Source organism: Bifidobacterium sp. B4081 (genome assembly GCF_026537335.1).
Lineage (GTDB): Bacteria > Actinomycetota > Actinomycetes > Actinomycetales > Bifidobacteriaceae > Bombiscardovia.
This window is the reverse complement of the sequence record NZ_JAFNMM010000001.1, coordinates 173,014-403,699: the sequence shown is the minus strand read 5'-3', so window position 1 is coordinate 403,699 and position 230,686 is coordinate 173,014. Positions and strand designations below refer to the sequence as shown.

Sequence of the window (230,686 nt, the reverse complement as noted above, 5' to 3'; positions counted from 1 at the left end):
CCTGACCGCCCAAAACCCTGGACGCCAGGTCGGGATCCTCCAAGTCGAACGGGCCCACACGAACCCTTCTTAGGGCGATCAGGTAGCCGCCCAGATCCAGCCGCTCGCCCAGGTCACGAGCCAGGGCCCTGATGTAGGTGCCACTGGAGCAGGTCACCTCCACATCCGCATCGACCACCCTGGCGCCCTGGTCGGGCAGATCTACACGGCGAAAACCAAGCAGACGGAAGGATACGATCCGAATGCGGCGGGGCTCCAGCCTGACCTCCTGGCCTGCGCGAGCCAGGTCATAGGCCCGTCTGCCCTTGACCTTGATGGCGGAGAAGGCATCAGGCACCTGGTCGATCCAGCCGGTGAAGCAATGGTCAATCAAATCCTGCAGACCCTGGGCTGTCAGTTCGTCCACCTTCTGCGCAGCTCCAGGACGCGCCGGCAGCAAATCCCCGTCCGCATCGTCCGTGGTGGTGCCCAGTCCCAGGCGCATGGTGGCACGGTAGGTTTTGTCATGGCCGACGATGACCGTCAGCAGCCGCGTAGCCTGGCCGAACCCTACGACCAGGAGGCCAGTAGCCATAGGATCCAAGGTCCCGGCATGGCCCACGCGACGCATGCCAAGGCCAGAGCGGACGGCTGCCACCACATCATGGCTGGTTACACCGCTCGGCTTGTCAACAAGGATGATGCCCGAGGTCGGTTCATCATGGCCAGAATCCATCACGTCCGACGACTCAGCGGTCGGCTTCATCCGCATCCCCTGCCGCAGGTTCGTCAGGGACGGAGCCTGACTCATCGGTCTTTTCTTCATCGTCATGCCTATATGGATCGGGGTCGCCAGCATAGCTGGCATTGACTCGCGCCTTGGCCATGGCCTCGTCCCGATGACGGGCCGCGGTCAGCACATCCTCAATCTCGGTAGCCTCGGCAGGCACCTCATCGTAGATGAAGCGCAAGGTAGGCGTCAGCCGCAGACCGGCCCGAGCACCGACAAGGGTGCGCAGCCTGCCGGAGGCCTGCCTCAGAGCCTGCTGTGCACGCTTGCGTTCCCCGGCCTCGTGTCCGGACCGGCCCAGCTGAGTCCAGTAGATCTTGGCTATCTGCAGATCGTTGGTGACCCGAACCTCAGTGACGGTGACCCCTGCCAGGCGCTTGTCGTGCATCTGGGACTCCAGCGCAGAGGCCACAACCCGTTGTATCAGGGCTGCTATGCGTACAGCGCGGGGATTTCCAGCCATCATGATTCCTTTCTCGAACCGTCCATGACCAATCTTTGCATTCATGGACATCCGCCCCGGCCGGGAAGTACCCGGACCGGGGCGGATCGCCATGGACCCTCCGACATGTGGTCGGATGGTCGACAGGTCCTACTTACGTTCCACTTCCTGCATCTCGTAGGTCTCGATGATGTCGCCCACCTCGATGTCGTTGAAGGAGCCCAGGTTGATACCAGCCTCGTAGCCTTCGGACACCTCGTTGACGTCGTCCTTGAACCGACGCAGGGAGGAGATCTCCAGGTCGTTGATGGTGACCACCCCGTTGCGGGCAATGCGAGCCTTGGTGCCCCGCTTGACGGTGCCGTCCTGGACCATGACGCCCGCGATGTTGCCGAACTTGGAGGAGCGGAAGATCTCGCGGATCTCGGAGTGGGAGGTGGTGACCTCCTCGTACTCCGGCTTGAGCATGCCCTTGAGCGCAGCCTCGATGTCTTCGATGGCATTGTAGATGACCGAGTAGTACTTGATCTCCACACCCTCGCGGTCGGCCAGGTCCTGGACCTGCCTGTTGGGCCGGACGTTGAAGCCGATGATGACGGCCTTGTCGACCGTAGCCAGGTTGACATCGTTCTGGGTGATAGCGCCCACGCCCCGGTGGATGACCTGGATCCCGACCTCGTCGGAGACCTCGATCTTCATCAGGGAGTCTTCCAGGGCCTCGACCGAGCCGGAGGAGTCGCCCTTGATGACAATGTTGAGCATATCCACCTCGGACTTGGCGAACTGCTCCTTCAGGCTCTCCAGAGAGACCACCTTGCGGCGCTTGGCAAGCTGGGCGGCACGGGCCGAAGCCTCACGCTTCTCGGCAATCTGACGAGCAGTGCGGTCGTCGGGAGCGACCAGGAAGAGGTCGCCGGCGGTAGGCACCGAGGTAAGACCCAGCACCTGGACGGGCGTGGAAGGACCGGCAGCATCCATCTGCCGGCCGTTCTCGTCCAGCATGGCGCGCACACGGCCATAGGCCGATCCAGCCACAATGGCATCGCCCACATGCAAGGTCCCCTGCTGGACCAGCACAGTGGCCACAGCTCCACGTCCCTTGTCCAGACGGGCCTCGACCGTGGCGCCGCGAGCGTCCATGTCAGGGTTGGCCCGAAGGTCAAGGTCTGCATCGGCAGTCAGCAGGACGGCCTCCAGGAGCTTGTCCACATTGGTGCCCAGCTTGGCAGAGATGTCGACGAACATGGTGTCGCCACCGTACTCTTCGGATACCAGCCCGAACTCAGTCAGCTGGCCACGCACCTTCTGGGGGTTGGCTCCCTCGACATCAATCTTGTTGACAGCCACCACGATGGGTACATGGGCGGCCTGTGCATGGTTGATGGCCTCCACGGTCTGCGGCATAACGCCGTCGTCCGCAGCCACCACCAGGATAGCCACATCGGTCAGCTCAGCACCACGGGCACGCATGGCCGTAAAGGCCTCGTGGCCAGGGGTGTCCAGGAAGGTGATCTTGCGATCCTCCCCGTCCAGGGTGACTGTGGCCTGGTAGGCCCCGATGCGCTGGGTGATGCCCCCAGCCTCCTTGGTGGTCGTGTTGGTCTTGCGAATGGTGTCCAGCAGCCGGGTCTTGCCGTGGTCGACATGGCCCATGACCGTGACCACCGGGGGCCTGGGCTGCAGGTTCTTGTCATCCTGGTCCTCACGTTCTTCGTCCAGGTTGATGTCGAACTGCTGAAGGAGCTCCTTGTCCTCCTCCTCGGCGGAGACGATGCGGATCTTCCACCCGATCTCGTCGCCCAGGATTTGGAATGTGGCCTCATCCAGGGACTGGGTGGCCGTAGCCATCTCGCCCAGGTGGAAGAGCACCGTGACCAAGGCAGCAGGGTTGACATTGATCTTGTCGGCCAGGTCAGCCAAGGTCGCGCCCTGACGAAGTTTGACGGTACGTCCATTGCCCGCGGGGATGCGCACACCGCCGATGACGGGTGCCTTCATCTCCTGGAATTCATGCCTCTTGGCCATCCGATTCTTGCGGGCCTTGGAGGACTTGCCTCCCTGGCGACCGAATGCTCCAGCAGCGCCGCCGCGACCGCGACCACCACGGCCTGAACCGCCGCGGAAGCCGCCTGAGGGCGCCGACGAAGCGCCGCCGAAACGACCGCCGCCGCCCTGATGTGTCTGCTGACCTGGACGGCTATGGCCCCACTGCCCTGGACGGGCACCCTGTCCGGATCGGCCACCACGACCGTTGCGGAATCCACCCCGGCCCCTGCGGGAGTCGTTGACGGTTGGCCTGGCCATAGGATGCGGCCTGGGAATGTCCGAAGGCATAGGGGCCTTCATCCCCTGTTTGCGGCTGAAAGGATTGTTGCCTGGACGAGGCGTGGATGCCCCCGGCCTTGCGCCATGCCGCATCGCCGCAGCGTTGGAACCGCCGGAACGACCGTTGCTGCGCGAGCCCTGGGGGCCGGGCCTGCCCATGGCTGAAGGCTTGGGCCCACGGGACTGGTTGCGTCGCTCATGCTCGTTGCGGCTGCCCTGGGAGGCACCGGGCTTGGGGAAGCGGCCACCAGGACGCTGCTGACCCCGTGGCGCCTCGCCGTCGTCCGAGGGCCGGTGGTTCTGTCCGGGCTTGGGCCCAGGTGTGGACTGCTGGGTGCCGCCGGACTGCGAACGGCCATGCAGACCCTGGCCGCCTCCATGATTAGGGCTGCCGGGGCGGGCATTTCGTGCAGCGGCCTGACCAGCGTCGCCCTGTCCCTTCTGAGGGAAAGCGTTCTTGAGTCGACGAACCACAGGGGCCTCGACAGTAGAGGATGCGGACTTGACGAACTCGCCCATGTCCTTCAATTTCGCCAGAACAGTCTTGCTGTCTACGCCAAATTCCTTGGCCAGCTCATACACGCGTGCTTTGGGCACTTACTTTCTCCTTACCGGACCGCGCGTATGACCGGCGCGATCACTCTTTGATGACGGCGAACATATCCTGTCTCATCGTGCGACCATGATCGTGTTACCTCGTCTCTGTGCCGGGGCCGACGGCATGAACCACCGGACTCGGAATACTGGGTCCAGCATACTCGCGTCGTCGGATGTTTGCTCTCAGGCGTCTTCTCCAGCAGCCGAAGCCGTTTGCGCCTGCAGCTCACGCAATTTTTGCTGGTGGGCCTCCTCGGACTCGATGCCAATCTTCCAGCCGGTCAGCTTGGCGGCCAGACGGGCATTCTGGCCCTCTTTGCCAATGGCCAGGGAGAGCTGGGCGTCCTTGATGAAGGCAATGGCCGTGCGGTTGGACTCGCTGACGATCTGCACCTGGCGGACCACAGCCGGAGACAAGGCCGCAGCCACAAACTCGGCAGGATCCTTGGACCAGTCCACAATGTCGATCTTCTCAGGTCCAAGATTCTCCATGACGGCACGGACGCGAGCGCCCGCCGGGCCGATCAGCGCGCCCTTGGGATTGACCCCCTTGGTGTTGGCACGGACCGCGATCTTGGTTCTGGCCCCGGCTTCACGAGCAATGGCCATGATGGAGACCGCACCGGAGACCAGCTCAGGCACCTCCCGCTCAAAGAGGCGGCGAACCAGCTCCGGGTGGGAACGCGACACGATGATTTCCGGCCCCTTGAGCCCACGGGAGACATTGACCACGTAGACGCGAATCCGCTGGCCGTGCCGGTAATGCTCTCCAGGCACCTGCTCGCGGCGGGGCAGAATGGCCTCGACATTATCTACAGCCACATGCACATTGCCAAGATCGCTGGCATCCTGCTGCACGACTCCGGTGATCAGATGGCCCTTCTGACCCGAGAAAGCCCCGAAGACCCGCTCGTCATCGGCCTGGCGGAAGAGCTGGCGGATGACCTGGCGGGCCGTCGAGGCCGCCAGTCGATCGAAGTCCTTCGGTGTGTCGTCGTATTCCTCGCCCAGATCATATCCCGGTTCAGGCTCTTCTGGGGTGGACTCTCGAGCGATCTCGTCCTGTGCCCAGATGGTAAAAGTACCCGCACGTTCGTCCAGCTCCACCCGTGCATGTTTGGCTGCGTGAGGCGACTTCTGGTAGGCCAGAAGAAGAGCCTCGCTCAGTGCTTGATCCAAGGTCTCGGCATCAATCCCTTGTTCGTGTGCCAGCTGATGAATTTCAGCCAGGTCCAGTTCCATGTCAAGACCTCCTATGAAGTTATTCAGGCCGCGCTTCTTTTAGTCTGCAATGCCTACTATTCTAGCCTTTCATGCAGACACAGCCGGTTCCTGAATACCAAGGGTGGGCGAGTCGTAGGCCAGCGATCCTGGCACGACGGATGATAGCCGGTATCGGTGTACTGCTGCTGGCCGTCACCATCGCAGGATGCGCACCCTCAGCGGTTCATGTCAGCCAGCACGACCCCGACAATCTCCGCCCCACAGCCTGCGAGCAGGCGTGGACGCAAGCCCGGCAGTCGGAACGGCTTCAAAAAGATCAGGCAGACAGCCGAGCCCAGGCCTGGGTTCAGACGGCCCGCGATTGTCCCGCGCGCCTGGACGAAGCCACGGTACACGCAGCCCAGGCTTTGACGGCCTCCCAGGACGGCGAACAGGCCGACCGCCAAAAGAATACGCTCAGACTGGTCCAAGCTGTGCAGCGGCTGGATCCGCTGGCCAAGGCGCTGCCCGCCGAATTGGCCGATCAGGCCATCACCGGCGAAGACCGTTCCGGCTTCGAGCTCTCGGTCCTCGCGGCCCGCAAGACGGATGCCGCATGGATGCTAACCCTAGCCGATGCACACACCGCTGCGGCGCAAATTCTGGTCGGTAATGCCAAGCACGATCCCCGGCAGGGCGTCTATCCCACCACCGATCTGCTGGCCCACCCCGATGAATGCACCGACCCCGTCAACGGAATACAGGCCCCCACCCCTGCCCTGATCGAGATGGATACAGCCCGGACTCTTCTGACCGTAGGGAGAAAACTGAACGGCTCCTCAGGCACGATACGGACTAATGCCAGCCAGAACGCGACAAGCCGCCAGGAGGCCACATCGGCCCTGGTTGACGTAATCGTAGCCCACCTGTCAATGGCCATGGACCTCGGCTACCCAGCCACATCGTCAGCCCTGCTGCAGACACCAAGGCGCTGACTTCCAAGACGGATCAGCCGCCCGCAGGCCGCTCTGACCGCACCCTCAGGTTTCCTCGTCCGCATATACGAACAAGCCCTGCCAATGCGTGCTCAAGACCTGATCAAACATGAAGATCAATCACCAAGCACAATAGATTAACCATCACTCACCGTAGATTTCACGAAACTTTGCGGGTGGCGTTAAAGGTTCAGACAGTGATACTATAGAACGTGTTCCACAGGAGCATTCCATAGGAACGCGGGGGGTATGAACCCGTGCAATGCAGGAGGCGACCCGGTGCTGGCCATCGCATCGCCTTCTGCATTGGGCGGTCTTTTTCATTTGCTCAGCTCGAAGCTCAGAGCCGTGTCAGGCTGCCTGTGGTATTACGCGAACATCCGGCCCGGCCGGCAAACCGACAGCCTTCTATACGGATGCAGCCCTACTTGTTCAATCTGCTGACAGAACCAGACGCCCGTTCCGGGAAGCCTTGCCCTCGCCCATCCCTAGGCAACCGGTGAATTCTCGCCCGTCTGAGGAAGTGATGGTTACTGCGTTTCCTGAGCGTTCCGCCTGGAAGACAAGGCTGCTTCCTTCTTTCTCGGTTACCGTGGCACTGGCTCTTCCGTCGTGAGCCAGGAAGACTGAGACCGTAGAATCGGTTCCATAGGCATATTCTGTTGAGTCCTGTCCCGGGCGAGTGACCAAAACAGTGCCATCACGCACCCAGAGCGGAACCGTGTCGAAGCCATGGTTTTCATGCATCCACTGGCCAGACTGTCGGCAGTCCACCTGCCGGCCAGTGAACCAATCCGTCCATACCCCCTTGGGCAGGTAGTATTCCACGTCACCCGTGTAGGAAAAGACCGGCGCCACCAAAAGCGAGGGCCCGAGCATATACTGGCGGTCGCAATCCAGTGCCGTCCTGTCGTCAGGGAACTCCATGAACATGGAACGCATGACCGGGACCCCGCGCTCGTGTGCGCCAAGTCCGACCTGGTAGAGGTAGGGCATCATGGATATCTTCAACCTGGTGAACTTTCGCAGCACGCTCACTGCGGTCTGCTCCGGAGGATTGACCACTCCCCTGCGCTGATCCTCCTCATCGAAGAGCCAGGGGACCCGGTAGACAGTGGAGCCATGCAGCCTGGAGTGAGAGGAGAGCAGACCGAACGCTATCCAGCGTTTGTAAACGGCAGGGTCGGGTCTTGCTCCCTCGAAACCGCCGATATCGTGGCTCCAGAAACCAAAACCGGAACTTACCAACGACAGGCCAGCCCGCAGGGTCTGCGCCATGCCGTTGAAGGTGGATTCGCAGTCACCGCCCCAGTGGACAGGTTGCTGCTGGCCTCCCACCGTGGCCGACCGGGCATACAGGCAAGCCTGCCCTTTTCCGTAGACCTCTTCGATGGCCTTGAAGACGGTCTGATTGTACAGTTGCGTATACCAGTTATGCATGCTCGCGGGATCCGAACCGTCGAACCAGACCACATCGGCAGGGATACGCTCGCCGAAATCGGTCTTGATGGCATCTACGCCCTGCTTGAGAAGATGCTTGACGTTCTCCTTGAACCACTTGCATGCGTCTGGGTTGGTGAAATCCACCAACCCCATGCCAGCCTGCCAAAGATCGGTCTGCCATATGTCTCCATTGGGCTTGCGAACCAAGTAGCCCTTGTCTGCAGCCTGGTCAAAGAGGACACTTTCCTGCCCGATATATGGATTGATCCAGGCGCAAACGTGCAGCCCCTTCTTCCGGTGGAGGCGCCCCAGGGTCCCCTCTATGTCAGGGAAGAAGCGTCGATCCCATTGGAAGTCTGTCCAGTGGAATTCCCTCATCCAATAGCAGTCGTAGTGAAAGACGCTCAGGGGAATATGCCGTTGAGCCATGCCATGAATCATGGATGTCACGGTCTCCTCGTCATATTTCGTGGTGAAGGATGTGGTCAGCCAGAGCCCATATGACCAGGCGGGGACCTTGGCCGGACGACCCACCAAGGCCGTGTATCGCTCCAGGATTCGTTCAGGGTTCGGACCGGCGATCAGATAGAAGTCCAGAACTTCGCCAGGCACACTGAACTGCACGGTCTCCGTGTTTTCTGTGGCCACTTCGAAGGAGACATGCCCGCGGTTGTTGACCAGTACACCGTAGCCCTTGCTGGTCATATAGAAGGGAATGTCCTTATACCCTTGCTCGCTGGCTGTGCCGCCATCTTCGTTCCAGATGTCTATGCTCTGCCCGTTCTTTAGATAAGGGCCGAATCTTTCGCCGAAGCCGTAGACCCTCTCCCCGACTGTCAGCCCAAGTTGCATGGCAGTGAAGACCGGAGACTCATCATAGGCCCTGGCCGTGGGCGCGACGCCGAACTCACCCACCGGTTGTGTACTAACGGCGGCATCGGGAGCCAGAGCGAACCTTGCCAAAGACTTGCCCCTGGCATGGGTGAGTTCCTTGCCCTCGCAGGCAAAGGCCATGTCGAAAACAGGACCCTTGGTCATGGTCAGGCTCAGGTTGCCCGAGGTCAGAGTCACCGAAGCCCCATCCTCTCCGACCTCGCCGTCGCCAGCCCCTTGAGCGGTAGCCTTGACGAATCCGGAATCAGGATCCTGCTCGTGCACAGGGAAGCCCGGACAGGTCCCGGTCCCCTTCCAATGGGTTGCCTGCACCCGGATAATCCCTTCAGCCGGCGAGGTGGCATGGATCCGGAAGGTCGGCAGGTTCAGAGTGTCGGCCCTGCCGGTCACGACCCTGGTCGTAGCCAGGACATCGATGCTCCTCCCATCAGGTCCTACCGACAGTTCATAGGGAGAACGTGCGTAGAGAGCCTTGACACCGGGCCGAGTCAGCCAATATCCATTGGTGAACTTCATGTTATTTCACAGCTCCTGTAGTAATGCCCTTGGAAAGGGTTCTTTGGAAGATCAGATAGAAGATCAGCGTAGGTACGATGCTGATCAGCGAGGCCGCAGCCGTGGTGGTCACATCCATCAGCCTGTCTCCGGTCAGCGACGCGATGGCAATGGGCACCGTCTGCTTGGAATTATCAATCAGGAAGGCCATGGGAATCATGTACTCATTCCAGGTCCAGATGAAGAAGAAGACCAGCATGACACTCAGCGTGGGCTTGGAGATGGGGAAGACAATGTCTTTGAGAATCCTCCACCGGCTGGCCCCGTCGATTGTGGCAGCTTCCAAGATGGCCTTGGGGAAGGTTCCGTAGACGCTGGACAGAAGATAGGTGCCGAACGCGCTCTGGATAACCGTGAATATGATGACGATCGACCATTGTGAGTTGTATAGGCCCATGGCCTTGAACATGATATAGAGCGGATAGAGCAGAGCTTCCTGCGGCATCATGTTAGCCAGCATAATCAGCAGGACGATCCAGCGCCTGCCCTTGACGCGGCCGATGCCCAGAGCGAAGGAGTTGAGCACCGACAGCCCGACAGCCAGGAATGACACCAGTGCACAAATCCATACGCTGTTCCAGACTTTCTGCGGGAATCGAACTCTGGTCCAGAATTTCACCAGTCCAACAGCGCTGAATTCGTGCGGCCAGGAAAGAGGACCTGAGGCGTTGTAGTCCGCCGTGGTTTTGAAGGCGTTCAGCAGAAGAACAAAAAACGGAAAGAGCATGATCAGTCCGCCGACGATCAGCAAGGCCAGAATCATCCAATCTCCTGTCGTCCGATTCTTCCGTGCCTTGGGAATCTTGCTTACAGCTGTCATGATGTTACTCCTCGTCCTCTTGCTCGACCCGCTGCTGGACGTTGGTGAAAACGACAGAGATCACGATGATCACGATGGTCAGAGCCGTGGATATGGCGGCGCCATAGCCGACCTGTTGAGATTGGAAGAACTGCGTGTACGAATAGTATGAGGGCACGATAGTGCTGTCGCCCGGCCCTCCCTTGGTCAGCATGTACACCGGAGCGAAAACCTTCAAGGCTGCGATGGTGCAGGTCAGGGCTACAACGAAGATTTCCGGCTTGATTGCCGGCAGGGTAATGACTTTGAACCTCTGCCACCAATTGGCCCCGTCCAGACTCGCCGCTTCATAGAGCTCAGGATCGACACGCTGCAGACCGGACATGAATATGACCAGGGGATAACCCAGCTGGATCCAAATCATGATGATCATCAGGAATATCAAGGCGGTATCGGGCGATCCCAGCCAGTTATGCTGAAAACGTCCCAGCCCCAGCCCTTTGAGTATGGCATTGAGAGCGCCGTTTTCGGGTCGGAAGATCCAACCCATGACCAGAGCCGCCACCGAGATAGGCAGGAGCTGAGGGAAGTAGTAAACAGCGCGCATGGTTGAAGCGGTCTTGGCTCCGAACCGTTTTTGAACCACATCGAAGACCAGCGAGGCCAGAATCAGGCCGATCAGAATGGGGATGACGACCATGGCCACGATCATCCAGATGGAGTTGCGGAAAGAAGCCCAGAATGTAGCATCCCTGATCAGCCGCGACCAGTTGTCAATCCCGATCCACCGCGGAGGCCGTATCCCACGGTAGTTGGTAAAGCTTAAATAAATGTTCCAGATTGCCGGCACGATGATGATCCATAAAAGAACCAACAACCCCGGTATCAGATACCACCAGAATCGATTTGAGGGATTGCCCGGTATCCTGGACATCCCGCGTTCCTCATCGGTCTTGGCAGCGACCGGTGCAGGATTTGCACTTCGAGATCCCATTGTTCGTTTCTCCTCAGCCTGAAAATGTGTCTATCAGGGCCCGCTGCAGATGGCAGCGGGGTGGAAGCCGGCGAGGCCGTATCAAGAGCGCACCCGCCGGCCTATGGTTTGACTACTTTTTCAGCCCCGATGTCTCGACGCCTTTGTCATACTTGCCCTGAAGCTCCGTCAGCACGGCCTTGGTGTCCTTGGTCCCGTTGACCAACTCCTGTAGACCCGCGTTGAGCTCGTCATAGAAGGTTGAGGTAGGCCAGTCCGGATAGTAACCCAGACGATCATCCTTGATGACCTGGTTGAAACCGGCGATCAGCTCCTTGCTCTTGGGATCGCTTATCTGTGCAGGATCTGCTGCAATGGGCAATCCGCCGGAGTTGCCCATCAGGTTCTGATTCTCTTTGCTCAGCGTTATGTCGATAAACTTCGCTGCAGCGTCCTTTTTCTTGGAACGCTCGGGAATCACCCAGATGTTGCCCGATCCGCCGGGGATCTTCTTGGTTTCAGGGAAGAGGCCGATCTCCCAATTGACATTGGGAATATCGCTTTGGAAACGTCCGAACCACCAAGAGCCCGAGAACAGCATGGGATAGGTCCCCTTCATGAAGTTCTGTCCTGCATCCTCGGCTTTGAGACCCGTCGAGTCCTTGCTGATGTAACCCTTGTTGACCCAGTCCTTGATCGTGTCAGTCGCATAGGTCATGGCCGGGCCTTGCCAGTCCACCTTCCCGTCGTAGCGCTGATAGGCGTCGATCAAGCGCTGGTCGGCTTTTTGCAGGACCAACTGCCACCAGAGATGTTGGAGCGGGTATTCAGCCACGCCCTCGGACAAGGCTGTGACGCCATTGTCCTTGAACTTTTGCATGGCCTGCTCCAATTCGGGCATGGTCTTCGGTATGGCGATGCCGTACTTGTCGAACATGTCCTTGTTGTAGTACATCATCACCTCCTCGCCATAGGTGGTCATGCCGTACCAGTCGCCGGATCCCATGACGCCCTTCTCGTCATACCGGCCCGGGACCGCCAAGGATCCGGTGATCTTCTTGTGCCATTGGTATTTCTTGACGTAGTCGTTGAGGTTGGACAGCAGGCCCTGGCTTGAAAGCAGGCCCGCAGTGGCGTTGCCTTTGTTGTACTCCATCACATCTGGGGCGTCATCAGAGTTGAGGATCTGGCTGGCGTTTTGTCTGATTTGCTCGAAGGTCTTCTTCTCGAAGTTGACCTTGATGCCGGTCTTCTTCTGGAAATCGGCAATGGCCTGCTTCCAGGCTTTGCCCTGGGCGCCGTTATCCTCCTCGTAATACCAGATCTTGATGGAATCAGGATGCTCCTCTTGGGCGCTGTCACTGCCGCCGCATCCGGATAAGGCCATGATGCCCGCCAGACTTGCCACAGCCGTAACAGCTGCCATGATTCTCCGGGGAAACTTCATCGCTCCTCTTTTCCTAGCTTCATCGCTTGATGATTCTCCTTATTGGACAACCATTTTTTAATTTAATGATTTGACTATAATTGACATAGTATTTCGATGTTTTTCGATAACCTATGACGCTACATGAAACCCGGTTTTATCCCCTGTGCGACGGTGCACAGAACATCAGTTTAAGGTTCTCAGCTATGTAGCCGGACCGGCCCAACAGATCCCCTGCGTTTGTAGTCGGAACGGATCAGCTCCACTGTTCCCGGTTTTTCCCCAACGCCTTCCAAACACTCCATCAACATATCCACCCCGCGAGAGCATGTTTCATGAGGTCTCATGGGAATCTCATCGAGAGGACGTTCCAGAACGGAGGCATTGCCGAAAGTACTTAATGCCAGCATGGAAACATCCTTTGGAATCGAAAGTCCACGTCTTGACAGCGCAACAATGACGTTGTTCATGTGACTGATGCTGGTCTGAGCCATGATCGCCGTGATCTCAGGGTCCAGCCGAAAAGCCTGATCAATCAACTGACTGACATGCCTGGCATCGTCGCCGGTGGAATACAGGAAAGTCGTCTTTATTCCCAGCACCTGGGCTCTGTCGATGGCAGCTTTTTTGGTTCGAACCAGGAAGTTGGAACCTTGCTCATAGGACTGGCTGTTGGATCCGACCATGAGCATATGCCGATGACCCATTCGATAGAACTCATCGACAGCTCGTCGGCCCATGGCATGAAAATCCACGTCAACGGAAATCAAATTGGACGGATCTCTGGCATATCCAATGGAGACATAGGGCACCAAGGAGGTATGTGCCTGGGCCACACGTGGATCCTCCATGGTCACATCCAAGAGGAGGACGCCATCAATCATGCCACTGTATGACATCCGCAGGAGTTCATCAGTATCGTCTTCATCCATCAAAAGGACCACGTTGTAGTGGTAGTGTCTGGCCCTGGCAACCACGGCGAAGAAAAAGGTGGCATAGTTCGAATAGTCGGTATAGGGATGCATGGGTGAGCTCAGCACGATCAGGTGGGTCCTGCGGTCCCTGCGGAGTATGGCGGCTCCGGAACCGGGGTGGTAATCCAATTGCTGGACTGCCTTGAGAACCCTGATCTTCGTTGTATCGCTTACAGGCCGCTTGCCCGAGAATACATAAGAAACGGTACTTATGGAAACTCCCGCCAGAGCAGCCACATCCTTGATACCGGCCAAAGGACCTCCTTCAGCAGGAAAACATGAGCCCCTTTTCTTAAGGTTTAGTCTTGCACACCAAGGCTCATGCACATACCCTCACCAGACAGTATACGAAAAAAGGCCCCGACCGTCGGGCCGGGACCAATGGGGGCGGTTGAGGCGAGATTCGAACTCGCGGAGGGAGTTGCCCTCACACGCTTTCGAGGCGTGCTCCTTAGACCGCTCGGACACTCAACCATGGTCGTTGCCCGACACTGCCGAACAACAACTTTTCTATTATGCCACAGAGTCCCTACCTGGCAAGCGGCGTGGCGCAGTCAACGGTTACCAAGAACAGCCAGAGGGTCATAGTGTGCGGCGGGCCCGGATGGCCTGCGCCCGTTCAGCCAGCTGGTCATCAGGCGGGTAGGCCACATGCTCCAGGGTCAGGCCCCGGGCATCTATGGGACCGGTGGAACCCTCGCGCAGGGGGTGGGCTACCTTGTCGGCAAACCATTGCACGGACCGGCGTCCCAGACCCACCTGAATGCAGGCTGCAACCAGTGACCGGACCATATTATGGGCAAATGCATCAGCAACGATCCGAAAGACGGTCAGCCCGGATTCCATGAAAGTCGGAAGGTATCCGACGGCGCTCTGGCCCGGAGCAGTACCGAACAGATTTGCAGTCGGAACCAGATCCCAGTGTGCGGCCAGGACCTTGCGGATGGTCGTGCCGCCGGGGTTTGGCCTGGCGAAAGACCCAAAGTCATGCAGCCCGATACACTCCGCTGCAGCCTCGTTCATAGCTCGCAGATCCAGGCTTCCCTCCAGATTCAGCACAAAGCCTCGCATGCGAGGATCCCCTGGCTGACCCCCTTGGCTGACCCGATACAGATAGGTGCGTTCCAGGGCAGAAAAGCGGGCATCGAAACCCACTGGGGCCAATCTGAGACCGAGCAGAACAATGTCAGCAGGCAGCAGGTGCCGGAGGCGGCGTTCCAGGGCCTCAACACCATCGACCTCCATATGGCCCCTGCAGGACTCGAGCACAAGATCGGGAATGTCCAGGTGAGCAACCTGGTGGGATGCGTGAACCCCAGTGTCGGTCCTGCCCGCCACGACCAGTCTTGGTTCCCAGACGTCGTGGTTATGAGGAACTCCGCCTTGTGAGCCGCGGGCTCCGGTGATCAGAGACAGGGCCTGCTCGATGCAACCTTGGACCGTGCGAAGCTCCGGCTGCCGGGCCCAGCCATGGAAGCCGCCACCGTCATAGGCCAGATCCATGCGCAGCCTGACAAGGGACATCTTCCCCTCCTGACCTTCCATCAAGACCTCCCTGGCAGCAATGACAAACGGGGCCGGAGAGCCATGCTCCCCGACCCCGTCATCGAATGCAATAACCGATTACTCGGCAGACTTCTCGGCATCCTCAGCCACGTCGGCATCTTCCTCAGCCTGGGCTTCGGCCTGATCCGCCTTGTCGGCGGTCTGTTCCAGATCCTCGGCGGCCTGGTCAGCCTGGGCCACGTCCTGATCGGACTCATTGGCCTCGACAGCCTGGTCGACGGCATCCTTGGCAGCGCCTTCGGCGACAGCGGCATCGGTGGCTGCTGCCACCTCGGCATTGTCGTCCTTGGCGGCCACCTTGGCTGCGGACTCAGCCTCCTTGACCACGGCCTTCTTGGCCGACAGGGGCTCAGTGACCAGCTCGATCACGGCCTGTGGGGAGTTGTCTCCACGGCGGGGCGCGATCTTGGTGATGCGGGTATAGCCACCCTCACGCTGCTGCATCTGCTCGGCGATCTGCGTGAACAGAATGTGAACCACAGACTTGTCGCGGATGACACGCATGACACGACGGCGGGCAGGCAGATCCCCACGCTTGGCGAAGGTGATCAGCCGCTCAGCCAGGGGACGCAGGCGCTTGGCCTTGGGCAGAGTGGTCGTGATACGGCCGTTGGCAAAGAGGCTGGTGGCCATGTTGGCCAACATCAGCCGCTCGTGTGCCGGGCTGGAGGCCAGACGTGGGCCCTTGCTAGGTTTTGGCATTGGATTATCTCCTTACGGCCCGGGAGGACAGGTGGGCATACGCCCGAACATCCGACTTCCCGGAATTGCTGTCAGCAGACAAAGGAACCCTTCCCCTCGCCCGCTCATACGAAGGCTGCAGCCTCTCACTCGTCGTCAGGCGAGAAGAAGGTGCCCCCCTCGAGATTATTGGTGTCGAAGCCCAGCGGGGAGGCCTTCAGCGACAGCCCCATGCCCTCAAGCTTCTCCTTGACCTCGTCGATGGACTTCATGCCGAAGTTACGAATGTCCAGCAGATCCTGCTCGGTGTGCGAGACCAGCTCGCCGATGGTGTGGATTCCCTCGCGCTTGAGGCAGTTGTAGGAACGCTGCGTCAGGTTCAGATCCTCAATCGGCACGGACATCTGCGGATCGGCTTCTTCCACCACAGGCTCGGGTCCGACCTCCACGCCCTCAGCTTGGGTGTTGAGCTCGCGGCAGAGGCCGAAGAGTTCAACCAGGGTCGACCCGGCGGATGCCACCGCGTCACGCGGCGATATGGCCGGCTTGGTCTCCACATCCAGGATCAACTTGTCAAAATCCGTGCGCTGCTCGACACGGGTGGCTTCGACCTTGTAGCTGACCTTGAGTACTGGAGAGTAGATGGAATCGACCGGGATGCGGCCAATCTCATCGTTGTCCTGCTTGTTGAGCTGGGCCTGGACGTATCCACGCCCACGCTCCACCGTAAACTCGATCTCCAACTCGCCATCCTCGGCCAGGGTCGCGATATGCAGATCAGGATTGGCCACGGTGACACCGGCCGGCGGGGTGATGTCCCCGGCGGTGGCTTCGCCCTTGCCGCTCTTGCGCAAATACATGACCACAGGCTCGTCGTACTCGCTGGTCAGCACGATGCCCTTGATGTTGAGCAGGATCTCAGTGACGTCCTCCTCCACACCAGGCAGCGTGGTGAACTCGTGCAGGGCACCCGAGATGCGGACCGAGGTCACAGCCGCACCGGGTATGGAGCTCAGCAGGGTACGACGCAGGGAGTTGCCCAGAGTGTACCCGAATCCGGGCTCCAGCGGCTCGATGGTGAAACGGGAGCGCTGGGCATTGACGACTTCTTCTGTAAGAGTCGGACGCTGTGCAATAAGCACTGTTGCTATCCTTTCAGCTCCAACCGGTGGTGCACTCACCGGTCTTCGCGGGTGGATTCATGGGTTTTTTAGTGCTCAGACGCGACGGCGCTTGGGAGGACGAACGCCATTGTGTGCCTGTGGGGTCACATCAGAGATGGAACCGACCTCCAGGCCTGCGGACTGCAGGGAGCGGATGGCGGTCTCGCGGCCCGAACCCGGGCCCTTGACGAAGACATCCACCTTCTTGACCCCATGCTCCATGGCCTTGCGGGCTGCGGATTCGGCGGCCATGCCCGCTGCATAAGGAGTGGACTTGCGGGAGCCCTTGAAGCCTACGTCGCCGCCTGAAGCCCAGGCCACTACAGCACCGGAAGGATCGGTAATGGAGATGATGGTGTTGTTGAATGTTGACTTGATATGCGCCTGCCCGACCGGAACCGACTTGCGATCCCGACGACGAGGCTTGCGCGCGGCCTGCTTTGCTGCTGCCATTGATCCTCGTTTCCTTGTCACGAATAACTGATTGCTAGTGCGAACCAATACGGCCTTACTTGGTCGCCTTCTTCTTTCCGGCGACGGTGCGCTTGGGTCCCTTGCGGGTGCGGGCGTTGGTCTTGGTCCGCTGACCACGTACGGGCAGACCCCTGCGGTGGCGCTGGCCCTGATAGCAATTGATCTGGATCTTACGGCGAATATCGGCGTCGATCTCACGACGCAGATCACCCTCGATCTTATAGTTGCCTTCGAGGTAATCACGCAGCGTAATGAGCTGCTCATCCGTGAGATCCTTGACGCGGGTGTCCGGATTCACTCCGGTCGCGGCAAGTGTTTCCTTGGCGCGGGTACGCCCCACACCGAAAATGTAGGTGAGGGCTATCTCTATGCGCTTCTCGTTGGGGATGTCGACTCCGGCAAGACGTGCCATTGCGATTCCTTTTTTGTTCTACGCAGGTCGTGCACCGAGTCTTCCGGTCTCCCGGCCCGGGCCTGCGCACCCGGGGTTCAGCCTGTCGGCTGTGACTCAGCGCCTTTGGTGTTCGTTGCCGCTGGGAATCCGCTCAGCCCTGGCGCTGCTTATGGCGTGGGTTTTTGCAGATCACCATGACGCGGCCGTGACGACGAATCACGCGGCAGTTCTCGCAGATTCTCTTCACACTAGGGCTGACCTTCATGGTTTTCCTTTGCTTGTGTACCTTGTTACTTGTACCGGTACGTAATCCGTCCGCGGTTCAGATCGTAGGGACTCATTTCGAGCACCACCCGATCCTGGGGCAGAATGCGAATGTAGTTCTTACGCATCTTGCCGGAAATGGTGGCCAGCACTAGGTGCTTGTTCTCGAGCTCGACGCGGAACATCGCATTCGGGAGAGCCTCGACCACACGCCCTTCCACCTCGATCACACCATCTTTTGCCATAAGCCTTCTATCCGATCCTCGGCCGGTTACACAGCGCATCGAAAGACACGCCAAATGGTAAGTATAGCATGAGTAGACCCAGAATTGGGCAATAGCGTGTTGACACGACAAAAGGGCCGTCTGGACGGCTGCCGCTCAATCAGTATAGCAGTCATTCAGGCGGTCCGTTACGGAATCGAGTCCCTCAGTCCTCGATGGCGATGTTCTGCGTGTTGTCAGCAGGTTCGATGCTGGTCTTGGGCAGAGTCACCTCCAGGGTGCCGTTGGCATAGTGGGCATGAATGTCCTCCTGGCGGACTTTGTCGCCAACGTAGAAGCTACGGGAGCAGGATCCGGTGTAGCGCTCACGCCGAATCCACCGTCCCTGGTCATCCTTGTCACCCTGGTCACCGTTCTTCTGGGCGGAGACAATCAGGTAGCCATCCTCCAGACGCAGGCCGATGTCCTTCTTGTCGAAGCCGGGCATGTCGATGGAGAGCTGGTACTGTCCATCCTTCTCACGCACATCCGTGTTCATCAAGGGGCTGTTCAGCGCGTTCTTGGCGCCCTGGCCCTGCCGACGCCCGTCACGCCAGTTGTTGAAGAAGGGATCATCGAAGAAGTCGCCGAAGATCGAATTGTTCATCAATGCGGGAAACATAGCCATAATCACATCTCCTGATTCTCTAAGTCATAGTTTCTGCGGACCGGAACCCCAGGTGGACATCCTGACCTGTCCTCCCGGGCTCCCTGCCCTTCACTTTGTCCAAACCGCAGGCCCCGGGTTTCATGCCCAATGTTCACCCAAAGAATAAAAGTTGAGTCTAGGAGACTCAACTTTTGACAGTAGCCCAGCTTGCTCTTCCTGGTCCTCTCATTCTTCGGGCCTTCAATGACCACATGTCAGACATTACGGGACAGAATTCTTGTGACGTAACTTTGAGGCATTTACCATAGGATAAGATTCCGCCAGCCCCCGCAGGCTCTTGAGGGCGGACCCAATCGCATGTGGACCGGACGGACCGGCCATTCCTAGTCAAAGGAGCTCAGATGCTCACCAACGAATACATCAAGCGCGTATACCAGCAGGTTGAGAAGCGCGACGGCGACCAGCCGGAATTCCTGCAGGCTGTCCGCGAAGTTTTCTCCAGCCTGGAACCCGTGGTGGAGCGGCATCCCGAGTATGAGGCCAATGGCGTGCTGGAGCGCCTGGTCGAGCCCGAACGTGCAGTCAAGTTCCGTGTGGCCTGGACCGACGATCAGGGCCACGTTCAGGTCAACCGCGGCTACCGGATCCAATTCAACTCGGCCATCGGCCCCTACAAGGGCGGCCTGCGCTTCCACCCGACCGTGACCGAGTCGGTCATCAAGTTCCTGGGCTTCGAGCAGATTCTGAAGAATTCGCTGACTGGACTGCCTATGGGCGGCGCCAAGGGCGGATCCGACTTCGATCCCAAGGGCCGCTCGGATGCCGAGGTCATGCGCTTCTGCCAGGCCTTCATGACTGAGCTGCAGCGCCACATCGGACAGTTCACCGACGTGCCCGCCGGCGATATCAACGTAGGATCCCGCGAAATCGGCTACCTGTTCGGCCAGTACAAGAGAATACGCGACGAGTACTCGGGTGTTTTGACCGGCAAGGACCTGACCTTCGGCGGCTCCCTGGCCAGGACCGAGGCCACGGGATATGGCCTGTGCTACTACACCCAGGAGGCCCTGCAGACGCTGCGCAAGGATTCCTTCCAAGGCAAGACCGTCGTCATCTCCGGTTCGGGCAACGTGGCCATCTTCGCCACCGAAAAGGCCCAACAGCTGGGCGCCAAGGTGGTAACGGCATCCGACTCCAACGGCTACGTTTATGACCCCAATGGGATTGATCTCGACGTCGTCAAGGACATCAAGCTGGGTCACCGCGGCCGAATTCGCGAGTATGCGGACCGCGTGGATTCGGCTGAGTACCACGAAGGCTGCAAGGACGTCTGGACTGTGCCCTGCGACATAGCCCTGCCCTGCGCCACGCAGAACGAAATTGACGAGGAATCCGCAAAGACCCTGATCGCCAACGGATGCACCGTGGTCTGCGAGGGCGCCAACATGCCCTCCACCCCCGAGGCCATCCAGGCCTACCAGGATAACAAGGTGCTCTACGGGCCCGCCAAGGCCGCCAATGCCGGCGGCGTGGCAGTCTCCGGTCTGGAGATGAGCCAGAACTCGCTTCGCCTGCAGTGGGCCTTCGACGAGGTTGACCAGCGTCTGAAGGACATTATGACTGGAATCTTCCAGAAGTCTTACCAGGCATCCAAGGAATACGGGCATGAGGGCGACCTGATGCTGGGTGCCAACGTGGCCGGCTTCACCAAGGTGGCCGATGCCATGGTGGCCCAGGGCATCCTCTGAGATCGAACCTGATTCCTATTCATAAAGGGCCTGACCTGCTGAATTTGCAGGTCAGGCCCTTCTTTTCATGGGGATACCAGTAGCTCAGATGGGGATTGAACTTAGCAAGCCATCAGCTATGCGTAGGGGCGGGAGCATCAGTCATGTGCCGCCCTCACCCCACTGGTTTTGCTTATTGCCGAATCGCAAACTATCGGTGCCTACTCCCAAGGTTCGGCAATTCAGGAGAACCCTACTCTAGCTCCAAGGCTCCGGTGTAGAGCTGGTAGTACTCGCCGTGCCTGGCTATCAGCTCATCATGATTGCCGCGCTCAATGATCCGTCCGTGATCCAGAACCATGATCACATCGGAGTTACGGACCGTGGAGAGCCGGTGGGCGATGACGAAGACCGTTCGGCCGCGCATCAATGCGTCCATGCCCTGCTGGACCACCTCCTCGGTGCGTGTGTCGATTGAGGAAGTGGCTTCGTCAAGGATCATGGCCGGCGGATCAGCCACAGCCGCCCTGGCAATGGAGATCAGCTGGCGCTGACCCTGGGACAGCCCGCTTCCATCCCCTTCTAGAACGGTCTGGTAGCCCTGGGGAAGCATGCGGATGAAGCTGTCGGCGTTGGTCATCCTGGCAGCTTCGATGCACTCCTCGTCCGTGGCATCCAGGCGCCCGTAGCGGATGTTGTCCAGGACGGTGCCCGTGAAGAGGTTGACATCCTGAAGGACGATGCCCAGGGAGCGGCGGAGGTCAGGCTTGCGGATGTTTCTCACATCGATCCCGTCATAGAGGATCTGCCCCTGCTGGATGTCGTAGAAACGGTTGATGAGGTTAGTGATCGTGGTCTTGCCGGCCCCCGTGGCGCCGACCAAAGCCACCTTCTGCCCGGGCTTGGCAAACCAGGTGATGTCGTGCAGGACAGGCTTGCTCGGGTCATACCCGAAGCTGACATCGGTGAATCGCACATCCCCCTGGAGGAGGGTGTATCGGCCATCAGGCGAGGTGATGGCCTGATCCTTGGCCTTCAGGGCCACATCCCGGGCATCGCCTGGAAGCTTCATGGCAGCCTCCAGCGAGCGCCTGCCGTCGTCATCGGCCTCACGCTTCCAGGCCCAGTGCCCTGTCTCATGGTCGACAGGGGTCATGGTCCGCCCGTCCGAGGCCAGTTCGACGCTGACCAATCTGACCGTGCCCTGGTCGGACTCGACAGGCTGGTCCATCAGATCGAAGATCCTGGAGGCGCCGGCCAGGGCCATCATGACCATGTTGAACTGCATGGAGACCTGGCCGATGGGGTTGATGAAGGAGCGGGAAAGAGTCAGGAGGGAGACGATGGTTCCCAGGGTCAGCGGCCCTGCCCCGGTCAGTCCCACATTGCCCATACCCGCGATGCCAGCCAGGCCTCCGACGATGGCCAGGATCACATAGAGCAGGTAGCCCATGTTGCCCACGACCGGCATGGTGACGTTACCGTAGGTGTTGGCCTGGGCCGAAGCCTGAAAGAGTTCCTGGTTCCTCTGCTCGAAGACCTTGGCGGTGGCATCCTCATGGTTGAAGACCTTGATGACCTTCTGCCCGTTGACGGCCTCTTCCACGAAGGCGTTCACCTGGCCCAGATAGCGCTGCTGGTGAACGAAGTAGCGACCGCTTCGGGTGACCAGAACCCGGACCACCACAATCAGAACCGCCGCGAAGACCAGGGCCAGAACGGTGAAGGGGATGGAGAGCCAAAACATGGAGATCAGGGCTGCCAGGGCGGACAGGACCGAGGAGACCATCTGCGGGAAGGACTGGGAGATGGCCTGACGGAGGGTATCCGTGTCGTTGGTGTAGCGGCTCATGGTGTCGCCGTGCTCATGGGTATCGAAGAAGCCGATGGGCAGCTCCTGCTGGTGGGCGAACATCTGGTCGCGGATGGTCTTCAACGTGCCCTGCTCCACCTTGACGATCAGCCAGTTCCAGAACCAGGAGCAGAAGGTCCCCACTGCATAGAGGCAGCCCATCAGAATCAGGGTCCTCATGAGCGGTCCCCAGTCAGGGTCGGCGGCTCCGACCAGAGGCAGGATGTAATGGTCGATCAGCGGTTGGAGGAAGAAGGCCGATGCCGCCTGGGCCCCGGCGCTGATGATGATGCAGACCACGATCACCGCCAGCTGCCAGCGGTAGGCCAGCAGGTAGCGCAGGATGCGACGGGTCGTTCCCGGCGCGGCTTTGTCCAGGCGGGGCTTGCGGTCCTTGAATGATCCGTCACTCATGATCCTTGTCCTCCTCGCTCTGGTTCCTGGTCTGTGACTCGTAGATGGATCGGTACTCCTGACATGCTCGCAGGAGCTCCTGGTGGGTGCCCTTGTCGAGAATCCTGCCCTCCTCCAGGACCACGATCATGTCAGCGTCCTCCACAGAGGCCAGACGCTGGGAGATGATGATCTTGGTAGTGTCAGGGATCTCCTGGCTGAAGGCGTGACGGATCAGCTGGTCGGTCTTGGTGTCCACGGCGCTGGTAGAGTCATCCAGAATCAGGATGTCGGGCTTCTTCAGCAGGGCACGCGCTATGCACAGACGCTGTCGCTGGCCGCCAGAGAGGTTGGTGCCGCCCTCATCCAGGTAGGTCCGATAGCCGTCGGGAAACTCCCGCACGAACCCGTCGGCCTGGGCCAGAGTGCAGGCGCGCACCAGCTCTTCGTCCGTGGCTTGAGGATTACCCCAGCGCAGGTTCTCGGCGATGGTCCCGGTGAAAAGGACATTCTTCTGGAGCACCATGGCCACCTGGTCGCGCAGGACGGTCAGGTCGTATTGGCGTACGTCCACACCGCCCACCTGGAGGGACCCCTCAGTTACGTCATAGAGACGGGGTATGAGCTGGACCAGGCTCGATTTGGAGGAGCCGGTCCCACCCACGATGCCCAGGGTGGAGCCCGAGGGAACGTCAAGATTGATATGGCTCAGAACAGGGCGTTCGGATCGCTCCGAGTAGCGGAAGGTCACATCCTGGAAGCTGATGGACCCGTCGGCCACCTTCATGACCGGCTTGGCGGGATCATGCACAGTGCTGACCTCATTCAGCACCTGGCAGATGCGCTCCGCCGAAGCCTGGGAGATGACGACCATGACCACGATCATGGAGACCATGTTCATGGCCATCATGATTTGTATGGCATAGGTGACCAGGGCGGTCAGATCGCCTGTGGTCAGTCCTAGGGCCGCATTGTTCCCGGATGCCACAATCTGGGAGGCGCCCATCCAGGATATGACCAGCAAAGAAGCATAAATACAGAAGTTCAACAATGCCGGGTTCAGGCTCATGATCCGCTCGGCCTTGCAGAAGGCACGGTAGATAGCCAGGGAGATACCGTTGAATTTGCGCTCCTCGTAGTCCTCCCGGTTGTAGGACTTGACCACCCTGATGCCCTGAAGGTTCTCATCCACCACATTGTTGAGGTGGTCGTAGGTGTGGAAGACCCGCTCGAAGATGGGATGAACCAGCAGGGACAGACCGATCAGGCCAAAGCCCAGGATGGGGATGGCGATCAGGAAGACCAGGGATATGGGCCTGGAGATCCTATAAGAGAAGAGCCAGGCCACGATGACCATGATCGGCGCCCTGACCCCGACCCTGATCACCATCTGATAGGCGTTCTGCAGGTTGGTCACATCGGTGGTCAGCCTGGTGATGATGGACCCCGTTGAGAAGCGGTCGATGTTGGTAAAGCTGAAGGATTGCACTTTGGCGAACAGATCGCTGCGGACATTCTTGGCCAGGCCGGAAGAGGCGATGGCCGCATACCGTCCGGACATGAACCCGGAGAACAGGGAGACGGCCGAGCAGGCCAGCAGGATCAGCCCGAACTTGAAGATGGCCGGCATGGACCTCCCCGAGACCCCTTGGTCGATCAGGGAGGCCATGATGGTCGGGATCACTATCTCGAGGACGCTCTCCAGAAAGACGAAGGCCGGAGCCAGAAAACTGGCCTTCCGGTATTCGCGCAGGGAGCGCAGAATGGTTCGGATGGTGTGCTTTGGACGCGCTGGTTCCTGCTTATCCGATCTGACCACGGATGCCGTAGAGCCCTTCAAGTAGACCTCTTCTGTTACTGTACTGGTTTCTGTATTTTCCCGGCCAATCACCGACATGCAATACCCTCGCCAGAGGGTCTGAATGCACCAAGGCTATCACCCTGTCCGCCAGTGTTGGGCGGGCGCGCAGGGATTTCCGCCCTCCACAAAAAGAAGCTGTCATGCCACTTGGGTCATGCAGCTTCTTTGCCTTAGCCAGCCTTGTCAGGGTCTTGCGAACCAGCCACTCTTAATCTTGGTTTTTATCTGGCAATTTCTGATTCAAGGGGTGACAGGCCTCTCACCTGACAGGTGATGAGTTAACGCTCGTCAAGCTGAGTGATGATCTGCTTGGATATCTGATCGACCTCACCCTGGCCGTCCACTGCGACCAGAAGACCACGGGTCTTATAGGTGTTCAGCAGGGGGGCAGTCTCCTTGGCATAGATATCCAGACGCTTGGCGATGGCCTCGGGGGTATCGTCCGCCCGCCCCTCTTCCTTGGCACGCTTGGCAATGCGCTTCATGAGTACGTCATGGTCGGCGTCCAGGGCCACCACAGCCGTCAGCGGAGTGTCCAGCTCCTGGAGCATCTTGTCCAGCGCCTCAACCTGGGAGGCCGAACGCGGATAACCGTCAAGAATCCAGCCCTGGGCGGCATCATCCATGCCCAAGCGGTCCTTGACAATCTTATTGGTCAGCTCGTCTGGAACCAGTTCGCCCTTGTCGGTGTAGGCCTTGGCCTGCTTACCCAGCTCGGTTCCGTTCTTAAGGTTGTAGCGGAAAATGTCACCAGTGGATATGGCCGGAATTCCATAGTGTTTACTGAGCAAGGCCGCCTGCGTGCCCTTGCCTACACCTTGAGGTCCCATGATCAACAGTCGCTGTGCCATTCCCTATCCTTTGTTTGATGTTCTTGGTCTACAATCCTGGCGGACCAAACCGCGCAGAACCCTCTTTACCGTATGCTAGCGTCTGCCCGGTCCAAGAGCAGATTCAGCACACTCAAACTCATACGAACTGTCTTCCTGGCGCGGGCCTGACACAAAATGGTCCGGCTCCATGTCAACAAGTGACAGGGTCGGACCATAAGCTGTTTGAATTGATACCACTTGCAGGTGTCTGGCCGAAGGGTCAGCCCTCCTTGTGGTCGCCCTCCAGCAGGAAACCGGTGTACTGGAACTGCTCGGTCTGCGCCCTGGCCTGGCGCAGGGTGTCCAGGCCGACGCCGGCGATAATCAGTATGGTGGTCCCGCCGAAGGGTAGCTTGGAGTTGATCTTCAGCAGCATGATCAGCACCGTGGGAATCAGGGCCACGAAGAGCAGGTAGATGGCTCCAACCGTGTTCAGCCGGTTCATCACGTATGACAGGTACCGGCTGGTGGCCCGTCCGGCCCTGATGCCCGGGATGAAGCCGCCGTACTCCTTCATATTGTCGGCCGTCTCATCGGGGTTGAAGGTGATGGAGGTGTAGAAGAAGCAGAAGAAGACGATCATGACCGAGTAGAGCACGATGTACCAGACAGAGGTCGTGTTGGCCATGTTGGCGTTAATCCACTTGACCCAGTTCTGATCGGACTTGCCGAACTGGGCGATAAGGGTGGGAATAGCCAGAATAGAGGAGGCGAAAATAGGGGGAATCACGCCTGACATATTGATCTTGAGCGGCAGATAGGTGGAGGATCCGCCGTACATCTTGCGGCCGATCATTCTTCTGGTGTACTGGACGGGGATGCGGCGCTGTGCCAGCTCCACGTAGTCGACCAGAATCAGGATGACCACCAGAACAGTCACCACAATGCCGAATTTGACCCAGTCACCGTTCTTGCCGTTGGTCCCCCAGCCGATGTTCCAGAGCTGGGGCAGGAAGCCGGAGCAGATGGATATGAAGATCAGGACGGACATGCCATTACCGATGCCCTTGTCGGTGATCAACTCGGCCATCCACATGATCAGACCGGTGCCGCCGGTCATGATCAGGACCATGACCACCAGATTCCAAACGGAGCTGTCTGGAATGACCTGCTGCTGGCATGCTCCGTTGAAGAGCGCACCGTTGCGGGCTGTAACCAGAATGGTCGTGGACTGCAGCACGGCCAGACCGATGGTCAGATACCTGGTATATTCGGTCAGCTTGGCCTCGCCCGACTGACCCTCCTTGTGCAGAGCCTCGAAGCGAGGAATGACCACGCGCAGCAGCTGCACCACGATGGATGCGGTGATGTAGGGCATGATGCCCAGTGCGAAGATAGACAGCTGCAGCAGAGCCCCGCCCGAGAACAGGTTGACCAGACCGATGAAGTCCTCATTACCGGCCGTGGTGATGCACTTCTGCACGGAAGGATAATCCACGCCTGGGGTAGGTATGAACGACCCAATGCGATAGATGATGATGATGCCAAGAACGAAGAAGATTTTCTTCCTCAGCTCCTTGGTCTTGAAGGCCTGGATTAACGTCCTCACCTAAGTTCCCTCCCTACGCGACCGCGCGTTGGTCTCGGTGCATCGCACCTTCTTGCTCCGACCAGCTTAACCGATGGTTCCGTCAAATCATGATGGCAACCGGGTCGGAAACGAATTCCGGCCCCCACCCGCTTGGAGCGGGGAGGGCCGGAATCATCTGCCTTGCGGTCTGTCCCCTGCGAGTATCAGTTCTCGGAGACGGACCCGCCTGCGGCTTCTATCTTGCTTCTGGCCGAGGCCGAGGCCTTGATGCCCTTGAGGGTGAAAGCGGCCTTGACGTCGCCGTCACCCAGGACCTTGACAGGGCGGCCCTTGCGAACCGCTCCCTTGTTGACCAGATCCTCGACGGTGACCTCGCCGCCCTTGGGGAAGAGTCCTTCCAGAGCACCCAGGTTGACCACCTGGTACTCCTTCTTGAAGGGGCTCCTGAATCCACGCAGCTTGGGCAGCCGCATGTACAGGGGCAGCTGGCCGCCTTCAAAGCCCGGACGTACCTGGTAGCGTGCCTTGGTGCCCTTGGTGCCACGACCGGAGGTCTTACCCTTGGACCCCTCACCGCGACCCACACGGATGCGGTCGCGCTTGGCGCCCGGAGCAGGACGCAGATCGTGCATCTGCAGGATGGTGGGCTCTTGCTTGTCGCTGGCCATAATCAGTCTGCCTCCTCTACGTTCACCAGGTGGCGGACCTTGTTGGCCATCCCCCGGTAGACGGGGGTGTCCTCACGCAGGACGGTCTGGCCGATCTTGTGAAGGCCCAGAGACCTGACGTTCTCCTTCTGGCGGTCGGTGGCATGAGCCACGCCCTTGACCAGAGTGATCTTGATCTGCTTGGTCATCACTCACCTGCCTTCGACTGCTCGTCAGCCTTGGCCTTGGCCTCTTCGCGTTCCTTGCGCTCGTCGGCAATGCCGGCGGCACGTGCGCGCAGGAGGGAGTCGGGGGCGACCTCCTCCAGGGGCAGACCGCGGCGTGCCGCGATCTCCTCGGGCTCCTCCAGCTGCTTCAGGGCAGCTACAGTGGCCCGCACCATGTTGACGGCCGTAGCCGATCCCATGGACTTGCTCAGGATGTCGGTGATGCCGGCGCACTCCAGGACGGCGCGAACCGGACCGCCGGCGATAACGCCGGTTCCTGGGGCTGCAGGCCGCAGGAGGACAGTACCGGCCGCATCGTGGCCGATCACCGGGTGGGTGACGGTGCCGCGGATGCGGGGAACGGTGAACATATGCTTCTTGGCATCCAGCTGACCCTTGGAGATGGCTGCGGGAACCTCGCGGGACTTGCCGTAGCCAACGCCCACGGTGCCCTTGCCGTCGCCCACGACCACCAGGGCCGCGAAGCTGAAGGTACGACCTCCCTTGTGGACCTTGGAGACGCGGTTGATGGTCACGACCCTGTCGAGCATGTCGTCACGCTCGTCGCGGTCGCGACGGCCACGACGGCCATCCCTACGGCCGTCACGGGAACCGCCCCGACGACCGCCTCGGCGATCATCGTTCCGGTCGTTCCGATCCCTTCTGCCACCCTGGCTGGACTGAGCGTTTGTGGAATCTTCAGTCACCTGGGTTGTTTCCTTTGTCGTTTCGTTGTCGCTCACAGTGCCAAACCTCCCTCACGGGCGCCTTCCGCAACCGCTGCGACCCTTCCGTGGTACTTGTTGCCACCACGATCGAAGACCACGGTGGTGATGCCAGCCTTCTTGGCCTTGGCTGCGATCTGCTCGCCGACCTTGCGGGCGGCCTCGGTCTTGGTGCCCTTGAAAGAGCCGTAGTCCGAAGCCATGGTCGACTCGCTGACCAGGGTGACACCCCTGGTGTCGTCGACGATCTGGGCGATCATATTGCGATTGGTCCGAGTAACCACCAGACGGGGACGCTCTGCCGTGCCGGAGACGTGCTTGCGCAGACGGGCATGGCGGCGCAGACGGGCGATCTTCTTGCCTTTGCCTAGTATCGAGACCGTCATATCACTTACCAGCCTTTCCAGCCTTGCGCAGGATTTGCTCATCGGCGTACTTGATGCCCTTGCCCTTGTAAGGCTCGGGAGCACGCAGGGCGCGGATGTTGGCCGCGGCCTGGCCGACAGCCTGCTTGTCGATGCCGGAGACGACCACTTCGTTGGCGTTCGGCGTCTCGAAGGTGATGCCCTCCGGGGGGTCGACAGTGATGGTGTGCGAGTAGCCCAGCGAGAACTCCAGGGACTTGCCCTTGGCGACCACACGGTAGCCGGTGCCGACGATCTGGAGGTGCTTGCTGTAGCCCTTGGAGACGCCTTCAACCATGGACGCCACGATGGAGCGGCTCAGTCCGTGCTTGGCCTTGGTGGTGCGGTCCTCGTCGGCGGGGGTCATGATGATCTCGTTGCCCTCGACCTTGCCGGTGATGCCCTCAGGCAGCGTGTATGCGTCGGAACCCTTGGGGCCCTTGGCGGAGAATTCCTGGCCCTTGAAGGCCACCTCCACACCTGCCGGAACGGCGATGGGGAGCTTACCAATATGCGATGCCATGTTCAGCTCTCCTTTCTCACCATACGTAGGCGACGATTTCGCCGCCGATGCCCCTGTCGAGGCATTCCTTCTGGGTCATCAGTCCCGAGCTGGTCGAGATGATGGCGATTCCCAGCCCGCCCAGGGGCATGGGCAGGGAATCCGACTTGGCGTACCGGCGCAGACCGGGCTTGGAGACGCGCTTGATGCCCTGAATGGACTGGCGTCCATCGGGACCGTACTTGAGCGTGATCTCCAGATCCTGCCCGACGCGCGCCTCCTTGGCGCGATAATCGGCGATGAAGCCTTCGCGCTTGAGAATCTGCGCGATGTTCGCCTTGAATTTGGAGTACGGCATGTCGACTGTTTCATGCTTGGCCGCACTCGCATTACGCAGACGTGTCAGCATGTCTGCGATGGGATCTGTCATTGTCATGTGGGCTTATGCCCTTCCTCGCCGTGGTTTCCGCCGCCGGGCAGCAATCTGCCCTGACCGCGGACCTTCAGCGTCGATCTTTACCAACTGGACTTCGTCACACCCGGCAGCTCGCCGCGATGGGCCTTCTCGCGAAGGCAGATGCGGCACAGGCCGAACTTGCGATAGACGGAATGAGGACGACCGCAGACCTGGCAGCGCGTGTAGCCACGCACCTTGAACTTCGGCTTGCGTGCCGCCTTGTTTCTCAGAGCGGTTTTTGCCATATCAGTTCTCCTTGAAGGGGAAGCCCAGCTGCTTGAGCAGCGCCCGGGCCTCCTGATCGTTCTTGGTGGAGGTCACCACGGTGATATCCATACCACGCTGGTGATCGATCTGATCAGGATCGATCTCGTGGAACATGGACTGTTCCGTGAGACCGAAGTTGTAGTTGCCCTGGCCGTCGAACTGACGGTCGCTGATGCCGCGGAAGTCGCGGATACGGGGCAGAGCCAGGGTCAGCAGTCGATCCAGGAACTCCCACATGCGCACGCCGCGCAGGGTGGCGAAGGCGCCGATGGCCTGTCCCTCACGCAGGTGGAACTGCGCCACGGACTTCTTGGCCTTGGTGATCTTGGGCTTCTGGCCGGTGATGGCCGTCAGGTCCTTGACCGCGCCCTCAATCAGCTTGGAGTCGCGTGCCGCGGCCCCCACGCCCATGGAGACTACAACCTTCTCGATCCTGGGCACCTGCATGGGGTTGGAGAACTTGAACTCCTTCTCCAGCTCGGGCACGATGCTCTCGCGGTACTGCTGCAGCAAACGAGGGACTGCCGGTGCTTCAACGGTGGTATCGCTCATGACAGCTCCTTGCCTGACTTCTTGGCGAAGCGGGTGCGCACGACCTTGACCTTGCCGTCACGCGCCTCCTCCTTGATGTTCACGCCGATGCGAGTCGGCTTCTTGGTCTCCGGGTCAATGACCATCACGTTGGAGCGATGGATGGGCGCCTCGGTCGGGACGATGCCCGACTCCTGACCCTGCTGGGTAGCCCGCACATGCTTCTTGACGATCTGAATACCCTCGACGATCAGACGGTCATTGGGCAGAATCCGCAGAACCTTGCCCTCCTTGCCGCGATCCTTGCCGCGGATGACCTTGACCTGGTCGCCTGTCTTGATCTTGGCTACCACTTCAGATCACCTCCGGTGCCAGGGACACGATCTTCATGAAGCGCTTGTCGCGCAGTTCACGACCAACCGGTCCGAAGATACGAGTACCGCGGGGTTCACGGCCGGTACCGAGAATGACCGCCGCGTTCTCGTCGAACTTGATGTAGGAGCCGTCATGACGACGATGCTCCTTGACCGTACGGACGACGACCGCCTTGACGACCTCGCCCTTCTTGACCGACCCGCCGGGAATGGCATCCTTGACGGTGGCGACAATCACGTCGCCAATGCCGGCATAGCGTCGCTTCGACCCGCCGAGCACGCGGATGGCCAGAATCTCCTTGGCACCCGTGTTGTCGGCGACCTGAAGCCGCGATTCCTGCTGAATCATTGATTCTCCTTAGCCGCGCTGGTTCTCCGCAGACACCCCGCACCAGGGCGGGATGAAATGCGGAGCCTGGCCGAACTTGTTACTTGGCGCGCTCGACGATGGAGTCGAGACGCCAGCGCTTGGTCTTGCTCAGAGGACGGGTCTCCATGATACTCACGAAGTCGCCCACATGGGCCTCGTTCTTCTCATCATGGGCCTTGACCTTGCGGTTGCTGCGGACGACCTTGCCGTAAAGGGGGTGGGTCGAACGCTGCTCCAGCTCTACGGTGATGGTCTTGTCCATCTTGTCGGACACGACGTAGCCGCTGCGAACCTTGCGGAAGTTGCGCTCCTGCTTGTCAGCCATGCTTACTTCTCCTCAGCTTTGCTCTCGGCCTTTGCTTCGGCGGGCTCCTGGCTGATGCCCAGCTCGCGCTCACGCAGAACGGTGTACATCCTGGCGATGTCGTGCTTGACGGCCTTGAGGCGGGAGGTGTTCTCCAGCTGACCGGTGGCCGACTGGAAGCGCAGGTTGAACAGCTCTTCCTTGGACTTCTTCAGGAAATCCTCGATCTCCGCATTGGTCTTTTCATTCAGATTCTTGATGGAATACTCGGCTGTTCCGACTGACATCAGATGTCACCGCCTTCACGTGCAATAATCCGGCACTTCATGGGAAGCTTGTCAGTAGCGCGGCGAAGGGCCTCGCGGGCCACATCCTCGCTCACGCCGCCAATCTCGAAGAGCACCCGGCCGGGACGGACGTTGGCCACCCAGAACTCGGGCGCACCCTTGCCGGAACCCATTCGGGATCCCAGAGCGTGCTTGGTCAGGGGGCGATCCGGGAAGACCGTGATCCAGACTCGGCCACCACGCTTGATGTACCGAGTCATGGCGATACGGGCCGCCTCGATCTGCCGATTGGTCAGGTAAGCCGGAGCCAGGGCCTGGATGCCGTAATCGCCGAAAGCGATCTCGTTGCCGCCCTTGGACATGCCCGAACGACCCGGACGATGCTGCTTGCGGTATTTAGTCCTCTTTGGGATAAGCACGGCTCACTCCTTTGCTTCGGTTGCGACGGGTGCCGAGGCGGTCTGCTCCTGAGTCGCCGCCGGCGGCGTGGCCACACCGCTGTTCTGCTTGGCTGCATCCTGCTCGCGGCGGGTACGCCCCTCGGAGGGACGGACGCCACGACGAGGACGACGATCGCCGCGCCGACCGGGGCGGTTGTTCTGCTGAGCCTGCTGCTCCTCGAACTGACGCTCGGTCATATCGCCCTTGTAGATCCAGACCTTGACGCCGATTCGACCGTAGGTGGTCCTGGCCTCGAAGAAGCCATAGTCGATCAGGGCGCGCAGAGTCTGCAGGGGCACACGACCCTCGCGGTAGAACTCCGAGCGGCTCATTTCGGCTCCACCCAGGCGGCCGGACAGCTTGATCCTGATGCCCTTGGCGCCTGCCCGCATGGCATCCTGCTGAGCCTTGCGCATGGCCCGGCGGAAGGTGACGCGGTTGGTCAGCTGCTCAGCGATGCCCTGAGCCACCAGCTGTGCATCAATGGAGGCGTTCTTGACCTCGAAGATGTTCAGCTGGACTTGCTTGCCGGTGATCTTCTCCAGCTTGGCGCGAACACGCTCGGCTTCGGCGCCGCGACGGCCGATGACAATGCCCGGCCGGGCGGTGTGGATGTCGACGCGCACACGGTCACGGGTCCGCTCGATGACGATCTTGGAGACGCCTGCGCGCTCCAGGTCCTTGTTCATCTCCTTGCGGATCTTGTCGTCCTCAAGCACGAAGTCGCTGTAACGCTCCCCCGCCTTGTTGGAGTCGGAGTACCACTTGCTGCGGTGCTCCTCGGTGATGCCGAGTCGGTACCCAAACGGGTTGATCTTCTGCCCCATTATCGGGCTCCTTCCTTGTCGGCCACCACGACGGTGATGTGGCTGGTCCGCTTGTTGATGCGGGCCGCACGACCCTGGGCGCGGGCACGGAACCGCTTCAGAGTGGTTCCCTCGTCCACGTAGGTCTCACGAACCATCAGCTCGTTCTCGCGGAAGGGCTGATTGGCCTTGTCCGCCTTGACACGAGCGTTGGCGATGGCGCTCTCCAGGCACTTGCGGACCGGAACGGCCGCGTCCTGGGGGGCGAACTTCAGAATGGTCACGGCCTCGGTCGCCTGCTTGCCTCGGATGAGGTCGACGACGCGGCGAGCCTTGCGAGGCGTCACGCGAACGTGACGTGCAATTGCCTTAGCTTCCATGTGTCTCTACTCTCCCTCGCCTCAGCGGCGTGCTTTCTTGTCGTCCTTCACGTGACCCCTGAAGGTCCGGGTGGGGGCGAACTCGCCGAGCTTGTGGCCGACCATTGCCTCGGTGACGAAGACCGGGACATGCTTGCGGCCATCGTGCACAGCGAAAGTGTGCCCGATGAAGTCCGGGGTGATCATGGAACGACGGGACCAGGTCTTGATGACGTTCTTGGTGCCCTTCTCGTTCTGCTCGTCGACTTTCTTCTGCAAGTGGGCGTCGACGAATGGGCCCTTCTTGATGCTACGAGTCATCTTTCCGACACTCCCTTACTTGCGGTTCTTACCATTTGGACGACGACGCACGATCATCTTGTTGGAGGCCTTCTTGGGCCTGCGGGTGCGAACCTCGCCCTTGCCCCAGGGAGACACTGGCGGCTTGCCGCCACGGGTGCGTCCGCCATGCGGGTGGTCGACCGGGTTCATGGATTCACCACGGGTGATAGGCCTGCGTCCCATCCAGCGGGCACGTCCTGCCTTGCCGAGCTGGACGTTGGCGTGGTCGTTGTTGCCGACTTCGCCCACTGTTGCACGGCAGCGGGAGTCGACGTTGCGAATCTCGCCGGAGGGCATACGCAACTGGGCGTAGGCCCCGTCCTTGGCCACCAGCTGGACGGCAGCACCGGCCGAGCGAGCGATCTTGGCACCGCCCAGGGGCCGCAGCTCAATGGCGTGGACGATGGTGCCGGTGGGGATGTTGCGCAGAGGCAGGTTGTTGCCGGGCTTGATGTCGGCCTGGGGGCCAGTCTCGATGACGTCGCCCTGCTTGATGCCCTGCGGGGCGATGATGTAGCGCTTCTCGCCGTCTGCAAAGTGCAGAAGGGCAATGCGGGCCGAGCGGTTGGGATCATATTCGATCTCAGCCACCTTGGCGGGCACGCCGTCCTTGTCCCAACGACGGAAGTCGATGAGACGGTACTGGCGCTTGTGCCCGCCGCCACGGTGGCGGCTGGTGACGCGACCATAGGAGTTACGTCCGCCGGTCTTGCTCAGCTTGCGAACCAGCGACTTCTCGGGCTTGGAGCGCGTGATTTCGGCGAAGTCCGAAACCGAGGCGTTGCGACGGCCCGCGGTCGTCGGCTTGTATGTACGGATAGCCATAATCTAGTTCTTCCTTAACTTTTCTCGGCTAGCCTTCAGTTGTTGGTACCGAAGACATCGATCGACTGGCCCTCGGCCACCTTGACGATGGCGCGCTTCTCAGCGGCGCGACGACCCCAGCCCGTACGGGTCCGGGTCCGCTTGCCCTGCCGATTGAGGGTGTTGACCGATGTGACCTTCACATTGAAGATCTGCTCGATGGCCTGCTTGATGGCGACCTTGTTGGCATCAGGGTCCACCACGAATGTGTACTGGCCACGGTCCGAATTGGCGTAGCTCTTCTCGGAGACGACCGGGCGCAGAATGATGTCGTGCGCTGGCTTGTGAATAGCTGCCATGAAAATCAGGCCTCCTTGACGGTCTCGGACTTGGCGCCGCCCTTGACAGCTAGGAAGGCATCGAAGCCATCCTTGCTGAAGACGACATCCTCGGCCGTGACCACATCGTAGGTGTTGAGCTGATCGGCGAAGAGGACATGGACGGTGGGCAGGTTCCTGACGGAGAGCCACTCGTTGATGTTCTCGCGGGACAGCACGACGGTGGTGAATCGGTTGTCGACCAGGGGCAGCAGTGCTGCCTTGGCGGCCTTGGTGGACGGGGTCTCGCCAATGCCGAAGTCGACCACGTGCACGCGTCCGGCGTTGACCCGGTCGGACAGGACGTAGCGCAGGGCTGCGGCCTTCATCTTCTTAGGGGTGCGCTGGGAGTAGTCACGCGGCTGCGGGCCGTGGACAATGGCGCCACCGGTCCACTGGGGAGCACGGATGGAGCCCTGACGAGCACGACCGGTGCCCTTCTGCTTCCAAGGCTTGCGGCCGCCGCCGGAGACGGTGGACCGGGTCTTGACCGAGTGTGTGCCCTGGCGGGCCGCAGCCAGCTGGGCCACGACCACCTGGTGGATCAGCGGCACATGCGAGCGGACATCCTCCTCGGCGATGCCGAAGATCTGCTCGGGTGCATCCACGGTCCCGGTGTTCTTGCCCTGGGCGTCGGTGATGTTCAGAGTCAACTTAGCCATGGTTTCAGGCTCCCTTCACTGCCGAACGAACCAGGACGATGGCGCCGCGGGGCCCGGGCAGGGCACCCTTGATGGCGATGACGCCCTTCTCGGCATCTGCGGAGACGATGGTCAGGTTCTGGACGGTCGAGGTGTCATGACCCATACGGCCGGCCATCCGCTTGCCCTTGAGGATGCGGCTGGGCGTGGCGCAGGCGCCCACTGAACCGGGACGGCGCTCGTTCTTATGCGAGCCGTGGGTGCGGCGGTAGGACTTGAAGCCCCAACGCTTGATGGTGCCGGCAAAGCCCTTGCCCTTGGTGGTGCCGGTCACATCGACCTCGCTGCCCTCGGGCAGCAGATCCAGGCCCAGCTCCTGGCCGGGCTGATAGCTGTCGGCATCGGCGGTGCGGACCTCGACCAGGTGGCGACGCGGGGTCACTCCGGCCTTGGCGAAGTGTCCAGCCAGTGGCTTGCTCACCTTGGTGGGGTCGATCTGTCCGTAGCCGATCTGGATGGCCTGGTAGCCGTCCTTTTCCTCATTCTTGACCGCGGTCACCACGTTGGTGGACACATCCACCAGGGTCACCGGGACGAAGAAGCCGTTCTCGTCCCAGACCTGGGACATGCCCAGCTTGCGGCCCAGGAGAGCCTTGCGGTTCCTCTGCTCTTCAGCCATGCGGTTTCCTCCTCCCCTACAGCTTGATCTCAATGTTGACGTCCGCCGGCAGATCGATGTGCATCAGCGAATCCACCGCCTTGGGCGTGGGATCCACGATGTCGATCAAGCGCTTGTGGGTGCGCATCTCGAAGTGCTCACGGGAGTCCTTGTACTTATGAGGAGAACGGATGACGACATACACGTTCTTCTCAGTCGGCAGCGGAACGGGGCCAACCACAGTTGCGCCCGCGTTCGTCACCGTCTCGACGATCTTCTTCGCCGATTGGTCGATGACCTCGTGGTCATAGGACTTTAGCCTGATGCGGATTTTCTGTCCCGCCATTGCCGTCCGCCCTTTCTAGCGATCTATGAACTGATTACCCAGTCTGTTTCGAGGGCACGGAACGGCAGCCACAGGAGACATTCCTCCCGACAGGCCTCAGCCGGATCCATGCGCAGCCGTGGAGAATCCCGTGGGGATGGGACTCCTCGCTGCACCCGCTATTGTGATTGACAAAATGCGAGCCCAAAACAGGCAACTTTCTTATTAAAGCACGAGGGTTCCCCTAGAAGAATCCGGGCGTGTCGCACCACTTCCAGGGGAACCCTCGACTCAATTCCGGCCCTGTCAGGCCCGCTGGGAGGCCTCCTAGACCACATCCTCGCCCTGGCGGGCCGCCCTCATCCGGTGACCCTCCTCCTGGCTGACCCCATAATAGGCGGCCACGGCGATGTCCTTCATGTCCTCAATCAACGGAATGCGGGGGTTGGCGGGCGTGCACTGGTCCTCATAGGCCCGCATGCCGATCTGGTCCAAGGACTGCCAGTAGAGGTCTTCATCCACTCCGGCAGCCTGGAAGGAGGCATCCATGCCCAGGCGCTCGTCCCTGTAGGATTCCACAGCACGGGCCAGGAGCTCCACCCCCTCCTCGGGAGTAGCGGATTCGATACCCAGCACATGGGCCATCTGCCTGTAGCGCTCCGGGGCCACATACTCGCTGTATTTGGGCCAGCTGGTCGGCTCGTCCGGGATGCATCCGTTGTAACGGATCACATAGGGCAAAAGGATGGAATTGGCACGCCCATGGGCCACATGGCAGAGGGCTCCGATGGTATGCGCCATGCCGTGGCACATGCCCAGGAAGGCCGAGCCGAAGGCCATGCCCGCCATGGTCGCCGCATTGTGCATCTTCTCCTGGGCGCGTACCTTGACCTCGCCGCCCGCGGTGCCCACGGCAGGCTCCAGGTTGTCCCAGATCAGCTTGGCTGCATGCAGGGCCATGGCGTCGGTGTAGTCGTTGGCGTAGACCGAGACGAAGGCCTCCATGCAATGGGTCAGGGCATCGAAGCCCGAGTCGCAGGCAAGCCTCTTGGGCTGGGTGCGGGCCAGAACCGGATCAACGATGGCCACGCTGGGGGTCAGGGCGTAGTCGGTGATGGGGTACTTGTATCCGGTCTTATGGTCGGTGATGACCGCGAACGGGGTGACCTCCGAACCTGTGCCCGAGGAGGTGGGAATGCAGACCAGCTTGGCCTTGGTGCCCAGGGGCGGAATCTTGAAGGCCCGCTTGCGGATGTCAAAGAACTTCTCGCGGACATCGGCAAAGGAGATCTCCGGATGCTCATAGAGCAGCCACATGATCTTGGCCGCGTCCATGGGACTGCCGCCGCCCACGGCGATGATGGTGTCGGGGCCGAACTCATCACGCATCATAGTCGCGCCGCGCTCCACCGTCTCGACGCTGGGCTCCGGCTCTACGTAGTCAATGATGCGGAAGGTGACCGGCTCAGGCCGGGCCCGCAGCTGATCGATGATCTTGTCGACGATTCCCAGCTGCTCCATGACCCTGTCGCAGACGATGACGGCCCGTCGAATGCCGAACATGTCGCGCAGGTAGCGGACGGAGTTGGGCTCGAAGTAGGTCTTGGCCGGCACCTTGAACCACTGCATGTTGTTGTTCCTCCGAGCAATCCGCTTGATGTTAATCAGATTGACCGCCTGGACGTTCCCCGAGACCGAGTTGCCGCCGTAGGACCCGCAGCCCAGGGTCAGGGACGGGGCGATGGCGTTGTAGATGTCGCCGATGCCGCCCAGGGAGCTGGGCTGGTTCCAGACAATCCGACAGGCGTGCATGCGCTGGCCGTACTCGCGCACCAGCCTCTCGTCATCGGTATGGATGGCCGCCGTGTGCCCGGCGCCGTAGCGCAGCATCTGCTCGCAGAGGGTGAAGCCCTCCTCCTTATTGCTGGCCTTGAGCACGGCCTGCACCGGAGCCAGCTTCTCCAGGGTCAGGGGTTCCATGGGGCCGACCTGGTCGCATTGGGCTGCCAGGATGGTCGCATCCTCGGGGATCTCGAAGCCGGCCTGGCGGGCAATGAACTGGGGGGACTTGCCCGGAACCTCGGAGTTGAGCCTGGGAGCGGGAGCATCAGCACCGGCATGAGCCCGCACGCCGAACATGTACTCCTCCAGCTTGGCCTTCTCCTCAGGGTTGACGAAGTAGGCCTTGCGCCGCTTCATCTCCTCGATCACCCGGTCATGCACATCCTGATGGGCGATGATGGCCTGCTCTGTGGCGCAGATCATGCCGTAGTCGAAATGCTTGGACAGGATCAGGTCGTTGACGGCCCGTGGGACATTGACCCTGCGATCCACATAGGCTGGGGCATTGCCTGCACCTACGCCCAAGGCCGGTTTGCCCGAGGAGTAGGCAGCCTTGACCATACCGGTACCGCCGGTGGCCAGAATGGTGGCCACTCCGGGGTGCTGCATGAGCGCGCCGGTGGCCTCGACCGAGGGGTGTTCGATCCACTGGATGCAATCCTGCGGTGCGCCTGCCTCGATGGCGGCATCGCGGACGATCCTTGCCGCCTCCACCGAGCAGCGCTGGGCGTAGGGGTGGAATCCGAAGACGATGGGACAGCGGGTCTTCAGGGCCAGCAGCGATTTGAAGATGGCTGTCGAGGTGGGGTTGGTCACCGGGGTCACGCCAGCCACGACTCCCACCGGCTCGGCCACCTCGATGATGCCGTCCACATCGTTCTCACTGATGATGCCCACAGTGCGCTGCCTGGCCAGGTAGTTGGTCACATGCTCGCAGGCGAAGATGTTCTTGGTGGCCTTGTCTTCCACCAGGCCTCGTCCGGTCTCCTCGACGGCCATCTGTGCCAGGGGCAGGTGCTGGTTCAGGGCCGCGATCGAGGCCTTGGCCACGATCCGATCCACCTGTTCCTGGTCGAGCTCCTCAAAGGCGTGCAAAGCCGACTGCGCTCGGACGACCAGGGCATCCACCTCCCGGCGGGCCAGCTCAGTGCTGTCGGCCCGGGCGCCTTCCCTGCCGGCTTCTGGCTCCTTCAGTTGATGGTCATGCTTCTGTTTCTGCGTTCCAGCCAAGATATTGGCCCTCCTCATGTTCCGCGAATACCGATGAGGGCCAGCAGAAAGTCTGAGGCGGTCTCAGACCGTGCCTGTCCACGAAAGGCATCCGTCATAACGTGACGAAAGTCACAATATAGACCAGAGGGGGCACCATTGAGCCCCAGGATGAGCGAACGTTCGCTTGAAGCGTGTCGTGTGGGAATTCGTGGTTTTTCTGATCATTTTCCGCACCCGAACGTGCACTTTGCCGTTCACTTCAGACTGGGCCGTCCAGGCATGAATCCAGGCATGAAAAATCCCCAAGGTCCGGGGGAACCTCGGGGATGGAAGAAACTGCGGACGTCAGCGCTTGGAGAACTGCGGGGCGCGACGGGCCTTGTGCAGACCGGCCTTCTTGCGCTCCACCACGCGGGCGTCACGGGTCAGGAACCCCGCCTTCTTCAGGGCAGGACGGTTGGCGTCCCTATCGATGGCGTTCAGGGCACGTGCGACGCCCAGACGGACTGCGCCGGCCTGGCCAGTCACGCCGCCGCCCTCGACGCGCACAACCACATCGAACTTGTTCTCGAGCTTGAGCAGCACAATGGGTGAGTTGACCTCGCGCTGGTGCAGCTTGCTGGGGAAGTACTCCTCCAGGGTGTGTCCGTTGATGCTCCACTTGCCAGAGCCCGGAATCAGACGAACGCGGGCGACTGCCTCCTTGCGGCGGCCGGTGCCGTAGCCCGGCTCAATGGCGGAGGTGCCGGTACCTGCACCGGCGTTGGTCTCGGAAGTGTAGGAAGCGCTGGTCTCCTCGGCCTCAAGAACCGCGGAGCTGTTGTTGTTGTCAGCCATGGTGATTATCTCCTCTGGTCCTACTTGGCCTGCTGGGCGACCTGATGGATCTTGTACTCAATGGGCTGCTGAGAGGTGTGAGGATGTTCCTCGCCTGCGAAGACCCGCAGCCTGGTCAGCTGGACCTTGGCCAGCTTGTTCTTGGGCAGCATGCCCTTGACCGCCGTCGTGATGATGCGCTCGGGGTTGTGCTCCATCAACTGCCCATAGGAGTCGCGACGCAGGCCGCCAGGACGGCCGGAGTGAGTGTAGAGCACCTTGTCGTTCTTGTTGCCCGTCAGCACCATCTTGGACGCATTGATGACGATGACGTTGTTGCCGGAGTCGGCGTAGGGCGCATAGGTGGGCTTGTTCTTGCCGCGCAGCAGATCGGCCACCTGGGCTGCCAGACGCCCCAGCACCACACCGGAGGCGTCGACGATATACCAGTCATGTGTCAGATCGGCTGGTTTCGGGGTGAAAGTCTTCACGATTCAACCTTTTCCTTGCATTGTGTTTCGGGCTCTCCGCACCGCATGTTGCCATGCTGGCCGAAAGCCATGTATTCCGTGGGCTCCCTTAAAGTCCTAGACGGCGAGTGGGAAAAGCGCTTTGAGGACCCCTTAGGGAAACACAACAGTCCATTATTGTAACGCCTGAGTGCCGTTCGTCAAAATTCGCGTCGCCCTAAGTTTCAGCGCGAGGCGGCTGCCCGTGCCACCTGCCCATCAGGGTCCTTGCGCAGAGCCTCAAGGGTCGCCTGCCCGGTGTTGGGATTCAGGGCCACCGCCCGGCGGACCATGGCGGCCAGCACAAGGGGGGCATTCTGCTCGTCGCGAGTGCCCAGGGCCCCCAGAAAGTCCAGGGTATCGGCATCGGTGCGCTCATCCTGGGCACCCTCCAGACGCATCTTCCAGGAGGTCATGGGATTGGTCAGCGCAGCAGCCCTGACTCCGGCGTCCTGGTCCTTGGTGAGCAGACCGGCCAGCCAGTTCTTGTCATTTTTGTTGGCAGCCACCGCCCGGCGGACGTCTGCGCTGGAATCCTGGGAGAGCTTGACCAGAATGTTGGGGAAGGGCATGGTCTGCGCCAGGTAGACCCTGTCCTCCACCGGCGTGTGCTCATTGCCAGCCACCGCCTCCAGCAGTGCCGTGAAGCGTGAGAAGGCGGCCTGGTCGGACCTGTCGGGCAGGGGGCTACGGGCGAATTCGTGCAGCTCGGCCGTATCTGTGGAGTGCCTGAGCCTTTCATAAAAAACGGTCAGAGCCTCATGGGGCTTGCCGGGTGATGGGGATTCGGTTTCCGATTGGTCCTGGGGATTGGTCATGCGGTCAGCTTAGGTCGCCTCCTTGATATAAGACCCGGCCCGAGATCCCCTTTAGCATGGAGATAATGCAAGAACCGAGGAGACGATAAGCATAGGAGGCAAGCCGATTGCTCACCATACTGGATACGCCGCAGAAACCGGCTACGGGCTCTCTGACTGAGCGGAAGTCCGAGTTCATCGGCCAGGCCTGCCATGTGGAGGATCAGGAGGCAGCCATGGCCTTCGTCCAAGAGGTCCGTGTGCAGCACCCCAAGGCCCGGCACGTCTGCCACTGCGCGATCTGGGGACCGGAGGGCAGCACCAGCGAGCGCATGAGCGATGACGGAGAGCCCTCCGGGACGGCCGGTAAGCCCATACTTGAGGTCATGCGTCGGCAGGGGGTGACGGACTGTGTCCTGACGGTGACCCGTTACTTCGGAGGGATCCTTCTCGGGTCAGGGGGGTTGATCCGGGCCTACTCCTCAGCAGCCTCCCTGGCACTCAAGGCGGCAAAGCAGGCACGTGTGCTCCCGACCCAGCGATTCACGATCACCGTGGATTATCCGGAGTACGATCCCCTGCGCCGTCTGATCCGCACCTCCGGGGGACAGGTGGAGACCGAGGACTTCACGGATCGGGTCCAGCTGACCTACGACCTGGAGCCCGCCGCAGTGCCAGCCTTCCATAGTAGGCTGGACGACCTTCTGCAAGGCCGGGTCCAGCCGAACGCATTGGGCGAAGGCCGCAGGCTGATCCCCCTGTCCGGGGACCAGGCTTCGTCTGCCTCATGACTGTCGGGAGGGCCATGCAACCATTGCTCGGTTGCAGCCTTACCCGCCGGACAGGCTCATGCCGCACGCCGTCGCTCTTCCGCCATGTAGACCGTGACCTTCCAGGCCCGAGCTCCACAAAGGATATGGGAATAAGCACCTTTGGCAATGAACGCCAGTAATGAATAAGACCGGCGATCGTGCAAGATCAGCGATCACCGGTCATCAGGCGGAGACGAGGAGATTCGAACTCCTGGACCGCTTGCGCAGTCAACACCTTAGCAGGGTGCCCCTTTCGGCCACTCAGGCACGTCTCCATGCAGGCTCCCGATTCAGGACCCTAGTCCCAAAGTCTCGAGAACAAAACAATAGAATACCATGATAGACCGACCTGACTCGCCGGTGCGACAGGGGTGCAATGCAGCACAGGGCGGATTCGTTCATTTTCATGGATAAAAACCATAAATGTAATTATTTTCCAAGAATTTACGACTGAGAATAATTTATTGCATGTTCCTCTGGGACCCCCTTCTATCATGGAGCCATGAGTACCGCACCAAGGCTTGCAGCCGCCAAGAAAGACTGGGGACATGACGAGACCGGCTGCACGGTGCTGCACATTGACATGGATGCCTTCTACGCCTCCTGCGAAGTCGCCCGACACCCTCAATTGCAGGGCCGGCCGGTCATCATCGGCACCGGACGGCGTTCGGTGGTCTCTGCGGCCAGCTATGAAGCCCGGGCTTTCGGCATCAACTCGGCCATGCCTCTGGCACGTGCCGAACGACTGTGCCCTCAAGGGGTCTTCCTCCCGGTCGACATGACCTATTACCGGAATATCTCACGAAGGATATTTGATACGGTTTTCTCACGAATTACTGATCAGATCGAGCAAGTCTCAGTAGACGAGTGCTACATGGACGTGTCCGGGGCACTCATGCGCTGGGGCATGCCTACGGCCATAGCCCGGTGGATTCGAGCCAGCGTAGCCCGCCAATTCCACGTGACCTGCTCGGTGGGCATCGCCACCAACAAACTGGTAGCCAAGATGGCCTCCACCAACGCCAAGCCCGACGGCATGCTGCTGATTCCCAAGGCCCGACAGGCCGAGTTCGTCCAGCTGATGCCCCTGCGCGGCATCCCCGGCATCGGACCGGCCCTGGAGAAGCGGCTCAACGCCTGGGCCATCAAGGACGTGGCCGACCTGGCTACCATGAGCGAGCGGGATCTGACTCGGGCCACAGGTTCGAACCTTACAGCCAGGAAGCTGGCACAGGCCTCCCACGGTCTGGACGACGATCCTGTCCAGCCGCGAGCGCCAGAGAAGTCCCTAGGCGCGGAACGCACCTTTCTGCACGATACCACCAGCATGAAGCAGGTCTGCGACCTCCTGCGCGTCTGCAGCAACGAAGTGGCGACCGGACTGCGATCGCACGACCTGATCGCCCGAACCATCACCGTCAAACTACGCTTCGATGACCTGCGCTATATGACCAAGGCCCACACCCTGGAGACCCCGGTCAACTCAGCCAACCGCATCTATCCGCAAGCAGTCGGTCTGCTCAAGGCCATGCTGGGGCTGCCCGATGGTGTGCCCATGGACACGCCCCTGCCCAGGCTGATCCGCCTGGCCGGTGTCAGCGCATCCGGTCTGAGCCGGGTGGAAGACACTCCCATCCAGCCATCCTTGGATGACATCATCCACGAGAGCAAACGCCGCACCGGCAGCGAGGCCCAGCGCCTGGATCAGGCAGAGGCCACCATGGACTCCATCAGGAGCCGCTATGGCAAGGGCTCGGTCAGCATGGGCCTCTAAGCGGCGCTCCGCAGACGCCCCAAGGCCAGCTCCAGCTGCTCGTCAGTGATGGTTGACGAAAATCGCAGATAGTGGCCATCCCCGTAGAACTCCCCGGGACTGGCCAGAATACCCAGACGGGATAGGTCTGCCATATCGGCCCAACAGTCGCCCGAGCGGGCTTGTGCCCAGATATATAGGCCGCCCTGCGGCATGACGGCATCATATCCGTAAGATCTGAGACCTTCAGCCAAGGCATGCAGGCGACGGGCATAGACTTCGCGCTGGGTCATCACAGCATCGCCATCCTCCAAGGCGGCCCGCATGGCCCGTTGCACCGGACCTGGCACAATCAGCCCCATCTGCTTGCGGTAGGCGGTCATGGCCTCTACCAGATGAGCATCTCCCGCCACCAAAGCTGCCCTGTATCCGGCCATGTTGGACTGCTTGCTCATTGAGTACAGGCAGAGTATCCCACTGGCATCGCCGCCACAGACTTGGGGCTCCAGGATGCAGGGCGAGGCGGTGATTTGCACATCCTGCCCGACCCGGGCGGATTCTGACCAATCCAGGAGGGCGTAGCACTCGTCACTTAGGACCGTGGCACCTATCGAACGGGCCGCCCGTACAATCTTCGCCAGCCCGGCTCGGTCCATGATCCGCCCACTGGGGTTTCCTGGCGAATTGATCCATATTGCTCGCACGCCGAGCAGATTCACCCATGAATCCGTATCAGTCGGATCGTCCACGGTCGTCACCTTGGCCCCAGCCAGCTGGGTTCCGATGGCATAGGTGGGATAGGATACCGTCGGCTGCACCACCCGGTCCCCCGGTCCCAGATGCAGAAGGGAAGCCATGAGCGCCACCGCCTCCTTGGATCCGACCGTGGGCACCAGATCCGCGCCAAGAGCATTCAGATCTACCCCGCGGCGACGACGGAACCAGTCGGCCGCGGCCTGCCTCAGAGATCCATCACCGGCAGTTTTGGGATAACCTCGTGCCTGACCATCATCCGAAGCGGCAGCCAAAGCATCCCTGACCGACCTGGGTACAGGGTCCACCGGCGAACCCACCGACAGATCGACCAGACCGCCGGGGCATTGCTCAGCACGCCACCGATAGGAGTCAATCCTCGACCAGTCGTAGGGGGATTCGAAGGAGTGAAAACCCATGGTCAGCCTTTCTCGTATAAATAAGCCGCGGAGGGATGGCTCCCATCCGCGGCTCGTCAGCCTGAATCGACTACTTGTTTGGGGGCAGGGCTGCCACACCCTCCGGATCATGATCGTAAGGGCCGACCGCAGCAGCGCCGCCGGCATCCCCCACCTGGGCGAAGAAATCAGTCGCCGCATCCTTGTACCAGGTCCACTCCTCGGGCAGATCATCCTCGTAGAAGATAGCCTCCACCGGGCAGACCGGCTCGCAGGCGCCGCAGTCCACGCACTCGTTGGGGTTGATGTAGAGGGAACGGACGCCCTCGTAGATGCAGTCCACCGGGCATTCGTCCACGCAGGCCTTGTCCTTGACGTCCACACAGGGCTGAGCGATGACGTAGGTCATGGGTTACCTCCTGAGTATGCGAATATTCACTCTACACTGCAGCGCCGACGCTCCAGGTCAGTCCAGACCCGCCTGGGTGGCCTTGGATATCTTCCCACTGAGCTGATGACGACCGAGCAGGGAGTGCCGGTAGGAATAGCCGAAGTAAATGGCCAGGCCTGCAGCCAGCCAGACCACGAATCGAATCCAGGTCAGCACGGTCAGGTTGAGCATGAGCCAGAGGCAGGCCAGGGCGATCAGAATGGGCACCCAAGGGTTGCCGGGCATCTTGAAGGACCGGGGCAGGTCAGGCCGGCGCTTGCGCATGATGGGCAGGGAGATGGCCACCAGCAGGAAGGCCGAGAGCGTGCCGATGTTGACCATGTCGGACAAGACGTCTATGGGGAAGCAGGATGCCACCACGGCAACCACGATGCCACCCAGGATCTGAATGCGGGCCGGCGTGCCATGGCGGCCGGTGCGGGACAAGGCACGCGGAAGAAGCCCGTCGCGGCTCATGGCGAAGACAATGCGGGTCAGCCCCAGCAAGAGCACCATGACCACGGTGGTCAGCCCCACCACGATGCCGAAGGAGATGATCTTGGCAGCCCAGGGAGCCCCCACCATCTCGAAACCGGTGGCCAGTGAGGGGTTCTTGGCCTTGGCAAGATCCTTGTAGGAGACCATGCCGGTGGTGACGATGGCGACCAGGATGTACAGGGTGATGACGATCAGCATACCCAGGCCGATTCCGCGGGGAATGGTCTTGTGGGGCTCCTTGGCCTCCTCGGAGGTGGTGGCGACGATATCGAAACCTACGAAAGCGAAGAAGACCAGGGCCGCGCCTGAGAGGATGCCGGGGATACCGTAGATGGTGGGCTGCATGCCTGAAACCCACTGCCAAAGGGGCTGGCCCATGATCCCTGGCACGCTGGCACCCGGAACGGCAGAAGCAGGCTCAGAGGGCGGGATGAAGGGCCGGTAGTTGTCCAATTTGACGTAGAAGAAGCCCACCACGATGACGAAGACCACAATACCGATCTTGAGGACGGTCAGGGCACCGTCGAACCGGGCTGAAAGCTTGGTGCCCAGGACCAGAAGGACCGTGAAGAGGGTGACGACCGCCAACGGGGCCAAGTCCACATCCAGGCCGCCTACATGGAAGCTGGAGCTGAAGGAAGTGCCGCCCATCAGGTGGATGAAGTCGTTCAGGTAGACACCCCAGTACTTGGAGATCACCGACGCGGCCATGAGCATCTCAAGAATCAGGTCCCATCCGATGATCCAGGCCACCAGTTCGCCCATGGTGTTGTAGGTGAAGGTGTAGGCCGAACCTGAAACCGGGATCATGGAGGCGAACTCCGCGTAGCACATGACGGCCGCCGCACAGACGATGCCTGCGATGACGAAGGAGATAATGACGGCCGGACCCGCATGGAAGGCCGCTGCCTGGGCTCCCACCGAGAAGATGCCGGCGCCCACGGCCACTGCGACGGCCATGATGGCCAGGTCCCAGGTGGTCAGCGTCCGCTTGAGGGACCTGCCCTCCTCCCCGGTCTCTGCCAGGGTCTGTTCAACCGATTTCTTCCTGAATAACTCCATCTTGCTCCCGACTCACGAGTCCCACTCCGGCCAGTAATCATAGGATATGGTGCCGTACAAAACCGAAATACGCTCATCAGGTGAAAGCAGGAGCTACCAAGCCAGGTCGATGCCTGGGGTAACGGGCTCGGGAATCAGGCGGATGCCGAAGGTGGAATCCACGCCTTTCTGGATGGCACGAGCCAGGGCCACCATGTCATCGGACCCGGCACCTCCGCGGTTGGTCAAAGCCAGTGTGTGCACGTCGGACAGGGCGGCAGCCGACGCCTCCTCCAGGGCGAATCCCTTGTGGAAGCCTGAATGATCGATCAGCCAAGCCGCTGAGGTCTTGACCAACGCCGAGTCTTCGACAGGATAGCGTGGGGCATCCGCCGGTAGGGCATCCGCGGCCTCAGGGCTGATGATCGGATTGGTGAAGAAACTTCCGCAGCTGTGACGATCAAGCAGCACCCGCTCGCCCCTGGGGCCGTGAAGGTCATCCTGGACTGCCTCCAGAGCTTCTTCCAGGTCGGAGGTTCGACGGCAGGATCCCATCCAATCGGTCAGGTACCGGTAGGGATCCTCCAGCATCCCCTTGCCTGCTCTGACGGTCAGAACCGCCCGGCGGATCCGCTCCAAGGGAAGGGTTGCCCCGACCTCCACACCCAAGGCCTTAGCCAGCTGGGCGGAACCCACCTGAGCGGCGGACCCATGTCGCAGGACCAGGGTGACCGAAAGGACCACGTAGCGCGGCGTGGGGAAGAACCGTGCGTCGGGCACAGCCGGCGCCTGATACATGGTCTGCTTGAGCAGGGAGGTCCTGTATCCGAAATCCAGATCAGAGGCCCGCAGATAGGCAGTGACCTTGTCCTGGCGGTCCCAGACCTCGACCGAGTCGACCAGGCGGCCGACCTCCTGGCCGTATGCGCCGATGTTCTGGACCACCGAGGCCCCGACAGTCCCGGGGATGCCGGATAGGCCTTCTACCCCGATCAGGTGCATGCGCACGCAGTAGGAGACCAGATCATCCCAGTTGGTCCCAGCCGTTGCGTTGATGTGGACGACGGGAGCACCACCTTCAGGCGGAGCCACCTCGTCGGGCACGCTGATGTCCTGACGGGTGTCACGCACAACCACACCGAAAAAATCCTGGTCGGAGGCCAGCAGGTTGGATCCCCCGCCGATCAGGCAGAGGGGCAGCCCCTTGGAATCCGCGTCCTCCACAGCCTCGATCATGCCCACACGGCTTTGGGGCTGAACGAAGGCGGCCATGCTCCCGCCCACACCCACAGTGGTGATATCGGCAAAGGTCGGAATGGTGTCTCTGGAGGATACGTCAGACATGCAATTCACTGTATCATCGTCCCCTTATGAGGGCCTCTCCCGAGCAGGAGCCATGACAGACCTGAGATGCCCCCTGTCGCCCTTGGCGATCATCAATCGGTCATACTCAGATAGCAAAGCAAGGGCATCAAGGTGACTGCGAAGTCCTGTCTGACCCCCTATCAGCTTTTCCTATAGCTTTCGCAAGACCCGTGCAGGGTCAGGGGACGATTAGCGGCGATAGATATTACCTATATGCCAGGTCGTTGACGGGCCTGCTTCCTGGGGGTTTTATGTGACAAGAGCTTTGGGAAGGGGAATCTCCAAAGCCCTGTTTCCGGACGAAGGGCACCGGAACTACCTGGACACCTGACCGGGCGTTCATAGAACACATACCAGGAAATGAGCATGCAATGACAGAAGACAGAAGAACCCAGTTCCACCAGATAGCCCAGGGCCAGACAAGCCGCCCCTGGCTGACCTCTGCCTGGCAGCACCACATCGGACACGAGTACGGTGCTGAGAATTTTGCTGCAGCCACCTTGGACTTCGTTCGCAAGTGGGATTGGGACTGGGTCAAGATCAACCCGAGGGCCATCTACTACGCCGAGGTCTGGGACGCAGTCTACGACAAGGATCACTATGATTGGCTGATCCCGCGCACCGTCCGCACGGCCATCCAGGAGGCAGGGGATATCGCCCGCATCGACTATCGCGACCCCGAAACCAACAAGGTGCTCCAAGAGCAGATCCAAGCTGCCAGAGGCATCCGAGACGGCCTTGAGGACCGAGCAGTCATCGACACGGTCTTCTCCCCGCTCTCAGTCCTCCTTCAGTTGGCCGATCTCCCCCTCTATCCCGACGGGCAGGGCTCCGCGCAGGAGAATGACAGGGGCCTGAACAGACAGACGCTGATCTTCGACCAGCCCGAGGCGGCCAAGTCAGCGCTGGACAAGATCGCCCGGACCCTTGCCGACTACGCAGCTCTGCTGGTCAGCCCCAAGGAGCAGGGCGGGGCTGGTCTGGACGGCATCTTCTTCGCCGAGACGGGTCTGGCCAGCCATGGCTACTTCAACCAGGCGCAACTGGAGGAATGGGCCAAGCCCTATGACCGGATCGTGATCCAAGCGGTCAGACAGGCCAATCCGGAAGCCCTGGTCCTGGTGCATACCTGCCGGGAAGATGCCCATCCCGAAGAATTCACCGACCTGAATCCCGATTTTCTCCACTGGGACCAGTTCCGCCCAGGCAATCCTGAAATCAGCACCGATTTTCCAGCGGTACCCGTGGGAGGAGCCGACTTCGAACTCTTCAATCCGGGCAGCGACGTGGATCAGATCCGCCAGGAATTGGATCAGACCATCCAGGCCCGTCAAGGCCGTCCCTTCCTCCTGGCGCCCTCATGCACCATCCCGACGCCCGCCGACGAGGAGGCCCTGCGCCTTCTGAGCGGAACCCGGGCCCCCAAGCAAGTCTGAAACCACAAACAACCCACCGACATCAACCGTCAAACTCCAAGGGAGACATCATGGTCATCACATCAAAGCAGCACCGGCAGCATCGTGGCACCATCAGGGCAATGGTTGCCCTCATGACCACCATGGCCATGGCCGGAGCGCTGTCGGCCTGCGGATTGGGAGGCGACAAGGGCTCCTCCGCAGGATCGTCAGACCATGTGACCATCGCTGCCATCTACCCTAAGACCGGTCTCTACGCCGAGTACGGAAAGATGTTCCAGCAGGGCTTCGACCTGGCCAAGGACCAGGTCAACAGGAAGGGCGGAATACAGGGCAAGCGCCTGGACATCGACTATTACGACACCCAATCAGATGCCAAACAGGATGCCGCCGTCGCCCCAAAGATCGCCTCCGATAAATCAGTCATCGCCGTTGTGGGCGACTACTCCTCGCCGGCCTCTTCAGCCGCATCGCCTATTTTCCAACAGGCCGGGCTGGTCCATTACGGCTTCAACAACTCCTCGCCGACCTTCACGAATTCGGGTGATCATGTATGGACACCTCAAATATCGCAGAAAACTTACCAGGAAGTCAACGCTGAGGCGGTGTCCAAGCGAGCCGAGAAGATCTCCGTCGTCTATATAGAAAACGACTGGGGGAAGGAATCCTTCCAGTACTTCAAGGAGGCTGCGGAACGGCTCGGGGTGCAGATCGTCTACCAGTCCTCCTATCTGCCCGATTCCACGGACCTGACTCCAATACTGATCCCGGCCAAGAATGCCGCCCCCGAGGCCGTGGTGGACATCGGCTACGGGCCAGATGGGGCGCTGATCGCCAACACCCTGCGGGACAAACTGGACTATAAGGGACCCTTCTTTGGCGGTCAGGAGACCAAGGAGTTCCTCTCCCTGACCGGAGCGAACGCCCAAGGGGCTATCATTACCGGCGTCTTTTCGGCAACAGGCACCAAGGATGCGAAAGCCAAAGCCTTCGTCAAGAGCTTTGAGGACCGGTATCACACTGTCCCCGGCAACTTCGAAATCACTGCCTACCAGGCCATCAAGAACCTGGCCTACGCGGGCGAGAAGACCAGCCCCACCAGGGAGGGCATCCAGGAGGCCCTAAGCAAGGTCAAGGACTTCCCGCTCTACCAAGGCCAGGGAGGGACTTTCCGGTTCAACACCAAGACCCGCCGGGCGGATACGATCAAGCCCATCCTCCTCCAGGTCGATCAGGGCAAATTCAAACAGATCGAGGAGTGAGCTGCGATCATGGTCGAGACGCTCTTTTCCGGACTCATCCACGGCGGCGTTTACGCTCTGGCCGCCGTGGGTATGTCCCTGGTCTTCGGAGTGACCAATGTGGCCAACTTCGCACAAGGATCCCTGGTAGCGGTCGGGATGATGACGGCCTGGTGGGTAGGCTCCTCCCTAGGCTGGGGACTCGTTCCCACCATCCTGGCCGTCGTCCTGGTCACGGGCCTGGTCGGCCTGATCACCAACCTCCTGGTCATCACTCCCCTGGAGGGTCGGCAACCAATCGCCGCCCTTCTGGGCACAGTGGGTCTAGGACAGGTCCTGGATAACGGGATGCAGCTGATCTTTGGCTCTCAGACCAGGCCCTTCCCCCAGCTGTTGCCCACCCACAACCTGCATGCGCTGGGCATCAGCTTCGGCACATCCGACCTGGTCATGGGTCTGGTCGCCTTGGCCAGCATGGCTGCGCTCTGGGCCTTCCTGACCTACGGTAGGACCGGGCAGGCCATCAGGGCCACCTCCCAGGATTCCCAGGCCGCATTGCAGATGGGAGTACCTGTCACCTCCATTCGCACCATAGCCTTCGTTATCGGCTCGGTCCTGGCTGGTATCGCCGGAATTTTCATCGGTCTGTTCAAGACGAACATCAACCCCATGGACGGCAACGCCATCGGCATGACGGCTTTCGTGGCTGCAGCCATCGGCGGACTGGGCTCCATCCCCGGAGCCATTATTGGCGGCCTGGTGCTGGGTTTGGCCGAGGCCGTCGGCGTAGGACTCTTCGGCGATGGTGTACATGACCTAATCACCTTCGGCACCCTCCTGCTGGTTCTGATCCTCAAGCCTTCAGGATTCCTAAGCCGCAAGGCAGACATGGGCAAGGAGCCCATGACCGGAACCCTCCCGGAAGCCGCCAGACCCATTCGACTGCCACTTTGGGCCAACCTCGGCCTTGCAGCAGCCGCTCTGGCCACCCCATTCATTTTCTCCGACCATCTGGCCGGCATCGGAACCCAGGTTGCCATATACGCCATTGCCGCAGTGGGCCTGACGCTGATCTCGGGCTCGGCCGGGCAGACCATCCTGGGCTTGGCGGGACCTGTGGCCGTGGGAGCCTACGCCTCGGCTCTGTTGACCATGCGTCTGCATTGGCCTTTCACGCTCTCCCTGCTGGGCGCGGCCGTCATCGCCGCCTTGGCCGCATCCCTGCTGACATTCCCTGTATGGAAGCTCAGTGGCCACTATGTGGCTATCGCCACCATAGGGGTGGGAGCAGTCATGGTCGCCATCATCCGCATCTGGGAACCTCTGACCAGGGGCTCGCTAGGTCTGCAGGGCATTCCGCTGCCAACATTCCTGGGCAAGCCGCTCTACACCCAGCAGATGCAGTACCTACTGGACCTGATCGTTCTTCTACTAGTCCTCGCAGTGATCTCTCGGATCAGGTCCTCACATCTGGGCCACGTCTTCGAAGCCATCGGCGAGGACGGACAAGCGGCCTGGTCCCTAGGGATCAGGACAGGGGCCTACAAGGCGCTGGCCTACGCCCTGGCATGCGGATCGGCGGGTATCGCTGGTGCTCTGCTGGCGCATCAGTACACCTATATCGACCCGACCCTCTTCAACCCGACCATGTCGACCCTGATTCTGACCATCATCGTCCTGGGTGGTATGAAGTCCCCGACCGGAGCTGTGATCGGCTCCCTGATCCTGGTAGGGGCCCCTGAACTGCTGCGCATCCTGCCCGAGGTGAGAATCATGGCCTACGGACTCGTCCTGATCATCTTCATCATCTGCAGACCACAGGGTCTGTTCTCAACCAAAAGGAGGGCATGATGACGGGCAGCCGGCATAATCCCGAACCTGTACGCGACAATGCTGATCAGCCCCTGCTCAGCGTGCGCAATCTGAGCAAGAGCTTCCAGGGACTGCAGGCAGTGGCCGACGTGAACATGGATCTGGCATCCGGCCAGGTGATAGGCATTATCGGCCCCAACGGATCAGGCAAGTCCACGACCATCAACCTGATCTGCGGCTTTCTCAAGCCCGACTCTGGCCAGATCAGCCTTAAGGGACGCACCGTGACCGGCCTGCCCGCTACGGACATGGCCGAGCAGGGGGCGTCCCGCACCTTCCAGAACGGCAGGGTCTTTCCGACCATGAGCGTTGAGGAGAATGTGGCTGTAGGGTTCCATAGACGCCTGGAAGCCCACAGACCCTTTCGCCGCCTAGAGCGGTGGCCCATCCTGCGATGGATCCCCCTGCTGACGCAGACCTGGCTGACGCTGGTGCCCGGTCCCGCCTGCCGGAGGGAGGCGGTCGTCGAGCGCAAGGCCGTCCAGTCCGAAATTGACAGATTCAGCGAGCGCCTGGAGGAACATCGCACCCAGGCCGCCTACACACTCTCCTACGCCAACCGGCGACGCACCGAGATAGCCAGAGCCCACGTCAGCTCCCCCGACATCCTGGTTTTGGACGAACCCGCGGCAGGAATGAACCAATCGGAGACCGCCGAAGTGCTGCAACAGCTTCTGGAGCTCAAGGCCCAAGGGCAGACCATGCTCCTGGTCGAGCATAAGATCGACCTGATCGAAGCACTGTGCGATCAGGTCATCGCCATGGACGGCGGCAGGATCATCGCCTCCGGACCTCCCAGGCAGGTCAGTGCCGATCCCCGCGTCATCACCGCATACCTGGGCGACCGCAGACCCCGCAACAATGCCCCCATGAACGGGCAGGCAGATGTTCTGGCCCGGCAGAACGCCTTGGCTCCGGCCACCGTTGTAGAACCGATCGATGGCCAGGATCCCGACAGCACAAGAACCAAGCTAAAAACCAAAGCTGAGTCGTCGGATGACGATAGGGGGAAGCCAACTGCCGAGGGGGACCGAACCTTGCTTTCCCTGGATGCCGTGGATGTGAGCTATGGCCCGGTCAAGGCCCTGGACCATGTCAGTCTTCGCGTTCCCCAAGGCGGCATCGTCTCCCTTCTGGGCGGGAATGCTTCGGGCAAGTCCACAACCATGAAGACCATCCTGGGTCTGCTGGCTCCAAAGGAGGGAACCATCCGTTTGGATGGACGGGAAATCACCCATACCCCCACCAGGGATCGGGTCCGTTCCGGAATCGCCTCGGTGCCTGAAGCGAGAAGGGTCTTCGCCGCCATGAGCGTGGAAGAGAACCTGCGCATGGGTGCCTACACCCAAAGGGAACGCAGTCAGATTGAGGAGGATCTGGAAGCTATATATGAGCGCTTCCCCCGCCTGGCCGAACGTCGTGGGCAGCAGGCCGGCACCCTTTCAGGAGGCGAGCAGCAGATGCTGGCCTTCGGCAGGGCCCTGATGAGCCATCCCCGGTTGATATGCATGGACGAGCCGACCATGGGTCTCTCCCCCAAGCTGGTCGACCAGGTGCTTGAGCAGATCGCCTCCCTTCGGGACCAGCTGGGCATCTCCATCCTTCTGGTCGAGCAGCAGGCCGAGCTGGCCCTGTCCATCGCCGACTACGGGTACGTGTTGCAGAACGGCCTAATCCGTCTGGAGGGGCCCGCCCGACAGCTCTTGAATGATGAACGTGTTCGCCAGGCATACCTGGGCAAGGGAACCTCCCGATAGCGGGCAATAAGGAACACCTATGAGCGGAGCCTTGCCCGAGACCCTGAAAGAAGATTCGATGGTGGGCTAGCGAAGGATTCACGACCGGACATAAGCAGAGGAAGACACCCACATGAGCAAAGGATTTGCAACAAAAGCCGTCCATGACGGCTATGACTGTCAAAGCCAGGGCGGAGGCGCGGCCAGCGTCCCCATCTACCAGTCGGCCGCCTTTGACATGGTCACCGCCGACCGAGGAGACGCCCTGGCCGCCGGCGAGATACAAGGGTTCTCTTACTCACGCCTAGCCAACCCCACGGTCAAGGTCCTGGAGGACCGCCTGTCCAGCCTGGAGGGGGGAAAGGGGGCCGTGGCCATGGCCTCGGGGATGGCCGCTGTATCGTCAGCCCTCATGTGTGCCGCCGAGGGCGGCGGGAGACTAATTTCCCCGGTCGATCTTTACGGAACCTCGGTGGATGCCATGAAGACCTTCTTCCCCAACTTCGGCATCGAAACGGATTTCGTGGATGACATTAACGACCTTGATGCCGTGGAATCCCTGATCCAGGACAACACCAGGGCCATCTTCGCCGAATCCGTGGCCAATCCGTCCACGGCCATAGCTGACATCCCCAGCCTTGCCGACCTGGCCCATCGGCATGGGCTGGCCCTAATCATCGACAATACGGTGCCCACGCCCTACCTGCTCAACCCGATCGACTTCGGTGCCGACATCGTCGTCCATTCGACCACCAAGGGGATCAGCGGCCATGGCAACTCTCTGGGCGGGGTCATCGTGGACGCAGGACGGTTCGACTGGGGCAACGGCCGCTTCCCACAGATGAGCCAGCCCGAACTGATCATCAGCGACGAGCGGCACGGGTCCATGGTCAGCTTTCTGGATGCCTTCGGCAAGATGGCCTTTCTCCGCAGGGTCCATACCAAGTACCTGCACACCTTCGGAGCGGTCATGAGCCCCTTCACCGCCTACCTGCAGCTGACCGGCCTTGAGACCCTGGCCCAGCGGGTCGCCACCGAGGTGAAGACGGCGACAATTCTGGCCCGCCACCTGCTGACCATTCCCCAGGTGGAGCAGGTCAACTATTCGGGCATTCCCGAGGGTCGGCACCAGGGCGATACGGACCAGCAAGACCATCTGGCATCAACCTTGCTGCCCAAGGGCGTCGGCACGATCCTGTCTTTCAAAGTCCAGGGAGGCTACGAGCAGGTCAAGCGCATTGTGGACTCGGTGCATCTCATGAGCTACATGCCTAACATCGGCGACTGTCGCACCCTGATTGTGGACCCGGCCAGGATCACCCACAGGGAGGTTCCAGAACCCTACCGCCTCAGCGCCGGTGTGGGCGACGACCTGATTCGAATCTCCGTAGGCCTGGAGAACCCGGACGACCTGATCGCCGATCTGGATCAAGCATTTGCGACCGCCTACCAGGGCACTCTCTAAGGCTGAGTCCCCTACATCACCAAACCCGTTCTGCTCCCAGCAGTATCTTCAGATAATGCGGAGTAGGCATATAGGCAGATTTGCATAAAGAAGAACCCGTGTATAAAAAAGAACCCGGCCAAATGGTCGGGTTCTGATGAAGCCAAAAGACGGGAAGAACTCAGCGGGTCTCCCGGTGCAGGGTATGCTTGCCGCAACGGGGGCAGAACTTCTTGAGCTCCAGACGGTCAGGAGTGTTACGACGGTTCTTGGTCGTAATGTAATTACGCTCCTTGCACACGGTGCACGCCAGCGTAATGCCAGGACGGATATCTGCGGCTTTTGCCATGGTTCACCTCTATAGTCGTTGCACGACCGACGTATGTCGGCCACAGTAGCGAGGAAGAGACTCGAACTCTTGACCTTACGATTATGAGTCGTACGCTCTAGCCAGCTGAGCTACCCCGCCAGAGAGCCTCGGGTGAGAATCGGACTCACGACCTCTTCCTTACCAAGGAAGTGCTCTGCCACTGAGCTACCGAGGCGTGGCGGATAGAGGATTCGAACCTCTGAAGCATTACGCGGCTGATTTACAGTCAGCTCCCTTTGACCGCTTGGGAAATCCGCCATGTCGCACTAGAACCGGAGCTCCGTACGGCAACTTGCCTATAATGACATGTTTTTCTGTTTTCCGCAAGTCCCGCTCCAAGGTCGTGTCTTCCGCGTCAGAGCAGGACAGACAGGTCAGAAATCCCAGTCGTCGTCGTCCGTCTCCACGGCCTTGCCCATGACGTAGGAGGAGCCCGAGCCGGAGAAGAAGTCGTGATTCTCGTCGGCGTTGGGGCTCAACGAGGCGATGATGGCAGGATTCACATCGGTGGTGTCCGAGGGGAAGAGGGCAGGATAGCCCAGGTTCATCAGGGCCTTGTTGCCGTTGTAACGCAGGAACTTGGTGACATCCTCCACCAGGCCCACCCCTGAGTACAGGCTCTCGGTGTATTCCACCTCGTTGTCGTACAGGTCGCCCAGGAGCTCGTAGGTGTAGTCGCTCATGGCCTGACGCTCAGAGTCGGAGACCCTGGCCAGCCCCTTCTGGTACTTGTAGCCGATGTAGTAGCCATGCACGGCCTCGTCACGGATGATCAGGCGGATCAGATCGGCTGTGTTGGTCAGCTTGGCATGGCTGGAGAAGTACATGGGCAGGTAGAAGCCCGAGTAGAAGAGGAAGGACTCCAGCAGGGTGGAGGCCACCTTGCGCTTCAGGGGGTTGTCGCCCTCGTAGTAGTCCAGAACGATCTGGGCCTTGCGCTGGAGGAACTCATTGTGTTCGCTCCACTCGAAGGCAGCGTCGATCTGAGGGGTGGAAGCCAGGGTGGAGAAGATGGAGGAGTAGGACTTGGCATGGACCGACTCCATGAAGGCGATATTGGTGTAAACAGCCTCCTCATGGGGGGTCAGCGCATCCGGAATCAGGCTGACGGCGCCCACAGTCCCCTGGATGGTGTCCAGAAGGGTCAGCCCGGTGAAGACCCGCATGGTCAGGGTGTGCTCCTCCTCGCTCATGGCCTGCCAGGAGGGCAGGTCATTGCTGACGGGAACTTTCTCGGGCAGCCAGAAGTTGCCAGTCAGACGGTCCCAGACCTCAAGGTCCTTCTCGTCCTCCAGACGGTTCCAGTTGATGGCGGAGACCCGGTCAATCAGCTTCAGCGGCTGCCGGGGAATGGAAATGGGTGGGACCATGGTTGATTGCTCCTTGTTGGATAAGTGTTCGACAGTGCGACGCGGATCACGACAGGACCGTCAGTCTACCGCATGGACGGACCCGGCCTGTGGATGTGGATACCAAAGGGCCGGCGCCGCCCTCAAAGACGGCACCGACCTGGGATTGCATATGCCTAGGGCAGATGCCTTAGAGCATGCAGCTGACGCAGCCCTCGACCTCGGTGCCCTCCAGCGCCTGCTGGCGGATTCTGATGTAGTAGAGGGTCTTGATCCCCTTGCGCCAGGCGTAGATCTGAGCCTTGTTCAGGTCGCGGGTGGTGGCCGTGTCAGGGAAGAAGAGGGTCAGCGAGAGCCCCTGATCCACATGCCGGGTGGCCTCGGCGTAGGTGTCCACGATCTTCTTCCAGCCGATCTCGTAGGCATCCTCGAAGTAGTCCAGGTTCTCGTTGGTCATGTAGGGAGCCGGGTAGTAGACGCGTCCGATCTTGCCCTCCTTGCGGATCTCGATCTTGGAGGCAATCGGGTGGATGGAGCTGGTGGAGTGGTTGATGTAGGAGATGGACCCGGTCGGAGGAACGGCCTGGAGGTTCTGGTTGTAGATGCCGTCCTTGAAGATGGCCGCCTGAAGCTCCTTCCAGTCCTCAACCGTGGGGATGTGGACCTGGTACTGGTCGAAGAGGTCCTTGATCCGCTGGGTCCTGGGCTCCAGGGAACGGCTGCCCTCGGTGTACTTGTCGAAGTAGTTCCACTGGCCTGCCGGCTTGGCGTAGTCGGACTTGGCGAAGGAGGCGAAGGCCTTCCCCCGCTCCACGGCCAGGGCATGGGAGGCCCTGTAGGCGTGGTAGGCCACGGTCATGAAGTACATGTCCGTGAAGTCCAGCCCCTCCTCGGACCCGTAGTGGATGCCCTCGCGGGCCAGGAAGCCATGGAGGTTCATCTGACCCAGGCCGATGGCATGGCCCTCATCGTTGCCCCGCTTGATGGAGGGGACGGCCTCGATGTTGGTGTGGTCGGAGACGGAGGTCAGTGCCCGCACCGAGGTTTCGACCGTGTCAGCCAGGCCGCCGTCCATGGCCTTGGCGATGTTCAGGGACCCCAGGTTGCATGAGATGTCGCGGCCGATATGCTCATAGTCCAGGTTCTCGGAGTAGGTGCTGGGCTCCTGGACCTGCAGGATCTCCGAGCAGAGGTTGGACATGGTGATTCGCCCGTCGATGGGGTTGGCCTTGTTGACCGTGTCCTCGAAGAGAATGTAGGGGTAGCCGGACTCGAACTGGATCTCGGCCAGGGTCATGAAGAAGTCACGGGCGTCAATGTACTTCTTGTGAATCCGCTTGTCCTTGACCATCTCCTCGTAGTGCTCGGTGATGGAGATGTCAGCAAAGGGCTTGCCATAGACCCGCTCCACGTCGTAGGGCGAGAAGAGAGCCATGGGCTCCTTGCGCTTGGCCAGCTCGAAAGTGATGTCGGGGATGACCACGCCCAGGGCCAAGGACTTGATGCGGATCTTCTCGTCCGCGTTCTCCCGCTTGGTATCCAAGAAGCGCATGATGTCGGGGTGGTGGGCCGACAGGTAGACGGCGCCGGCACCCTGGCGGGCACCCAGCTGGTTGGCATAGGAGAAGGAGTCCTCCAGGAGCTTCATGACCGGGACCACGCCGCTGGACTGGTTCTCGATGTGCTTGATGGGTGCACCCATCTCGCGCAGGTTGCTGAGCAGCAGGGCCACGCCGCCGCCCCTCTTGGACAGCTGCAGGGCGGCGTTGACGCCGCGGGAGATGGACTCCATGTTGTCCTCGATGCGCACCAGGAAGCAGGAGACCGGCTCACCGCGCTGGGCCTTGCCCAGATTCAGGAAGGTGGGGGTGGCGGGCTGGAAGCGGCCGGAGATGATCTCATCCGTGTACTTCATGGCGGCCTGCTCGTCCCCGTCGGCCAGCTCCAGGGCCACGGCCACGCAGCGCTGGGGGAAGTCCTCCAGGTAGCGCTTGCCATCGAAGGTCTTCAGCGCATAGGAGGTGTAGAACTTGAAGGCCCCCAGGAAGGTTTCGAATTCGAAGCCGCTCTCGGCTGCATGCTGATAGATCTTGTCCAGAAACTCCGGTGTGTAACGATCAAAAACCTTCCGGTCATAGTACTCGTGATCCAGGAGGTAGGCAATCCTCTCAGCCGTGGAGGGGAAGGTCATGGTGTTGGGCCGCACGTGCCGGTCCATGTACTGGCGCTCGGCCTCGTGGTCCTTGTCGAACTGAATCCTGCCGTCCTTGTCGTACAGGTTCAGCATGGCGTTCAGGGCATGGTAGTCGTGAGCCGGATCGAAGGTCTCCTCATCCTCGGATGCGGTCCTATCCAGGGCCAGGGACGTGTCCTCGTTTGCTCCCATCGGGTGTCCTTTCATGAGTATTGCGGTGATAGTGCGTGTAATGAAATTGGCTCAGGACTCGGGGTGGTTGCGGAAGAAATCCACAACCCCACGGCGGACCTTCTCCTGATCCTCCTTGGTGCCCATGAGCTCGAAATAGTAGAGGAAGGGTACATTGCACTTGCGGGAGATGATGTCCCCCGCCATGCAAAAGGCCTCCCCAAAGTTGGTGTTGCCCGAGGCGATGACCCCACGAATCCCGGCCCGGTTGGCCGGGTCGTTCAGAAAGCGCTTGATTTGCGGCATGACCGCCTTCTTGGCTGATCCGCCCCCATAGGTGGGAACGATCAGGATGTAGGGCTGCCGGATGTTGAGCGGCGGATCCTTGGGTCTCAGAGGGATACGGAAGACGTCAATCCCCTCGTCATCCAAATGGCAGTTGGCAATGAACCGGGCGGTGTTGCGCGAGGCCGACGAGAAGTAGACCACGGCCCCCAGGCGCTGACCCTGGGCGGCGAACTCGGGAGCACTGAGCTCCGAATCAGTTCCGGCGGTCTGCTGTTGCTCCATGCTTCCTCCTGATCAGGCCATCCAGAGCCTGTCTTGACGGTGATGCCCGCCCTGAGGACGGACCGATCAGAACCCGCCCAGCGCGAGCCTGAACTACTATATGTGCTGTTGATATCGGAAACGGTGAGCATATCTAGGGTTTTCTGTGCCCAATATCACACCGGTTCCGATTCGTTCAGAAGTCCCAGTCGTCGTCGTCCGTGGACTCGGAGTGCCCCATGACGTAGGAAGAGCCCGAACCCGAGAAGAAATCATGGTTCTCGTTGGCCGATGGCGATAGGGCCGCCAGGATCTCCGAACTGACATCGGTCTGGTCGGCTGCGAACCGGGCCGGATAGCCCAGGTTCATCAGCGCCTTGTTGGCATTGTAGCGAACGAAGGCGAAGACATCATCGACGAAGGGGAAGCCGTCATATATCTGCCCGGAGTAGACCATCTCCAGATCGTAGAGCTTGTCCAGCAAATCGTTGGTGAACTTCTCCAGCATGGCCTGGTCGGCCTGGGTCCTCTCCTCCAGACCCCGCTGATACTTGTAGCCCGAGTAATAGCCATGGATAGCCTTGTCGCGCAGGATCAGCCGGATCATATCAGCCGTGTTCATCAGCTTGGCATGGCTGGAGAAGTAGAGGGGCAGATAGAAGCCTGCGTAGAGCATGAGGGAGGAGAGCATGGTGGAGGCCACCTTGCGCTTCAGGGGATCCTCGCTGACGTACTCGTGCAGGACCGTGTGGACGCGCTCCTGGAGGACGTCGTTGGCTACAGCCCAGCGGTAGGCCTTGTCGATCTCCTCACTGGAGCAGAGGGTGGAGAAGACCGAGGAGTAGGACCGGGCGTGGACCGACTGCATGAAGGCGATGTTGGTATAGATGGCCTGCTCCTGCTCGGTGCGGGCGTGATCGATCTGCACCAGCTCGCCGATGGTGGCCTGGGTGGTGTCCAGCATGGTCAATCCGGTGAAGACGCGGACGGTGGTCTGACGCTCATGATCGGTCAGGGTATTCCAGGATGGGATGTCATTGGACAGCGGCACCTTTTCGGGCAGCCAGAAGTTGGAGACCAAGCGGTTCCAGACCTCCAGATCCTTCTCGTCGGTGATGTTGTTCCAGTTGACCGGACGAATCCTGGCCTCAGGGGTGACACGGTACTGGGGCGGGGTGATGGACTTGCGCATCATCTCGTCGTCGGCATAGACACCGGCCTCTGACTTGGTGCTCTCTTTGGTGCTTTCCTGCTGGCTCATGACAAAACCGCCTTTCGTGAATCAGTCGACTGCTGCTGGAGCTGCACTCCCATTCCGGCCAAAATGGCTCTGACCGCCTGAACATCCTCCGAGGTGCCCAGCAGCTCGAAACGATAGAGCTCAGGAACACCGCACCGGCGGGCTATCAACGGGCCGGCCGCGCAATAGGCGCTGCCAAAATTCCGGTTACCCGAGGTGACGACCCCGCGGATCAGTCCGCGGTTGACTGGATTGTTCAGGAAGTGGATGACCTGCTTGGGCACGGCCCCCTTGGCTGACCCACCGCCATAGGTGGGCACCAGCAGAAGGTAGGGCGCATCCATAACGGGCATGGGCTGGCGCCGCTCGTAGAGGGGGATGCGGATGGGCTCCTCCACGCCCAGCCGCTGCACAAAGCGGTGGGTGTTGTTGGAGACGCTGGAGAAATACACCAGCCTGGAGGCACCATCGGGAGGATCGTGCCGATCCATATCTGCTGAAGACATAGGGACTGCTGCTCCTTGGTAAACACTATATATTGGATTGACTTGGCCAGCCAACCACAATATATAGGTTTATCCAAGACGACACAAGTTCACAGAAGCAAAACCACCTCCGCTGTGAGATTCCATACAAGGACGGAGACGGCAAGCATTTGCCTTTACACTCGCACCATGGCGACCGTCAGTCAGAGATTGGGCCCTGAGGCAGACCCTGTCGCCGCAGGTCGGCGCAAACCTCCAGGACCCGGTCATTGGCCTCCCTCTCCCCCACGGTGATGCGGATGCCCTCACCAGGGAAGGTTCTGACCGACAGGCCTGCATCGCGGAAACGCTGATCAGCCTGCGTGGAGGCCTGGCCCAGAGGCAGCCAGTAGTAGTTGGCTCGGGGTTGGGGGATGTTCCACCCCTGCTCTTGCAAACCAGCCAGGATTCTGGCCCGTTCCTGCTTGAGTGCCTGGACCCGTTCGGCCAGGCGGTCCTGTGCGTCCAGGCTGGCCATTGCCGCCGTCTGGGCCACATCGGAGACGCCGAAGGGCAGGGCCACCTTGTTCATGCCGGCAATGATCGGCTCGGCAGCCACGGCGTATCCAATCCGCAGCCCCGCCAGTCCGTAGGCCTTGGAGAAGGTCCGGGCCACTATCACATTGGGATGCTCGCGCATGAGTGACAATCCGTCGGCGCGGTCAGGGTCGTCATTGAACTGTATATAGGCCTCGTCAAAGAGCACCGGCAGGTCGGCGGGCAGGGCCTGCAGCAGACGTTCGGCCTGGTCGCGGTCGACGTTGGTCGCGGTCGGATTGTTGGGATTGTTGACGATGACCAGTCTGGTGTGGTCGTTGACCGCGGCGATCATGGCATCGATGTCATGCCGCCCCTCTTTATCCAAGGGCACGGGCACCCCTGTGGCTCCAGCCGAGGTGACGATGATGGGATAGGCCTCGAAACTGCGCCAGGGATAGACCACCTGGTCGCCATGGCCGGCCACCAGGTCAACCAGCTGGGTAATGACCTCAGTGGACCCGCATCCCAGCTGGATGCATGCGGGATCCACCCCGTGCAGCTGGGCCAGCCGCTCTACCAGACGGGTGCCACGCATATCCGGATAACGGTTCAGATGGCCCAAGGCCTGTTCGGAGACGGTCTGAACCACGCCCGGCAGGGGCGGATAGGGGTTCTCGTTGCTGGAGATCTTGTAGCTGGTCAACCCGGGAACGGCTGGTGCCGGGCTGCCCTGCCGGTATCCGGGAAGGGAATCAATGCTGGCGCGATGACGATAGTACATGGGCACCATGCTAGTGGCCGCCGTATGCTCCTGCGGTGTCTGTTCCGCTGCACGGTCCTCCCGAGACGCGAATGGCCCCCGGTCCTTGCGCAGGACCAGGGGCCACTATCACCGCCTCTTTACTTGAGGATGGCCAGAACGTCGCGTGCGGACACGATCAGGTAGTCCTCGCCGCCGTAGTTGACCTCGGTGCCGCCGTACTTGGAGTACAGAACCTTGTCGCCAACCTTGACATCCATGGGGATGCGCTCGCCCTTGTCATCACGACGGCCGGGGCCTGCCGCCAGCACCTCGCCCTGCTGGGGCTTCTCCTTGGCGGTATCGGGGATGACCAGCCCGGAAGCGGTCTTAGTCTCCGCCTCAGCCTGCTTGATGACGATCTTGTCTTCCAACGGTGTGAGTGAAATCGACACTGTGGACCTCCTACATCTTGTGAGAACAGCCAATGAACCCACGCCGGAACGTCGATGAGAGGCTGACGAACACTCACCACGCATTCCTTTGCGCTACAAGTCATAGTAGCGCGAAATTAGCACTCTGCCAACTTGAGTGCTAACGCTGGTGGTGAAAGAATGATCGCGGATTGGTCCCTCAGGACTTGTCTGCCGGACGACGCCGAGCCAATATGGCCTCCACGCCGATGGACAGGGAGTCCTCGCTGCGGTCGGGCACCTCGACCTGAGCCTGCATCTCCCTCTTGTGAAAGTCGTCGGGCTGCCCATCGGCCTTCTTCTTTTCGGGGGGACGGGCCACGGAGACCTGCCGGGTGGACTTGATCTCCAGGCTGTGAGGACCCTCGTCTTCGTTATTCTTGCCGCCCTTGTCTGATCCCTCACCACGGGCTGAACCCAGGGAGAAGGAGATCAGATCCTGGCCCGCCGCCATGCCGAAGGCGTCCAAGGCCGGAGAGGGATTGATGCGCTTGAGTTCATTGGTGGCATCGTCCTGAGCCTTTGCCGAGGACGATGATCCCCCGGATGTGGAGGACTGAGTCGACGAAGCTGGGCGCTCTTTGCCGGCAGACGCAGAGGCCGATCCAGACTTGCCCGACTGAGTAGCGACGGATTGCACGGATGCCGACTGCGGAGAGGCGGCGGACTTGTCCACTGACGACTTGGGCGCCGCCGGCTTGGAGGCAGCCTTTTGGGCCCTCGAAGATTTGGTAGTTGCCGGTTTCGAAGCCTCCGGTCGAGAAGCCGCTTGTTTGGCTGGGGTCCGTTCAGAGGCTTTCTTGGCGGCGGACGGCTTGTTCGACGTATGTGCGGTCTGTGCAGCAGTCTTTTCGCTCGACTTGGCGGACCCGGCTGAACTCTTGGCCTTGCTGCTACTGACTGCAGACTTTGCAGGCTTGGACGAATTGTGCTGCCTGGCTTTGAGGGCTGCCTGCTGATCAGCCTTGGCCTGGGCCAGTGTTTGACGAATCTCACCCTGATCAAGCACATCCGTGGCAGTTTCCGTGCCGCCTCCATTCTTGGCCTGTCCAGGTTTGCTAGGAGTCCTGCTCTTAGTCAGAATGGCTGCCTGCTGACGACGCTGCCGGGCACGCCGCTGAGCTAAATTGCGCTCCCAGGCCCGGGCCTGGGCCGAAGCATGCGCGCCAGCGACCAACACCACCACCACCAGCGCCAAGGGAATCAGAGTAAACCATGGGCTGTAGTCCATAAGGAAGGAGCAACCAGCCACCAGCAGGGTGACGACCAAGAGAGCAAGGACCAGAATGCGACGACGACGTATGGCCGCGCGGCGCAACTGTCTGATCTGCTTGATGCGCTGGGCTTGACTGCGCCGGTTGCCATCCTGCTGCCCTTGCTGCATGACCAACCCTTTCACCGTCCTCGACTGCCTGTCGCAGAACCTCATACCGTCTTCCCGACCCACCATATGCAGGGAGGTGGAAAGCCTGTCCTGGCGATGCTCCGAGGCCCGCTTCATGCCCTTGACGGTGCGAAACGGCAACCAACCCAGCACCAGAATCACTGCAATCACCAAAACCACGATGCTGCTGAGTGATTCATAAACCATAGGTACTACGTTAGTTGACGGTATGCCCCAAGCGGCAAGTCAAACCCAGCGTGTCGACCATGTCCGTCCCAGGGGCTCATAAACGAGCCAGCAAATCCGGATCGAATTGGTCGCTGATCCAGGCAAAGGTCAGGTGATCCCGCCACTGTCCGTTGACATACATGTAACTGCGGCGCAGCCCCTCCGGCTCCATGCCCAGCTTCTGGACTACGCGCAGGGATCGTTCGTTTTCAGGCAGAATCGCCACCTCAAGCCGGTGTAGATGGGGTCCCCTCCTGTCTCTGAATGCCCAGTCAGCCAGAATGGCCAGAGCCAGGGGTGCGAACCCATGACCAATCCAGTCCTGATCCACCCAGTAGCCCGCTGTCGCTGTGCGCATGGATCCGTAGCGGATGGCGCCCAGGGAAATCTGCCCCACGATGCTCTGATGAAACTCCATCAGAAAGACCGCGGAAGTCCCCTCCTGCCGGGCACGTTCCAGCTCCTGCATCCACTGGGCATAGGTCATGCCAGGTCCGTGGCGGGGATCCCCTGACTCCCATGGGGCCAGCCAATCGCGATTCCTCCATCGGACCGCGTTCCAGGCTGCTTGGTCGCCCTCGCGGATGGGCCTCAGTAGGAAGTCCCCATGACCCGGGGGCGCAGTCAGACCGTCAGGCAAATCCAGGGCATGGTCCGAACGGGCTCGGGAACCCTGCCAGACCTGGCGGAAGGTATGCAGAACCGACATGAATCCATGTTCTCACCGAACGTCAGCTGAGGTAGACATGCGTCCACCAGGGAGAACCCCCTGCTGGTAGAACTGAGGACATGAACGAGCAGGAACGCATCGATAGGGACAAGCAGGATCGACGCAGCCGGCTGCTTGAAGCCCGACGACGTATCGACCCGGCCCAGTGCCTGGACGCAGGACGCAAGCTTGCCGATCTGCTGGCAGGCCAGGTACTTGCCAGGATCGGACGCTCCCGAGGCGGCCAAAGCCTGACCGTAGCTGCTTTCGCCTCCATTCGCGGGGAGATAGCCATGGATCCCAGCCTGGACCTGCTACTGGGCCGGGGCGACCAGGTGCTCATCCCCATGCTGGGAACAGGCACCCAGGTAGGTTGGGGTCGACTGCAATCAAGGCAGGATCTGGATGACATGAAGCGGATTCCAGGTTGGCGGCCCGACGAACCCGATATGCCTGCCCTACCGGCACAGGTCTTGGGTAAGGCCGATCTGATTCTGGTGCCAGCGCTGGCCATTGACCATGCCGGCATTCGTCTGGGTCGGGGCGGCGGCTGGTATGACCGCGCCCTAGGCCTGCGTGCCGAACAGGCCCCAGTGGTAGGCATCTGCTGGCCCGGCGAATTCGTGGAAGCCCCCCTGCCCCATCTCGACCATGATCTCCCCGTGGATGCAGTCCTGACGTCTGAAGGTTTCACGCCCACAGCCACAGGTCTGTCACGAAAGCCCGGCACAGGCCATAATGGTGATGGACAAGACTGACGAGAGGCCCGGTGCCGATTCTTCTGGTCGAAGCCACCACTAGGATATTGGATGTTGAGCCAATCGTCGCGCAAACCGACCATCAGCGGAGGGAAAGAACGGTGCCCACCTATCATTATCGTTGCAAGAACTGCGGATACGACTTTACCAAGGAGCAGTCCTTCAACGACGAACCCATCACCATCTGCCCCAAGTGCGGGCAACAGCAGGTCCGTAAGATCTTCTCCGCAGTGCCCATCGAGTTCAAGGGCCATGGCTTCTACCGGACCGATGGAGCCTCATCCTCCTCTTCGAGCTCCACAAGCAGCAAGTAGATCAAGAGGCACATTCGACCACATCGACCATGCAGACCCTGACGTCGGCCAAGCTTCTGGCAGGCTGGGGGCATGGTCGATTTTTCCATTTTCAGCAACAAGGGTAAGCCTTCAGCGGCAGCCGGATCCCTGACCCGCCGACGACGACTTTTTCGGCTGAGGCGCCTGGGAACCGCCCTGGCATTGGGGCTGGCAGTTTTCTGCACCTTGCAGATCCTGATCCAGGCCCAGGGCCGCCTGTCTATACTGGTCGCCGCACGACCCATTGCACGAGGATCAGCCATCAAACCTGCCATGGTTGAAACGCGGATCATGCATGGCAGGGAAGGTCTGCCCGGCCTGATCTCTTCGTTTGCACAAGTTCGCGGACGGCGGCTGATGATCAGCGTCCATTCGGGGCAACCGCTGACCACGGTCATGATCAGTAGTAGACCGGCACAGCCACCCGGAACGACCCCGGTGACGGTCCGCCTTGCCGACGATCCGGGCAACCTGCAGGCTGGCGACCAGGTGAGTTTGCTGGCTTCAGGGAACTGCCCAGCCGCCGCCAGCCCGCATCCCGCCCAAGACCGACCAGGTTCTGATAGGACGCCTGGGCTTCCCCATAGCCAGCAAGCCAGCGACCTGCAGACGCCGACTTCCGGGCAAACTTCAGGCAGCGGAAACTGCATGATAGCCGAGAAAGCTCTGGCGCTACAACCGGCGCAGACAATCCCCAGGGATCGATCCGACCCGGAAGGACGGGAGGGCGACCAAGTCCGGCAAGCATCCCAGGCCGTCTTCGCCCTGAACGCTGGTCAGGCTCTGCTCTTGTTGTCGCTGGATCCATCCACCCCCGTCATCGCCATCCGCCCCGACAGCACTCCCACATCAACACCCTCTAATCATGTCGGAAAACCGAAACCATTCTGGGCCCGCGATAATGGAGGAAGAAGCAGGCATGGGTGTTCCATGCCTGACATCAGCTACGGAAGGATGCAGGATGGCCTCGATCAATCAGGTGGCGGCCAAGGATACCGCCGAAGCAGTCCACAAAATCTCACAGATCAGCAACAAGGGCGTGCTGGGCGAGTTCAAGCAGTTCATCTCGCGCGGATCCATGGTGGATATGGCCGTGGGCGTGGTCATGGGTTCGGCGGTGACCAGCGTGGTCAACGCCATCGTCAACAATCTGATCAGCCCGCTGATCGCCATGATCTTCGGCAAACCGGACCTGTCGGGACTCCTGACCATCAGCTACCGGAACGCCACTATTTCCTTTGGCGCCATTTTGACGGCTCTGCTCAACTTCCTCTTAATCGCCATCGCCGTCTACTTCTGCATCATCATGCCCATCAACAAGCTGCGGCAACTGAGCCGGGCGGCCTCGGGCATCAAGGACCAGCCCAATGCACCCAGCCCGCAAGACCAGAGCCTGCAGTTGCTTCGCCAGATCGCCGACGATATCCACCGGTCAACAGGTACAGACAGGCAACAGGATGGAACCGAACTGCCCAAGGGTCAGGATTAGGATCAGCGGTCAGTCGCCGCGCTCATTGGGGAAGAGCCCCCAATGCGGAGGCAGCTCGCCCAGGATCCTCCGGTCATCCCCGTCAAGACGATCCTGCGCGCAGACCCGGTCCTGAGGATCTTCCTCGGTGCCATCAACATCGAACCGTTCCCTGCCTGGGCGAACCACCCGGTGATGCCGACGCGGGCGCGAAGTTGCAGGCTCACTGGGCTCACCGGTCTGCTTCCCGCGTTCTGGCTGATCATCCTTCGCCATTAACGCGCCTGCTGGTAGATATCGGCAAGGCGAGCGACGATCCTGTCGGCTTCTTTGTCAGGGTTGACAAAGGCCGAAACGCTCCAGACGGTCATAACCGACCATCCGAGATACTGCAGGTCCTCGGTGGTGAAACGGTGACGTTCCCGGGTGGACTGGGTATGCATGAACTCGGCGTCGTCTGTCAGCACCGCCAAAGCATAGGGCTTGTTCTTGAGCCCGACCACCAGCGGAATTCTGGGCGCCTGGTCGTACCCGTAATCCAGGGCTACATCCAGTCCCCGGGTCCGCAGCCGCTGGGCCAGATCCCGGAAGAGCACATTGGTGGACTGCTCGGCCTGCTCAGGTCGGACCGGTTCCGCATCAGGGTGCTCAGCCCAGGTCAGCAGATCCTTGAGCAGACGCGGCCCGGGCTGGTGAAGGCGGTCGTCCTCCAGATCCTCGGCGGAAAATGCCGCGACGATGTCCAGATTCCGATCCGGCAGAACAAGAGCATCCAGCAGCATGCCCTTGCCCCCTTCGCCTTCCAGATCGCCGAACTGCTGCAGGAGACGACCGTGGGTGGTTTTGGCAAAGCCCAGAGTGAGGATTACATCCGTGGCTCGAGCACCACAAACCTCGTCAATGCCGACGATGCGTACATGCCGCAGGAACTTGGCAAAAACCCTGTCCTTGGCTGCTGCCGATTTGAGTTCGGCACCTAGCCGGGAACGATGGGTTGCCGACAGGGTGACCACAGTCAGCAGATAACTGTTCGGCACCAGGGAGAAGGATCCTGCCCTGCGCTTGAGCATGTCGACAACGGCAGCGACCTCCTGTTGACTGGACTCGACCAGACCGGTGGCCATGACCGGGACGCCAGCGCCCTCCACCCTGGTCAGGGTAACCCTGCCAGGTTCCCGACAATCGGGGACAGGTGCCGACAGATCCCCATAGCCGTGATCCTTCAGGAAGGCGCCTAACCGAGTCGAGCGGCGTGAGGGGCGGGCTTTGACGGTGACCGGGACCAGATGGTCGATCAATTGCAGAAGGCCATCCGAAGTGACGGTAGGCCGGTGGGCGATGACCGCCACCTGCCGTGCCCGAGCCAGCACAGTCAGCACCTGGATGGAAGGCATATGGGCCCCGGCATCGATGATGACCGTGTCGGCCAGCTGTGTCGGATTGGTCCTCGTTGCCAACGTGGCCGGAGTCGCGATGATGATGGGCTTGGCCGCCGACAGTATGCCAGGGTGGGCCTGTTGGAAGACCGCAAGGGAGGCACCGGGGTTGCCGGCCAGCATAGTGTGCAGCTGATTGGCCTCCTGGGTGCGCGAAAAGAGCAGCTCAGACAGACGCTTTTCGCTCTCTTGGGCAACCATGGGCCCTACGCTGGTCACATGCTGGGCATCCACCTGGCTGAAACGGTCGGCTGCGTTGGACAGGGCGGAACCATCCTGGTTGGAGATGATCTGCGAGGAGCGCATGATGTCATCGAAGACCGTGGTCCACCAGGCCAGTTGCAGCTCGGCCCGTACCGCCTTGCCTTCAACCTGACGGTTGCGCAGGTCCTGGACCAGGTCCTGCAGCCCTGCCTCGCTGAATTCACCCTCCAAAGCGCAGCGCTCGGGCAAGGTATCCAAGGCTGTATGGTCGTCAAAGAGCGCCTTGAGCCGCTCCTCCACCTTGTTGAAGTCCATGGTCTCCAGATCGCCGCCTGCCGGAGTCGAATCCAGGACGGTGTCCAGAGCTGTCATGTCGCGGATCAGGGATTCCTGCGTGTCGATGATGACGTCCAGTTTGGGCGGTAGGACCGGCCAGCCACCGTGAGGGACGAAGGTCCGCCACTGCTCGGCCTGCTTGGAGACCACCACCAGCGACTCATGCAGATCCTCGACCTGGGCACCGGGCCTGAGCAGGCTCTTGGCCTCCTTGACCAGACGCCTACGTTCCCAGAATCCCAGATTGGTGCCATTGGCCTTGCGATCGGCCTTGGACTTGGTGGCCTCGATCATGGCGGGGATGTCGCGCTCGAAGATGGAGGGCTGGAAGACATCCAGGACCCGGCGCAGGTTCTTGAGGACCACCACCTGCCGCCCCCAATCCTTGACGGTGGCCGGCACAGGGAATCCGCAGGTCTCTACAGTGGATTTGACCTGCTCACGGGTGTCCGGCAGAAGCCGCTGCAGAAGACGAACCACGCGGGAGTAAGCGTCCACAGCCTCGTTCTCGCTGACCAGGGTGGCGCCGTACCAGGGGGTGTCCTGGGGACCGATGACGAATTCGCCCAGCTCGGCAGCCCTCTCCAGCTTGTCCGCCCACGTATCCAGCTCGGGCTGCAGGTTGTGGGCCGTGGCCGCGCCCAGACGGACACGGGTGGCAGGATGCGTAGGCATATTGGCAATGTTGGCCAGATTCTGAATGGTCTGGTAGGCCGAAACCCCCCAACTGGAATCCACCCCATGCAGATCGCCCAGGTAGCGGGTCAGTCGGGAGCGGACACCCACAAGCTCGTCAGCCACCTGATCAAAATGCTCGCTGGACTTGCCGGGTTTGAACCCCACTGCATCGATCAGTCGTTGGTCCAGGATCCTGCCCAGTTGGTCGTCGGTCAGATCAAGGGCCATGTCAGCCATCCCAGCGGCATCCAAACGATGCTGGAAACGCCGCTTCTCCTCCACCACGCAGGGCACATAGAGCACGGTCCTGCCGGCGGTGACGCAGCGCGAGGCGATGGCCAGGGCATCATCGGCGCTGTGACGGCCGGTCTGCTCATCCACAAGCACGCTGTGCCCGGTCGCCACCAGCTGGGCGGCATAACGGACCCGGTTGTCCACATCTCCAGCCTCAAACTCGCTGTGAGGGTCAGCATCGAAGGGGCTGTAGTCGGGCACTGGTCCGCCCTTGAGCCGCTCGGAGGCTGCCTGGTCGCCAGCTAGGGCATCGAGCAAATCGTTGCCGGTGGATCCAGCGGTCATCCGGTCCAGAATCCGCAGGCTCTCGCCCAACAGCTGTGCCGATGGCTCAATAAAGCACCCCAGAACGATTTTCCGCCCAATGGTGAAGTCGCTGATATGCGGCGTGATCAGGGCCGTCATGTCCTTGAAAAGCGACGAGGTTTCAGGTGTGCCGCCCTGATAATGGGAGGCGGAAAACAGACGATCCGGATCCAGGGTGATGCCCCGCTCGCGCATGGCCGAGATCAAAGCAGGATTAAGATCCACCTTGCCTGTGAATCTGATAGAGGCCCTGGATGCCCCCTGTGTGCTCTCATCGATGCGCACGGGATAGAGCAGTACGGGCATGTCGCGCCCCTGCCAGGCAGCCACCCCCACCACCATGGAGAGCTGGGCGAAACCGCTGGCACGCTCCTTGGCGGCCTGATCATCCAGAACCCGCTCCATACGACGGTGAGCCGCACGCAGCATGCCGCGATCCCGGAAAAGCGCATCCAGATGAACCTGGCCGCTGGCGAAAAGCTGGGCAATCCCGGAAGGATGCGCGTGCGTCAGATCCATCTGCGCGGCCAGCTGCGACACATTCTCCAAGGGAGTCAGTCCCACCTGGTTCTGATAGTCCTGGCGCCATCCCCGGATTCGCTCCAGGGGAGTCAACAGAGCCTTGACCTCTTCTGCCGCACGCTCGGAGGAGGACCCAGCCGCTGATGCCTGTGCATCAGCCCGTTTGTCCTCTTCCGATCCACCGGTGCTCATTACCGTCTCGCTCATCCGTCCACTCACTTCCGCACGGCGTTCAGATATTCGTGATACCCGTCATTGTTACGCAGGGCCGCGTCGATGTCCTGGTCGCCCTGAGCCTCCAACCAGGCGTACAGATCATCATAGAGGGCCGGATTCATCGCCAGGAAGGGCAGCAACTGGCGATGCTTGGCCATGGCGAACTGCAGGGCGAAATCCCCGGTGCGTTTGGCATCATCGGAGCTCATCCCATCCACCTCGATGGCCTCCTGACCACGGTCATAGTCACCCTTGGAAACCCGCTCAAAAACGGATCCAGGCTCGAAAGCCGGCTGATACCGCTGGTCATCATCCGGCTGATCCGCTGGCTGAGGACGTCGATCCTGATCTGACTCCTTCTTGGAAAGGCGGGCCAGCTCTACGGCCCCCAGTGGAGTGAATCCCTGGCCCGTGTCCGCTTCGCTCACCCGGCCTTGCCGAGATTGACCATCTGCATAACCCCTGCGGCCGGAAACTGCGCGATCATCACGATGACGGCGATCATCGCGAGCATCCTGGTCATAGCGATCCTGATCGGGGGCCGATTCAGCGGAACGGGAACGACGAGCGTCAGCGAAAAGATCGCGATCGACCGGCTGGCTATCCTCCTCCCGAATACCGACCAAGGGAAGACTCTGCTCGGATTCGCGTTCCTGCCATGGCAGAGGCTGGCGAGCATCGCCACCACGCCGGCCACCTTCGCGGTCCTCGAATACTCCATCATCCGGCTGGTCGGAATAGGCTCCGCGAGGGTATGATTCCTGGCCCTCAGCCGAACCGACATCGGCCGGTCTCCTGTCGGTCTGGCCATGCTCGGCTGAATCAGCATTGTCAGAATACCGAACTTGCGGGCCTCGGGAATCTGCTGGTTCCGGCCTACCTGAGAAAGTCGACGACGGATTGCCCTCCGAACCGCGAGTGGCTGGGGCATTCCTGGGACGATCTGGTGAAGCGCCGCCGGCCTCTGGGGAAGAATCGGCTGTCTTGGCAGCGCCCAAGGCCATATCGTGAAGGGCAGTGACCCGGTTGCGAACCCCGTCGGCCTTGAAGATGCCAGTGGGCTCGCCGGCGCGCATGTCCAGAATGTCATCGACAGACATTTCAGCCGCATCAGGCTCCACCATGCCCCGGGGCTGTGTGGAGTATGAGAAGAGGTCAGGCACCTGGGGCGAGGGATTGGTCGTATCCTCTTGGGGATTGTTGATGCGCACGAAGTCGACGGGGACATCACCGAACTGGAAGCGAGCCGAGCTGCTGGATAGGGGGAAGGCGGCGTCCACAGGCAGCCTGACCAGGGAGCCGTCTGACTGGATCAGATAGGAGCCGTTGGTGGAACCCATATCGCGCAGGGTGGCCAGACCGTCCTGGTCAACGGAAAAAATGGCATGTCGTTTGGACATGGATTTAGTCTGATCGGGCACCTCCAGACGGCGCCGACCGTCATCGGCCAGCGGACGCAGGGGCTTGCGGCCAATCTCGACGGTCTCGCCAGGCTTGAGCCGGGTCTCTTCCGCCCCATTGAACTTGATTATCCACACCTGCCCCGGTCGCCGATCGTCACTCACGTTTTCGACCTCCCAAATCTGCAGCCGCCTTCACTCGGTACTACCGCCTATTCTGTCATGAAACCCAGAGATAGGATTGATTGCGTGCCGAATTACCTGATAAAGGACACATGAGAGGCTCGCAGGCATAGCGCACCTCTTGGAGCCGTCCGGATCGGGAGTATCTGCAGGTCTGATTGTGGTAAACGGCAGGTGGCTCATTGCCTGCCATGAATCAATTCAGACACTTCGATCCACTCTTGTACGGATAGCAAACGACTCATAATCGTTTGGTCCAAGGCCGACCCAACAGGCACACCCATCCCCCAGGGTATGGGAAAGCCCCGGGCCGTCGGTGACGACACAGGGCTTTCCAGCATGCAAGGGCTCAGAAAGAGCCGATGACTACTTGAGCTCGACGGTGGCGCCGGCCTCTTCCAGCTGAGCCTTGGCCTTGTCGGCGTCCTCCTTCTTGGCACCTTCCAGGACGGCCTTGGGGGCACCGTCAACCAGAGCCTTGGCGTCGGCCAGGCCCAGGTTGGTGATGGCTTTGACGGCCTTAATGACCTGGATCTTCTTGTCGCCGATAGCGGAGAGCACGACGTCGAACTCGGTCTTCTCCTCCTCAGCAGGAGCAGCAGCACCGGGAGCGGCAGCGGCCACGGCCACGGGGGCGGAGGCCTCGACGTCGAACTCGTCCTCGAACTTCTTGACGAAGTCGGACAGCTCGACCAGAGTCATTTCCTTGAACGCGTCGATGAGCTCGTCAGCGGAGAGCTTGGCCATAATGGCTTCCTTTCATTTGTGGCGACCGGCATTGACTGGTAGCCGATCACCGAACATCTTTTTTTGTGTTTGCCGTATGGATCCGGGCCAGTGGCCGTGGACTCAGGCGGCCTTTTCCTGCTTCTCGCGCAGGGCGTCGAACGTGCGCACAGCCTTGGTAGGCACAGCGACGAACAGGTTGGCGGCCTTGGACATGGTGCCCTTGAGCGCGCCGGCCATACGGGAGAGCAGAACATCGCGGGATTCCAGATCCGCGATCTTCTTCATGGCATCCGCGTCAGCAACGGCTCCATCGATGAAGCCGCCCTTGACGATCAATGCCGGGTTGTCCTTGGCGAAATCACGCAACGTCTTGGCGGCATTGACGTAATCACCTTTGACGAAGGTGATGGCGCAGGGGCCGGCAAGCATCTCATCGAGACCCTCGATTCCAGCCTCTTTGGCCGCAATCCGGGCTAGCGTGTTCTTCGCCACGTTGTAGGAAGTATCGCGGCCTAGCTTGTTCCGCAGATCGGCGACCTGCGGAACACTGAGCCCGCGGTACTCGGTGAGGATGATGGCATCGGCGTCACGGAACTTGTCCGTCAGCCTGGCGACAGCCTCTTCCTTTTCGGGCCTTTTCATGGCGTTCCTTCCTAGACAGACCTCTGGAGGGAGCCGGACGACCGAGCATGGCAGGCAAAAAGAAAGCCCTGCCGACAGGCAGAGCGGAAAACAGGCCACAAGGACCAATTTAAAACTCAACCTGTGCTGGCTCGATCAACCGAACTTAGGAGACCCAAGGGTCCCGACCAACGGTCTTTGGTATGCAAGGGGCAATAGTACACAGGTCAGCTGCAGCCGTCAAGTTCGCAGGCGCAACGAGCTCGCCTCCAGCCAGATTTGCGGACTGCAGGACCTCAGCAGATTCATGGCACCCAGGCCACGACGGACGCAACCCATCAAATCGCTAGCCCATAGGTGCCAAGCTGCACGGCCGAGGGCTCCTTGCTGACCGGCGTTCAGAGCTCGCGCACGATGCCCAGCACCAGCCTGGCGGCCGTGTCGGCATATTCGGAGATGTCGAACTCCCGGAAGACCTCATAGTCGGTGTCGGCATTGTCGCTCAGAGCGCGAATAACCAGGGCTGGCACCTTGTTGCGGGCCGCCACATGGCAGACAGCTGCTCCCTCCATCTCGACCGCATCGGCCCCGGTCTGCTCCTTGACTTCGGCAATCTTCTCAGGGCTGTCCACAAAGTAGTCACCTGTCGCAATGGTGCCAACGATGTGCTTGATCCCCATGGAGTCCAGGGTCCGGCTTGCCAGATCCAGCAGGTGAGGATCCGAGTGGAACTCCTCGGTGCCGGGGGCCGACTGGGCCACCAAGCGCATATCAGTGTCCAGATAGCGAAGGGTGCCTCCAAGGACCACGTCGTTGATGTGCAGATCCTTGTTCAGGTTGCCCGCAATACCAGAGAAGATAACGGCCCTGGGATGGAAGGCATCGATCAAATACTGTGTGGTGGCGGCGATGTTGACAGTGCCCATGCCACCCACGGTGGCAGCCAGACGAACCGGGCCGTGTGCCCCATCAAGGGTGCCACATATGACCTTCAGGCCAGCATCACCAGCATGGGGATCCCGATCCCCCTGCTTCAGACCTCGGCCGATCAGGGCCACCTCCTCATCCATGGCCCCGATGACGGCAACCGGCCGCCGATCTTCACCCTTCAGGGAAGCATCCGCTTCGCTCATACCTGACTCCTTATCCAAGATTTCACCTGCAACTGCAGCCCGACCAGACTACTGCAGGCGCAAGTCAACGAGCCGCGCTTCGACGGCGGTCCACTGCTCCTGCCAGCTCCTCCAGCAGGTCCTGAGTATCAGGCCAGGAGATGCAACGGTCGGTGATCGAACACCCGTAGACCAGCTGGTCCAATGGGGCCGGCTGCTGATTGCCTCCACGTATGAAACTCTCCATCATCAGGCCAGTGACGCCTTCCTCACCGTCGCCTATCCGCCGGGCCAGCTCATGGACAACCTGGATCTGGCGGCGCTCGTCCTTGCCGGAATTGCCGTGGGAAGCATCGATGAGCAGTCCGTGGGCAGCCGCGCTGTCCTTAGGCATGCGCTTGCGCAGTACGGCAAGGGCTGCCCGCACCGAATCCTGATCATAGTTGGGGCCGGACTTGGAGCCGCGAAGGACCAGATGGCAGTCGGGGTTGCCCATGGTCGCCACTGCCGCAGCCTGACCCTCATGGTCTATCCCGAAGAAGGTGTGGCGCTGAGAGGCCGCATAGCAGGAATCAATGGACACATCCACGCTGCCGTCCGTGGCGTTCTTGAAGCCGATGGGCATGGACATGCCGCTGGCCAGCTGCCGATGGACCTGGCTCTCCGTGTTCCGGGCACCGATGGCCCCCCAACTGACCGCATCAGAAATGTACTGCGGCGATGTAGGCTCAAGAAATTCCGTGGCCGCCGGAAGTCCGGTTTCCAGCACCCCCAGCAGAATGCGCCGTGCCAGGACCAGGCCCTTCTGGATGTTATAGCTGCCATCCAGGTCGGGATCGTTGATCAGACCCTTCCAACCGACAGTGGTCCGAGGTTTCTCGAAATAGACCCGCATGACGATCAGCAGCCGATCCTTCAACCGCTCATTGACGGCCGACAGACGACGAGCATAGTCCAGTGCGGCATCGGGGTCGTGGATGGAGCAGGGGCCCACAATGACCAACAACCGGTCATCCCGCCCATGCAGGCAATCCACGATCTCCTGCCGGGAGCGGATGACCAGTTCCTTGGCCGGTCCATCCAAGGGATAACGAGTCAGCATCTGCGCGGGCGAAGGCAAACGGTCAAGCTCAAAAACTCGCCTGTTGACGATCCGGCCTATGCCTACCTCGTCCTCCCACCTGGGCACGTTCCCCGTCTGCAGAGGGTTGACGCCAGCCGCCAATGCTTTGTGCACCAGTTCAACCTCGTAGGCCTTGCTGGGTCGGGGCAGAGGCTTTTGCGGCTCATCCTTCATCCGGCTCATGCCTTCATCCTTTCCCGACCAGCTTGCACAGCATCGGCCAGGATCTGCAGCAGTTCCTCGGTCCTGTCCCAGGAAATACAGGCATCGGTGACGGACTGGCCGAAGACCAGCTGATCCAGTGGGGCCGGCTTCTGGTGGCCGCCCTCAAGAAAACTCTCCATCATGATGCCTGACAGGCCCTGCTCACCCTTGGCGAGGCGGTCTGCCAACTCTTCAACCACCTGGGCCTCACGCACTGGATCCTTGCTACAGTTGCCATGGGCTGCATCGACGATCAGGCCCCGGCAGGCTCCAGGACCCAGCGGAGCCTGATGCATGACTTCCAGGGCGGACCGGACGGATTCCGAATCGTAATTGGGGCCATGGCTGGAACCGCGCAGAATCAAGTGACAATCTGGATTGCCCCTGGTCTCGGCAGCGATGACATGGCCATCCAGATTGATGGACAGAAAGTGATGCTCGGATGATGCTGCCAGGCAGGAATCGACCGCTGCTTTTACGCTGCCCTCGGTCGAATTCTTGAAACCCATGGGCATGGACATGCCGCTGGCCAGCTCCCTGTGGACCTGGCTCTCCGTGTTCCGAGCACCGATGGCTCCCCAGCTGACCGCGTCAGAGAGATATTGTGGGGTGATGGGATCCAGCCATTCTGTGGCCGCCGGGATCCCCTGGCCCAAGACCTGCCAGAGCACCTGACGAGCCAGGCGAATCCCCTTGCGAATGTTGAACGTTCCATCCAGGTCGGGGTCGTTGATTAGCCCCTTCCATCCCACCGTGGTCCGGGGTTTCTCAAAGTAGACTCGCATGACGATCAGCAGCCGATCCTTCAACCGCTCATTGACCGCCGACAGGCGACGGGCGTACTCCAGCGCAGCCTTCGGGTCGTGGACTGAGCAGGGGCCGGTGATGACCAGCAGCCGGTCGTCCCTGCCATGCAGAACATTGCGAATGGCCTGGCGGGAGTCCCGTACCAGCTCCATACGCTCCGGATCCAGGGGTCGCGAGCGCAGAAAAACCCTGGGAGCCGGGATGGGATCCAGCTGACGAATGTTGACATCCACTGTTTCGGGAAAGACGGCCGTATCGGCAAAATACTGCCGCTCCTCTTCCGGGATGATATCCGGTTCCTTGACGAATGCCACGGTCGCTCTCCTCTCTGTCGTACTGCGACGATCTTGCCCGAATTCCTTATGACCGCCCGCATCCGGACCAATGCGGACGGTTCATTCCCGCGATCCATGCAGACCACGGAAACGAACAATTAGATGGATAAATTGATGACGTTGATCAGGCTAGGGCACCCATGGGATCCCAGGCGGGCAGCATGATGGCCTCTTGATCGAAGGCCTGGCGATACTCCTCGGACAGCATGGACTTGGGCACGGCCACCTCATAGACATACTGACTGAACCAGTCGTCGCTCATAATGAAGTAGCCCTTGTTGGCAATGTCCCCGCCCCAGGAGTTCTCCACCCGCCAGCGGTTGGTGGTCCGGCCGTCATCGGCCACATCTACGCCCACGAATGCCATGGCATGGTTCTGGGCCGAATCGCCGAAGCGCACCCGCTGCTCCTTGTCCATGTCAAAGTCCACACCATAAACCCGGCCGTACTCGAACAGGTCGGTGGCCCACTGACCGGCCTTGCGGTCCATCATGGGGTGGCAGTCGGCGCCGAACCAGACCGGCAGACCATGCTCGCTCATCAGACGACGAGCACAGTCCTTCATGACCTCCACCGGAACGTTCAGGTACTCGGTGGGATCGCCGCCAGCCACGTTGCCCAGGTGCTCGATGCCAATCTTGCGGCCCTTGGGGTGCTCGGGGCGCGGATCGTCGACCAGGCAGACATAGTCCTCAAGCCCGGCATTCACGTAGCGTTTCCAGAACTCCTGCGGGGTGATCCGCCCATCCCGGTGGAAGACGCCATCCTTGTCGGTCCACTCCCAGTCGAAGCTGGTGGGCGGAGTGCCCAGATGAATGGTCAGGATACGGTGACCGGCCTCCAGGGTCCGGTCGATGATCCCGTCGATCCCGTCCGGGTTGGCCACCATGTGAGCCGTGGCCTGATGGAGCAGGCGACGCAGCTGATCATTCATCTGGCTGGTGTTCTGGGAGGAGGCTGTCTCGGGATAGAACTGCTTGGGCACTGCGCCGTACTTCTTATAGATGTTCATGGCCATGATCCACTGGCCGCCATCGCCCATGACATCGCCCATCAGGAAGCGCATGAGCTGGGAGTCGACAGGCTCGCCGGCCCGCACCAGAACCGCCACATCCCGCAGGAAGTAGTTGACGCGCTCAAGTTTGTCATAGTACATGGCATAGTTCTGGGACAGCTCGAAGTCGCCCATGGGGTTGGCTGTGCTTTCGCCATCAATGTTCAGAGCCTTGCGGGCCACGAACCGGGCTACATTCAGCGAGCTGAAGAGCCAGCAACGGCCGGAGTGCGCCTGCGAGGTGACCGTGCCATTGTCGATGCTGACCGAAAATCGGTGCTGAAGCAGGCGGGAGCGATTATAGTTGTGGGCCACCTCGTCAATGCCTACCTGAGTGACGGCGTTCATGGCGACATGGTTGGCCTCGCGCTCATCGAAGGCGGTCCGCAGGTCCTCCAAGCGGTTCTGATCCAGTGGTGTCAGTGCTGATGTCATACGGTCTGTCCTTGTTTCCTTTCATGCGGATGTTTCTGCATCCCTGCATCCAGCATAGCGGGAATCGGTCATTGAGGGTTCGTCTGGCGGAGGATGTGGACAACTGTACCTGTCAGGCCAGGGAGAAGCGCTGGGCTGCATTGACCACTGCCAGGACCACCAGGACAGCCAGCCCAAGGGAGATCCAGCCCTTGTAGGTTCCGGGGCGTGAGCGATTGGCGCGCAGGCGGTCTGCCAACTGTCCACGAATCAGCCAAAGGACGACCAGTCCCCCAACCAAGCCCAGAAGGGTCATCCCCTGGTTGATCATCATGCCGGTGCGGGCCGGTACCGTCTGGGTAAGCCACATCATGGCGTCAGCCAAAACCAGGTTGTTGAAGATATGCAGGGCCATGGACCAGAGGATGGAGTATTCCATGGCGATGACACCCAAAACCAGACCCAGCAGGAAGGTGAACAGGCTCTGGGTGATGTCTCCGTGCAGGCAGGCGAAGATAAAGGAGGAGGTGATGATGGCGAAGGTTCGTCCGTAGGGCTTGAGCCTGCCCATGACCACGCCGCGTAGCAGGAACTCCTCGACGACGGGGACCAGGATGGCCGTATCCAGGGGCGACAGGAACCCATGCTGGCCCGCCGCGATCTGGGAGGTGGTGGAGTGGTAGACCAGCCCCAGGGCCTGTGATCCCTGGTTGACCACCCAGGTGAAGCCGGTCTCGATGCTGCTGGCCAGCATGATCAGCAGGATGGCCCCGATCAGCACGGCCGGACCAGGATTGGTCTGCGCCTTGTACTGCACAGGGTTGGAACCGCGCCCGAGCAGATCCTGGCCGCGGGTGCCGAAGAGAAAGACCAGCATGACCAGATCGCCCAGCAGATCCCCCAGCCCTGGCTGACGGGCAATGCCCAGGGCCGCAGCCACCGAGGGCAGATTCAGAACCTCTGCGATCAGGTTGGCCACCACCAGATACACCAGGGCATAGAGGGATTGCAGGTCCACTCCACGGCGCACCTGGGCGCTCCATGGGCGAGAAGCCGCAGCCGACCCGGACGACCCCGTGCCAGACACATGTGATGACGCGTGCCGTGATTGCTGCATGACGCTCTCCCAACCCCGTGACCCTTGGCCTGCACCTCTTCACTATCGACTCTAGGCCTCAGCAGGGGTTCTGGCCGAGATTGACGGCTACCCAACTTCCAAGCAAGGCAGAACAACAGGGCCGGATCGCAGACCATGCCTGCGATCCGGCCCCAAGGAACAATGTCCTTTGCTGATCAGTCCCGATCGGTCGGGGTAGCGTCGTCGTTGATGGGCGGAATAACCGTAGTTTCCTGATCGGTGACTGCCTTCTCCACCTGTCCGGCCTCATCCTGGGCCGGCGCGTCATCGGCCTGGGCGGATGCATCGGGAAGGGCGCTCGGCGCCGGAGAGGGCAGAACCTGAGTAGGCATATTGGCTGAGGACCTGACAGACGCAGCTACGTTGGCATCATCCTCGGAATTACTGGTGGAATCAGTGGCCACGCCATCGGTCGGTTGGCTGGCTGGAACCGGATCGACCGGTGTCTGAGGGGCGTCTGCCTGGGCATCGGCAAGGGGCTGATCGACGGCCTGATCCTCGCCTTCAGCCTCCGAGGATGTCGCCGAAGCCGACGAAGCAGGGGCCGGCAGCGGATCCGCAGCAGGTACAGCGTTGACCACTGGCACGCTGGGCGCCTGCCCCTCGTCCTGGTCATTGATCACAGCCTCATCATGGAAGCCGTCGAAATTGCCGAAGGACTTGGAGAAGATGTTCCGCAGCTCGTCGACCCGAGAGGTAATGGTGGCCTCCCGGTGCTGCAGCTTGGCGATGTGGTCCTTGAGCCCGTCAAGCTCGGATTGGGCGGCCTTGCGCTGGTCCTCGATCTCGGTTTGGGCGCGCTGCTTGGCCTCCTCCAGCAACTGGTTGGCCTTGCGCTCGGACTCCTCCCGCTTGAAGGAGGCGAACGAATCGGCATCCGTGCGGGTGGCCTTGGCCTGTTCAATCAGCTCCTGGGTCTCCTTCTCGGTCTTGACCCGCCGATCCTCCAGGTTCTTGAGCAGCTCGCCCACCTTCTTGGTGGCATCCTCCTGCTGGGCGGCAATGTCGGAGCGGACCTGCTCGGCCTCGGCGTTGACCTTGGCCATGGTCTCGGCGCTGGTGACCTTGGACTCGTCCACGATCTGCTGGGCCTCGGACTTGGCTTTGTCGGTGATTTCCGAAGCCTGCCGCCGGGCGTCATTCAGGCTCTTGGAGACCTGCTCACGCACGTCGGCCAGCTTCTTGTTGGCCTCGGCCAGGGCCTTCTGGATCTGATCGTTGGCCTCTTTCTTGAGCTTGGCGATCTCCTCGTCACTCTTGCGCCGCTTGTCAGCAATCTCCTTGGCGGCCTTGGCCTTCTGTTCGGACAGTTCCTTGTCCTGGGTGGCCTTGCTGGTGGCCAGCCGCTTCTCATGCTCCTCGCGTGAGTTCTGCAGCTCCAGATCCAGGGCCTGACGGCGTTCGGCCACGACCTTATCGACTGCGGCCTTGTTCTGTTCGCTCTGCTGCTTGGCGGTGGTGGTGACGGTCCTGGCTTCGTCGTTGGCGGCCTCGACGATGGACTTGGCCTTGGCGTTGGCCTCGTCCACGATGTGCTTGGCTTCAAGCTGAGCCTTGTTGACCAGGGTCGTCGCCTTCTCCTGGGCGGAGGTCTTGGTGGATGCCGCATCCTGCTTGGCGCGGTTGAGCAGCTCGGTGCTGGTCTGCTCGGCCGAGGCCAGCAGCTGCTGGGCGTTGGCCCCCAGGGAAGCGAAGGAATTGCGCGGCTGTTCGGGCTTGCGGGACTTGACCTCCTGGAGTTCCGCCTCCAGCTTCAGAATGCGATCGTCATCGGCCTTGATCTGCTGACGCAGCCGGGCTAGATTGCTCCGCGAGGCCGCCAAGGCCTGGTCGACCCGCTCCTTGTCATAGCCTCGCAGGACAACGGGAAACTGATCTTCGGCCATGGAAACACTCCTCTTCGCCACCAGGACATGCCGGGCCGTGACAAAGATGTCTTCGGTCCGGTGGATTTACCTCGACTCTACCCCATGACCGACCAAAAGTCGCCGTCTGACCTGCCGCCGACACATTGGCCTTACATACGGGTCTCAGGCAATAAGAATGGGGCTGGAGGAGGGCCTGCGATAGTAGCGAATGGTCTCATTGACCACCTCGCGCACAGCCTCTATCTGCTGATCCAGGGGCAGGCCGCACTCCTGACCGCCGCTTTCGTTGACCAGGGGAAGGCTGACGAATCCGGCCAAAACATCCTTGTGTCCTGCTGCCCAAGCCAGCAGGTTGTAGAAGAGCGCGTTGCAGACATAGGTGCCCGCGTCCGAGCTCAGCGTGGCAGGAATTCCGCAGGTGCCGAAGTCGTGCAGGATGGCCCTCAGCGGCAGTCGGGTCCAGTAGGCGGCCGGGCCCTGGGAGTCGATGAGCTGGCGGTTGGCATGACGGACGGCATCTCGAGACTCCTGCTCCCCCAGGTTTTCACGATCGTCAGCGTCGTCCTCCTTGAGGTTGACGGCGCAGCGCTCCATGGCGATGCCGCGAGCCCGACGCTTGAGCCCTGTGGCGATGATGATATCCGGACGCACACGCTCTATGGCCTCATGCAGTATGGGCCAGGCCTTGGCGAAGCTGACAGGCATGGTGACGGAGGAAATAGCCAGATCCACGCCCTCCAGAGGATCCTCCTCGGTGGGGCCGACTGGCCGCATGCCTTCCATGCCATGCTCGGCCAGAGCCTGTGAGACCTGATAGGAGGGGTTGACATCAACACCCTCGTAATGATCGTATCCGGCGACGATGACCTTGATCTGCTCCATGTGCCCCATGGTACACAGGGCTTCACCCGGCCAGGGAGCGCGCTATCCATTCAGCCATGGGCACGTCCGAGGGCAGGGTGATCTTCATGTTGGTCACACTGCCGGCCACGATGGCCACCGGCTCCTCGGGCAGGCGATCCACCACCACCCGGGTGTCGTCGGTGGGATGGAAGTCGGGGTCTGCGGCAGCCAGGTCATAGGCCTTGCGGAGGGTGCCGAAGCGGAAGGCCTGCGGGGTCTGGGCCCGGAATATGTTGTCTCGGTCGGGCACCTGACGGACCACCTTGCGATCCCCCAGATCCCCGGCCATCAGCATGGTGTCGGTCGAGGCCACGGCCACGGTTGCGGCGTTGAAAGTATCCAGGGCATCGATGCAGCCATTGATGGACTCCTGGCTGACGAAGGGGCGTACGGCATCGTGGATGAGCAGCTTGGCATCCTGGGGGATCTCCGCTTCGGCCAGGGTCTGCAGGGCCGCCTCGGTGCTGTCCATGCGCTCGATGCCGCCCTGAATGACCATGCGGACCTTGTCGTAGGTGTCATCGCCCACGATGGCCTCGACAGCCTCCCGCACCCGATCGTTGACCACGACCAGAATGTCGGTGACGCGGGCATTGAACTGGAAGGCGTCAATTGACCAGGTGATGATGGGTTTGCCGCCCACCTGCACCAGCTGCTTGGGGTTGCTCTCGTCAAATCGAAGGCCCAGCCCGGCCGCCAGAATCACCGCCACAACTGGCTGAATCTGCTCCTCTGGCTCGGCGTTATCCTGACTGACCTCGGACGGGGCTGCTGATGCTCTGCTCTCACTCATAAACTCAACGGTACTCACGCCAGGACAGGAAGGGGCGCAGACCCGGTGCTATCTGCACCGAACATCTGCACCCGAGGCCTGCTCCAGCTGTCAGAAGCCAATCAATCAATATACTGCATCAGTCGTCGGCCAGGATAAGGGCCAGCATGCGCCCCTCCCCCGCCTTGCTGGCCAGCGAGGCCCGGCGGTGGGAGTACCAGAGCGGATTCTCCAGGGTGCACAAGGGTCGGCGCAGGTCCTCAAGACGCCTCGACAGGGAGGGGCCCTCATTGTCATGGCTGCAGAGCTCTTCCAGATCCGGATCCTGGCAAAGGTAACTGGTGGCGGCAGCGACCCGCGGGGTGGAGTCAACGATACGGGTCACTCCTGCCGCCTTCAGTTCCATTCTGGCTGCAGCGGCGATGTCGATGGCGATTCCGCCGAATCGGCATGGTCCGGGTGCGCCAGGGAAGCGCTTCTCGAAGTCATCAGCCAGGTTCGAACACACCTGATAGCAGTCTGAGCAGATCCGAGGCCCCAGCGTTGCCACGATCCTGGAGGGGTTGGCGCCCTTGTCGGCCATAGCCTGGACTGTGGCTGGAATGACGCCAGCCACCAAACCACGACGACCGCAATGTGCCGCACCCGTCACGCCGGCCTGGGGGTCGGTCAGCAGCACAGGGAGGCAATCGGCCGCGAAGATGCCCAGGGCCAGGTCACGACGGGTGGTCACCTGCGCATCGGCCTCGCAGCGCCCTTGGGGCTGACCCTGGTCAGCGTCCCAGACCCTGGCTGAGTGAACCTGATCCACCAGGACCATGGGACGGTCCAGCTGGCGGCGCAGGGCCTGACGGTTGGCAGCCACCGCCTGTGGGTCGTCGCCCCCCTTGCCGCCGAGATTCAGCTGGGCATAATCGCCCGAGGAGACCCCGCCCAGCCTGGTGGTGTAGACCACTTTGATCCCAGGCGCTAAGGCAATGGGAATGGTGACTGGGATCGGCCGGCCCTGATCGTCCAGTGGCGACAGGGGACTGCTGTCCAGTAGGGTCCGTTCCCGATCCCAGGCTTGGCCCTGAGCGCTCTGGCTGCCCTGCTCTCTTGGTTCAGGCTTGGGACTCATGCAGTCGCCGCCCGGTTCAGGCGGTCCATCTCGTCCTCGCTCAGTTCCATGTCAGCCGCCTGTAGGGAATCCAGAATGGTGGCCGCCCTGTGAGCCCCGGGAACCACAAAGATGTTGCTGTTCTGGGACAGTTCCCAGGCCAGGACCACGCGCTGGTGGGAGACGCCGCGCTCCTGGGCCACCTGCCGGAAGGCATCATAACGGGTTTCGTCCTTGGGCGCTCGGAACCCTCCCAGGGGGCTCCAGCAGACGAAGGCCAGACCCAGTTCGGCCGCATGGTCCAGCTCCTGGCGGGAACTGGTGAAGGTAGGCGAGAACTGATTCTGCACGGCTACGAGGTCATCGCCCAGAATCTTGCGAGCCAGGTCCATCCGCTCAATATCTACGTTGGAGACACCCAGGGTCCGGGCCACGCCCTGCTTGGCCAGCTCAGCCATGGCCTCCAGGGACTCCTGGTAGGGCACCTGCGGGTCAGGGCGGTGCATATAGAGCAAGTCAATGGTGTCCACGCCCAAGGCCTGAGCGGACTCCTTGGCATGCCGGATCAGGCTCTCCGGCCGACCGTCCACAGCCCAGGTGGGCCGCCCGTCGGTGAAGTTGCGATAGTGCCCAACCTTTGTGGCCACCAGCACATCCTGACGGGGGCCCTTCCAGGAGTCCAAAGCCTGGCGGACCAGCCGCTCGTTGGTCTGTTCGGGACCGCCCGATTCGTAGTATGACCAGGCGGTATCCAGATGTCGACAACCGGCATCCAGGGCCTGGTGGATGACGTCGATGGCCGTTGCCTGGTCCGGCTTGCCCTCGATGGACAATCCCATGCAGCCCAGTCCGACCGCTGTCGCAGTAAAGGGCCCCAAGGCCCGCATCGACGATGTCATGCATGTACTCCCGTCTTGTAGATTGAGGCCGGCTTCGACACCGCCGGCCTCCCATCGAGCTTAACTGGCGGCCCGGTCTCAGCGGCCGCCGAAGGAACCACCACCGGAACCACCACCGGAACCGCCGAAGGAGCCACCGCCGTCGCCAAACCCACCAATAACACTGCCAGAGCCGTTGCCGCTGGCCATGCCAATCAGGCCGCCAATCTGGTCGAGTCCCTGGGTCAATTGAGTACCCAAATCAATCACGCCACCTTGGCCGAGCGCTGAATTGACAGCCAATGCTTCAGGGTCACTCAGGGAGGAAGCCGCCGCAACATCCTGGCTGTAAGGCAGGAAGGTCCAGTAGAGCAGGCTGCCGCGCGCATTGTCATTCAGCCAGTCGGAGTCGGTCAGTTCAGGGCTGGCCTGTGCCAGCTGAGCGACGACCCGGTCGCTTATGCCGAAGGCCGTAGCGTAAACCAGGTAACGGTCCCAGAGCACCAGATCCTCCACACCACGGTGGCTAAAATCGCTGAAGTCAAGCAGATAGCGCCGAAGTCCCGACACCTGCCCGGCCATGGGCTGTCCATTCCTGCTCAGCACCCGCCAACAGTTATAGCGCAAGGAGAATGTCACCACAGCCACCAGAAGCATGGCCAAGGGCGCACGTACCAGTACGGTGCCCGGCAGGAATCCGGCCAACAGAATGAAAGCAGCCAAGAGCACAGCCAGGAAGGCAAAGATTCCTACATTATGACGATAGGCGCGCAGGTCGGCATTGTCGGTCTCATACTCGACAGCCTGGTAGAAAGCATCCAGGTAGGCCCTGCCATTATCGGATTCAGTCTTGGCGAAGAGCGCAATCATCTCATACAGGTCGAAGCGTTCATTCTCGGAGCCAATCAGAGTGGAGGCACCTTCCAGCATGCTCAGGCAGGCTTCCTCGCTTGAGGACAGGGCCAGGGATGCTCGATCCTTGCTGCAGACCGGATTGATGACCACCTCCATGGACTGCTGTTTGCCTTTGAGCAGCAAGCGCCTCACCTGGGTGGTCACGGATCCTTCGCAGAAACTCGCCCGGTCCTCATACTTGACGGGAACAAGAGCGATGGCCCGCTTGGAGGCCAGGGAGAGAATGGTTGCTGACAATTGCCTGTCAATAGGGGATTCTCGGGTCAGCATCACATCGTTGATAACGGCGGCCACGGCGGGTGACAGATCAGGAGGCTGACGGTAGTAGATGATATCGCCTTGGTACTGGGAGTCTCCATAATTGCGGAAGGCATGGCAAAGCATTACTGCAATCAGCGCGATAGCAGCCAAGAGCACCAAGACGCCCGTCAAGAGTCCGATCCGCGCCCGTCTGGTCTGCTCAGCGTGCCAGCGATCATACTGCTGGCGTTCCTGATCGACGATACGGACACGCGCCGGTCGGGAATCGATCCTGACCACCGAGGAAGTCCTCCCCGCATCGAAGAGCACCACCAAATCCAGATGCTGGCCCGGCTCGATGTGGTCTGCGGAGAATCGGATACGACTGTCATCTACCACATCGTAGGAACCCCTGCCAACGAAGTGCAGCCAGGCCTTCGCGTCCTTGTCCTTCTCCGTTCCTGTCTGCTTGGGCAGCTTGACATTGGCGCTCATATGCTCAACGGGAATCTGGTTGGTGTCGCCCACGGGCTCCCATTGGAATTCGGCCACATCGAGATGGGCAGTGGTGACCCCGTGGAAGGTCATGTCGATGCGGAAGCGCCGTCCTGAATCCTTGGCAGTCTGCGGAATGTTCCAGCCCAGCTCCACCTGGCACTGGTTCCCCTGATCGCCGCAGACGGACCCTTGGCCCGCATCGCCCGGCTTGTAGGATTCCAGACTTGAACCCGAGACCGTGCCCATGTACCAAGTGCCAGCAAAGATCTTGTTCCAGTCGTCAATTAGATTGACGCCATCAGGATACGCTAGCGGGTTGGTCTGCCTATATGTGGAGCCATTAGTCAGGTCAGTCACGCTTACGTCGCTTATGCCGGTCAGCCGGTCAGGCTTGATCTGATAGCGCTGGTAGAGCTCCCGCCAAGGGCGTTTCTTGCCGTGGTCGTCCTCGCGGGAATTCATGGTGACAGTCAGGGTCTGACTGATACGCAAATCCCCATTATTCAGGACCTGGACATCATAATCCACCGAATCGTATACCAGGTCGGGACGATTCCTGTTGGAGATATACAGGACAGCGAGGCACGTCACCAAGGCTGCCACCAGAGCCAGCGCCAAGGCCCCGAGAAAGCGTGAGGTGCTCCAAGAGGGATGGCCCGAGGAGGGATGATTCGAGGCCGCCTTCCCGGAGGAGGCTGCTGGGGCGTTCACTGTCCGAAGTCCACAACTGGCGCCTGACGGCTGCCCTCGTCGGCTTGGAAGTACTGGGCCTGACGGAAGTGGAAGAGGGATGCGATGATGTTTGAGGGGACGGTCTCGATGCGGGTGTTGAACTTCTGAACCACATCATTGTAGAACTGCCTGGCGTAGGCGATCTTGTCCTCCAGGTCCTTGAGCTGACGCTGCAAGTCCAGGAAGTTCTGGTTGGCCTTGAGCTCGGGGTAGGCCTCCGCCCGAGCCATCAGGGTGACCAGGGATTGGCCCAGCCGCTGCTCGGCATCGGCACGGGCCTGCATCTGATCCCCTCCAGCCGTCTGGACCTGGGCCACATCAGCGCGGGCTTTGGTGACCTCCTCCAGGACGGTGGACTCGTGTGAGGCGTAGCCCTTAACCGTCTGGACCAGATTGGGCACCAGGTCGGCACGCTGCTTGAGCTGAACGTCGATCTGCGCCCAGCCATTGGCCACCCGGTTACGCAGATTAACCAAGCCGTTATAAGCCCTGATACCCCAGATGACCAGCAACACGACCAGCAGGACGATGACGATAAGCACAATCAGCGATACGGACATGTTTCCCATTCTCTCACGGGAGGGTCTGCAGACAAAACAGGACCCCGTCCAACAGACGGGGTCCTGTCATCAGCGGGAATCAGTCCTCACTGTCGAAGGGATCGAAGTCCCTGCGCACCCGACGACGGGGACGCTCGGAACGCTCCTCCCGGTCGGCACGGTACTCGTCGTAGTGCTCGTCGGCCGCATAGCGCGGGTTCTCCCTGCGACCACGATAGCCGCCACGTCCGGAAGAGCGACGCTCATGACGACCGCCACGATCACTGCGGCCATCACGCTCGGAACGGCTGCTGCGGCCGCGACGCTCGCCACGGCCCCGGCCGCCACGATCCTCGTCATCATCGCGGGAGACTCGACGGCGAGCACGACGGGAGCCACGGTCCTCGTCCTCGAACCAGTCACCGTCATCCTCATAGTCGCGGTCGCGGCTCTGACGACGGTGCCGAGGACGGTCCTCCTGGTCCTCGTCATCGTAGTAGCGATCATCACGCTCGGAACGGGAGCGACGCGGGGCCTCATACCGATCCTCGCGCTCGGAGGAACGACTGCGGCGATCACGACGATCGCGGTCACCACGGCCGCCGTGCTCACGACGGTCTCCACGGCCGCCACGGTCACGGCCTCCTGCAGACTCCTGGTCCTCGAAGCCTGGGATTGCCAAGGAGATCTTGCCTCGGTCATCCACACCCTGGACGATGACTTCGACGGTGTCGCCCTCTTTGAGAACATCCTCCACGGAGTCAATGCGCTCGCCGTTGGCCAGGTTGCGAATCTGTGAGATGTGCAGAAGTCCGTCAGTGCCCGGTGTCAGGTTGACGAAGGCGCCGAAACTGGTGATCTTGACCACCTTGCCGTTGAAGGTCTCCCCCGCCTCGGGCACGTGCGGGTTGGCGATCTGGTCGATGACCTCCTTGGCCTTGGCCGCTGCCTCGCCGCCCTCGGAGGCGATGTAGACCGTGCCGTCGTCCTCGATGGAGACGTCGGCGCCGGTGTCCTCCTGGATCTGGTTGATCATCTTGCCCTTGGGACCGATGACCTCGCCGATCTTGTCAACCGGGACCTGGGTGGTGATGATGCGCGGCGCATAGGGGCTCATCTCGGCAGGCCCGTCGATGCACTCGTTGATCACGTCGAGGATGGTGGCCCGGGCCTCCTTGGCCTGCTGCAGGGCGGCGGCCAGGATGTCGGCGGGGATGCCGTCCAGCTTGGTGTCCAGCTGCAGGGAAGTGATGAACTCGGAGGTGCCAGCCACTTTGAAGTCCATGTCGCCGAAGGCATCCTCGGCGCCCAGAATGTCGGTCAGGGTCTTGTAGGTGGGCCGACCGTCGACCTCGCCTGTGACCAGGCCCATGGCGATGCCCGCCACAGGAGCCCTCAGGGGCACGCCGGCAGCCAGCAGGGACAGGGTGGAGGCGCAGACGGAGCCCATGGAGGTGGACCCGTTGGAGCCGATGGCCTCAGAGACCTGACGGATAGCGTAGGGGAACTCTTCGCGGCTGGGCAGAACCGGGATCAGGGCGCGCTCGGCCAGGTTGCCATGACCCACCTCGCGACGCTTGGGCGAACCCACACGGCCGGTCTCGCCGGTCGAATAGGGCGGCATCTCGTAGTTGTGCATGTAGCGCTTGGTGGTGGGGCCAGACAGGGCGTCGATGGTCTGCTCCATCTTCAGCATATTCAGGGTCGTGATGCCCAGCACCTGGGTCTCGCCACGCTGGAAGAGGGCGGAACCGTGCACTCGGGGCACCACGTCCACCTCAGCGGACAGGGTGCGGATGTCGCGCAGGCCACGGCCATCGATGCGGTAGTCCTGGGTCAGGATGCGGCGGCGGACGATCTGGCGCTGGAGCTCCTTGAAGGCGTTGGCCAGCTCCTTGTCCTTCTCGGCCTCGTCCATGTCGGTGAACTCGTCAGCCAGAGCCTCGCGGACCTTCTCCTTGATCTCGTGAATGCGATCCTGGCGGGGCAGCTTCTCCGCGATGGACAGGGCCTGGTCCAGGTCGGCATGAGCCACCTGGTCGATGCGAGCATAAAGCTCGTCGGTGTACTCAGGGAAGAGCTGGAAGTCCTTGGTGGGCTTGGCGGCCTTGGCCTTGAGCTCGCTCTGGGCCTCGCACAGCACCTTGATGAAGGGCTTGGCAGCCTCAAGGCCCTGGGCGACCACCTCTTCGTCGGGCTTGATCTGGCCCTCGTCATAGATCAGGCTCCAGGCGTTCTTGCCGGCGCCTGCCTCGATCATGGCGATGGCGACATCCCCGCCATCGACCACACGACCGGCTACGACCAGCTCGAAGACGGCACGCTCGCGCTCGCTCCAGCGCGGGAAGGCCACCCACTGACCATCGATCAGGGCAAGGCGCAGACCCGAAACCGGACCCTCGAAGGGCAGACCTGAAATCAGGGTAGAGGCGGATGCCGCGTTCAGAGCTAGCACGTCGTAGGCATCCTCGGGGTTGACAGCCAGGATGGTCTCCACGACCTGAACCTCGTTGCGCAGAGTGTGCGGGAAGAGGGGGCGCAAGGGGCGGTCAATCAGCCGGCAGGCCAGAATGGCCTCGTTTGAGGGTCGGCCCTCGCGGCGGAAGAAGGATCCGGGGATCTTGCCCGCGGCGTACATCTTCTCTTCCACATCGACGGTCAGCGGGAAGAAGTCGTAGTTCTCCTTGGGGCTGGACCCGGCGGTGGTCGTGGACAGCACCATGGAATCGTCATCAAGATAGGCGGCTACTGCCCCATCCGCCTGCTGGGCGAGACGACCCGTCTCGAAGCGCACCGTGCGCTTGCCATATGATCCGTTATCGATCGTGGCTTCTACAGCCGTGATTTCGGGACCCTCCATAGGGTTCCTCCTTTTGTTTACTGCTTGTTTACTACCTGATGTCAGGATGCTCGGCATCACTTAACTGCCGGAGATCCGTGTACTTCGGCCTGGCCCTGCCGAACCCCGTGTCCGGCTATCTTTATGCCTTGCGAACCAGCCTTGCATTTCAATTCGGCACCATCTTCTGTAACCCCATCCCGGGGTCGACGGCGCCTGGTTCAGTCATGCAAAAGCGCCCGAGCGCTAGGCCCGGGCGAAAGCATGCATATTAGTGGCGCAGTCCAAGACGCTCCACCAAGGAACGGTAGCGGTTGATATCCACCTTCTTAAGGTAGTCCAGCAACCGGCGACGATGGCCGACCATGAGCAGGAGGCCGCGGCGCGAATGATGGTCGTGCTGGTGCTCCTTGAGGTGCTCAGTCAGGTCGGAGATGCGCTTGCTCAGCAAGGCCACCTGGACCTCGGGGGAACCCGTATCGCCCTCGTGCGTCGCGTATTCCTTGACGATTGCCTGCTTCTGCTCAGTCGTAAGAGCCACGGCTCCTCCTCTGTTTCTTTCCGTTACGCGGTGCACCGGCCCAATGCCGAAGCGCTCTGGTTCCGCGGGCGAAACACGCCAAACAGCCATTATACACATTTTGCGGACCAAGCAAACAGTGACGGAATCAGCAAAATGAAAGAAGTCGGTACTGCATGAATACACATGTGCAACTCCGCCAATTCCCCTGCTCGACCATGACGAATCAACACAATCGATTCCTTTCCCCAACTATGGCACCGCTGCCTTGAACGTGGTTATTGCCTGCAACGTAGCGAAGATGTTGTATTGTGTTACATGAGACAACCGTGATGTAATGCGTAGTACCGCCATAGGTTGTTAGAGAAGTTGAAGGAATGTAACTTCATCCATCCATCAAAGAAGAGCACCCAATGAAACAATCCGATCAGAACTCCATCAAATCGGAAGACACCATTCTTCCTTTGGGATCCGTGGTGAGGACCAAAAGGGACCCGGGTACCCTGCTGGTTATCATCGCCCGCGCTCCGTTGACAGTCATGAATGGAACAACGGGTTACTTTGACTATGGTGCCGTACAATTCCCATATGGCATGACCGATCCGGCCAAGACGATTTTCTTCAACCGTCCAGACGTGACGGAAATAGTGTTCATGGGATACATCAACGCCGAGGAACAATCCTATGAACGAACATTTGACGAAGTCACCAAATCAACCGACTACCCCCACCTTCATCTCTGATTCAGCTACCGGCCACATAGGACATACTTGATAAAAGGGAGAGACGGGAGAAGACCATGGCGGACTTTTCCGTGGATTACGGTCAGCTTGGCGACATGAGAAGAACCTTGAACCAAGCCGACAAAAACTGGGAGTATGAAGTAAACACCATTAACGTCGACAGCGTTCAGGGTGAAGACGGATTAGGGGACGACTCAGTAACCGACAGTACGAATCGGGCCAATGACAACCTAAAACAGCGCATGTTGAACCTGCAGCAATCTGTTCGCGTTCTTAATCAGTTCATTGAATCGGTAACCATGCAGACAAGCAATGTCGATGACAAGCTGAGCGTTGAAATCAAAAAGCGCAAATAACAAAAATCACATTTTTTGATATTTACATTGACCGGGATGACACTACTTAAGGATACGGCATCATGGGCGCTTCAGATTTGGATTCGTCGGCTCTAGACCTATCAAAGAACCCTGTACCAGGAGGGAAGAGCACAATCGACGCACTGGCCTCGCAGTTTTCCGAGAACGGTAAACGTTGCCAGGAAGTGAGTCACTCCATAACCAGCGTTTGCGGAAAGGCACCTGATTTCAAAGGCGATTCAGCAGAACAGCTCCAACAGTCCCTTTCTCAAGTGGCACAGTTTGCCGGACGCCTTTCAGAGGTCTACGGGAGCATCGACCAAGCATTAAGAAGCTGGGGGTCTGCAGTCGACACGAGCCAAGATACCGCATACAGAGATTGCCGAAAGGCAATGAACCTTCGCGACTCAACTGCGAGGAATCGGAAGAAAATCAACCAGGCGAAGCAGTCACTGAAAAGAACCAGCGATAATCTGGAGAGAGTCAGGCAAACCAATGGGGACAGCATGTCGCGGGAGACCAATCGTCTGCTTGGTATCATTGATTCGACAAACGAGAGCATAACTCGTTACCAAGGGCAAATTGCCGACGACAATGCCGAAATCAATCGGTTGAAGCTTGAAGTCAGCCAGGCCAGGGAACAATACAAGGACGCTGCCAGGAAAACCAAAAACGACCTTGACGGATGCGTTGATGAAGCAACCGCCAAGGCCATGCAACTGAGCACATTGAACCGCTCTTTCACGGTCGGCAGTGTTCTCTCAGGCGGTTTTGAAGCACTGAGCAGAATAGCTGAACTTATGAAAGCTGATCCAGCCCTGATTGAGGGGCTAAAGACCGCAGGACTCATTGGAGAAGGATTATCAGGGAATTGGTATGCTCCTATTGTCGGTGGACTCGTTGAGGGCGGTGATCTTATTGCACCAGCATCTAAAACAGCAGAAGATATATACAAGGTTGCCGGCAAAGCCGCAACCAAAGCTGGAACGATAAGCGTGGTTGGCAGCTTGGTCGGCGGAGTGGCTGACGCTTCCGGTACTTACTTTGATCGGAAAGAAGCCTATGGAGAGCATGCCGCAACTCAAGATGCTCTTGTTCATGGAGCTGTCACCACAGTGGGAGGGTTTGGCGGAGCCGCAACCGGCGCTTATATAGGCGCTCTTATCGGTGCCGCCCTCGCCCCCGGAGTCGGCACAATAGCAGGTGCGATAGTTGGCTTAATAGTTGGCGTTGCAATACCGGCATTTGGAAACGGCTTTTACGACAATAATGTCAAGCGTGGCCAAGGCGATGGCTTATGGGACCATATTCGGAATAACGTTTGGTGAATGCCGGAGAAAGCAATTCTTAGAATTAAGGCTTACAAAAGGATTTTCATGTTGTATTTGATGGTCGGTTTGCTGCTCTTCGGGGCGGTACTGGTCTGGTTGTTTGCCGTGGTGTCGTTCAATGCGTGGAGGTCGAGGCGGCTGATGGACCGTGTCCTGGCGCCCTACCTCCTGGCGCGGGGCCTGTGCCTGCCGACCTACCAGGGGCACGTGTGGCGGCGGCGCGGCAGAATCGGCCGACCCCGACCCGGGCGGGTCCTGCCCCTTGGATCGCTGGTCGTCCTGGCCGACGGGCCCGCAACCGTATCGGGGGCCTGCAGGGGCAGCGGATTGTTCGACGGGCTGGGAGAGGACGGGCTGGTGGTCCGCCTGGTCGGCCAATACGTGCAGCCACCCGAACAGGCCACCGGATCAACCGGCCCATGGTACGCGGGCAGGATCTGCTCCGTGGGCGGCGCCGCCTGCGGCCCCGGCGTGGTCCCCGGCGGCGACATCCCCCTGCCCGAGGTCGGCGTCGGCCACACTCCCGACCCTGACCTAGTCACCTTCACCCAGGACCAGGTCAACCTCCTGGTTTGGAAAGGGCCCGACAACCCCGTCACCAGGCTCCTGCGCGCCCGCCAGGTCCGCGCCCTCGCCCACAACCACCAGCGGGAGGACCCCGTCCGCCGCAGGACACGGCCGACACCGCACTGGCGCGCCCGCCGCCCCGCATGGTGGCGCTACGAAGCCATCGGCTACCTGCCCGACCGGTTCACCCGCGTCTACTGGGACCGCGTCCGCAAACAGCCCCTCAAAGCCCCCATGCGCTACCGGACCCCGGAAGCCAAGGAATACAACAGGCAACACTACGCCGCCCCCATATACGTCACCGCGCTGATCGTCACCATCCTCCTGGTCGCCTTCAGAATAGCCCGTGCATGGCACCGCTCCAGACCTCACCGTCCCCTCCAGGGCGGTGAGGTCCTCCTGGGCATGCCCCCACTGACCTCTGAGATCGTCTGCTGCTTCCTGGGCCTCGCCCTCGGCATCGGCACATGGGCCTGGGCCACCCACCGGCAATTCCCCCCACACCGCATGACCCCGGCCAGCAGCCGCGAACTCCAAACTGCCTTCAACAACTACCTGATCGGCATGCGATGCACCACCGGGACCACCATCCCCTACTCCATCCACGTCCTCGCCTACACCGCACTCGTCCTGATGATGGCCTACCCTTTCATTGACGACTTCTTCACCCTTCCCGAATGGGTCAAGACCTACCTGAACTGGCCCATCCTCATTTTCGCAGGAATCGGCTTGAGCATATCCACCATAGACATCTTCTACAGTGGTTGGATAGCCCACTGCCTGGATCGGGAATTAGCAGAATAGAGTCACATACAACAACTCATCCCCGACGGTCAAATGCTCTGCAGCAATCAGTGGGGCATAGCATCGTGGTCTTACAACCACGTCTATTGCTGTGGGCAGACGAAAACCAACCTGAAACCCCAACTCGTCGATGACAGCATATCGAGCGACCTATTTCTTACGAATTAGCTACCCTACGAATCAAACCGCGGTGATGAGACCACCGAAGAGAACAATGGCTATGGCAATCAGTTCAATGATGAAGAACATGGACAGAGCCGACCAGCTGTGGGTCAGCGCGTTCCAGGGGGAATCCTTCTTGACGCAGACCAGGATAGCCACAAAGAGGATGGCGAAGACCGCCACTCCCAGTCCGGCCGCGATGATGCCCAGGTTGGCCGCGTTGGCCAGGATGGCCTGGTGCTGGTAGACCACGAAGGTGCTGTACCAGAAATTCATCTTGAGCAGGCAGAGGCCGGCGATCAGCTGCTCTGCGGCTAGCCCCAGCACGAAGACCACCCGCCAGAACCAGGAGGACGACTCAATGATGGACATGGCGATACCCATAAAGGTCAGCACGGTCACCGTCCAGGCAATCAGGGCTATGCCTCGCGGATCCAGGACCGAGGCATAGTGAAGTACGCCCTGGGTGTGGTTGATGGCCAGCGCGCGACCGTATCCGTAAGGAATGACGATGGCCAAGAGGACTGCCAGCGCGAAGACGACCCAGCGGACCGGACGGGCACGGCGCTGCTCGATCTCAGCCAGTGAGTATTCCGAATCTGGAATAGTGGCCTCAGGATGGGCCGAAACCCTGTTCACAGCAGTCGCTTCATCCGTGTGCGTCGGCACGGCTACGGAACCAGCTGCATCGCCTCTGGCGGATTCCGCACCATTCGTATCGTCGAATTGTTCCATCGGCGACCACACCTCCAAGTCCGCCACTCGTGAACACATCGCCTACAGCTTATACCGGGCAGCGCACTCATGCCCAGAAACGCAAAAGTCATCGCATAGACCTGATGCAGCTGACCATCCGCTTCAGTTGCCGTATTCCCCTGCCGCTCGTTTTTCATCACTAGACGACTAAGACACACATGCACATGCATCGAAAAGTCAAATCCTGTTCAGAAAGCCCCAAAACTAAGAACAGACGAACCATCGACCACTGAGGTTTGGGAACGGATCCACGAATTATCAATTTGCCATGGATGTCCGTTCTCATACCTTCTTTATTCTTGTTTACAATCGCATCATCCTGTTCTTGCTCCCTGCTGTTAATCTGCCTGCCTCCGCAAAATTTTGCCAGCAAACACAGCAGTCGCATCTTCCTTCAAGGCGAGTGCTCTGTCTATATCGCGCGCTTCACCTGGATCCCAGCTTGAATAGATCGGTTAACAGAACACATTGATATCCAAAGGTCCTGCCTCCTCGATCAGGGGCATCAGTTTTTCTGTGGTCGGATCCCCGTCGATGGTATTCATATAATCATCAAAAAATATGAGTGCTCGGGAGGCTCTCCCCTTTGCGCATTGTGCATACCTGCAGCACGTAAGGTTCTGGCCCAGCTAATCATTCATCCAGTGTTTTTAGCCCTATTATGATTACAAAGCATGAATCTCTTCGATTATTCGAGTTTCTGATATTGACCTGTACAGGCGATACAACACAAACCGGAAAGGCTGGATATTAATTCCAGTCTACTGAATATGCCGTGCTGCTGCAAGGATGCCAGCTTGTCGGAAGAAAGAGGTTGCAGTCAACTGTGTACTTCCGCCAGCAAGGAAAGCTCAATGGATACGAAGGCTCTCAAACATTTGAGGGCGCTACTCGATAGCCCGATGCCAAGAACAAGTCATCCGAGCTTACTACTCTCCGCCTTAAAGAACCCAGCCAGAAGTTCGCGCCTTCACAAATTTGAGCTATGGCCACGAACAGCATATAAAGGACAAGACCGAAGGATCTTGGTCTGCGTTCCGAACCACAGCGAAACGCAGACAACGAGTCACCACGTTCAGATGCGGGAGGCATAGCCTAGCAGGCAGGGACACTGAAAGGAGGACATGGATGACTGACATCAGCTTTGATGCCATGATGGCAGTTGCCCGACAAAGCCTGGACATACAGCGAGGACGACGCGGAGGATGCTCTCACAGCAGGTGAGTCGCCGGCAGCCATTGAGAGCGTGCTCGACGCCGCATGCGGTCACCCCAAGCTGATGCGACTTTCCCCAGCCCAAGTAAGGAAGATGGCCAACGACCACGAGTTTATTGATCTTGAACCCTTCAGGGAGTATCTGAACACATGAGCACCAACCAACCCACCTGTACCTAATAAACATCGGGAAGTTCCCATTGGTCTTTTCACATTCACAGCGCTGGCATAAAGAAACAACCACGGCAACCGCAAAGCCGATCGCACACAAGCAGCATCCAGCAGAACGCGTGCAGAATGCCAATAAGAAGGAACAATGGAAGCACGGTGAAAATCAAGAATTATTTATCATCACAAATGCGAGAAGCACTTATATCTCCCGTGAGCGCTGGGGCTTAGAATTATCTCTGCCAATGCATGGAGCATGGAAAGCTGGCGCGGTCCAGACCCTAGTACACTGGATCATCCCCGCAGATGCGAGGAGCACTACAGTGCGGTGCACTGTCTGGTAGCGGCGCTGAGATCATCGCTGCGGATGTGAAGAGCACGATATGCAGTAGACGCACGTAAGCCTGACTCTGGGATCATCCCCGCGTATGCGGGGAGCACGTATAGAACACCCATGCGCATCCATGCAGAGTGGGATCATCCCCGCGTATGCGGGGAGCACAGTCCGGGTAGCGTGATCGTGGGCGAGGCCGCAGGATCATCCCCGCGTATGCGGGGAGCACTGGACCAAGCCGGGTTTGGTGATGGATTCGACAGGATCATCCCCGCGTATGCGGGGAGCACCACGGCTGCCGCATCCCGGTGGGGCGACGTGGAGGATCATCCCCGCGTATGCGGGGAGCACGCCGCCCTCCACCCCACAGGATCCAGCCCACAAGGATCATCCCCGCGTATGCGGGGAGCACAGGTCGTTCACTGTATCCCTATGCCCTCGGAAAGGATCATCCCCGCGTATGCGGGGAGCACACGCCTGACCGCATGAGCGAGACGGCCGCCATGGGATCATCCCCGCGTATGCGGGGAGCACTGGACGTCATGAGGTAGGCCCTCGTGTGCAGCGGGATCATCCCCGCGTATGCGGGGAGCACCTCTTCACTTCTTCAATTCTTTTTGTATTAGAAGGATCATCCCCGCGTATGCGGGGAGCACCTGGACGAGAGCCTGGGCCTGGAGCAGATCGGGGGATCATCCCCGCGTATGCGGGGAGCACCTGTTCGCCCCGCCGCCGACTTTTACGCCGTCGGGATCATCCCCGCGTATGCGGGGAGCACTCGGCTCGTGATGCACCACATGCCTGGTATGGAGGATCATCCCCGCGTATGCGGGGAGCACCGACTGCCTTGTCAATTCCCATGGGGGTCTCCTTGGATCATCCCCGCGTATGCGGGGAGCACTCGATCAGTCCATTTATATCATCCAAAAATCTGGGATCATCCCCGCGTATGCGGGGAGCACCAGCCAATACCTCGCATAAAAACCGCTTGTACGGGATCATCCCCGCGTATGCGGGGAGCACCATGGCACGACAGCCGCAAAAAGTAGAGCAGGGGGATCATCCCCGCGTATGCGGGGAGCACCATGCTTCCCGAAAGTCAGGCCAAAACTCTAAAGGATCATCCCCGCGTATGCGGGGAGCACGCTGAAAAGTCTATCCGTCGTCACTATAAGGACGGATCATCCCCGCGTATGCGGGGAGCACGTATCTGCATTGTGATGATGTGGTGGTGGTGCAGGATCATCCCCGCGTATGCGGGGAGCACTGGGTGGCATTCCTAAGGGTCAGTTCGACAAGGGGATCATCCCCGCGTATGCGGGGAGCACTTAGTGGTTGCCGAACGCAGCAGGTGCCGCAGAGGATCATCCCCGCGTATGCGGGGAGCACCTTTTCTTCCATGGATGGTGGTGAGCATGGGCAGGATCATCCCCGCGTATGCGGGGAGCACATAATGCCGGTCTCCTGCGTGAGAGTGTACGTGGGATCATCCCCGCGTATGCGGGGAGCACTGCAGGCAGGCTCCTGCGTTCCCGACCGGGGCAGGATCATCCCCGCGTATGCGGGGAGCACAGTCCGGGTAGCGTGATCGTGGGCGAGTCCGCAGGATCATCCCCGCGTATGCAGGGAGCACGCATTGAAGAAGTCAGCCTCCGCCTCGGGTGAAGGATCATCCCCGCGTATGCGGGGAGCACTCAGTGATGTGTTGGGATACTGGGATTCTACGGGGATCATCCCCGCGTATGCGGGGAGCACTAAAAAAGGCTCCGGATTGCAGTCCGGAGCCAGGATCATCCCCGCGTATGCGGGGAGCACTCCACGATCCGATAGTCGGCGTTAAGAGGCTGCGGATCATCCCCGCGTATGCGGGGAGCACCTCCGGTCTCCCGGAGCAGGGGCGATTTTCGCGGGATCATCCCCGCGTATGCGGGGAGCACAGGGTGATGGTGTCCGTGGCCTTGCGGATGGGGGGATCATCCCCGCGTATGCGGGGAGCACAATCAGATTCAGTTGACTGAACTTCATTTTCAGGGATCATCCCCGCGTATGCGGGGAGCACCGCAACAAAGCCTATCGATACCGTTTCCCGGAAGGATCATCCCCGCGTATGCGGGGAGCACCTGATGTTCTCCCCCATGTGCTCGTGATACGTCGGATCATCCCCGCGTATGCGGGGAGCACCGCTTCCCCCTCGACCGTGATCGCAGGTATAGGGGATCATCCCCGCGTATGCGGGGAGCACTTGGCCCAGGTGCCCGCATCCCCGTACCACCAGGGATCATCCCCGCGTATGCGGGGAGCACTGTCTTTTATCAGCGACTGTATTGATTTACGGGGGATCATCCCCGCGTATGCGGGGAGCACGACATTTCCTTCTATCGCCTTATGGCGCAGTCAGGATCATCCCCGCGTATGCGGGGAGCACGCGTCCCGGGTCCGCACGGGGGAGCTGTCCGCGGGATCATCCCCGCGTATGCGGGGAGCACGTGATGCTACCAGATGGGGTCTGTCTTGTCGAGGGATCATCCCCGCGTATGCGGGGAGCACAAGCTCACCGTCGGCGTGCTCCTCGCTGAAATGGGATCATCCCCGCGTATGCGGGGAGCACGTGTTCGCAGACAACGTGGTTGACTACCGGGGGGGATCATCCCCGCGTATGCGGGGAGCACCTGATATTTGGACAAATCATACCAAGGCCACATGGATCATCCCCGCGTATGCGGGGAGCACAGTATGCTTGGAAACGGAAATATCAGGTGATTGGGATCATCCCCGCGTATGCGGGGAGCACTTCGGCTGGGTGCCGATGGGCGCGTTGGCATACGGATCATCCCCGCGTATGCGGGGAGCACCGCGGCGGAAAACGACGACCAGCTCGGCAGGGAGGATCATCCCCGCGTATGCGGGGAGCACCATGCCCAATCACAAGAGGAGGATATGCATGCGGGATCATCCCCGCGTATGCGGGGAGCACCTGGAGGCCGGCAACGACGGTGATCGGAGGCTGGGATCATCCCCGCGTATGCGGGGAGCACGTGACGGTGGTCATCATGCTGGTGTTCGTCCAGGGATCATCCCCGCGTATGCGGGGAGCACTCCCACATCTGGTCATAGTCCGGGGTGGGCAAAGGATCATCCCCGCGTATGCGGGGAGCACCGGTATCACGAAAGCCGTCAATGGGGCATTCAAGGATCATCCCCGCGTATGCGGGGAGCACCGTGTAGATGAAAAAGTCGCTCACTTCCTCGAAGGATCATCCCCGCGTATGCGGGGAGCACTGACGGCACTCCCACCGATGTTCGCCTGCACTTGGATCATCCCCGCGTATGCGGGGAGCACAGGGTGCGCAGGCCCGCCTCCATGGCCTGGTCCGGATCATCCCCGCGTATGCGGGGAGCACCTAATCACCACACCAATAATGAGCAGGGCAGGGGGATCATCCCCGCGTATGCGGGGAGCACTCGGACGGGAAGAGCGCAGAGCTGGGAGTCGCGGGATCATCCCCGCGTATGCGGGGAGCACCTGGTCCGGTCCATTTCCACCGGCTGCTGGCTGGGATCATCCCCACGTATGCGGGGAGCACCTCGTAGCCACTGCCAGGCTTGTATCAGCGGAGGGATCATCCCCGCGTATGCGGGGAGCACCTGCCGCGCAGAGCCTTGGCGGCCGCGTGAGAGGGATCATCCCCGCGTATGCGGGGAGCACCAAGACCACTAACGTGAGTATATTTTCCGCGAAGGATCATCCCCGCGTATGCGGGGAGCACCCTTCATGTCCTCCCAGTAGGCGGTGACGGTGCGGATCATCCCCGCGTATGCGGGGAGCACTCCACGCGGTCGAGTATTCTAGCTGGATTAACAGGATCATCCCCGCGTATGCGGGGAGCACTTAAAGCTATTCGTAATCATCATCATGATAAAGGGATCATCCCCGCGTATGCGGGGAGCACTCTAACGGACTTCTTACATCCCCTTGTGAACCAGGATCATCCCCGCGTATGCGGGAAGCACAAGGCCCAGACCTTATGATCCGGGCCTTGGAGGGGATCATCCCCGCGTATGCGGGGAGCACTGCAGTGTGGTGCGCTGTCTGGCAGTGGTGCTGGGATCATCCCCGCGTATGCGGGGAGCACATGGCGGCTCAGTACTCCAGGATGACACCATAAGGATCATCCCCGCGTATGCGGGGAGCACAGATCAGCAGTCTGGTTCGATAATTGGCCGCAAGGATCATCCCCGCGTATGCGGGGAGCACGTCGTCGTATCAAAAGACGAGACGAAACTCCCGGGATCATCCCCGCGTATGCGGGGAGCACCGGGAGACCGGAGCAGGGGCGAAATTATTGTGGGGATCATCCCCGCGTATGCGGGGAGCACATCGTCTGGTAGTCGCCGTCGGACTGGCGTGGAGGATCATCCCCGCGTATGCGGGGAGCACTGGCTGATCAGTCAATCGCAACCGCAGCGGCCAGGATCATCCCCGCGTATGCGGGGAGCACTATCTGGCGGTGACCTTCCGTGAGCGTGATCTGGGATCATCCCCGCGTATGCGGGGAGCACCCGATATACCACTCCACGTGGGAATTTCCGTCAGGATCATCCCCGCGTATGCGGGGAGCACGACCTGGCTAACCAGCAGACCGATATAAGTCGAGGATCATCCCCGCGTATGCGGGGAGCACGTGGAATTGGCCGTGCGGCAGCTTCACTTGGTGGGATCATCCCCGCGTATGCGGGGAGCACTTCCAATGGCAGATGAGCATACGCGACACGTCCGGATCATCCCCGCGTATGCGGGGAGCACCCGGGTCCTTGATGATCGCCTGGTTGGAATTAAGGATCATCCCCGCGTATGCGGGGAGCACCCGACATGTCCAATCGTGAGATTTTCGACGCGAGGATCATCCCCGCGTATGCGGGGAGCACCCCTGAGCGGGTGTGGGCGACGGGGTGACCGGGGGATCATCCCCGCGTATGCGGGGAGCACTCGCCAAATGCGGGAGAATATGGGGCCGTTGAAGGATCATCCCCGCGTATGCGGGGAGCACCGCCTTGGATAAGCACTGGCAGTGTTGTAGTGAGGATCATCCCCGCGTATGCGGGGAGCACCTTGTATGTGCCGTAGATATCCTGTGCGAGATAGGATCATCCCCGCGTATGCGGGGAGCACGAAGCCTAACCCGCAGGCATCAATGCAAGGGCAGGATCATCCCCGCGTATGCGGGGAGCACGTGTCAGGTAAAAATACCCGTCAGAATTTTCGAGGATCATCCCCGCGTATGCGGGGAGCACGTGTGGTGCGCTGTCTGGCAGTGGTGCGGTCTGGGATCATCCCCGCGTATGCGGGGAGCACCCCGCCTGCCACTTGACCCGGCATTCGGTCAAAGGATCATCCCCGCGTATGCGGGGAGCACAGGTGATCTTGATGGGTTTGGTGTCAGCATGGGGGATCATCCCCGCGTATGCGGGGAGCACTAGGGCCCAAAGAGATCGTAAGCGCCCCAAGGAGGATCATCCCCGCGTATGCGGGGAGCACATACCTACATGACTTCTACGGGTCAGCTTTGGGGGATCATCCCCGCGTATGCGGGGAGCACAGGGTACGTGGAGGGCCGTGAATACCCTGGGGAGGATCATCCCCGCGTATGCGGGGAGCACTCGGTTTTCATCAATTCATACGGCAGAAGACGAGGATCATCCCCGCGTATGCGGGGAGCACTCCAGCATGATCGTGAATTCAGTCGTGTACGCAGGATCATCCCCGCGTATGCGGGGAGCACGTCGATTCGTAAAGTTGGTTGAAATACGGCATGGGATCATCCCCGCGTATGCGGGGAGCACCTGCTCAACATCCGTTCGCCTTAAGTATATGAAGGATCATCCCCGCGTATGCGGGGAGCACAGCATGTACAAGTTCCTCACTTTGGTGCCCGTAGGATCATCCCCGCGTATGCGGGGAGCACCATTATTGTTGTAATGTTCTGGTGTGAATTTTAGGATCATCCCCGCGTATGCGGGGAGCACACCCCGGGCATGGGACTTGTCTACTGTAGGGAAGGATCATCCCCGCGTATGCGGGGAGCACTTTAACATAATCAAACCATGGAATGCCATTAAGGGATCATCCCCGCGTATGCGGGGAGCACATGCTGAGGATCATGCAGAACTGGGTGCTCACAGGATCATCCCCGCGTATGCGGGGAGCACTGATAACCACCTTTCAATATTTATTGTTACTTGGGATCATCCCCGCGTATGCGGGGAGCACCATTTTGTTGAGGAAAGCCGTAATTGTCGCAAAGGATCATCCCCGCGTATGCGGGGAGCACCCTCTTGCGCCTATAGCGAAATTCCATGCGGCAGGATCATCCCCGCGTATGCGGGGAGCACCTCTCATAGTGTGGTGCATATCTTATGTGATGAGGATCATCCCCGCGTATGCGGGGAGCACTGCCTATCATAAGCAGTCAGCTTCCAGTATTCGGGATCATCCCCGCGTATGCGGGGAGCACGTGTGGTGCGCTGTCTGGCAGCGGTGCTGTCTGGGATCATCCCCGCGTATGCGGGGAGCACACTTAAAGATCCTTGCAATCCCAACAATATGATAGACAAGATCTCTGATTTTTAATCAGTTTACATTTCGCCCCCCTCTTTTTCCCGTCTCAGCCACTGCAATTTAGACCATCCGCACTCAGCTCCTTAGCCATGCACCTACACAGTAGCCAGTGCTTGGCCCTCATCGGCAAAGCTCATTTAAAAGTACAGGCCCGGTTGCATTCAGCCAGAACGAGAACGTCTGAACTTTGCCGCGCGTCTGTACTTGCTGGCATTGCTCCAACCAGTCCGACGGTATCGGTTTCCCCCACCTGCAAATCTACCGTCGCCGCCATCAGCAGGCTTCTCCATAAGAGCCAATCCTTCACAGTCAACTGGGTCCCAATCCGAGCGATGCACCTTGAAGCCCAGATGCTGCTCATTGCGGGCGGAATAGACCATAATTGCCTTGCCAGTTCGGATCTGCCCCGTGATGCGTTCCCAAAGTCGATCCCGAACTCTAGCGGTGACGTGGCCCACGAAAACCCCGGATGCTATTTCTAGGAGCCATCGAGTCAAATCCCCGCGCAGACCGACTGGGCATGCTGTCAAAACGACGACTACCATCAGCTCATCCCCTTCTCTTCATCTGCATAGGATCTCCCAGCTGGGACTCCGCCGACCCTCTCATCCCAGAGCTCCAAGGTCCCGTCATCTTCATCAGAAGACAAAGAGACAGGCGCTCCAAGCAGTCTTGGAATGTCACGAGCCATCCGTCGCATGAGCGAAAGGTCATAGACAGCATCACGCATGGCATGCCGCGTCGCTGACCCGATGTCGTCGGGTTGCTTTGCAGCGGTTTTAAAGGCTACGGGAATCGAGATCTCAGCCTTGTACAGATCAGCCACGTCATAGACAAAGGAGCGCTCATGGCCTACATGAACGAATCCCAGGCCTGGCGAACACCCAAGGGCCACAATCACCGAATGAGCGATTCCGTACAAGCAGGTATGAGCAGCCGACAAGGCCTTGTTGATCTCGTTGCCGGCATCGAAATCCTCATGATCATAGGTTCGCTTGTCCCACGGGACACCAGTCAGCTCCGACCAGTGATGGTAGACCTGTCGAACTCGGGCACCTTCACGTCCACGCAGCTGCTGCATGGTACAAGAACTGACATCTTCGTTGAGGAAGCGCATCTGGTACATAGCCCTCGCCACAGCCAAACGCTTGCGGGTGTTGGAGACCAGAGCCGCCTGCCTTTGCAGAAGAGCCGCCGAATGCGTCAGAGGACGGCCGAACGCGTACATCCTTACACCGCGCTCCCCCACCCATACCACACTGGCACCGTTGTCACCAATAACCACCATGGCCTGATGACTGACGGTGGTGCCGGGACCCAGCATGAGCACACCTAGATTGGCAGCAGGCAGCCGTATAGTCCCGGTATCTCTGGTGACCGCGATGGCATTGGCCTCGCGGCTGATAACGCAGTGCTCGAAATAGGCAAAGGAGAGTCTATCCTCGGCCCGCACCAATTCACCCAATTCAGGAGGGGGACTGCCGGGAACCTCGGTTCTCACGGCAGACCCCATGGACTGATCCCTAGTCATCGGATCGGAGCCACCGTCAGCAATCCGCAGCCGAAGCTCTTGGCCCTGCCGATGCCCTGCCGTAGGCAACGTTGGAAAGCTTGCGCATCGGTTACCCGGAGCTGTCCATCGAACTGGGCTGTAATCAAGGTGACCTTGCTACCTCCGTGGTCGAACTGCTCCTTGCGGCGCTCTGAAACAACACAGGCCGGCCCATGACTCTCATCCGAGCTGCCCAGAAGGACAAACCCGTTGCGTTCACTACGCTTCTCCAGCCAAGACAGCTGATAATCCGCAGTGACATGGCCCATCACCTTGCCGACTACTGCATGATCGGACCGTCGCCCCTTGTCCATATAGACCTGTCTGGCAGGATTCGCCCGAAGCCTGAAGGCCCACTCCTGTCCCTTGGCTATATGAGTGATCAAGGGTTCGTAATCCTTCACCTCCCACTCGGCGCGGGTCGGCCAACCGGCCTGCTCGACGATATGTGTGAAGTCAGGACGCTCGGGACTAACCACATACAGCCAGGTCGAATCTCCATTACGAGAGAAATCCAATCGCCACAAGATGCGTCCCCCATCGCCACTGCGTACTGCATCCGGCGGAAAGGACTTCTCGACGGCGGCATGAAGACGGTAAGGCGAGGCTATCAGTTGCTTAGCCGCATACCGCACAGCATTCAACGGCATTCTGGATATATACATGCCTGCCTCCTAAAAGAACGACATCGGATCATGGTCCGGAACGGCTTTAGCCCGCTGCTTGTCAGGGCCAGGACCATCCGGATTAGGAATTCTGTATCGGCTAACCGTTCTGACCGCATATCTGCGAGCTGCACCGAAACTCAACGGAACATCTGCCTGAGAAGAGACAATCCGTTTGTCTTCGTCCTTGGCGCAGTCCGCATCACAGACCACCTCGAGTCGGCAGCCCTGATGGCGCCTCTTATACCAAGAAGCAGCCATCCAGGGATGGGTGCGCAGAGCCTGATCCACACAGTCCTGCTGAACCAAACCAAGCGAGACAGGGTAATCCGGCGGGCAAGCCCGGCGACCCAAATATAATGGCCACCGGGGATGACGCAGAGCCTGGTCCAGACCTTCCAGAAGCCCAGAATCAGCGCCTAAAGCCACCAGGAACTTGGCATCGGATAAGTAGTACCGTGTGGTCAATGGCATGGCTTTGACATTGGCGCCATGCTCTGTTTGCATGTCATTGACCAAGATGCCCGGTTGATCGATGCGGACACCAAAGCCTAGATGCAGCAGGTCCTCGATGTCGTCACCGCGTTGACGCCCTTGCGCCGAAGCAAGCAGACCAATCACCGCGCTCTTGGTGGGCTCCCGTTGTGTGGTGCGAATTGTAAAACGCGAGGAGCTCCCCCAGGACTGCAAAGGCCCAGACAATCGCAACAGCAATACGCTCATGACTGCTCCTGCTGACCCAGCACATGCATAGTCTCAGCATCTACCTTGCTGGTCAAATCCTTGAGACCGACGGACTCAGCCACCGGTGCCAAGTCCTGCTCCGACAAATCCGTGCTGATCGCCCAAGCACGCACGGGCCGCTCATCATAGGCATCCTGAATTCTGCGCAACTCCTCAACCAGCTTACGGCCAGCGACCTGCGAGATAGGCTGTTCATGCTCAGCCACAACCGGACGTTCGAAGGCCTCCACAGCATTAATGGGCTGGCTGCCACGGAAGGCCACGATGCAGGTTTCGGGAAGAGTCCGGTTGGCGTAGGAATTCTGTTTGCCGGTCGGCATGGACCTGATGAAGGCTTCCACGAAGACCGAAGCTACTCTCGCGGTGGCCTCCGTATTGCCGATCTGCTCCTGCAGAGCATCCAAGTTCACGGTTGCGTAGCGATACAGTGTGGATGAGTTGAAGCCGACAGAATCGATCATAGCGGCACCGGCGTTGTCTGCTTCCGTGAAGTCATCAGCGGCGGTGAAATAGTCGTACTCAGGCTTAATGGCATCCACAGAGATAGCGTGAGCCACCTGAGCGCTGGCATCCGTATTCAGGTCAGGGGCATCTGCCAGCATACGGCCAAACAGGGCAATATCTACCGCCTGCTCGTTGTGAAAGACCGCCGACACCTCCTTCTTCATAGCCGAATCCGGAGCCTTCGCCAGATCCTTTCCCTGATCCATCCATTCCAGAGCGATAGTAGCCAGCTTCCCGATCTCGGCGTTGCCGATAAAGATCAGATACTGAGTGACTGGCTTGCCACTGGCAGCCCCTGCACGAGTGGAAGCGACGACCTTGACGCCCGTAGACTGCAAAACCAAGGAGGCGTAGCTTTCAGCCTGATCTGCTGACTCGGGTCGTTGATCGACCATAGCCTTCACGATCAGCTCGACTGCATTCTTCGTCCGTACCCCCAACTGCTTCTCGTCCAACAAAGATTTGAAAGTCTCGCGCATGGCTCGCTTCCAGGCCTGGCTGGAGACACGCGAGCGCAAGACACCGCCATACTGAGCGGTCTTGGGATTGCCTGTCTCGTCACGATTGATGTTGCTCGGAGGGACGTTCTGAACTGCGTAAATATCCATAAACATGGCTATTCTCCTTAATATTTATTTTTAAAACAATTGGTGATCTTGTGTATGTGTATCTGCTAGATGACGAACCATTCGAGATGACCTGTCATCATCGACCGTTCTGCTAGACCTTAGCTGTTCTATTGGCCTTCTCACCCTCCTTCGCCTCCACGGCCTTGTGTACGGCGTAATACTGCCGAGCCCAACGGTGAAAGACAGAGGCCCTCCTACCAGGCAGCTGCAGCAGATAAAGATCCTGGGCGAAAGCCTGATAGTCCAGCTTCACATCCTGATTTCTCATCATCTTTATCAGCGAATACAGCTGATGTCGGATGCCGTCGAAGTCAGGAGCATCCTCCATGATTTGTAGCCTTCGAAGAACCGGGGTGGCCTTGGAACCGTCCTGATCGGCGTCAATCATGCGGCATGCATGGCCGAAACTGTAGCAGAAGCGCTCGAATCGCGCCTGCTGCTTAGCCTCGGCGCCATTCCCTGTGCCCTTATGATCAGGCATCCAAGCCATGCTTTGAGATTTCGACTGCTGATGAAGCGCATACATCTGCAAGGCAGCGGCAATAGCCCATGTTTCAGTGACGATATTGGGGTCGTTGTCGAGGGCTGGGTTTCCCAGGGTATCCTGTGGCCAATCCTCGTATAGATCAAACCCGACATTCATCCATCGCACCCTGCCATCGTCAATGCCTCGGCGCAGCAGAGCCAGATGAGCCCTGGCCACGCTGCTGGCCTGAACCGTGTAGGCGTACTGCAATTTCCCGATCCGGTAGTTGGCATACCGCCCGACGGCCTGTTCGCGGTCGTCGACTGACAAGACATGATTGTTGGTCATGGTCGCTGCAGTCATCATTGAACCTCCTTTTTATTTGCGGTCTCGTCCTCGCGCAAGGGAAGTGGACCTAGATATTTATTCAATTGGCTTAGGAATCTATCGAAGATCTGCTCAGAAGATCGGGAGCCATTGGCCTTGGGCAGGAAAGACGGCGCCGGAGACTGATCGCGGTACTCACCAGCTATGCCGATCAGATCCCGATGAATAGCCTGGAACCAGTCATTCCGGTAGCGTTCGATGTCTTCTGAAGGACCGAACTCCGCAATCCGCTGTCTGAACAGCTGATCCAGGGAAGCATATGCACGTTCCTTGACGCGGGCTACTGCTGCATAGAAGCGGTCCTTCTGCGCTTTGTCGCCTGCGGATTGGTTCAACTGGACAACCATGGAGTCCAGTGCCTTGACGGAATCCTCAGTACGCTCAACAACTTGAACCACCACATCCACGGCGGCGGCATCCAAATGAAGCAGTTGAAGGTTTGCATCGAGCGAATCATCAATAGCATCCGAGAAGAAACTGTTCTGCGGACCATAGATCATGCTCTGAGTATGGATGCGAGCCATCTGCATCACTTTTCCGGACCCGGCATCATTCTGGCTCCAATTCAATAGAGTCTCAACCCACCGAATAACACCAGGACGGGTGTCGTCAGTCTGACCGGCACCGTTGCTTCCCGCGCTGATCAAAGGCTGCAGCTGCCGCCAGATGGCCTTGTCAGAAGTGAACGTGACTGGCATACGAGGAGCCGTCGGCAGACCCAGTTTCTTCCGCAGGTTCTCGCTGCCGTAACGCCAGGCTGTCATAGGCTCATAAGCGTCCATGTTGTCAGCGCTGATGACATCGCCATAGCAGACGATGACGCCGACCACGCGGGAACCTGAATCATTGGGTATCAACCTCACCCTGCGCGATTGCAGAGTGAGCATGTCCACAACGCCGGTGGGGCGATATTCAGGATTCATGTCAGGGCTGGCTGGTTCACGTTCCCAGGGCGCCAGATCACCAGGCTTGCCGAACCAGATATCATTATCCCCATGGCCTCGGGGATTGATCAAGCACCAGTTGAGCATCAAGGTGGCGAACAGGTTGTCCCGTTCCAGATACACGTTGCCCAGAGCGCCTAACCAGCCAGTTCCTACCTTGGACCTGGGCGGATACACCTTATTGTTTCGCACATGGGTCTCTCCATCCACCGGTGATTTGATGCCTGCAGGGTCATAGGCCTGGAGGAAGACCAGCCATCGAGCTGCCTCAGGCAGAGTAAGCGAGTCCAGGTCGTTCTTGGCGCGCATGGAGAAGAGAAACTTCTTGGGCTTAGGCACGTCGGCCTGAAGCTCGCCAATGCTGTCATACTCTTTATCATCTGACGAGTAGGTCAATCCTGGCGTCTGATAAAAGGGATGATCAGGGTCGAACAAATCGAACCTGTCGTGATAGCGCTCAAAGTAATCGTCAATTACTTCAGGGTCGAACTGCCCAGCCTGCCAAAGCGTCCACCATAGCTGCAGCAAGGCCGTCGGATTATCATCCCCGATCATGGATTGATACCGCTGAGCATATGCCTGGTAGAGTATGGCTTCGGCGGTCCTCAGGAGGGGCAAGGTTTGCTGAGGCATATCACTGGAAATCTCACGGATTCGATGGGCCTCAACCAAAAGGTCACGCAGGGAGACCAGGCCGACACGCCCTTCCAAATATGTAACCCTGATCCAGGGCTGCTCCAAGAGATTGAACGACGGCCGACCTCCGCCGGTCGCTTCATTATCATTCATTGTTATCGTCCTTCCTGTTTGATTAATTGTTTATGGTTGCGACACATGACACGCTTCACAAGTGAAAATGCATATAACTAGCGAGATGCTGCACAGTCAGCGCGTTCATCCTTATCTGCCTTCACGCAGGTCAACCCGTCCTCACGGGTGTATCCAATACGAAAACCATGTACAGTGGCAACGAATCTCGGGGGATTCGGCTCGGATTTCTCCTCATCCAAGACCAAAGGCAAACAGCCATCCAACCAAGGAGATTGATGCCAGGCATCGACACAGTCGTCTGCTCGGATCTCCAGTTCATTGACCAGAGCATCAATGTCATGACAGATCCGATCCGGCAGATTTATCGCGCAACGCAACACCACTTGTGCCAACCGGTTCTCAGGTACAGTTTTGACGGGCACAGGAGCCCCGCAAGGTACTGTGTCGCCTCCGATCCAGGGCAGAAGCGCATACTCATCACCACACCGGCGTAGAAGCATCACCTCTACCGAATCATGAGTATCTCTGACGGCCTGCCTGGCTTTGGCTTCCGACCTGGCGTCCACAGTGCTGGTAAATAGGTCCACCAATGTGTTTGACTGGCGCAGCAGACGGGCCGAATCTTTCATCAAATAGACTTGGGCCTTGTCAATCTCTTCCGCATCCTTTTCGGCACGTTTGTGTGCATCCAGCCGATACCGTTCTTGCCAGGCTTTAGGTATCAGCTGTACAACTGCATCAGAGTCATAAGCCGTGCGGACCAGCGAAGCGATGTCATCAGGAAGCTGCAGCAAGCGGTGGGCGCCGTCTCCTTGCAGGCAAAGCACAGCAAGGGCTTCAAGCAGGGATGCCGGCGGATAGACGCTGTCTACATAGTCAGGAAATACCGGACCATCTGTGTTCCAGGAGGCTATGCCCCGCAGATAGCAGAAGGCTTTCCGCAGACCAGCTGGACGGTCGTTCTCGCCTTGTCCACGGCGATGGCGATGCAGACGACCCATGCGCTGTAACAGAAGATCGACTGGTGCTATATCGGTGACCATAAGGTCGAAGTCGATATCCAGGGACTGCTCCAGAACCTGCGTGCCCACAACAATCAGCCGGTGAGGACGTCCTCCATTGGCAAGGGTTGCATCCGGACCAAGGCGTTCTCGGAGTTCTTGTTCGTTGTCCATACGGTCCCGGTCGATGAAGCGAGAATGCGTCAGTCTGATCTGATCCGGGCCAAATACATCGGTCAAAGCTGCAGCAGTTTGCTGGGCACGGTCTACGGTGTCGCAGATCACAGCGGCGCAGCCACCTCCAGCCAGACGATCTTGCAACAAGTCTGACAGTTGCTCAAGATCGTCGTCGATGACATGACAATCGATGTCCACCGCACGACCCGAGGGCTGCACCGAGCTAGTCCGGCAGGTCGTTCCAGACGTGTAAGTAATCAGCGGATAAGCATGCAGATCGTCAGAGTCCTTCTCCTCATTAGAGGGCTGCTTGTCACCTGGCTGTAAAGGGGCAGAAGTCGTATCAATGTGCGGCTTGGAGTAACGATCAGCAAATGCCTCCATGCTTGCAAAACAACGCGGTGCAACTTCAGGGGACTGCTCCGTCTGGCTGCCTGATCGGCCGAGCACCGAGGCATACCCTTTAACATAAGCGTCCACCAGCTCACGTCGCAACGATGCAGGCAGGGTTGCCGACAGAAGAATGACTGGGTTGTGGAATCCTCCCAGCCATTCCAAGGTCCGCTTGAGATATTCACGCATGTAGGTGTCATAAGCATGGCATTCATCGATGATGACAACTTTGTTGGCTAGAGCCAATTGCCGCAGACTGACGTGTTTCATCTGCAAAGCGGCCATGAGCACCTGATCGATAGTGCAGATCAGGAAGTTAGCCAACACTCCTTTCTTTCTGCCTCTCAGCCAGTCGTTGGCCACGGCTTCTGGATAGGCTCCCTTTTTGGCTCCAAATCCCTGCGGGGCATCTTCGTCGAAGACTGATGATGTGGCCGAACTTCTGGCTGAAGCCATCATTGACATGAACTTTCTGTTGAGAGCAGCTTTGCCATGTCTGAGAGAGGTGGATTTCTCTGAGCGTCCCTGAGGCTGAGGCAATCTATCGATCCAGCTCTTGCAGCGCGAGAACATGGCATCGGTGGTGGCCATTGTTGGTAAAGCTACACAGACACCCCCCCTGCCTGTACGTTCCGCCAGAATTTCCGCACAGGCTAGGGCTGCTTCGGTCTTGCCCTCGCCCATCGGCGCCTCGATGACCATAATGCCAGGGTCTTGAATCGTTTCTGCCAAATGTACGGCCTGCACCTGAACCGGTCTCGGATTGGCACCCGTCGGCAGATCGAACCTAGTGGCGAAGCGCTCCCCTATGCTGATATGCTCGTGGTCCGGCTGCCACTTTGGAGGCAGGCCAAGGTTATGCCATCCGCGCTCCTGGCGGGTCTTGAGACCTGCCCGAGTACGTATCGAATTCATCCGATCCCAGGTCTCTTCGTCGTAGCTCGGAGGGTTGAGCGGCACCAGAGGGAACAGGGCATCATCGCTGTTGCTGGCGATCCAGTCAGCCATAATGACAAGCCCTTCCAACACCGATTCCGCGTATATGTTCAGCCGCACTTCACTTAGCTGAGAGAAGTCATCATCATTAAGTCCGCACTCCTTGACGATGAATTCGATCAGTTCGCGCTGGATTTCGACCCAGTCCTCATAGCCCTGCGCCGTTCCCAGCCGCACATCAACATCGGACTTGCACAGAGCCTGGCGCGTAGGAGGCTGACCATGATGTCCACCGACGACGCAGGCATAGGATTCGGCCACTGGCCTGCTCCAATGCCGCACCTGTGTCAGATAAGACTCCAGAATCCGCTGGCCCGCTATGGGATGGGTAGGATAACTCGTATCCGTAAGTGGAACATCAGGAAATCGCAGACCAGCCTGTCTGGGCTTCCACTGCAAGGAGAGGCCCTGCATGCCCGGCGCATGCGTCAGCGGCTTGCTTTGGAAAACCGGGGTAGCTTTACCGATGTCATGGACACCAGTAATGAACATGCAGACTTTGCGAGCCAACTCTGAATCGCCAACATCACGGACGATTATCTCTTGGGTGCCTATGGGCACCCAGTCACGCCAAAGGTGCCTAGCCACTGCAGAGGAATCACTTAGATGCGCGAAGACCGGCAGCCAGTCATCCTCATTGAGCAGATTTGTCTTGCCCCACAGGGATATGGTTTTAGTGTCAAGATCCAAGTCTGCTGGTATCGCTCCACTCATTGTCCCCTCGTTCTCAGCCCAACGGTTTCGTCTAATGAGTAACATCGTTGTAAGTTCGTTTTGAGTATAGCACAGAGAAATAATTCTTGTCCATTTTTTACAAAATATATAGTTTCTTAATGACACAAGTTATTATAGTTACCCTGAGTATCCAGGGAACACATAGAATCCTAATGACACAAGGGGCCATCCCCCTACAATGAGGGGAGCACACCTCAAGAAGAGGCAACGTGCAGTCAGTCTACACCGAAACCTTGGTCGCTCGCCTGAAAAACGCCTGTAATGCACGCTGCTGACCGCTCTTGAGACCATTGGCAACCGATACGACTTCCAACATCGTCCCATCTGCCGAACTGCTGTTTTGGACAGCCCAACGAACTAGCCAGGAATTCATCCAAACAGCTGATGCCTTAACCTCATTCCAGACGCGCCTGCACGGAAGCACAACAGCCGAAGCTACCGGTCCAGCATGACTGAGAGCGATGTGCCAGCACAACTGCACTCGATTGACCTGACCACCGGTTAGAGGCAAGAAATCATGAAGCTTGGCTGCCAGAGAGGAACTCAAGCGGACACTCGGTCAACCTCTACTATCGTCAGGAATATCCGCCCAGCTCTAGGAGCAGTCATCCAACTCATAGAGTGATGGCTCAAACCCCAGTGCCTGAGGCCAGGCTTGAGCACCGATTCCACTTATTACCGGCCCAGCGCATGCCTAGTGCGCCGCTGTGTCATCCTTGATCAATGCTCTCGGCTCACCCTGCCGCCGCTTTCGCGTCGAGAACAAACTGAGCATGCGCGTGCCTGACATGGCTAGCTACCGACCAAACTCCTGCAGGTCGACCAAATCATAGCCCAGACCCAACACTTGTTCAAACCCGGCAATATCCATGGGTCCGAGTATTCCCTTATTGGCCTCGTAGCAAATCACCCTGTCATAGTTCGAAGACCTTGCAACCTCATAAATCGGTAAAGGCAGCCACAGAAGTGTGCTTATGGGATGAACTCAGGCCGCCCGAACCACTACCTGTTAAACTGCTCATTTCGCCCTTTCTCTACAACGAATTTGAACATACGCAATAGGTCCAAAAACAGCAGCAGCACCTGAAGCAGCAGCACAATAAACTTGCCACTTTATGTGCTGTTCCCCAGATTGCGTCTGATATTGGATTGTTTTTACTCTGAAATATGAGACGCTTCTTATCTCCTTGGTAAGAAAACCTACGAGATATTCGCCCAATTGCTGAATAAAATATCAAGGATTGCCATGGAGCGGGCGACGGGAATCGAACCCGCGTAATCAGTTTGGAAGACTGAGGCTCTACCATTGAGCTACGCCCGCAAAGCCGTTGGCTCGGTAAAGAGCTTACCACAGGGTGCGACATCTCGACTGCCAGTGCCTGTCATCCTGAATGCGATCGCATTGAGGCCACCAAATGGATCCGCGGGCTCCCCGACCCGCATGGCAGAAAAGCCATTGAGGCCGGTGCCGGGGGATTCGTTGTGAAGACGGACCCATCGAAAGAGATCATCACCAAGAGCATCAAGGCCTGCAGGGGGTGAACCTCAATTCAACGCCGTCAGCACCCGTCAGCTCATTCACAGCCTGTTCGACAGCCGTCCAATGATCAGAAGGAACCAGGCAAGGGCCATGTTGAACTCGTTGAGCGAGCGCAAACGTCAGGCCGCCTCCTGGCCGCGGAAGGCACGGCCAACGCCGCAATCGCCAAAACCATGTCCATCAAACGGTCGACCCTCCTCTCGGCAGCATATGACAGCCTGGACTTGAGCTGTGTCCAGCTGGCCCGACTGATGGAGCGGACCGATCTGGATGATCTGAGGATCATCCTTTCCAAGAAGTCGTAGTCTGGCATCTCTTCCTGCCTTGCTGGGAATCCACGCGTCGCGCAAGAGCCGCGACATACGGATCCCACCAGGTAGGCGGTAGTCACAAAAACAGGCCGACATCCCGGATTCAGATTGCCGCCGTTTTCCGAAGTTCAGGGGGTGAACAGCAGAGGCGTTCAACTCACGACAAGAGCCGTTCCAGCATGACAACCGCGGAAGCCAGTCCTGCGTCGTGGGTGAGGGAAATATGCCATGCCAGCCGATCGTTTCCATCAGCGCCCAGGGAATCAGACAGAGCCAGTTGCAGATCTTGCGCCAAATAGACACCAGGTCTGCCCCGGCTATCATCCAGGATCTCAATTGCACACCAAGGGAAGTCATCCAGGCCATAAGGGGCACTCCTCTCTTCAAGCGCCTCAGACCAGGCCTTCAGAACAGCCTCCTTGCCGGCCCAACGGACTGCCAGGTGCGATTCGGAATCATCGCCCTTGACCCGGGCCCGCTCTTGGGACTGCCGTCGCTCACGGACTGAAAACAAACTACTCATCCGAGTACCTGGCATGGCCAACCGCTCGGCGAAATCGGCTATGAAGACCAGATCATGCCCCAGTCCCAACACAGTTTTCTCACCCGAAAAACCCATGATATGAGTATGCCCTTGATGGAAGGCCATCGGCAAGTCCTGGGTCGCCAGTCAAAAGCAGGGATTGGAGGCCAGCTTAGACATACACCTGGTGGGACCAGCCCTTCCTACTGCCTTCGCGACCAGACCCGTACGGCCCATTCAAGCGCCATCCCCAGCTTCAGGCGGTCGCTCCACATATAGCAGGCATTCGGCTCCATGGCGCATAAGGCATCTGGCGGCAATACGGTCTGACATGGCATCTCAATCCGGATTCCAATCCTGTTTCATGGCTGCCGTGCCATATCTCCGGACACGTCGCAGCCATCAGGAAGCAGGTTCGAACAGGGCCAGCAACCTTGTCCCCTCGTTCTGGGTGCAGGCGAGCTGATGATTGCCGCCGACGATCGAGGACTCGGCAAAGGCAAAGAAATTCTTCCCCTGTCCTGCGGGGTAATTGAGGTTTGAAGAGGAGGACCGCATTGTTTTGCCGTCGACAGTGCACCGCCCGGCATCCACCTTGCGCAGGTCCGGCCTCATCGCGAGGAGGTAGACGGTACCCTGCTTCTTGGCGGAAATAGTCACTTTGCCGCCATCCCCGGTCAGGTCGTATGTCTTCATTGCGGCGAATCTGCCGCTGACATCTTCCAGGCTCGGCTCCGAGCGGGTGGAACCCCTGCACCCAGCAAGGGAAACAGCCCCGGACATAATCGTCAGAACCAATGCCAGCAGTCTTGTCTTCATGGCTTCCCCTATCAGGATTGAACCATGCAATGCCCGCCACACTACGGGTATTACCCAGTTGAGACAAACACTACCAGACATTCCATCTCAGCACCAGAGACCCTTGATGGCTCGTCCGGAGTCCGGAACCACTGGTCATCCCCATTGTCAAGGGCCACCCAAGCCCGGGTTCAGAATTGACTCTGATCCCAGGCTGCCGACAGATCAGAACCGGAAGGTCGGCATGACGAAGGGCTGGCTGATCCCGCCATGCATGAAGAAGGCAATGACGATGGCCAGCAGGCTCATCACCAGGCCGAAGATGACCATGACCTTCCCCTTGTGCCGACCGCCGCTCCGGGCGAAGAAGAACCCCAGCAGGGAGCAGATGACCCCGAGGCCGCCCAGGCAGAGGGCCACCAGATCAATCTCTTTGAAGAAAGAGGCCAGCAGGGCGACGATTCCCAACACCAGGCTGACGATGGCCATGGAGCTGACCGGGCGGCTGTCCGGACCATCGGCCTTCATCTCGCCATGATTATCCAACTGACTACTGCCTTGGTCCCGGTTATCCTGATCAACCATTGTCCGACCTCTTCCCTTCTGGTTGCAAAGAAGGCCATCCGGTCCTCATATCCATCATGGTATGAGCCAGGCGGACTCCGTTGAGAACGCGAATCACCTACCCCGTTGCCATCTACACAGAATCCACCATTATCAGCCTCTGCAACCACCTGCCTGACACCCAGACGAACAAATCAACCACTGCCAGACAAGAAAACAGCCTGTTCCGGCCCGGCATAAACCGAGCAGGAGCAGGCCGTCGCAGGCCGTCAGGTTCAGGATCGGTCGTAGTATCCGTCAGCACCAAGGCGGGCATTCGGATCCAGGAGCATGGCCTTTTCGACCTCGTGGCCGACGTAGCCGTGGCCGTCCTCGTGGAAACGACGATTGTCAATAGACTCGTAGAGCGGGACCCGGCCCATGCGCCCCTCCTCCAGGCGGCGCTGTCCAGAGGCCAAGCGGTCGTTGGCCCGGTGACGCCAAGCATCAAGGGCCTGCCGACCGAAAGCCTTGAGCACTGCCGCCTCGAAGGCTCCAGGGCTGACGATGACCCCGATGCCGGAGACGTGGCCGAAGCCCAGGGAGGTGACCAGCCCGGCCTTGACCTTGCCCACCTTGAGGGGCTGCTCCAGCCAGACCAGATGGTCGTCACGCTTTAGGACCGGATCCACGCAGTCCAGGGAGGCGTTGGCCGGAATGACCCCAGACCGGAAGAGCTGGGTGAGTCCATTGATCTGGAAGATGCAGGCACCGCCCTTGGCGTGGCCGGTCAGGCTCTTCTGGGAGATGACGTAGAGCGGGTTCCCGTCCGTCCGTCCGATGGCGTGGGCCAGGGTGTTGTGCAGCTCGGACTCGTTGGGGTCGTTGGCGTTGGTGGAGGTGTCATGCTTGGAGACCACCGCGATGTCGTCAGGGGCCACGCCCAGCTTGGCCAGCGAGCGCACCAGATCCGAGTCCTTGCCGCCCATGCCGGCGGCCAGAGCCCCCAGCCCAGGTGCGGGGATGGAGGTGTGAGCGCCGTCCGCGAAGGAGTGGATGTATCCAACTACGCCAGCCACGGGCAAACCCATGCGCAGTGCGATGTCTCCCCTGGTCAGGAGGATCGTTCCGCCGCCCTGGGACTCCAGGAAGCCGCCGCGCCGACGGTCGTTGGCCCGGGAGAAGAACCGGGGCTGGATGCCCTTGGCGTACATCTCGGCGGAATTGGCGGTGGCGTTCATGTTGCCGAAGCCGATGACCGACTCCACGCCGATGTCGTCGATGGCACCCGTGACCACGAAATCCGCCTTGCCAAGGGCGATCTTGTCGGCGCCCTCCTCGAGGGAAACAGCAGCCGTGGCGCAGGCCGAAACCGGCTGGACCATGTTGCCATAGCCGCCGATGTAGGACTGCATGACGTGCGCGGCCACCACGTTGGGCAGCGCCTCCTGGAGGATGTCCGTGGGGATCTCCTTGCCCAGGAAGCGGTCCAGGTAGAGCTTGCGCATGGAGGCCATGCCGCCGAAGCCGGTCCCCTGAGTGGAGGCCACCTTGGAGGGGTGCACCACCTGGAGGATCTCCACTGGGGTGAAGCCGGCCGACAGGTAGGCATCCACGGTGGTCACGATGTTCCAGAGGGCGATCTCGTCCACATCCCCGACCATTGAGGCCGGAATGCCCCACTTGACCGGATCGAAGCCTTGGGGGAACTGACCGCCCACAGTCCTGGACATGGTGGCCCGACGTGGTACGCGGATGCGGGATCCGGGCAGACGGGTGACGGTCCACTCGCCGGACTGCTCGTCGCGGGCGACGCTGGTGTGGTCCGGATCCTGGGCCACATACTCCTCGGCCATGTCCTTGGTGGGCACCGAGAAGGCCACATCGTGATCCAGGAAGACGTCGGCCTCCTCTTCGTCGGTGCCCTGGCGGTAGTCGGAACCCATCCCATCGTCGAAGGGACGGATTCCGGAGCGGGCCACCACCTGGTCGTGGTAACGCTCGGCGATGTCCTGCTCGGGCACCAGCTCGCCGTCAGTGTCGTACCAGCCCGGCTTGGGGCTGTCCTGCCACTCGACCAGACCCATGTTCCAGGCCAGTTCGAGGACGGCGGCGGCGCTCAGGTCGACTTGGCCGTCCGAATGGATACCCATCTCGGCCTCGAAGCGGGTGCGGCCGGAACCCCAGGGGCCCATCTCGCCGATGGATACGATAACGATCTGATCCTCGGGCCGAGCGATCACGCCCTGCCAATCCTGCAGGTCTGCCGGAGCCTGAGCAGGCACCCGGGGTGTGGGCAGGGCCTTGATGACCCGGTCCGGATCCCTTTCGGCATCTGCAAGCGCATCCCCGAGCTTTCCGGCTGGAGTCGGCGTCGACGAATCGTCGTCCTGGGCAGCCTCGGCCTTCAGGGCCTTAAGATCTAGCGGGCTGGAGCCCAGGCCGCCGGTAAGGTCGGCCTGAAGCGGGGCCTGAAGAGCCTGCTGGCGAGCCTGGACAGTGCACAGCTCCAACAGAGAATCAGCCATCTGCTCGGTGGAGTAGGTGCGGATGCCATGGCGCTCCACGACTTGGACCAGCGGATCATTGCCGCCCATGAGTCCGGTGCCACGGACCCAGCCGATCAGCGGGTGGGCGAAGGTGACCCGGCCGGACCAGTCCTGCTCGGGGCGGGACCGGTTGACGATGGCGTCCAGGGCGGCCTTGACCTCTCCGTAAGCTCCGTCGCCGCCGAACATGCCACGGTTGGGCGAGCCGGGCAGGACCACATGCAGACGGTGGTCGACATCGGTGTCCGCCCCGATGCTGGCGAACCCGGCGATCTGGCGTTCCAGGCTCCAGAGCATGAGCCGGGCCTGGGATTCGAAGAGCCGGCCCGAGTCGGCCATGGTCCCGTGCATGGCGGGGGCTGCGAAAGGCAGCAGCAGGGTGGGCTCGTAGGCAGGCTTGAGCACGGTGGTCGTAGCACCCGTGGTCTTGCGCTGCTCATTGCCGACCCAGTCGACCAGGGCATCCACATCCCGGTAGCTGGACAGGTTGGCGGGCACGATCCAGAGACGGGCACCGCCCACGGCATGGCGACGGTAGAGGTCGCGTGCCCAGATGACAGTCTGCGGCTTCAGGGAGTGGCAGACGGCGATGACCGTCGCACCGCCCTCCAGGAGGCCGGCAGTCAGAGATCCCGCGATGGACTTGGATGCCGCGCCGGTGACCACGGCCACGTCCTTAGCGAATCGTGCGGCAGTCTGGTCCGAGTCGGCAGGGGTCATGGCCTGGTCGGCGATTCCGCTGAAGACCCGGGCCAGATCCTGCTCGCCACGTTTGCCTGCCTGCTTGGCGTACCAGACGGCCTGATCATGCACCTCGCGCCCGGCTCCTACGAAGCTCAGGCGGCTGCGGTCACCATCATGCTCGTAGTAGATGTGAGCCAGATCCTCGCGAGCGCTGGCCCAACGATCGTCGAAGAGGACGGCGCGTGAAGCCTCGAACCGTGGCGCCACCTGCTCGGGCCAGTCGCTGCCCAGCTCGGCATCAACGGCGGCCACGACGGCTGCATCCTCATTCTCGCCGGGCTGGACGGTCGGGGGCTTAAGCCCCAGCTTGTCTAGGAGGAAGCGGGCGGTGGAGGCCAGCACACCCTCAGAGCCAGTCACCTGGGCCGCGAAGGCATCCAAGGCGGCGGAGTCGACCACGGCACCGCCAGCGGCACCACCTGCAGAGGGCATGGAGACCGTGACGCCGTGACGCTGGGCCACCTGCTGAACGGCCTGGTCGATCAGAGCATTGGCCGCGGCCACAGTGGAGACGGCTTCAGTAGGCAGGAGGGCCAGGTCGCCGCCACGCGAAGAGGCACCCTCGCGGGTATCCAGGACCAGGCTGGCTACAGTGGCCGAGACCCAGCCAGCACCCAGCTGCCAGACATCGGTGACCCGCTGCTCAACCTGCTGCAGCTTGATGCCTGATGGGCCGAAGAGGTCACGGATGCGCTCACGCACGATGTCGGAGAGCACCGGGCCGAAGGGCCGATAGTTGGGGGCCACCTTGTTCACCAGGGCGCTCAGGTCAGTCATGCTGGCCTCGGCCGCTCCATCCACGCTGGCCACGCCCAGCTCGGAGCTGATGTCCATCAGCAGCTGGTTGCGTCTGGAGGAGACGCCGTTGGTCAGGGTGTCGGTGGTGTCGGTCTGCCCGATCTGCTCGGGGCGAATCTTGGTGGAGTAGGCCAGCAGTACAGCGATGGCATCCGAGGCCCTGAAGGGCAGGTCGGCTATATCGGCGCCCGATGGACCGCCGGTCGCCTGACCCGGAGCCGAGCCGTCTCCAGCAGGGGCCGGGGCTGGAGCCGACTCAGGGGCAGCCGTTGGTGCCGGAGCTGGATCGGGGCTGGAGTCCTGGACCGGAGCAGCTGTGATCTCCTCCTCCACCGGGGCCATGGGATCGGTGTCGGTCAGATAGACCCGGCTCTCGTCCCTGCCCAGGTTGTAGACGCTCACATGACGCTCGCGGAAGTCGGGCAGCTTCAGGGTCTTGGTAGCCAAGTTGGCCAAGGTGGGCGAATGGCCCAGCCCTACCTCGATCAGCTGCTCCACGCCCAGACCGCCCTGCTCGGGGGCGTCAAACATGATCGCCTGGGTCTCGATCCAGCGCACAGGAGAGGCGAACTGCCAGGAGAGCAGCTCGGTCAGCAGCAGGCGGCCAAGCTTCTGGTCGTCGGCAGCATACTGGTCCCAGACCTGGGGATCGTCCAGAGCCTGCTTGATGCGTTCGGAGGGAACCGCCTCCAGGATGGAGGCCGCAAACTCCTTGGTCATCTGGAAGGGCCGTGCAACCAGGTTGGGTATGTAGCGACCCTCCAGGCGTGAATAGTCGATGTGTTCGGGCAGCAGGGCATCCAGGGTGTCGCGGAACTCAGGCACCCCCTTGCGCAGCAGGGTGGAGTGGAAGGGCACGTCGATGCCGGGCACATACATGAAGGCCGGCTTGCCGCCCGCCTCCTTGGCCCGGCGGTTGGCATCTGCCCGCAGGTATTCCAGGCCGGCGATGGTACCGGCCACGGCGTACTGCTGACCAGCCAGATTATAATTGACGATCTCAAGGAATTCACCGGACTCCTTGGACACGGACTCCACATACTGCTTGACACCGGAGTCGCCCACACCGAACTGGTTGGGACGCAGGGCGCCCATCCGGTAGTTGCTGCGCCCCTGCTCGTCGCGTTCGATCAGGGAGTGCATGGTGGACCCGCGGTGGAAGACCAGCTCCAGGACCGTCTCCAGGGACATGACCCCGGCGAAGGAGCTCAGAGCATTGTACTCGCCCAGAGAGTGGCCGGCGAAGTAGGCGGGCCAGATGTCCATGCCGGACTCACGCAGGCGTGCGGTCTGTGCGAAGGCCACGGTTGCCAGGGCCACCTGAGTGAACTGGGTCAGGTTGAGCAGCCCCTCCGGATGGTGGTAGGTGACCCCCTTGGCCGTCAGGGTATGCGGATTATCACGCACCACAGCCAGGATGGAGAACCCCAGCTTGCTGCGGGTCAGGGCATCGGCCCGTTCCCAGGTCTCACGGGCGGCCGGAGACTTGGCCCGCTCGTCAAGAACCATGCCCTGCTGCTGGATTCCCTGGCCGGGATAGACGTAGGCGGTCCGTGGTGCTCGGGCGATTGCCGTGCCGCGGGAGACCAGCTGGCCGTCGATCCTGCAGGTGACCTCCAGGACCAGGCCGCCATGGCTGACCTTGCCCACACGCTCCAGGCTGATCTCCACCCTGTCGCCCAGCTGGACCATGCCGTACATGTTGTAGGTCCATCCGGCGATCTCGTAGTGGATGCCCTGCTCGTCGGTGGCTTGCGCCGCGTACTGAGCGGTGGCCGACAGCCACATGCCGTGCACCAGCGGCGCAGACAGGCCGGAGACAGCAGCGCCTCGTTTGGAGGTGTGGATGGGATTGAAGTCCCCGGAGGTGCGTGCGAAGGCGGTCATGTCCTTGGGGGCGGTGACGGTGACGCGGCGCAGCAGCCTGCGGGGTGTATCCACGGTGTCGGCACGGATGCCGCCGTACTCGGGGGCCTCCTGGGGCAGCTGGTTGCTGTAGGCGCGGCCACGGATGGCGAAACGCTCGACCTCGCGGGCCAGCACGGTCCCGTCCTGGGCGGCGTGGACCACGTGGATGGTCACCACCCGGCCGGAGGCGGACTCCTGGTAGGGCTCGGCCCAGCTGGTCAGTTCGATCCGCTGGCCGGTGTACTTCAGCAAGCGCTCCTCGCTGACCTCCAGCTCAATCAGGTGATCCAAATGGACCGCGTTGAGCAGGCCCTCGATGATGGGGAAGCCATCCACATAGACGGATCCCAGGGCTGCGTAGATGGCCGGCCAGGCCGGACCTACCAGGGCGTCAGGGGCGAAGCCGGAGGGGATCAGCGCATCGGGCAGGGCGCCTCCGGTGGCCGCCTCATGGTCGAAGCCCAGGTTGGATGCCAGGGTGTAGCCGCTGTGGGCCAGGCCGAAGGGGTGGTCAGGGTCGTCATCGTCCCTCTCGATGACAGGCATGGCCTCCAGCCTGTCGCCGGTGATGGTGGTGTTGCCGATGCCGGCTGTATCGGCCAGCATGGCGTAGACGTCCTTGGGCAGGCGGCTGCGGTCGACCACAGGGAAGAGTCCGACCTGGTCGCTCTTGAGGGTCAGCGGCACGACGATGTCGCGCACCGCATGCCGGTCCAGACCGCCGTCAGGGTCGTCATCCCAGTAGGTGTCCAGATGGATGTCCAGGTCGTAGTGCTCGCCCTGGTCGTCCTGGCCGGTGGCGGTGATTGTGTAGTTGGGGTCGTCCATGGCCGTCCCGTAAGCCGGATTGGCCATCAGGTGGCCCACCCAGGAGATGTTGGGGCTGCGGCGGATGAACTCCTGCGCGTCAGCGGCGCCTGCCAGCTGGCTGTATGCCTTGGCTGGGCCCTTGCCCAGATCGCGCACCCGGTCTATGGCCGCCTGCTCGAACCGTCCCAGAATGGAGGCCACCGGCTCGTCCACCGTGGTGATGCCCGCCACGGAGATGGGCCCGGGGATGGCCCTGACCGAGTCGGCGCCGTAGCGGGGGTCCTCTGACTGCCAGAGCTGATCCTGACCCCACCAGCGCAGCAGATCGTTGTCGATGACCGGCACGAAGGGCATGGGCTTGGGGTACTCGCGCACCAGGGCGGGGAACCAGGCCACGTCGGTGGGCACCACCTTGAGCTCTGCTGCCTGAGGGTAGGCCTCATGCAGCCGACGAAGCGCCTGCTCGGGCTCGGCCACATCCTGCCTGGAGACGAAGATGGAGTCGAACTCGCCGCTCTGGCGCTCGCAGACACGGGCCTCGATGCGCCGCAGCAGGTGCAGGAAGCGGTCGATGTAGGTGTCATCGGCCCAGGGGCAGGCCAGGTCGGCGAAGCGCTGGGCCCAGTCCTGGTAGGTCATGGTCTCCAGATCGCCGAAGTAGGGCTTGGCGGTCTTATTCAGAGCCTCGATGATCTCTCCACGGCGGGTCTCCAGCTCCTCGGGGTGCTTCATGACTCGGACCAGCAGGCGGCCGCATTCGGCGGAGGAGTTCTCCATCTCGTAGATGTCGGCGTGCAGATGGCTCAGGCCGGAGCCTACGCCTCCCACAGACTTGCCGCTGGGCACCCACTTCTCGCCCATGGGGGCGAAGGGGTCCGGATCCGGAGTCGAGCTGTCGATGCCGGGAGTGGCTACCAGAGCCCGTTTGATCTCGGGATTGGTATGGGCCTCCTTGGCGGTCATGGCCGCTGTGCCGATCATGACGCCGTCCACGGGCATGTCCGGCAGGTTGTAGGCGCGGGACCACTGGCCGCTGATGTAGTCGGCCGCTCGCTCAGGGGTGCCGATGCCGCCGCCGGCCACCAGGACGATGTTGGGGCAGGCGCGAACCTCGGCGTAGGTGGTCGAAAGCAGATCGTCCAGGGACTCCCATGAGTGGTGGCCGCCGGCGGCCCCGCCCTCGACCTCCATCAGAATGGGGGTGGGGGCGACCTTGCGGGCGATGGCCACAACCTGACGGATCTGGTCTACCGTGCCGGGCTTGAAGGCCACATAGGGGAAACCCTCCTCGTTGAGCTGACGGATCAGGGTCACGGCCTCGTCCAGCTCGGGGATGCCGGCAGAGATGACCACCCCGTCGATGGGGGTGCCGGAGGCACGTTTCTTGGGCACGATATGTTGGCTGCCGAACTGGAGGTTCCACAAATAGCGGTCCATGAACATGGCGTTGAACTCGACCGTGCGGCCCTCCTGCAACTGGTCCTCCAACTGGGACACATGGCGGTCGAAGACCTCGGCGGTCACCTGGCCGCCACCGGCCAGCTCGGCCCAGTAGCCGGAGTTGGCGGCCGCAGCCACAATCTCGGGCTCCACGGTGGTCGGGGTCATGCCGGCCAGCATGACCGGGGGCTTGCCGGTCAACCGGCTGAAGGCTGTCTCCACTCGAGGGCCAGCCGGGGTCTCAAGCAGGCGTGGGGCCAGCTTGGACCAGTCCTGGGTTCTGGCCGGGTCCTCTTCCATGGTGGACAGCTGCGCGCGCCGGGCCTGGTTGGAGGCCTCGACCACGCCCACACCGGTGCCCTGGACCAGGTTGTCCACCAGTTTGCCCAGGGTCTCGCCCGGGCCCAGATCCACCAGCCAGAGGGAGGCGGCATCCTGCTGGTCCATGACCTCGGCGATCCGGCCTGCCCAGTCGGCATGGTTGAGCAGGACTTCCTCGGCCAGGACCCGGGCGCGCTCGGTGTCCAGACCGCAGCGGGAGGCCCAGTCCACGCTCAGATCTACAGCCTCCTTCATGAGCGGCGAGTGGAAGGGCAGGGTCACATCCAGGTACTCCAGAACCGGAGAGAAGGCGGTTCCGCCACGGACCTTGTCTTCGCGCAGCTGGAGCTGGTGCTCGCTCTCCTTGCTCGCCTCGATGGCGAAGGCGGCCAGATCCTCCGGGTAGCCGGACAGGACCAGGTTGCGATCCGAGTTGGTCACGGCCACGCTGATGGGGCCGCGAGCGCCAGGCACCCGGTCGACCAGGACCTCCACCTGACGGCGGGTGGCGCCGCGCACCGAGAGCATAGGCGTGGCTTCACCCTGGCGATGGATGCCCAGACGACGGGCCTGGCGGGTTCCGGCCGCGCCGATCAGCATGGCGGTGGCCAGAATCTGGTCGATGGCGCCCTGGGCGGCCTTGAGGGACCCTGCAGCCTGGGTCTCCTGGACCATGTGGACGCCGATGATGCCCTGGGAGTGTCCCAGCAGGGCCACGGGACGGGCCTGGGCCGCGTCATAGCCCAGCTGATCCATATCCATGAGGGCGCCCAGCTGCACCAGGGCGATGCCGGGCACGCTGACGGCCGCGTCGGCGGCCGGCCCCAGCCTGACCGGGTCGGGCTTGTAGCCAAACAGGTCCAGCTGACGACCGTTGGTGGCCAGCAGGTCGGGCTTGACCGCCCTGAGCAGGCCGATGGCCGCCGCCATCCGCTCCCTCAGGGCCTTGTCGATGTCGGGATCGCCCTGCAGATCGGCCAGGGCCACGGTCCAAGGGTTGGACTGTCCGGCGAACATGAGCGCGTGCGGCTGCTCGGCGAGACGGTTGATGAAGAATGTACTGGTCATGATGTCCTATTCATAGAGAGTTGGGGATTGCTGATAATGACGAGGAAGATCACAGAGGCTGATTGCCGTGGTGCTTGTCGTTGACCCTGACGCGCTGCTTGTCTGCCAGAAGGTCCATGGCCTGGATCAGGACCGGTCTGGTCTGCTCCGGGTCGATCATGCCGTCCAGCTCGCCCATCTCCAGGGAGAGGTTGGCGTTGACGGTGCTGGTTTCGTACTCCTGGGCCAGCCGGCTGCGCAGCTCATCCACGTCCCGGCCGGCCTCCTTGGCCTCCTGCAGGTCGCGCCGGTGGATGATGTTGACCGCTCCCTGGGCTCCCAGCACGGCGATCTGCGAGGAGGGCCAGGCGTAGTTGAGGTCCGCGCCGATGGCCTTGGAGCCCATGACGATGTAGGAGCCGCCGAAGGCCTTGCGCAGCACAATGGTGACCATGGGCACCTGGGCGTTGGCGTAGGAGTAGATGACCTTGGCCCCACGACGGATGATGCCAGCGTGCTCCTGGTCCGAGCCCGGCTTGTAGCCAGGGGTGTCCACCAGGGTGATGACCGGCAGGTTGAAGGCGTCGCAGAGTCGGACGAAGCGGGCCAGCTTCTCAGAGGATTCCGCATCCAGGCTGCCCGCGTCCACCATGGGCTGGTTGGCCACGATCCCCACCGGCCGGCCCTCTAGGCAGGCGAAGCCCACCACGATGGACCGGGCATAGAGCTCCTGGACCTGGACCAGCTCGCCGTAGTCGACGATGGCGTGGATGACGTCCAGCACATCGTAGGGCTGCCGGTCGTTCTCGGGGATGACCGTGGCCAGGCGTTTGGCGGCCTGGCGCTCGGCATGGCCGGAGATGAAGGCGTAGCGGGGAGGCTCCTGTCCGCTGTTGGCAGGCAGGTAGGCCAGCACGGTCCGGGCATAGTCGATGGCGTCGGCCTCGTCCTCACCCAGATAGTGGGCCACGCCGGAACGGGTGTTGTGCACGTAGCCGCCGCCCAGCTGGTCCATGCTGATGGTCTCGCCGGTGGCCGCCTTGACCACGTCGGGACCGGTGACGAACATGTCCGAGTTCTCCTTGGTCATGATGATCAGGTCGGTCAGGGCCGGGCAGTAGACGGCACCGCCGGCGCAGGGCCCCAGGATCAGGGAGATCTGAGGGACGAATCCGCTGGCCTGGCAGGTCTTGCGGAAGATGTGGCCGTACTGGGTCAGGGCGGCCACACCCTCCTGGATGCGGGCGCCTCCCGAGTCGATCATGGCTACGATGGGGACCTTGATCCGCAGGGCCATATCCATGAGCCGGCGAATCTTCTCGCCCTCTGCCCGGCCCAAGGTGCCGCCTCGAACAGAGAAGTCCTGAGCGTAGACGCCGACCTTGCGCCCGTAGACCAGGCCGAAGCCGGTGATGACTGCGGAGCCCGCCCGATCCCCGGCGATGTCGCCGCCGGCGAAGCGGCCCACCTCCTCGAAGGTGTCCTTGTCGAAGAGCAGGTCCAAACGTTCCCGGGCGGTCTGCTTGCCCCTGGCATGCTGACGGTCGCGGGCATGTTCCTCGGCCTGTTTGGCCAGGGCTGCGGCCCGATGGATGCCCTGGCGCACCGGCTGGGAGCCCAAGGTGGATTCGGTGGCGCTCATGCCTGTTCCTCCCCTCCCAGATCCAGGGTGACCAGGGTCTGGCCCGGATCCACCCCCTGGGCCACGGACACATCGATGGTCTTCACGCGACCCTTGGCCGGGGCATAGACGTAGTTCTCCATCTTCATGGACTCCAGCACCACCAGCAGGTCGCCCTTGTCCACCTCCTGGTCGGGGGCCACGTTGATGCGGGTGACCACCGCCTGCATGGTGGCCACTATAACGCCGGACCGGGCCGCGTCCTGCCGGGGTGCGCCGGGCTCCTGATCTCGCAGCCCGCGCCCGCGCAGGGGCTGCCTGGGCCTGGAAATGCCGCCATAGCCGCCGACGCCGCCCATGCCTCCCAGCAGTGAATGGGGCAGGGACAGCTTGACCCGCTTGTCGTCAATCTCCACGTTGTAGGTCTCCATGGGATCGCTGTCCCGGTCCTGTTCCTGGACGGAGGCGCTGGAGACCGAGGCGGGCTGGCCGCTGCCGTTGGAGGCAGGCTCCACGTTCAGGTAGACCCGTTCCAGCCACTTGGTGGACACATCGAAGGAGTGCCCGTCCTCGGCAGTGAACTCAGGATTGGTGAAGATCTTCTGGAAGAGGCCGGCCGGGGTGGGGACCCCGCTGATGCTCATCTCGCGCAGGGCCCGACGAACCCTGGCCACAGCCGCCGGACGGTCCTGGGCGGTCACGATCAGCTTGCCCATCATGGAGTCGTCCCTGGGTGAGACCGTGTCGCCCACCTCGACGCCCGAGTCCACGCGGATGCCGGGGCCGGAGGGCCACTGAATCGACTCGATGGTCCCTGAGCTGGGGGTCAGGTTGGTGGCCGGATCCTCGCTGGTGATGCGCAGCTCGAAGCTGTGGCCGCGGGGCGGAGGCGCCACGTTCAGGGAGCCGCCGTCAGCGATCCGCAGCTGCTCGCGGACCAGGTCCAGCCCGCAGACCTGCTCGCTGACCGTATGTTCCACCTGCAGCCGGGGGTTGACCTCCATGAAGTAAACGTCGTCCCTGGGTGTGACCAGAAACTCGCATGTGCCCAAGCCCACGTAGCCCACCGTGTCGAACAGGCGGCGGGAGAATCCCTCCAGCTGGGCGATCACGTCGTCGGACAGGAAGGGGGCCGGGGCCTCCTCCACCAGCTTCTGGTTGCGTCGCTGGACCGAGCAGTCCCTGGTGGAGTAGACGGTGAACTGGCCGTGGCTGTCCCTGCCGGATTGGGTCTCCACGTGCCGGGCCCGGTCCACGAACTTCTCGATGAAGTAGTCGCCCAGGTCGCCGCCCTGAAGGGCATCATGGTTCATGTAGAAGGTGCGCAGCTCATCGCTGTCGTTGATCAGGGTGATTCCTCGGCCGCCGCCGCCGTCAGCCTTCTTCATCATGACCGGATAGCCATGCTCGTCGGCGAAGTCCAGCAGGGGACGCATGTCGGTGACGGGCTCGCTCAGGCCCGGCACCACGGGCACCCGGGCCCGCTCGGCCACCTTGCAGGCGGTGATCTTGTCACCCAGCTCGTCCAGGACCTCCGGATCCGGCCCCACCCAGGTGATGCCTGCCTCAATCACCTTCCGCGCGAAGGAGGAGAACTCGGACAGGAAGCCGTAGCCCGGGTGGAGGGCATCAACGCCGGCCCGGCGGGCGATGGAGACGATCAGATCCTCGTTCAGATAGGTCTCCATGTTGGTGTCCCCAGGCAAGAGGTAGGCCTCGTCCGCCATCTGGGCATAGGGGGCATCACGATCCTGGTCGGCGTAGACGGCCACAGTGGCGATGCCCATCTCCTGGGCGGTGCGCACAACCCGCAGGGCTATCTCGCCGCGGTTGGCGATCAGCAGTTTTTTCATTCCCCTCTCCTCACTGGTTGCACAAGGGTGATTGGACTGGCGGAAAACATGAACAGGCTGGGGATTAGGAACCCACAGCGGCCACTTCAGGCAGGACGCCCACGTCGGCGGTGGACACGTCAACTCGGCTGCCGTCGGGCAACCGCACACGCAGGGAGGCGTCCGGATTGATCTCCAGGGCACGGCCTTCCACGGGCTCACCGGCCACGGGAACGACCCTGACCCACCTGCCCAATGTCCAGCTGAGCGTGGCAATCCGCGAGCGTAGCCCCTGGGGCCCGTTCAAGGACCTGTCCAGCGACCCGTCAACGCCGAGGGGGGCCATCTCCCCGCTCAGGCGCCAGCTGATGGCGTCGACCAGGTCGTCGCGCAGGGTCTGGTAGTCGGGCAAGTCCTGGTAGTGGAGCTGCAGGGAGGTGGACTCCACAATAGGCAGCGCCTGCCGAGGCAGGAACAGGTTGATGCCAACGCCGACAGCCAGGGCCGACCAGTCCTGATCCACCCTGACCAGCTCACAGAGGATGCCTCCCAGCTTGGCCCCGCGGCAGAACAGATCGTTGGGCCACTTGAGCATCAGGACCTCTTCAGGGTCGCCGCCGTCAGCCAGCAGGCAACGGTGGTACCCAAGCACGTCCTGCAGGCCTTCCAGAGCGGCTAACCCCGCCACCATGGGCATCCATCCGCCAAAGGGTCCAGCCAGCAGGCTGGTGGGCAGCGGCAAGGCCCAAGTAGCCAGCAAGGAACGTCGGGGCTGATTGACCCAGGTTCGGGCAAGACGACCGCGGCACCGGGACTGCGCATCGGCAACCGCTACGCTCAGCGGCATGGTGCTCCCCCCGGCGCCCGGCCATCGCCGAATACCTTTACTTGCGACTCTTCCCTCGTACCTTGTAGTCGTAGAAACACCCTGACAGGCATTTTTTCGAGGCGTATCTTCGGCTTTTCCCCTTGTGCCAGAGGCCAGTCCCTTCACGGTCTCCGTGCTCGTTGTCGATTCACTGCCCCCAAACAGCCGCTCGACCCGGTCGCGCGCATCCGAATACGTCGAGGCCTCCAGAGCATGAGCCACGAGCGTATTGGTCGAATCGACGGTGTCGAGCACCACGATCGAGGAGAGTACGCCACTGTCCAGCGATGCCGATGGCTGCCACTTGATATTCTGGTGAGGCACGCGTTCCACTATACGGCACAAGGGGTCAGCCCCGGTAGCGGACCACCCACAAAAGCGACGGCCGGTTTTTGTATCTTTTCACAGGAGATCCTTGGACATCTCTGAGCGCATCCTCGGGCAGGCACTGGATAAAATGGGGAAGCCGTCCACCAGGCATGACCCGCGAAAGGGGTTCTTTTGAACGCAGAAAGCGGAAGGGCGCAACCGAGAGAGACGGGCGAGCAACCTGTACAGACGTCAGCCTTGCAGACCGGAAGGCCTGGTTCCCGTGCATCCCGGACCGTCGGCCTGGTCCTGGCCCTGCTGGCCTCCCTCTGGATTGCCTGCTGCACCGGTCTGGGCCCCCTCTACCGTCAGCAGGGTTCGCTGACACAGGTGGGCCTGCCCCAGGTGCTGATCATGCTGGGGACCCTGGCCGTCTGCCTGATCCTGGTCCTGGCCTGCCGCCGGATTTCACTGGGTTGCGAACCCCCCCGGATGCCACAGCGCTTGACCGCCCTGGCACAGCGCCCGCGGATGCGTGCCTACGCGGCCTTCATCACCAGACAAACCAGCGGCTGGCGACCCATCATGCGTCTGCTCCTGCTGGGCTGGGCCTGGGCCTTCCTTACCCTGCTGGCCGCCTACGGGGCCGACCTGTACGCGCAGGCCCAGGAATGCGCCAACTTCCTGGCCCAGGTGCAGGGCGATCAGCCCCCCTACGGCGGCAATGCCTTCACCCAGATGGACGTCTATCCCATCGGCCACTACCTGTGGCCAGGGCACCCCGCCTTCCTGACCGACCAGCACAACATGGTGCTGACCTTGTTCTACGGAATGACCATCATGGCCTCCAACCATCTGACCGGATCCTATGATGCGGGCATCGTGCTCCTGGCAGGGCTGCAGGTTGTCTTCGCGGCCTTCTGCTGCGCCGTCACAGCCGATCGCTTCCTGCACGGCGACAAAACTGAACATGTCGGTGCCCTGGCCCGCACCCTGGTCATGCTCTTCTTCCTCTTCTCCCCCTTCGTGGTCTTCAGCACCTTCAGCCTGACCAAGTCCCCCCTCTTCGCCTTCGCCTTCATCTGGTGGTTCGGCATCTGGCACCAGCTGGAGTCAGGAGGCAAGAACTTGCCACTCCATACCAGCCAAGCGGCCCAGTTGCGGCCCGGCCTCGCCTTGAGCACCCTGATTATGCTGATCAGCGCCAAGTACGCCCTCTACATCATTCTGGCCCAGCTGGTCCTGGCCCTGATCACCCACCGCCGCCAGTGGGCCACCATCCTAATAGGACTCCTGCTGCCCCTGGTCCTGTTCACAGGGGTGACCGGGGCCCTGACGGCCACAGGGACAGTCATCCAGGGTGACCCTGTAGAGAGCCGCAGCATCCAGCTGCAGCAAATCGCCCGGGTGGCCAAGCTCAACCCCCGAGGGGTTCCGGCCCAGGCAAGGGCCGACCTTGAGCCCATCATGGACCTGGATAATGCCGCCATCCAATACACCCCCTGGGAGGCCGACCGGGTCAAGTCCTCGGGCAACCAACCCAAACTGATCGTCTATCGCTGGAGGACCGTCACGCCCGAGCAGTTGTCCCGGCTGAACCGAGCCTGGCTTCAGGTGGGACTGCGCAACCCGGTGATTTACCTGGATGCCTTCATGGCCGAGTCCTACGGCTACTTCGACCCCGGCGACCCTGCCTACGTGGCCATGTCCTACTATCTGAACAACGGCTACGTGCAGAATTCGGGCTCCTGGCTGGCGGCCTGGTGCCACAACTGGCGCAACGGGGTGACCGGATTCGTCAGAACCTGGGCCGACACCCCCCTGCTGGGCCTGGTGGCACGGGCCAACTTCTGGGTGGTGGCCGCCCTGCTGCTGATCATGGCCCGTCTGGCTGCCGGCCGCTGGCGCGGGGCCCTGTGCTGGTTCCCTCTCCTGTTGATCATGGGGGTCATGATCACCGCCCCCGCCAACAACTTCGAACGGCACATGCTGCCGGTGGACATGGTGGTGCCCTTCCTGATCCTGGACATGGTCCGGCAGAGCCGTCGTGCCCGCGTCGAAAACCCGATGGACCGGCCGACATGATCGGCCAGTCGAAGCGGTCCAGGCCGCAGGACGACGACCCTGCAGAAGCACAGCAAGGTCACCAGGCACCTGACGCCTCCGATGCCGCCGTGGAGCAGATTCTGCGGAAGACACTGGACCATCTGGAGGAGGCGCTGCCCTGGGCCAGGTCCCTGCCCGCCGATGGCCGCAGAACCTTGGAGGGGGCCATACGAACAGCTCTGGACGACCTGCTCTCCCGACTTGACACCCCAGGCACAGAAGGCAGCGAAATCCCCTCCCCCGTACCAGCCGAGCTCTCCCGGAGCCTGGGCTCGCACCGGGCCATGGAGCTGACCCGACTCATTCTGGACATGCTTGAGGAGGCCGGCCGGACCATGGGTGCCGAGGGGGAGCGGTCCACGCTGATCTACACCCGTCGTGCCGCCACCTCAGCAGCCGCTCTCTACGCCGATCTGGCCGAGGCAAGGAACGGGCGCAATGCCGCAACGGAGTCCAGGATCATCCGGCATGTGACTGAGAAAGCGGCGGACACACGCACTGTTGACGATTTGGCCCGGCTGGGCTGGCCGACCGAATTCGACTGCTTCGCCGTCGCTGGCGAGGCCCGGTGCAACGATGAGGGACAGGGCATGGAGAACGCACGCCAGCCCATACACACCACGGTGGCCCGTCAAGGCGGCAGGGCTCTGGTGGGCGAGAGCGAGGGGCTCATGGTGGTCCTGATCGACCCCAACCGCTCGGGCACACCGACCGACTTCTGCGCGTCCATCCTGCGCTTCTTCGCCGACGAGTCAGCTGTCTGCATGGGGCCCCTGAACCATGGGATCTCCGGTGCGGGAGCCTCCATCCGAGCCGCCCTGAGCACGCACGCGGCGGCCCCGGCAGTGGCCGACCCCATCACCGCCGCCCTGCCCAGGCCACTGCACGCCGACGACCTGCTGCCCGAACGAGCCCTCAACGGGGACACAGACGCTGCCGACCAGCTTTACCAGGAAGTCTATCTGAGCCTGGCCGGACAGGATCCGGACGGGCCTCTGCCGATCACCCTGCTCACCTTCCTGCGCTCTGGCAACTCGCTGGAGCTCACCGCAAAGAAGCTGGGCATCCATCCCAACACCGTGCGCTACCGGCTCAGGCGCTGCGTGGAGGTGACCGGCTGGGACGCCATGGACCCACGGGAATCCTTCGTCCTCCAGGCGGCCCTGATCATCGGCAGAATCCGCAGATCGCATCCGCGCGCCGACTGACTGCTGCCCGACCGACTGTCGCCAGACCAAGATATAAAAAGGGCGGGGACCCGGAGGTCTCCCGCCCTGGAAGCTTACAGCAGAACCGGCTCAGAGCACCGCGATGTCCAGGGGAACGCCCGGGCCCATGGTGGTGGTGACGGTGGCCTTGGTGATGTAGCGGCCCTTCACCGTGGCCGGCTTCAGGCGCTTGATCTCCTCATCGACCGCGTGGAAGTTCTCCTCCAGAGCCTGCTGCTCAAAGGAGACCTTGCCCACGGGGAAGCTCAGGTTGCCGTTCTTATCCACACGGAACTCGATACGTCCAGCCTTGATCTCGGTGACCGCCTTGGCCACATCCATGGTCACGGTGCCGGTCTTGGGGTTGGGCATGAGGCCACGGGGACCCAGCACGCGGCCCAGACGGCCGACCTTGCCCATCATGTCGGGGGTAGCCACCACGGCATCGAAGTCCAGGTAGCCGCCGGCGACCCTAGTTACCAGCTCGTCGTCGCCCACCTCGTCGGCTCCGGCCTCGGCGGCTGCAGTCGCCTCGGGACCACGAGCGAAGACCAGGACGCGCACGGTCTTGCCGGTGCCGTTGGGCAGGCTGACGGTGCCGCGGACCAGCTGGTCGGCCTTACGGGGATCCACGTTCAGACGGTAGACGGCCTCTACGGTCTCGTCAAACCCGCGTTTGGGCATGCTCTTGAGCAGGGCGATGCCCTCCTCAGGGGTGTACAGGTTGGTGCGATCGACCTTCTCGGCCGCCTCGCGGTACTTCTTGGAACGCTTGGTCATCTGCTTCTCCTATCAGCAGTCGCGGTGCGGGCAAGCGTATGCCCTACCGCTCACAACAAAAATTTCAGTCGGTGACGGTGATGCCCATGGAACGGGCGGTGCCTTCGATGATCTTCATCCCGGCCTCGACGTCGCGGGCCGACAGATCCTCCATCTTGGTCTGGGCGATCTCGCGGACCTGAGCCTTGGTGACGGATCCCACCTTGGTGGTCAGCGGGTTGCCGGCACCCTTGGAGACACCGGCCGCCTTGCGCAGCAGATCGGCTGCCGGCGGAGTCTTGGTGATGAAGGTGAAGGAACGATCCTCGTAGACGGTGATGATGCAGGGGATGACCTGGCCCATCTTGTCCTTGGTGGCATCGTTGTACTGCTTGCAGAAGTCCATGATGTTCACGCCGTGGGAACCCAGTGCCGGGCCCAGAGGGGGCGCGGGGTTGGCCTTGCCGGCCTCTATCTGCACCTTGATCAGCGCGGTGACTTTCTTCTTTGCAGCCATATGCTGGTTCTTCTTTCTACGAAGCGGTGATGTCGGAGACCATAGGTCCCCTCCCGCAACCTGTTCTTTCCAAATGCGCTCCACAGGGGGGCACAAGCTTGACGATTATCGCATCGACCGGGGACCGGCCGACGGCGCTCAGACGATCTTCTCGACCTGGTCGAAGCCCAGCTCCACAGGAGTGTCCCTGCCGAAGATGGAGACCAGAACGGTCAACTTCTGCGTGGTGGGCTCCACATCGGAAACCACGGCGGCCATGGTGGCGAAGGGCCCTTCGGTGACAGTGACCTGATCGCCAACGCCATAGGAGACCTCCACCGTGCGCTTCTTGGCGGCCTCAGGCTTGTCCCCAGCGGCCTTCAGCGCTTCGGAGGCGATCATGGGAGCCATCATCTGGACGACCTCCTTGCGGGTCAGCGGAGCCGGCTCCTTGCTGGGGCCGACGAACCCGGTGACGCCCTCGGTGTCGCGAATGATGCGGCGGGCGTTCTCGTCGGGCCACATGCGAATCAGCACATAGCCAGGCACACGCACACGGGTGACGACCTTCTTGCCCTTGTCGGTGTGCTTCTCGACCTCTTCCATGGGGATCTCCACCTGGAAGACCTTGTCCTCCAGACCGAAGGAGGCCACGCGGGACTCCACATTGGCCTTGACGCGCTTCTCGTAGCCTGAGTAGGTATGCAGAACGTACCACTTGCCCTCAAGAGTGCGCAGCTTCTTGGAGAACTCGTCCACGGCACGCTGACCGGGGTCCTCCTGGTCGATCTGGTCCTCGGAGTCGGAGGAATCGACCGGGGTGGCCCCGGCCTGGGCAGACTCAACTGGTGTGCTGTCCTGCTCAGCCTGTTCAGAAGAGGACCCGAGAGGCTGATCCTGGACCTGGGCATCCTCCTGCGTGGGGACATCGTCGGACGCCGACGGGACCGGCTCTGCGGCCTGATCGGGGTCCAATCCCTCTCTGGTCAGATCATCACTCATGGATCACTCCACCTTCTACCTTGTCACGGCTCAGCCAAATATCAGGAAGGCCAGTTTGCCCAGCCCGAAGTCCATCACGGTCACGAAGACCATCAGCAGCAACACAAAGATGAAGACGGCCACGGACCAGCCCACCAGTTCCTTGCCCGTAGGGGTCACGACCTTGCGGATCTCATCGATGACCTGCTTGATGAAGAGCCCGATACGCATGAAGAAGTTCGGCTTGGCTTCCTCAGCCCCATCCTTCTGTGCCATGGTCATCCGTCCTTCGTTTGTTCTGCATCATCTGCTGCAAGCCTTGGCAGGGAAGGCGGGACTCGAACCCACAACCTACGGTTTTGGAGACCGTTGCGCTACCAATTGCGCCACTTCCCTATCGGAACTTCCCTCCAGCCTACTCGGCAGGGAGGAAAAACCGCCAAATCGCAAGTCTAGCCTAAAGGGTGGATTGCGTCCAACCGTGTTGCCCCGAGAGCATTTTGCCCAGAAGCCGGATCAGGCGCTGACCCAGTCCCCAAGGCGCCGCATGCCCTCGGCCAGATCATCGTCGGCCAGAGCATAGGAAAAGCGCAGGCAGCCGGGCGCGCCGAAGGCCTCACCAGGCACGGCCGCCACCTGAATCTGCTCCAGGATGGCCTCGGCCAGCTCACCCGAAGTAGAGCAGACCATGCCTGCCGGACCCACCGGCCTATTCAGCAGGGCAGTCACGTCGGCAAAGGCGTAGAAGGCGCCCAGGGGTTCTGGGCAGGTCACCCCTTCCATAGCGTTCAGGGCATCCACGATAGCCCGCCGACGCAGGGCGAAGGCCGACCGCATGGCCTCAACGTCTTTCAGGCCACCGGTCAGAGCTGCCAGGGCCGCCTGCTGGGATACGTTGGCCACGTTGGAGGTCATATGCCCCTGAAGCTTGGCAGCCGCCTGGGCCACTTGCAGGGGTGCAACCAGCCAGCCTACCCGCCAGCCGGTCATGGCATAGGTCTTGGCCACACCGTTGACCGCGATCAGCTGATCGCGCACCTGGGGCACCAGAGCGCCCGGATAGGGGGTGCTCGCCCCCTGGTAGGTCAGATGCTCATAGATTTCGTCACTGATCACCCAGATCTGGTTCTCCATGGCCCAGCGGTCCACGGCGGCCACCAGGTCGTCGTCCCAGACCGCTCCGGTAGGATTGGCAGGCAGGTTGAGAACGATGGCACGTGTACGCTCGGTTCGGGCCGCCTCCAGCTGCTCCAGGCTGGGGATATAGCCCTGGTCGGCTCCGCTGAGCACCGGAACCGGCCGACCGCCAGCGAGCAGAACCATCTGGGGATAGCTGGTCCAGTAGGGTGCGGGAATGATGACCTCATCGCCGGGGTTCAAGAGGATCTGGAAGGTCTCGTAGACGGCCTGCTTGCCGCCGTTGGTGACCACCACCTGATCCGGGTCGATTTGATAGCCCGAGTCGCGCATGGTCTTGTCGGCGATGGCCTGTCTGAGCTGGGGCAGGCCTGCTGTGGGCGTATAGCGGTGATTTCGCGGATCCAGACAGGCGCGGGCCGCCGCCTGCACGATATGGTCAGGCGTGGGAAAGTTGGGCTCGCCGGCGCCGAAGCTGATCACATTCATGCCTTGGGCCTTCATGGCCTTGGCTTTTGAATCCACGGCCAGAGTGGCACTGGGGGCCACTGCATCTATGCGTCTGCTCAGGGTCTGCCATTGCGCCATAGTCATGTTGCTATGGTACTGCCTGGCACCCCCAGGGCTGTGCTCAGACCAGGACCAGAGAGTCCCGATGCACCAGCGGATGGGCATAGTGGGCGCCCAGTCGGCGGCGGAGCTCCTTGGTGTTTAGACCCAGCATGTCCTGGGCCTCCTCGGAATCGTAGCCGGACAGGCCCTTGGCCACCTGGCGGCCAGACGCATCGTGGATCCAGACAGGATCCCCGGCCGAAAACTCGCCCTGGACCGATCTGGCGCCAGCTGCCAGCAGGCTGGCCCGGCCGCCGCGCAGGGCTTTGACTGCCCCCTGATCCACCAAATAGCCGCCTCGGGGACGGGAGGCGAACTTGATCCAGAGCCGATGCAAAGAGCCCCGGGGATGAATGGGGGCGAAGAGGGTGCCCACCTGGTCGCCGGCCAGGGCAGGGCCAGCGAGGTCGGCGCAGGTCAGGACCACGGGCATGCCGGAGGCCGCAGCAATGCGGGCCGCCTCCAGCTTGGTGGACATGCCCCCGGTCCCCAGCCCGGAGACGGACCCCTGAGCATCCACCTGGTCCTTGATCGCTGCCACATCGGGCACGAAACCGATCCTGCGCGCCCCTGTCCTGGATGGGGGTTCGGTGTAGAGGGCATCCACGTCAGTCAGCAGGACCAGGGCATCGGCACTGACGATGTTGGCGATCAAGGCCGAAAGGTGGTCGTTGTCGCCGAAGCGAATCTCGTTGCTGGCCAGGGCATCGTTCTCGTTGACGATGGGGATGGCCCCCAGATCCAGCAGACGGCAGAGGGTGCGTCGGGCGTTGCGGTACTGGACAGCATGAGTGGTGTCACGGGCGGTGATCAGAATCTGGCCAACACGAAGGCCATAGCGGGCGAAGGCTATCTCGTACTGGGCCATGAGCAGACCCTGGCCCACCGAGGCCGTAGCCTGCTGGGTGGCCACGTCACCAGGGCGTTCGTCGAATCCCAGGGCGCCGAAACCAGCTGCGATGGCCCCGGAGGTGACCAAGACCAGGCGAGCGCCGTTGACGGCCGCAGAGGCCAGGGCGCCCACCACCGAACGCAGACGGCCAAGGTCCAGGTGCCCATGGGGATCGGTCAGGGAGCTGGATCCTACCTTGACCACCATGGTGCGGGCCTGGGCCACCCGGGAACGGACCGCGGCCTCGTCGGATCCCTCCCCTCCGGTCATTGCCCAGCCTCCTCCGAACCGGCGGCTTCCGCTTCTCCGCGCCCTAGCAGGCCCTGCCTGTCGTGGGGATCGTCGTCCACGGAGGGGTCGGCCCAGTGCCCCTGGCGCCGCTCTTGCTCCATGACCTGACGCACCGCCTGTCGGGCGTCCATCATCTGGTGGTACTGGCGACGGCGTTCGCTGTTGGTGCGGCGGCGGTTGAGCCCCTGGCTCTCCTCCAGACGCAGGTCACGGCCCCGGGCCACCTGGGGGGTGCCATCCAGCATTTCGGCGCCGGCCGCCACACTCGGATCCCAGTCGAAGGCCACCGCATCGTCGCCCGGACCGATGCGCACCTCGTCCCCAGGTCTGGCTCCGGCCTTGCGCAGGGCATCCTCCACGCCCATCCGAGCCAGGCAGTCAGCCAAATAGCCCACGGCCTCCTCGTTGTCAAAGTTGGTCTGGCGAACCCAGCGCTCGGGCTTGGCTCCGCAGACCCTGAACCAGGTCTGTCCGGACCGGGTCTGATGCCGCTCAAGAGTGAAGTCCCCGGACTGGTCGGCATTCCTGCGCCGACGCTCCAGGGGGCGGATGACCACGCGCTCCTCATGCCTGGCCTCCTCTTGCTCACGCAGCTGCCTGCGCAGGCGGTCCACCAGACCAGCCAGGTAGTACCCTAGTTCCTTGAGCCCCTGATGCGAAGCTGTGGAGACTATGAAGACCTTGAGACCCAGAGCCTCGAAGTCAGGACGCACGAATTCGGCCAATTCGCGAGCCTCCGGCAGATCGGCCTTGTTGAGGATGATCACCCTGGGCCGTTCGGCCATGGGGATGACCCCCAGCGGAAGCTCCAGGCGGTCGGCATAGCGGGAAAGCTCCTCCTCCAGGGCCCGATAGTCGCTCATGGGGTCCCGATCAGGCTCCAGGGTGGCGCAATCGATGACGTGGGCGATGATCTCGGTGCGCTCGATGTGCCTCAGGAACTCCAGCCCCAGGCCCTTGCCCTGGGAGGCCCCCGGAATCAGCCCTGGCACGTCGGCCATGGTAAAGCGGCCCTCCCCTGCCTGGACCACGCCCAGGTTGGGCACCAGAGTAGTAAACGGGTAGTCAGCGATCTTGGGCCTGGCCGCGCTCATGGCCGCCACCAGGCTGGACTTGCCTGCGCTGGGGAAACCCACCAGGGCCACGTCGGCGATGGATTTGAGTTCCAGCACCAGGTCGCGTTCCTGCCCGGGATCTCCCAGCAGCGCGAAGCCGGGAGCCCGCCTGGCCTTGGTGGCCAGGGAGCGGTTGCCCAATCCGCCCACGCCACCCTGGGCCGCCACGAACCGGTCCCCCACATGAGCCAGGTCAGCCAGGCGCTCGCCCGGCTGCTTGCGCTGACCTTGGCCTCCCTTGGCGGTGAAGACCACAGTGCCCACCGGCACTGGCAGAATCAGATCCTGGCCGCGGCTGCCGTCCTTGTCGCCGCCCAGACCCATGGTGCCCGATTCAGCCTGGCGGTGCGGCAGGAAGCGGTAGTCCAGCAGGCTGGTGGCGTTGGCGTCGGCCTGAAAAATGACCGAGCCGCCCTGACCGCCGTCGCCACCATCGGGCCCGGCCAGGGGCTTGTACTTCTCGCGGCGGATGGAGGACGCCCCATTGCCGCCGTCGCCACCCTTGACATGGACGGTGACCTGATCCACAAATGCACTCATAGGGGCCCATGGTACTCAATCCTGTCTGACATGCGGCCCCTGAGAGCTGAATGCCCGGCATCCCCATACATTATGCAAAAGGCCACCCCTATGGCAGGGATGGCCCTTGGCCGATACCGATCAATCAGGCGGTAAGCACGTCAACAACCTTGCGGTCACGCCGGTTGGCGAACCGAACGGTTCCGTCCGTCAGGGCGAAAAGGGTGTGGTCCTTGCCCAGGCCGACGTTCTGGCCGGGATGGAACTTGGTGCCACGCTGGCGAACGATGATGTTGCCGGCCACTACGGCCTCGCCACCGAACTTCTTGACGCCCAGGTACTGTGCATTCGAATCGCGCCCGTTGCGTGAGCTGGACGCGCCCTTCTTATGTGCCATGTCTGGTTCCTTTCCTACCTCGAGCTAGGCCCTCAGGCGATGGCCGTGATCTTGACCACGGTCTGCTTCTGGCGGTGGCCCTTGCGGCGCGCCACACCGGTCTTGTTCTTGAACTTCTGGATGTTGATCTTGGGGCCCTTGGCCTCGTCATCCACGACCTCGCCCTTGACGGAGATCTTGGCCAGATCCTTGGCGGCCATGGTCACCTTGGATCCATCGACGACCAGCGCGACCGGAAACTCGACCGACTCGCCCTTCCTGGCAGCCAGACGGTTGACCGTGATCTGGTCACCGACCTCGACCTTCTCCTGATGGCCTCCGGCCTTCACAATCGCGTACATAGCCCTACCTTGCCTGTTGTCCAAAGCTGTATGCGTCCGGCATCCGAGCCCTGCCATGAGATTGACGGACCCGTCCAAACACCAGCTAACCAGTATAGAAGCAAACACACCGCGTCGTCAAATGCGCCTGCCCCGCCGACAAAACGGAATTCAGTCTATGACTCCTTGGCGACATCCGCCGCCCCAGCCTGGGCATCGTCCTCGTCCGATGCCGCCTGGGCCGCCGCAGCGATCCTGGCCAGCTTGGCCTTGACTGCAGGTGTCGAGCCTGTGGACAAGGTCTCCTTGGAAGAGGAGCCATGCCCATGCTTGTTGGTCTTGACGAAGGGGTCGCCGCCCTTGACCGCGTATGGATCGGCATAGGAGGCGGAGATGGTCGGCTTGTCGTGGAGGATGAAGCCTCGGCCATGGCAGGTGGGGCACTCCTCAGAGAAGGCCTCGACCAGACCCTGGCCCACCCGCTTGCGCGTCATCTGGACCAGACCCAGGGAGGTGACCTCGGCCACCTGATGCTTGGTGCGGTCCCGGGCCAGGCACTCCACCAGGCGGCGCAGAACCAGGTCACGGTTGGCCGGCATGACCATATCCACATAGTCGATCATGATCATGCCGCCTATGTCGCGCAGACGCAGCTGCCTGGCGATCTCCTCGGAGGCTTCCAGGTTGCAGCGGGTCACCGTCTCCTCCAGGGACTTGCCCTTGCCGATGAAGCGACCCGTGTTCACATCGATGGTCGTCATGGCCTCGGTGCGGTCGATGACCAGGGATCCGCCGGAGGGCAGGTAGACCTGACGCTCCATGCCCTTGCGCAGCTGGCTGTCGATGCTCCAGCGGTCGAAGACGTCCTTGCCCTGGTGCTCGGCAGGATCCCAGTGCTCGAGCTTCTCCTCCAGATCGGGGGCCATGGTCTCCAGGTAGTTGCGGACCCTCTCATAGACCCCCTGGCCCTGGACCACGAGCTTGGCGAAGTCGTCGTTGAAGATGTCACGAACCACGCGGATGGCCACGTCCGGCTCGCCCTGCAGGAGCTTGGGGCGCTTGCCGTGCAGGAACTCCTTGCGCTTGTCCTCGATCTCGCTCCACTGACGCTGCAGGTTCTCCAGATCCTTGGTCAGGGCCTCCTCGCTGGCTCCCTCGGCCGCAGTTCGGATGATGACGCCCATATCCTTGGGAGCCACCCTGGAGACGATGCTTTTGAGGCGGGAACGCTCACGGTCGGGCAACTTGCGGCTGACGCCGGTCATGCCGCCCGAGGGCACCAAGACCAGGAAACGGCCGGCCAGCGTGACCTGCGAGGTCAGGCGGGCACCCTTGTGGCCTATGGGATCCTTGGTGACCTGGACCAGCACGGGATCGCCGGACTTGAAGGCCAGCTCAATCCGGCGTGGCTGGCCCTCCAGACGGGTGGAGTCCCAGTTGACCTCGCCGGCGTAGAGCACGCCGTTGCGGGCCTGGCCGATGTCCACGAAGGCGGCCTCCATGCTGGGCAGGACATTCTGGACCCGGCCCAGGTAGATGTTGCCGACAGTGGAGACCTCCTGGATGTCGGAAACGTAATGCTCGACCAGGATGTCGTCCTCAATGACCGAGATCTGGGTATGGTGCTCCTTCTCGCGCACCACCATCAGACGGTTGACGTTTTCGCGGCGGGCCAGGAAGTCCTGCTCGACCAGCTGGGACTGACGTGAGCGCTCGCGGCGGTTGTCCCGCCGACGCTGCTTTTTGGCCTCCAGGCGGGTGGAGCCCTCCACGTCGGTGATTTCGTCGATATATTGCTGCTTGCGGGAACGGCGGGCGCTGGGCTCCTCTGACTCGCCCTCGGCAGACTTGGAACCCCTGCGCCGGCGACGACGACGGGTCAGCGGGGCCTCGTCCTCGTCATCCTTGTCCTTCTCCTGCTCGTGCCCGCGACGGCGGCGGCGAGTCAAAACGGACTTTTCAGAGTCCTCATCATCGCCCTTGGAACGGCGACGACGACGGGTGCGGGTGCCGGACTCCTGCTGATCCTCGTCCTGCTCCTGATCCTCGTCGACCACGAAAGTGATGCCCTCGTGGCCCAGATCCTCCTCGATGCGCTCAACCTCGTCAGCGGCCCGGCGCTCCTCGGCGTTGAGCCTTCGGGAACGGCGTGAACCGCCCTCCGAAATGCTCCTGGACCTGCTGCGACGGGAGGTCTTGGGCGATTGCTCGGCATCCTCGTCTTCGTCATCCCGTTCCTCACGTTCATCCTGCTCAGGCCGGGAGACGGGTATGACGGGCTCCTGGAAGAGCAGGGATGTCATAGGACGGGGGCGGGAGGCGCGCGGGCGCTCATCCTGCTCCTCGGCCTTCCGGCCTGCCCTCTGGCTGCGGCCCGAGGTCAGTGCCTCCACAGCCTCAAGGGCACGCTCCTGACGCTCCTGATCAGGTTCACCCTCCTGGGCATGCTCCTCGGTGCGTCGACGGGTAGCAGTTCGGGTGCGACGACGAGTGGTCGTCCTAGTCGGCTTGGACTCGCTCTCATCCACCTGAGCGTCCTGACCGGAGTGATCCTGCACGCTCTGATCGGCCGCCTGATCCTCCTTGGGCTTTCGGGTGCGACGACGACGGACGGCGGAGGGCTTGCGCTTCTCGGCCTCGACTTTCACGGGCACGTCAGCACCGGCAGCGCCAGCCACCCTGACCACACGCCGTCCAGTGCGGCGACGGGTGCTGGAACTGGTGGTCTCCTCGACCGGCCGCTCCTGTCCATCGCTGATGGTGGATCTATTATCCTGGGTATCCTGCGTATCCTCGGTATTCGTTTTTTCGGGCACAATGCTCCTTGCGGCACGCCGCCTCGCGCCGCTCTCACGGTCTCGATCCGTCCTCACGCTGCACTCTCACTGCAACCGCGCACCTGCGTACGCCCGATCGAAACGCCTTGGCAAAAAGTCTTCCTGACGCAGGCGGACACCGACGCCCGTACGGATCACTGGGTCTCCATCCGGGGGGATCAACGCCTACGCTGCAAGTGGTCAGGCAGAACCACCGTCCTCTAGTATGGCACAGATCAGCGGCCTCCAGGTCCATTGAGCCACTCGACCAGTACCGACTCCAGCCGAACCAGGTCATCCAGGGGCACCTGTTCGTCGGCCTTGTGGGCCAGTAAGGGGTTTCCTGCACCCAGGTTGACGGCTGGTAGGCCAAGGGCTGAAAACCGCGCCACATCGGTCCACCCCAGCTTGGCGCGAGGCTGATGGCCCGTGGTCCGGGCGACCAGGTCCGCCAACGAACGTGCCCAAGGCGAATCAAGGCCTGGACGGGCGGCGGGCGATTCATCACACATGCGCACCGAGAATCCCTGGAAGACCCCGCCCAGAGCCATATGCTCGCCATTGCCCAGCTCAGCGCCCGTCCCCTGACCCATCATCAGCTCCTTGGCCTGGGCCAGACTCTTGTCGGGTGCAAACCGGTAGTTGACGTGCACCCGGCAGCGGTCGGGAATGACGTTGGTGCCCAGGCCGCCCTCGATCATGGTGGCGTTGAGCCCCTCCCGATAGTCCAGGCCGTCCACTTGCACCGTGGCCGGACGGTACTGCTCCAGTCGGTCCAGAATGGGCGCGGCAGCGTGGATGGCATTGCTGCCCATCCAGGCCCGGGCGGAGTGGGCCGTCGTGCCGTGGGTGATCAGATCGAAACGCATGGTTCCGTTGCAGCCGGCCTCGATGGCGCAGTCGGTGGGCTCGCCGATGATGGCGAAATCCCCGCGTACCCAGTCAGGATGGGCAGTCACCACCCGGCCCAGCCCGTTCAGATCGGCCTGAACCTCCTCATGGTCGTAGAAGACGAAGGTCAGGTCATAGACCGGCTCCTGCAGAGTGAGCGCAAGGTGGAGGAAGACGGCATCCGAGGCCTTCATGTCGGCGGTGCCCCGGCCGTACAGCACCCGGGAACCGGGGTGGGCGGCGGCCAGGTCAGCGCGGATGTCCGGTGCGCCGGGCTCCAGCCAGCGCGGGGGCAGGTTCCCATCCACGGGCACGGTGTCCAGATGCCCGGCAAGGACGATCCGGTGGGGACGACCCAGCTGTGTGGAGGCCACCACCGTGTCGCCCAGCCGTCGGACCAAGAGATCAGCCCGTGAGGACAGGGCCCTTTGGACGGCATCGGCCAGGGGGCCCTCCCGACCGCTGACCGAGGGCAGGGCGGTCATGGACTCCAGTATCCTTGCCAGGGCCTGGGCAGGTTCGGCCCCTCGGACGCCGGAGAGAAGATCAATATCCGTCTGTACGTTCTTGGCCATAGTGCCATGCTAGCGGGCCGAAGGAGCGCGGATGGACCTACAGCCGCAAGCATGATGCCCGGGTGGCACAATGGGGACGACGGAAGCGGTGGCCCTCCGCCTGGGAGGCCGCCGTCCACCATGCGAGACGAGGAGGATGCTGGAGTGCCTGGACTGCTCAGTGCCATGGAGGGGTTCTTCATCATCGGTGTGGTCATAGCCGTGGGTTATGTGGCTGCCCGCTTCGATGTTGGCGGTCCCACGGCCCAGCTGGTGCTCAACAAATACTCATTCTTTGTGTCAACGCCCTGCCTGATGTTCGCCATCCTCTCCAAGCAGAAGCTGTCGATAATCTTCCACCCCAGCATCATCGTGGCTTTCCTGTCGGCGGCGGCTGTGGGACTGCTCTTCGTGGCCCTGAACGCAGCCAGCTTCCACCTGCCGGCTGCAGAAGCCACCATCGGCGCCCTGGACTCCCTCTATTTGAACTCCAACAACATCGGGCTGCCTGTAGCCACCTATATTCTGGGCAATCCCTCACTGGTGGCACCCATTTTGGTCATGCAGCAAGCCCTGTTCACCCCAATCGGGCTGACCGTCCTGGACGCGACCACCTCTGGCAAGCTCTCGGTCAAAACCATACTCAAGCAGCCCCTGAAGCAGCCCATCCTCATCGGCTCCATAGGCGGCATAGTGGTCTCGGCCATCAGCGCCCAAGCCGGTCGTTTCATCATCCCCGACTTCGTCTACAAGCCCATCGACATGATCGGACAGTCGGCCGTGCCCATGATCCTCATGGCCTTTGGCATGTCACTGCGGGGTTCACGGCCCATGGGCCGGGGCGCCGACCGTCGTGCCACCCTCTGCGCGGTGATCCTGAAGAATCTGGTCATGCCCATAATCGCCTACCTGCTGGCCCGGTTCATGATGGGCTTCAGCGGAGCGGAACTGTACGGGTGTGTGGTTCTTGCGGCCCTGCCTACAGGCCAGAACGTCTACAACTACGCGGCCCGCTACGAGGTGGGAACCACCTTCGCCAGGGACGGCATCCTGCTGAGCACGATTAGCTCGCCCGTGGTCATCGCCTTGGTTGCCCTGCTCCTGAGCTGACACGCCGGACCAGGCCTTCTGCTCAGCCTTCGGCCGCCAGGGTCTCCAAGCGTTGCCGGAAGTGCGGCCAGTCCCGTCCGAAGGCCTTCAGAAGGGGCAGGCCGGTGACCTTGTCCAGATCCACCCATTCCAGGGCAATGCTCTCATCGTCATTCATGCGAGGCTCTACCTGGTGGCCGGGACGCTCGAAAGCCAGGATGGTCGTGTAGCCCCAGGGGCCGTGGTCCTCCAGGTAGGAGCCCACAACCTGAATGTCCTCCGGGCGGATGTTGGCCTCCTCATAGCTCTCGCGCAGGCCGCCCTCCAGGGGATTCTCCCCGTCGGAGATGGCACCGCCAGGCACACCCCAGGTGCCTCCCTCGGCGCTCCAGCGGGCCCGGTGCTGCAGAAGCACGCTGACCGGCGCACCCGTGCGGGCATCGAGCCGGGCCAGCAAGACTCCGGCAGCCCCGTTGAGCCCCCAGTGCCGCTTGCCGCAGGCGCAGTTCACCCATCCATCGCCAGGCTGATGGACGTTTTCCACGGGGGCGACCAGGCCTTCAGGACCACGCGTCGATCCGTCTGCCCCCTGCCGCTTGGGCAGGACCCATCGGGCCCACAGGTCAGGCCAGGAGACACCCAGCTCTTGGGCCAGGGCGCGCAGAGTGGGCATGCTCAATCCCATCACCCCGCTGGGATCGCCCTGGATGCCTTGGATGAAGGCGCTGCCCAACCCTTCCAGGGTGAAGGATCCGGCCACCTCAAGGGGCTCGCCGGTGGCTGTATAGGCCTGCATGGATGCCCGGTCATAGTCTCCGAAGGTCACTTGAGCGCTGCTGACCGCTCGGGCCCGTCGGCCGGTGGCCAGATCAATCAGACAGTGGCCGGTGACCAGGGTGCCGGTTCGGCCACGCATGGCCATCAGCCGCTTTAGAGCACGCTCCGGCTGGTGAGGCTTGCCCATGACGGCGCCGTCCATGCTGAAAAGCGAGTCACACCCCAACAGGAGAGGTCCGCGTCCGGCGCCGAACATCCCGCCCCAGGACCCGATGACCTGGCCCATGGGATCCTTGGAGGATGCATCCGAATCATTCTGTCTCAGAGGCCTGAACGTGACCAGATCGCCCCGCGAGCGCCTCTCGGCATCCTTGACGGCATCCATGGTGCCTTGGACAGCCGAAGCCTTGGCCTCAGCCAAGACGCTGACCCGTTCGCGCACATCCAGGTCATCCGGGCGACAACCCAGTTTACGAGCCCGTTTCGCCAGCACAGCCGGCTCATCCACCTTTGAGGGTCGGATGATGGGGTCAATGCCCGCCTGGATCAGGAGCCGATGCCTGGAGGGAGAGGATGAGGCCAGGATGAGCGGGATATGCCTGTCTTCAACGTTCACGATTGCCTTCCTGATCCCGTTCCACCTGGACCCCCTTGCGATCAACGTCCAAAGATAGGATCCGCCAACGGCCGGAATCCAAATAGTCCTTGGCAAGGGTCCGCAGCTCATTGTCAGCATCCCCGTAATGCAGGACGATAATGCAGGGCCCGGCTCCAGAGACCGCCGCCGCATAACCCTGACGACGCAGGAGCTGCAGTAGCTTGGTTGAGGAGGGCATGAGCCCGGCCCGGTATGGCTGATGGAGCCGGTCCTGGGTGGCTACGAAGAGCAGCGCATTGGCCTTTGCGGCCTGTTGGGCTGCGTCAGTTCCCAAGTCATCCAGTGACCCAGGGTTCAGAGCGCCGGGAATCAGAGCAGCCCGTGACAGGTTGTGAACGGCATCCGCATAGGGCACCTGGTTGGGCAGGGCCTGTCGGGCTTTCTGTGTAGACAGATGGGCGCCGGGAACAAAAACCGTGGCTTTGACGGCTGGGGCCACCTTGTAGCGCAGGGTGTGGTAGCCGCCCTCCAAGGGCGCACCCCCGGCGATGGGCAGGGAACCCACCCCCTCGCCCGTGGCCAGATCATAGGAGATGGTCAGCCCCCCGTAGACAGCTGGCGCCACGTTGTCGGGATGCCCCTCGATCTGGGCAGCCAGCGCAAAGACGGCATCACGGCGCAGGGAACCGGCATGGGCGAAGGCCGCAGCCGCAGCGATCCCGGCCACGATGGCCTCGGCGCTGGATCCCAAACCCCTGGCCTGGGGAATCCGGTTGACGGCGCGCATGATGAAGCCGAACCTTGGCAGCCCGAAGACCTGGCAGGCCCGCCTGAAAGCGGAGACGACCAAATGGGTCTCATCTCGGGGCAGGGTCCGCTCCCCCTCCCCCTTGATGACCACATAGGCGGTGGTGTCGCCCGTGTCCACGGAACGGGTGAAGACGATCTCGTCATGGTAGTCCAGCGCCAGGCCGACCGCATCGAAACCTGAGCCCAAGTTGGCGCTGGTGGCTGGCACACGCACCCGAACAGTAGACGGGCCCTCAACGGCTGCGGTCATCATTGGGCCTGCCGATCGAAGACGCGCAGGATGGACGCCTGCCCGGTGACCGAGTCAAAGGCGGAGATCCGTTCGACCACCCGCCGCAGAGTCACCTCGTCGCACAGGTGCGTGACCACGCGCAGTTGCTGAATTTCGCCGCTGTAGCCCGGGTCATGCAGGGTGGGCTTGATGTCTTGGTTGACTCCATTGATGGAGATGCCCGCCTCGGAAAAGACCTGGGCGATGGCCGCCAGCACGCCGGGTTTGTCGTGAATCAGAAAACGGACGGCGAAGGCGGCACGGGATGAATTCAACGGAGCCATGGGGATATTCGCGTACATGGGAACCCGCGGGCCCATGCCATGCTGGAATATGTGGCGAGCCTCGGTGACTACGTCCCCCACAACCGCTGATGCCGTGGGCGCCCCGCCGGCACCCCGACCATAGAACATGAGGTCGTCAGCGGCCTTGGCGGTGACGAAGACCGCGTTGAAACTGCCATGGACCGAGGCCAGAGGGTGGCTGTCGGGGATCAACGCCGGGTAGACCCGGGCGGAGATGCCCTGTTTGCTGCGTTCGGCCACGGCCAGAAGCTTGATGACCCGGTGCTCGGTCCGTGCAGCCGCGATATCGTCAGCGGTGATGGCGCGGATACCCTCCACGGGAACATCATCCAGGCGCACATCGGTGTGGAAGGCCAGCGTGGCCATGATGGCAGCCTTGGCGGCTGCATCCAGCCCGTCCACATCGGCAGTGGGGTCCGCCTCAGCAAAGCCCTTGTCCTGGGCATCGCGCAAGGCCTGATCGAATTGAAGACCCTTGGTGGTCATCTCATCCAGAATGTAGTTGGTGGTCCCGTTGACGATGCCCACCAGGCTGGTGATGACGTCGCCCACCAAGGACTCGCGCAAGGGCCGCACAATGGGGATGGCCCCGCCCACGGCCGCCTCGAAGTAGATGTCGACGCCCCGCTTCTCGGCAGCCTGGTAGAGCTCAGGGCCGTGCTGGGCAAGCAGGGCCTTGTTGGCGGTGACCACGCTGGCGCCAGACTCGATGGCCTTGAGCAGCAGGGTGCGGGCCGGCTCAATGCCGCCGATCAGCTCGATGACGATGTCCGCCCGGGTGACCAAGTCCGCTGAGTCTGTGGTCAGCAGGGACGGATCAATCCAATCAGCCTTGACCTTGTCAGGATTGAGGACAGCGATACCCACCAACTCCAGGGGACGACCCACTCGGCTGGCCAGGTCCTGGCTCTGCTCCACCAGGAGGCGAGTGGTCTGGGAACCCACGGTCCCTGCCCCTAGAAGTGCTATGCGGATAGGCCTGAGGGCCTCCTGCTGTTGCGCATTCTTGGGCATATGGATCCTCCATCCGCCCCAACGGGGCCGGTCACCGTGTGTTGCTCCATCTTAGAAAGCCAATCCGACACCCGTATCCACACCAACGGCCGCTTTCATCCGAAGCGGGATTCATCCTTGGTCCAAGGCCAGCAAGTCATCCATGGTTTGCCGCCGCATCATCAGATGGGCGCCGGACTGGTCCAGGCCCACCACAGGAGGGATCAGGGCCTGGTTGTAGTTGCTGGCCATGGTTCGCCCGTAGGCGCCGGTCACCGGCACCAGGAGCAGGTCACCCCGGCGGATGTCCGCCGGCAGAGGCACATCCTGCACCAGGATGTCCCCCGATTCACAGTGCTTGCCCACCACACGGACCTGGATCCGGTCCCCGCTGCCATGCCTGTTGGCCAGGACAGCGGTGTATTCGGCCCCGTAGAGGGCCGGACGGATGTTGTCGCTCATGCCTCCGTCAACTGAAACGTAGGTGCGCACGCTTCCGTCAGACAGGGGGACGGGCTTGACGGTGCCCACCCGGTACAGGCTCATGCCGCAGGGTGCCACAATCCAGCGGCCGGGCTCGAAGGCAATGACTGGCATGGGCATGCCCAGACGACGGTTGATGGCGACCATGTCGGCTCCCAGACTGGTCAGGGTCTGGTCCAGATCCATTCGATCCTCATCCGGAGTGTAGGGCACGGAGAAGCCTCCCCCCAGATCCACCTCGGGCATCAGGTATCCGTCGGTGGCCCAGAAGGTGTGCCGCAGCAGCATCATGCGCCGGGCGGCCTCGATGAAGGCCGAGGAATCATGGATCTGGGACCCGATATGAGTATGGATGCCCACCAGTTCCAGTTCCCGCTCGTGGGAGCGAATCTCCTTGAGCATCGCGATGGCCGGTCCGTCAGCCAGGACGGACATGGCCTTGATCCGGGCGGGATCAGCCGGTTCAGCGGTCCCGTCGGCAACCGAATACAGGGCTGAAGAGGAGGGCGAGAGCACGGAATCGCCAGGAGCCGAGGAGCCGTTCCCTTTCGTGGCCGCCGAAATCGCTGCCACAGCCCGTTCGGAGGAACCAGGCTCAGGCCCAAGGTCCAGCAGGCCTACGTCGGTGCCCTGGGGCAACAAGGGGATGCCGAACTTCTGATCCTCGTGGGCAGTGGAAATATATTCGTGACCGCCGGCATGCACGCCCACAGTCACCCGGAGCATGACCTTGGCGCGACGCCCCTGGGCCCTTGCAGCAGCGGCAATCCGGGCAGGCTCGTCAGGCGCATCGATGACGATGGCCCTGTAGCCCTCCCTTACAGCTAGGTCGATCTCTTGATCGGACTTGTTGTTGCCGTGCAGGACCAGGCGGCGGCCAGGTGCGCCGGCAGCACGAGCGATCAGCATCTCGCCCAGGGAGCAGGTGTCGATATCCAGCCCCTGGCGCAGCATGATTCGCACGGTCTCCTTGCTGAGGAAGGCCTTGCCGGCGTAGCTGACCCTGGTGGTCGCACCACCCAGGTCGCGCAGAACCGCCTGGCGGAAGGCCGAGGCCCGTTCCGCCATCATCGCGGTGTCCATCAAATAGATGGGAGTGCCGTAGAGCTTGGCCAAATCACCCATGGAGCACCCGTGTATGGTCAGCATGCCCTGGCTGTCCCGCTTCAGAGCTCCGGGCCAGAACCCTTCGGGCCCCAGCCCGCACATCCCTGTTTCCATCGACGACCTTCCAGTGACCTTGGGGGTTTACATACGGTCCGGGGCCTGGACGCCCAGCAGACCCAGACCATTGGCGATGACCTGCTGCACGGCGTCATTGAGCCGCAGACGCGCCGCCGCACGAGCTGGCTGCGGGTTCCTGTCCTCATCCTTGTCCAAATCCGCGCGGCCAGTAGGCTCCATGGGCACCACGCGCTCCAGGTTGTACCAACGGTGATAGACCCCAGCCAGCTGCTCCAGGTAGTGGGCCACCCGATGGGGCGCCTTCTGATCGCCGGCAGTCTGAACCACATTGGGATAAAGGGCCAGGACACCCAGGACATCATTGTCGGCGGCAGTGTCCAGCAGCGACAGATCGGCCCCGGACCGGTCGATGCCCGCCTGGGCTGCGTTTCGATCCACATTCCTGGAGCGGGCGTGCGCGTACTGCACGTAGTAGACGGGGTTGTCGTTGGTGTGCGAGGCCAGCAGGTCCAAGTCGATGTCCACGCTCTGGTTGTAGTCGGTGCGGGCCAGGGAATACCGGGCAGCATCCACGCCCACGGCATCCACCAGGTCGTCGATGGTGACCACGTTGCCTGCCCGCTTGCTCATGCGCACGGTCTGACCATCCTTGATGACGTTGACCATCTGGCCGATCAAGATCTGCATGTTCACGCCTGGAGTATCACCGAAGGCCGCGCAGATGGCCATCATCCTGCCGATGTAGCCGTGATGGTCGGCACCCAGCATGTAAATGGCTTCATCGCAGGGATCCTTGGCCCTGCGCCGCTTGTCCAGGTAGTATGCGATGTCGGCCGCCACATAGGCTGCGTGGCCGTCGGACTTGATGATCACCCGGTCCTTGTCGTCGCCGTAGGTAGTGGAGCGGAACCAGGTGGCCCCGTCCTTCTCGAAAATGTCGCCCTTGGCCCGCAGCTCGTCAATGGCCCGGTCCACCTGGCCGGACTCATACAGGCTGTTCTCATGAAACCAGACATCGAAATTGACCCGGAAGTCGCGCATGGACTGCTGGATTTCGGCGAACATCATGGGCACAGCCCGGGTGCGGAAGGCCTCGCGCTGGGGGCTGTCACCCTCGGCACCGTCCTCGTCGCGCACTCTGGGCATGGCCAGGATGTCCTGCCCTTCGTCGGCAGCCTCCTTGACCACTCGAGAGGCAATCTCGTCAATATACGAACCCTTGTAGCCGTCAGCAGGCACAGGTTCGCCGTGGGCCGCCGCCACCAGCGAGCGGGAGAAGCGGTCGATCTGCGTGCCATGGTCGTTGAAGTAGTACTCCCTGACCACCTTGGCTCCATTGGCCTCCAGGACACGGGCCATGGAGTCGCCCACAGCCGCCCACCGCGTGCCGCCGATATGGATGGGACCCGTGGGGTTGGCCGAGACGAATTCCAGATTGAGCGTGCGCCCGTTCAGGTGATCGTTGCTCCCATAGGCTGGGCCCGCCTCCAGGACTGCATCGACCACAGCGGCCGCCGAAGCCGAATCCAGGGTTATGTTGATGAAGCCGGGCCCGGCCACATCCACCTGGGCGATCCCCTCGGCCTCTCGCAGTGCCTCAGCCAGAGCCTGACCCAGTTCGGCAGGCCTCATGCCAGCCTTCTTGGCCAGCTGCATGGCGATGTTGGTGGACCAGTCCCCGTGGGAACGGTCCTTGGGGCGCATGACCGCCAGATGGTCGGCGTCAGGAACCATGTCGGGCTCCAGGCTTCCCAGGCGGCCTGACTGGGCCATCTGGACGGCGGTCGAAGAGATGATACGGGCAAGTGCTTCAGGACTCATGACCCCAAGTCTAGCGACATCGGAGACCAGTAGCCGGCCTGTCTCAGGCCAGAGCCACGACCTCGATCTCGACCAGGGCCCCTTTAGGGATGTCCGCACCGCCAAAAGCCACGCGGGCCGGCCGCACCGAGCCGATGAAAACCTGGGAGTAGGCCTGGTCCACCTGGGTGAAATCCTCCACCCGCCGCATAAGAATGGTGGCCTTGACCACCTTCTCCATGCCGGTGCCGGCTGCATCCAGGATGTTCTTGACGTTCTTCAGGGCCTGGGTGGCTTGGTCAGCCGCAGTGCCCTCCACCAGCTCGCCGGTGTCCGGGTCGATGCCCAGCTGTCCGGAGACAAAGACAAAGCCCCCGGCCTTCACAGCCTGGCTGTAAGCCCCCAAGGCCCGGGGCGCATATGGCGTGCCGATCTCTTCCGGTCCGTCTTCCATGAGTCCGTCCTTTCTTCAGGTCCGCCGCACCCATGCCGGGCCGAAGCCCCGGGCGGACACCGTCCACTATAGGAGTCCCCGCCCGGCAGAAGCGGCACCAGTCTCAGCCCTTGCGAGCCTCCTGACCCATCCAGTAGGCCAGGGAGCGCAGATCGCCGGCCTCGTAGGTCTTGACGAATTGCTCGACCTGGTCCGGATCCGAGCAGGTCTCCGGGAACCGCATGTAGCGGGTATCCAAAGGGCTGGCTCCTGTCAGCTTGACGTCAATGACCGAAGATCTGTCGGCCTTGCGAGCCTCGGAGAAGGCGTGGCGGGCATCGGCCACCGTGCGCACTGTAAAGCCCAAAGCGCCCATGCCCTCACCGACCTTGGCCCAGTCAGTGTCGGGCAGATCCACTCCGCTCAGGGGCTGGTGGCTGTCGTCGCGCTGCTCGGCCTCGATGTAGCCCAGAGAACGGTTGGAGAAGACCACGTTGATGACCGGGGCATTGTATTTGAGCTGGGCCAGCACCTCCTCGCCGAGCATGGCGAATCCGCCGTCGCCGCTCAGGGAGTAGACGGTCGATTCCGGATGCTCCAGCTTGGCAGCCAAGGCAGCCGGCACGGCGTAGCCCATGGTGGCATGCTTGCCGGAGACGGTCCAGCGGTTGGTCGGCTTCAGATGCAGCAGACGCAGGAAGTCAATGTCCACATTGCCCACGTCGGGGATGACAATGTCATTGTCCTCAAGCTGCTGATCGATGACGTGGTAGACAGGCTCGGGCCGCAGGGGTGTGCTGGTGTCTTCGTTAAAGGAGGCCAGCCACTGGTCCCAGTTCTCCTTGCTGCGCAGGCAGGCCCTGTAAAATACGGACTCCTCTTGGTCCTGGCCAGCGGCGGTTATTGCCTTGAGGGCCTCGCGGGCATCGGCTTGGATGGCCAAGACTACGTTGGCCTGGAAGCGCTTGCCCAGCTTGACCGGGTTCAGGTCGATCTGGATGACCTTGGTGCTGGGAGTGACGAACATGGACCCGAAGGGGTTGTCCGAACCCACCCAGACCGTCAGATCAGAAGTGTAGATGGCCTCCGTGGCGGTCTTGGTGGCCACACGGCCGGCCGACTGCAGATAGGCAGGATAGGTGTCCTCCACAATCCCCTTGCCCGGGAAGGTGGAGACCATGGGCATCTTGAAACGCTCGGACATGGCAACTAACTCATCGCGGGCCCCGGCAGCGCCTTGGCCAAAGTAGAGCAACGGAGCCTTGGCGGACTGAATGATCTTCACCGCCTTGCCGACCTGGTCGGCCGCGGGCTTCAGAGGCTCCGGCTCGCGGAAGTTAGACGCAGATGCCACCGGGCGGTCGTCAATCTCGGCCCAGGCCAGATCCTTGGGAATGATGACCACGGAGACCCCGTGGCTGGCGTAGGCGCGGCGGATGGCCTCGTCTACTAGGGCAGGCAGCCCCTGAGCGTTGGTGGCGGCCCGAGCGAATACGGCCACATCGGTAAAGATAGGCACCTCATCCATGGCCTGGAAGAAGTCCATGTTCATAAAGGCCTGGGGCACCTCGCCCACCAGGGCCAGCACCGGCACGCCGTCCTCACGGGCATCATAGAGGCCGTTGAGCAGGTGGACAGCCCCTGGGCCAGACGAGCCGAAGCAGACGCCAATCCGGCCAGTCAGCTTGGCTTCGCCGGCAGCGGCCAGGGCTCCGGCCTCCTCATGACGGACCTGGATAAAGTCGATGTGCTCGCGCTCGTTGTGGATGGCATTCATCATGGAGTCGAAGGAACCGCCGGGCAGGCCATAGATCCGCGGCACCCCCCACTGCTCCAGGACGTGAAGAACAGCATCCCCTGCATTGATTCGATTGGCCATGCGAACTCCTTTGCTTCACCGGGAAAGGAGGCTCCGCCACAATGCGGAAGCGTCGGTCCTCCCCAACGTTTGGTCTTACCCTTTCACTATGGCACCTGAAATCGTGGAAGCAAGCGGGCCAAGGGCCATGTTCCTCAAAAGCTTAGTGATTCACCGCACATATTCGCGACGCATAGCGTGCGCTCATTTCATTCAGTAGGTGCCATGCTCATGATCCCGGGCACAATGACAGACGGGGGTCATATAAAGAAAAACCCCGCACTCTTACTCGTTGCAGGGGTTTCATCCTGGTGGGCTCGAAGGGATTCGAACCCTCGACCTTCTGTTCCGGAGACAGACGCTCTATCCGCTGAGCTACGAACCCGAGAGACCACCTTCCAGTGGACAACAGAGACCATACTAGAACACTTTGCGCATTTTCGCACCCATGCGCGTCCTCACGTGTCGGTCCAGCTCACGCTGTTCCCGGCGTGTTGCCCCAAGATTTCAGGCGTTTCGTAGGTATTGTGATGGCATGGCTTCGTGTCACCGCCCCGGTTGCGCCATTGCATCCTCATGCGGTGGCGCGAAGCCGCCAACATTCCCGGATGATCTTCTCTCGGGATGATTCACACTCTAGTTCCTTCACCCGGCCATCACAAGCGACCTTCACATACCTGGACAACTCGAATGGGCTGTGGACGGCAAATGGTAGCCGCACCCGGCCTACCGTACCATGGGACGCATGGCCATGAATGAGGACGAGAACGAGGACGATTTCGAGTTCGAGCGCAGATTCTTCTGCCGAAACCTTCCCCGGGAGCTGCTCGGGGAGAGTCGACCTACCCTGATCGTGCAGAGCTACTACGTGCATGAGGACAACTTCGCCCTGCGTGTGCGCCTGCAAGGCCAGGTGGACCCGGTGGTTCCCATGACGACCCGAACCGATGCCCTCCACACCCTGCTTGAGGAAGGCGACCACTTCGAGGCTGCCTCAATGACCGCCAAGGGACCTTCCGTCGGCGGCACACGCTACGAGGCCGAAAGGGCCATCGACCCGGGCATCGCCCTGGAGCTGATCCTGCGAGGTGGTATTCCCATCGTCAAGAACCGGTATGGAGTCTGGCTGGACGAGGACTGGTGGAATCTGGATGTCTTTGGGGACGGAAACGCACCCTTGGTGGTGGCCGAGGTGGAGCGGACCGGGCCAGTGACCGACCTGACCATTCCCGATTTTTGCGCCACAGAGATCACCGATGACCCGAGATTCTCCAACGATGGGCTGGCCGACCATCCCTTCGGCGACTGGGCGACCAACTTCGACCGGGAGCTGAAAGCCAGCGGACCACGCTTCCTGACCAACTTCGACCAGAACCGAGATTCCTGACCCAGGAGCGTTCAGTACATCAGCGTGGAAAGACGGCGGCGGGCCTTGGCCAGCCGAGGATCGGTCGGCTCAGGAATGACGAAGTACTCCAGCAGACGGCGGCGGATGGAATCGGTCTGATCCCGGTGCCCGGCCAGAAAGTCCAGCAGACGGTCGAAGGCATCCTGAATCTGGCCGCCGATCATATCCACATCGGCCACATTCAACTGGGCCTGCAGGTCGTCAGGGGCATCGGCAGCCGCCTGGCGGACCTTGCGGACATCGGCCGTGGCTGAACGAGCCATCAGCAGGCACTTGGCCTGTTCCCGCTTGGCCAGATCGTCGGTCGCGTCGGCCTGGACCAGCTTGCCATAAGCCTCGGCCGCAGCTGCATAGTCGCCCTCCTGGGCCAGCCGGTGAGCCTCTTGATGGGCAGGAGGGATGGCATCAGCCGCTGCCTGGCCGGCCTGCTCATCTTGGCCCTGGTCGTTGGTCTCCTGGTAGGGGGCACTGCCAGTGATGCCGGCCTTCTGCGCCATCTGAACCACCTGCGGGATGAGCTGATCGGTGATCTGGTTCATCTCTTCATCGGTGGGCAGCCCCTGCAGGATTGGCATGGGTCGGCCTGCCAGCAGGGCAAAGAGGGCCGGCGCGCCCTGCACCTGGAAGGTCTGGGCGATCTGCGGATTGGAGGCGATGTCGATGCGGGAGAGCTGAATGCGCCCCCCCTGGGCATTGACGGCCTGGGCCAAACGGGTGGCCAGGGGAAAGAGACGGTCGTCGGTGGGCACCCAGAGCAGGACCAAAATGGGGAAGGTGGCTGAGGTCTGGACCATAGCCTGGAAGCTGGCCTCCGTGGTATCGATCACGTAGCCGCCGGCAGCGGGTGCGCCTCCCTGCTGGCCTGGCTGAGCATCGACCTGATGCTTGAGCGCGCCCAGGTCGACCGCTCCTGCCAGCGAGACGCCCGGCTGCCCCTGCCCGTTCTTGTTCGCCATGTCAGTCCTCCTAAACCTGGCGGCCGCCGACTGCAGCTTCGGCCCGCCCTCGATTGCATACTCCTGGAAGCCAATCTAGTCCAGGGATCGGGCGTTCACCCAGCGCAATCCCGCCCTTCAGACCGCTTCCACCTTGATGGGTTCACGCTCGGCGCCCACGGCCCTGATGGGCTCATGCGAGTCCGCTGAAGGTATGTAAAGGGCGATCACGTTGACATAGGTGACCTTCATGGTACTGGTGGTCTTGCCCTGTCCGAAGAGGGCCTTCTCGGCATCCGAGGCAGGCGAGGATTCACGGCCCTCACCTGCCTGCCTGGTCCAGACCGAATCGATTCGGGCCACAACCAAGTCGCCTCCATCAGAGGAGTGCATGACCCGCAGCTGCCCCTGTGCCGGGGTGAAGGTCTGCGATTGGCTGCCCTTGTTGGCTTCGATCCCCTGCTGAACCACCTGAGTCAACGTGCCCAGGGAGTTGCGGAAGTCATCCTGGGCGAACTCCTTGGCATACTTGCTGCCCTGGGAATTCTGCAGGAGATCGGCATATTGACGCACGGCCTCCACCGGCGTAGCCTTGAGCCCCTGATCGTCGCCCTGCCCCATCCTGGCGCCGATGGTGGCCACCGGGAACTTGGGCAACTGGGCTCCTTGGAAAAGCCGGGCCACGCCCCAAAGCTTGTAGTTCTCATGGGCGGACTCCTGATCCAGAACCAAGAGGCGTTTGGACTGCTGATCCTGCGTGGTAGTGGTAATGGAAAAGACCGAGCGTGGCCACCCCGGATCGCCAGGGATGACCGTCTGAGCGATGGTGGTAGGGATGGTCGTCTTGGGGTCCAGCTGCCCGGTAGCCCGGGCTATGGTCAGCTCGCTGGTGCGGATCTCCAGCTGAGGGCCGCTGACTCGCTGGTCCAGCCCGGCAGGATCCTTGGCCTCATTGGCCTGGTCCAAAACAGCCCCGATGCTCTTGCGGATACGGGCTTCCTGTGCCGGGGTCAGGTTGGGCGCGGGAGCAGTGGTTGCAGTGCTCTGTGGCTCTGTCCGGCGGGCTTGCGGAACCTGCCCTTCGCAGGCGGACAACCCAGGCAGAAGGGCCAAGGACAAGGTCAACGCCGCTGCAGCCGCCACCTTGTTCATCGGCTTGTTCGTACTCATCGGCGCTCTTCCTCCCCCTCGTGGGCAAGCCTGGCCAAGTAGGAGGCCATCTCCTGTCTGCTGATGACCCTGGTGGACGACACATCGTCGGCCCCCCGATCGCCGCTGACGGTGCGGCCGTCGCCATCCTCCTGTTGGTCAGCGACCAGGTTCCGATTGCGCGGATCAATCACCACAGGCGGCCTGGGTGGAGGTCCCGGATCCCCCTGCCGCGCCTGGCCACGAGCGTGGCGCCGACGCCGGCCTGAAGCCGGGCTATGCCGGTTCCCCAAACCAGGCAGAATGGCGTTGCCCAGGGCCTGGGCCACGCTGACCTCGGGAGGCTCCTCAGTCTCCTGTTCAGGTTCGGTCTGCTTACGGCGCTTGGCCGGATCCATGGCGAAGACCGTAGCCGAAAGAACAGCCAGCAGGGCCAGAAGCCCGCCGGCAAAGTAGAAGGGCATGGCGAAGTCGGGCAACTTGTCACGTTGCCAGAGCATCTCCAGCCCCAGGGAATGGGCGCCCTGGGGAACCGCCACCAGTAGGACGGCCTGCGGATCTTCGGTCTTCAGGGACATGGAGACGCTGCTGTCGGAGCAGGTGACCTGTTGCCACATATCCGAATCCTGAAAGGCCACGCCCTGATCACCTTTGACGGCCTTGCCTGGACTGGTGTCCCTGCCGACGGACAGGGTCCGCCAATCGTCCAGGCCGCGCACCCGGGCCACATCATGCCCGGCCGTCCAACCAGCTGCATCCTTGGCCGTGGTCAGGGCCATACAGACAGTAGGCTTCTGTGAATTCTGATCTGCTGACGCGGAAGTCCCAGTCGATGCCGCATCTACTCGCATGGTCACTTTGCTGTCCACCAGGGGAAGCACACCTGGATCGGTCACCACATAAGCTGCCTTGGTGCGCGCATGCGCATCCACATGAGCCGAAGGCTTCCAGACCGTGGCGTTGAGAATACCCAGCACAATGGCCGTTACAGCCAGCAGTCCGAAGATGGGGGTGACGATGCCGCGCATGATCATGCTGTGACGCGAGGGCTTGCCAGGCCGCGTCATCTCATCAGTTTCTTCGGGTACTTGCTCCATATTTTCGACATTCTACCGTCGGCACCCTATGATCTGGTTTCCACCACCGGGAAATCGCCCACAAGCCCTAAACTGATCTTTTATGACCATCATCGTAAGAAATTCACGCAGCAAGCGTCTGCTGGGCGCTATGACCGCTCTGGCCCTGTTTTTTGGACTGTCAGCCTGCGGCGGGAAATCTGACGGGGGCGGCCACCCGGGCGACACCATGCAGGGCGTATCGGCCAGTGGCAAACTTGGCAGCAAGCCCGACATCAGCTTCAAGACACCCTTCAAGGTCGAGAACCAGACCCATCAGGTCATCCAGAAAGGCGATGGCGAGGTCATCCGCGACGGGGATCGCGTATGCACCAGGAGCCTGGCCCTGGATGCAAAAACCGGCAAGGTGATCAACTCCACCTGGGACAAGAGCAGCCCGGAGTGCTCCATCGTCATCAGCAAGAAATCCATCCCCGCATACTATGACACCTTCAAGGGCCTCAAGGTCAACTCGACCGTTGCCGTAGGCATCGATGAGTCAGGTTCCGGCAGCAGCAGTCAGGCGACCAGCTCCTATATCATGGCCCTGACCTTCGTTTCCAGGTCCAAGAACCTGACCCGCGCCCAGGGTCAGAAGGTGACCGACCTGCCCAGCGACCTGCCAAAAATCAGTTTGGATGACAAGGGCAAGCCCTCTCTGGACCTCAACGGCTACCAGCCCAAGGGAGGATTGGTCGTCCAGCCCCTGATTAAGGGCAAGGGGGCCAAGGTCGGCCAGCATCAGAGCGTCAGCGCCAACTACACCGGTTGGCTGGCCTCCGACGGCAAGCAGTTTGACTCCTCCTGGGACCGGGGTCAGGCCAGCGACTTCAGCCTGGACCAAGTGGTCAAGGGCTGGCAGCAGGGTCTGGCCGGCCAGACGGTGGGCTCTCAGGTTCTTCTGATAGTTCCGCCCGACCTGGGCTATGGCAGCCAGCAACAGCAGAAGATCCCGGCCAACTCGACCCTGATTTTCGTGGTTGACATCCTGGCCGCCTACTGACCTGTCAATCCACCAACTCAGGCAAATAGGGGCCCGTGCTCATCCAAATGCGACTGGATGGGCACGGGCCCCTGTGATAAGCGAGACGACCAGGTCAGTCCTTGCCGCCTTCGACTACGATCTCGTCGGGGTTGGCCGCACTGCCGTAGACCGGCTCCAGGGTCTTGCGGTAGTCCTCATGGAAGAACTGCTCCTGGCCCAGCTTGACCAGCTCCTTGTTGATGTAGTCCAGCAAGGGCTTGTTCCCCTTGCGCACAGCCGGGGCGATAACCGCCTCGTCCCCGAGCTTGGTGATACCCACCGAGAAGCCCTTGTTGGCCTTGGCCCAGGCCAGCACCTCGGTGTTGTCGGTGCTTATAGCGTCGCCACGGTGGTCCAGCAGGGCGTTGTAGGCATCCGCGTACTGGTCATACTTCTGCAACTTGACTTCAGGGTAGTGCTGCTCGAAGTAAGGCTCAGCCGTAGTGCCCTTGGCGATGATCAGGGTCTTGCCATTGAGCTCCTTGACATCTTTGATCGGCGCAGAATCCGGCGAGACCACGCCCAGGAAGACCTTCATATAGGGCTTGGCGAAGTCCACCTTGCGAGCGCGATCATCGGTGACGGTGAAGTTGGCCAGAACCACGTCCACCTTGTTGCTGGACAGCACATCCACACGGGCGGCTGGGTCCACCGAGGTGTATTCGGGCTTGACGCCCAGGTCCTTGGCCAGGCGCTCGGCCAGTACCACGTCGTAGCCCTGGTTCTTGCCGTCCTTGTCCACGTAGCCGAATGGGGCCTTGTCGGTGAAGACCGCCACCTTGAGCTTGCCGGACTTGGTGATCTGCTCCGGGGTGCGTGCAGACCCTGATGCTGCCGAGGAACCGGAGTTGTTTGCCGAGCCGCTTCCAGCGTCACTGGGGGTGGCCGCCGAAGGGCCGCAGGCCGCCATGGAAGCCATCATCGCGATCGTCGCCCCCGTGGCCAGCGCCGCCCGTATCAATCGGTTCATTACCCTTGCGGTCATGATCCCTCTTTTCCTGTTCTCTTTCCTATGGCCGCCCCTGGGGACGGTTCCGGCGAAGGCCGCCGGACGAATATGCGAAGTCCTCATCAGGACTTCTGATCCTGGTCCTGATCCCGCCTGCGCTCATAGGTGAAGGTGGACAGGAAGCGTTGGGCCCGGTCAGTTGTCGGGTGGGTGAAGAAGGCCTCTGGATCGTCGGACTGCTCGACCAGGACGCCTCCATCCAGGAGGACGATATGGTCGGCGATGCCCCTGGCGAAGGCCATCTCGTGGGTGACGATCATCATGGTCAGCCCCTGGTCGGCCAGTTCCAGCATGACCTGAAGGACCTCGCGGACCATCTCTGGATCCAGAGCCGCGGTCACCTCGTCGAAGAGCATGATCTCAGGATGGAGGATGAGCGCCCGGCAGATGGCCACCCTTTGCCGCTGGCCACCCGAGAGCTGGCTGGGCCAGGCATCCCGGCGGTCGGCCAGACCCACTCGATCCAGCAGCTCCAGAGCCTCCTGCCGTGCCTGGTCCCGCTTGCGCTTCTGCACCAGGATGGGCGCCAGGGTCACGTTGTCCAGCACGGTTCTGTTGGGGAAGAGGTCGTAGCTCTGGAAGACCATGCCGATCCTGGTGCGCAGGTCAGAGCTGCGGGTGCCTGACATCAGGCCGCCAGGACCTCCGCTGTGCTTGCCCAGGGGATGACCGGTCTCCACCTCCTGACCATCCAGAAGAATCCGGCCACCCTGTATGGGCTCCAATCCGGCTATGGTCCGCAGCAGGGTGGATTTGCCTGAGCCCGAGGGGCCCAGGACCACAAAGACCTTGCCCTTGGGCACCTGGAAGGAGATGTCATTGAGCACAGGGCTTTGCGCCTGCGGATATTGCTTGACCAAGTGCTCGACGGTCAGTACCGCCCCTTCCTCCTGGTCATCCTGTGGCTGATTCGCCGTCGTTTGCCCCTCAGTCATGGGCCCACCTCTTTTCCAGATGCCGGGCCACCAGGGACAGGGGCCAGCAGATGAAGAAATACATGAAGAAGATCACCCCATAGATCCACAGGGTCGCCTGGGGGTAGGCGAAGCGGTTGGCATCGATGATCTGCTGGCCGACCTTGATGACCTCGATGACGCCCAGCAGGGCGGCCAGAGAGGTGGTCTTGACGATCCTGGTGGCCAGGTTGACGCTGGCCGGCAGCAGTCGGCGCAGGGCCTGGGGAAGGATGATCCTGGAGAAGGTCTGCCAGGAGCTCAGTCCCAGCACGTAGGCCGACTCCACCTGGGTACAGGGAATGGACTCCAGGGCCCCGCGGACCAGGTCGCCCAGCTCGGCCCCACCCCAGAGCACGAAGACCAGCAGGCAGGCGCCGGTGGCATCCAGATTCAGGTTCCATGCCCTGGACAGCCCATAGAAGGCGATGAAGAGCAGGGCCAGCTGGGGCATGATGCGGATGAAGTCCAAATAGATCCTCATCAGGAAGCGGATCAGGCGGTTGCGCCGGGTCATCAGCCATCCGACTACCAACCCCAGGGGCAGGGAGAGCAGGACCGAGACGCCGGCTATCCAGACGGTCACCCAGAGCCCCTGGAAGAGCCTGGGCATGACCCCTGGCTGGAAGAGCACCTCAACGCCGTGCATAGTCGAACCTCCGCTCAAGAACGGTTCCGATGACGGAGATGGGCAGCAGGATGACCAGGTAGGTGACGATGAGCAGGGTCAGCGACTCGTAGGTGTCGTAGGAGGTGCCCATCAGGTCCTTGGTGACATACATGACATCGGCCAGAGCGATGGCCGAGACCACCGAGGACTCCTTGATCAGGAAGATGATGTTGGCTACCACGCCCGGTATGGCGCTGCTCAGGGCCTGAGGCAGCACGATCCTCGACAGCGTTTGCCCACGCGTGAATCCCAGGACACGGGCTGACTCGATCTGCACCTGGGGCACGGCCTCGAACCCACCGCGCATGGCCTCGGCCATGTAGGAACCGCCCAGGAAGGCCAGCCCGACGATGGCGCAAGTCTGGGCGCTCCAGTTGACCCCGAGCTTGGGCAACCCAAAATAGAGAAAGTAGAGCTGAACCAGGAGCGGGGTGTTTCTTGACAGCTCGATATATACCCTTGCCAACTGCGAGAGCAGGGGGATCCTGAAGACCTCCAACCCGGCGCAGACCAGCCCGATCAGCATGGAGAACACCACGCCAAAGAAGGAGATGAAGACCGTTACATAGGCCGCATTGACGAAGAAGTGCAGATTCTGCGCCATGAAAGTCCAATTCATGCCCTCACCTCCCTACTTGCCCTCGTCCTGTTCATCGTCTCCTCTTCACTGCTTCTCGCCCGCTTCCCGCCACTGCGACATACAGTCGACAATCCTAGAGAACGCGAGCCGTCTTTCTTTGCTTTTCGATATACGAATACCGGATACCGCGTTATCATCCGCTCTCACAACCACCCGGACGGCGATTCATCATGAGACTGAAACCATCCAGCAACTGGACAGTGCGGGCAGGGTGGCCCTAGCCGGCAAAGACTGGCCGACACCTGCAAATCTTGCCTACCTGGCATCTACCAACCAAGTAGGCGCACACTGTATTTTCGATCAACCCTACTGCTCACCAAGCTAACAAAAAAGCCCGGTCCACATATCCGTGAACCGGGCTCCGAGTGCCTTGATCAGGCAAAAACCTTGACGCTCTGTGCTGCCTTCCTGATCAGATCGGGGCGATACCCGCTCCACGTCTCCTGGTCAGTGACTACGATGGGGGTCTGCTTGAATCCCTGGGCGATGAACTGGTCGATCAAGGTCTGATCCTCGGTCAAATCCACCTGCTCGAATTCCAGCCCCTGCTTGGTCAACTGACGCTTGGTGGCATCACACTGGGGACAGTGCGCCTTGGTGTAGACCGTGATGGACATGATCGCCTCTCCCTTACATGTAGCCGTGATGTTCCAAGCTCTATAGCCCTCTTCTTGGAACCTGATGATTGCACTCTACACACTCCCAGGCGCGAGCACAATACCACAGGTAGTGGCGTGTCAGGCCGTCAACCCCAATATCTAGTAGCCTTTCAAGTCTTGTGGATCTAAGAGAGCATATATGTGAGCTATCTTACATACATGTTATTTAAGACCGAAAACTGCCTCAGAAGAGGGTCAGTTCATCGCTGTCAGCGCCCTTCATAGCCTCGTAGTCCAGAATCAGACACTCGAATCCCCTGTCCTCCGCAAGGACCCTGGCCTGGGGGGTGATGGTCTGGGCTGCAAAGATTCCACGAACAGGGGCCAGCAGGGGGTCGCGGTTAAGCAGGCGGCAGTAGCGGGTCAGCTGTTCCACCCCGTCAATGCCGCCATGCCGCTTGATCTCGATGGCCACATGCCGCCCCTGGCTGTCCACGGCCATGATGTCCACTGGGCCGATGGGCGTGGGATACTCCCGGCGCACCAGGGTGGCTCCCGGGCCGATGCGGTCGATCTGTTCGGCCAGATAACGCTGCAGGTGCGCTTCCACACCGTCCTTGACCAATCCCGGGTCCGTCCCCAGATCATAGCTGTCGTCGGCATAGACCTGGTAGAGCCTGATGGTGAGCACATCACTGGATTTCACGGCCGAAACACGCAGAACTCTACGGACAGGCCGAGTCTGGTCCTGATCCTGCTCCTGGGCGATCAGCGCATCGGGCGCGGCAGCTTCGACTACCTCATCCGATCCAGTCCCGGCGACGGAATCAGCCTTGGTGCCCGTGCCCTCTTTGCCTGCCTCCTCGGGTTCGATCTCCCTGATGGTGCAGGGGGCGCACATCCAGTTCAGGGGCTTGTAGGAACCCAGCTCCGAAAAAATCAGACAGCTCATGTCGGCCTTGATCAGCAGAACGCGCCTGGCCGGCGGCAGGCTGGCATTGAGACGCCCGGAGTATTCGGCGGAGCAGTCGGCAACAATGATTCGCACAGGTGCCAATATATCAGTCGCTGTTCCGCGGCGGGAAAGAAAAACCCGGCCGATGCAAGTGCACCGGCCGGGGGGGAAAGGAGAGGAAGTCAGGACTGCTGTCCCTGATCGGCATCCTCCAGGTAGTGGTCCACGGCCACAGTCAGCTTGTTGCTGTCGAAGGAGGCGAATCCGCTGTCCACATGGAAGGACTGACGACCGCCGTCGGTGGCCTGAACCCGGATGTTGCCCTCCTGCAGCAGGGCTAGCACCGGTTCGTGGTCGGGCATGATGCCCATGGACCCCTTGGTGCCGGGCACGGTGACCGACCGCGCCTGACCCGACCAGATGGGCCTGTCTGCCGAGACGATGTTGACCTGCATGGAGGCCTTGCCTGTGTCCGCCATGACTACCGGTATTCCTTCTGCATATCGTGCCACTTGTGCTCCAGGTCGTCGATGCCGCCGATGCCGGAGAATGCCTGCTCAGGCACGTCGTCGTAGGCGCCGTCGCAGATGCGGGTGAAGGCCTCAATGGTCTCGTCCGCAGGCACGTAGGAACCCTTGCGGCCGGTGAACTTCTCGGCCACATAGAAGTTCTGGCCCAGGAACTGCTCAATCTTGCGCGCGCGGTTGACGGTGGTCTTGTCTTCCTCGCCCAGCTCGTCGATGCCGATCAGAGCGATGATGTCCTGGAGCTCCTTGTTCCTCTGCAGGATTGCCTTGACCCGGTTGGCGCAGTCGTAGTGGGCCTGCCCCACATAGCGCGGGTCCAGAATCCTGGAGGTGGATGCCAGCGGATCCACAGCCGGATAGATGCCCTGGGAGGCGATGTCACGGCTGAGCTCGGTGGTGGCGTCCAGGTGGGCGAAGGTGGTGGCCGGGGCCGGGTCGGTGTAATCATCGGCCGGCACATAGATGGCCTGCAAGGAGGTGATCGAATGGCCACGAGTTGAGGTGATTCTCTCCTGCAAAGCACCCATCTCGTCGGCTAGGTTGGGCTGGTAGCCCACGGCCGAGGGCATGCGGCCCAGCAGGGTGGAGACCTCGGAGCCGGCCTGGGTGAATCGGAAGATGTTGTCGATGAAGAGCAACACATCCTGGTTCTCCACGTCGCGGAAGTACTCCGACATGGTCAGGGCGGTCAGTGGCACACGCAGACGGGTCCCCGGGGGCTCGTCCATCTGGCCGAAGACCAGCGCGGTTTTCTCCAGCACGCCGGCCTCTTCCATCTCGCCGATCAGGTCGTTGCCCTCACGGGTGCGTTCGCCCACGCCCGCAAACACGGAGACGCCGCCGTGGTTCTGCGCCACGCGCTGGATCATCTCCTGGATGAGCACGGTCTTGCCCACACCTGCGCCGCCGAACAGGCCGATCTTGCCGCCCTCAACGTAGGGAGTCAGCAGATCGATGACCTTGATGCCGGTTTCGAACATCTGAGTCTTGGACTCCAGCTGATCGAAAGCAGGAGGGTTGCGATGGATGGGCCACCGTTCGGTGACCTTGATCTGCTCACCCTGCTTCTTATTGAGGATGTTGCCGGCCACGTCGAAGACGTGCCCCTTGGTCACATCCCCTACGGGCACCTCGATGGGGCCTCCCGTATCGGTGACCGTGGCACCACGGACCAGGCCATCCGTGGGCTTCAGGGCCACCGTACGCACGGTGGAATCACCCAGGTGCTGCTCCACCTCCAGCATGATGGTGGTCAGCGACTCGCCCTCGGTGTCCGAGGACTTGTTCAGATTCACAGTCAGGGCATTGTAGATGTCCGGCAGGTGACCTGCCGGGAACTCCACATCTATGACCGAACCCTGGACTCGGGTGACGCGCCCCGTGGAGGCCGAATCCGGCTTGTGGCTCGCTGTGGTCGGCTGTTCTTGCTGTGCAACCATTGGCGTTCCTACTCTTCCTCTTTGTTGAGCGCATCGGCGCTGCCGACGATCTCGGTAAGTTCCTGCGTGATGGCCGCCTGACGGCTGGCATTGAGCCTGCGGGTCAGGTCGTCGATCAGCCCCTTGGCGTTATCGGTGGCGGTGTGCATGGCGTTCTGCCTGCTGGCGGTCTCCGAGGCGGCCGAGGTGAGCAGGCATTCATGGATACGCGACTGAATGTACTTGGGCAGAACGGCATCCAGCACCTCCTGCGGGCTTGGCTCAAAGTCGTAGAGGCCCGCATAGCGGTCACCCTGGCTTCCATGCTCGTCGTTCGGCACGGGGGCATCAATGGCCTCCTCAGGCTGCTCCTGGTCCGGTCTGATCAGCTCCAGAGGCAGCATGCGCAGCACCCGAACCTTCTGCACCACCATGTTGATGAATTCAGTGAAGACGATGTAGAGCTCGGAGACGCCCCCCTTGGCCGCTGGAGTCATGTAGGTTTCCAGCAGTGCCTGGGAGATCTCCCTAGCCACATCCACGCCGGGCCGATCGCTGTTGCCTTCCCAGGTTTTGACGATGCTGCGGTTACGGTAGCGGTAGTAAGAGACGCCACGACGACCATAGACGAAGAGCTGGGGCTGTCGGCCTTGCTGGTCCAGTCGGGTCAGCAGAGACTCCGTCTCGCGGATGACCGAGGAGGTATAGGCCCCGGCCATGCCACGGTCGGCCGTCAGAGCCAGCACAGCCACGCGTGGGTTCTTCTCGTCCTTCCTGACAATGGGATGGCGGATGTCGTCCGTGTGGGCCACCAGGGCCTGGACTGCATCGAAGATCGCATCGGAGTAAGGCTTCGCTTCCAGGGCCACGGTTCTGGCCTTGGCGATATGCGAGGAGGCTATCATCTCCTGGGCATTGAAGATCTTCTCCAATGCCGAAGTGGAGGCGATCCTTGACTTGAATGCGAGTTGTGAGGCCATGGTCTACCGCTTCCTGGCCTTGCTGCCGCTCTTGCCATCGGCTACCAGCTTCTCCTGCTGGACGGCCACCGGCTGCTCCTGATCCTGATCGGCCTCGTGACCGTCCAGAGTCTGGCCTTTGTGAGTCACGAAGGTCTTGGCGAACTCATCCACGGCCTTGTCCAGGGCCTTCTCGGTATCGTCTGTGAAGTCCTCCGTGTCGCGGATGGTCTTGAGGATGTCGGTGTTGTGGTCCAGGTAGTCCAGGAGCCCGGATTCGAAGGGCAGCACGTCCTCCAGGTCCAAATCATCCAGCTTGCCGTGGGTGCCTACCCAGACGGAGACGACCTGCTTCTCCATGGAATAAGGCGTGAACTGAGGCTGCTTGAGCAGCTCGGTCAGCCTGGCACCACGGGTCAGCTGGGCCTTGGAGGCCGCATCCAGATCAGAGGCGAACATGGCGAAGGACTGCAGAGAGCGGTACTGGGCCAGCGAAATCTTCAGGGTCGAGGAGACCTTCTTGAGAGCCTTGGTCTGTGCGGCGCCACCCACGCGGGAGACGGAGATGCCCACGTCCACAGCGGGACGCTGGTTGGCATTGAACAGATCGGACTGCAGGAAGATCTGGCCGTCGGTGATGGAGATCACATTGGTCGGAATGTAGGCCGAAACGTCGTTGGCCTTGGTCTCGATGATGGGCAGACCGGTCATGGATCCGCCTCCCAGGTCATCGGAGAGCTTCGCGCAGCGCTCCAGCAGACGCGAATGCAGGTAGAAGACATCGCCAGGATAAGCCTCGCGCCCCGGCGGACGACGCAGCAGCAGGGAGATGGACCGGTAGGCCTCAGCCTGCTTGCTCAGGTCGTCGAAGACAATCAGGACGTGCTTGCCGCCGTACATCCAGTGCTGTCCAATGGCCGAACCAGTGTAGGGGGCTATGTACTTGAAGCCTGCGGAGTCGGAAGCCGGGGAGGCCACGATGGTGGTGTACTCCATGGCGCCGGCCTCTTCCAGAGAGGAACGGACCGAGGCGATGGTGGTGCCCTTCTGACCGATGGCCACGTAAATGCACCGGACCTGCTTCTTGGGGTCTCCTGACTCCCAGTTGCGCTTCTGGTTGATAATGGTGTCGATGGCGATGGCCGTCTTGCCGGTCTGCCGGTCGCCGATGATCAGCTGGCGCTGACCGCGGCCGATAGGTGTCATGGCGTCAATGGCCTTGATGCCGGTAGCCAGGGGCTCGTCAACGGGATGCCGATGCATGACATCAGGAGCCTGAGCCTCCAGGATTCTGCGGCCCTCGCTCTTGATTTCGCCCAGGCCGTCGATGGGCTCGCCCAGGGGGTTGACCGTACGCCCCAGATAGCCGTCGCCGACGGGCACCGAAAGCACCTCGCCGGTCCTGTGGACTTCCTGGCCCTCTTCGACACCTGCGAAGTCGCCCAGGATGACCACGCCGATCTCTCGGGCGTCCAGGTTGAAAGCCAGACCAAGCGTGCCGTCCTCGAAGGTCAGCAGCTCGTTGGCCATGCAACCAGGCAGTCCCACCACATGCGCAATGCCGTCACCGGCCGTACGAACGTAACCCACCTCCTGGGTGGGGGTGTCCGTCGGCTTGTAGGACTCGACAAATTGGTCGAGTGCCTTGCGCACCACGGCGGGATCAATGGTCATTTCTGCCATGATCACTCCTTATTTCTGTTCTTGTTCAAGTCTGTCGGTTCTCCGCTCATCCTGCCACGGCCATGCGCCGCTTCAGGTGCTTCAATTGCGTAGCCACCGTGCCGTCTGTAGAGACCGATCCATACTGGACCTTCATACCGCCCAGGACCGAGGGATCGACCACCGAGTTGATGTGGACCGGCTTACCAAGCTTGCGCCCGTAGACCTCCTGCAGGCGGTTGACCTGCTGGTCATTCATGGAGACCGCCGTGGTGACGGTGACCATGATCTGATCCATATGCTCAGAGAAGCGATCCACCAACCAAACGATGGTGTCAGGGAAGCGCCGCCCGCGCAGATCGATGGTGGCGTTCAGGGCCATCTGCTCGGTAACCGGATGCATATGCTGCCCATCAAGAAGCGCTCTGAGCAGGTCGGCTCGCGCCTTGGAATCACTGTACTCGTCGGAGAGCCGGAAGAGCACCAGAGGCATCCCGAGCAGGGCCGAATGGATCTCAGCCAGCTCGCCGGCCACCTGGTTGGTGATGCCCAGAGCATCGGCGTAATAAGCAGTGGCATCCACCGACATGTCCTCGGCCGCGTTGGCAATGTGCACCACACGGCTCCACTGATGATCAGTCAAATCATGGAGGATATCCACGGTCAGAGGATCAGCCTTGTCAGCCAGGATGGTGTCGATCACACGCCACTTGTCCTCAGCCGGACGGGAGGGGTCGGTCAGCGCACGCTCCAGGGGTCTGTTGGCATCGAGCAGGGTCACGAAGGTATAGAGCTCCATGGCCACGCGGAGGGCATCCTTCCCCTTGCTCTTGAGCAAGGGGGCATACTTGGCCCTGGTCTCCTTATCGGAGCTCAGCGAAGTCTCTCCTCGCATGTCACCTCCCCTTTCGCGAGACGGGCGCGCCCGTCGTCCTCTGATCAGTCATCATGCCTGCCGCTTGTCCGAGGGTTGTCCACCCTGGTCCGCGATGATCGAGTCGATCATGGAGGACTGCACGGCATCATCCTGAAGCTGCGAGCCCAGGATCTTGCCGGCAAGAGCCGTAGCCAGCGTGCCCACCTCGCCCTTGAGCGAGACCAGCGCCTGCTGCTGCTGGGACTTGAGGGATCGCTGGGCGTTCTCAGTGATCTGGTTGGCCTCGGTCTCGGCCCGGGTCCTGGCATCGGCCACGATCCTAGAGGCCTCGGCACGGGCGTCATCGCGGATCTGGGAAGCCTCAACACGAGCTTTGCCCAGCTGATCCTGATACTGCTTGCGGGCCTGATCCGCCTCTTCACGAGCCTTAGCGGCCTTCTGGATGTTGCCCTCGATCTTGGACGAGCGCTCATCAAAGATGGCCTGGAACTTGGGCATGAAGAACTTGTAGAAGAAGACGGCCAGGATGACCAGGATGACCAGCGACCACACAATGTCATAAAGCTGGGGAATGAACAGCTGAATCCCCTTGTCTGCCGCTAGAGCGTACATTGGCTCCTCCTTTCCCTTATCTAAGCCGGATCATGCAAGAATCGCACGGCTCAGGCAATGAAGAGCGCCACGAAGCCCAGCAGGGCCAGCACCTCGATCAAAGCCAAGCCGATGAACATGGTGGTGCGCAGCTTCCCGCTGATCTCAGGCTGGCGAGCCATGCTCTCGACGGTCTTGCCGACGGCAATGCCCAAACCCAGCGCGGGGCCGAGGGCTGCAATGCCGTATCCCAGGATGCTCAGATTGCCGGAGACCTCAGCAAGTGTGATGATGTCCATTTATTTTCCTTTCCTCCACCGTTGCCGGTTCTTGGATTGTGGTTCAGCCCCGACTCCCGTCTACTGGTCGGAACCGACGAATATGTGGGCTGCGACGGCCTGTAACGCCAACCGCGGCTTGTCCTTTCCCCTCAACCTTCTTCAGGGTAACTCATGGAGATGTAGACCGTGGTAAGGATAGCGAAGATGTAGGCCTGGAGGGCCGCCACGAAGATTTCAAAGGCCGTCAAGGCGAAGCCCAGAGCGAACCAGCCTACGCCAGCCAGGGCCAGGGACTTGTTGCCGGCCTCAATGATGTAGAACTGGGTGAAGGCCAGACTGACCGCCACCAGTAGATGGCCGGCGATCATGTTGGCAAAGAGTCGAATGGTCAGGGAGGCCGGCTTGACGATGACCATCTCCAGAAGCTGGATGGGCGTCAGAATGATATAGAGAGGCCAAGGCACTCCAGCCGGAAAGAGCTCCGATTTGAAATAGCCCCAGACACCCTGCTCCCGGAATCCCGTCACCATGTACTGGCAGAAAGTCCAGATGGCGAAGACCAATGGCATAGTGATGGTCGCAGTGGCTGCGATGTTCATGCCCGGCACAATGCCACATAGGTTGAAGACCAAGATGGTCAGGAAGATGGTCGTAATCATGGGCACGTAGCGCTTGCCGCGAATCTCGCCCAAGGTGTCATAGACGATCGAGTCACGGATGAACTCGATGACCCACTCGATGGCCCCCTGCCAGCGGGAGGGGATCAGCTTGGCCCTTGCGGCGGTGATTCCCAGCACCAGAAGGATGATGACCATGGCCACGAATCTGACCAGGATGATCCGGTTCATGGCGAAGGGCGTTCCCTGGAAAAGAATCTCAGGAGGCAGGAAATCCTCGATGGAAGGCAGCTCGCTCGGCTTGGCCATGGCCAGACTGAAAGCTCCACTTCCCATTGCCTCTAGCATCTATCGCCTCCTGAACGACACAGTGAACACTATAGCGCGTGTGCGACTCATGGCTGCACCGTGTCGATAGTGTACCCACACAACGGCGACCATGGATTCAACCAGTGTGTCACAGATAGCGTTTGCGGGCAGGATTTGCTCCGCGGTGTGGACAGGCTGATGACGAAATTCGTCCAATCTTCATCGACAGTCAACAGCGCCGGGAACAAGCCCGTACCCATCACCCGCCATGGGCCGGTATCCGTCAGCCCGCGGGCATTCAGGCGCGTGTCTGACGGACCGGTCCGTGCCTAGACGGCCCGCCGCCCGCAAGGTCGGCACCTGGTCCAAGTCGTAGGGGGTGGTCTCGTAGACCCAGTTCAGCCAGTTGCGCCAGAGCAGATTGGCATGGGCCCGCCAGGAGAAGACCGGCTCCAGCGTGGGATCGTCGTGAGGATAGTAATTGACCGGGAAAGGCACCTGGTCCAGGCCCTTGGCCATGTCGCGCTGGTACTCGCGGGCCAGGGTGTCGCGGTCGTACTCCCAGTGACCCAGCACGAAAATCTCTGAGAAATCCCGGGTGCTGATAAGCCCCGGGCCAGACCGGGGACCCCAGGTCAGCACCTGCAGATCCGGACAGGCCCGCACCTGGTCCTCGTCCACCCCGGCCCAGCGGGAGTGGGGCTGCAGGGCTATCTCGTCGAAGCCATTGGTGATGAAGCAGTACTCGTCCTGCAGATACTGAGGAAAGACCCCGAAGACCTTGCGATCCAGGTCGCGCTTGGCGATGCCGTGGCGGTGGTAGAGCCCGGCCATGGCTCCCCAGCACAGATACATAGTAGAGAAGACGTGGGTAGACGCCCAGTCCAGAATGTGGGTAAGTTCCTCCCAGTAGTCGACCTGCTCGAAGTCCATCTGCTCCACCGGAGCGCCCGTCACGACAAGACCGTCATAACAATTGCCCTGGAAGGAATCCAGATTCTCGTAGAACTTGACCAGGTGATCCATGCTTGTGTGCACGGCCTGATGGGTTGAAGTCTTCATGAAGTCGATCTCCACCTGAAGTGGCGACTTGGAGATCAGCCGCAGCAGCTGGGTCTCGGTCTCCACCTTGGTGGGCATCAGGTTGAGGATGACCAGCCTGAGCGGACGCATCTCCTGGCGCTCCGCCTCGTGGCTTTCCAGGGCGAAGATACGCTCCGAATCCAGGATGGATCTGGCCGGCAATCCGGTGGGGATGGTGATAGGCATGGCTCCCATTATCCCCCTGGATACGAATGCCCACGCACGGACTTGACAAGGGCGATGGAAGCCGTAATATAGATAACTGCTGTGTTGAACAGCCGACGCGGGGTGGAGCAGTTCGGTAGCTCGCTGGGCTCATAACCCAGAGGTCTCAGGTTCAAATCCTGACCCCGCTACTAATAGGCTCGGAATTGTTTGGATTCCGAGCCCTTGTTTTTGCTCACACCCTATTTGGCTAACTTATGATTAATTATTATTGTATTGACTGCAAGGTGAACTTAATCTATAAGGCAGTACGAATCCGTCTAAGATTCCTTAGCCTGTTGAGCAAACTGATACCCAATCATTTTGTGCGGCGAAGAGAATAAAAACGACGGTTATAAACAGACTACAAGCTTGTCATCAAATTCGGTTGCCTAGTAACGATCTCCAGGTAATAGCGCTCATATTCCGTAGCACGCGTAAAGATGCACTAAATTATCCGTTGCAAAAGTTTGATAAAAATAATCAAAATACACATCCTCATCAGCGGGGTTGTTTACTCAATAAGATATCATTTTGATGCAAAATCGAAATTTTTTCTCATATTACTATTTAATATTCGGTTGCCTAGGCCAATGAACAATGTGAGATCATCTGCCGCTACCAACTTCTACATCTAAGGGTCAGCTGGTAACTATGCGTCTTTTTACGAATCAGGTAGCCTGAATCGAAAATATCAGCTCTGTGACTCCAACCTAAGAAATTGCCTTCAACAAGCAGATGTGGTACTAATTGAAACTAATAAGATATGGAAACGTTTCCACAGCGAGGTGACCGAATGATAACCATCAAAGATGTGGCCGCAAAGGCCGGGGTATCTCTAGGAACCGCTTCTAGAGTGCTTTCCAAAAGCCCCCATACATCAGCCGATTCTCGGGCAAAAGTCATGCAAGCGGCTAAACAATTGGGCTACGTCGCTAATGGCCCAGCACAATCACTTAGGCGTGCACGGACTAGCATTCTGGGTTTGCTCATATCTGATATTCGCAATCCATTTTTTGCTCGGTTAGCTCTTTCTGCAGAAAAAGAAGCCCGTAAATCTGGATATATGGTTGTCTACGGCAATGCTAACGAAGATGCCGATACTGCTGATGAGATTGTCCAGGTCTTCTCCCAGCAGCGAGTTGATGGGGTCCTTTTCTCTCCCCAAGGCATTATGACTCCTCATATTCGATCATTCATGGAAACAGGAACTCCACTGGTTCTACTCAATCGTCTCCTTGAAGGTATAGAGGCCCCATATTTTGGTACAGACAACGCCCAAGGCATGAATCAGATCATGCAATACCTCCACGAGCGCGGGCATAGAAAGGTGGCATTTGTTTCGGGTCCTACTACCATATCAACGGGCTTGGAACGGTATAGAACCTTTATAGAAAGCAGAGATCGTTTCGGATTCGATCCTGATCTTAGGCTGGTTCAGATAGGCAACTTCTTAGCAGAGAGCGGCTATCGTGCTGCTCAAAACATCATCCGTTCAGGCCTGAAACCTTCGGCCATAATAGGCGCTAACGGCGAGACGACAGTAGGCATACTCCATGCATTGCATGATTGCTTAAATACCGAAGAAGCAAGGCAGATTGAAGTCGTCTCCTTCGACGACATGGAGTGGTTTGACTTTATCAGCCCTCGCGTCAGTGCTGTTCGCAACGACGCGACTTCAATTGGCAGAGAAGGGGCGAAGGGACTGATCAAGCTCATTCAGGGCAAGAGTGTGGAATCCAAAAAGATCCCTACCAGGTTCATCGATCGCTCCACTTGATCTGTCTTTTTCAAGCTGCATACCCTACCGTTCGCTGAAGCACAACCTGAAGAAAAGTCATGAGGGAAGGGGAAGTCTTTCTCTCAAAATCAAAGAAAGGAAAGAAACAATGAAAGTAGCATTAGGGGCTGATCATGCTGGATTCCCTCTCAAAGGTGAAGTCAGAAAGGCAATTGAGGCAGCTGGTCATCAGGTGATTGATTGCGGCACCGACAGCACTGATCCGGTTGATTTCCCCGACGTTACGCAAGCGACCTGCAAGAAGGTCGTGACCGGAGAGGCAGAACGCGCCATTCTAGTCTGCGGCACCGGGCAAGGCGGTGTCATGGCAGCCAACAAGATTCCAGGTATTCGCTGTGGTTTCGCTCATGAGACCTACTCGGCCCATCAATCAGTTGAGCACGACAACGCCAATGCGATAGCTATGGGGGCCTGGCTTGTCCCTCATGCCCTGGTTCCAGATATTGTCCTCGCATTTCTCAACGCACGTTTCGACGATGACGAGGATACCCGTAGACGTGTGGCCAAACTCAATGCCATGGATCGGATGGAGATTACGGGGGGCCGCAGAGAAAAAGAGGAGAAATCAAAGTGAAACAGGCATCAACCGGACAAGAAGAAAAGGTCTTAGGCTCAAAAGACCGACTAGAGACATCCATCGCTGCAGGCATAGGAACCTGTGTGGAAAACTATGATTTCATAGCTTACAGCACAGCAGCAGCTCTGTATTTTGGCACTGATTTTTTCCCTGCAGGAAACCGCTTCATCAGCACTATGCTGGCCTTTGCAACCTTGGCAGTCGGCTTTGTCATGCGTCCCGTCGGCGGAGCAGTCGGCGGTTATCTAGCCGATAAATATGGCAGGAAACCAGTACTCGTGGGTGCCCTCTTAGTCATGGGAGGGTCTACCTTTCTGATTGGTCTAATGCCGACCTATGCGACTATCGGTCTGGCAGCTCCAATCATCCTTACATTAATCCGCATGGTACAAGGGCTTGCCTTTGGTGCCGAATGGGGTGGAGCCATAACTATGGCCTACGAGCACGCTCCTTGGAACAAGCGAGGCATGTACTGCGCAATACCCCAATCCGGGAATCCATTGGGCATTGCTCTCGCTTCCGGAATGTTTGCCCTCTGTGCCTTCCTACCTGGTGATTGGCGTTGGCGCATACCATTTTTACTGAGCGCACTACTAGTCGTCGTCGGTCTAGTCGTTCGGTCCAAGCTCTCAGAATCCCCTGAATTCCAAGAGGCTCAAGCCAGCGGAAAGACCGAAAAAAACCCACTGGCTACCTCAGTACATCGGGATTGGAAGGGTATTCTACGGGTGATTTCATTAAGAATCGTAGAATCATTTGCATACTATCTGACCGCCACCTACCTCCTGAACTACATCTCGGAACAGGAGCCCGATATGCGACCGGTTGCGCTGAACGCCATAACCATAGCCAGCATCGTAGCTATTTTTGCCACCTTTTTTGCCGGCAGTTTGACTGATCATATCGGAAGGCGACCCATCTACATTGCAGCTTGTATTGCCGCCTTAGCTTTCGCCTTCCCCATGTATTTGCTAACTAATGATCACAAGCCAGTGTTGATTACCATAGTTTTTATCATAGGGATTGGGATTATCCATGCCTCATTCACAGGCGTACAAGGGTCGCTCTTGACCGAGCAGTTCAAAACTTCCACTCGCACTTCAGGTGCATCCCTCGGCTACCAAGTAGCTGCCGCGCTAGGAGGTTTCGCCCCTATGCTGGCGACGGCTATGGTAAATGCCTTCGGGTGGCCAGGAGCCTCCATGCTCTATATGGCCGCTGCTCTTGTAGGCTTGATCGGAATTCTCTCCACAAAGGAAACCTATGGAAAAAGCGAGCGGACACGAGTCAATAATCTTGTGCGCCAGGCTAAAGCGAATCAAATCATTAAATAAAGGTTGGGGTTTCTGATAAAGGCGGAAACCCCAAATGTCTGAAAGCTGTGGCGGCGTACACACTGACTAGGAGGTGCGCCGCCATATTCATATTCAGACGTAGACATTCTAGCCCTCGTGGGATTACGGGCCAATCAGATTCATCGCACAAGGTAACAACAAACACGTCCAAGGAATCGATAAAACGCGGATGATTATATACGTTGATCAACCTGAGAACTCTCGTGATCGCATGAAACTGGAAACTAAAAGCTGTCTAACCAGCTAAAAATCGCAGTCCTGCATAAAGCACATGAGCCAACAATACCGATGTTCATCAGTTGTAGAAACTACTGTCATATGAATCATGTGACATTCCACTTTTATATCTGCTCAGGATGAATATATAGAACCTAACCTATTAAACAAACCACTGTCAAAGCACTTTCCATAAATTCGTCGAATGACGCAGCATCGCCAGCAAGCCTGTGAAAAGCCAGCAAATGGAAAAAACTGCCCAATCCATATCAATAACTTTATGGGTGAAGACATCCCCGGCACATTTAAGGGTGACATGACCGAACGAGTCATGGATCAGATGAATTATTCCGCCGGACCTGACACAACCACCATTCACTTTTGCACCCTACTGCTATTTGAATAAACTACTCAACTATAGGAATCAGCATATAAAATCAATGTCGCTTCGGTAAGATGAAATAAGACATGTTTCAGCTGAACATCGACGTTGCTGTCGTATCTTATTATTTATTTAATGAGGTGCATAATACAAGAATTCTCCCAAGGAGAACGGTACCGATGTCCATAGGACTGGTAGATGGGCTCGTGCTTGCTATCAAATCTCTGGTTAAACGCGCTGGAGTTATCGGCGTTTTCGGCGGTGTCGCCCTCGAACACAGGCAAAGGAGAAAATACTCCGGACTTTGCATGCCGTGGCCCTTGTAGCTGTTTGGTCGACATGGAGTACCCCATTTCCAGCTCACACACTGCACGTCACCAGCAAATAATCTTGGAAATAGAGGCGTGTGCTGTCGCAAGTTCGGCATACTGGGCAATTTATGAAAGTAGAGTTGCCGGAATTTTTCCCGCTGTAGCTTTTGCGTATACCCCTTATATTATGCCCTACTTATGCAAAGTAGATGAATCCCTATAAGGCCAATAAGTACGCTTAATGTTTGATCCCAATAGCCGTCGGTCGGAAAGGCTGCTACTACCAAGTCAAAAGATGGCAGTGCAGAAGAATCCTAGATATTATCTGCTCAACATAGTTTGTCCAAAAGGTCACAACACAAATCCCAACCCTTGCTACTAATGAAATTAGAAACTGAATTCGCTCATATTCCAGCTCATTGCTTCTATCATGCCAGTTAAAGCTCGTAGCATGTAAGCAATAAAAGCTTGGATGCTCCTTCGCAAAGTACCCTTTCACCGACTCGAACTTGCTAGCATGATTGCATCTGTACCAAGGAAGGACAGGGGCATCCGAATGCAATACACGCAACTAGGCAAAACGGGCATCGATATATCGAAAATCTGCGTGGGATGCATGAGCTTCGGCAAACGAGGCACTATGCACGACTGGACCCTGGACGAGAAAGGGACCGATGTGGTCGTTGCCCATGCCGTGGACCTGGGCATTACTTTTTTCGACACGGCCAACGGCTACTCGGCCGGAACCAGCGAAGAGTATCTGGGAAAGGCGCTTAGAAAGCATACAAGCCGCGACCGGGTTGTCATTGCTTCTAAGGTCTATTTCAATGAGGGGCGACTTTCATCCAAGGCCATCCATCGGGAGATCGATAGCACGCTCAAGCGGCTGGGTACCGACTACCTGGATCTCTACATCATCCACAGGTTCGACTATGAAACGCCCATCGAGGAGACCATGGAAGCACTGAACGATCTGGTCCAGGTTGGCAAGGTGCGAGCGCTGGGCGCATCGGCCATGTACGCCAGGCAGTTTCAGGACATGCAAAGGGTCGCCCGAGACAACGGCTGGACCCCCTTCAGCGCCATGGAGAACCATTACAACCTGCTCTATCGGGAGGACGAGAAGGATCTAGTACCCTTCTGCATAAAGACGGATGTCTCCCTGATCCCCTACAGCCCTCTGGCCGCTGGCCATCTGACACGGCCCACATGGACCGCCGACACCCTGCGCAGCTCGACTGATAAGGTCTCGCGCGGCAAGTATGACCGGGCCGAGGACAACGACCTGACCATCATCGATCGTGTACAAGAAGTGGCAGAGCAGCACAACGTTCCTATGGCCCGGGTAGCCATCGCCTGGCAGTGGGTCAAAGGGATCGCTTCACCAATCATCGGCGCCACCAAGGCCCGTCATCTTGACGATGCCGTGGCTGCGCTGGATTTGGAGCTCACACCCGAGGAGATCGCCTCCATGGAGGAGCCCTACCTGCCGCACGAGACCGTTGGAGCCATCGACAGCAACCCGCCCCAAGGTGTGTTGCTACTGGACGCAGAGGAGAATTAGCGCAATTCCCTATGGTTTGATATCCAAGGTCAGGAGCGCAGGTAGGTTAGACCTAATCACTTACTGCTGGTTGATCCGAGCTTTCGACGACTACCAGAACAGTCGAAACATCCATGGTCTCAGCATCTTCATAATCAGCCAGCGCATTCAACGCTTCCAATGGCTGCGGCTTCCCAGAAGTTCTTCTGTCAACACGCTCTTGCTTTGGAACCGGAACAGGCCGGTATGCACATCGCACAGTTCGACCGCCCTGCAGCTGGTCAAAACCGCCTTTGGATCTAAGATTGGTTTTGTTAGGTCAATCGACAGACCAAATGCGCACTCCCGACTCCGTATCTGTTCCAAGATCACTGTCGCCCGTGGTTGCTGACGGACATCTGTCTGGCCAAGCGGAAGAGGATAAGCCCGGTCATGACCGCTGCAGCGGCGAGGACCACGGGAAGCACCACCAGAGATCCGGTCTTAGGCAATGCGTCTTCCAGAGCGTTCCAGTCATCAGTGTTGGATTCGACAGCTGAATCAGCACAGAGCAAACGACCATCGAACACCATTCCGCGAGAACCCGTGCGCCCAGCGGCTTTTCGGGCATTTTCCAGTTGGGGTGGGGAAATCTGATCCTCTACCGGACATGGCACCAGCGGTCTGCCGACTACTCGGGCCCTGTCGGTGTGCCGACCTGATATGCCCGTCACTGTGGCTTGCACATCTACCGATTGACCAGGTCGGAGCATCAGGGTCGACCAGTTGTCAGGATAGTGGACCCCGGTCACCTGCCCATGACCGAGGACTGTCTGATCCTCCAAATGCAGTTGGCGGGCAGGGAAGATTGCTCCAGTCCCATCGCTGGGATCGCGAGGAGAATCGTTGGTGATCCGGAAGACGATGGGAACATCGTCATGAGTCCGGAGAGCCTGCTCGGGCTGATCCCGATCACCCTTGGGCATGCCGCCGGCCTGATCAAATTTTTCGATATGCAAAGCCGGCGTCATATCGGGCGTGCTCGTCCAGACCGTGTTGGATGCCAGAATCTTGTCCTGATAGAACTCAGTGAATCGGTTCTCATGACGGTCCACGTTCTTCAGCCGCCTGCATTGCAAGTAGACCCTCCAACCGACCGGGCGGTCGCCTGAAGTGCTGACCAAGGCCAGATACCGCGATGTAGCCTCCACTTTGATCAGACCTGCAGGGCCTGCGGTCATCGTAAACAAAGGACCGCCATGTATATCTGCGGACATGTCCGAACCAGCCATAATCTGTCCATGATGAATCAGGATGTGCCCGTTCTCGTAAAGGTCCTGGGTTGCGTAGACGGCCCAATGGCCAGTGAACCTATCCACCGCTGAGTCCAGCCGATCCTCAATCCGCCAGGTTTTCACTTGCGGGTAAGCCCTTCCGGCCGGCAGCAGACTGGAGTCCAGGCGATAGAGGAAGAGCCGATCGCGGTAGATACTGCCGCCATGTGCGCTTTTCCCGCCCACGGCGACCACCACATCCTTGGCGGGATTGAGCAACTTGACCGGATTGGTAACCACGTTGGTCGCTTTATGCAGGTCGTTGACGATCTGGGTCGCTTGGTTGCGTACTACATAACCTGATTCTGCGCGGATGACCGTGTAAGGCAGGACCACATCGTAGGTGCGTCCCAGCAGTCCTTGGTCAATAGCCGGCTCTCTGAGGGGATTATGACCGCGGGCAGCAGCATAGGCAGCCAGATCGGTAGGCTGAGGATCCCCTTTGAGTGTGACGCCGGTGGCAGGAACATAGGTATCCACGGTTTTGGCGAAGACCAGGACTACACCGTTTTCAACCTGGATATTGAAAGCCTTGGTGTAATCGCGGCCGTCGGAACCCAAAACTTCGATATGTTTGGAATTGATATCCAGGTGACGAGCGTCGTAGGCATCCGTCATACCCAGCCGCCAGACCGGATAGGCGGTGTCTTTGCGACGGGCGTCCAGACTGATCCGGTAGGCCCCTCGGTCGCCCACAAAAAGCACCTTGCCGTCGATGCTGACTCCTGGATCATGTGCGCTGACATCGTTCTTTGAGGGGTGGAAGTCAGCCGGTGGATTGCTTACCTGGTTGGAGGGGGTCAACGAGTTGTTCAGCGTCAGTACCCACTGATTGCCTACACGATGATCCGTTGGAGCCTTGGGATCAACCCTGCCTTCAAAACGCAGACGGATCCTGGGATTGCCCCCGGCACGCCACTGGCTGATCCGGGCGGGGTCGGTGAAGGTCATCCGAAGGCTGTGCTCCTTGTCTTTCCACTTTGTGGCGTATCCGGTCTTGGCGATGACGTCGCCGCTCTGCAGGTCAGTCACTTCAAGAGTCTGCTTGTCGGGCAAAAACCAGCGATCGTAGACATCCGTCAGGATGATTGATTTGACAGGATAGGCCAGATTGTCGGGCAGGCTGGGCTGGGTGTCCAGCTGATACTCCAGCCTCTGACCAGGAAAGACCACCTTGCCGTCAACACTGGCCTGCTCCCCGCCTTGGCCGGCCTCCGAAATGACATCCTTGCGCACCGGAGGCAGGTATCCACAGATGCCCGGCTTGTTGGTCTGTACGCTCTGCGTGTTGACAGTCTGGGAACCCGAGTTGGTCAGCGCCGCGCCCTGGCTGCCATGGCCGTTCGGGGCCTTGCAGAAAGTCAGTTCCTGGTCAGATGTTCCGCCCAGATCCTTGCGAACCTTGGCTGCACCACCGCCGTTGGCGAAGCGAACCGTAAAAGGAACCAGCATGGTGACCTGCCTAGGATCCTCCATCCCCTTGAGACCCTTCAGCCATCCGCTTTTGGCCTGTACACGCGCCCGAGTGCCGGTCACGCTGATCTCGAAACGATCGGTCACATCCCTGCCCTTGTTCACAATGTCCTGGATGCTGCTTCGGCGGTAGTGCCCATCTGCATCCACCTTGGCCTTGGCCTCGAAAATCCGAATAGCCCGAGCACCATCCTGATCAACCAGATAGTCGGCAGCGCTCCAGTCGTCAGTCAGGGTAAAAACCTTAGGAGCCTCAATCAGATGGGCTTCAGCAGTGGCGTTGACCACCGACCCCACTCTGTCGCCGTCCAGAAAGGCATGTCCATCCGCACCGGTTTTGTTGGTCCACTGAGGGTCGACGACTGCTTTCCAAAGCCCGGTAGCAGGATCGCGCAGAATCCAGGATTTGTCTGGTCTGGGCTTCCAGGTGGGAGTGCGGCGTTCAGGGGTCGATTGATCAACCTGACGGACGGTGCCCTTCCAACGGACTTTTCCACAGTCCAGGATGACCCCGATATCCGGCTGCTCGACAGTCACATCCAGCTGCCATACCCATTGATGCTCCTCAGGCAGAGTCCCGCCCTTCCAGGTGGCTGTAGCCCTATTGCCGGGCGGTCTGCTTCCATCGGCCGTGTTGAAAGCGAATTTGCTGGTCAGATCCTCACCGCTGGTCAGGTCTTTGACCTTCTGCCCGGTGACACGGTACTGCTTGCCTTGGGGATCGAAGACATCGCTGAAGGTCAACTCGCGGCCGCCCCGACCGGTTCCTGTCTCGATGCGGGTGCGGTTGGTCATCCCATCCGCGCTGGTGCCAGGATCCACTTTCTTGTCGGGTGGATTCGGCGGCAGATCGGCCGGTTTAGGCTCATAGTCATTGAGCATGAAGACCACCAGGGAGATGCTGTGCTCGTTGCCGGCATACATGTCGGCGAACTTGTCCAGGCTGTCTCCGGGCTGGTCCCAAAAAGGTTCGCCGGTCCGATAGGTCACCCCGCGGTTGCTGAAGGTACGGTTGGCCACCTGACTTCGCCAGTTGTCCATCCATATGCTGTGGATGGCCATGCTGACCCCATCGAAGACCCGCTGAGAGCCGCGATAGCCCGTGACCACACCCACGCCGGTCACCCGGCAGTGGCTTTGTCCGGATTCGTCGGCATGGGCCTCGTTAAAGCGTGCCTGGCAGTTGCCGTTGGCCTCATCCAGAGCCTGGCGTTTGACCCGAGCAGTGGTGGCATTGCCGCCATCCACAATCCCCATTTTGGAGAAGGCCCTGTCGATGCTGCCTATCTCATAGCCACCAAAGGAGCCATGGTCGTCATCCTTGTAGGTCCAGCCCTGCCAAAACCGGCCATTGCCTTCAGCACCACCGCCGGAATGTCCTGATCCGCCGCCGGCCATGGCGGGGGCCGCCGGGCCTACAAGCGTCGCCAGTGCAGCCAAGGCCGCCAGCAGACCCGTCCATCTGCGCTTGTTCATACTTGTCCTCACTCTTCGCCCACCCCATGAATCGAGTATGAACGGCCGCCGAGCAGGCGTGAGCGTCAGCGAAGCACTGTGGTCGAATGTGCCCCGGGACGGTTATGCTGTGTATGAGACATTCCTATGCCGTCCAGACCGAAAAGGAGACAGGACAATGGCAGAGACATTCGACGTGTTGGTCGAGATTCCTCGGGGCTCCCGCAACAAGTATGAGATGGACCACGACAGCGGCCACATCAGGCTGGACCGCACCCTCTTCACCTCCATGGGCTACCCCGACGACTACGGCTACATCGACGGCACCCTGGGCGAGGACGGCGATCCCCTGGATGCCCTGGTCATGATTCCCGATTCGGTCTTCCCGGGCTGCATCGTCGAATGCCGCGCCGTGGGTCTCTACCACATGGTCGACGAGGCTGGCGGGGACGACAAGGTCCTTTGTGTGCCCGCCGATGTGCGCTTCGATGCCATCAAGGACATCGATGACGTCTCCGACTTCCACAAGCAGGAGATCAAGCACTTCTTCGAGCAGTACAAGGCCCTGGAGCCGGGCAAGGAGGTCATGCCCGGCGATTACTGGACCAACGCGGAGGCCGCCGAGACCCAGATCAAGGCTGCACGCCAGCGCCTGGCCGAACAGCACTGACCTCTCAGGGCCGACTAGCGGTCACAACCACCCCGGCAAGGGCCCAATCGAGCGCCTGAACCGGGGTTTTGCATGCCCAAATCCTCCCAAAACACGTCTGGCCGTCTACGATTGCCAATTGCGGGTGCGCGCAAGGGCAGGAGCGGCTATGACTTTCTATACATACCAATACCTCAAGGGCGGGCAGACCAACTGGACCATGATCAGGATCATCGTGGTCGTCGTTCTGGCCCTGGCCTTTCTCTTCTTCCTGTTCATGTACTCCCGCCACCGTTGGAACCATAAGTACAAGGATCTGTCTATCATCCTGGCCACCCTGCTTCTGCTGGCGGCGGCCATCCAGTACAGCGACTACACCAATCTGCGCACAGCCAGCCTGCAGAGCGGTCAGCTGACCACCGTCATCGACAAATCCGCTGCCAAACTCAAGGTCAAGCCTGAGCAAATCAGTATCAACGACACCTCGCGCAACAACGACATGATCATCAAGACCCCCAAGGGCTACTACACCCTGGTATTCAACAGCTCCGGCTCCGAGTTCCTGCTGCAGCGCGCCGACCTGTACCACCCAGACATCACCGTGATCGGAGAGTGACCCATGGATATCAATTTCTACGTCAACGTGGCCCTGAAGCTGATCGTCGGGCTGCTCTTCATCACCCTGCTCATCAACGTGACCGGCAAGGGGAATCTGGCGCCCACCTCGCCCATGGACCAGCTGCAGAACTACGTCCTGGGCGGCATCATCGGCGGGGTCATCTACAGCGACAGCATCTCCATGGCCCAGTACATCGTCATCTTGCTGATATGGGCGGCGCTGATCCTCATCACCCGATACGCCAAGACCCACATCCATGCAGTGGGCAAGTACATCGACGGCGAACCGGTCACCATCATCAAAAACGGCAAACTGCTGGTACAAAATTGTCTCAAGGTCAACCTGACAGCCAAGGAGGTGGACTTCAAGCTGCGCACCAAGGGCATCAACGACATCCGCGACGTCAAGCGGGGCATCGTCGAACAGAACGGCAGCCTGACCATCATCTCCGAGGGTGACAAGGACGTGCGCTATCCGGTGGTCATGGACGGACGGGTCAATCCCGACGTGCTGGATACCATGGGACGGGACGAGGACTGGCTCAATGAGCAACTGGACAAACAGGGCATAGACAAGGTCAGCGACGTGTACATGGCCCGCTTCCAGAACGGCGAGTTTTACGCCGTCACCTACCAGGATCAGTAGTACTCGAAAACTGACTACAGCATTCGCGAATCACTCGACATTCAGGTGTCATAAACAATTGTTGCAATGTACACTGTAGTGTACACTTTCTTGTGGGGAATGGGACGCATCTTCTCGAAATAAGAGGGGAAAGCGACACCATGCCCTTATCCATCATTAAGGTACTGGAGACTGAGGAATTCAGCCGGTGGATTGATGAGTTGAAAGACACTCAGTCGGCAGCCCGCATCCTACACCGATGGGAACAAGTAAAACGATCCGGACACCTTTTAGGCGACTGGAAGACTGTGGGAGAAGGCGTATTTGAAATGCGTTTTCACAATGGTCCGGGTTACCGCACCGACTTCGGGCTGAAGAACAAACAGGTCGTGTTGCTGCTTTGCGGCGGCAGCAAGACTCACCAGAAGAGGGACATAGACCGGGCAAAACATCTGTGGAAGTCATATCTGGAGAGCTGACGGCATCCAGATGGGGAACAAACGGACCACATTAAGGACAGAGTCGTGATGACGTTGAAGATCAGGGAATTTCATGCAGGGGACCATATACATACCGAGCAAACAGCCGTCCGCTACCTGCAGGTTGCCATGGAGGAGGCCGACAAGGCCGAAACCTCTCGGCAGGGGGCTGCCATCATCGCAGATGCACTCGGTGAGGTGGCACGAGCACAGAGGCATATGAGCGCCATCGCCTCTGATGCCGACCGATCCCGGTCGGGCATCTACAAGGCCCTGAGCAATCAAGGAGATCCGGCACTGAGCACGGTCATCAGCGCCGTCCATGCGGCAGGGGGCAGTCTGACTGTGACCATGGCTCACTAAGGGGCCGATCGGATAGCCTGTCATGCTTGATTATCACAGCGCTGACAAGTAAAATCTGTGTCCATATTGTTATGGCGTAGCATGTGAACGGCGTTCAACGAATTCAAAGCCGATTCCAATCGGCAGTTCCGCGCTCGACGCTCCCGAGGCGTAGGCGGGTTTGAGGAGACCTGGTCGAGGCCCATCCCACCAGGGATGAACCCTTTCAAGGAATGCCGTGTTCTTGAGATTGTTGTTTATCGCTTTAGGTGTATCTTCTGATGCCTTCGCCGTCTCCATCAGCAAGGGACTGTCCGTGGACCGACTGCGGGCGCGCCACCATTGGCTGGTCGGGCTGTGGTTCGGCGGATTCCAGACTCTGCTGCCCCTGCTAGGTTACTTCGCCGCTTCCATGCTGCAGGATTCCCTGGCCGCTGTGGATCACTGGATTGTCTTCGGCATCCTTTCAGCCATCGGGGTCAACATGATCCGAGAGGGTGTCTACGGCAAGGAGGAGGGAGCGGACGGCGAGGAGAACTTCTCCTGGCGGAAGATGCTTCCTGCGGCCATCGCCACCAGCATCGACTCATTCGGAGTGGGCGCGGGTCTGGCCCTGCTGGGCATCAACATCTGGCTGTCCGCACTGGTCATCGGGCTGGTGACGGCGGCGGCCTCCATTCTGGGGCTGCGCATCGGATACGCGGTCGGGTCCCGCTGGCGCAAGCCTGCCAGAATCGCAGGCGGCATCATTCTGATTGTCATGGGCATCCAGATCCTTCTGGATCACCTGATGAATGCCTGACTCAGAACGTCGTCTGCAAGACCATGACGGACAGGGCCACGATGGATCCGGCCAAAAGAACCGACATCAGCGCCAGGCCAACGGCCCCACGCCGATCAGCTGCCTCCTGGGCCCAGTGATAGCCCGAAGTCATCAACCCGACCAGCAGCAGCAAGGCCACAAGCACCACCAAGATCAGCATCAGGTCAGGTCGCAGGCCTCTGATCAGCTCTGGCAGGAAGACCCACCCCGAGGCAGCGACGGCGGTCACCCCGCCCATGGCGGTTGCAGAAATGCCCCGAATGACCATCCGCCTGTCCCGACGCAGCATCTGCCGAACAAACATGAACACGGCCAGGAGGGCCAGCAGGAATGCCGCAGTCGTCAGCCAGGCCCAGAGGGCACCAGGTCCCTGTACGACCAGGGCCGGCACCAGAGCGACCAAGGTCAGCAGGCCGAACATGGCTCGGTCAGGACCGGGTCGGATGCCTTTGCCCACCAGGGGCCAAGAGGCCAACAGGGCCAATGCCAGCACCAAAACCAGAACGGCCTGCACCCATCGAGCGACCCGAGGAGCGGCCAGCAAGCCCGTCGCCACGCCCGGCAGGATCAGGGCCGCCAGGGCCACCAACTGCGTCAGAGCGGGCGCGCGCCCATCCCGGGTTTCTTTTACGGTCTGCGCCATGGGTCCTCCTGCCTGTCCCCGTCGGGGAGCCATACGTCACATCCTAGGGCAAGGCCATCCTGTGGACTCGGAGCCCCTGTGACGGGCCGATTGTACAATGATGACGACTGTTCAACGAATCCACCGCTATGGACGAACGGACAGGGAAGAAGGTACCCCGTGACGGATCTGACCCTGATGACCTGCGCCGATGACCCGGCATCGGTTCTGCCCGCCTTGGCCCTGCTCTCCCATCGAGTGCGCGTCCTGCCCTTGGACGCCGCATCCCTGGTAAGAATGCCCGAGGATACCGTTCTGCTGATCGATGCCAGCGACGACCTGGCCGAGGCCAAGACCCTCTGCAACCTGACCCGAGCCTCGGGCCTGTCCACGCCCATCATCCTGATTCTGAGCGAGGGTGGCTTCACCGTGGTCAATGCCAGCTGGGGTGTAGCTGATGTGATCATTCAGTCCGCATCACCCGCCGAGGTCGAGGCCCGGTTGCGCTTGGTCTGTCAGCGCGTGACACCGACGCGCAAGCCGGATGCCCAGCCGGAAGAGGCGGAGGATCAGGTGCCCACTGGCCAGGTTCGCTCGGGTGACCTGGTTGTGGACACCGAAAGCTACACGGCCCGGATACACGGCCGTCCCATCAACCTGGCCTACAAGGAATTTGAGCTGCTCAAATACCTGGTCCAGCATCCCGGCAGGGTCTTCACCAGGGCACAGCTCCTCCAGGAGGTCTGGGGCTATGACTACTACGGCGGCACCAGAACGGTGGATGTACACGTGCGGCGGCTCAGGGCCAAGCTGGGCAGCGAGTACGAGCACCTGATCGGCACGGTCCGCAATGTGGGATACCGGTTCGACCCGCCCTCATCGGCCAGAACGGCCCAGGCTCCCAAGGCCACGACAGATGCAGGAAGCGAACCGGATACCGCCGAGCAAAATGACAGCCAGTCCGAACAATCCAAAGATGCCAAGAAGAAGAAAACCGATCATAGTGACTGATGCATCATCCAATCGAAAGCACCCCCAAGGCAGGGAGAGCAAAGCCCAGCGCCTGACCCGCATGCACGCGGAATACCGCATCCTTTGCCAAGTCTTTCCCGAGGCGGTCTGCGCCCTGCACTTCCGCAACCCCTTCGAACTGCTGGTGGCCACGGTCCTGAGCGCCCAGACCACCGACAAGCGGGTCAACTCGGTGACCCCCGAACTCTTCGAGCGCTACCCCGACCCTGCAACCATGGCCCAGGCCCAGCCGACCGAGCTGGAGGCCATCATCCATCCGGTAGGCTTCTACCACGCCAAGGCCCGCCACCTGCTGGGGCTCTCCCTGATGCTGACCGAGGATTACGGCGGAAAGGTCCCTGAGACCATGGGGGAGCTGACCAGCCTACCTGGTGTGGGGCGCAAGACCGCCAACGTGGTCCTGGGCAACGCCTTCAACATTCCTGGATTCCCTGTGGACACCCACGTCACCCGGGTCACCGGCCGCCTGCGCTGGCGGACCGACTGGCGCAGCACCCATCCCGATCCGGTGAAGATCGAGCATGAGATCTGCGACTGCTTCCCGCCCGAGGACTGGACCAATCTATCGCACAGACTGATCCTCCACGGCCGGGCTACCTGCCACGCCCGCAAACCTGACTGCCTGCACTGCCCACTGGCCGAGACATGTCCCAGCGCCGAGCTCCTGGCCGGACCGGCCTCTCGATAGAATCAAAACCATGGCAAGCGGCAGACACAGACGAATCAGCTCCGGAATCATCTTCATCCTGGTACTGGCGGTCCTGACCGCGGGCACCTACATGGCTTGGCCGTTGTTGACTGGCCAGGGAGGCTGGCGGCTGCCCTGGAACCTTGGAGGCTCGGGCCAGGTAGTGCGCATCAGGGCCCGGCAGGCTCCGGTCTCCTTGGACATCCGCACCGAGCCCGGTCAGGCCACTGACCAGGCCCTGATGGGCAACGTCTACCAGACCCTGACCAGGCCCGACGCCCAAGGTCGGCCGACTCCTGGACTGGCCCAGAACTGGGAGATCTCCGCCGATGGGCTGCTCTACACCTTTCATCTGCGCAATGATGCCCGCTTCGCCGACGGACGCCAGCTGACCTCAGAGGATGCCCTCTGGTCCCTGCGGCAGATCCTCGACCACCAGTATCAGGGCCACCAGGACCTGGATGGCCTGGCCAGGGTCACCAACCCGGATGATGCCACCCTGGTGATCAGACTGAAGAGCCCGGATGCCCATCTGCTGACCGCTCTGAGCGGTCGGGCCGGCATTGTCTACGATCGCCAGGCCCACGTCAACTACTCCACCCAATCGGCCGGATCAGGCCCATATCAAGTGGATGACTGGCAGCCGGGAGCCAGCCTGACCCTCACCACCAACAAGTCCTACCGGGGCCCGGACAAGGCCGCCATCCACAAGGTCATCTTCAGCTATGCCGGCAGCCCCGAGCAGACCGTCAAAGATCTGAACCAGGGACGTCTGGACGCTGTAGTGGACATGGATCCGGCTACCGCCAAGCAGGCTGGTAAGGCTCCGACAGCAACACCCAGCTCAAACAATGTGGTCCTGGCCTTCAACAACGAGGCATCCAGTCTGTTGTCCGACCAACATGTGCGCGAGGCCGTTCGCTACGCCCTGGACCGCCAGGCGCTGGCCGATCTGGAAGGCGGCGCAGCCAAGGCGCTAGGTGGACCACTCAACCCGCTCAGCCCAGGCTACGATCCCAGTCTGCAGGCCTTCCCATTCGATCGTGTCCAAGCGGCTCGTCGAGCCTCCTACTATGCCCAGTCCTACTATCACGGCGGCCTGCGCCTGGTCTATCCCCAGGAATTCGGCAGCCAAGTTGGCGATCTGATCAGCACGCAGCTGAAGGCGGTGGGCATCCCCACCCAGGTCTCCATAGTGGATCAGGCTGCATTCCGCGACCAGGTGCTCACCCGTCACGACTACGACATGGCCCTGCTGATCATGAACAATGACGACATCGGTCGCTTCGCCGACCCCAACGCCACCATGCTCTTCGACAACACCGAGGTCCAGGAATCCTGGAAGCAGGTCAAGGCCAGCACCGACCAGAATACCTATGCCGAACGGCTACGGGCTTTCGCCCGACAGGTCAGCGACCTCTCCCCCAGCGACTGGCTTTATGAGCGCACACCCTTGGTCCTGAGCGCTCCCCGACTCCAGGGTATGCCCAGCTCGCTGTTGGACCGCTACCTGCCCCTGTGGAACCTGCATATCAAGGGTTGAGGAAACCGGGACTCCTTGTCACCATTCGTCCATAAAATGCTGGTATGTCTGCTGAACACCAAGGAATCGTCAATGCCCATCTGACCCCCCTGCCTGACAGGGTGGGCGTGGATGGCCTGGAGGAAAAGTGGTGCCGCGACTGGGATGAGTCCGGCGTCTACCGCTTCCGCAACACCCGCGAGCGCTCCGGCGTCTACTCCATCGACACCCCGCCGCCCACGGTTTCGGGGCATTTGCATGTGGGGCACGTCTTCTCATACACCCATACCGACGTAATCGCCCGGTTCAAGCGGATGCAAGGATACGACGTCTTCTACCCCATGGGCTGGGACGACAACGGCCTGCCCACTGAGCGGCGGGTTCAGAACTACTACGGGGTTCGCGTGGACACCTCGCTCAAGTACGATCCGAACTTCAAGCCTCCCTTCCACGGGACCAAGGGCAAGAAAATCAGCGCCAAGGATCAGGTGCCCGTCTCCCGTCAGAACTTCATCGAACTGTGCGAGGAACTGACCGCCGAGGACGAGAAGCTCTTCGAGCAGCTCTGGCGGTCGCTGGGACTGTCAGTGGATTGGTCGCAGACCTACCACACCATCGGCGAGCATCCCCGCCGGGTGGCACAGAAGGCTTTCCTGCGGAACCTGGCCCGGGGCGAGGCCTACCAGAAGGAGGCCCCCGGACTCTGGGACGTGACCTTCCAGACCGCCGTGGCCCAGGCCGAGCTGGAGTCGCGCGAGTATGACGGCTTCTATCACCGCGTGGCCTTCCGGTTCGCGGACGGCACGCCAATATACATCGAGACCACCAGGCCTGAGCTGCTGGCGGCCTGCGGCGCCCTGATCGCCCACCCGGACGACAAACGCTACCAGAAGTACTTCGGGCAGAAGGTCTACTCTCCCCTGTTCAAGGTGGAGGTGCCCATCCTGGCCCATCCCGCCGCCGAGATGGACAAGGGCGCCGGCATCGCCATGTGCTGCACCTTCGGCGACGTGACCGACGTGCAGTGGTGGCGGGATCTGAACCTGCCCACCAGGTCCATCATCCAGCGCAACGGTCGAATCGTCATGGACGTGCCTGACTGGATCACCGATGAAAGCGGACGGCGAATCTTCAAGCAGACCGAAGGCAAGACCACCTTCTCAGCCCGCAAGATCATCGTGGACGCCCTGCGCGAGTCCGGCGACCTGGACGGCGAGCCCAAGCCCACCAAGCGTATGACCAACTTCTATGAGAAGGGCGACAAGCCCCTGGAGATCGTCACCTCCCGTCAATGGTATCTGCGCAACGGCGGCACTGACCAGAAACTGAACCAGAAGCTGCTGGAGCGCGGCAGAGAGCTCAACTTCCATCCGGACTTCATGCGGGTGCGTTACAACAACTGGGTCGAGGGCCTGAACGGCGATTGGCTGATTTCCCGCCAGCGCTTCTTCGGAGTTCCTTTCCCCCTCTGGTACCCGGTAAAGGAGAACGGCGAGACTGACTACGCTCATCCCATCACCCCGGCCGAGGACAGGCTCCCCATTGATCCCAGCAGCGATGTGCCCGATGGCTTCGAAGAGTCTCAGCGCGACCAGCCCAGCGGATTCACGGCCGAGAAGGACATCATGGACACCTGGGCCACCAGTTCCCTGACCCCTCAAATCGTGACCCACTGGGCCGAACCGAGCGAGAAAGACCAGGCCCTCTTCAAGGCCACCTTCCCCATGGACCTGCGACCCCAGGGCCAGGACATCATCCGCACCTGGCTCTTCAGCTCCATAGACCGGGCGCACTTGGAGAACGGCTGCCTGCCCTGGAGCGACACCACCCTGTCGGGGTGGATCCTGGACCCGGACCATAAGAAAATGAGCAAGTCCAAGGGCAATGTGGTAGTGCCGGATGAACCCATCAAAAAGTACGGCGCCGATGCCGTGCGCTACTGGGCATCCTGCGCCCGGCTGGGTCTGGACGCCACCTATGATGAGGGGCAGATGAAGATAGGCCGCCGTCTGGCCGTCAAACTTCTCAACGCCGTCAAGTTCGCCCTGGCCATCGGCCGCGAGGACAAGAACCATAAGGTCACCCAGGCAGCGGAGACCACCTGGAATCCTGCCGACGTCACGGTCCCGCTGGATCGCGCGGTCCTGGCCGGCCTTGCAAGGGTGATCGACCAGGCCACCAAGGCCCTGGAATCCTACGAGCACTCCAAGGCTCTGGAGGTGACCGAATCCTTCTTCTGGGACTTCTGCGACAATTACATCGAGCTGGCCAAGAACCGGGCCTACGGAACCGCTGACGCCACAGGCAGGATCCCCGATGATGCCCAGGTGCTGAGCGCCCGCACGACCCTGGGGCTGGTCCTGGATGCGCTTGACCGTCTTCTGGCCCCCTTCCTGCCCTTCGCCACCGAGGAGGCATGGCAGTGGATGCACCAGGGGGACGGTTCAGTTCACCGGGCCTCCTGGCCTCACCCGGAAACATACCTGGCTGCCGCCCAGGGCCAGGACCCAGCCCTTCTGGCCTGGGCAGGAAGCGCCCTGGCATCCCTGCGGCGAATCAAGTCAGAGGCCAAGGTCTCCATGAGGACCCCTATCCTCTCCGCATCTCTCAGCGTGGCACCGGAGGGCCTGGAAGCTGTGAAGAACGCTTTGGAAGATATAGCCGAAGCAGGCAGGGTCACTGGAAACCTGAAACTGGCCGAGGAAGCCAACCAGCCCGAAGGGATGGGATCCGCCGAGGATGAGGCCGGCATCCGTGTGACTGCCAGCCAGCTGGGCGAGCCTCCGGTCAAGAAGCCTCGCAAGTAGGCTCCAGGATTCGCAAGGCAACCGAAGCGATTCGGCCCTGGCCACCCGCCGCCGCCCTGAAGACATCGTCGTCTTCAGGGCGGCCATCATAACAATCCGCGATGCCGAGCGTATGATTGCCGCTCGCACAAGAGACGGAACACAATCCTTACATCCTCGGCCCTTCCCTAAACCGCGACTTGCAGCATACAGGAACAACAGGATTGATCAGCGTTCATCCCTGTTCCATTGTCAAGGGTCGGGTCAGCTGCAGGCTGCCCTGCAGCGGTGCAAGAGCCTGAATACGACACCCCGATCCTGCCATTGATTGCAATGCTAAGGTTGAACGTGTATAGGGGCTTTAATCGGTGTGCATCGACGCAGTTTTGGGCCTTGGCCTGGGGAGTCGGCACACTGGGAGAAGGAAGATTCAAGTGGGGAAAGATCATGGCATCCGCAGACTGATGGCATTGACGGCTATGGTTGGGCTGGCGCTGGTCGGAGCGTCAACGGGGGCGTACGCATCCACCGACGAGATGGCGCCGGCGCCTACCGCGGGGAGCAGCGGCACGGCTGAGGACGGAGCGCCCTCCCCCGGACAATACAGCAACATGGGCCCAGGCAGGGCGGCGGAGGCAAGGGCCCTGACCCCAACAGCCTGGCCGTCTCCGCTGGCCAGCGGCAATCCTTCCCCGCTCAAGGCCCTCCAACCATTGAGCGGAAAAGGGGCGGACGAATCGTTCAAGGACAGGCCGCGCGGAGACAAGCCATCCCGAACTATGGATTCATCATCGTATGCCATCACCTTCGATCCGGACGGAGGCTCGCAGGCTCCCGGCTCACCAGCCTTGAACCAGTCGGTAACCGCAGGTCATCTGGCATCCCCTCCCTCCGTCACCAAGTCGGGCTGCCTCTTCGACGGCTGGTTCCTGAAAGATTCCAAGGTGGCTTACGACTTCGGCAAGCCGGTCACCGGCCCGCAGTCGCTTACAGCCCACTGGTCATCGATCAAAGATGGCCGGTGGACAACAGCCGACGCCAGCGGCGAAGACACAGGGGGCTCCGCAATCACCCTGACTCCGCCCAAGCCCCGAGGGGTCAGATTCGCACAGGTCAGCGCCGGACACGACCACACCCTTGCCGTGGGTTCAGACGGCCACATCTACGCCTGGGGCGACAACAGCAAGGGCGAACTCGGCAACGGCACCCTCACCAATGCAGACACACCGGTGCGGATAACTGACAATGCAGCCATACAAGGCAAGACCTTCATAGCCGTCAGCGCAGGAACCACATTCTCCATGGCCCTGGCCTCTGACGGGACGGTCTACACCTGGGGCAACAACAGCCGCGGCGAACTCGGCAATGGCTCCACCACGGACTCCGCCGAACCGGTGAAGGCAAACCTCAGGGCCACAATCACCGCCGTCAGCGCCGGGTACTGGCATGCCATGGCTCTGGCCTCGGATGGCACGATCTACACCTGGGGGGACAACGAATACGGCCAGCTCGGCAATGGGATGTCCGGCGTCAACGCCAACCCCACGCCCGCCGCGGTCCATTCACCATCCGGCATCACCTTCGCAGTCATCAGCGCCGGATACGATTTCCAAACGGCATTGGACAGCCAGGGCCATGCCTATGCCTGGGGCCGCAACCAGGGAGGCCAACTGGCCAACGGAACAGCTGGCAACGCAGCCAGCGGCGTCTACACGCCCACACGCATTCTTAAAGACCAGGGCGGAACCGAGGATGACACTGTCTATACCGACATCGATGCAGGGTATCTGCATGTCCTGGCGCTGAGCAAGGCGGGCGGGGTGTATTTCTGGGGCTATCCGCTGACCAAGGGAAGCGACACCGATGTCGACAGCGTTCACGCCTTTCACCCCAGCCAGATCAGTCTGCCTGCGGGGACAGCGGCACCTACCGCAGTCAGCGCCGGCGATTTCTCCTCTGCGGTGATCGACTCTGCGGGCAGCCTGTATATGCTCGGCAGCAATTCCAGCGGTCAGCTGGGCGACGGAACGACAAGCCCCAAATCAGCCATGACCAAGGTGAGCCTGACGGGCGCCACAGTCGCTGCATTCGATGTCTGCCGACACAGCCTGGCCATCGGCTCCGACGGACTCCCCTACAGCTGGGGGGAGGCAAGGAACGGCAAACTTGGAGAAGGCGACAATGGGCCTGCGTCCGGCCCGCAGACCAAACCTACACTGGTCAGCCCCCCTCAGATAGACCTGTCCAAGCTGAGCTTCGGCAAAACCGATGTAGCCAAGACCGACAGCAGCACCCCGATCAGCCGAGCCTCGGACGACACATGGAGCGCGAATGGCCAATGGACGGTCACCACCCCTCACCACACTTACGGAACCACCAAGATCAAAATCAATGATGGACAATGGGCCATCGGAGGCGCAAAACAGCAGGGGCAAGTCATCGCCGACTATACTTTCACACCCACTGCGCAGAAGATCGTCTTTGATTCGGACGGAGGCTCACAGACCTCCAATCAATCCGTAACTGCAGGCCAGCTTGCTTCGCCCCCCACCGTGACCAAGTCAGGCTGCGTCTTCGACGGCTGGTTCGTCGAAGACGCCGATGGCAGCTCCAGGGTGGCCTACGACTTCAGCAAGACGGTCACCAGACCACTGAACCTGAAAGCCCATTGGTCATCGTCGAATGCCGAATGGAAAACAGCGGACGCCCTCCACGGCGATGACACCGGGGGCTCTACAATCACCCTGACTCCCCCAAAACCCAAGGGGGTACGGTTCGCGCAGGTCAGCACAGGCCGCTACCACACCCTGGCCGTGGGCTCTGACGGGCACGTGTATGCCTGGGGAAGCCAGGCCAGCGGAACCCTGGGCAACGGCAAGGACACTGGCACGGCGGCAACACCAGTGCGGATCACCGATAATGATGCCGTAAAAGGAAAGACCTTCACAGCCGTCAGTGCAGGTGATGCCTACTCCATGGCCCTGGCCTCAGACGGCACGGTCTACACTTGGGGCAGCAACGGCAAGGGGCAGCTCGGCAACGGCTCCGCCGAGGATTATTCCACCGAACCGACAAGGGCAAAGACGGGCGATGCCGAAATCAACGCCATCAGCGCAGGACGAACCTACGCCATGGCCCTGTCCAAGGACGGAACGGTCTACACATGGGGTGACAACCAACGGGGACAGCTCGGCAACGGCAGTTCGGACAACGACAATCACCCCTCGCCCGCCAAGGTAACGTCGCTGTCCGGCATCACCGCCATCAGCGCAGGCTTCACCACCAGCACAGCGCTGGACAGTCAGGGCCATGCCTGGTCCTGGGGCGAAAACAGCAGGGGACAGCTCGGCGACGGCACCATCAATGACAGCCCAACGCCGGCACGTGTCCGAGACCTGGCCACAGGACAGCATGACGACCGGTTCTATATAGCCATCAGCGCTGGCTACCAGCATGTGCTGGCACTGGATACCGACCATGATGTCTACGGCTGGGGTTCCGGCACCGCAATCGGCCACTCTGCAGATACCAATGAAAGCGTGAAGGGATCTGTCGAAGTCAGCTTCGGCAGCGACGCTGTCAACATCACCGCCATCAGCGCCGGCGACGATGGATCCGAGGCTATAGATGACAGCGGAAGGATCTACACCTGGGGCAAAAAGGCCTACGGTCAGCTGGGCAACGGCTCAAGCCAAGAAGCAGCATGGCAGATCAGCCCGACAGCCATTGTCTTGGCTCAGTCTGTGAAAGCCAGCTCCGTATCCACCTCCAGCCATCACCAGACAGCCATTGGGTCCGACGGATTGCTCTACACCTGGGGATACAGCTACTACAACCAGCTCGGACGAGACTCATCCTCCACACGGCCCGGCACCACGCAACCGCCGCAAATCACCCTCACCAAGGTCGTCTTCGGCAACATGGCGAGCGGTGCCCGGCCGGCCAAGGAGCTGGCCCAGAGAGGCAGAGACACTTGGAATGACAATCAGGACTGGACTTTTACTACGCCCGCCTACCCGTACGGCCCCACCAGCTTCACCATTACCTGGAACATCGCCGGGGATTCCGGGGGCTCAAAGCAGACACAGCGATTCAGCTACACCTTCGATCCGGTCGATAAGCTCATTGCGCTCGAGCCAGCCGGAGGCACCGGAGCGGCATGGACAAGCAAGAACATCAAGGAAGGAGAATTGGTGCCTCGGCAAACCCTGGCCAAGGCAGGCTTCCAGTTCGACGGCTGGTTTGTCAAAGACGCCGATGGCAGCTCCAGGGTGGCCTACGACTTCAGCAAGCCGGTCACCAGCCCGCTGACCCTGGTCGCACACTGGACACATTCAGCCCGGATGACTGTCGACCCGGCCGGCAACCCGTCCACTGGCGGATACCAGGTCAGCATCACTCCACCTCCGCAGCGCGGCATCCGCTTCGCCCAGGTCAGCACTGGCAAGAACCATTCTCTGGCCGTCGGCAGCGACGGGAACGCCTACGCCTGGGGGAGCAACAGCAATGGACAGCTCGGCAACGGCACCACAGACAGCAGCAAGGTGCCCGTCCTAGTGAGGAAACCAGCCAATGCCGACGAGGATTTCACCTACACCCAGGTAAGCGCGGGGGGATACCATTCCTTGGCCATTGGAAAGAATCATCAGGTCTACGCCTGGGGTGACAGGAGCAACGGCGGTCAGGTGGGCGACGGCAAGACGACAGGGAATGCCCCATCCCCCGTATCGGTGAATGTAGGCGATGGCGCCAGCGGCTTTCACGCCAGACAGATCAGTGCAGGATACCAGCACTCCCTGGCCATCGACATGAGCGGACAAGTCTACGCCTGGGGATACGGCAATAGCGGCAGGCTGGGCAACAGTGCGCAGGCGTCAAAGGCTGCTCCCACAACCGTGTCCTCACCCCTGGAATACGGGGACGGGTCAGCAGGCTTCTTCGCCACCCAAGTCAGCGCAGGAGGCTCCCACTCGCTGGCCATTGGCAGAGACGGCAAGGCCTACGCCTGGGGCGCAAATACAGACGGCCGCCTCGGCACAGGAGACACCAACGATGCCGCCGTGCCGACCTTGGTGACCGACCCCGACGGAAGCAGCGATGGTTTCAGCCCCATCCAGGTCAGCGCAGGAGGATGGTTCTGCCTGGGGATCGACGGCGGAGGACGGATCTACAGCTGGGGAAACAACGGTCAGAACGCCCTGGGCAATGTCTCCATCGCGGGGCCGATCAGCAGAATCCCTGCTCAAGTGGCGAACGCAGACAGCAACACCACTCGGATCAGCGCAGGCGAACGACAGGCCCTGGTCATCAACTCAGACGGCAAGGCCTACGCCTGGGGAGACAACAACGGCGAACAGCTGGGCATCGGTTCCGACGCAGCCAGCATCAAAGCGGCCACGCTGGTTTGCCCGCCCCAGTTCACAGTCAGTGCAGTCACGGTAGGAACGGATCCGCATACCACAAAGGTTCTCGAGCTGAAGCGGAACGGCGGAGCGGACACATGGGAGTCCAGAAATGTCTGGACCTTCTACGCACCGGCATTCAAGGCAGGCACGACAACGGTCAACATCACCTGGAACATAGGCCAGGGCAGTCCGGAGACCGAGAGGCTGACCTTCACTTATAGGGATATTTTGCCGCTGACCGGCAGTCGGGGTCTGCTCGTCATACTGTTTGTCGGACTATTCGTGACGGCAACAGTCCTGGCGGCAAGGCAGCAGCATCAGGAAGCCGCGGGTCCGACCACGGCTGGCATTTGACAAGAGCAGGTCCCTGAGGGGGGGGGGTTCTCCTGGCACTTGCTGGTAAGACGAACCTGTCTTGCTCTCGGTACTGTGGCCGAGGGCACAGGAGCTCGCCCATGTCCACAGCCATCATCGCATGATGGGCTCTTTCAGCGTGGACCAACTTGGTCGGCCAGCCGTTCGTGACACCGCTTGGCGGCATCGGCCACCAGATGAAGATAGGCCTCGGCCAGATCCGGGTCCAGTCCGTAATCATCAGCCTTGCCTCGCAAGACCGCCACCTGGGCGGCCTCACGATGCAGATCCGCCGAAGCGAACCCCGCTCGGGCTTTAAGAAGCCCAATGCGACGCGTCACTCTGGACCGTTCAGCCAGCATGGCAATAATGGCAGCATCGATGGTGTCCACATCAGCACGCAGCTCTGCCACCTGGCGGGCGGCTTCGGCCTTGGCTCCCCCCTTCCGCGCCTGATCATCGATCACCGTTTCCACATTCGCTTCGCTCATAGGTCACCAGTCTAATCAAACGCTTCAGACGACCCAGCCGCTCCTCCTTTCGGAGACCGGCCTTGACTCGGCATGCGGATCACACAGGCTCCAGGGGGATGCTCATCCGCGCACGCCCACCGATGCAGGTGCCGAATGCGCGGCAGAGGAATTCCTTAACATATGAAGATGGCCGCACCCGCCGCCTCACGGCGCTTGTCAGTCTTTGTCGCAGCCTGATCGCCTGCAGGATCAACCGGTCGAACTGCAACCGCAATCCATGAGCCCACTCCAGCTAAGGCCGTCAGACAAAAAGCCGAAAATCACAGCAGACAGAATCCGAATGGGCCAAACCGTTGAAAGGTACCGTTGCCTTGCATCACTGCATATACGCTGGGCCCCATCCGCGAAATGAGTCGCGGATGGGGCCCAGCGGGCGAATCAGTCATCAGGCCCGAGTCACTTCTGAGCCAGCATGGACTGGTTGATGGCTGCCAGGAAGTCTCGGTTGGTGGCGGTCTTCTTCAGTCTGGGCACCAGAGTCTGGTAGGCCTGCTCGGTCTCCATGCCACCCAGGAGACGACGCAGCCGGTAGACCACAGCCAGTTCCTCGGGCGCGGTGATCAGCTCTTCGCGCCGGGTGCCGGAGGCATTGATGTCGATGGCGGGGAACATGCGCTTGTCAGCCAGATCCCGGGTCAGCCTAAGCTCCATGTTGCCTGTGCCCTTGAACTCCTCGAAGATGACCTCGTCCATCTTGGATCCGGTCTCCACCAGGGCCGAAGAGATGATGGTCAAGGAGCCGCCGTTCTCGATGTTGCGGGCGGCGCCGAAGAAGCGCTTGGGCGGATAGAGGGCCTGCGCGTCCACGCCGCCGGAGAGGATGCGGCCGGAGGCGGGGGCCGAGATGTTGTAGGCGCGGGCCAGGCGGGTCATGGAATCCAGAAGGACCACCACATCCTGCCCCAGCTCCACCAGCCGTTTGGCCCGTTCGATGGCCAGCTCGGCCACGGTGGTGTGATCGCTGGCGGGGCGGTCGAAGGTGGAGGAGATGACCTCGCCCTGAACCGTGCGTTCCATGTCAGTGACCTCCTCGGGCCGCTCGTCCACCAGGACCACCATCAGGTGCACCTCTGGGTTGTTGGCGGTGATGGAGTTGGCGATGGACTGCAGGGTCAGGGTCTTGCCAGCCTTGGGAGGCGAAACTATCAGGCCGCGCTGGCCCTTGCCGATAGGGGCGACGATGTCGATCAGACGACCGGTGATGTTCTTGGGCTGGGTCTCCATCCGCATGCGCTCCTGCGGGTAGAGGGGGGTCAGCTTGTTGAAGTGAGGGCGCCCTGCAGCGTCCTCCACGCTCATGCCGTTGATGGAGTCGATGGCCTGCAGAGGAACGAACTTCTGCCGTTGGTTGCGATGCTCACCCTCGCGGGGGGGACGGATGGAGCCATGCACGGCATCGCCCTTGCGCAGGCCGTACTTCTTGACCTGGCCCATGGAGATGTAGACGTCGTTTGGGCCGGGCAGGTAGCCGGATGTGCGCACGAAGGCGTAGGAGTCCAGCACATCCACAATGCCCGCCACGGGGACCAGGTCCTCGGGCTTGAAGTTCTCCCTGGGCTCATAGTCACGATCCCGGCCGCTGCTGCGATGGTTGTTGCGGTTGCGACGGTCGTTGCGGTCGTTGCGATCGCCCCGGTTCCGGCGATCATAGCCGTTGTGACGGTAGTCATGCCCTTCCTCGCCGCGATCCTCGTAGCTGCGCCGACGAGGGCGGTCATTCCGTGAGGGCAGAGCTGCCAGAATGTCGTCCAAATTGCGCACTGAGCCGGAGCCTTCGCGCTCCTCGCCATGCTCACGCTCGCTCCGGCTGCGGTTGGTGTGAGAGCCTCGAGATGAATCCGTGTTGCGGTGACGGCGACGGGATATGACCACGTTCTCCTCATCGGCCACGGTATGGGGGAATCGGTTCCGGTGCTCGCTATTATGGCCGCTCTTATGATCGTCAATGCCCAAAACATCGAAGAGGTCTCCGACAGGACGACCGTCCTTGGATTCCTCGGATTCCCTGGTATCGGTGATCTCCTGTCCGCCTTCTGCGGCGGGCTTTGCCTCCTGCCCTGTCGGCTGCTGCTGATCAGCTGCCTGGCCCCCCTTAGCCACGGCGGCCGCAGCCTTGGGCTTACCAACGGTTACTCCCTCAGGGGCCTTGCCGCCCGAGCGTGCCGCCTCGATCGTCTCGATCAGGACCGGCTTGCGCATGCCGGAAATACCGCGCAACCCCAGCTGCCTGGCCAATTCCTTGAGTTCGGGCAGCTTCATGGAATGAATATCTTGGCTTGTTGCCACTGTTGTAATGCCTTTCCTTCGCTATGCCTAATTAGGCTAGGCAAATAGCTTGAGAATAGTGCGGGGGTACCGCTCATGAAAATTCGATGCCGACTCGGCTTATCGAACTTCCATAAGCCTACAACGTGCGGCCGACCGGCGCAAGAATCGGCCCGCGTGTCCAGAAATTCATGGGTAAGCCTCTAGACTGAGCATATGAATAACCGATCATCTCTGCGTGAGCAACGGCGGAGCGAATTCGTAACCACCGCCATGCGGGTCTTCGACCGGAAAGGCGCTGCAAACACCTCCCTGCGCGACGTAATCCGCGCCATGAACCACGGCAAGGGCGTGGGCATGAGCGTTTTTTATTACTACTTCAAATCCAAGGACGACCTGGTAGATGCCTGCGCACGCACCTACCTGGCCTCCTACGTGGACCATGTAGTCGACATTCTGCAGGACCCAGACTTGAGCGTTCAAGAGGCGCTGGACGACATTTGCCCGCATCTGATAAGGGCCATCTGGAAGATGGATGTCATCTTCGCGGACAAAGCCAACTGGTACAACTACCTGAGTACCAACAGCAATGTGATGGAGGGCTTCGTCAGGCAAATCATCGACCCCTTGACCAAGGCCCTGGACCGCTGGCTGGATCAGGGGGGCCTGCCGCAGACCCAGCTGATCCAAACAGCCGGCACCCGCAGTGTGGCCTGGCTGATGGCCGACGGGCTATCGTCCATCGTCAGCAATGGCAGAAGGGCGGCAGGTCACCCGCACATCAGAGAGGTGGTCCGCCAACGTGTCCGCGAGAGCGTGGCCTTCTTCTCGCAGCTGCTGGGCCTGCCCCTGAAGGCACCCGCCATTGCCCTGTCGTAAATGACAAAGCCCCCAACCATACGGTCGGAGGCTTAAAGGAAACGAAGGCCGAAGTCTGCCTACTTCTCCTCGTGGTAGGACTTCTCGGTGTTGACGTTCCAGACGTTGGTCTTGTCGGCACGCCCCGATCTGATGTTGGCCACGGCCTCCATGGATGTGGCCATGGAGTGGTCCTGGTTGTTGTAGTGGTGCTGCCCGTTGCGGCCCACGCAGTAAAGGTTGCCAAAGGAATCCAGCCACTTGACCAGCTCCGGCATCTGGGCGTAGGTGTCGAAGTAGGCCGGGTAGGCCTTGAAAACCCTCTCCCGGTGCGAGTCCAGCACGTCGGCGGATCCGTTGATGATGCCCATTCGCGTCAGCTCCTTGACGGCGAAGTCAGTGGTCTCCTGATCGCTCATGCTCCAGAAGTCATCACCCTCCTTGCAGAAGTACTCCAGGCCGATCCAGACAGTGCCGTCCACATTCTTGACCATGTAGGGACTCCAGTTGTTGAAGATCTGGATGCGGCCCATCTTGTAGCCGGGATCCTGCACGTAGATCCAGCAGTCGGGAACGATGGGCGGGTCGCCCAGGGTCTTGATGAAGGTGGTGTTGCGGATGCGCAGGTGACGGACCAGCAGGCCAACGGTCACGAAGTCGCGGTAGGGCAGGCCCTGAGCCACTCTGACCATCTCCTTGTCGGTGGACGGCTCCTCGTGGGCAATGGCCTCCACCAGGTCCTTGATGGGCATGGAGGAGATGATCTGGTCAGCCTGCAGGGTCACCTCCTTGCCATCAGCATTGCGATAGATCACACCAGTCATGTGGCCGTCTTGCTGAGTCAGTCCTATCACACGTGCATCGGTGATCACGTGGACTCCATGCTCCACATTGCGACGCTCCACGGTTTCCCAGAGTTGCCCTGGACCCAGCTTGGGGTACCAGAACTCCTCGATCAGGCTGGTCTCGACCTGGTGGGCATCGCGCTTCTTGGGCAGCAGCTTTTGGAAGGCGTTCTTGAGCACGCCCATGATGCTGAGCCCTTTGACCCGCTGGGCACCCCAGTCGGCGCTGATCTCGCGGGGGTGGCGGCCCCAAAGCTTTTCGGTGTAGCCCTCGAAGAACATGGAGTAAAGCTTGCGACCGAACCGGTTGATATAGAAGTTCTCCAGGTTGTCCTCTGGCAGCTTGTGGACGACGGACTTCAGGTAGCTGAATCCGGCCTGCATGGTCAGCTTGAAACCCATGGCCTTGAGGGTGTTTGCGGACAAGGAGATGGGATAGTCGAAGAAGTGGTGGTTCCAATAAATCCTGGAGACTCGGTGACGCTTGAGCATGACCCGGTCGGTCTTCTCCGGGTCGGGGCCGCCGGGCTCCAGGTCGTGGTGGCGGCCAAGTTTTTTATCGTCATAGGAGGGTGCGCCCTGCAGAGGCAGGACATCCTTCCACCAGTCCATAATCCGGTCATCCTTGGAGAAGAACCGATGGCCGCCGATGTCCATGCGGTTGCCGTTGTGTCGAACCGTGCGGGAGATGCCGCCAAAGGCGTTGGTGGCCTCCAGCACAGTGACGTCATAGCGCTCGTCGCCGCCGTCCTTGACCAGTTCCCATGCCGCTGTCAAGCCGGCGGGCCCTCCGCCGATGACGATCACGGACTGTTTGCGCTCCATGCCAACCTCCTGAAAACGGTATGAAATCATCACAACTGTACCTGGCTCGTCCCCAGTCAGAGACTTCCGAAGGACTTCCCACACGAATTCCCGCCATTGCGTGGAACAAACGTGATGATGCTCGCCCTAGCGCGTCGTTTAGCCCAGCGAATCGGGAATATCGATGTCTGTCTTCTGCACTTCCTCCACATTGACATCCTTGAAGGTGACGATGCGGACGTTCTTGACGAATCTGCTGGACCGGTAAACATCCCAGACCCAGGCATCGGTCAGCCGGACGTCAAAGTAGACGTCCTGCCCAGCAGATCGGACGTTGAAGTCCACCTTGTTGGCCAGGTAGAACCGCCGCTCGGTCTCGACCACGTAGGTGAACAGCTTGATCACGTCCCGATACTCGCGATACAAGGCGAGTTCGGCGTTGGTCTCGTAGTTGTCGAGATCCTCAGCACTCATCGACTGCCTCCATTCGCGCGATCACGGCCATGGCCAAGCGTACGCCACCAGGCGCGTTTGGATCGCTTGGTCTCAGCCGACCCATAGGCCCAGTCCGAGGCCGTGTGCTCCTCGTCGGACTGATCGGCAACGGATTCGTCGGAATCGGACTCCTTCCCCGCATCCTCAGCGCCCTTCCGACCGGGAACCGCCTTGTCATCATTCCTGCTATCGGGTTCTGCATGGCCTTGGGCAGATTGTTCTGAATGCGGGCCACTCTTCGGGGTCAGGTGGGTCCGGTCACCTGATACCTGCGAATCCTGAGCTGCCGGAGTAGACTCCTCGGACCCGCTTATGCCGCCATCCTCATCCGCAGCGTATCCATGTGCAACAAGGGCTTCGGCCACGCCAGGATTTTCACGGATGACATGCATGCCGAAAGCATTCAAAGAACGGATGGGATCATATTCGTCGACCAGGGCATCCATGACGATCTGATCCTGATACTTGCCGTTCTCAGCGTCCCAGAGGGCATCACGGGAGGTGCCCGAGATCATGAATCCCAGGGACTGGTAGACGGAGATGGAGCGCGTGTTTTTCTCTGGCACAGCCACCCAGATCCGATGCAGGCCCAGACCCATAGGAGCAGCCGCGTAGCCGTAGGTCATGATTCTGGGCATGGCATCCCGGGAGTAACCGCGCCCGCGAAAGTGCCTGCCCAGGACCACCTGGATCCTGGCTGAGCGTGACCAGCCATCCACGTCGATCAGGAAGATCATGCCGATGACTCCCTTGGTGGCATCGGCATCTGGCGAGCCATCCTGGTCGGTGTCCGCATCAGTGACCATGGCCCAGGCCAGGGTGCGGCGGGACTCAGGATCTCCCACACCCGAATCACGGGCAGCCAGACCCTTGGACCAGGCTACTGACCTACGTACCCAGGCGTTGACCACGGCTCGCTCGGCACTTGGCCCCTTACCGGTAATGCCGGTGGAATTGTAGAAGGCCTCCAGTTGGTCCATTGCCGTCAAATCGGCGATGACAGCCGGCCGCAGGTGCAACATCTCGCCCCGAATGTAGGGGATCTCGATCCGGTCGGGTAGCTGTCTGCTCCCTATATCATCAGGTCCCTCGGTTTGCGTTTGCGGTCGGTCATTGCCCCTGCCGCTCATAGACATCACGTCACCTCCATGATCGCCACCTTGCGATGGCAATCAATTGTAATCCCTCGCCCCTGAGAAAACCATGAGAAGCCGGGCAGGTCCGCCGGTCTGAACCCGATGGAATCAGGTCGGCGGACCGGGCCTGATCAGGACTTAGCGATGCGCTCCATGACGATCTTGCTGACTGCCTTGGCATCGGCCTGACCTTTGGTGGCCCGCATGACCGCTCCGATAATAGCGCCCATGGGCTTCATATTGCCGCCCTTGAGCTTGGCCACGATGTCCGGGTTGTCCTTGAGGGCCTGATCGACGGCTGCGTCCAGGGCCCCGTCGTCCGAAACCACCTGATAACCATGCTTCTTGACGACCTCGGCGGGCTTGCCCTCGCCAGCCAACACGCCGGAGACGGTCTGCTTGGCCAGCTTGTCGTTGAGCTTGCCGTCAGCAATCAGCTGCTCCACATCAGCGACATCCTGAGCCGAGATGGGCAGCTCCTGCAGGCTGACCCCGCGGGCGTTGGCCTCGCGGGAAATCTCGCCCAGCCACCACTTGCGGGCTCCGGCAGCCGTGGCGCCGGCCTTGACCGTGTCCTCGATCAGATCCACGGCATCGGCGTTGACTGCGTCCTGCATCTGACGGTCGGTGAAGTCCCAATCCTTCTTGAGGCGGGCGCGACGTTCGCGCGGCATCTCAGGCATCTGGGCCTTGAGCTCCTCGATATGGTCCTTGGTCACATGGACCATGACCAGATCAGGGTCGGGGAAGTAGCGGTAATCGTTGGCATCGGTCTTGACCCGGCCGCCGGCAGTGGTCTGCGTGGACTCATCCCAGTGGCGGGTCTCCTGCAGCACCTCCCCACCGGACTCCAGCAGGGCGGCCTGACGGCGAATCTCGTAGGTCAGCGTCTTCTCGATGCCCTTGAAGGTGTTGACATTCTTGGTCTCCGACCGGGTTCCCAGAGGGGCATCCGGCCCGGCATGCAGGGAGACGTTGACATCGGCGCGCATGTTGCCCTGCTCCATACGAGCGTGGGAGATGCCCAAGGCCCGGACGATGTCTCTGATGGCCCGGACATAGGCCCCGGCCACCTCGGGAGTACGCGCCCCGGCACCTTCGATAGGCTTGGTCACAATCTCGACCAGGGGAACGCCGGCACGGTTGTAGTCCACCAGGGAGTGGTCGGCACCCTCGATGCGGCCGTCAGCCCCGCCCACGTGGGTGTTCTTGCCGGCATCGTCCTCCACATGGGCCCGCTCGATGGGCACACGGAAGATGCTGCCGTCGTCCAGCTCCACGTCCAGATAACCCTCGCCGTTCAGGGGCTTGTCATACTGGGAGATCTGATAGTCGCGGGGCATGTCCGGGTAGAAGTAGTTCTTCCTGGCGAACTGGCTCCACTCGTTGACCTTGCAGTGCAGGGCCAGGCCCAGCTTGACCGCATAGTCGATGGCGGTCTTGTTGACCACGGGCAGGCTGCCAGGCAGGCCCAGGGAGACCGGGGTCAGCTGGGTGTTGGGCTCGCCGCCGAACTCGATATGGGCCGGGCAGAAGAGCTTGGTGTTGGTGCAGAGCTCGACATGGACCTCCAGGCCGAACACCGGGTCGTACTTGGCCACGGCATCGGCGTACTTCATCAGTTTTTCAGCCATTGTGATTCCGTTTCCTTCCGATGCCTACTTGGTCGAATCCTGAGCCAGACCATCCAGCCAGGGGGTGGACAGCTTCTGGGAGATGGGCCCGCCCCATTGCTCCTCCAGGGCCGCCTCAAGAGCGGCGGCGGGCCGGTACATGACCTCGTCGCGCATCTGGGGGGCGAAGAACTGGAAGCCTACAGGCAGTCCGTCGTCGCTGAGCCCGGCGGGAATCGACATGGCTGGAGTGCCGGCCAGGTTGGCCGGAATGGTGGCTACGTCGTTCAGATACATGGCCAGTGGGTCGTCCATCTTCTCGCCGAAGCGGAAGGCCGTGGTCGGCGACGTGGGCGAGACCAGGACATCGGCCTGTTCGAAGGCCTTCTCAAAGTCGCGGATGACCAGGGTGCGGACCTTCTGAGCCGAGCCGTACCAGGCGTCATAGTAACCGGCGGACAGGGCGTAGATACCCAGGATGATCCTGCGCTTGACCTCATCACCGAACCCGGCTTCACGAGTAGCAGCCATCATATTGGCAGCCGTCTGGGGGACGCCCTCAGGTGGCATGACCCGCAGGCCGTAGCGCATGCCATCGTAACGGGCCAGGTTGGAGGAGACCTCGGAGGGCATGACGATGTAGTAGGCGGCCAGCGCGTAAGGGAAGTGCGGGCAGGAGACCTGGACCACCTCGGCACCCATGGACTCCAGCAGTGAGACAGCCTCGTTGAAGCGGGCCTCGACGCCGGGCTGATAACCCTCGCCGCCCAGCTCCTTGACCAGACCCACCTTGAGACCCTTCAGATCACGCTTCTGACCTTGACGAGCAGCCTGGGCCAGAGGGGGAACCGGCTTGGGAATGGAGGTGGAGTCTCGGCGGTCGTAGCCGCCGATGACCTCCTGCAACAGGGCCGCATCCAGCACGGACCGGGAAACCGGACCGATCTGATCCAGGGAGGAGGCCATGGCGATGGCCCCGAACCGGGAGACGCCGCCGTAGGTGGGTTTGACACCCACGGTACCGGTCAGGGATCCGGGCTGGCGAATGGATCCGCCGGTGTCGGTGCCCAAGGCCAGCGGAGCCTCAAAGGAGCCGACAGCCGAGGCCGAGCCGCCGCCTGAACCGCCCGGAACCCGCTCGGTGTCCCAGGGGTTGTGCGTAGTCTTGAATGCTGAGTGCTCAGTGGAGGAACCCTGGGCGAACTCATCCAGGTTGGTCTTGCCCAGAATGGGCATCCCCGCGGCCTTGAGCTTCTTGATAACGGTGGCATCGTAAGGCGGCACCCATCCCTCAAGGATCTTGGAGGCGGCCGTAGTGGGGATACCCTCGGTGACGATCATGTCCTTGATGGCGATGGGCACGCCGGCCAGTTCCGGCAGCCCCTCGGCTCCTTCATGAGCCAGTCGCTGGTCGAAGGCGTCGGCCTGCTCCAAGGCCTGATCGGCGCTGACCTGCAGAAATGCATCAATGCTGGGCTCGGCGGCCTCGATCACATCCAGATGAGCCTGGACCAGTTCACGGCTGGAGACCTGCCCTGACCGCAGCTGTGCGGCCATGTCGGAGGCGGATTGCTTGACCAATTCTTCCTGTGCGCTCATCTTCTCACTCCTCACCCAGAATGCGCGGGGCCACGAACATGCCCGACTCGGTGACCGGTGCCCCCGAAAGGGCAGCCTCCTGGGTCAGCGGTTCCTCAGCCTCATCGGGACGCAGGTAGGCCTCCAGAGGAATGGGATTGGCAGTGGGGGGCACGTCGTCGCCGGCCACCTCCTGAACCTTGGTAATGGAATCGGCGATCACGTTGAGTTCGCCCCTGAGGCGGTCGGCCTCCTGATCGGTCAAGGCAATCCGGGCCAAATCGCCCAAGTGCTTGATCTCTTCACGTGTAAAAGTTGGCATACCACTCATCATATGGGTGCTCTATGACACGCAGAAGGCAGGGTCAACCGATGTCTGCGCGCCTAAAGACCAGGGTTCCCAGAGCACAGCATAGGGCCGTCCAGACCATGATGATCAGGCCCGCCTGCCACCAGGTGGGCCACCATCCGTGACCAGCCTCCACCGCCTGTCCCAGACCACAAAGGAAAGTACTCAGCAGGCTGGTTGGGGTCAGTCTGAAAGGGATCTGCAGCCAGCCGGCATGAGAATTCAAACCCTGCATGAGGCCCAGAATCAGTGGCAGGGCCAAAGTCAGCCCTGAGAACATGCCAATCCCGCCGACCTTGGATCGGCTCAAGGCCCCCAGACCCAGGCCCATCAAAGCAAAGAGGATCAGCATGAGCGGACCGCCCAGCAAATCAATCAGAGCAAGCCCGGGCTTGTAAGCGGGCAAAACCCCCGATCTGCCTGGCAGAAGCAGGGTCGCCAGGATCCAGCTGAGCAGCAGGCCCACCTGTGCCGCCAACCATGTCAACAAGGCCAAGGCAAGACCTTTGGCCGTCAGGACCATGCCCCGACGAGGATTGGCCGTCAGCGTGCTCTCAATGGTGGCGTCGGAAAACTCGCGCGTAAGGACCAGAATCCCCAGAATGCCCGCCACGATCATGCCCGGAAACAGGCCGAAAGCGACGGCCGACCAGAAGACGTCACTGGACGCAGGCAACAGGTGAGCCGGAAGGCGATCGGTCTGCCAGCCCAGGCCAGCCATGGCCCGGGTCCCGCAGGCCATCAGACCGGTGCTCAACGGCTGCAACAGCATGACGATCAGAAGCAAGACCCAGGTCGATCGCAGGGAGAGCATCTTGCGCAGCTCCCCTCGAACCGCCCCGAAAAAGGTCAGCTGACCGCATGGACGACGTGAATCCAGGAAGGACAGCCCCGAGGTTCGACGCAGCCGAGTGAAAGCGGAGCCATGCCGTGGAGTTGCGTTATCAGGCCCTGAGGGTACCTCTCGCAAACTCCGGCGGAATCGACGGCCGCTGCCGGCACTCATGGTCGTGCATCCCTTCTGCCGTGGATGATGTCCTTGTAGGCCTGTTCCAAGGAAACTTCCTCCGGCTGGAAGTCGTAGAGAACTACTCCCTCCTGGGCCAGAATCGAAGCTGTCGAAGCCAGGGGCGCACCCTGGATGCGGAAGCGTGCGGCATCTGGCGGACAGCTCTTACCCGGCGGCAGACGGGTGATGCTGATTCCGGCGGCCGTGGCCAGGGCGGCCTTTAATTGGTCGGGCTGAGGCGTCACCGCATATATGGAGTCTCGGGAGTGCTCACCGATGAACCGGGCCACGGTCGTTCTCTCCAGGATCCTTCCCTTAGCGATGATGACCAGATCGTCGGCGATTTGAGCCACTTCGTTGATCTTACGGGAGCTTAGGAGGACTGCCCTGCCCTGTGAGGCGAGGCCACGCCACATTTCCCTCACCCGCTCGGTTCCCTCCGAAGCCAGGCCGTCAAGGAGCTCATCCAGAACCAGGTTGTGCGGGTCGCCCAGAAGGGCGGCGGCCAAAGCCAGCCGCTGACTCATTCCCAGAGAAAGGGACCCCGTCGGCCTGTCGGCGACCGATTGCAGGCCGACCATCTCAAGCACCCGGTCCACCCGACGGTGATCAATACCACTGATCGCGGCCAGGGCCAGCAGGTGGTCCCTGGCCTTGCAAGCGGGGTGGGCATTGCGTGGATTCAGTACCGCTCCCGCTGTCCGCATGGGCGATGAGAGCCGGACGAAGGGCCGACCATCGAACAAGGCCTTGCCTGCGTCAGGGCGAACCAGTCCCAGAGCAATGCGCAGTGTGGTCGACTTGCCAGCGCCTTTAGGCCCCACAAATCCGGTCACCCGACCGTCCCTAGCCGTGAAGGAGACGCGGTTCAGTGCCTTGCGGGAGCCAAAGCGCTTGGTCAGCGAGTCGACGACAATCATGGCAGAGGCCCCTGGTCTGACTGATCTGCCACCCTGGCATGCTGACGGATCCAGGAGTGCATGGCCACGGCAGCTGCAGCCCCGGCGTTGATGGAGCGCACCGATCCGAACTGGGAGATGTAGACCACATCGTCTGCCAGCTCCAAGGCCTTCTCGGACAGCCCCGGACCCTCAGCGCCGAACATGAGCAGGCAACGACGGGGAAAGTGATAGGTCTCCATGGGGACAGCCCCGGGAACGTTGTCGATGGCGATCATACGGGGCACGGACTCCCCCCGCCCGGCCGCCTCTTCTTGCAGGGTGGCCGTCATAGTTGCTATGTCGGGGTCGTGGACCACATGCTGGTAGAGCTCGGTCATCAATGAGCCCTTGCGATTCCATTTGTGAGGACCGACTATATGGACGCGGCGAGCAGCGAAGGCGTTGGCGGTTCGGACCATGGAGCCGATATTGAAGTCGTGGGTCCAATTTTCCACAGCCACCTCGAAATCATGACGGCCTCGGCGATCCAGGTCGTCCCGAATGGCCTCGACCTTCCAATAGCGGTACCGGTCCAGGACGTTACGACGATCCCCCTGCTCCAGCAGTTCGAGGTCATAGCGCGGGTCCATCGGCATGGGCTGCTCAGGATGCTCTTCCTGCCAGGGACCGACCCCCACCTGCCGGAAAACCGGCTCATCTGAGGCCATGGCCGCTCGGGTCACTGGATTCGGTTCTCTCATGATCGCTCCGGAGAGTCGTCGGCCGCACCGACGAGTTGATCCTCCTGATAGGCACAGATGAAAGGCAGCCGCTGCCGGGAGCCGTTCACCGGATCGACCACCTGAATGCCGCCATCGGTCCGGCCGCCCACCAGCGAGGCGATAGCCAGCGTCTTGGCACCCTGACGCTGGATGATCCCGCAGTCAAGATTGAGTTCGTTGTTCTTGCCCAAGGTAACCAGTGACGAGGTCTGCACGTAGGATTTCCGGCCCAGCCAGGCATCCAGCAGGATAACCCGCCTGCCTTCGATGGATGGGCCCTTGATGGAGGGGTAGACGAAATCCATAACGAAGGCGTCCAGATCCTGCCCGCGCGAGGCCGCGGCATGAAGCATGGCATCAGCCAGCGGCACGGCAGCTGCTGTCAGAGCCCCAACCGCGTCGAAGTCGTCGACTGAATAACCCGCATCCTCCAAGGTGTCCAGAAGAACATGACCGGCAAGTACAGCCCCACGATGATGAAAAGTGACCCCGCTCAGCTCAGTGAAGGGACGCCCGCCAATCTCCTGGGCCAGGAGTTCACGCAGCTGATCGACCGGCTCAGGCAGGTCCGCGTCGGATTCGCGCCCGACCAAATCAGGCGACCCAGTGGGCCTGAAGGATGAACCCTCTTGTCTCTTCGTTGCCTCGTTCATGCTTATCAGACTAGCGCCCGAGGCCCCTAAGCGGCACTTACCGCCCTTGGTCAGGCAAAGCTTCCGGAGCGGTCAGCTCCCTGATATTGCCCTTGTCTGAATCGATCATGTCGACCGAATCGATGACCTTGGAGGGATCCATCTGCTGCAGCTTGCGGGCTGTGACCAGAACCCGCGACTCCAAGGAGGAGGCGAACTTGTTGTAGGCGGTCACCGTGGCAGTGATGGAGCGCCCCAGCTTATTGGCCCGATCGCCCAGAACCACAAAGCGGTCATAGAGCTCGTGGGTGAGTGTGAAGAGAGTGCGGGCGTCCTCGGACAGGTTCTGCTGCTGCCAGGCATAGGCTACCGACTTGAGCACAGCCCAAAGGGTCACCGGCGAGGTCAGGGCCACCTTTTGGGCAAAGGCGTCATCCATCAGGGTAGGGTCCACCTCCAGGGCGGCCTGCAGAAGGGAGTCGTTGGGAATGAAGGCCACCACGAAGTCCGGGGCTGTTTCGAAGGCGTTCCAGTACTCCTTGTCGGCCAGGGCCTTGACGTGCTCGCGCAGGGCCCGGGCATGCGCCTTGAGCAGTTCATCCCGGCGGCGCAGCTCATCATCCGAAGCAGTGTCGGGGATCTCGCAGGCCCGCTGGTAGTCGGAATAGGGGGCCTTGGCATCGATAGGAATGGTCTTGCCACCGGGCAGGTGAACCACCATGTCGGGACGCAAGATGCGACCATCCGAGGCGGTGACCACCACCTGGGTGTCGAAGTCCACATGCTCCAAGAGCCCCGCCGACTCGACGATATTCCTGAGCTGAGCCTCACCCCATGCGCCGCGCACCTTGTTGTTGCGCAGGGCCGAAGCCAGGGAGCTGGTCTCCTTGTCCAGTCTCCCCTGCTGCTCGCCCAGACTCTTCAGCTGCTGTCCCAAGGAGCCCATCTCCTGCTTGCGGCCCTCCTCGATCTGGGCCACCTTATGCTGGAGGGCATCCAAATTCTTTTGCACGGGGGCCAGAGCCGAGAGCACCTTGCTTTCCTCCTCCATGCTCTCTGCCTGCCTGCGCCGCTTCTCCTCCGCCTGAGCCTGGGCGCGGCGGCGCTCCTGCTCGATTCTGATCTGCTCTGCCTGCTGGGCCTGGGCCAGCTGGGACTTGACAAAAGAGAGCTCGCGGTTCAGGCCGTCCACCTTGGTCCGTGCCTCAACCAGAGCCGCATCGGATCCATGGAGCTGTTCCTGGGCCTGATCCAGCTGAGCGCGCAGCTCATCCACCTGGCCGTCGGACCCCATGCCGACGGCCCTCCGGCCCTGGGTGCGACCCAGCACATACCCTGCCAATCCCCCCAGGACTATACCGATCAGCAGGAGAAGCACCACCATGACCACTGATGACGTAGAATCGAACATATGTTCTAGTAAACCTCAAGCACTGGACCCAAAAACCAGGTCGCCGCGGCAGGCTGTCGGCGATAATTCGAGAATTCGTTTTTTCCGCAAGGAATCGGCCTTAAGACCTGTGCCGGGCCGCGATGAAGGGCACAATAGGAGATATTAAGGGGTTAGAGCAAGACCGAAGGAGATCCGTGGGTGTCGATATCTTCCTGGCGATAGCAGATCTGGTCGTGGCCTGTGCGGTCACCTGGCTGATCATCTGGTACTTCCTTATGCCGTCGGCTCATGCCAGTGACCAGGATGCAGCCGCAGACTCCCCAGCCAACCGCCCCTGGCGTGATCCCGAGGACTGGGGCAAATGGGGGGCTGATCTGGATTCTCGCAGCCACCGCCTGCTCAGGCCAACCATCGTAAGTGCCCTGCTGACTGCGCCTGTTCTAGTTCTGGATCTGTTCGATCGCTTCAGCCCCGATCTGATTCCTTCTTGGCTGACCAGCCCCACGGTCCAGGCTGTTCTGATAGCCCCGGTCATCTTCTACGGCGGCCGTGGAACACTCATAGGCGGGTGGAAGGCCATGACCGAGCACCGCTGCAGCCCCGATCTCCTGGCCGCGCTGGCCACAAGCCTGGCCTACCTATACAGCCTGGCTACCTGCCTGGCTGGATCCCTGCTGCCGGAGGGCTCCCGATCCCCTTACTTCGATCTGGTCGGCGTGGTCATCACCCTCCTGCTACTGGCCCGGGTCATTGGCACCAGAATGGAAGCCTCCCTGGTGGCTTCCTTGAACCACCTGACGGAGATCCGCCCAGCCTCAGGTCTGGTGGCCGATTCCCAGCATCCTCAGACAGTCCCCGCCCAGATACTTGCACGTGACCAGATCCGCCCAGGCAATCTGCTCCTGGTACGCACAGGCGAGCGCCCGGCGGCCGATGGGCTTGTGGAGTCAGGATCGGCCCTGGTGGACAACAGCGAGCTGACAGGTGATGACAGACCCCGGCCGTGCGGACCCGGCGACCGAATCCTGGCCTCCAGCAAGATCCTTGAGGGTCGACTGTCCATCCGAGTGGATGCCGCCGGCGACAACACCTATGCAGCCAGGCTCGTGAAGATCATCCCCCAGGCCCTGGTCGAGCGATCCCCCGCTATGCGCAGGATGGATCGTATCGTCCACATAGCCATCGCCCTGATCATGATTCTGGCTGTCTGGACCTTCATGCTCTGGCTCATGCTGGGCCCGCAGCCCCACTTGGCCCATGCTGTAGGCAATGCCGTCTGTGTACTGACCATCGCCTGCCCTGCCGTCGCAGCCATGACCATCCCCATGGCCTTCCGAACCAGCCTGGAGACGGGTCTGGCACACGGTCTGCTCTTCACCTCGCCACGGGCCATGAACCATCTGGGCCGGGTGCACACGCTGATTCTGGATGACTCCTCTTTACTGGATCCCGACGACGCCGAGGGCCAGGGTGTCCACACGGAATCCCTGACCCGGACCGCCGCCCATCTACGCGCCCTGCGAGTAAGCAGCCTGATCCTGGACGGGAGCCACCAGCCGGACGACAGGATTGAGCGGGCAGCCCGCCAGGCGGGCGCGGATATGCTGATCACCCGGCTGACCCCCGAGCGCAAGCGCGAATGCGTGGATCGGCTCAATCACGACCTGACCCGGACCAACAGGGGCATCCCACTTGATCGGACAGGTCAAGACCCATCATCCACTGCGAAGCAGGGCCGAACCAGCCTGGTGGCTCTGGCAGCTGGAACCACAGCGGATCCCGAACTGACGGCCAGGGCTCAGGTGGGCATCACTTTGGGTCCAAAACTCCAGGCTGACACGGACGAAGCCGCAGACGACATCGACCTACCACAGCCGGACCTTATCCTGCACCAGGGCGACCTGGACGGAACCAGTAGGGCCATAGAACTGAGCCGAGCCACCACCCGGGTCATCAGGCAGAACCTGATCTGGTCCACTGTCTACAACGTCATCGCCCTGGTCATTGCCACCGGAATCTGCCAACCCTTCTTAGGCTGGATGCTCAACCCCATGATCGCAGCAGTAACAGGGGCTCTGTCCACCATCCTAGCCATGCTCAACGTTCGTCGTCTGCACCGGCTGCGGCGCCTGCGCCGTCGCTGGCTGCACCTCGCCCTGATCGACACGGACCAGCTTCCGACAGTCGCGGCACGACGCCCCCAGATCATCGTTGACAGCCAGTGGAAGCCCATGCAAAAGGGCAGGGACCCAGCTGCTGCTATGGACTGAATCCACAGAGCACGGCAGCTAACGTAAAAGGGCCGGCACCTGGAGATTATCCCGGTACCGACCCTGATTGATCTCAGTGAGTCTGGCCCTGACCTTGGTCATCGCCACGCGCAGCATGACGGCCACGGCCACCATCGCGTCCGGCATCGTCGGCATCAGCATCACCGTCAGTCGTCACACCATCGACCTTGACCGAATCATCGACCAGATTCTCGGTGGGCCAGGCAGTCAGTTCCAGATGGTCGCCGCCGGTTTGGTCCACTAGGACCGTGTCACCGTCGTGGATCTTCCCGGCAAGCAGCATCCTAGCCAGTTGGTCGCCCACCTCGGTCTGCACCAGCCGACGCAAAGGACGGGCGCCGAAGGCCGGATCGTAGCCCACGTTGGCCAGCCACTCCCTAGCGGAGTCGGTGACATCCAGGGTGATGCGCCGATCGGTCAGCCGCTGGGCCACTTGCCGAACCTGGATATCCACAATGGAACCCAGCTCGTCGCGGGTCAGCGGATGGAAGATGACCAGATCATCCAACCGGTTGATGAACTCGGGCTTGAAGTTGGCGTGGACAGCATCCATGACGGCCTTGCGCTTGGCCTCCTCATCCAGGTCGTCCCGGACCAGGAACTGCGAGCCAAGGTTGGAGGTCATGATCAAGATGGTGTTCTTGAAGTCCACCGTCCTGCCCTGGCCGTCAGTCAGCCTGCCATCGTCCAGAACCTGCAGGAGCAGATCGAAGACTTCAGGGTTGGCCTTCTCCACCTCGTCGAAGAGTACCACCGAGTAGGGCCGCCGACGCACGGCTTCGGTCAGCTGGCCGCCCTCCTCATAGCCTACGTAGCCAGGAGCAGCGCCGATCAACCGGGAGACCGAGGCCTTCTCCATGTACTCTGACATGTCGATGCGGACCATGGCCTTCTCGTCGTCGAAGAGGAAGTCGGCCAAGGCCTTGGCCAGCTCCGTCTTGCCCACACCGGTGGGACCCAGGAACATGAAGGATCCAGTGGGCCTGTCAGGGTCGGCGATGCCGGCACGCGAACGCCGGACCGCGTCGGAAACTGCATGGATGGCCTCTTTCTGGCCGACCACCCGCTTGCCCAGGTAGTCCTCCATATGCAAGAGCTTCTCATTCTCGCCCTCCATGAGCCGTCCCACAGGGATGCCGGTCCAATCAGAGACGATCTCCGCTACGGAATCCGCATCAACATGGTCAGGAACCATGGGCTCCTGGGCTGGCCCCCCAGCGATGTCAGCCCCATCGGGACCAGCATCATTGGAGGCGTTCTTAGCCTGCTCGGCGGCGTTCTCCGCCTGGGCCAGCTGCTTGCGAATGCCTGGAATCTCCCCGTAGAGAATGCGGGAGGCCTTCTCCAGATCACCCTCGCGGGTGGCCTTGTCGGCCTCGACCCGCTTGGCGTCCAGCTGAGCACGCAGGTCGCCGACCTTGTTGTGACCGGCCTTCTCGTTCTCCCAACGGGCCTTGAGGCCGCCCAGCTTCTCACGGGAGTCCGCCAGTTCGGCCTGCAGCTTGCTCAGACGGTCCTTGGAGGCCGGGTCATCAGCCTTCTTCAGCTGCATCTCCTCCATCTCCAGACGGGTGACGCGGCGTTGAAGCTCGTCGATCTCCTCAGGCTGGGAGTCCAGCTCCATCCGCAGATGGGCAGCGGCCTCGTCAACCAGGTCGATGGCCTTGTCGGGCAACTGACGACCAGAAATGTACCGGTTGGACAGCGTAGCTGCCGCTACCAGGGCATCATCCCCGATGGTCACCTTGTGGTGAGCCTCGTAACGCTGCTTGAGGCCACGCAGGATGGCCACGGTGTCCTCCACGGAGGGCTCACCCACGAAGACCTGCTGGAAGCGGCGCTCCAGAGCCGGGTCCTTCTCGATGTTCTCCCGGTACTCATCCAGGGTGGTGGCGCCGATCAGGCGCAGTTCACCCCTGGCCAGCATGGGCTTGAGCATGTTGCCCGCATCCATAGACCCCTCGGCGGCACCAGCACCGACGATGGTATGGATCTCGTCAATGAAGGTGATGACCTGGCCGTTGGCGCTCTTGATCTCATTGAGGACGGCCTTGAGTCGTTCCTCGAATTCGCCACGGTACTTGCTGCCAGCCACCATGGAGCTCAGATCCAGGGAGATCAGCTTCTTGCCCTGTAGCGTGGTGGGTACGTCGCCCGCCACGATGCGCTCAGCCAGGCCCTCGACCACAGCGGTCTTGCCCACGCCGGGCTCTCCGATGAGGACAGGGTTGTTCTTGGTACGCCGGGATAGAATCTGCATGACACGACGAATCTCCTGGTCCCTGCCGATGACCGGGTCAAGCTTGCCCTCCTTGGCCTGGGCGGTCAGATCGGTGGAGTACTTCTCCAGGGCCTTGTAGGTGCCCTCGGCATCCGGGCTGGTCACCTTGGCGCCGCCGCGCACCTGGGGCACGGCCTTGCGCAGGGTATCAGCCTGCAACCCGTTCCGGTTCAGAATATCGGCGGCCTGCGAGGGACCCTGGGCGATGGCGATAAGCAGGTGCTCGGTGGAGACGTATTCATCCCCCATGGCCTGCATTTCCTTCTCAGCCTGGGCCAGGGCCACACTGAGCTGACGGCTGGCATCGGGTTGCGAGGCCGTAGATCCGCTGGCCGATGGCAGAGCCACCAAGGCCTGACGGACCTCGGCTCCGACCCGTTGGCTGTCACCACCGGCCGCTTGGATCAGCCCAGGCACCACGCCGGACTGCTGACGCAGCAGAGAGTCCAACAGATGGAGCACATCCACCTGGGGGTTGCCGGCCGCCGAGGCCGACTGGATGGCATCGCCGATGGCCTGCTGAGCCATGGTGGTGAAGTTTTCGTTCATAGAGCATCCTCCAACATTCTTCGGCGGGACCAGCCGAATCACTCGACCAAACCCCGTCACGGGTTCATCTGTCTTCTACAACAGCGAAAGGAGGACACCTATTCCCAAACTTGAGCCTAAATGACTCAAGTTTTTATGTCGCTTGTTCTCCCGCTATTTGCTACTCGTCGATGACCACATTGCGCAGGTAGCCGATTCCTTCCACCTGGACAGTAGCCTCGTCGCGGTTTTTCAACGAACCTGTGGCGTTAGGGGTACCGGTCATGATGACATCGCCGGGCAGTAGGGTCGCGAAGCCGGAAATGAAGGCGATCTGCTCAGGGATGGAGTGGATCAGGTTAGCGGTGGTGCCCCTGGCCTCAGGCACCTCTTCCCCGTTGAGCTTGAAAGAGATCTTCGCATCCCGGTAGTCCAGGTCGGTCTCGATCCAGGGCCCAAGAGGGCAGGCGGTGTCAAAGCCCTTGCAACGGGTCCACATGGGGTCGTTCTTCTGCAGGTCACGCAGGGTCACATCGTTGACGCAGGTGTAACCCAGCACATGGTCCATAGCCTCGTTGATGCTCACCTTCCGGGCCATCCTGCCCATGACGACGGCTACCTCTGGCTCATAGTTCATGTCCTTGCTGCAGGAGGGCTTGACGATGGGGTCGTCAGGGCCGATGACCGAGGTGGAGGGCTTCATGAAGAGCATGAGCTTTTCCGGAGGCTCCGGGTTCGAGGACTGGCCATGCTCAGCCATGTAGGCGGCGTGGGCGCGGTAGTTCTTGGCCGCTCCGTAGATCTTGGAGGGGATGACCGGGGCCAGCAGCCGCACATCCTCGTCGTCCAGGGGGTAACGCTTGCCGGTGGGTTCGACCTGCTGGCCAGTCAGAGGGTAGCCTCTTAGCTCGACCAGGTAATCCTTGCCGTCATGCTTGTCGGTTTGGACGAAGGCGTATCGTGGGGTGTCCTTGTAGGAAAAACGCGCGATTCTCATAGGGCACAGTCTAGCCCCAGGCCGGGCCTCTTAAGAGAATCTGGTTCCCGAACAGACAGCGGCTGGTCAGATAAAAGCCCGCGGGCCGAAAATGGCTGTACCTACACGAACCTCGGTCGACCCCTCAGCCACCGCATACTCCATGTCTCCGGTCATCCCCATGGACAGCATGGTGCAGGTGCCGGTGCCAGACTCCCCCGAATCCCTGATGCGGTCGCGCAGACCGCGCAAATGGGCGAATCCGCTCCTGATGACGGCCTCGTCGTCCACATGTGCACCGACGGTCATCAGACCCTTAAGCTGAATCCCCTCCATAGCAGCCAGCTCATAGGCCAGATCCAGGGCCTGGTCGGGGGCGCATCCCGACTTGGCCTGCTCGCCGGACTCGTTGACCTCCAGGAGTATGCCCACGGTCCTGCCCGCAGCCAGTGCCCGCGTGGCCAGCTTCCGAGCCAAGGAAGGCCCGTCGACCGACTCGACCGTGTCGACATACGGCAGGATCTTATTGATCTTGTTGGATTGGAGCTGCCCGATCAGACGGAAACCCACGCTGGATGAATCTCTGCCCGCAGCGTCGGCGCCAAGGACCAATCCCCTGTCCCGACAGAGCTCCAGCAATCCCTGGGCCTTGGCGGTGACCTCCTGGGGACGGTTCTCGCCGATCCGCTGCACCCCGGCATCGATGGCTGCCATGATCTCGCCCACATCGCGGGTCTTGGTGGCCGCCAACAGAGTCACCGAGCCTTCTTTTCGGCCGGCGGAGCCCTCCGCTTTGGCGATCCTGTCAGACACACGCTTGACCCCATCTGCGATCTGCGCGGCACGTTCCCGGCTGATCCGGCGATTGCCCAGATCCTTGTGGTCCATATAGGCGACCATGACCCGCTACCTCCTTACAATCCGGAAACCTTGACTGAGGCCATGGTAGCCAGTGGCTCATACCGGCAAATACACAGCCCCGGAAGAAAGCGAAGGCCGTGAACAAGCGACAAAACTCGAGTTAGAAGAACCTACAAACTCGGCTTCACATCAGAAACGGTCAGCTCGTTTGGGTCGCTCAGGTCCAGCTGCCGGTCTTCGCGGTCAGCAGCCAGTGTGTTCCACGTGAAACCATCCAGCAATTCCTGTGCACTTGCAGGTCTGGGCCGTTGCAAGAGACCCAGGAGCCAGCCGCAGACTCCCAACACCTGCCTGGCCGACCAGCCGTCTCTTCTGAGTGACCCCAGGTCCGGCGATCCAAAGCGCTTGGACATCCTCCTGCCGTCTACGCCATCGATCAGCGGCAAATGGGCATACTGAACACCAGGAGCCTGTGGTTGGAGATGATGCCGAATCCACATCTGAATGGCTGTGGACCTCAGCAGGTCCCTTCCTCGCACAATCTGATTGACGCCCATGGCCAAGTCATCCACCGTCACTGCCAATTGGTAGGAAACCAAGCCGTCCGAACGTCTGACGACCACATCGCCGACCTGCCTGGGCAGATTGAAGGACTGCGGGCCATAGATCAGATCGTCGAAGCGACAGGTGGCATCCGGCTCGTCGGACTGATCAGGGACCGCGATTCGGAGGCTGTGCCTCTGCCCCCGGGCCAGCCTTTCACTGATTGTCTGATGGGAAAGTCCTCGGCAAGTGCCCGGGTAGACGATGAACCCGTCACCTTCATTCGGCGCTGATGCTGCACGAATATCGGCCCGCGAACAGAAGCATGGATAAACCAGGGGCTGCCCACCGATCAATTGCTGGGATTCCAGCAGCTTCAATGCCTGACTGTAGATATCGGCGCGCTGGGACTGGTAGACCGCCTCGCCGTCCCAACCCAACCCCAGCCAGGCCAGGTCATCCATGATCCAACGATCAGCATCCTCGACCACCCGCGGCGTATCTATATCTTCGATGCGGAGCCGCAGAACCCCACCAGGCCCTTGCGACCTGACACCCAGCCAGGCCGCCAGACAGGCATAGATATTGCCTATATGCATCCGCCCAGTCGGCGAAGGGGCCAACCTTCCTACGACCTTGGTCTGGCCGACCTGGTCCATTCTCGGTTCTCCCTTGTGCATACCGACATGCTTGCATACCACCTGGTCATCAGGGGAGCTATCAGTGAGCCAAACTAGTGCACGCCTCCGAATGGTTCCGATACTAATGATCAGAAGCTGTCAAGCAGGCGATCGATCTCCTTGAAGTGCTCGACTTCAGGCCGCCAGACCGGCTTGCCACGGACGATTACCAGCTTGGGGTCAGCCAAGGTCCGCACATTCTTGGCAGGATCCTCGTCAAGGACGATCAGATCCGCATCCTTGCCCGTGTCGACCGAGCCAGTGACATTGTCGAAGCCCAGGTTTCGGGCATTGACCTGAGTTGCTGCGTGGAAGGCCTGCGCTGGGGTGAAGTCAGCGTACCGCACCAGATAATCCAGCTCACGCCAAGTGCCGTACTGAGGCACGAAGGTCATGCCGGTGTCGGTGCCAACGCCGACGGCAATGCCGTTCTCGTGAGCCTGCTTGGCGCTCTTGACCATGCCGTCGACTACCAGCTCGGAATTGCCTCGAACTATGTCGCTGATCCCCAGCTCCTGCTGGCTGACCTTGACCAGAGGCAGGCCAGCGGACAAGGTGGGATCCAAGGCCGAGAAGCCGCGAAGCGAGCGCGGATTGTCGAGGAAGAGC

The 230,686-nt window shown here is 60.9% G+C and carries 191 protein-coding genes, 9 tRNA genes, 4 pseudogenes and 1 CRISPR repeat array (2 of these 205 running past the window's edge); of the genes and pseudogenes, 43 read left to right on the top strand and 161 right to left on the bottom strand.

Translation table 11 applies throughout. The features are described 5' to 3' along the window. The 4 genes from truB to nusA all read right to left on the bottom strand — a co-directional run. On the bottom strand, window positions 1-715 hold the 5' portion of the coding sequence (gene truB, locus J3T92_RS01705; RefSeq protein WP_267400220.1) for a tRNA pseudouridine(55) synthase TruB. 314 nt of this gene lie to the left of the window's left edge; only the first 715 of its 1,029 coding nucleotides appear in the window; its start codon is at window positions 713-715; its stop codon lies off the left edge, out of view. 13 nt (window positions 716-728) lie between these two features. Beyond that, entirely contained in the window at window positions 729-1,232 is a 504-nt protein-coding gene (gene rbfA, locus J3T92_RS01700; protein WP_220237454.1) for a 30S ribosome-binding factor RbfA, read from the bottom strand. A 129-nt stretch (window positions 1,233-1,361) separates the two neighbouring features. Further along, entirely contained in the window at window positions 1,362-4,133 is a 2,772-nt protein-coding gene (infB, locus tag J3T92_RS01695) for a translation initiation factor IF-2 (RefSeq protein WP_267399413.1), read from the bottom strand. 183 nt (window positions 4,134-4,316) lie between these two features. Then, window positions 4,317-5,375: a transcription termination factor NusA gene (nusA, locus tag J3T92_RS01690; protein WP_267399412.1), complete on the bottom strand. Its 1,059-nt coding sequence runs from the start codon at window positions 5,373-5,375 to the stop codon at window positions 4,317-4,319. Between the two features lie 140 nt (window positions 5,376-5,515). On the opposite strand from nusA, the gene J3T92_RS01685 reads away from it, so the two are divergent. Beyond that, a complete protein-coding gene (locus tag J3T92_RS01685) occupies window positions 5,516-6,331 on the top strand; it encodes a hypothetical protein (protein ID WP_267399411.1) in 816 nt (271 codons plus the stop codon). A 432-nt stretch (window positions 6,332-6,763) separates the two neighbouring features. Here J3T92_RS01685 and yicI read toward each other — a convergent pair whose 3' ends face one another. The 14 genes from yicI to J3T92_RS01615 all read right to left on the bottom strand — a co-directional run bounded on the left by yicI (window position 6,764) and on the right by J3T92_RS01615 (window position 18,828). Further along, window positions 6,764-9,184, bottom strand: coding sequence for an alpha-xylosidase (gene yicI, locus J3T92_RS01680; protein ID WP_267399410.1), 2,421 nt, complete (start codon window positions 9,182-9,184; stop codon window positions 6,764-6,766). Window position 9,185: 1 nt separating this feature from the next. Further along, window positions 9,186-10,043 carry a carbohydrate ABC transporter permease gene (locus tag J3T92_RS01675; protein WP_267399409.1) on the bottom strand — a complete coding sequence of 286 codons (858 nt, stop codon included), beginning with the start codon at window positions 10,041-10,043 and terminating at the stop codon, window positions 9,186-9,188. A gap of 4 nt (window positions 10,044-10,047) precedes the next feature. Then, the gene (locus J3T92_RS01670) at window positions 10,048-11,016 is read right to left on the bottom strand and encodes a carbohydrate ABC transporter permease (protein WP_024626773.1); all 969 of its coding nucleotides are present in this window, start codon (window positions 11,014-11,016) and stop codon (window positions 10,048-10,050) included. A gap of 112 nt (window positions 11,017-11,128) precedes the next feature. Next, on the bottom strand, window positions 11,129-12,442 hold the full coding sequence (locus J3T92_RS01665) for an ABC transporter substrate-binding protein (protein WP_267399407.1): 1,314 nt from the start codon (window positions 12,440-12,442) through the stop codon (window positions 11,129-11,131). A 179-nt stretch (window positions 12,443-12,621) separates the two neighbouring features. Beyond that, the gene (locus tag J3T92_RS01660; RefSeq protein WP_267399406.1) at window positions 12,622-13,650 is read right to left on the bottom strand and encodes a LacI family DNA-binding transcriptional regulator; all 1,029 of its coding nucleotides are present in this window, start codon (window positions 13,648-13,650) and stop codon (window positions 12,622-12,624) included. A 133-nt stretch (window positions 13,651-13,783) separates the two neighbouring features. After that, window positions 13,784-13,869, bottom strand: a tRNA-Ser gene (locus J3T92_RS01655). 108 nt (window positions 13,870-13,977) lie between these two features. Continuing rightward, window positions 13,978-14,940: a tRNA pseudouridine synthase A gene (locus tag J3T92_RS01650; RefSeq protein ID WP_267399405.1), complete on the bottom strand. Its 963-nt coding sequence runs from the start codon at window positions 14,938-14,940 to the stop codon at window positions 13,978-13,980. Window positions 14,941-15,018: 78 nt separating this feature from the next. Then, window positions 15,019-15,663 (bottom strand): 50S ribosomal protein L17, encoded by a 645-nt coding sequence (gene rplQ, locus J3T92_RS01645; RefSeq protein ID WP_024626776.1) that lies wholly within the window; start codon window positions 15,661-15,663, stop codon window positions 15,019-15,021. 125 nt (window positions 15,664-15,788) lie between these two features. Next, window positions 15,789-16,784, bottom strand: coding sequence for a DNA-directed RNA polymerase subunit alpha (locus J3T92_RS01640; RefSeq protein WP_015022327.1), 996 nt, complete (start codon window positions 16,782-16,784; stop codon window positions 15,789-15,791). A 75-nt stretch (window positions 16,785-16,859) separates the two neighbouring features. Then, window positions 16,860-17,258: a 30S ribosomal protein S11 gene (gene rpsK, locus J3T92_RS01635; RefSeq protein ID WP_015022328.1), complete on the bottom strand. Its 399-nt coding sequence runs from the start codon at window positions 17,256-17,258 to the stop codon at window positions 16,860-16,862. Between the two features lie 55 nt (window positions 17,259-17,313). Then, window positions 17,314-17,691, bottom strand: coding sequence for a 30S ribosomal protein S13 (gene rpsM, locus J3T92_RS01630; protein ID WP_015022329.1), 378 nt, complete (start codon window positions 17,689-17,691; stop codon window positions 17,314-17,316). Window positions 17,692-17,824: 133 nt separating this feature from the next. Then, window positions 17,825-17,938 (bottom strand): 50S ribosomal protein L36, encoded by a 114-nt coding sequence (gene rpmJ, locus J3T92_RS01625; RefSeq protein ID WP_015022330.1) that lies wholly within the window; start codon window positions 17,936-17,938, stop codon window positions 17,825-17,827. 25 nt (window positions 17,939-17,963) lie between these two features. Further along, a complete protein-coding gene (gene infA, locus J3T92_RS01620; RefSeq protein WP_015022331.1) occupies window positions 17,964-18,182 on the bottom strand; it encodes a translation initiation factor IF-1 in 219 nt (72 codons plus the stop codon). Between the two features lie 184 nt (window positions 18,183-18,366). Beyond that, window positions 18,367-18,828, bottom strand: coding sequence for an Hsp20/alpha crystallin family protein (locus J3T92_RS01615; RefSeq protein WP_029678055.1), 462 nt, complete (start codon window positions 18,826-18,828; stop codon window positions 18,367-18,369). A gap of 383 nt (window positions 18,829-19,211) precedes the next feature. Here J3T92_RS01615 and gdhA point away from each other — a divergent pair, with 383 nt between their 5' ends. Beyond that, window positions 19,212-20,558 carry an NADP-specific glutamate dehydrogenase gene (gdhA, locus tag J3T92_RS01610; RefSeq protein WP_267399403.1) on the top strand — a complete coding sequence of 449 codons (1,347 nt, stop codon included), beginning with the start codon at window positions 19,212-19,214 and terminating at the stop codon, window positions 20,556-20,558. 232 nt (window positions 20,559-20,790) lie between these two features. Here gdhA and J3T92_RS01605 read toward each other — a convergent pair whose 3' ends face one another. From J3T92_RS01605 to J3T92_RS01465, 29 genes are all read right to left on the bottom strand, one after another. Beyond that, window positions 20,791-22,806 carry an ABC transporter ATP-binding protein gene (locus J3T92_RS01605; protein ID WP_267400218.1) on the bottom strand — a complete coding sequence of 672 codons (2,016 nt, stop codon included), beginning with the start codon at window positions 22,804-22,806 and terminating at the stop codon, window positions 20,791-20,793. After that, on the bottom strand, window positions 22,796-24,679 hold the full coding sequence (locus tag J3T92_RS01600; protein WP_267399402.1) for an ABC transporter ATP-binding protein: 1,884 nt from the start codon (window positions 24,677-24,679) through the stop codon (window positions 22,796-22,798). Before J3T92_RS01600 ends, J3T92_RS01605 begins: the two co-directional genes overlap by 11 nt. Before the next feature lie 242 nt (window positions 24,680-24,921). Continuing rightward, on the bottom strand, window positions 24,922-25,494 hold the full coding sequence (locus J3T92_RS01595) for an adenylate kinase (RefSeq protein WP_267399401.1): 573 nt from the start codon (window positions 25,492-25,494) through the stop codon (window positions 24,922-24,924). Between the two features lie 241 nt (window positions 25,495-25,735). Further along, complete coding sequence (secY, locus tag J3T92_RS01590; protein ID WP_024626782.1) at window positions 25,736-27,064, bottom strand: preprotein translocase subunit SecY; 1,329 nt, start codon at window positions 27,062-27,064, stop codon at window positions 25,736-25,738. A gap of 185 nt (window positions 27,065-27,249) precedes the next feature. After that, on the bottom strand, window positions 27,250-27,714 hold the full coding sequence (gene rplO / locus J3T92_RS01585) for a 50S ribosomal protein L15 (RefSeq protein WP_267399400.1): 465 nt from the start codon (window positions 27,712-27,714) through the stop codon (window positions 27,250-27,252). A gap of 2 nt (window positions 27,715-27,716) precedes the next feature. Further along, complete coding sequence (gene rpmD, locus J3T92_RS01580; protein ID WP_024626784.1) at window positions 27,717-27,902, bottom strand: 50S ribosomal protein L30; 186 nt, start codon at window positions 27,900-27,902, stop codon at window positions 27,717-27,719. Beyond that, window positions 27,902-28,663 carry a 30S ribosomal protein S5 gene (gene rpsE, locus J3T92_RS01575; RefSeq protein ID WP_024626785.1) on the bottom strand — a complete coding sequence of 254 codons (762 nt, stop codon included), beginning with the start codon at window positions 28,661-28,663 and terminating at the stop codon, window positions 27,902-27,904. Before rpsE ends, rpmD begins: the two co-directional genes overlap by 1 nt. After that, a complete protein-coding gene (rplR, locus tag J3T92_RS01570) occupies window positions 28,660-29,031 on the bottom strand; it encodes a 50S ribosomal protein L18 (protein WP_015022343.1) in 372 nt (123 codons plus the stop codon). Before rplR ends, rpsE begins: the two co-directional genes overlap by 4 nt. Window position 29,032: 1 nt before the next feature. Then, on the bottom strand, window positions 29,033-29,572 hold the full coding sequence (rplF, locus tag J3T92_RS01565; protein WP_267399399.1) for a 50S ribosomal protein L6: 540 nt from the start codon (window positions 29,570-29,572) through the stop codon (window positions 29,033-29,035). A 16-nt stretch (window positions 29,573-29,588) separates the two neighbouring features. Continuing rightward, window positions 29,589-29,987, bottom strand: coding sequence for a 30S ribosomal protein S8 (gene rpsH, locus J3T92_RS01560; RefSeq protein WP_024626787.1), 399 nt, complete (start codon window positions 29,985-29,987; stop codon window positions 29,589-29,591). 80 nt (window positions 29,988-30,067) lie between these two features. After that, the gene (locus tag J3T92_RS01555; RefSeq protein WP_015022346.1) at window positions 30,068-30,253 is read right to left on the bottom strand and encodes a type Z 30S ribosomal protein S14; all 186 of its coding nucleotides are present in this window, start codon (window positions 30,251-30,253) and stop codon (window positions 30,068-30,070) included. Between the two features lies 1 nt (window position 30,254). After that, a complete protein-coding gene (gene rplE / locus J3T92_RS01550) occupies window positions 30,255-30,827 on the bottom strand; it encodes a 50S ribosomal protein L5 (RefSeq protein ID WP_024626788.1) in 573 nt (190 codons plus the stop codon). Beyond that, window positions 30,824-31,159 carry a 50S ribosomal protein L24 gene (gene rplX / locus J3T92_RS01545; RefSeq protein WP_015022348.1) on the bottom strand — a complete coding sequence of 112 codons (336 nt, stop codon included), beginning with the start codon at window positions 31,157-31,159 and terminating at the stop codon, window positions 30,824-30,826. The genes rplE and rplX overlap by 4 nt, the downstream gene beginning before the upstream one ends. A 1-nt stretch (window position 31,160) precedes the next feature. Further along, on the bottom strand, window positions 31,161-31,529 hold the full coding sequence (gene rplN / locus J3T92_RS01540) for a 50S ribosomal protein L14 (protein WP_015022349.1): 369 nt from the start codon (window positions 31,527-31,529) through the stop codon (window positions 31,161-31,163). Between the two features lie 79 nt (window positions 31,530-31,608). After that, window positions 31,609-31,875: a 30S ribosomal protein S17 gene (gene rpsQ, locus J3T92_RS01535; RefSeq protein WP_015022350.1), complete on the bottom strand. Its 267-nt coding sequence runs from the start codon at window positions 31,873-31,875 to the stop codon at window positions 31,609-31,611. A 2-nt stretch (window positions 31,876-31,877) separates the two neighbouring features. Beyond that, window positions 31,878-32,141: a 50S ribosomal protein L29 gene (gene rpmC, locus J3T92_RS01530; protein WP_015022351.1), complete on the bottom strand. Its 264-nt coding sequence runs from the start codon at window positions 32,139-32,141 to the stop codon at window positions 31,878-31,880. Then, window positions 32,141-32,560, bottom strand: a complete 420-nt coding sequence (gene rplP / locus J3T92_RS01525; protein WP_015022352.1) for a 50S ribosomal protein L16 — start codon at window positions 32,558-32,560, stop codon at window positions 32,141-32,143. Before rplP ends, rpmC begins: the two co-directional genes overlap by 1 nt. 3 nt (window positions 32,561-32,563) lie before the next feature. Further along, complete coding sequence (rpsC, locus tag J3T92_RS01520) at window positions 32,564-33,409, bottom strand: 30S ribosomal protein S3 (protein WP_024626789.1); 846 nt, start codon at window positions 33,407-33,409, stop codon at window positions 32,564-32,566. Beyond that, window positions 33,409-33,768: a 50S ribosomal protein L22 gene (rplV, locus tag J3T92_RS01515; RefSeq protein WP_024626790.1), complete on the bottom strand. Its 360-nt coding sequence runs from the start codon at window positions 33,766-33,768 to the stop codon at window positions 33,409-33,411. The genes rpsC and rplV overlap by 1 nt, the downstream gene beginning before the upstream one ends. Before the next feature lie 21 nt (window positions 33,769-33,789). Then, window positions 33,790-34,068 (bottom strand): 30S ribosomal protein S19, encoded by a 279-nt coding sequence (gene rpsS, locus J3T92_RS01510; protein ID WP_015022355.1) that lies wholly within the window; start codon window positions 34,066-34,068, stop codon window positions 33,790-33,792. Window positions 34,069-34,083: 15 nt separating this feature from the next. Next, window positions 34,084-34,914, bottom strand: a complete 831-nt coding sequence (gene rplB / locus J3T92_RS01505) for a 50S ribosomal protein L2 (protein ID WP_015022356.1) — start codon at window positions 34,912-34,914, stop codon at window positions 34,084-34,086. A gap of 35 nt (window positions 34,915-34,949) precedes the next feature. After that, window positions 34,950-35,252, bottom strand: a complete 303-nt coding sequence (gene rplW / locus J3T92_RS01500) for a 50S ribosomal protein L23 (protein ID WP_015022357.1) — start codon at window positions 35,250-35,252, stop codon at window positions 34,950-34,952. A gap of 5 nt (window positions 35,253-35,257) precedes the next feature. Then, window positions 35,258-35,932, bottom strand: a complete 675-nt coding sequence (gene rplD, locus J3T92_RS01495) for a 50S ribosomal protein L4 (RefSeq protein WP_015022358.1) — start codon at window positions 35,930-35,932, stop codon at window positions 35,258-35,260. A gap of 4 nt (window positions 35,933-35,936) precedes the next feature. Further along, complete coding sequence (rplC, locus tag J3T92_RS01490; RefSeq protein WP_267399392.1) at window positions 35,937-36,590, bottom strand: 50S ribosomal protein L3; 654 nt, start codon at window positions 36,588-36,590, stop codon at window positions 35,937-35,939. Between the two features lie 16 nt (window positions 36,591-36,606). Then, a complete protein-coding gene (rpsJ, locus tag J3T92_RS01485; protein ID WP_006295278.1) occupies window positions 36,607-36,915 on the bottom strand; it encodes a 30S ribosomal protein S10 in 309 nt (102 codons plus the stop codon). Window positions 36,916-37,221: 306 nt separating this feature from the next. Then, on the bottom strand, window positions 37,222-39,930 hold the full coding sequence (gene adhE, locus J3T92_RS01480; RefSeq protein ID WP_416378908.1) for a bifunctional acetaldehyde-CoA/alcohol dehydrogenase: 2,709 nt from the start codon (window positions 39,928-39,930) through the stop codon (window positions 37,222-37,224). A gap of 363 nt (window positions 39,931-40,293) precedes the next feature. Next, a complete protein-coding gene (gene rpsI, locus J3T92_RS01475; protein ID WP_015022361.1) occupies window positions 40,294-40,785 on the bottom strand; it encodes a 30S ribosomal protein S9 in 492 nt (163 codons plus the stop codon). A 20-nt stretch (window positions 40,786-40,805) separates the two neighbouring features. Next, entirely contained in the window at window positions 40,806-41,255 is a 450-nt protein-coding gene (rplM, locus tag J3T92_RS01470) for a 50S ribosomal protein L13 (RefSeq protein ID WP_024626794.1), read from the bottom strand. Window positions 41,256-41,458: 203 nt separating this feature from the next. Further along, window positions 41,459-42,091, bottom strand: coding sequence for an AbrB family transcriptional regulator (locus J3T92_RS01465; protein ID WP_267399389.1), 633 nt, complete (start codon window positions 42,089-42,091; stop codon window positions 41,459-41,461). Window positions 42,092-42,198: 107 nt separating this feature from the next. Between J3T92_RS01465 and J3T92_RS01460 the strand changes: the two genes are divergently transcribed. Continuing rightward, window positions 42,199-42,861 carry an IMPACT family protein gene (locus J3T92_RS01460; protein WP_267399388.1) on the top strand — a complete coding sequence of 221 codons (663 nt, stop codon included), beginning with the start codon at window positions 42,199-42,201 and terminating at the stop codon, window positions 42,859-42,861. 209 nt (window positions 42,862-43,070) lie between these two features. On the opposite strand, the gene J3T92_RS01455 is transcribed toward J3T92_RS01460, so the two are convergent. Continuing rightward, window positions 43,071-43,157 (bottom strand) — tRNA-Ser (locus J3T92_RS01455). 227 nt (window positions 43,158-43,384) lie between these two features. Here J3T92_RS01455 and dinB point away from each other — a divergent pair. Continuing rightward, the gene (dinB, locus tag J3T92_RS01450) at window positions 43,385-44,656 is read left to right on the top strand and encodes a DNA polymerase IV (RefSeq protein ID WP_121914074.1); all 1,272 of its coding nucleotides are present in this window, start codon (window positions 43,385-43,387) and stop codon (window positions 44,654-44,656) included. On the opposite strand, the gene dapC is transcribed toward dinB, so the two are convergent. From dapC to J3T92_RS01430, 4 genes are all read right to left on the bottom strand, one after another. Continuing rightward, window positions 44,653-45,807 carry a succinyldiaminopimelate transaminase gene (dapC, locus tag J3T92_RS01445; RefSeq protein WP_267399387.1) on the bottom strand — a complete coding sequence of 385 codons (1,155 nt, stop codon included), beginning with the start codon at window positions 45,805-45,807 and terminating at the stop codon, window positions 44,653-44,655. The two genes, dinB and dapC, sit on opposite strands and share 4 nt — an antisense overlap. Before the next feature lie 70 nt (window positions 45,808-45,877). After that, a complete protein-coding gene (fdxA, locus tag J3T92_RS01440) occupies window positions 45,878-46,195 on the bottom strand; it encodes a ferredoxin (protein WP_015022367.1) in 318 nt (105 codons plus the stop codon). Window positions 46,196-46,252: 57 nt separating this feature from the next. After that, window positions 46,253-47,776 (bottom strand): amino acid permease, encoded by a 1,524-nt coding sequence (locus J3T92_RS01435; RefSeq protein ID WP_267399386.1) that lies wholly within the window; start codon window positions 47,774-47,776, stop codon window positions 46,253-46,255. A 93-nt stretch (window positions 47,777-47,869) separates the two neighbouring features. Then, entirely contained in the window at window positions 47,870-49,099 is a 1,230-nt protein-coding gene (locus J3T92_RS01430; RefSeq protein WP_416378894.1) for an FAD-binding protein, read from the bottom strand. A gap of 392 nt (window positions 49,100-49,491) precedes the next feature. On the opposite strand from J3T92_RS01430, the gene J3T92_RS01425 reads away from it, so the two are divergent. The 5 genes from J3T92_RS01425 to J3T92_RS01405 all read left to right on the top strand — a co-directional run bounded on the left by J3T92_RS01425 (window position 49,492) and on the right by J3T92_RS01405 (window position 56,849). Further along, window positions 49,492-50,556, top strand: a complete 1,065-nt coding sequence (locus J3T92_RS01425; RefSeq protein ID WP_267399385.1) for a uroporphyrinogen decarboxylase family protein — start codon at window positions 49,492-49,494, stop codon at window positions 50,554-50,556. A 50-nt stretch (window positions 50,557-50,606) separates the two neighbouring features. Continuing rightward, window positions 50,607-51,797: an ABC transporter substrate-binding protein gene (locus J3T92_RS01420; RefSeq protein WP_267399384.1), complete on the top strand. Its 1,191-nt coding sequence runs from the start codon at window positions 50,607-50,609 to the stop codon at window positions 51,795-51,797. Between the two features lie 9 nt (window positions 51,798-51,806). Beyond that, window positions 51,807-53,627 (top strand): ABC transporter permease, encoded by a 1,821-nt coding sequence (locus J3T92_RS01415; protein ID WP_267399383.1) that lies wholly within the window; start codon window positions 51,807-51,809, stop codon window positions 53,625-53,627. Beyond that, the gene (locus J3T92_RS01410) at window positions 53,624-55,405 is read left to right on the top strand and encodes an ATP-binding cassette domain-containing protein (protein WP_267399382.1); all 1,782 of its coding nucleotides are present in this window, start codon (window positions 53,624-53,626) and stop codon (window positions 55,403-55,405) included. Before J3T92_RS01415 ends, J3T92_RS01410 begins: the two co-directional genes overlap by 4 nt. Before the next feature lie 112 nt (window positions 55,406-55,517). After that, window positions 55,518-56,849: an O-acetylhomoserine aminocarboxypropyltransferase/cysteine synthase family protein gene (locus J3T92_RS01405; RefSeq protein WP_267399381.1), complete on the top strand. Its 1,332-nt coding sequence runs from the start codon at window positions 55,518-55,520 to the stop codon at window positions 56,847-56,849. 160 nt (window positions 56,850-57,009) lie between these two features. Here the strand turns inward: J3T92_RS01405 and rpmG are convergent, their stop codons facing one another. The 13 genes from rpmG to J3T92_RS01340 all read right to left on the bottom strand — a co-directional run bounded on the left by rpmG (window position 57,010) and on the right by J3T92_RS01340 (window position 67,238). Then, window positions 57,010-57,177, bottom strand: coding sequence for a 50S ribosomal protein L33 (gene rpmG / locus J3T92_RS01400; RefSeq protein WP_015022386.1), 168 nt, complete (start codon window positions 57,175-57,177; stop codon window positions 57,010-57,012). Window positions 57,178-57,223: 46 nt separating this feature from the next. Further along, a tRNA-Met gene (locus J3T92_RS01395) sits at window positions 57,224-57,297 on the bottom strand. Window positions 57,298-57,301: 4 nt separating this feature from the next. After that, window positions 57,302-57,373, bottom strand: a tRNA-Thr gene (locus J3T92_RS01390). Window position 57,374: 1 nt separating this feature from the next. Then, window positions 57,375-57,456: transfer RNA gene (locus J3T92_RS01385), tRNA-Tyr, on the bottom strand. Window positions 57,457-57,572: 116 nt separating this feature from the next. Continuing rightward, on the bottom strand, window positions 57,573-58,568 hold the full coding sequence (gene nrdF / locus J3T92_RS01380; protein WP_220236288.1) for a class 1b ribonucleoside-diphosphate reductase subunit beta: 996 nt from the start codon (window positions 58,566-58,568) through the stop codon (window positions 57,573-57,575). Window positions 58,569-58,737: 169 nt separating this feature from the next. Further along, entirely contained in the window at window positions 58,738-60,933 is a 2,196-nt protein-coding gene (gene nrdE, locus J3T92_RS01375) for a class 1b ribonucleoside-diphosphate reductase subunit alpha (RefSeq protein WP_267399379.1), read from the bottom strand. Between the two features lie 51 nt (window positions 60,934-60,984). Further along, entirely contained in the window at window positions 60,985-61,482 is a 498-nt protein-coding gene (nrdI, locus tag J3T92_RS01370; protein ID WP_015022389.1) for a class Ib ribonucleoside-diphosphate reductase assembly flavoprotein NrdI, read from the bottom strand. Window positions 61,483-61,657: 175 nt separating this feature from the next. Further along, the gene (gene nrdF / locus J3T92_RS01365; RefSeq protein WP_229132307.1) at window positions 61,658-62,653 is read right to left on the bottom strand and encodes a class 1b ribonucleoside-diphosphate reductase subunit beta; all 996 of its coding nucleotides are present in this window, start codon (window positions 62,651-62,653) and stop codon (window positions 61,658-61,660) included. A 65-nt stretch (window positions 62,654-62,718) separates the two neighbouring features. Continuing rightward, window positions 62,719-63,207, bottom strand: a complete 489-nt coding sequence (nrdI, locus tag J3T92_RS01360; protein ID WP_229131875.1) for a class Ib ribonucleoside-diphosphate reductase assembly flavoprotein NrdI — start codon at window positions 63,205-63,207, stop codon at window positions 62,719-62,721. Between the two features lie 178 nt (window positions 63,208-63,385). Further along, entirely contained in the window at window positions 63,386-64,486 is a 1,101-nt protein-coding gene (locus J3T92_RS01355) for a histidinol-phosphate transaminase (protein WP_267399376.1), read from the bottom strand. Window positions 64,487-64,605: 119 nt separating this feature from the next. Continuing rightward, window positions 64,606-64,899, bottom strand: a complete 294-nt coding sequence (groES, locus tag J3T92_RS01350) for a co-chaperone GroES (protein WP_015022393.1) — start codon at window positions 64,897-64,899, stop codon at window positions 64,606-64,608. Window positions 64,900-65,077: 178 nt separating this feature from the next. Beyond that, window positions 65,078-66,508: a hypothetical protein gene (locus J3T92_RS01345; RefSeq protein WP_267399374.1), complete on the bottom strand. Its 1,431-nt coding sequence runs from the start codon at window positions 66,506-66,508 to the stop codon at window positions 65,078-65,080. A 76-nt stretch (window positions 66,509-66,584) separates the two neighbouring features. Continuing rightward, window positions 66,585-67,238, bottom strand: coding sequence for a GNAT family N-acetyltransferase (locus tag J3T92_RS01340; RefSeq protein WP_267399373.1), 654 nt, complete (start codon window positions 67,236-67,238; stop codon window positions 66,585-66,587). A gap of 80 nt (window positions 67,239-67,318) precedes the next feature. On the opposite strand from J3T92_RS01340, the gene J3T92_RS01335 reads away from it, so the two are divergent. From J3T92_RS01335 to J3T92_RS01325, 4 genes and pseudogenes are all read left to right on the top strand, one after another. Further along, complete coding sequence (locus J3T92_RS01335) at window positions 67,319-67,996, top strand: 5-formyltetrahydrofolate cyclo-ligase (RefSeq protein WP_267399372.1); 678 nt, start codon at window positions 67,319-67,321, stop codon at window positions 67,994-67,996. A gap of 101 nt (window positions 67,997-68,097) precedes the next feature. After that, window positions 68,098-68,310, top strand: a complete 213-nt coding sequence (locus J3T92_RS01330; RefSeq protein WP_024626815.1) for an FmdB family zinc ribbon protein — start codon at window positions 68,098-68,100, stop codon at window positions 68,308-68,310. A 72-nt stretch (window positions 68,311-68,382) separates the two neighbouring features. Further along, window positions 68,383-68,721, top strand: a pseudogene (locus tag J3T92_RS09490) (SAF domain-containing protein); the annotation flags it as partial. 688 nt (window positions 68,722-69,409) lie between these two features. Beyond that, window positions 69,410-69,820, top strand: coding sequence for an MscL family protein (locus J3T92_RS01325; protein ID WP_373312880.1), 411 nt, complete (start codon window positions 69,410-69,412; stop codon window positions 69,818-69,820). 9 nt (window positions 69,821-69,829) lie between these two features. On the opposite strand, the gene J3T92_RS01320 is transcribed toward J3T92_RS01325, so the two are convergent. The 19 genes from J3T92_RS01320 to rpsO form a co-directional block, all read right to left on the bottom strand. Next, entirely contained in the window at window positions 69,830-70,075 is a 246-nt protein-coding gene (locus tag J3T92_RS01320) for a hypothetical protein (RefSeq protein WP_267399371.1), read from the bottom strand. Then, entirely contained in the window at window positions 70,075-73,782 is a 3,708-nt protein-coding gene (locus J3T92_RS01315; RefSeq protein WP_267399370.1) for a helicase, read from the bottom strand. The genes J3T92_RS01320 and J3T92_RS01315 overlap by 1 nt, the downstream gene beginning before the upstream one ends. Window positions 73,783-73,790: 8 nt before the next feature. Further along, complete coding sequence (locus J3T92_RS01310; RefSeq protein ID WP_267399369.1) at window positions 73,791-75,356, bottom strand: FHA domain-containing protein; 1,566 nt, start codon at window positions 75,354-75,356, stop codon at window positions 73,791-73,793. A gap of 384 nt (window positions 75,357-75,740) precedes the next feature. After that, window positions 75,741-76,121, bottom strand: a complete 381-nt coding sequence (rplL, locus tag J3T92_RS01305; protein WP_045924837.1) for a 50S ribosomal protein L7/L12 — start codon at window positions 76,119-76,121, stop codon at window positions 75,741-75,743. A gap of 102 nt (window positions 76,122-76,223) precedes the next feature. Beyond that, on the bottom strand, window positions 76,224-76,745 hold the full coding sequence (gene rplJ, locus J3T92_RS01300) for a 50S ribosomal protein L10 (protein WP_024626821.1): 522 nt from the start codon (window positions 76,743-76,745) through the stop codon (window positions 76,224-76,226). A 377-nt stretch (window positions 76,746-77,122) separates the two neighbouring features. Next, a complete protein-coding gene (gene mtnN / locus J3T92_RS01295; RefSeq protein WP_267399365.1) occupies window positions 77,123-77,857 on the bottom strand; it encodes a 5'-methylthioadenosine/S-adenosylhomocysteine nucleosidase in 735 nt (244 codons plus the stop codon). Between the two features lie 64 nt (window positions 77,858-77,921). Beyond that, the gene (locus J3T92_RS01290) at window positions 77,922-79,142 is read right to left on the bottom strand and encodes a 3-deoxy-7-phosphoheptulonate synthase (protein WP_267399364.1); all 1,221 of its coding nucleotides are present in this window, start codon (window positions 79,140-79,142) and stop codon (window positions 77,922-77,924) included. Further along, the gene (locus tag J3T92_RS01285; RefSeq protein ID WP_416378897.1) at window positions 79,139-80,260 is read right to left on the bottom strand and encodes a 3-deoxy-7-phosphoheptulonate synthase; all 1,122 of its coding nucleotides are present in this window, start codon (window positions 80,258-80,260) and stop codon (window positions 79,139-79,141) included. Before J3T92_RS01285 ends, J3T92_RS01290 begins: the two co-directional genes overlap by 4 nt. 169 nt (window positions 80,261-80,429) lie before the next feature. Continuing rightward, window positions 80,430-81,794: a C1 family peptidase gene (locus tag J3T92_RS01280; RefSeq protein WP_267399362.1), complete on the bottom strand. Its 1,365-nt coding sequence runs from the start codon at window positions 81,792-81,794 to the stop codon at window positions 80,430-80,432. 112 nt (window positions 81,795-81,906) lie between these two features. Beyond that, on the bottom strand, window positions 81,907-82,890 hold the full coding sequence (locus J3T92_RS01275; RefSeq protein WP_267399361.1) for a CPBP family intramembrane glutamic endopeptidase: 984 nt from the start codon (window positions 82,888-82,890) through the stop codon (window positions 81,907-81,909). 176 nt (window positions 82,891-83,066) lie between these two features. After that, on the bottom strand, window positions 83,067-84,797 hold the full coding sequence (locus J3T92_RS01270; protein ID WP_267399360.1) for a cell division protein: 1,731 nt from the start codon (window positions 84,795-84,797) through the stop codon (window positions 83,067-83,069). Window positions 84,798-84,941: 144 nt separating this feature from the next. Beyond that, window positions 84,942-85,661, bottom strand: coding sequence for a pyroglutamyl-peptidase I (locus J3T92_RS01265; RefSeq protein ID WP_267399359.1), 720 nt, complete (start codon window positions 85,659-85,661; stop codon window positions 84,942-84,944). Between the two features lie 22 nt (window positions 85,662-85,683). After that, a complete protein-coding gene (locus J3T92_RS01260; protein ID WP_267399358.1) occupies window positions 85,684-86,475 on the bottom strand; it encodes an IspD/TarI family cytidylyltransferase in 792 nt (263 codons plus the stop codon). A gap of 118 nt (window positions 86,476-86,593) precedes the next feature. Beyond that, window positions 86,594-87,574: a polyphenol oxidase family protein gene (locus tag J3T92_RS01255; RefSeq protein ID WP_267399357.1), complete on the bottom strand. Its 981-nt coding sequence runs from the start codon at window positions 87,572-87,574 to the stop codon at window positions 86,594-86,596. Beyond that, window positions 87,571-88,452 carry an aldo/keto reductase gene (locus J3T92_RS01250; protein WP_267399355.1) on the bottom strand — a complete coding sequence of 294 codons (882 nt, stop codon included), beginning with the start codon at window positions 88,450-88,452 and terminating at the stop codon, window positions 87,571-87,573. The genes J3T92_RS01255 and J3T92_RS01250 overlap by 4 nt, the downstream gene beginning before the upstream one ends. 78 nt (window positions 88,453-88,530) lie before the next feature. Further along, window positions 88,531-90,795 (bottom strand): DUF2207 domain-containing protein, encoded by a 2,265-nt coding sequence (locus J3T92_RS01245; RefSeq protein ID WP_267399354.1) that lies wholly within the window; start codon window positions 90,793-90,795, stop codon window positions 88,531-88,533. Beyond that, entirely contained in the window at window positions 90,792-91,376 is a 585-nt protein-coding gene (locus J3T92_RS01240) for a LemA family protein (protein ID WP_267399353.1), read from the bottom strand. Before J3T92_RS01240 ends, J3T92_RS01245 begins: the two co-directional genes overlap by 4 nt. A gap of 79 nt (window positions 91,377-91,455) precedes the next feature. Beyond that, on the bottom strand, window positions 91,456-94,215 hold the full coding sequence (locus J3T92_RS01235; RefSeq protein WP_267399352.1) for a polyribonucleotide nucleotidyltransferase: 2,760 nt from the start codon (window positions 94,213-94,215) through the stop codon (window positions 91,456-91,458). 250 nt (window positions 94,216-94,465) lie between these two features. Next, window positions 94,466-94,735: a 30S ribosomal protein S15 gene (gene rpsO / locus J3T92_RS01230; protein WP_220236320.1), complete on the bottom strand. Its 270-nt coding sequence runs from the start codon at window positions 94,733-94,735 to the stop codon at window positions 94,466-94,468. Between the two features lie 392 nt (window positions 94,736-95,127). Here rpsO and J3T92_RS01225 point away from each other — a divergent pair, with 392 nt between their 5' ends. The 4 genes from J3T92_RS01225 to J3T92_RS01210 all read left to right on the top strand — a co-directional run bounded on the left by J3T92_RS01225 (window position 95,128) and on the right by J3T92_RS01210 (window position 98,515). After that, complete coding sequence (locus tag J3T92_RS01225; RefSeq protein WP_220236321.1) at window positions 95,128-95,457, top strand: DUF4176 domain-containing protein; 330 nt, start codon at window positions 95,128-95,130, stop codon at window positions 95,455-95,457. 56 nt (window positions 95,458-95,513) lie between these two features. Continuing rightward, window positions 95,514-95,813, top strand: coding sequence for a hypothetical protein (locus J3T92_RS01220; protein WP_267399351.1), 300 nt, complete (start codon window positions 95,514-95,516; stop codon window positions 95,811-95,813). 62 nt (window positions 95,814-95,875) lie between these two features. Next, window positions 95,876-97,141: a hypothetical protein gene (locus J3T92_RS01215; protein ID WP_267399350.1), complete on the top strand. Its 1,266-nt coding sequence runs from the start codon at window positions 95,876-95,878 to the stop codon at window positions 97,139-97,141. 48 nt (window positions 97,142-97,189) lie between these two features. Beyond that, window positions 97,190-98,515, top strand: a complete 1,326-nt coding sequence (locus J3T92_RS01210; RefSeq protein ID WP_267399349.1) for a hypothetical protein — start codon at window positions 97,190-97,192, stop codon at window positions 98,513-98,515. Window positions 98,516-98,695: 180 nt separating this feature from the next. Here the strand turns inward: J3T92_RS01210 and J3T92_RS01205 are convergent, their stop codons facing one another. After that, window positions 98,696-99,412, bottom strand: coding sequence for a hypothetical protein (locus J3T92_RS01205; RefSeq protein ID WP_267399348.1), 717 nt, complete (start codon window positions 99,410-99,412; stop codon window positions 98,696-98,698). 1,183 nt (window positions 99,413-100,595) lie between these two features. Between J3T92_RS01205 and J3T92_RS01200 the strand changes: the two genes are divergently transcribed. Further along, window positions 100,596-100,802, top strand: a complete 207-nt coding sequence (locus J3T92_RS01200) for a hypothetical protein (RefSeq protein WP_267399347.1) — start codon at window positions 100,596-100,598, stop codon at window positions 100,800-100,802. A gap of 427 nt (window positions 100,803-101,229) precedes the next feature. Then, a CRISPR array of direct repeats spans window positions 101,230-107,723; the repeat unit is 28 nt; unit sequence GGATCATCCCCGCGTATGCGGGGAGCAC. Window positions 107,724-107,927: 204 nt separating this feature from the next. Here the strand turns inward: J3T92_RS01200 and cas2e are convergent. The 9 genes from cas2e to J3T92_RS01155 all read right to left on the bottom strand — a co-directional run bounded on the left by cas2e (window position 107,928) and on the right by J3T92_RS01155 (window position 119,051). Further along, window positions 107,928-108,311: a type I-E CRISPR-associated endoribonuclease Cas2e gene (gene cas2e, locus J3T92_RS01195; RefSeq protein ID WP_267399345.1), complete on the bottom strand. Its 384-nt coding sequence runs from the start codon at window positions 108,309-108,311 to the stop codon at window positions 107,928-107,930. Continuing rightward, entirely contained in the window at window positions 108,311-109,279 is a 969-nt protein-coding gene (cas1e, locus tag J3T92_RS01190; protein WP_267399344.1) for a type I-E CRISPR-associated endonuclease Cas1e, read from the bottom strand. The genes cas2e and cas1e overlap by 1 nt, the downstream gene beginning before the upstream one ends. 14 nt (window positions 109,280-109,293) lie before the next feature. Next, window positions 109,294-109,983, bottom strand: a complete 690-nt coding sequence (gene cas6e / locus J3T92_RS01185) for a type I-E CRISPR-associated protein Cas6/Cse3/CasE (RefSeq protein ID WP_267399342.1) — start codon at window positions 109,981-109,983, stop codon at window positions 109,294-109,296. Between the two features lie 9 nt (window positions 109,984-109,992). Next, window positions 109,993-110,706 (bottom strand): type I-E CRISPR-associated protein Cas5/CasD, encoded by a 714-nt coding sequence (gene cas5e / locus J3T92_RS01180; protein ID WP_267399341.1) that lies wholly within the window; start codon window positions 110,704-110,706, stop codon window positions 109,993-109,995. Further along, on the bottom strand, window positions 110,703-111,845 hold the full coding sequence (gene cas7e / locus J3T92_RS01175; RefSeq protein WP_267399340.1) for a type I-E CRISPR-associated protein Cas7/Cse4/CasC: 1,143 nt from the start codon (window positions 111,843-111,845) through the stop codon (window positions 110,703-110,705). The genes cas5e and cas7e overlap by 4 nt, the downstream gene beginning before the upstream one ends. Before the next feature lie 106 nt (window positions 111,846-111,951). Then, window positions 111,952-112,692: a type I-E CRISPR-associated protein Cse2/CasB gene (gene casB, locus J3T92_RS01170; RefSeq protein ID WP_267399339.1), complete on the bottom strand. Its 741-nt coding sequence runs from the start codon at window positions 112,690-112,692 to the stop codon at window positions 111,952-111,954. Beyond that, the gene (casA, locus tag J3T92_RS01165) at window positions 112,689-114,446 is read right to left on the bottom strand and encodes a type I-E CRISPR-associated protein Cse1/CasA (protein WP_267399338.1); all 1,758 of its coding nucleotides are present in this window, start codon (window positions 114,444-114,446) and stop codon (window positions 112,689-112,691) included. Before casA ends, casB begins: the two co-directional genes overlap by 4 nt. A 77-nt stretch (window positions 114,447-114,523) precedes the next feature. Continuing rightward, on the bottom strand, window positions 114,524-117,709 hold the full coding sequence (cas3, locus tag J3T92_RS01160) for a CRISPR-associated helicase Cas3' (protein WP_267400214.1): 3,186 nt from the start codon (window positions 117,707-117,709) through the stop codon (window positions 114,524-114,526). A 1,268-nt stretch (window positions 117,710-118,977) separates the two neighbouring features. Next, window positions 118,978-119,051: transfer RNA gene (locus J3T92_RS01155), tRNA-Gly, on the bottom strand. Between the two features lie 392 nt (window positions 119,052-119,443). Here J3T92_RS01155 and J3T92_RS01150 point away from each other — a divergent pair. Continuing rightward, entirely contained in the window at window positions 119,444-119,575 is a 132-nt protein-coding gene (locus tag J3T92_RS01150) for a hypothetical protein (protein ID WP_267399337.1), read from the top strand. A 163-nt stretch (window positions 119,576-119,738) separates the two neighbouring features. On the opposite strand, the gene J3T92_RS01145 is transcribed toward J3T92_RS01150, so the two are convergent. The 9 genes and pseudogenes from J3T92_RS01145 to J3T92_RS01115 form a co-directional block, all read right to left on the bottom strand. Next, complete coding sequence (locus J3T92_RS01145) at window positions 119,739-120,200, bottom strand: holo-ACP synthase (protein ID WP_267399336.1); 462 nt, start codon at window positions 120,198-120,200, stop codon at window positions 119,739-119,741. A 306-nt stretch (window positions 120,201-120,506) separates the two neighbouring features. Beyond that, on the bottom strand, window positions 120,507-120,800 hold the full coding sequence (locus J3T92_RS01140; protein WP_220236334.1) for a hypothetical protein: 294 nt from the start codon (window positions 120,798-120,800) through the stop codon (window positions 120,507-120,509). Between the two features lie 327 nt (window positions 120,801-121,127). Further along, on the bottom strand, window positions 121,128-121,487 hold the full coding sequence (locus J3T92_RS01135; protein WP_220236335.1) for a hypothetical protein: 360 nt from the start codon (window positions 121,485-121,487) through the stop codon (window positions 121,128-121,130). A gap of 254 nt (window positions 121,488-121,741) precedes the next feature. Then, window positions 121,742-123,757 (bottom strand): annotated as a pseudogene (locus J3T92_RS09485) (beta-ketoacyl synthase N-terminal-like domain-containing protein); the annotation flags it as partial. 74 nt (window positions 123,758-123,831) lie between these two features. Next, window positions 123,832-124,687 (bottom strand): annotated as a pseudogene (locus tag J3T92_RS09480) (hypothetical protein); the annotation flags it as partial. 161 nt (window positions 124,688-124,848) lie between these two features. Continuing rightward, window positions 124,849-131,083, bottom strand: a pseudogene (locus J3T92_RS01130) (fatty acid synthase subunit beta domain-containing protein); the annotation flags it as partial. Between the two features lie 49 nt (window positions 131,084-131,132). Next, a complete protein-coding gene (locus J3T92_RS01125; RefSeq protein ID WP_267399334.1) occupies window positions 131,133-132,704 on the bottom strand; it encodes an acyl-CoA carboxylase subunit beta in 1,572 nt (523 codons plus the stop codon). Continuing rightward, window positions 132,701-134,536, bottom strand: coding sequence for an acetyl/propionyl/methylcrotonyl-CoA carboxylase subunit alpha (locus J3T92_RS01120; RefSeq protein WP_267399333.1), 1,836 nt, complete (start codon window positions 134,534-134,536; stop codon window positions 132,701-132,703). The genes J3T92_RS01125 and J3T92_RS01120 overlap by 4 nt, the downstream gene beginning before the upstream one ends. 64 nt (window positions 134,537-134,600) lie before the next feature. Continuing rightward, a complete protein-coding gene (locus J3T92_RS01115; RefSeq protein WP_220236339.1) occupies window positions 134,601-135,362 on the bottom strand; it encodes a biotin--[acetyl-CoA-carboxylase] ligase in 762 nt (253 codons plus the stop codon). 588 nt (window positions 135,363-135,950) lie between these two features. On the opposite strand from J3T92_RS01115, the gene J3T92_RS01110 reads away from it, so the two are divergent. Then, complete coding sequence (locus J3T92_RS01110) at window positions 135,951-137,777, top strand: DUF6020 family protein (protein WP_267399332.1); 1,827 nt, start codon at window positions 135,951-135,953, stop codon at window positions 137,775-137,777. Continuing rightward, window positions 137,774-139,006, top strand: coding sequence for a PucR family transcriptional regulator (locus J3T92_RS01105; RefSeq protein WP_267399331.1), 1,233 nt, complete (start codon window positions 137,774-137,776; stop codon window positions 139,004-139,006). The genes J3T92_RS01110 and J3T92_RS01105 overlap by 4 nt, the downstream gene beginning before the upstream one ends. Window positions 139,007-139,096: 90 nt before the next feature. Here the strand turns inward: J3T92_RS01105 and rplA are convergent, their stop codons facing one another. The 12 genes from rplA to dapE all read right to left on the bottom strand — a co-directional run bounded on the left by rplA (window position 139,097) and on the right by dapE (window position 150,807). Next, window positions 139,097-139,786: a 50S ribosomal protein L1 gene (gene rplA, locus J3T92_RS01100; RefSeq protein ID WP_267399330.1), complete on the bottom strand. Its 690-nt coding sequence runs from the start codon at window positions 139,784-139,786 to the stop codon at window positions 139,097-139,099. Window positions 139,787-139,850: 64 nt separating this feature from the next. Then, window positions 139,851-140,282, bottom strand: coding sequence for a 50S ribosomal protein L11 (gene rplK, locus J3T92_RS01095; RefSeq protein ID WP_015022451.1), 432 nt, complete (start codon window positions 140,280-140,282; stop codon window positions 139,851-139,853). Window positions 140,283-140,420: 138 nt separating this feature from the next. Beyond that, on the bottom strand, window positions 140,421-141,263 hold the full coding sequence (gene nusG, locus J3T92_RS01090) for a transcription termination/antitermination protein NusG (RefSeq protein ID WP_267399329.1): 843 nt from the start codon (window positions 141,261-141,263) through the stop codon (window positions 140,421-140,423). 30 nt (window positions 141,264-141,293) lie between these two features. Further along, window positions 141,294-141,518, bottom strand: a complete 225-nt coding sequence (gene secE / locus J3T92_RS01085) for a preprotein translocase subunit SecE (protein WP_029678149.1) — start codon at window positions 141,516-141,518, stop codon at window positions 141,294-141,296. 44 nt (window positions 141,519-141,562) lie between these two features. Then, a tRNA-Trp gene (locus J3T92_RS01080) sits at window positions 141,563-141,638 on the bottom strand. A 120-nt stretch (window positions 141,639-141,758) separates the two neighbouring features. Then, the gene (locus J3T92_RS01075; RefSeq protein ID WP_267400213.1) at window positions 141,759-142,967 is read right to left on the bottom strand and encodes a pyridoxal phosphate-dependent aminotransferase; all 1,209 of its coding nucleotides are present in this window, start codon (window positions 142,965-142,967) and stop codon (window positions 141,759-141,761) included. A gap of 43 nt (window positions 142,968-143,010) precedes the next feature. Beyond that, on the bottom strand, window positions 143,011-144,153 hold the full coding sequence (gene proB, locus J3T92_RS01070) for a glutamate 5-kinase (RefSeq protein ID WP_267399328.1): 1,143 nt from the start codon (window positions 144,151-144,153) through the stop codon (window positions 143,011-143,013). Continuing rightward, window positions 144,150-145,829 (bottom strand): GTPase ObgE, encoded by a 1,680-nt coding sequence (gene obgE, locus J3T92_RS01065; protein WP_220236344.1) that lies wholly within the window; start codon window positions 145,827-145,829, stop codon window positions 144,150-144,152. The genes proB and obgE overlap by 4 nt, the downstream gene beginning before the upstream one ends. 124 nt (window positions 145,830-145,953) lie before the next feature. After that, a complete protein-coding gene (gene rpmA, locus J3T92_RS01060; protein WP_015022457.1) occupies window positions 145,954-146,205 on the bottom strand; it encodes a 50S ribosomal protein L27 in 252 nt (83 codons plus the stop codon). A 32-nt stretch (window positions 146,206-146,237) separates the two neighbouring features. Next, window positions 146,238-146,546 (bottom strand): 50S ribosomal protein L21, encoded by a 309-nt coding sequence (gene rplU, locus J3T92_RS01055; RefSeq protein ID WP_024626855.1) that lies wholly within the window; start codon window positions 146,544-146,546, stop codon window positions 146,238-146,240. 155 nt (window positions 146,547-146,701) lie between these two features. Next, window positions 146,702-149,341 (bottom strand): Rne/Rng family ribonuclease, encoded by a 2,640-nt coding sequence (locus tag J3T92_RS01050; protein ID WP_267399326.1) that lies wholly within the window; start codon window positions 149,339-149,341, stop codon window positions 146,702-146,704. Between the two features lie 236 nt (window positions 149,342-149,577). Further along, window positions 149,578-150,807, bottom strand: a complete 1,230-nt coding sequence (gene dapE, locus J3T92_RS01045) for a succinyl-diaminopimelate desuccinylase (RefSeq protein WP_267399325.1) — start codon at window positions 150,805-150,807, stop codon at window positions 149,578-149,580. A gap of 144 nt (window positions 150,808-150,951) precedes the next feature. Here dapE and J3T92_RS01040 point away from each other — a divergent pair, with 144 nt between their 5' ends. Further along, window positions 150,952-151,896: an AEC family transporter gene (locus tag J3T92_RS01040; RefSeq protein ID WP_220237465.1), complete on the top strand. Its 945-nt coding sequence runs from the start codon at window positions 150,952-150,954 to the stop codon at window positions 151,894-151,896. Window positions 151,897-151,918: 22 nt separating this feature from the next. Here the strand turns inward: J3T92_RS01040 and J3T92_RS01035 are convergent, their stop codons facing one another. From J3T92_RS01035 to J3T92_RS01000, 8 genes are all read right to left on the bottom strand, one after another. After that, window positions 151,919-153,268, bottom strand: coding sequence for a Maf family nucleotide pyrophosphatase (locus J3T92_RS01035; RefSeq protein ID WP_267399324.1), 1,350 nt, complete (start codon window positions 153,266-153,268; stop codon window positions 151,919-151,921). Next, entirely contained in the window at window positions 153,258-154,310 is a 1,053-nt protein-coding gene (thrB, locus tag J3T92_RS01030) for a homoserine kinase (RefSeq protein ID WP_267400211.1), read from the bottom strand. The genes J3T92_RS01035 and thrB overlap by 11 nt, the downstream gene beginning before the upstream one ends. Then, window positions 154,310-155,650 (bottom strand): homoserine dehydrogenase, encoded by a 1,341-nt coding sequence (locus J3T92_RS01025; protein WP_267399323.1) that lies wholly within the window; start codon window positions 155,648-155,650, stop codon window positions 154,310-154,312. The genes thrB and J3T92_RS01025 overlap by 1 nt, the downstream gene beginning before the upstream one ends. A gap of 111 nt (window positions 155,651-155,761) precedes the next feature. Beyond that, the gene (locus tag J3T92_RS01020; RefSeq protein WP_267399322.1) at window positions 155,762-157,333 is read right to left on the bottom strand and encodes a diaminopimelate decarboxylase family protein; all 1,572 of its coding nucleotides are present in this window, start codon (window positions 157,331-157,333) and stop codon (window positions 155,762-155,764) included. A 27-nt stretch (window positions 157,334-157,360) separates the two neighbouring features. After that, entirely contained in the window at window positions 157,361-159,118 is a 1,758-nt protein-coding gene (argS, locus tag J3T92_RS01015) for an arginine--tRNA ligase (protein ID WP_267399321.1), read from the bottom strand. Between the two features lie 43 nt (window positions 159,119-159,161). Next, entirely contained in the window at window positions 159,162-159,551 is a 390-nt protein-coding gene (locus J3T92_RS01010; protein WP_220236353.1) for a Rid family detoxifying hydrolase, read from the bottom strand. A 103-nt stretch (window positions 159,552-159,654) separates the two neighbouring features. Beyond that, window positions 159,655-161,409 (bottom strand): pyruvate oxidase, encoded by a 1,755-nt coding sequence (gene spxB, locus J3T92_RS01005; protein ID WP_267399320.1) that lies wholly within the window; start codon window positions 161,407-161,409, stop codon window positions 159,655-159,657. A 288-nt stretch (window positions 161,410-161,697) separates the two neighbouring features. Continuing rightward, window positions 161,698-161,773: transfer RNA gene (locus J3T92_RS01000), tRNA-Arg, on the bottom strand. Window positions 161,774-162,133: 360 nt separating this feature from the next. Here J3T92_RS01000 and J3T92_RS00995 point away from each other — a divergent pair. Continuing rightward, window positions 162,134-162,775 carry a hypothetical protein gene (locus J3T92_RS00995; protein WP_024626865.1) on the top strand — a complete coding sequence of 214 codons (642 nt, stop codon included), beginning with the start codon at window positions 162,134-162,136 and terminating at the stop codon, window positions 162,773-162,775. A gap of 11 nt (window positions 162,776-162,786) precedes the next feature. Here J3T92_RS00995 and J3T92_RS00990 read toward each other — a convergent pair whose 3' ends face one another. From J3T92_RS00990 to J3T92_RS00980, 3 genes are all read right to left on the bottom strand, one after another. Further along, a complete protein-coding gene (locus tag J3T92_RS00990; RefSeq protein ID WP_267399318.1) occupies window positions 162,787-163,752 on the bottom strand; it encodes a tetratricopeptide repeat protein in 966 nt (321 codons plus the stop codon). Window positions 163,753-163,869: 117 nt separating this feature from the next. Next, window positions 163,870-164,901: a hypothetical protein gene (locus tag J3T92_RS00985; protein ID WP_267399317.1), complete on the bottom strand. Its 1,032-nt coding sequence runs from the start codon at window positions 164,899-164,901 to the stop codon at window positions 163,870-163,872. Further along, window positions 164,898-165,977, bottom strand: a complete 1,080-nt coding sequence (locus J3T92_RS00980; RefSeq protein ID WP_267399316.1) for a hypothetical protein — start codon at window positions 165,975-165,977, stop codon at window positions 164,898-164,900. Before J3T92_RS00980 ends, J3T92_RS00985 begins: the two co-directional genes overlap by 4 nt. Window positions 165,978-166,059: 82 nt before the next feature. On the opposite strand from J3T92_RS00980, the gene J3T92_RS00975 reads away from it, so the two are divergent. Then, window positions 166,060-166,998 carry an FKBP-type peptidyl-prolyl cis-trans isomerase gene (locus tag J3T92_RS00975; RefSeq protein WP_267399315.1) on the top strand — a complete coding sequence of 313 codons (939 nt, stop codon included), beginning with the start codon at window positions 166,060-166,062 and terminating at the stop codon, window positions 166,996-166,998. A 94-nt stretch (window positions 166,999-167,092) separates the two neighbouring features. On the opposite strand, the gene J3T92_RS00970 is transcribed toward J3T92_RS00975, so the two are convergent. From J3T92_RS00970 to J3T92_RS00900, 15 genes are all read right to left on the bottom strand, one after another. Beyond that, window positions 167,093-168,004, bottom strand: a complete 912-nt coding sequence (locus tag J3T92_RS00970) for a cysteine ABC transporter substrate-binding protein (protein WP_267399314.1) — start codon at window positions 168,002-168,004, stop codon at window positions 167,093-167,095. A gap of 86 nt (window positions 168,005-168,090) precedes the next feature. Further along, entirely contained in the window at window positions 168,091-168,963 is an 873-nt protein-coding gene (locus tag J3T92_RS00965; RefSeq protein WP_254478249.1) for an amino acid ABC transporter ATP-binding protein, read from the bottom strand. Then, window positions 168,956-169,630, bottom strand: coding sequence for an amino acid ABC transporter permease (locus J3T92_RS00960; RefSeq protein WP_267399312.1), 675 nt, complete (start codon window positions 169,628-169,630; stop codon window positions 168,956-168,958). Before J3T92_RS00960 ends, J3T92_RS00965 begins: the two co-directional genes overlap by 8 nt. Then, a complete protein-coding gene (locus J3T92_RS00955) occupies window positions 169,617-170,270 on the bottom strand; it encodes an amino acid ABC transporter permease (protein WP_121915025.1) in 654 nt (217 codons plus the stop codon). The genes J3T92_RS00960 and J3T92_RS00955 overlap by 14 nt, the downstream gene beginning before the upstream one ends. Before the next feature lie 395 nt (window positions 170,271-170,665). Further along, window positions 170,666-170,908, bottom strand: a complete 243-nt coding sequence (gene nrdH / locus J3T92_RS00950; protein ID WP_267399311.1) for a glutaredoxin-like protein NrdH — start codon at window positions 170,906-170,908, stop codon at window positions 170,666-170,668. A 226-nt stretch (window positions 170,909-171,134) separates the two neighbouring features. Continuing rightward, window positions 171,135-171,938, bottom strand: a complete 804-nt coding sequence (gene nucS, locus J3T92_RS00945) for an endonuclease NucS (protein ID WP_267399310.1) — start codon at window positions 171,936-171,938, stop codon at window positions 171,135-171,137. Between the two features lie 89 nt (window positions 171,939-172,027). Then, the gene (locus tag J3T92_RS00940) at window positions 172,028-172,324 is read right to left on the bottom strand and encodes a F0F1 ATP synthase subunit epsilon (RefSeq protein WP_254478247.1); all 297 of its coding nucleotides are present in this window, start codon (window positions 172,322-172,324) and stop codon (window positions 172,028-172,030) included. Window positions 172,325-172,326: 2 nt separating this feature from the next. Then, on the bottom strand, window positions 172,327-173,811 hold the full coding sequence (gene atpD, locus J3T92_RS00935) for a F0F1 ATP synthase subunit beta (protein WP_267399309.1): 1,485 nt from the start codon (window positions 173,809-173,811) through the stop codon (window positions 172,327-172,329). An 8-nt stretch (window positions 173,812-173,819) separates the two neighbouring features. Continuing rightward, a complete protein-coding gene (locus J3T92_RS00930; protein ID WP_220236365.1) occupies window positions 173,820-174,770 on the bottom strand; it encodes a F0F1 ATP synthase subunit gamma in 951 nt (316 codons plus the stop codon). 3 nt (window positions 174,771-174,773) lie between these two features. Next, window positions 174,774-176,432 (bottom strand): F0F1 ATP synthase subunit alpha, encoded by a 1,659-nt coding sequence (gene atpA, locus J3T92_RS00925; protein ID WP_220236366.1) that lies wholly within the window; start codon window positions 176,430-176,432, stop codon window positions 174,774-174,776. 46 nt (window positions 176,433-176,478) lie between these two features. Beyond that, on the bottom strand, window positions 176,479-177,306 hold the full coding sequence (locus tag J3T92_RS00920) for a F0F1 ATP synthase subunit delta (RefSeq protein WP_267399308.1): 828 nt from the start codon (window positions 177,304-177,306) through the stop codon (window positions 176,479-176,481). A gap of 51 nt (window positions 177,307-177,357) precedes the next feature. Beyond that, window positions 177,358-177,900, bottom strand: coding sequence for a F0F1 ATP synthase subunit B (locus J3T92_RS00915; protein WP_267399307.1), 543 nt, complete (start codon window positions 177,898-177,900; stop codon window positions 177,358-177,360). 50 nt (window positions 177,901-177,950) lie between these two features. Then, window positions 177,951-178,178, bottom strand: coding sequence for an ATP synthase F0 subunit C (gene atpE, locus J3T92_RS00910; RefSeq protein ID WP_254478243.1), 228 nt, complete (start codon window positions 178,176-178,178; stop codon window positions 177,951-177,953). 131 nt (window positions 178,179-178,309) lie between these two features. Further along, on the bottom strand, window positions 178,310-179,125 hold the full coding sequence (atpB, locus tag J3T92_RS00905) for a F0F1 ATP synthase subunit A (RefSeq protein ID WP_254478242.1): 816 nt from the start codon (window positions 179,123-179,125) through the stop codon (window positions 178,310-178,312). Window positions 179,126-179,305: 180 nt separating this feature from the next. Beyond that, a complete protein-coding gene (locus tag J3T92_RS00900; RefSeq protein ID WP_220236370.1) occupies window positions 179,306-180,355 on the bottom strand; it encodes a homoserine O-succinyltransferase in 1,050 nt (349 codons plus the stop codon). Window positions 180,356-180,451: 96 nt separating this feature from the next. Here J3T92_RS00900 and J3T92_RS00895 point away from each other — a divergent pair. The 6 genes from J3T92_RS00895 (at window position 180,452) to J3T92_RS00870 (ending at window position 186,579) form a co-directional block, all read left to right on the top strand. Beyond that, window positions 180,452-180,525, top strand: a tRNA-Met gene (locus J3T92_RS00895). Between the two features lie 644 nt (window positions 180,526-181,169). Then, entirely contained in the window at window positions 181,170-182,153 is a 984-nt protein-coding gene (locus J3T92_RS00890) for a LacI family DNA-binding transcriptional regulator (protein WP_267399306.1), read from the top strand. Between the two features lie 109 nt (window positions 182,154-182,262). Then, window positions 182,263-182,748: an RpiB/LacA/LacB family sugar-phosphate isomerase gene (locus J3T92_RS00885; RefSeq protein ID WP_267399305.1), complete on the top strand. Its 486-nt coding sequence runs from the start codon at window positions 182,263-182,265 to the stop codon at window positions 182,746-182,748. Further along, on the top strand, window positions 182,745-184,085 hold the full coding sequence (locus J3T92_RS00880) for an MFS transporter (RefSeq protein WP_267399304.1): 1,341 nt from the start codon (window positions 182,745-182,747) through the stop codon (window positions 184,083-184,085). The genes J3T92_RS00885 and J3T92_RS00880 overlap by 4 nt, the downstream gene beginning before the upstream one ends. 442 nt (window positions 184,086-184,527) lie before the next feature. Then, on the top strand, window positions 184,528-184,728 hold the full coding sequence (locus J3T92_RS00875; protein WP_267399303.1) for a hypothetical protein: 201 nt from the start codon (window positions 184,528-184,530) through the stop codon (window positions 184,726-184,728). Between the two features lie 843 nt (window positions 184,729-185,571). Then, window positions 185,572-186,579 (top strand): aldo/keto reductase, encoded by a 1,008-nt coding sequence (locus J3T92_RS00870; protein WP_267442767.1) that lies wholly within the window; start codon window positions 185,572-185,574, stop codon window positions 186,577-186,579. Window positions 186,580-186,926: 347 nt separating this feature from the next. On the opposite strand, the gene J3T92_RS00865 is transcribed toward J3T92_RS00870, so the two are convergent. Continuing rightward, window positions 186,927-190,820, bottom strand: a complete 3,894-nt coding sequence (locus tag J3T92_RS00865) for an LPXTG cell wall anchor domain-containing protein (protein WP_267399300.1) — start codon at window positions 190,818-190,820, stop codon at window positions 186,927-186,929. A 157-nt stretch (window positions 190,821-190,977) separates the two neighbouring features. Between J3T92_RS00865 and J3T92_RS00860 the strand changes: the two genes are divergently transcribed. The 6 genes from J3T92_RS00860 to J3T92_RS00835 all read left to right on the top strand — a co-directional run bounded on the left by J3T92_RS00860 (window position 190,978) and on the right by J3T92_RS00835 (window position 194,314). Next, on the top strand, window positions 190,978-191,469 hold the full coding sequence (locus J3T92_RS00860) for an inorganic diphosphatase (RefSeq protein WP_101432914.1): 492 nt from the start codon (window positions 190,978-190,980) through the stop codon (window positions 191,467-191,469). Window positions 191,470-191,617: 148 nt separating this feature from the next. Continuing rightward, on the top strand, window positions 191,618-192,064 hold the full coding sequence (locus tag J3T92_RS00855; RefSeq protein ID WP_121915011.1) for a DUF3290 family protein: 447 nt from the start codon (window positions 191,618-191,620) through the stop codon (window positions 192,062-192,064). 3 nt (window positions 192,065-192,067) lie between these two features. After that, entirely contained in the window at window positions 192,068-192,712 is a 645-nt protein-coding gene (locus tag J3T92_RS00850; RefSeq protein ID WP_267399299.1) for a DUF421 domain-containing protein, read from the top strand. Between the two features lie 140 nt (window positions 192,713-192,852). Next, window positions 192,853-193,170, top strand: a complete 318-nt coding sequence (locus J3T92_RS00845; protein ID WP_267399298.1) for a type II toxin-antitoxin system RelE/ParE family toxin — start codon at window positions 192,853-192,855, stop codon at window positions 193,168-193,170. Between the two features lie 48 nt (window positions 193,171-193,218). Continuing rightward, window positions 193,219-193,533 carry an addiction module antidote protein gene (locus tag J3T92_RS00840; protein WP_024626894.1) on the top strand — a complete coding sequence of 105 codons (315 nt, stop codon included), beginning with the start codon at window positions 193,219-193,221 and terminating at the stop codon, window positions 193,531-193,533. Between the two features lie 217 nt (window positions 193,534-193,750). Then, complete coding sequence (locus J3T92_RS00835; protein ID WP_267399297.1) at window positions 193,751-194,314, top strand: manganese efflux pump MntP family protein; 564 nt, start codon at window positions 193,751-193,753, stop codon at window positions 194,312-194,314. Between the two features lies 1 nt (window position 194,315). Here J3T92_RS00835 and J3T92_RS00830 read toward each other — a convergent pair whose 3' ends face one another. Then, window positions 194,316-194,978 (bottom strand): hypothetical protein, encoded by a 663-nt coding sequence (locus J3T92_RS00830; protein ID WP_267399296.1) that lies wholly within the window; start codon window positions 194,976-194,978, stop codon window positions 194,316-194,318. 159 nt (window positions 194,979-195,137) lie between these two features. On the opposite strand from J3T92_RS00830, the gene J3T92_RS00825 reads away from it, so the two are divergent. The 5 genes from J3T92_RS00825 to J3T92_RS00805 all read left to right on the top strand — a co-directional run bounded on the left by J3T92_RS00825 (window position 195,138) and on the right by J3T92_RS00805 (window position 206,744). Then, a complete protein-coding gene (locus J3T92_RS00825) occupies window positions 195,138-195,968 on the top strand; it encodes a winged helix-turn-helix transcriptional regulator (protein WP_267399295.1) in 831 nt (276 codons plus the stop codon). Window positions 195,969-196,029: 61 nt separating this feature from the next. Then, window positions 196,030-196,677, top strand: a complete 648-nt coding sequence (gene nth, locus J3T92_RS00820; protein ID WP_267400209.1) for an endonuclease III — start codon at window positions 196,030-196,032, stop codon at window positions 196,675-196,677. 10 nt (window positions 196,678-196,687) lie between these two features. Continuing rightward, window positions 196,688-198,220 carry an ABC transporter substrate-binding protein gene (locus J3T92_RS00815; protein WP_267399294.1) on the top strand — a complete coding sequence of 511 codons (1,533 nt, stop codon included), beginning with the start codon at window positions 196,688-196,690 and terminating at the stop codon, window positions 198,218-198,220. Between the two features lie 44 nt (window positions 198,221-198,264). Further along, a complete protein-coding gene (gene valS / locus J3T92_RS00810; RefSeq protein ID WP_267399293.1) occupies window positions 198,265-201,006 on the top strand; it encodes a valine--tRNA ligase in 2,742 nt (913 codons plus the stop codon). 413 nt (window positions 201,007-201,419) lie between these two features. Next, window positions 201,420-206,744 (top strand): InlB B-repeat-containing protein, encoded by a 5,325-nt coding sequence (locus tag J3T92_RS00805; protein ID WP_267399292.1) that lies wholly within the window; start codon window positions 201,420-201,422, stop codon window positions 206,742-206,744. A gap of 134 nt (window positions 206,745-206,878) precedes the next feature. Here the strand turns inward: J3T92_RS00805 and J3T92_RS00800 are convergent, their stop codons facing one another. Next, complete coding sequence (locus tag J3T92_RS00800; protein WP_267399291.1) at window positions 206,879-207,235, bottom strand: chorismate mutase; 357 nt, start codon at window positions 207,233-207,235, stop codon at window positions 206,879-206,881. 438 nt (window positions 207,236-207,673) lie between these two features. Beyond that, window positions 207,674-209,536 carry a transcription termination factor Rho gene (rho, locus tag J3T92_RS00795; RefSeq protein ID WP_416378898.1) on the bottom strand — a complete coding sequence of 621 codons (1,863 nt, stop codon included), beginning with the start codon at window positions 209,534-209,536 and terminating at the stop codon, window positions 207,674-207,676. A 222-nt stretch (window positions 209,537-209,758) separates the two neighbouring features. Between rho and J3T92_RS00790 the strand changes: the two genes are divergently transcribed. Next, window positions 209,759-210,421, top strand: a complete 663-nt coding sequence (locus tag J3T92_RS00790) for a TetR/AcrR family transcriptional regulator (protein WP_267399289.1) — start codon at window positions 209,759-209,761, stop codon at window positions 210,419-210,421. A gap of 59 nt (window positions 210,422-210,480) precedes the next feature. Here J3T92_RS00790 and J3T92_RS00785 read toward each other — a convergent pair whose 3' ends face one another. From J3T92_RS00785 to rmuC, 11 genes are all read right to left on the bottom strand, one after another. Next, window positions 210,481-212,070: an NAD(P)/FAD-dependent oxidoreductase gene (locus J3T92_RS00785; protein ID WP_267399288.1), complete on the bottom strand. Its 1,590-nt coding sequence runs from the start codon at window positions 212,068-212,070 to the stop codon at window positions 210,481-210,483. 138 nt (window positions 212,071-212,208) lie between these two features. After that, window positions 212,209-212,523, bottom strand: coding sequence for a DUF2469 domain-containing protein (locus J3T92_RS00780; protein ID WP_015022511.1), 315 nt, complete (start codon window positions 212,521-212,523; stop codon window positions 212,209-212,211). After that, a complete protein-coding gene (locus J3T92_RS00775; RefSeq protein WP_267400207.1) occupies window positions 212,520-213,566 on the bottom strand; it encodes a GNAT family N-acetyltransferase in 1,047 nt (348 codons plus the stop codon). Before J3T92_RS00775 ends, J3T92_RS00780 begins: the two co-directional genes overlap by 4 nt. 245 nt (window positions 213,567-213,811) lie before the next feature. Next, the gene (gene gatB, locus J3T92_RS00770; RefSeq protein ID WP_267399287.1) at window positions 213,812-215,314 is read right to left on the bottom strand and encodes an Asp-tRNA(Asn)/Glu-tRNA(Gln) amidotransferase subunit GatB; all 1,503 of its coding nucleotides are present in this window, start codon (window positions 215,312-215,314) and stop codon (window positions 213,812-213,814) included. A gap of 24 nt (window positions 215,315-215,338) precedes the next feature. Next, window positions 215,339-216,892 (bottom strand): Asp-tRNA(Asn)/Glu-tRNA(Gln) amidotransferase subunit GatA, encoded by a 1,554-nt coding sequence (gene gatA / locus J3T92_RS00765; protein WP_267399286.1) that lies wholly within the window; start codon window positions 216,890-216,892, stop codon window positions 215,339-215,341. A 4-nt stretch (window positions 216,893-216,896) separates the two neighbouring features. Then, the gene (gene gatC, locus J3T92_RS00760; protein ID WP_220236414.1) at window positions 216,897-217,193 is read right to left on the bottom strand and encodes an Asp-tRNA(Asn)/Glu-tRNA(Gln) amidotransferase subunit GatC; all 297 of its coding nucleotides are present in this window, start codon (window positions 217,191-217,193) and stop codon (window positions 216,897-216,899) included. Window positions 217,194-217,236: 43 nt separating this feature from the next. Next, complete coding sequence (locus J3T92_RS00755; RefSeq protein WP_267399284.1) at window positions 217,237-218,226, bottom strand: ABC transporter permease subunit; 990 nt, start codon at window positions 218,224-218,226, stop codon at window positions 217,237-217,239. Beyond that, window positions 218,223-219,149, bottom strand: a complete 927-nt coding sequence (locus J3T92_RS00750) for an ATP-binding cassette domain-containing protein (RefSeq protein ID WP_267399282.1) — start codon at window positions 219,147-219,149, stop codon at window positions 218,223-218,225. Before J3T92_RS00750 ends, J3T92_RS00755 begins: the two co-directional genes overlap by 4 nt. Beyond that, window positions 219,146-219,871, bottom strand: a complete 726-nt coding sequence (locus J3T92_RS00745) for a TrmH family RNA methyltransferase (protein ID WP_220236417.1) — start codon at window positions 219,869-219,871, stop codon at window positions 219,146-219,148. Before J3T92_RS00745 ends, J3T92_RS00750 begins: the two co-directional genes overlap by 4 nt. After that, window positions 219,868-220,545, bottom strand: a complete 678-nt coding sequence (locus J3T92_RS00740; protein WP_267399281.1) for an orotate phosphoribosyltransferase — start codon at window positions 220,543-220,545, stop codon at window positions 219,868-219,870. The genes J3T92_RS00745 and J3T92_RS00740 overlap by 4 nt, the downstream gene beginning before the upstream one ends. 37 nt (window positions 220,546-220,582) lie before the next feature. Continuing rightward, complete coding sequence (gene rmuC / locus J3T92_RS00735; RefSeq protein WP_267399279.1) at window positions 220,583-221,935, bottom strand: DNA recombination protein RmuC; 1,353 nt, start codon at window positions 221,933-221,935, stop codon at window positions 220,583-220,585. Window positions 221,936-222,111: 176 nt separating this feature from the next. Here rmuC and J3T92_RS00730 point away from each other — a divergent pair, with 176 nt between their 5' ends. Continuing rightward, the gene (locus tag J3T92_RS00730; protein ID WP_267399278.1) at window positions 222,112-224,187 is read left to right on the top strand and encodes a hypothetical protein; all 2,076 of its coding nucleotides are present in this window, start codon (window positions 222,112-222,114) and stop codon (window positions 224,185-224,187) included. Between the two features lie 73 nt (window positions 224,188-224,260). Here J3T92_RS00730 and clpB read toward each other — a convergent pair whose 3' ends face one another. The 5 genes from clpB to J3T92_RS00705 all read right to left on the bottom strand — a co-directional run. Next, on the bottom strand, window positions 224,261-227,038 hold the full coding sequence (gene clpB, locus J3T92_RS00725; RefSeq protein ID WP_267399277.1) for an ATP-dependent chaperone ClpB: 2,778 nt from the start codon (window positions 227,036-227,038) through the stop codon (window positions 224,261-224,263). Between the two features lie 160 nt (window positions 227,039-227,198). Continuing rightward, on the bottom strand, window positions 227,199-228,014 hold the full coding sequence (locus tag J3T92_RS00720) for a fumarylacetoacetate hydrolase family protein (RefSeq protein ID WP_267399276.1): 816 nt from the start codon (window positions 228,012-228,014) through the stop codon (window positions 227,199-227,201). 66 nt (window positions 228,015-228,080) lie between these two features. Next, complete coding sequence (locus tag J3T92_RS00715) at window positions 228,081-228,893, bottom strand: YggS family pyridoxal phosphate-dependent enzyme (protein WP_267399275.1); 813 nt, start codon at window positions 228,891-228,893, stop codon at window positions 228,081-228,083. A 131-nt stretch (window positions 228,894-229,024) separates the two neighbouring features. Beyond that, window positions 229,025-230,077: a tRNA glutamyl-Q(34) synthetase GluQRS gene (gene gluQRS / locus J3T92_RS00710; protein ID WP_267399274.1), complete on the bottom strand. Its 1,053-nt coding sequence runs from the start codon at window positions 230,075-230,077 to the stop codon at window positions 229,025-229,027. Between the two features lie 89 nt (window positions 230,078-230,166). Continuing rightward, on the bottom strand, window positions 230,167-230,686 hold the end of the coding sequence (locus tag J3T92_RS00705) for a metal-dependent hydrolase family protein (protein ID WP_267399273.1). 827 nt of this gene lie beyond the right edge of the window; 520 of the gene's 1,347 nt are visible here — the last part of the coding sequence; its start codon lies off the right edge, out of view — the gene reads right to left on this strand; the stop codon is at window positions 230,167-230,169.

Excerpts from the sequence above, each read along its gene's own strand:
- J3T92_RS01355 (WP_267399376.1), bottom strand. The coding sequence starts at position 64,486 with ATGTACTATCGTCATCGCGCCAGCATTGATTCCCTTCCCGGATACCGG.
- rplR (WP_015022343.1), bottom strand. The coding sequence starts at position 29,031 with ATGACGGTCTCGATACTAGGCAAAGGCAAGAAGATCGCCCGTCTGCGC.
- J3T92_RS00900 (WP_220236370.1), bottom strand. The coding sequence starts at position 180,355 with ATGCCTATCACCATCCCCACCGGATTGCCGGCCAGATCCATCCTGGAT.
- valS (WP_267399293.1), top strand. The coding sequence starts at position 198,265 with ATGTCTGCTGAACACCAAGGAATCGTCAATGCCCATCTGACCCCCCTG.
- J3T92_RS01105 (WP_267399331.1), top strand. The coding sequence starts at position 137,774 with ATGATCGGCCAGTCGAAGCGGTCCAGGCCGCAGGACGACGACCCTGCA.
- J3T92_RS01465 (WP_267399389.1), bottom strand. The coding sequence starts at position 42,091 with ATGACCAATCCCCAGGACCAATCGGAAACCGAATCCCCATCACCCGGC.
- cas5e (WP_267399341.1), bottom strand. The coding sequence starts at position 110,706 with ATGAGCGTATTGCTGTTGCGATTGTCTGGGCCTTTGCAGTCCTGGGGG.
- rho (WP_416378898.1), bottom strand. The coding sequence starts at position 209,536 with ATGAAGCTGCCCGAACTCAAGGAATTGGCCAGGCAGCTGGGGTTGCGC.
- J3T92_RS00965 (WP_254478249.1), bottom strand. The coding sequence starts at position 168,963 with ATGACTGAGGGGCAAACGACGGCGAATCAGCCACAGGATGACCAGGAG.
- J3T92_RS00885 (WP_267399305.1), top strand. The coding sequence starts at position 182,263 with ATGAAAGTAGCATTAGGGGCTGATCATGCTGGATTCCCTCTCAAAGGT.
- J3T92_RS00960 (WP_267399312.1), bottom strand. The coding sequence starts at position 169,630 with ATGCACGGCGTTGAGGTGCTCTTCCAGCCAGGGGTCATGCCCAGGCTC.
- J3T92_RS00740 (WP_267399281.1), bottom strand. The coding sequence starts at position 220,545 with ATGAACGAGGCAACGAAGAGACAAGAGGGTTCATCCTTCAGGCCCACT.
- J3T92_RS01240 (WP_267399353.1), bottom strand. The coding sequence starts at position 91,376 with ATGTCCGTATCGCTGATTGTGCTTATCGTCATCGTCCTGCTGGTCGTG.
- clpB (WP_267399277.1), bottom strand. The coding sequence starts at position 227,038 with ATGAACGAAAACTTCACCACCATGGCTCAGCAGGCCATCGGCGATGCC.
- cas7e (WP_267399340.1), bottom strand. The coding sequence starts at position 111,845 with ATGTTTATGGATATTTACGCAGTTCAGAACGTCCCTCCGAGCAACATC.
- rmuC (WP_267399279.1), bottom strand. The coding sequence starts at position 221,935 with ATGTTCGATTCTACGTCATCAGTGGTCATGGTGGTGCTTCTCCTGCTG.
- gatB (WP_267399287.1), bottom strand. The coding sequence starts at position 215,314 with ATGGCTGAAAAACTGATGAAGTACGCCGATGCCGTGGCCAAGTACGAC.
- nrdI (WP_229131875.1), bottom strand. The coding sequence starts at position 63,207 with ATGTCTTCAGCAGATATGGATCGGCACGATCCTCCCGATGGTGCCTCC.
- J3T92_RS00745 (WP_220236417.1), bottom strand. The coding sequence starts at position 219,871 with ATGAGAGAACCGAATCCAGTGACCCGAGCGGCCATGGCCTCAGATGAG.
- J3T92_RS00870 (WP_267442767.1), top strand. The coding sequence starts at position 185,572 with ATGCAATACACGCAACTAGGCAAAACGGGCATCGATATATCGAAAATC.
- J3T92_RS01215 (WP_267399350.1), top strand. The coding sequence starts at position 95,876 with ATGGGCGCTTCAGATTTGGATTCGTCGGCTCTAGACCTATCAAAGAAC.
- J3T92_RS01335 (WP_267399372.1), top strand. The coding sequence starts at position 67,319 with ATGAACGAGCAGGAACGCATCGATAGGGACAAGCAGGATCGACGCAGC.
- J3T92_RS01120 (WP_267399333.1), bottom strand. The coding sequence starts at position 134,536 with ATGAAAAAACTGCTGATCGCCAACCGCGGCGAGATAGCCCTGCGGGTT.
- rplN (WP_015022349.1), bottom strand. The coding sequence starts at position 31,529 with ATGATTCAGCAGGAATCGCGGCTTCAGGTCGCCGACAACACGGGTGCC.
- secE (WP_029678149.1), bottom strand. The coding sequence starts at position 141,518 with ATGGCACAGAAGGATGGGGCTGAGGAAGCCAAGCCGAACTTCTTCATG.
- nrdF (WP_229132307.1), bottom strand. The coding sequence starts at position 62,653 with ATGCGCAAGTCCATCACCCCGCCCCAGTACCGTGTCACCCCTGAGGCC.
- cas1e (WP_267399344.1), bottom strand. The coding sequence starts at position 109,279 with ATGGGGTCTGCCGTGAGAACCGAGGTTCCCGGCAGTCCCCCTCCTGAA.
- dapE (WP_267399325.1), bottom strand. The coding sequence starts at position 150,807 with ATGGCCAAGAACGTACAGACGGATATTGATCTTCTCTCCGGCGTCCGA.
- J3T92_RS01430 (WP_416378894.1), bottom strand. The coding sequence starts at position 49,099 with ATGTCTGACGTATCCTCCAGAGACACCATTCCGACCTTTGCCGATATC.
- J3T92_RS01685 (WP_267399411.1), top strand. The coding sequence starts at position 5,516 with ATGATAGCCGGTATCGGTGTACTGCTGCTGGCCGTCACCATCGCAGGA.
- rplE (WP_024626788.1), bottom strand. The coding sequence starts at position 30,827 with ATGAGCGATACCACCGTTGAAGCACCGGCAGTCCCTCGTTTGCTGCAG.
- gluQRS (WP_267399274.1), bottom strand. The coding sequence starts at position 230,077 with ATGCACAAGGGAGAACCGAGAATGGACCAGGTCGGCCAGACCAAGGTC.
- J3T92_RS01275 (WP_267399361.1), bottom strand. The coding sequence starts at position 82,890 with ATGCAGCAATCACGGCACGCGTCATCACATGTGTCTGGCACGGGGTCG.
- rplL (WP_045924837.1), bottom strand. The coding sequence starts at position 76,121 with ATGGCCAAGCTCTCCGCTGACGAGCTCATCGACGCGTTCAAGGAAATG.
- gdhA (WP_267399403.1), top strand. The coding sequence starts at position 19,212 with ATGCTCACCAACGAATACATCAAGCGCGTATACCAGCAGGTTGAGAAG.
- infA (WP_015022331.1), bottom strand. The coding sequence starts at position 18,182 with ATGGCAAAAGATGGTGTGATCGAGGTGGAAGGGCGTGTGGTCGAGGCT.
- gatC (WP_220236414.1), bottom strand. The coding sequence starts at position 217,193 with ATGCCAACTTTTACACGTGAAGAGATCAAGCACTTGGGCGATTTGGCC.
- J3T92_RS00860 (WP_101432914.1), top strand. The coding sequence starts at position 190,978 with ATGGCAGAGACATTCGACGTGTTGGTCGAGATTCCTCGGGGCTCCCGC.
- rplU (WP_024626855.1), bottom strand. The coding sequence starts at position 146,546 with ATGTACGCGATTGTGAAGGCCGGAGGCCATCAGGAGAAGGTCGAGGTC.
- J3T92_RS00955 (WP_121915025.1), bottom strand. The coding sequence starts at position 170,270 with ATGAATTGGACTTTCATGGCGCAGAATCTGCACTTCTTCGTCAATGCG.
- J3T92_RS01340 (WP_267399373.1), bottom strand. The coding sequence starts at position 67,238 with ATGTCGGTTCTGCATACCTTCCGCCAGGTCTGGCAGGGTTCCCGAGCC.
- nrdF (WP_220236288.1), bottom strand. The coding sequence starts at position 58,568 with ATGGTCCCACCCATTTCCATTCCCCGGCAGCCGCTGAAGCTGATTGAC.
- J3T92_RS01420 (WP_267399384.1), top strand. The coding sequence starts at position 50,607 with ATGGTCATCACATCAAAGCAGCACCGGCAGCATCGTGGCACCATCAGG.
- J3T92_RS01210 (WP_267399349.1), top strand. The coding sequence starts at position 97,190 with ATGTTGTATTTGATGGTCGGTTTGCTGCTCTTCGGGGCGGTACTGGTC.
- J3T92_RS00800 (WP_267399291.1), bottom strand. The coding sequence starts at position 207,235 with ATGAGCGAAGCGAATGTGGAAACGGTGATCGATGATCAGGCGCGGAAG.
- cas3 (WP_267400214.1), bottom strand. The coding sequence starts at position 117,709 with ATGAGTGGAGCGATACCAGCAGACTTGGATCTTGACACTAAAACCATA.
- rplV (WP_024626790.1), bottom strand. The coding sequence starts at position 33,768 with ATGGAAGCTAAGGCAATTGCACGTCACGTTCGCGTGACGCCTCGCAAG.
- J3T92_RS00755 (WP_267399284.1), bottom strand. The coding sequence starts at position 218,226 with ATGAGTGCCGGCAGCGGCCGTCGATTCCGCCGGAGTTTGCGAGAGGTA.
- J3T92_RS01435 (WP_267399386.1), bottom strand. The coding sequence starts at position 47,776 with ATGGAGTTATTCAGGAAGAAATCGGTTGAACAGACCCTGGCAGAGACC.
- nth (WP_267400209.1), top strand. The coding sequence starts at position 196,030 with ATGCACGCGGAATACCGCATCCTTTGCCAAGTCTTTCCCGAGGCGGTC.
- nusG (WP_267399329.1), bottom strand. The coding sequence starts at position 141,263 with ATGAGTGATGATCTGACCAGAGAGGGATTGGACCCCGATCAGGCCGCA.
- J3T92_RS00840 (WP_024626894.1), top strand. The coding sequence starts at position 193,219 with ATGACGTTGAAGATCAGGGAATTTCATGCAGGGGACCATATACATACC.
- nrdH (WP_267399311.1), bottom strand. The coding sequence starts at position 170,908 with ATGTCCATCACGGTCTACACCAAGGCGCACTGTCCCCAGTGTGATGCC.
- J3T92_RS01255 (WP_267399357.1), bottom strand. The coding sequence starts at position 87,574 with ATGAGTCCCAAGCCTGAACCAAGAGAGCAGGGCAGCCAGAGCGCTCAG.
- J3T92_RS01010 (WP_220236353.1), bottom strand. The coding sequence starts at position 159,551 with ATGGAAGACGGACCGGAAGAGATCGGCACGCCATATGCGCCCCGGGCC.
- obgE (WP_220236344.1), bottom strand. The coding sequence starts at position 145,829 with ATGAGTGCATTTGTGGATCAGGTCACCGTCCATGTCAAGGGTGGCGAC.
- J3T92_RS00875 (WP_267399303.1), top strand. The coding sequence starts at position 184,528 with ATGACGCAGCATCGCCAGCAAGCCTGTGAAAAGCCAGCAAATGGAAAA.
- J3T92_RS00985 (WP_267399317.1), bottom strand. The coding sequence starts at position 164,901 with ATGAGTACGAACAAGCCGATGAACAAGGTGGCGGCTGCAGCGGCGTTG.
- rplF (WP_267399399.1), bottom strand. The coding sequence starts at position 29,572 with ATGGCATCGCATATTGGTAAGCTCCCCATCGCCGTTCCGGCAGGTGTG.
- rpmG (WP_015022386.1), bottom strand. The coding sequence starts at position 57,177 with ATGGCAAAAGCCGCAGATATCCGTCCTGGCATTACGCTGGCGTGCACC.
- J3T92_RS01415 (WP_267399383.1), top strand. The coding sequence starts at position 51,807 with ATGGTCGAGACGCTCTTTTCCGGACTCATCCACGGCGGCGTTTACGCT.
- rplA (WP_267399330.1), bottom strand. The coding sequence starts at position 139,786 with ATGACCAAGCGTTCCAAGAAGTACCGCGAGGCGGCCGAGAAGGTCGAT.
- casB (WP_267399339.1), bottom strand. The coding sequence starts at position 112,692 with ATGATGACTGCAGCGACCATGACCAACAATCATGTCTTGTCAGTCGAC.
- J3T92_RS00980 (WP_267399316.1), bottom strand. The coding sequence starts at position 165,977 with ATGGAGCAAGTACCCGAAGAAACTGATGAGATGACGCGGCCTGGCAAG.
- nusA (WP_267399412.1), bottom strand. The coding sequence starts at position 5,375 with ATGGAACTGGACCTGGCTGAAATTCATCAGCTGGCACACGAACAAGGG.
- casA (WP_267399338.1), bottom strand. The coding sequence starts at position 114,446 with ATGAATGATAATGAAGCGACCGGCGGAGGTCGGCCGTCGTTCAATCTC.
- J3T92_RS00845 (WP_267399298.1), top strand. The coding sequence starts at position 192,853 with ATGCCCTTATCCATCATTAAGGTACTGGAGACTGAGGAATTCAGCCGG.
- J3T92_RS00720 (WP_267399276.1), bottom strand. The coding sequence starts at position 228,014 with ATGAGAATCGCGCGTTTTTCCTACAAGGACACCCCACGATACGCCTTC.
- rplJ (WP_024626821.1), bottom strand. The coding sequence starts at position 76,745 with ATGAAAAGGCCCGAAAAGGAAGAGGCTGTCGCCAGGCTGACGGACAAG.
- atpB (WP_254478242.1), bottom strand. The coding sequence starts at position 179,125 with ATGCTAGAGGCAATGGGAAGTGGAGCTTTCAGTCTGGCCATGGCCAAG.
- mtnN (WP_267399365.1), bottom strand. The coding sequence starts at position 77,857 with ATGAGCGAAGCGGATGCTTCCCTGAAGGGTGAAGATCGGCGGCCGGTT.
- J3T92_RS00850 (WP_267399299.1), top strand. The coding sequence starts at position 192,068 with ATGGATATCAATTTCTACGTCAACGTGGCCCTGAAGCTGATCGTCGGG.
- rpsS (WP_015022355.1), bottom strand. The coding sequence starts at position 34,068 with ATGACTCGTAGCATCAAGAAGGGCCCATTCGTCGACGCCCACTTGCAG.
- J3T92_RS01665 (WP_267399407.1), bottom strand. The coding sequence starts at position 12,442 with ATGAAGTTTCCCCGGAGAATCATGGCAGCTGTTACGGCTGTGGCAAGT.
- J3T92_RS01115 (WP_220236339.1), bottom strand. The coding sequence starts at position 135,362 with ATGCCGCTGAGCGTAGCGGTTGCCGATGCGCAGTCCCGGTGCCGCGGT.
- yicI (WP_267399410.1), bottom strand. The coding sequence starts at position 9,184 with ATGAAGTTCACCAATGGATATTGGCTGACTCGGCCCGGTGTCAAGGCT.
- rpmJ (WP_015022330.1), bottom strand. The coding sequence starts at position 17,938 with ATGAAGGTCAGCCCTAGTGTGAAGAGAATCTGCGAGAACTGCCGCGTG.
- J3T92_RS01650 (WP_267399405.1), bottom strand. The coding sequence starts at position 14,940 with ATGGAAGGTCAGGAGGGGAAGATGTCCCTTGTCAGGCTGCGCATGGAT.
- rpsI (WP_015022361.1), bottom strand. The coding sequence starts at position 40,785 with ATGGCTGACAACAACAACAGCTCCGCGGTTCTTGAGGCCGAGGAGACC.
- J3T92_RS01320 (WP_267399371.1), bottom strand. The coding sequence starts at position 70,075 with ATGGCGAAGGATGATCAGCCAGAACGCGGGAAGCAGACCGGTGAGCCC.
- J3T92_RS01675 (WP_267399409.1), bottom strand. The coding sequence starts at position 10,043 with ATGACAGCTGTAAGCAAGATTCCCAAGGCACGGAAGAATCGGACGACA.
- nrdE (WP_267399379.1), bottom strand. The coding sequence starts at position 60,933 with ATGGGAGCAAACGAGGACACGTCCCTGGCCCTGGATAGGACCGCATCC.
- J3T92_RS01595 (WP_267399401.1), bottom strand. The coding sequence starts at position 25,494 with ATGGCACAGCGACTGTTGATCATGGGACCTCAAGGTGTAGGCAAGGGC.
- rpsJ (WP_006295278.1), bottom strand. The coding sequence starts at position 36,915 with ATGGCGGGACAGAAAATCCGCATCAGGCTAAAGTCCTATGACCACGAG.
- J3T92_RS00780 (WP_015022511.1), bottom strand. The coding sequence starts at position 212,523 with ATGAGTGCTGAGGATCTCGACAACTACGAGACCAACGCCGAACTCGCC.
- J3T92_RS01670 (WP_024626773.1), bottom strand. The coding sequence starts at position 11,016 with ATGGGATCTCGAAGTGCAAATCCTGCACCGGTCGCTGCCAAGACCGAT.
- proB (WP_267399328.1), bottom strand. The coding sequence starts at position 144,153 with ATGACCGGAGGGGAGGGATCCGACGAGGCCGCGGTCCGTTCCCGGGTG.
- J3T92_RS01615 (WP_029678055.1), bottom strand. The coding sequence starts at position 18,828 with ATGGCTATGTTTCCCGCATTGATGAACAATTCGATCTTCGGCGACTTC.
- rpsC (WP_024626789.1), bottom strand. The coding sequence starts at position 33,409 with ATGGGGCAGAAGATCAACCCGTTTGGGTACCGACTCGGCATCACCGAG.
- J3T92_RS00830 (WP_267399296.1), bottom strand. The coding sequence starts at position 194,978 with ATGGCGCAGACCGTAAAAGAAACCCGGGATGGGCGCGCGCCCGCTCTG.
- atpA (WP_220236366.1), bottom strand. The coding sequence starts at position 176,432 with ATGGCAGAAATGACCATTGATCCCGCCGTGGTGCGCAAGGCACTCGAC.
- atpE (WP_254478243.1), bottom strand. The coding sequence starts at position 178,178 with ATGGACATCATCACACTTGCTGAGGTCTCCGGCAATCTGAGCATCCTG.
- rpsH (WP_024626787.1), bottom strand. The coding sequence starts at position 29,987 with ATGACAATGACAGATCCCATCGCAGACATGCTGACACGTCTGCGTAAT.
- dinB (WP_121914074.1), top strand. The coding sequence starts at position 43,385 with ATGAGTACCGCACCAAGGCTTGCAGCCGCCAAGAAAGACTGGGGACAT.
- J3T92_RS01135 (WP_220236335.1), bottom strand. The coding sequence starts at position 121,487 with ATGGTTGATCAGGATAACCGGGACCAAGGCAGTAGTCAGTTGGATAAT.
- J3T92_RS01205 (WP_267399348.1), bottom strand. The coding sequence starts at position 99,412 with ATGGAACAATTCGACGATACGAATGGTGCGGAATCCGCCAGAGGCGAT.
- rbfA (WP_220237454.1), bottom strand. The coding sequence starts at position 1,232 with ATGGCTGGAAATCCCCGCGCTGTACGCATAGCAGCCCTGATACAACGG.
- J3T92_RS01315 (WP_267399370.1), bottom strand. The coding sequence starts at position 73,782 with ATGAGCGAGACGGTAATGAGCACCGGTGGATCGGAAGAGGACAAACGG.
- J3T92_RS01290 (WP_267399364.1), bottom strand. The coding sequence starts at position 79,142 with ATGAGCCGGATGAAGGATGAGCCGCAAAAGCCTCTGCCCCGACCCAGC.
- fdxA (WP_015022367.1), bottom strand. The coding sequence starts at position 46,195 with ATGACCTACGTCATCGCTCAGCCCTGTGTGGACGTCAAGGACAAGGCC.
- J3T92_RS01600 (WP_267399402.1), bottom strand. The coding sequence starts at position 24,679 with ATGTCGGTGATTGGCCGGGAAAATACAGAAACCAGTACAGTAACAGAA.
- dapC (WP_267399387.1), bottom strand. The coding sequence starts at position 45,807 with ATGGGTTTTCACTCCTTCGAATCCCCCTACGACTGGTCGAGGATTGAC.
- atpD (WP_267399309.1), bottom strand. The coding sequence starts at position 173,811 with ATGGTTGCACAGCAAGAACAGCCGACCACAGCGAGCCACAAGCCGGAT.
- J3T92_RS01325 (WP_373312880.1), top strand. The coding sequence starts at position 69,410 with ATGGTGGATATGGCCGTGGGCGTGGTCATGGGTTCGGCGGTGACCAGC.
- cas6e (WP_267399342.1), bottom strand. The coding sequence starts at position 109,983 with ATGTATATATCCAGAATGCCGTTGAATGCTGTGCGGTATGCGGCTAAG.
- J3T92_RS01140 (WP_220236334.1), bottom strand. The coding sequence starts at position 120,800 with ATGAAGACATACGACCTGACCGGGGATGGCGGCAAAGTGACTATTTCC.
- J3T92_RS00940 (WP_254478247.1), bottom strand. The coding sequence starts at position 172,324 with ATGGCGGACACAGGCAAGGCCTCCATGCAGGTCAACATCGTCTCGGCA.
- rpmA (WP_015022457.1), bottom strand. The coding sequence starts at position 146,205 with ATGGCACATAAGAAGGGCGCGTCCAGCTCACGCAACGGGCGCGATTCG.
- J3T92_RS00775 (WP_267400207.1), bottom strand. The coding sequence starts at position 213,566 with ATGTTGCACCTGCGGCCGGCTGTCATCGCCGATTTGACGGCAATGGAC.
- J3T92_RS01555 (WP_015022346.1), bottom strand. The coding sequence starts at position 30,253 with ATGGCAAAAACCGCTCTGAGAAACAAGGCGGCACGCAAGCCGAAGTTC.
- J3T92_RS01405 (WP_267399381.1), top strand. The coding sequence starts at position 55,518 with ATGAGCAAAGGATTTGCAACAAAAGCCGTCCATGACGGCTATGACTGT.
- J3T92_RS01225 (WP_220236321.1), top strand. The coding sequence starts at position 95,128 with ATGAAACAATCCGATCAGAACTCCATCAAATCGGAAGACACCATTCTT.
- rplC (WP_267399392.1), bottom strand. The coding sequence starts at position 36,590 with ATGGCTGAAGAGCAGAGGAACCGCAAGGCTCTCCTGGGCCGCAAGCTG.
- J3T92_RS00930 (WP_220236365.1), bottom strand. The coding sequence starts at position 174,770 with ATGGCCTCACAACTCGCATTCAAGTCAAGGATCGCCTCCACTTCGGCA.
- gatA (WP_267399286.1), bottom strand. The coding sequence starts at position 216,892 with ATGAGCGCACAGGAAGAATTGGTCAAGCAATCCGCCTCCGACATGGCC.
- J3T92_RS00995 (WP_024626865.1), top strand. The coding sequence starts at position 162,134 with ATGGCCATGAATGAGGACGAGAACGAGGACGATTTCGAGTTCGAGCGC.
- thrB (WP_267400211.1), bottom strand. The coding sequence starts at position 154,310 with ATGACCGCAGCCGTTGAGGGCCCGTCTACTGTTCGGGTGCGTGTGCCA.
- J3T92_RS01410 (WP_267399382.1), top strand. The coding sequence starts at position 53,624 with ATGATGACGGGCAGCCGGCATAATCCCGAACCTGTACGCGACAATGCT.
- J3T92_RS00855 (WP_121915011.1), top strand. The coding sequence starts at position 191,618 with ATGACTTTCTATACATACCAATACCTCAAGGGCGGGCAGACCAACTGG.
- J3T92_RS01260 (WP_267399358.1), bottom strand. The coding sequence starts at position 86,475 with ATGAGTGAGAGCAGAGCATCAGCAGCCCCGTCCGAGGTCAGTCAGGAT.
- rplW (WP_015022357.1), bottom strand. The coding sequence starts at position 35,252 with ATGGCAGCTATTCACAAGCCAGCGCACGACATCATTCTGCGCCCGGTC.
- J3T92_RS00750 (WP_267399282.1), bottom strand. The coding sequence starts at position 219,149 with ATGATTGTCGTCGACTCGCTGACCAAGCGCTTTGGCTCCCGCAAGGCA.
- rpmC (WP_015022351.1), bottom strand. The coding sequence starts at position 32,141 with ATGTCAGTCGGAACAGCCGAGTATTCCATCAAGAATCTGAATGAAAAG.
- rpsK (WP_015022328.1), bottom strand. The coding sequence starts at position 17,258 with ATGGCAGCAGCAAAGCAGGCCGCGCGCAAGCCTCGTCGTCGGGATCGC.
- J3T92_RS00990 (WP_267399318.1), bottom strand. The coding sequence starts at position 163,752 with ATGGCGAACAAGAACGGGCAGGGGCAGCCGGGCGTCTCGCTGGCAGGA.
- rpsM (WP_015022329.1), bottom strand. The coding sequence starts at position 17,691 with ATGGCACGTCTTGCCGGAGTCGACATCCCCAACGAGAAGCGCATAGAG.
- J3T92_RS00920 (WP_267399308.1), bottom strand. The coding sequence starts at position 177,306 with ATGCGAGGAGAGACTTCGCTGAGCTCCGATAAGGAGACCAGGGCCAAG.
- rpsQ (WP_015022350.1), bottom strand. The coding sequence starts at position 31,875 with ATGGCTGACAAGCAGGAGCGCAACTTCCGCAAGGTTCGCAGCGGCTAC.
- J3T92_RS01150 (WP_267399337.1), top strand. The coding sequence starts at position 119,444 with ATGTCCATCAAACGGTCGACCCTCCTCTCGGCAGCATATGACAGCCTG.
- J3T92_RS01250 (WP_267399355.1), bottom strand. The coding sequence starts at position 88,452 with ATGACATCGTCGATGCGGGCCTTGGGGCCCTTTACTGCGACAGCGGTC.
- J3T92_RS01270 (WP_267399360.1), bottom strand. The coding sequence starts at position 84,797 with ATGGCCGAAGATCAGTTTCCCGTTGTCCTGCGAGGCTATGACAAGGAG.
- J3T92_RS00715 (WP_267399275.1), bottom strand. The coding sequence starts at position 228,893 with ATGGTCGCCTATATGGACCACAAGGATCTGGGCAATCGCCGGATCAGC.
- J3T92_RS01125 (WP_267399334.1), bottom strand. The coding sequence starts at position 132,704 with ATGAGCGCCACCGAATCCACCTTGGGCTCCCAGCCGGTGCGCCAGGGC.
- J3T92_RS01235 (WP_267399352.1), bottom strand. The coding sequence starts at position 94,215 with ATGGAGGGTCCCGAAATCACGGCTGTAGAAGCCACGATCGATAACGGA.
- J3T92_RS00785 (WP_267399288.1), bottom strand. The coding sequence starts at position 212,070 with ATGGAGCGCAAACAGTCCGTGATCGTCATCGGCGGAGGGCCCGCCGGC.
- J3T92_RS01020 (WP_267399322.1), bottom strand. The coding sequence starts at position 157,333 with ATGGAAACAGGGATGTGCGGGCTGGGGCCCGAAGGGTTCTGGCCCGGA.
- J3T92_RS01025 (WP_267399323.1), bottom strand. The coding sequence starts at position 155,650 with ATGCCCAAGAATGCGCAACAGCAGGAGGCCCTCAGGCCTATCCGCATA.
- J3T92_RS00865 (WP_267399300.1), bottom strand. The coding sequence starts at position 190,820 with ATGAACAAGCGCAGATGGACGGGTCTGCTGGCGGCCTTGGCTGCACTG.
- spxB (WP_267399320.1), bottom strand. The coding sequence starts at position 161,409 with ATGGCCAATCGAATCAATGCAGGGGATGCTGTTCTTCACGTCCTGGAG.
- J3T92_RS01280 (WP_267399362.1), bottom strand. The coding sequence starts at position 81,794 with ATGACATCAGCACTGACACCACTGGATCAGAACCGCTTGGAGGACCTG.
- rplO (WP_267399400.1), bottom strand. The coding sequence starts at position 27,714 with ATGGCCAGCGACAAGCAAGAGCCCACCATCCTGCAGATGCACGATCTG.
- rplD (WP_015022358.1), bottom strand. The coding sequence starts at position 35,932 with ATGGCTAAGTTGACTCTGAACATCACCGACGCCCAGGGCAAGAACACC.
- argS (WP_267399321.1), bottom strand. The coding sequence starts at position 159,118 with ATGAGTCCTGAAGCACTTGCCCGTATCATCTCTTCGACCGCCGTCCAG.
- J3T92_RS00915 (WP_267399307.1), bottom strand. The coding sequence starts at position 177,900 with ATGTACGCTCTAGCGGCAGACAAGGGGATTCAGCTGTTCATTCCCCAG.
- nrdI (WP_015022389.1), bottom strand. The coding sequence starts at position 61,482 with ATGGAGCAACAGCAGACCGCCGGAACTGATTCGGAGCTCAGTGCTCCC.
- J3T92_RS00790 (WP_267399289.1), top strand. The coding sequence starts at position 209,759 with ATGAATAACCGATCATCTCTGCGTGAGCAACGGCGGAGCGAATTCGTA.
- J3T92_RS00975 (WP_267399315.1), top strand. The coding sequence starts at position 166,060 with ATGACCATCATCGTAAGAAATTCACGCAGCAAGCGTCTGCTGGGCGCT.
- rpmD (WP_024626784.1), bottom strand. The coding sequence starts at position 27,902 with ATGACCAAGCAGATCAAGATCACTCTGGTCAAGGGCGTGGCTCATGCC.
- J3T92_RS01265 (WP_267399359.1), bottom strand. The coding sequence starts at position 85,661 with ATGGAGCAGATCAAGGTCATCGTCGCCGGATACGATCATTACGAGGGT.
- J3T92_RS01220 (WP_267399351.1), top strand. The coding sequence starts at position 95,514 with ATGGCGGACTTTTCCGTGGATTACGGTCAGCTTGGCGACATGAGAAGA.
- J3T92_RS00815 (WP_267399294.1), top strand. The coding sequence starts at position 196,688 with ATGGCAAGCGGCAGACACAGACGAATCAGCTCCGGAATCATCTTCATC.
- J3T92_RS00890 (WP_267399306.1), top strand. The coding sequence starts at position 181,170 with ATGATAACCATCAAAGATGTGGCCGCAAAGGCCGGGGTATCTCTAGGA.
- J3T92_RS00970 (WP_267399314.1), bottom strand. The coding sequence starts at position 168,004 with ATGACCGCAAGGGTAATGAACCGATTGATACGGGCGGCGCTGGCCACG.
- J3T92_RS01425 (WP_267399385.1), top strand. The coding sequence starts at position 49,492 with ATGACAGAAGACAGAAGAACCCAGTTCCACCAGATAGCCCAGGGCCAG.
- cas2e (WP_267399345.1), bottom strand. The coding sequence starts at position 108,311 with ATGGTAGTCGTCGTTTTGACAGCATGCCCAGTCGGTCTGCGCGGGGAT.
- J3T92_RS01075 (WP_267400213.1), bottom strand. The coding sequence starts at position 142,967 with ATGGCGCAATGGCAGACCCTGAGCAGACGCATAGATGCAGTGGCCCCC.
- rplB (WP_015022356.1), bottom strand. The coding sequence starts at position 34,914 with ATGGCTATCCGTACATACAAGCCGACGACCGCGGGCCGTCGCAACGCC.
- rplQ (WP_024626776.1), bottom strand. The coding sequence starts at position 15,663 with ATGCCAAAACCTAGCAAGGGCCCACGTCTGGCCTCCAGCCCGGCACAC.
- J3T92_RS01345 (WP_267399374.1), bottom strand. The coding sequence starts at position 66,508 with ATGGTTTATGAATCACTCAGCAGCATCGTGGTTTTGGTGATTGCAGTG.
- rplK (WP_015022451.1), bottom strand. The coding sequence starts at position 140,282 with ATGGCTGCAAAGAAGAAAGTCACCGCGCTGATCAAGGTGCAGATAGAG.
- J3T92_RS01145 (WP_267399336.1), bottom strand. The coding sequence starts at position 120,200 with ATGGGTTTTTCGGGTGAGAAAACTGTGTTGGGACTGGGGCATGATCTG.